This is a genomic window from Zobellia uliginosa, from assembly GCF_900156625.1.
Taxonomy (GTDB): domain Bacteria; phylum Bacteroidota; class Bacteroidia; order Flavobacteriales; family Flavobacteriaceae; genus Zobellia; species Zobellia uliginosa.
This window is the reverse complement of sequence record NZ_FTOB01000004.1, coordinates 634,386-865,071: the sequence shown is the minus strand read 5'-3', so window position 1 is coordinate 865,071 and position 230,686 is coordinate 634,386. Positions and strand designations below refer to the sequence as shown.

General features: G+C 42.7%; 198 protein-coding genes and 2 tRNA genes (1 of these 200 running past the window's edge). 99 read left to right on the top strand and 101 right to left on the bottom strand.

Going from position 1 to position 230,686, the window contains the following annotated elements:
* Window positions 1–490 precede the first annotated feature (490 nt).
* From BW980_RS16295 to BW980_RS16285, 3 genes are all read left to right on the top strand, one after another.
* Window positions 491–883, top strand: a complete 393-nt coding sequence (locus tag BW980_RS16295) for a hypothetical protein (protein ID WP_139327708.1) — start codon at window positions 491–493, stop codon at window positions 881–883.
* Between the two features lie 152 nt (window positions 884–1,035).
* Entirely contained in the window at window positions 1,036–1,884 is an 849-nt protein-coding gene (locus BW980_RS16290) for a universal stress protein (protein ID WP_076456213.1), read from the top strand.
* A 158-nt stretch (window positions 1,885–2,042) separates the two neighbouring features.
* Window positions 2,043–3,302: a mechanosensitive ion channel family protein gene (locus BW980_RS16285; RefSeq protein ID WP_076456212.1), complete on the top strand. Its 1,260-nt coding sequence runs from the start codon at window positions 2,043–2,045 to the stop codon at window positions 3,300–3,302.
* Between the two features lie 20 nt (window positions 3,303–3,322).
* On the opposite strand, the gene BW980_RS16280 is transcribed toward BW980_RS16285, so the two are convergent.
* The 7 genes from BW980_RS16280 to BW980_RS16250 all read right to left on the bottom strand — a co-directional run bounded on the left by BW980_RS16280 (window position 3,323) and on the right by BW980_RS16250 (window position 11,702).
* A complete protein-coding gene (locus BW980_RS16280; protein WP_217694810.1) occupies window positions 3,323–5,269 on the bottom strand; it encodes a DUF5060 domain-containing protein in 1,947 nt (648 codons plus the stop codon).
* 363 nt (window positions 5,270–5,632) lie between these two features.
* Window positions 5,633–6,277, bottom strand: coding sequence for a DsbA family oxidoreductase (locus BW980_RS16275; protein ID WP_076456211.1), 645 nt, complete (start codon window positions 6,275–6,277; stop codon window positions 5,633–5,635).
* 319 nt (window positions 6,278–6,596) lie between these two features.
* Window positions 6,597–7,160 (bottom strand): carboxymuconolactone decarboxylase family protein, encoded by a 564-nt coding sequence (locus BW980_RS16270; protein ID WP_076456210.1) that lies wholly within the window; start codon window positions 7,158–7,160, stop codon window positions 6,597–6,599.
* Between the two features lie 68 nt (window positions 7,161–7,228).
* Window positions 7,229–7,792 carry a TetR/AcrR family transcriptional regulator gene (locus tag BW980_RS16265; protein ID WP_076456209.1) on the bottom strand — a complete coding sequence of 188 codons (564 nt, stop codon included), beginning with the start codon at window positions 7,790–7,792 and terminating at the stop codon, window positions 7,229–7,231.
* 155 nt (window positions 7,793–7,947) lie between these two features.
* The gene (locus BW980_RS16260) at window positions 7,948–9,087 is read right to left on the bottom strand and encodes a response regulator (RefSeq protein ID WP_076456208.1); all 1,140 of its coding nucleotides are present in this window, start codon (window positions 9,085–9,087) and stop codon (window positions 7,948–7,950) included.
* 39 nt (window positions 9,088–9,126) lie between these two features.
* Window positions 9,127–10,365: a glycosyltransferase gene (locus BW980_RS16255; RefSeq protein WP_076456207.1), complete on the bottom strand. Its 1,239-nt coding sequence runs from the start codon at window positions 10,363–10,365 to the stop codon at window positions 9,127–9,129.
* Between the two features lie 68 nt (window positions 10,366–10,433).
* A complete protein-coding gene (locus tag BW980_RS16250) occupies window positions 10,434–11,702 on the bottom strand; it encodes an oligosaccharide flippase family protein (protein WP_076456206.1) in 1,269 nt (422 codons plus the stop codon).
* A 559-nt stretch (window positions 11,703–12,261) separates the two neighbouring features.
* Between BW980_RS16250 and BW980_RS16245 the strand changes: the two genes are divergently transcribed.
* The 4 genes from BW980_RS16245 (at window position 12,262) to BW980_RS16230 (ending at window position 20,414) form a co-directional block, all read left to right on the top strand.
* On the top strand, window positions 12,262–15,348 hold the full coding sequence (locus tag BW980_RS16245) for a hypothetical protein (RefSeq protein WP_076456205.1): 3,087 nt from the start codon (window positions 12,262–12,264) through the stop codon (window positions 15,346–15,348).
* Complete coding sequence (locus tag BW980_RS16240) at window positions 15,345–16,574, top strand: Ig-like domain-containing protein (RefSeq protein WP_139327707.1); 1,230 nt, start codon at window positions 15,345–15,347, stop codon at window positions 16,572–16,574. The genes BW980_RS16245 and BW980_RS16240 overlap by 4 nt, the downstream gene beginning before the upstream one ends.
* Window positions 16,571–18,100 carry a glycoside hydrolase family 2 TIM barrel-domain containing protein gene (locus BW980_RS16235; RefSeq protein ID WP_076456204.1) on the top strand — a complete coding sequence of 510 codons (1,530 nt, stop codon included), beginning with the start codon at window positions 16,571–16,573 and terminating at the stop codon, window positions 18,098–18,100. Before BW980_RS16240 ends, BW980_RS16235 begins: the two co-directional genes overlap by 4 nt.
* Before the next feature lie 253 nt (window positions 18,101–18,353).
* Window positions 18,354–20,414, top strand: a complete 2,061-nt coding sequence (locus BW980_RS16230) for a tetratricopeptide repeat protein (RefSeq protein WP_076456203.1) — start codon at window positions 18,354–18,356, stop codon at window positions 20,412–20,414.
* A 393-nt stretch (window positions 20,415–20,807) separates the two neighbouring features.
* Here the strand turns inward: BW980_RS16230 and BW980_RS16225 are convergent, their stop codons facing one another.
* The 7 genes from BW980_RS16225 to BW980_RS16195 form a co-directional block, all read right to left on the bottom strand.
* Window positions 20,808–21,533 carry a LytR/AlgR family response regulator transcription factor gene (locus BW980_RS16225; protein WP_076456202.1) on the bottom strand — a complete coding sequence of 242 codons (726 nt, stop codon included), beginning with the start codon at window positions 21,531–21,533 and terminating at the stop codon, window positions 20,808–20,810.
* 2 nt (window positions 21,534–21,535) lie between these two features.
* Complete coding sequence (locus tag BW980_RS16220) at window positions 21,536–21,853, bottom strand: histidine kinase (RefSeq protein ID WP_076456201.1); 318 nt, start codon at window positions 21,851–21,853, stop codon at window positions 21,536–21,538.
* A 1-nt stretch (window position 21,854) separates the two neighbouring features.
* The gene (locus BW980_RS16215; RefSeq protein ID WP_245800073.1) at window positions 21,855–22,880 is read right to left on the bottom strand and encodes a sensor histidine kinase; all 1,026 of its coding nucleotides are present in this window, start codon (window positions 22,878–22,880) and stop codon (window positions 21,855–21,857) included.
* Between the two features lie 35 nt (window positions 22,881–22,915).
* Window positions 22,916–24,049, bottom strand: a complete 1,134-nt coding sequence (locus BW980_RS16210) for an FIST signal transduction protein (RefSeq protein ID WP_076456199.1) — start codon at window positions 24,047–24,049, stop codon at window positions 22,916–22,918.
* 1 nt (window position 24,050) lies between these two features.
* Complete coding sequence (locus BW980_RS16205) at window positions 24,051–26,042, bottom strand: PAS domain-containing sensor histidine kinase (protein ID WP_076456198.1); 1,992 nt, start codon at window positions 26,040–26,042, stop codon at window positions 24,051–24,053.
* Window positions 26,035–26,577, bottom strand: coding sequence for a heme NO-binding domain-containing protein (locus BW980_RS16200; RefSeq protein WP_076456197.1), 543 nt, complete (start codon window positions 26,575–26,577; stop codon window positions 26,035–26,037). The genes BW980_RS16205 and BW980_RS16200 overlap by 8 nt, the downstream gene beginning before the upstream one ends.
* A 76-nt stretch (window positions 26,578–26,653) precedes the next feature.
* On the bottom strand, window positions 26,654–27,055 hold the full coding sequence (locus BW980_RS16195; RefSeq protein ID WP_076456196.1) for a response regulator: 402 nt from the start codon (window positions 27,053–27,055) through the stop codon (window positions 26,654–26,656).
* 360 nt (window positions 27,056–27,415) lie between these two features.
* On the opposite strand from BW980_RS16195, the gene BW980_RS16190 reads away from it, so the two are divergent.
* The 5 genes from BW980_RS16190 to BW980_RS16170 all read left to right on the top strand — a co-directional run bounded on the left by BW980_RS16190 (window position 27,416) and on the right by BW980_RS16170 (window position 31,347).
* Window positions 27,416–27,499: transfer RNA gene (locus BW980_RS16190), tRNA-Leu, on the top strand.
* A gap of 156 nt (window positions 27,500–27,655) precedes the next feature.
* On the top strand, window positions 27,656–28,555 hold the full coding sequence (locus tag BW980_RS16185) for a MerR family transcriptional regulator (RefSeq protein WP_076456195.1): 900 nt from the start codon (window positions 27,656–27,658) through the stop codon (window positions 28,553–28,555).
* 26 nt (window positions 28,556–28,581) lie between these two features.
* Complete coding sequence (locus tag BW980_RS16180) at window positions 28,582–30,039, top strand: phytoene desaturase family protein (protein ID WP_076456194.1); 1,458 nt, start codon at window positions 28,582–28,584, stop codon at window positions 30,037–30,039.
* Between the two features lie 11 nt (window positions 30,040–30,050).
* A complete protein-coding gene (locus BW980_RS16175) occupies window positions 30,051–30,890 on the top strand; it encodes a phytoene/squalene synthase family protein (protein WP_076456193.1) in 840 nt (279 codons plus the stop codon).
* 1 nt (window position 30,891) lies between these two features.
* On the top strand, window positions 30,892–31,347 hold the full coding sequence (locus BW980_RS16170; RefSeq protein WP_076456192.1) for a sterol desaturase family protein: 456 nt from the start codon (window positions 30,892–30,894) through the stop codon (window positions 31,345–31,347).
* A 3-nt stretch (window positions 31,348–31,350) separates the two neighbouring features.
* On the opposite strand, the gene BW980_RS16165 is transcribed toward BW980_RS16170, so the two are convergent.
* The 6 genes from BW980_RS16165 to BW980_RS16140 all read right to left on the bottom strand — a co-directional run bounded on the left by BW980_RS16165 (window position 31,351) and on the right by BW980_RS16140 (window position 38,283).
* Entirely contained in the window at window positions 31,351–31,851 is a 501-nt protein-coding gene (locus BW980_RS16165) for a TlpA family protein disulfide reductase (RefSeq protein WP_076456191.1), read from the bottom strand.
* Window positions 31,852–31,917: 66 nt separating this feature from the next.
* Window positions 31,918–32,466, bottom strand: a complete 549-nt coding sequence (locus BW980_RS16160) for a TlpA family protein disulfide reductase (protein ID WP_076456190.1) — start codon at window positions 32,464–32,466, stop codon at window positions 31,918–31,920.
* A 77-nt stretch (window positions 32,467–32,543) separates the two neighbouring features.
* Entirely contained in the window at window positions 32,544–34,811 is a 2,268-nt protein-coding gene (locus BW980_RS16155) for an aconitate hydratase (RefSeq protein WP_076456189.1), read from the bottom strand.
* A gap of 185 nt (window positions 34,812–34,996) precedes the next feature.
* Window positions 34,997–35,950, bottom strand: coding sequence for an AAA family ATPase (locus tag BW980_RS16150; protein WP_076456188.1), 954 nt, complete (start codon window positions 35,948–35,950; stop codon window positions 34,997–34,999).
* A gap of 4 nt (window positions 35,951–35,954) precedes the next feature.
* Window positions 35,955–37,406, bottom strand: a complete 1,452-nt coding sequence (locus tag BW980_RS16145; protein ID WP_076456187.1) for a peptidylprolyl isomerase — start codon at window positions 37,404–37,406, stop codon at window positions 35,955–35,957.
* A complete protein-coding gene (locus BW980_RS16140) occupies window positions 37,390–38,283 on the bottom strand; it encodes a peptidyl-prolyl cis-trans isomerase (protein ID WP_076456186.1) in 894 nt (297 codons plus the stop codon). Before BW980_RS16140 ends, BW980_RS16145 begins: the two co-directional genes overlap by 17 nt.
* Before the next feature lie 198 nt (window positions 38,284–38,481).
* On the opposite strand from BW980_RS16140, the gene BW980_RS16135 reads away from it, so the two are divergent.
* From BW980_RS16135 to BW980_RS16105, 7 genes are all read left to right on the top strand, one after another.
* Window positions 38,482–38,733 carry a hypothetical protein gene (locus BW980_RS16135; RefSeq protein WP_076456185.1) on the top strand — a complete coding sequence of 84 codons (252 nt, stop codon included), beginning with the start codon at window positions 38,482–38,484 and terminating at the stop codon, window positions 38,731–38,733.
* A gap of 29 nt (window positions 38,734–38,762) precedes the next feature.
* Window positions 38,763–39,914 (top strand): serine hydrolase, encoded by a 1,152-nt coding sequence (locus tag BW980_RS16130; protein ID WP_076456184.1) that lies wholly within the window; start codon window positions 38,763–38,765, stop codon window positions 39,912–39,914.
* Window positions 39,915–40,097: 183 nt separating this feature from the next.
* Window positions 40,098–42,458, top strand: a complete 2,361-nt coding sequence (locus tag BW980_RS16125; protein ID WP_076456301.1) for a DUF2339 domain-containing protein — start codon at window positions 40,098–40,100, stop codon at window positions 42,456–42,458.
* Complete coding sequence (locus BW980_RS16120) at window positions 42,448–43,671, top strand: DUF3999 family protein (protein WP_076456183.1); 1,224 nt, start codon at window positions 42,448–42,450, stop codon at window positions 43,669–43,671. Before BW980_RS16125 ends, BW980_RS16120 begins: the two co-directional genes overlap by 11 nt.
* Window positions 43,672–43,770: 99 nt before the next feature.
* On the top strand, window positions 43,771–44,499 hold the full coding sequence (gene rluF / locus BW980_RS16115) for a 23S rRNA pseudouridine(2604) synthase RluF (RefSeq protein ID WP_076456182.1): 729 nt from the start codon (window positions 43,771–43,773) through the stop codon (window positions 44,497–44,499).
* Window positions 44,500–44,622: 123 nt separating this feature from the next.
* On the top strand, window positions 44,623–45,960 hold the full coding sequence (locus BW980_RS16110; protein ID WP_076456181.1) for a carboxypeptidase-like regulatory domain-containing protein: 1,338 nt from the start codon (window positions 44,623–44,625) through the stop codon (window positions 45,958–45,960).
* Between the two features lie 88 nt (window positions 45,961–46,048).
* On the top strand, window positions 46,049–47,101 hold the full coding sequence (locus BW980_RS16105; protein WP_076456180.1) for a S66 peptidase family protein: 1,053 nt from the start codon (window positions 46,049–46,051) through the stop codon (window positions 47,099–47,101).
* A gap of 75 nt (window positions 47,102–47,176) precedes the next feature.
* On the opposite strand, the gene recQ is transcribed toward BW980_RS16105, so the two are convergent.
* Entirely contained in the window at window positions 47,177–49,387 is a 2,211-nt protein-coding gene (recQ, locus tag BW980_RS16100) for a DNA helicase RecQ (protein WP_076456179.1), read from the bottom strand.
* A gap of 254 nt (window positions 49,388–49,641) precedes the next feature.
* Here recQ and BW980_RS16095 point away from each other — a divergent pair, with 254 nt between their 5' ends.
* The 3 genes from BW980_RS16095 (at window position 49,642) to lptB (ending at window position 52,292) form a co-directional block, all read left to right on the top strand.
* Window positions 49,642–50,607, top strand: coding sequence for a KpsF/GutQ family sugar-phosphate isomerase (locus tag BW980_RS16095; RefSeq protein ID WP_076456178.1), 966 nt, complete (start codon window positions 49,642–49,644; stop codon window positions 50,605–50,607).
* Window positions 50,607–51,461: a twin-arginine translocase subunit TatC gene (gene tatC, locus BW980_RS16090; RefSeq protein WP_076456177.1), complete on the top strand. Its 855-nt coding sequence runs from the start codon at window positions 50,607–50,609 to the stop codon at window positions 51,459–51,461. The genes BW980_RS16095 and tatC overlap by 1 nt, the downstream gene beginning before the upstream one ends.
* A gap of 90 nt (window positions 51,462–51,551) precedes the next feature.
* Window positions 51,552–52,292 carry an LPS export ABC transporter ATP-binding protein gene (lptB, locus tag BW980_RS16085; protein WP_013994292.1) on the top strand — a complete coding sequence of 247 codons (741 nt, stop codon included), beginning with the start codon at window positions 51,552–51,554 and terminating at the stop codon, window positions 52,290–52,292.
* Here lptB and BW980_RS16080 read toward each other — a convergent pair.
* Entirely contained in the window at window positions 52,289–53,038 is a 750-nt protein-coding gene (locus BW980_RS16080; RefSeq protein WP_076456176.1) for a CDP-alcohol phosphatidyltransferase family protein, read from the bottom strand. The two genes, lptB and BW980_RS16080, sit on opposite strands and share 4 nt — an antisense overlap.
* Before the next feature lie 108 nt (window positions 53,039–53,146).
* Between BW980_RS16080 and BW980_RS16075 the strand changes: the two genes are divergently transcribed.
* From BW980_RS16075 to BW980_RS16030, 11 genes are all read left to right on the top strand, one after another.
* A complete protein-coding gene (locus BW980_RS16075) occupies window positions 53,147–54,319 on the top strand; it encodes an Lnb N-terminal periplasmic domain-containing protein (RefSeq protein WP_076456175.1) in 1,173 nt (390 codons plus the stop codon).
* Between the two features lie 4 nt (window positions 54,320–54,323).
* A complete protein-coding gene (locus tag BW980_RS16070; RefSeq protein ID WP_076456174.1) occupies window positions 54,324–56,204 on the top strand; it encodes an ABC-F family ATP-binding cassette domain-containing protein in 1,881 nt (626 codons plus the stop codon).
* Window positions 56,205–56,398: 194 nt separating this feature from the next.
* The gene (locus tag BW980_RS16065; RefSeq protein ID WP_139327706.1) at window positions 56,399–56,773 is read left to right on the top strand and encodes a hypothetical protein; all 375 of its coding nucleotides are present in this window, start codon (window positions 56,399–56,401) and stop codon (window positions 56,771–56,773) included.
* A 27-nt stretch (window positions 56,774–56,800) separates the two neighbouring features.
* Window positions 56,801–56,962 carry a hypothetical protein gene (locus BW980_RS22615; protein WP_175609904.1) on the top strand — a complete coding sequence of 54 codons (162 nt, stop codon included), beginning with the start codon at window positions 56,801–56,803 and terminating at the stop codon, window positions 56,960–56,962.
* A gap of 51 nt (window positions 56,963–57,013) precedes the next feature.
* Entirely contained in the window at window positions 57,014–57,595 is a 582-nt protein-coding gene (locus BW980_RS16060) for a cob(I)yrinic acid a,c-diamide adenosyltransferase (RefSeq protein WP_076456172.1), read from the top strand.
* A gap of 174 nt (window positions 57,596–57,769) precedes the next feature.
* Window positions 57,770–57,994, top strand: coding sequence for a DUF2795 domain-containing protein (locus BW980_RS16055; RefSeq protein WP_013994285.1), 225 nt, complete (start codon window positions 57,770–57,772; stop codon window positions 57,992–57,994).
* A gap of 194 nt (window positions 57,995–58,188) precedes the next feature.
* Window positions 58,189–61,551, top strand: coding sequence for a preprotein translocase subunit SecA (secA, locus tag BW980_RS16050; RefSeq protein WP_076456171.1), 3,363 nt, complete (start codon window positions 58,189–58,191; stop codon window positions 61,549–61,551).
* Between the two features lie 301 nt (window positions 61,552–61,852).
* A complete protein-coding gene (locus tag BW980_RS16045; protein WP_076456300.1) occupies window positions 61,853–63,061 on the top strand; it encodes a sensor histidine kinase in 1,209 nt (402 codons plus the stop codon).
* Window positions 63,062–63,294: 233 nt separating this feature from the next.
* Window positions 63,295–64,512 (top strand): sensor histidine kinase, encoded by a 1,218-nt coding sequence (locus BW980_RS16040; protein ID WP_076456170.1) that lies wholly within the window; start codon window positions 63,295–63,297, stop codon window positions 64,510–64,512.
* Between the two features lie 69 nt (window positions 64,513–64,581).
* Window positions 64,582–65,976: a Gfo/Idh/MocA family oxidoreductase gene (locus BW980_RS16035; RefSeq protein WP_076456169.1), complete on the top strand. Its 1,395-nt coding sequence runs from the start codon at window positions 64,582–64,584 to the stop codon at window positions 65,974–65,976.
* A 138-nt stretch (window positions 65,977–66,114) separates the two neighbouring features.
* A complete protein-coding gene (locus tag BW980_RS16030; protein ID WP_076456168.1) occupies window positions 66,115–67,329 on the top strand; it encodes a sensor histidine kinase in 1,215 nt (404 codons plus the stop codon).
* On the opposite strand, the gene BW980_RS22955 is transcribed toward BW980_RS16030, so the two are convergent.
* From BW980_RS22955 to BW980_RS16020, 3 genes are all read right to left on the bottom strand, one after another.
* A complete protein-coding gene (locus tag BW980_RS22955; RefSeq protein ID WP_262508151.1) occupies window positions 67,326–67,460 on the bottom strand; it encodes a hypothetical protein in 135 nt (44 codons plus the stop codon). The genes BW980_RS16030 and BW980_RS22955 overlap by 4 nt on opposite strands.
* Before the next feature lie 74 nt (window positions 67,461–67,534).
* Complete coding sequence (locus BW980_RS16025) at window positions 67,535–67,774, bottom strand: hypothetical protein (protein WP_076456167.1); 240 nt, start codon at window positions 67,772–67,774, stop codon at window positions 67,535–67,537.
* A gap of 503 nt (window positions 67,775–68,277) precedes the next feature.
* On the bottom strand, window positions 68,278–68,517 hold the full coding sequence (locus BW980_RS16020) for a hypothetical protein (protein WP_046287501.1): 240 nt from the start codon (window positions 68,515–68,517) through the stop codon (window positions 68,278–68,280).
* A 557-nt stretch (window positions 68,518–69,074) separates the two neighbouring features.
* Here BW980_RS16020 and BW980_RS16015 point away from each other — a divergent pair.
* The 3 genes from BW980_RS16015 to BW980_RS16005 all read left to right on the top strand — a co-directional run bounded on the left by BW980_RS16015 (window position 69,075) and on the right by BW980_RS16005 (window position 71,998).
* Window positions 69,075–70,082 (top strand): malectin domain-containing carbohydrate-binding protein, encoded by a 1,008-nt coding sequence (locus tag BW980_RS16015; RefSeq protein ID WP_083690499.1) that lies wholly within the window; start codon window positions 69,075–69,077, stop codon window positions 70,080–70,082.
* A gap of 122 nt (window positions 70,083–70,204) precedes the next feature.
* Window positions 70,205–70,891, top strand: coding sequence for a peptide-methionine (S)-S-oxide reductase MsrA (gene msrA, locus BW980_RS16010; protein ID WP_076456165.1), 687 nt, complete (start codon window positions 70,205–70,207; stop codon window positions 70,889–70,891).
* Window positions 70,892–71,092: 201 nt separating this feature from the next.
* Window positions 71,093–71,998, top strand: a complete 906-nt coding sequence (locus BW980_RS16005) for an aldose epimerase family protein (RefSeq protein WP_076456164.1) — start codon at window positions 71,093–71,095, stop codon at window positions 71,996–71,998.
* A 54-nt stretch (window positions 71,999–72,052) separates the two neighbouring features.
* Here the strand turns inward: BW980_RS16005 and BW980_RS16000 are convergent, their stop codons facing one another.
* Window positions 72,053–72,481 carry an organic hydroperoxide resistance protein gene (locus BW980_RS16000; RefSeq protein WP_076456163.1) on the bottom strand — a complete coding sequence of 143 codons (429 nt, stop codon included), beginning with the start codon at window positions 72,479–72,481 and terminating at the stop codon, window positions 72,053–72,055.
* A 153-nt stretch (window positions 72,482–72,634) separates the two neighbouring features.
* On the opposite strand from BW980_RS16000, the gene BW980_RS15995 reads away from it, so the two are divergent.
* Genes BW980_RS15995 through BW980_RS15985 form a run of 3 tightly spaced genes read left to right on the top strand, consistent with a single transcriptional unit; the run spans window position 72,635 to window position 75,240 of the window.
* The gene (locus BW980_RS15995; RefSeq protein ID WP_076456162.1) at window positions 72,635–73,195 is read left to right on the top strand and encodes a DUF2911 domain-containing protein; all 561 of its coding nucleotides are present in this window, start codon (window positions 72,635–72,637) and stop codon (window positions 73,193–73,195) included.
* 1 nt (window position 73,196) lies between these two features.
* The gene (gene meaB / locus BW980_RS15990; RefSeq protein ID WP_076456161.1) at window positions 73,197–74,240 is read left to right on the top strand and encodes a methylmalonyl Co-A mutase-associated GTPase MeaB; all 1,044 of its coding nucleotides are present in this window, start codon (window positions 73,197–73,199) and stop codon (window positions 74,238–74,240) included.
* A 37-nt stretch (window positions 74,241–74,277) separates the two neighbouring features.
* Window positions 74,278–75,240 carry a glycosyltransferase family 2 protein gene (locus BW980_RS15985; protein WP_076456160.1) on the top strand — a complete coding sequence of 321 codons (963 nt, stop codon included), beginning with the start codon at window positions 74,278–74,280 and terminating at the stop codon, window positions 75,238–75,240.
* Between the two features lie 14 nt (window positions 75,241–75,254).
* Here BW980_RS15985 and BW980_RS15980 read toward each other — a convergent pair whose 3' ends face one another.
* The 5 genes from BW980_RS15980 to mazG all read right to left on the bottom strand — a co-directional run bounded on the left by BW980_RS15980 (window position 75,255) and on the right by mazG (window position 79,945).
* A complete protein-coding gene (locus BW980_RS15980; RefSeq protein ID WP_076456159.1) occupies window positions 75,255–76,910 on the bottom strand; it encodes an ArnT family glycosyltransferase in 1,656 nt (551 codons plus the stop codon).
* On the bottom strand, window positions 76,894–77,475 hold the full coding sequence (locus tag BW980_RS15975; RefSeq protein WP_076456158.1) for a phosphatase PAP2 family protein: 582 nt from the start codon (window positions 77,473–77,475) through the stop codon (window positions 76,894–76,896). Before BW980_RS15975 ends, BW980_RS15980 begins: the two co-directional genes overlap by 17 nt.
* A gap of 5 nt (window positions 77,476–77,480) precedes the next feature.
* The gene (locus tag BW980_RS15970) at window positions 77,481–77,708 is read right to left on the bottom strand and encodes a hypothetical protein (RefSeq protein ID WP_076456157.1); all 228 of its coding nucleotides are present in this window, start codon (window positions 77,706–77,708) and stop codon (window positions 77,481–77,483) included.
* 1 nt (window position 77,709) lies between these two features.
* Window positions 77,710–79,080, bottom strand: coding sequence for an MATE family efflux transporter (locus tag BW980_RS15965; RefSeq protein WP_076456156.1), 1,371 nt, complete (start codon window positions 79,078–79,080; stop codon window positions 77,710–77,712).
* Window positions 79,081–79,162: 82 nt separating this feature from the next.
* Window positions 79,163–79,945, bottom strand: coding sequence for a nucleoside triphosphate pyrophosphohydrolase (mazG, locus tag BW980_RS15960; protein WP_076456155.1), 783 nt, complete (start codon window positions 79,943–79,945; stop codon window positions 79,163–79,165).
* A 99-nt stretch (window positions 79,946–80,044) separates the two neighbouring features.
* Here mazG and BW980_RS15955 point away from each other — a divergent pair, with 99 nt between their 5' ends.
* Together BW980_RS15955 and BW980_RS15950 are read left to right on the top strand one after the other, a co-directional pair.
* Entirely contained in the window at window positions 80,045–80,884 is an 840-nt protein-coding gene (locus BW980_RS15955) for a sugar phosphate isomerase/epimerase family protein (RefSeq protein WP_076456154.1), read from the top strand.
* Between the two features lie 2 nt (window positions 80,885–80,886).
* Window positions 80,887–81,798, top strand: a complete 912-nt coding sequence (locus BW980_RS15950; protein WP_076456153.1) for an SMP-30/gluconolactonase/LRE family protein — start codon at window positions 80,887–80,889, stop codon at window positions 81,796–81,798.
* An 88-nt stretch (window positions 81,799–81,886) separates the two neighbouring features.
* Here BW980_RS15950 and BW980_RS15945 read toward each other — a convergent pair whose 3' ends face one another.
* The 4 genes from BW980_RS15945 to BW980_RS15930 form a co-directional block, all read right to left on the bottom strand.
* Window positions 81,887–83,320 (bottom strand): TolC family protein, encoded by a 1,434-nt coding sequence (locus tag BW980_RS15945; RefSeq protein WP_076456152.1) that lies wholly within the window; start codon window positions 83,318–83,320, stop codon window positions 81,887–81,889.
* A gap of 22 nt (window positions 83,321–83,342) precedes the next feature.
* On the bottom strand, window positions 83,343–86,549 hold the full coding sequence (locus BW980_RS15940; RefSeq protein ID WP_076456151.1) for an efflux RND transporter permease subunit: 3,207 nt from the start codon (window positions 86,547–86,549) through the stop codon (window positions 83,343–83,345).
* A gap of 25 nt (window positions 86,550–86,574) precedes the next feature.
* Complete coding sequence (locus tag BW980_RS15935) at window positions 86,575–87,657, bottom strand: efflux RND transporter periplasmic adaptor subunit (protein WP_076456150.1); 1,083 nt, start codon at window positions 87,655–87,657, stop codon at window positions 86,575–86,577.
* A gap of 145 nt (window positions 87,658–87,802) precedes the next feature.
* Window positions 87,803–88,234 (bottom strand): hypothetical protein, encoded by a 432-nt coding sequence (locus BW980_RS15930; protein ID WP_076456149.1) that lies wholly within the window; start codon window positions 88,232–88,234, stop codon window positions 87,803–87,805.
* Between the two features lie 198 nt (window positions 88,235–88,432).
* On the opposite strand from BW980_RS15930, the gene BW980_RS15925 reads away from it, so the two are divergent.
* The 5 genes from BW980_RS15925 to BW980_RS15905 all read left to right on the top strand — a co-directional run bounded on the left by BW980_RS15925 (window position 88,433) and on the right by BW980_RS15905 (window position 92,966).
* Window positions 88,433–88,885, top strand: a complete 453-nt coding sequence (locus BW980_RS15925; protein WP_076456148.1) for a DUF1569 domain-containing protein — start codon at window positions 88,433–88,435, stop codon at window positions 88,883–88,885.
* 134 nt (window positions 88,886–89,019) lie between these two features.
* Window positions 89,020–89,745 carry an MIP/aquaporin family protein gene (locus BW980_RS15920; RefSeq protein WP_076456147.1) on the top strand — a complete coding sequence of 242 codons (726 nt, stop codon included), beginning with the start codon at window positions 89,020–89,022 and terminating at the stop codon, window positions 89,743–89,745.
* Between the two features lie 49 nt (window positions 89,746–89,794).
* Entirely contained in the window at window positions 89,795–90,670 is an 876-nt protein-coding gene (locus tag BW980_RS15915; RefSeq protein WP_076456146.1) for an alpha/beta hydrolase, read from the top strand.
* Window positions 90,671–90,675: 5 nt separating this feature from the next.
* The gene (locus BW980_RS15910; protein WP_076456145.1) at window positions 90,676–91,314 is read left to right on the top strand and encodes a GDSL-type esterase/lipase family protein; all 639 of its coding nucleotides are present in this window, start codon (window positions 90,676–90,678) and stop codon (window positions 91,312–91,314) included.
* Window positions 91,315–91,349: 35 nt separating this feature from the next.
* Entirely contained in the window at window positions 91,350–92,966 is a 1,617-nt protein-coding gene (locus BW980_RS15905) for a family 20 glycosylhydrolase (protein ID WP_076456144.1), read from the top strand.
* Window positions 92,967–93,028: 62 nt separating this feature from the next.
* Here BW980_RS15905 and BW980_RS15900 read toward each other — a convergent pair whose 3' ends face one another.
* From BW980_RS15900 to ruvX, 6 genes are all read right to left on the bottom strand, one after another.
* Window positions 93,029–93,415 (bottom strand): response regulator, encoded by a 387-nt coding sequence (locus BW980_RS15900; protein WP_245800071.1) that lies wholly within the window; start codon window positions 93,413–93,415, stop codon window positions 93,029–93,031.
* A gap of 21 nt (window positions 93,416–93,436) precedes the next feature.
* Complete coding sequence (locus tag BW980_RS15895) at window positions 93,437–94,525, bottom strand: sensor histidine kinase (RefSeq protein ID WP_076456142.1); 1,089 nt, start codon at window positions 94,523–94,525, stop codon at window positions 93,437–93,439.
* A gap of 443 nt (window positions 94,526–94,968) precedes the next feature.
* Complete coding sequence (locus BW980_RS15890; protein WP_076456141.1) at window positions 94,969–95,412, bottom strand: BLUF domain-containing protein; 444 nt, start codon at window positions 95,410–95,412, stop codon at window positions 94,969–94,971.
* A gap of 229 nt (window positions 95,413–95,641) precedes the next feature.
* Window positions 95,642–96,061 carry a DUF5606 family protein gene (locus tag BW980_RS15885; protein WP_076456140.1) on the bottom strand — a complete coding sequence of 140 codons (420 nt, stop codon included), beginning with the start codon at window positions 96,059–96,061 and terminating at the stop codon, window positions 95,642–95,644.
* A 60-nt stretch (window positions 96,062–96,121) separates the two neighbouring features.
* Window positions 96,122–96,712, bottom strand: coding sequence for a peptide deformylase (def, locus tag BW980_RS15880; RefSeq protein WP_013994247.1), 591 nt, complete (start codon window positions 96,710–96,712; stop codon window positions 96,122–96,124).
* Window positions 96,713–97,123, bottom strand: a complete 411-nt coding sequence (gene ruvX, locus BW980_RS15875) for a Holliday junction resolvase RuvX (protein ID WP_076456299.1) — start codon at window positions 97,121–97,123, stop codon at window positions 96,713–96,715.
* 204 nt (window positions 97,124–97,327) lie between these two features.
* Here ruvX and BW980_RS15870 point away from each other — a divergent pair, with 204 nt between their 5' ends.
* A complete protein-coding gene (locus BW980_RS15870) occupies window positions 97,328–98,143 on the top strand; it encodes a 2,3,4,5-tetrahydropyridine-2,6-dicarboxylate N-succinyltransferase (RefSeq protein WP_076456139.1) in 816 nt (271 codons plus the stop codon).
* A gap of 142 nt (window positions 98,144–98,285) precedes the next feature.
* Entirely contained in the window at window positions 98,286–99,080 is a 795-nt protein-coding gene (locus BW980_RS15865; protein WP_076456138.1) for a glycosyltransferase family 2 protein, read from the top strand.
* Here the strand turns inward: BW980_RS15865 and BW980_RS15860 are convergent.
* Window positions 99,062–99,895: a glycosyltransferase family 2 protein gene (locus tag BW980_RS15860; protein ID WP_076456137.1), complete on the bottom strand. Its 834-nt coding sequence runs from the start codon at window positions 99,893–99,895 to the stop codon at window positions 99,062–99,064. The two genes, BW980_RS15865 and BW980_RS15860, sit on opposite strands and share 19 nt — an antisense overlap.
* Before the next feature lie 59 nt (window positions 99,896–99,954).
* On the opposite strand from BW980_RS15860, the gene BW980_RS15855 reads away from it, so the two are divergent.
* From BW980_RS15855 to BW980_RS15805, 11 genes are all read left to right on the top strand, one after another.
* On the top strand, window positions 99,955–100,830 hold the full coding sequence (locus BW980_RS15855) for an ATP-grasp fold amidoligase family protein (protein WP_076456136.1): 876 nt from the start codon (window positions 99,955–99,957) through the stop codon (window positions 100,828–100,830).
* Window positions 100,831–100,852: 22 nt separating this feature from the next.
* On the top strand, window positions 100,853–101,716 hold the full coding sequence (locus tag BW980_RS15850) for a glycosyl transferase (RefSeq protein ID WP_076456135.1): 864 nt from the start codon (window positions 100,853–100,855) through the stop codon (window positions 101,714–101,716).
* On the top strand, window positions 101,688–102,248 hold the full coding sequence (locus BW980_RS15845) for an L-threonylcarbamoyladenylate synthase (RefSeq protein ID WP_076456298.1): 561 nt from the start codon (window positions 101,688–101,690) through the stop codon (window positions 102,246–102,248). The genes BW980_RS15850 and BW980_RS15845 overlap by 29 nt, the downstream gene beginning before the upstream one ends.
* Window positions 102,249–102,309: 61 nt before the next feature.
* A complete protein-coding gene (locus BW980_RS15840) occupies window positions 102,310–103,734 on the top strand; it encodes a CCA tRNA nucleotidyltransferase (RefSeq protein ID WP_076456134.1) in 1,425 nt (474 codons plus the stop codon).
* Between the two features lie 165 nt (window positions 103,735–103,899).
* Window positions 103,900–104,841, top strand: a complete 942-nt coding sequence (locus BW980_RS15835; RefSeq protein ID WP_076456133.1) for a PorP/SprF family type IX secretion system membrane protein — start codon at window positions 103,900–103,902, stop codon at window positions 104,839–104,841.
* Between the two features lie 338 nt (window positions 104,842–105,179).
* Window positions 105,180–112,181 carry a T9SS type B sorting domain-containing protein gene (locus BW980_RS15830; RefSeq protein WP_076456132.1) on the top strand — a complete coding sequence of 2,334 codons (7,002 nt, stop codon included), beginning with the start codon at window positions 105,180–105,182 and terminating at the stop codon, window positions 112,179–112,181.
* Between the two features lie 15 nt (window positions 112,182–112,196).
* Window positions 112,197–113,135, top strand: a complete 939-nt coding sequence (locus BW980_RS15825; protein WP_076456131.1) for a PorP/SprF family type IX secretion system membrane protein — start codon at window positions 112,197–112,199, stop codon at window positions 113,133–113,135.
* A gap of 1 nt (window position 113,136) precedes the next feature.
* Window positions 113,137–115,065 carry an OmpA family protein gene (locus tag BW980_RS15820; RefSeq protein WP_076456130.1) on the top strand — a complete coding sequence of 643 codons (1,929 nt, stop codon included), beginning with the start codon at window positions 113,137–113,139 and terminating at the stop codon, window positions 115,063–115,065.
* Window positions 115,066–115,145: 80 nt separating this feature from the next.
* A complete protein-coding gene (locus tag BW980_RS15815; protein ID WP_076456129.1) occupies window positions 115,146–116,180 on the top strand; it encodes a COX15/CtaA family protein in 1,035 nt (344 codons plus the stop codon).
* Between the two features lie 27 nt (window positions 116,181–116,207).
* A complete protein-coding gene (locus tag BW980_RS15810; RefSeq protein ID WP_013994232.1) occupies window positions 116,208–116,702 on the top strand; it encodes an IS1096 element passenger TnpR family protein in 495 nt (164 codons plus the stop codon).
* A gap of 96 nt (window positions 116,703–116,798) precedes the next feature.
* Window positions 116,799–117,857: a nucleoid-associated protein gene (locus tag BW980_RS15805; RefSeq protein WP_076456128.1), complete on the top strand. Its 1,059-nt coding sequence runs from the start codon at window positions 116,799–116,801 to the stop codon at window positions 117,855–117,857.
* A 60-nt stretch (window positions 117,858–117,917) separates the two neighbouring features.
* Here BW980_RS15805 and BW980_RS15800 read toward each other — a convergent pair whose 3' ends face one another.
* Complete coding sequence (locus tag BW980_RS15800; RefSeq protein ID WP_076456127.1) at window positions 117,918–119,000, bottom strand: hypothetical protein; 1,083 nt, start codon at window positions 118,998–119,000, stop codon at window positions 117,918–117,920.
* A gap of 167 nt (window positions 119,001–119,167) precedes the next feature.
* Between BW980_RS15800 and BW980_RS15795 the strand changes: the two genes are divergently transcribed.
* The 6 genes from BW980_RS15795 (at window position 119,168) to uvrB (ending at window position 138,388) form a co-directional block, all read left to right on the top strand.
* Window positions 119,168–131,470: a T9SS type B sorting domain-containing protein gene (locus BW980_RS15795; RefSeq protein ID WP_076456126.1), complete on the top strand. Its 12,303-nt coding sequence runs from the start codon at window positions 119,168–119,170 to the stop codon at window positions 131,468–131,470.
* Between the two features lie 189 nt (window positions 131,471–131,659).
* Window positions 131,660–133,672: a DUF11 domain-containing protein gene (locus BW980_RS15790; protein WP_245800070.1), complete on the top strand. Its 2,013-nt coding sequence runs from the start codon at window positions 131,660–131,662 to the stop codon at window positions 133,670–133,672.
* A 69-nt stretch (window positions 133,673–133,741) separates the two neighbouring features.
* Window positions 133,742–134,644, top strand: a complete 903-nt coding sequence (locus BW980_RS15785) for an ABC transporter ATP-binding protein (RefSeq protein ID WP_076456124.1) — start codon at window positions 133,742–133,744, stop codon at window positions 134,642–134,644.
* A gap of 5 nt (window positions 134,645–134,649) precedes the next feature.
* Window positions 134,650–135,483, top strand: a complete 834-nt coding sequence (locus tag BW980_RS15780; protein WP_013994222.1) for an ABC transporter permease — start codon at window positions 134,650–134,652, stop codon at window positions 135,481–135,483.
* A 398-nt stretch (window positions 135,484–135,881) separates the two neighbouring features.
* Window positions 135,882–136,340 carry a T9SS type B sorting domain-containing protein gene (locus BW980_RS15770; RefSeq protein ID WP_083690498.1) on the top strand — a complete coding sequence of 153 codons (459 nt, stop codon included), beginning with the start codon at window positions 135,882–135,884 and terminating at the stop codon, window positions 136,338–136,340.
* Between the two features lie 59 nt (window positions 136,341–136,399).
* A complete protein-coding gene (uvrB, locus tag BW980_RS15765) occupies window positions 136,400–138,388 on the top strand; it encodes an excinuclease ABC subunit UvrB (protein WP_076456121.1) in 1,989 nt (662 codons plus the stop codon).
* Window positions 138,389–138,782: 394 nt separating this feature from the next.
* Here the strand turns inward: uvrB and BW980_RS15760 are convergent, their stop codons facing one another.
* Complete coding sequence (locus BW980_RS15760; protein WP_076456120.1) at window positions 138,783–139,208, bottom strand: Hsp20/alpha crystallin family protein; 426 nt, start codon at window positions 139,206–139,208, stop codon at window positions 138,783–138,785.
* 245 nt (window positions 139,209–139,453) lie between these two features.
* Here BW980_RS15760 and BW980_RS15755 point away from each other — a divergent pair, with 245 nt between their 5' ends.
* A complete protein-coding gene (locus BW980_RS15755) occupies window positions 139,454–139,816 on the top strand; it encodes a DUF1456 family protein (protein WP_013994217.1) in 363 nt (120 codons plus the stop codon).
* A 51-nt stretch (window positions 139,817–139,867) separates the two neighbouring features.
* Here BW980_RS15755 and BW980_RS15750 read toward each other — a convergent pair whose 3' ends face one another.
* Window positions 139,868–140,203, bottom strand: coding sequence for a hypothetical protein (locus tag BW980_RS15750; RefSeq protein ID WP_076456119.1), 336 nt, complete (start codon window positions 140,201–140,203; stop codon window positions 139,868–139,870).
* A gap of 159 nt (window positions 140,204–140,362) precedes the next feature.
* Complete coding sequence (locus BW980_RS15745) at window positions 140,363–140,824, bottom strand: Lrp/AsnC family transcriptional regulator (protein WP_076456118.1); 462 nt, start codon at window positions 140,822–140,824, stop codon at window positions 140,363–140,365.
* Between the two features lie 557 nt (window positions 140,825–141,381).
* Between BW980_RS15745 and BW980_RS15740 the strand changes: the two genes are divergently transcribed.
* The 5 genes from BW980_RS15740 (at window position 141,382) to ald (ending at window position 148,554) form a co-directional block, all read left to right on the top strand.
* Complete coding sequence (locus BW980_RS15740; RefSeq protein WP_175609903.1) at window positions 141,382–144,330, top strand: TonB-dependent receptor; 2,949 nt, start codon at window positions 141,382–141,384, stop codon at window positions 144,328–144,330.
* Window positions 144,331–144,364: 34 nt separating this feature from the next.
* Window positions 144,365–144,865 (top strand): hypothetical protein, encoded by a 501-nt coding sequence (locus tag BW980_RS15735; protein WP_076456116.1) that lies wholly within the window; start codon window positions 144,365–144,367, stop codon window positions 144,863–144,865.
* A 28-nt stretch (window positions 144,866–144,893) separates the two neighbouring features.
* Window positions 144,894–146,081 (top strand): pyridoxal phosphate-dependent aminotransferase, encoded by a 1,188-nt coding sequence (locus BW980_RS15730; protein WP_076456115.1) that lies wholly within the window; start codon window positions 144,894–144,896, stop codon window positions 146,079–146,081.
* 112 nt (window positions 146,082–146,193) lie between these two features.
* Window positions 146,194–147,345: an AEC family transporter gene (locus tag BW980_RS15725; RefSeq protein WP_076456114.1), complete on the top strand. Its 1,152-nt coding sequence runs from the start codon at window positions 146,194–146,196 to the stop codon at window positions 147,343–147,345.
* A 123-nt stretch (window positions 147,346–147,468) separates the two neighbouring features.
* Entirely contained in the window at window positions 147,469–148,554 is a 1,086-nt protein-coding gene (gene ald, locus BW980_RS15720; RefSeq protein WP_076456113.1) for an alanine dehydrogenase, read from the top strand.
* Window positions 148,555–148,621: 67 nt separating this feature from the next.
* Here the strand turns inward: ald and BW980_RS15715 are convergent, their stop codons facing one another.
* From BW980_RS15715 to BW980_RS15705, 3 genes are all read right to left on the bottom strand, one after another.
* Entirely contained in the window at window positions 148,622–148,966 is a 345-nt protein-coding gene (locus BW980_RS15715) for a hypothetical protein (RefSeq protein ID WP_076456112.1), read from the bottom strand.
* A gap of 281 nt (window positions 148,967–149,247) precedes the next feature.
* The gene (sucC, locus tag BW980_RS15710) at window positions 149,248–150,441 is read right to left on the bottom strand and encodes an ADP-forming succinate--CoA ligase subunit beta (protein ID WP_076456111.1); all 1,194 of its coding nucleotides are present in this window, start codon (window positions 150,439–150,441) and stop codon (window positions 149,248–149,250) included.
* A gap of 179 nt (window positions 150,442–150,620) precedes the next feature.
* Window positions 150,621–151,259 carry an LON peptidase substrate-binding domain-containing protein gene (locus BW980_RS15705; RefSeq protein ID WP_076456110.1) on the bottom strand — a complete coding sequence of 213 codons (639 nt, stop codon included), beginning with the start codon at window positions 151,257–151,259 and terminating at the stop codon, window positions 150,621–150,623.
* Between the two features lie 166 nt (window positions 151,260–151,425).
* Between BW980_RS15705 and lysA the strand changes: the two genes are divergently transcribed.
* From lysA to BW980_RS15690, 3 genes are all read left to right on the top strand, one after another.
* The gene (gene lysA, locus BW980_RS15700) at window positions 151,426–152,667 is read left to right on the top strand and encodes a diaminopimelate decarboxylase (protein ID WP_076456109.1); all 1,242 of its coding nucleotides are present in this window, start codon (window positions 151,426–151,428) and stop codon (window positions 152,665–152,667) included.
* Window positions 152,668–152,727: 60 nt separating this feature from the next.
* Window positions 152,728–153,252, top strand: coding sequence for a thioredoxin family protein (locus tag BW980_RS15695; protein ID WP_076456108.1), 525 nt, complete (start codon window positions 152,728–152,730; stop codon window positions 153,250–153,252).
* Window positions 153,253–153,406: 154 nt separating this feature from the next.
* Complete coding sequence (locus BW980_RS15690) at window positions 153,407–155,974, top strand: M1 family metallopeptidase (RefSeq protein WP_076456107.1); 2,568 nt, start codon at window positions 153,407–153,409, stop codon at window positions 155,972–155,974.
* 32 nt (window positions 155,975–156,006) lie between these two features.
* Here BW980_RS15690 and guaB read toward each other — a convergent pair whose 3' ends face one another.
* The 5 genes from guaB to BW980_RS15665 all read right to left on the bottom strand — a co-directional run bounded on the left by guaB (window position 156,007) and on the right by BW980_RS15665 (window position 163,989).
* Window positions 156,007–157,479, bottom strand: coding sequence for an IMP dehydrogenase (guaB, locus tag BW980_RS15685; protein WP_013994203.1), 1,473 nt, complete (start codon window positions 157,477–157,479; stop codon window positions 156,007–156,009).
* 209 nt (window positions 157,480–157,688) lie between these two features.
* Window positions 157,689–160,163, bottom strand: a complete 2,475-nt coding sequence (locus tag BW980_RS15680; RefSeq protein WP_076456106.1) for a TonB-dependent receptor domain-containing protein — start codon at window positions 160,161–160,163, stop codon at window positions 157,689–157,691.
* A complete protein-coding gene (locus BW980_RS15675) occupies window positions 160,144–161,511 on the bottom strand; it encodes an HTTM domain-containing protein (protein ID WP_076456105.1) in 1,368 nt (455 codons plus the stop codon). Before BW980_RS15675 ends, BW980_RS15680 begins: the two co-directional genes overlap by 20 nt.
* Window positions 161,512–161,514: 3 nt before the next feature.
* Window positions 161,515–162,651, bottom strand: coding sequence for an imelysin family protein (locus tag BW980_RS15670; protein WP_076456104.1), 1,137 nt, complete (start codon window positions 162,649–162,651; stop codon window positions 161,515–161,517).
* A 114-nt stretch (window positions 162,652–162,765) separates the two neighbouring features.
* Window positions 162,766–163,989, bottom strand: coding sequence for a DUF4856 domain-containing protein (locus BW980_RS15665; RefSeq protein ID WP_076456103.1), 1,224 nt, complete (start codon window positions 163,987–163,989; stop codon window positions 162,766–162,768).
* Between the two features lie 316 nt (window positions 163,990–164,305).
* On the opposite strand from BW980_RS15665, the gene BW980_RS22865 reads away from it, so the two are divergent.
* Window positions 164,306–164,452: a hypothetical protein gene (locus BW980_RS22865; RefSeq protein ID WP_245800068.1), complete on the top strand. Its 147-nt coding sequence runs from the start codon at window positions 164,306–164,308 to the stop codon at window positions 164,450–164,452.
* 215 nt (window positions 164,453–164,667) lie between these two features.
* Here BW980_RS22865 and BW980_RS15655 read toward each other — a convergent pair whose 3' ends face one another.
* Together BW980_RS15655 and BW980_RS15650 are read right to left on the bottom strand one after the other, a co-directional pair.
* Window positions 164,668–165,534, bottom strand: a complete 867-nt coding sequence (locus BW980_RS15655; protein ID WP_076456102.1) for a hydroxymethylglutaryl-CoA lyase — start codon at window positions 165,532–165,534, stop codon at window positions 164,668–164,670.
* Between the two features lie 58 nt (window positions 165,535–165,592).
* Window positions 165,593–166,219: a LysE family translocator gene (locus BW980_RS15650; protein ID WP_076456101.1), complete on the bottom strand. Its 627-nt coding sequence runs from the start codon at window positions 166,217–166,219 to the stop codon at window positions 165,593–165,595.
* 226 nt (window positions 166,220–166,445) lie between these two features.
* On the opposite strand from BW980_RS15650, the gene BW980_RS15645 reads away from it, so the two are divergent.
* The gene (locus tag BW980_RS15645) at window positions 166,446–166,865 is read left to right on the top strand and encodes a Dabb family protein (protein ID WP_076456100.1); all 420 of its coding nucleotides are present in this window, start codon (window positions 166,446–166,448) and stop codon (window positions 166,863–166,865) included.
* 31 nt (window positions 166,866–166,896) lie between these two features.
* Here BW980_RS15645 and BW980_RS15640 read toward each other — a convergent pair whose 3' ends face one another.
* The 3 genes from BW980_RS15640 to BW980_RS15630 all read right to left on the bottom strand — a co-directional run bounded on the left by BW980_RS15640 (window position 166,897) and on the right by BW980_RS15630 (window position 171,630).
* Entirely contained in the window at window positions 166,897–167,940 is a 1,044-nt protein-coding gene (locus tag BW980_RS15640) for a quinone-dependent dihydroorotate dehydrogenase (protein ID WP_076456099.1), read from the bottom strand.
* A 125-nt stretch (window positions 167,941–168,065) separates the two neighbouring features.
* Window positions 168,066–168,503 carry a hypothetical protein gene (locus BW980_RS15635; protein ID WP_139327703.1) on the bottom strand — a complete coding sequence of 146 codons (438 nt, stop codon included), beginning with the start codon at window positions 168,501–168,503 and terminating at the stop codon, window positions 168,066–168,068.
* Between the two features lie 145 nt (window positions 168,504–168,648).
* Window positions 168,649–171,630 carry a TonB-dependent receptor gene (locus BW980_RS15630; RefSeq protein ID WP_076456097.1) on the bottom strand — a complete coding sequence of 994 codons (2,982 nt, stop codon included), beginning with the start codon at window positions 171,628–171,630 and terminating at the stop codon, window positions 168,649–168,651.
* Between the two features lie 144 nt (window positions 171,631–171,774).
* Between BW980_RS15630 and pepT the strand changes: the two genes are divergently transcribed.
* The gene (pepT, locus tag BW980_RS15625) at window positions 171,775–173,004 is read left to right on the top strand and encodes a peptidase T (protein ID WP_076456096.1); all 1,230 of its coding nucleotides are present in this window, start codon (window positions 171,775–171,777) and stop codon (window positions 173,002–173,004) included.
* A gap of 45 nt (window positions 173,005–173,049) precedes the next feature.
* Entirely contained in the window at window positions 173,050–173,649 is a 600-nt protein-coding gene (locus tag BW980_RS15620; protein ID WP_076456095.1) for a YdeI/OmpD-associated family protein, read from the top strand.
* 44 nt (window positions 173,650–173,693) lie between these two features.
* Here the strand turns inward: BW980_RS15620 and BW980_RS15615 are convergent, their stop codons facing one another.
* From BW980_RS15615 to nusB, 4 genes are all read right to left on the bottom strand, one after another.
* Entirely contained in the window at window positions 173,694–175,043 is a 1,350-nt protein-coding gene (locus tag BW980_RS15615; RefSeq protein ID WP_076456094.1) for a Gfo/Idh/MocA family protein, read from the bottom strand.
* Window positions 175,044–175,155: 112 nt separating this feature from the next.
* The gene (gene yajC, locus BW980_RS15610; RefSeq protein WP_013994187.1) at window positions 175,156–175,443 is read right to left on the bottom strand and encodes a preprotein translocase subunit YajC; all 288 of its coding nucleotides are present in this window, start codon (window positions 175,441–175,443) and stop codon (window positions 175,156–175,158) included.
* Window positions 175,444–175,468: 25 nt separating this feature from the next.
* On the bottom strand, window positions 175,469–175,939 hold the full coding sequence (locus tag BW980_RS15605) for a DUF1573 domain-containing protein (protein WP_076456093.1): 471 nt from the start codon (window positions 175,937–175,939) through the stop codon (window positions 175,469–175,471).
* A gap of 40 nt (window positions 175,940–175,979) precedes the next feature.
* Complete coding sequence (gene nusB, locus BW980_RS15600; protein ID WP_076456092.1) at window positions 175,980–176,927, bottom strand: transcription antitermination factor NusB; 948 nt, start codon at window positions 176,925–176,927, stop codon at window positions 175,980–175,982.
* Window positions 176,928–177,248: 321 nt separating this feature from the next.
* On the opposite strand from nusB, the gene BW980_RS15595 reads away from it, so the two are divergent.
* Entirely contained in the window at window positions 177,249–179,003 is a 1,755-nt protein-coding gene (locus tag BW980_RS15595) for an ABC transporter ATP-binding protein (RefSeq protein ID WP_076456091.1), read from the top strand.
* Between the two features lie 72 nt (window positions 179,004–179,075).
* The gene (locus BW980_RS15590; protein WP_013994183.1) at window positions 179,076–179,456 is read left to right on the top strand and encodes a PUR family DNA/RNA-binding protein; all 381 of its coding nucleotides are present in this window, start codon (window positions 179,076–179,078) and stop codon (window positions 179,454–179,456) included.
* A 73-nt stretch (window positions 179,457–179,529) separates the two neighbouring features.
* Here the strand turns inward: BW980_RS15590 and BW980_RS15585 are convergent, their stop codons facing one another.
* The 3 genes from BW980_RS15585 to BW980_RS15575 are packed head-to-tail and all read right to left on the bottom strand — an operon-like array spanning window position 179,530 to window position 181,833.
* Window positions 179,530–180,573 carry a lysophospholipid acyltransferase family protein gene (locus BW980_RS15585; RefSeq protein ID WP_076456090.1) on the bottom strand — a complete coding sequence of 348 codons (1,044 nt, stop codon included), beginning with the start codon at window positions 180,571–180,573 and terminating at the stop codon, window positions 179,530–179,532.
* Window positions 180,570–181,490 (bottom strand): bile acid:sodium symporter family protein, encoded by a 921-nt coding sequence (locus BW980_RS15580; protein ID WP_076456089.1) that lies wholly within the window; start codon window positions 181,488–181,490, stop codon window positions 180,570–180,572. The genes BW980_RS15585 and BW980_RS15580 overlap by 4 nt, the downstream gene beginning before the upstream one ends.
* Before the next feature lie 4 nt (window positions 181,491–181,494).
* Window positions 181,495–181,833 carry a tRNA-binding protein gene (locus BW980_RS15575; protein ID WP_076456088.1) on the bottom strand — a complete coding sequence of 113 codons (339 nt, stop codon included), beginning with the start codon at window positions 181,831–181,833 and terminating at the stop codon, window positions 181,495–181,497.
* Between the two features lie 114 nt (window positions 181,834–181,947).
* Here BW980_RS15575 and BW980_RS15570 point away from each other — a divergent pair, with 114 nt between their 5' ends.
* Window positions 181,948–182,505: a thioredoxin family protein gene (locus BW980_RS15570; RefSeq protein ID WP_076456087.1), complete on the top strand. Its 558-nt coding sequence runs from the start codon at window positions 181,948–181,950 to the stop codon at window positions 182,503–182,505.
* A gap of 10 nt (window positions 182,506–182,515) precedes the next feature.
* Here the strand turns inward: BW980_RS15570 and BW980_RS15565 are convergent, their stop codons facing one another.
* The gene (locus BW980_RS15565) at window positions 182,516–183,064 is read right to left on the bottom strand and encodes a YfiT family bacillithiol transferase (RefSeq protein ID WP_076456086.1); all 549 of its coding nucleotides are present in this window, start codon (window positions 183,062–183,064) and stop codon (window positions 182,516–182,518) included.
* A 109-nt stretch (window positions 183,065–183,173) separates the two neighbouring features.
* Between BW980_RS15565 and BW980_RS15560 the strand changes: the two genes are divergently transcribed.
* Window positions 183,174–183,812 (top strand): peroxiredoxin, encoded by a 639-nt coding sequence (locus tag BW980_RS15560; RefSeq protein ID WP_076456085.1) that lies wholly within the window; start codon window positions 183,174–183,176, stop codon window positions 183,810–183,812.
* A gap of 360 nt (window positions 183,813–184,172) precedes the next feature.
* Window positions 184,173–184,367, top strand: a complete 195-nt coding sequence (locus BW980_RS15555) for a cold-shock protein (protein WP_013994176.1) — start codon at window positions 184,173–184,175, stop codon at window positions 184,365–184,367.
* Window positions 184,368–184,869: 502 nt separating this feature from the next.
* Here BW980_RS15555 and BW980_RS15550 read toward each other — a convergent pair.
* The 3 genes from BW980_RS15550 to BW980_RS15540 form a co-directional block, all read right to left on the bottom strand.
* Complete coding sequence (locus BW980_RS15550) at window positions 184,870–185,802, bottom strand: peptidylprolyl isomerase (protein WP_076456084.1); 933 nt, start codon at window positions 185,800–185,802, stop codon at window positions 184,870–184,872.
* A gap of 151 nt (window positions 185,803–185,953) precedes the next feature.
* Window positions 185,954–187,348 (bottom strand): M20/M25/M40 family metallo-hydrolase, encoded by a 1,395-nt coding sequence (locus BW980_RS15545; protein WP_076456083.1) that lies wholly within the window; start codon window positions 187,346–187,348, stop codon window positions 185,954–185,956.
* Window positions 187,345–188,229 carry a PPK2 family polyphosphate kinase gene (locus BW980_RS15540; RefSeq protein WP_076456297.1) on the bottom strand — a complete coding sequence of 295 codons (885 nt, stop codon included), beginning with the start codon at window positions 188,227–188,229 and terminating at the stop codon, window positions 187,345–187,347. The genes BW980_RS15545 and BW980_RS15540 overlap by 4 nt, the downstream gene beginning before the upstream one ends.
* A gap of 333 nt (window positions 188,230–188,562) precedes the next feature.
* On the opposite strand from BW980_RS15540, the gene BW980_RS15535 reads away from it, so the two are divergent.
* Entirely contained in the window at window positions 188,563–189,132 is a 570-nt protein-coding gene (locus BW980_RS15535) for a hypothetical protein (RefSeq protein ID WP_245800066.1), read from the top strand.
* An 8-nt stretch (window positions 189,133–189,140) separates the two neighbouring features.
* On the opposite strand, the gene BW980_RS15530 is transcribed toward BW980_RS15535, so the two are convergent.
* The 10 genes from BW980_RS15530 to BW980_RS15485 all read right to left on the bottom strand — a co-directional run bounded on the left by BW980_RS15530 (window position 189,141) and on the right by BW980_RS15485 (window position 198,683).
* Window positions 189,141–190,304 carry a sigma-54-dependent transcriptional regulator gene (locus tag BW980_RS15530; RefSeq protein WP_076456081.1) on the bottom strand — a complete coding sequence of 388 codons (1,164 nt, stop codon included), beginning with the start codon at window positions 190,302–190,304 and terminating at the stop codon, window positions 189,141–189,143.
* Between the two features lie 12 nt (window positions 190,305–190,316).
* Window positions 190,317–191,210: a DUF6268 family outer membrane beta-barrel protein gene (locus tag BW980_RS15525; protein ID WP_083690497.1), complete on the bottom strand. Its 894-nt coding sequence runs from the start codon at window positions 191,208–191,210 to the stop codon at window positions 190,317–190,319.
* Window positions 191,211–191,214: 4 nt separating this feature from the next.
* Window positions 191,215–192,108, bottom strand: coding sequence for a mechanosensitive ion channel family protein (locus BW980_RS15520; RefSeq protein WP_076456080.1), 894 nt, complete (start codon window positions 192,106–192,108; stop codon window positions 191,215–191,217).
* Between the two features lie 2 nt (window positions 192,109–192,110).
* Window positions 192,111–193,439, bottom strand: coding sequence for an ABC transporter permease (locus BW980_RS15515; RefSeq protein WP_076456079.1), 1,329 nt, complete (start codon window positions 193,437–193,439; stop codon window positions 192,111–192,113).
* Window positions 193,432–194,370, bottom strand: a complete 939-nt coding sequence (locus BW980_RS15510) for an ABC transporter ATP-binding protein (RefSeq protein WP_076456078.1) — start codon at window positions 194,368–194,370, stop codon at window positions 193,432–193,434. The genes BW980_RS15515 and BW980_RS15510 overlap by 8 nt, the downstream gene beginning before the upstream one ends.
* Window positions 194,371–194,553: 183 nt before the next feature.
* Window positions 194,554–195,669, bottom strand: a complete 1,116-nt coding sequence (gene dnaJ / locus BW980_RS15505) for a molecular chaperone DnaJ (RefSeq protein ID WP_076456077.1) — start codon at window positions 195,667–195,669, stop codon at window positions 194,554–194,556.
* A 9-nt stretch (window positions 195,670–195,678) separates the two neighbouring features.
* Entirely contained in the window at window positions 195,679–196,242 is a 564-nt protein-coding gene (locus BW980_RS15500; RefSeq protein WP_076456076.1) for a nucleotide exchange factor GrpE, read from the bottom strand.
* A 192-nt stretch (window positions 196,243–196,434) separates the two neighbouring features.
* Complete coding sequence (locus tag BW980_RS15495; RefSeq protein WP_076456075.1) at window positions 196,435–197,400, bottom strand: TIGR01777 family oxidoreductase; 966 nt, start codon at window positions 197,398–197,400, stop codon at window positions 196,435–196,437.
* Between the two features lie 127 nt (window positions 197,401–197,527).
* Window positions 197,528–198,187, bottom strand: a complete 660-nt coding sequence (mnmD, locus tag BW980_RS15490) for a tRNA (5-methylaminomethyl-2-thiouridine)(34)-methyltransferase MnmC2 (RefSeq protein WP_076456074.1) — start codon at window positions 198,185–198,187, stop codon at window positions 197,528–197,530.
* Window position 198,188: 1 nt separating this feature from the next.
* Window positions 198,189–198,683: a DUF4920 domain-containing protein gene (locus tag BW980_RS15485; RefSeq protein WP_076456073.1), complete on the bottom strand. Its 495-nt coding sequence runs from the start codon at window positions 198,681–198,683 to the stop codon at window positions 198,189–198,191.
* 105 nt (window positions 198,684–198,788) lie between these two features.
* On the opposite strand from BW980_RS15485, the gene BW980_RS15480 reads away from it, so the two are divergent.
* Window positions 198,789–199,853, top strand: coding sequence for a branched-chain amino acid aminotransferase (locus tag BW980_RS15480; RefSeq protein WP_076456072.1), 1,065 nt, complete (start codon window positions 198,789–198,791; stop codon window positions 199,851–199,853).
* A gap of 100 nt (window positions 199,854–199,953) precedes the next feature.
* On the opposite strand, the gene BW980_RS15475 is transcribed toward BW980_RS15480, so the two are convergent.
* On the bottom strand, window positions 199,954–200,340 hold the full coding sequence (locus BW980_RS15475) for a pyrophosphohydrolase domain-containing protein (protein ID WP_076456071.1): 387 nt from the start codon (window positions 200,338–200,340) through the stop codon (window positions 199,954–199,956).
* 608 nt (window positions 200,341–200,948) lie between these two features.
* On the opposite strand from BW980_RS15475, the gene crcB reads away from it, so the two are divergent.
* The 4 genes from crcB (at window position 200,949) to BW980_RS15445 (ending at window position 204,387) form a co-directional block, all read left to right on the top strand.
* Window positions 200,949–201,320 carry a fluoride efflux transporter CrcB gene (crcB, locus tag BW980_RS15460; RefSeq protein ID WP_076456068.1) on the top strand — a complete coding sequence of 124 codons (372 nt, stop codon included), beginning with the start codon at window positions 200,949–200,951 and terminating at the stop codon, window positions 201,318–201,320.
* 292 nt (window positions 201,321–201,612) lie between these two features.
* Window positions 201,613–201,951: a P-II family nitrogen regulator gene (locus BW980_RS15455; RefSeq protein WP_076456067.1), complete on the top strand. Its 339-nt coding sequence runs from the start codon at window positions 201,613–201,615 to the stop codon at window positions 201,949–201,951.
* A 26-nt stretch (window positions 201,952–201,977) separates the two neighbouring features.
* A complete protein-coding gene (locus BW980_RS15450) occupies window positions 201,978–203,210 on the top strand; it encodes an ammonium transporter (RefSeq protein ID WP_076456066.1) in 1,233 nt (410 codons plus the stop codon).
* Between the two features lie 112 nt (window positions 203,211–203,322).
* On the top strand, window positions 203,323–204,387 hold the full coding sequence (locus tag BW980_RS15445) for a porin (protein WP_076456065.1): 1,065 nt from the start codon (window positions 203,323–203,325) through the stop codon (window positions 204,385–204,387).
* A 77-nt stretch (window positions 204,388–204,464) separates the two neighbouring features.
* Here BW980_RS15445 and BW980_RS15440 read toward each other — a convergent pair whose 3' ends face one another.
* Window positions 204,465–205,115: a DUF1684 domain-containing protein gene (locus BW980_RS15440; protein ID WP_076456064.1), complete on the bottom strand. Its 651-nt coding sequence runs from the start codon at window positions 205,113–205,115 to the stop codon at window positions 204,465–204,467.
* A gap of 86 nt (window positions 205,116–205,201) precedes the next feature.
* On the opposite strand from BW980_RS15440, the gene BW980_RS15435 reads away from it, so the two are divergent.
* A complete protein-coding gene (locus tag BW980_RS15435; RefSeq protein ID WP_076456063.1) occupies window positions 205,202–205,939 on the top strand; it encodes a DJ-1/PfpI family protein in 738 nt (245 codons plus the stop codon).
* Window positions 205,940–205,944: 5 nt separating this feature from the next.
* Here BW980_RS15435 and BW980_RS15430 read toward each other — a convergent pair whose 3' ends face one another.
* The 4 genes from BW980_RS15430 to BW980_RS15415 form a co-directional block, all read right to left on the bottom strand.
* Complete coding sequence (locus BW980_RS15430; RefSeq protein ID WP_076456062.1) at window positions 205,945–207,357, bottom strand: alpha/beta hydrolase; 1,413 nt, start codon at window positions 207,355–207,357, stop codon at window positions 205,945–205,947.
* A 79-nt stretch (window positions 207,358–207,436) separates the two neighbouring features.
* Window positions 207,437–208,261: a mechanosensitive ion channel family protein gene (locus BW980_RS15425; protein WP_175609902.1), complete on the bottom strand. Its 825-nt coding sequence runs from the start codon at window positions 208,259–208,261 to the stop codon at window positions 207,437–207,439.
* A 103-nt stretch (window positions 208,262–208,364) separates the two neighbouring features.
* On the bottom strand, window positions 208,365–210,434 hold the full coding sequence (locus tag BW980_RS15420) for a T9SS type B sorting domain-containing protein (protein WP_076456061.1): 2,070 nt from the start codon (window positions 210,432–210,434) through the stop codon (window positions 208,365–208,367).
* A 106-nt stretch (window positions 210,435–210,540) separates the two neighbouring features.
* Window positions 210,541–210,987, bottom strand: a complete 447-nt coding sequence (locus BW980_RS15415) for an Lrp/AsnC family transcriptional regulator (protein WP_076456060.1) — start codon at window positions 210,985–210,987, stop codon at window positions 210,541–210,543.
* 126 nt (window positions 210,988–211,113) lie between these two features.
* On the opposite strand from BW980_RS15415, the gene BW980_RS15410 reads away from it, so the two are divergent.
* The 3 genes from BW980_RS15410 (at window position 211,114) to BW980_RS15400 (ending at window position 213,258) form a co-directional block, all read left to right on the top strand.
* Window positions 211,114–211,527, top strand: coding sequence for a hypothetical protein (locus BW980_RS15410; protein WP_076456059.1), 414 nt, complete (start codon window positions 211,114–211,116; stop codon window positions 211,525–211,527).
* Window positions 211,528–211,615: 88 nt separating this feature from the next.
* Window positions 211,616–212,467, top strand: coding sequence for a formyltetrahydrofolate deformylase (gene purU / locus BW980_RS15405; protein WP_139327702.1), 852 nt, complete (start codon window positions 211,616–211,618; stop codon window positions 212,465–212,467).
* An 86-nt stretch (window positions 212,468–212,553) separates the two neighbouring features.
* The gene (locus tag BW980_RS15400) at window positions 212,554–213,258 is read left to right on the top strand and encodes a DUF4197 domain-containing protein (RefSeq protein ID WP_013994145.1); all 705 of its coding nucleotides are present in this window, start codon (window positions 212,554–212,556) and stop codon (window positions 213,256–213,258) included.
* A gap of 259 nt (window positions 213,259–213,517) precedes the next feature.
* Here the strand turns inward: BW980_RS15400 and BW980_RS15395 are convergent, their stop codons facing one another.
* On the bottom strand, window positions 213,518–214,309 hold the full coding sequence (locus BW980_RS15395; RefSeq protein ID WP_076456057.1) for an alpha/beta fold hydrolase: 792 nt from the start codon (window positions 214,307–214,309) through the stop codon (window positions 213,518–213,520).
* Window positions 214,310–214,695: 386 nt separating this feature from the next.
* Here BW980_RS15395 and BW980_RS15390 point away from each other — a divergent pair, with 386 nt between their 5' ends.
* Window positions 214,696–214,893, top strand: coding sequence for a hypothetical protein (locus tag BW980_RS15390; RefSeq protein WP_046287489.1), 198 nt, complete (start codon window positions 214,696–214,698; stop codon window positions 214,891–214,893).
* Window positions 214,894–214,905: 12 nt separating this feature from the next.
* Here the strand turns inward: BW980_RS15390 and pyrF are convergent, their stop codons facing one another.
* The 8 genes from pyrF to BW980_RS15350 all read right to left on the bottom strand — a co-directional run bounded on the left by pyrF (window position 214,906) and on the right by BW980_RS15350 (window position 223,301).
* A complete protein-coding gene (gene pyrF, locus BW980_RS15385; RefSeq protein ID WP_076456056.1) occupies window positions 214,906–215,715 on the bottom strand; it encodes an orotidine-5'-phosphate decarboxylase in 810 nt (269 codons plus the stop codon).
* A 45-nt stretch (window positions 215,716–215,760) separates the two neighbouring features.
* Window positions 215,761–216,837, bottom strand: coding sequence for a peptide chain release factor 1 (gene prfA, locus BW980_RS15380; RefSeq protein ID WP_076456055.1), 1,077 nt, complete (start codon window positions 216,835–216,837; stop codon window positions 215,761–215,763).
* Between the two features lie 95 nt (window positions 216,838–216,932).
* Entirely contained in the window at window positions 216,933–217,892 is a 960-nt protein-coding gene (locus BW980_RS15375) for an FAD:protein FMN transferase (protein WP_394333500.1), read from the bottom strand.
* Window positions 217,893–217,922: 30 nt separating this feature from the next.
* Window positions 217,923–218,354 (bottom strand): thioredoxin family protein, encoded by a 432-nt coding sequence (locus tag BW980_RS15370; protein WP_076456053.1) that lies wholly within the window; start codon window positions 218,352–218,354, stop codon window positions 217,923–217,925.
* Between the two features lie 28 nt (window positions 218,355–218,382).
* Window positions 218,383–218,832, bottom strand: a complete 450-nt coding sequence (locus BW980_RS15365) for a QcrA and Rieske domain-containing protein (RefSeq protein ID WP_076456052.1) — start codon at window positions 218,830–218,832, stop codon at window positions 218,383–218,385.
* A 50-nt stretch (window positions 218,833–218,882) separates the two neighbouring features.
* Window positions 218,883–220,064, bottom strand: coding sequence for an AIR synthase related protein (locus BW980_RS15360; RefSeq protein ID WP_076456051.1), 1,182 nt, complete (start codon window positions 220,062–220,064; stop codon window positions 218,883–218,885).
* Window positions 220,065–220,148: 84 nt separating this feature from the next.
* Window positions 220,149–220,997 (bottom strand): transporter, encoded by an 849-nt coding sequence (locus tag BW980_RS15355; RefSeq protein WP_076456050.1) that lies wholly within the window; start codon window positions 220,995–220,997, stop codon window positions 220,149–220,151.
* Window positions 220,998–221,114: 117 nt separating this feature from the next.
* Window positions 221,115–223,301: a glutamine synthetase III family protein gene (locus tag BW980_RS15350; RefSeq protein ID WP_076456049.1), complete on the bottom strand. Its 2,187-nt coding sequence runs from the start codon at window positions 223,299–223,301 to the stop codon at window positions 221,115–221,117.
* Window positions 223,302–223,512: 211 nt separating this feature from the next.
* Between BW980_RS15350 and BW980_RS15345 the strand changes: the two genes are divergently transcribed.
* A complete protein-coding gene (locus tag BW980_RS15345; RefSeq protein WP_076456048.1) occupies window positions 223,513–224,529 on the top strand; it encodes a glutamine synthetase beta-grasp domain-containing protein in 1,017 nt (338 codons plus the stop codon).
* A gap of 327 nt (window positions 224,530–224,856) precedes the next feature.
* Here BW980_RS15345 and BW980_RS15340 read toward each other — a convergent pair whose 3' ends face one another.
* Entirely contained in the window at window positions 224,857–225,795 is a 939-nt protein-coding gene (locus BW980_RS15340; protein WP_076456047.1) for a calcium/sodium antiporter, read from the bottom strand.
* A gap of 557 nt (window positions 225,796–226,352) precedes the next feature.
* Between BW980_RS15340 and BW980_RS15335 the strand changes: the two genes are divergently transcribed.
* Entirely contained in the window at window positions 226,353–226,508 is a 156-nt protein-coding gene (locus BW980_RS15335; protein ID WP_076456294.1) for an SsrA-binding protein, read from the top strand.
* On the opposite strand, the gene BW980_RS15330 is transcribed toward BW980_RS15335, so the two are convergent.
* Window positions 226,502–227,014 carry an adenine phosphoribosyltransferase gene (locus BW980_RS15330; RefSeq protein WP_076456046.1) on the bottom strand — a complete coding sequence of 171 codons (513 nt, stop codon included), beginning with the start codon at window positions 227,012–227,014 and terminating at the stop codon, window positions 226,502–226,504. The two genes, BW980_RS15335 and BW980_RS15330, sit on opposite strands and share 7 nt — an antisense overlap.
* A 130-nt stretch (window positions 227,015–227,144) precedes the next feature.
* Between BW980_RS15330 and BW980_RS15325 the strand changes: the two genes are divergently transcribed.
* From BW980_RS15325 to BW980_RS15315, 3 genes are all read left to right on the top strand, one after another.
* A tRNA-Arg gene (locus BW980_RS15325) sits at window positions 227,145–227,218 on the top strand.
* 170 nt (window positions 227,219–227,388) lie between these two features.
* Window positions 227,389–227,949 carry a YeeE/YedE family protein gene (locus BW980_RS15320; protein WP_076456045.1) on the top strand — a complete coding sequence of 187 codons (561 nt, stop codon included), beginning with the start codon at window positions 227,389–227,391 and terminating at the stop codon, window positions 227,947–227,949.
* The gene (locus BW980_RS15315) at window positions 227,949–228,362 is read left to right on the top strand and encodes a DUF6691 family protein (RefSeq protein ID WP_076456044.1); all 414 of its coding nucleotides are present in this window, start codon (window positions 227,949–227,951) and stop codon (window positions 228,360–228,362) included. Before BW980_RS15320 ends, BW980_RS15315 begins: the two co-directional genes overlap by 1 nt.
* A 19-nt stretch (window positions 228,363–228,381) precedes the next feature.
* Here the strand turns inward: BW980_RS15315 and BW980_RS15310 are convergent, their stop codons facing one another.
* From BW980_RS15310 to BW980_RS15295, 4 genes are all read right to left on the bottom strand, one after another.
* Window positions 228,382–228,657, bottom strand: coding sequence for an ATP-dependent Clp protease adaptor ClpS (locus BW980_RS15310; RefSeq protein ID WP_076456043.1), 276 nt, complete (start codon window positions 228,655–228,657; stop codon window positions 228,382–228,384).
* A 29-nt stretch (window positions 228,658–228,686) separates the two neighbouring features.
* The gene (gene prmA, locus BW980_RS15305) at window positions 228,687–229,523 is read right to left on the bottom strand and encodes a 50S ribosomal protein L11 methyltransferase (RefSeq protein WP_076456042.1); all 837 of its coding nucleotides are present in this window, start codon (window positions 229,521–229,523) and stop codon (window positions 228,687–228,689) included.
* Between the two features lie 163 nt (window positions 229,524–229,686).
* Window positions 229,687–230,436, bottom strand: coding sequence for a triose-phosphate isomerase (gene tpiA, locus BW980_RS15300; protein ID WP_076456041.1), 750 nt, complete (start codon window positions 230,434–230,436; stop codon window positions 229,687–229,689).
* Window positions 230,437–230,488: 52 nt separating this feature from the next.
* A protein-coding gene (locus tag BW980_RS15295; protein ID WP_076456040.1) for a BT_3928 family protein crosses the window boundary here: on the bottom strand, window positions 230,489–230,686 show its end. Its footprint extends 900 nt past the window's final position; the window shows 198 of its 1,098 coding nt (coding positions 901–1,098); its start codon lies beyond the right edge, outside the window; it ends in the stop codon at window positions 230,489–230,491.

The following is a 230,686-nucleotide window of genomic DNA, read 5'->3' as shown; positions in this document are numbered from 1 at the left end:
TTTACGCGGTATCGGCCCAAAATTCATCACCTGGGGAAATTTGCCCCACATTTAAACAGCCCCTGTTTTCAACACACCTTCTTAACCATTGACAATTAGGTAATTACATTCATTTATAAAAGCATTTCTTTTATAGGCATACTCTTTGACGTTAGTACTAATTCATCCGTAAAGAAAGCGGAATAGCGCCCTTAGCTCCTAGTTTTTTTTAGGAAACACCTTTGACAGACAGAATGCCAAGATGAAGATGGAAATGAAAAACAAACAATACCCCATTGTAAAGCGACCCTTGAAGTCGTTATTCAATTCCATACGTAGTTTGCTACTATTTCAAACGGTGGAATTCACGGTCATACCTCTAAAAAGAATATCGATTCTCCCCCCCACCGACCGTCTAGATCCTCATTCATGGCATTCCCATTGAATGACTTGCAAATGAACTTTGAAACAAAGGGCCGAAACGCCACAGTAATAATAAAAATATAAAATTATGAATGTATCACAACCTTTTTATGCGCACGAACCCGATAGTCGTATCATGATGGAAAAAGATAAGGTAGAAATTTCCGGTTGGACGGAACACCTTGAGTTCATAAATGAAGAGTTAGACTACCTAATGGACATTGAAGACCGCATGCTCAACAATTCACAGTTGTACCAACAACTGCAAGAATTGCAAAGAGAAAACCGATCACACATCGGAAAACTGTACAAATACAAAATGAACATCGGCAATATAATCGAATGTGATACGGCCGAGTGCGACGCCTTTTATCTGCATAAACACGAAGCGAGTCGCAAATTATACCTTGAACATGTCAAAAAATACAGAAACATTAAAACACAGGTATTATCACAAATTCTTTTACACGCAAAATCCTAGATGTAAAAAATGATTAAAGATTTTAAAAATAAAATTGCCCCTCCCGATAAAACATCGGGAGGATCAAAGGCCCCAAAGACATATTGGGGCCCGAAAGCTGCCCGATCGCCGAGCACGTCCATTTAAAAACAAAACAATTAAAAACAACAATCATGGGAAAAAAGCTACTATTGCCAACCGATTTTTCAAAAAATTCGTTGAACGCTATGGAATACGCCATTCAACTCTACAAAAATGAGGACTGCGATTTTTACATTCTCAATACGTACGCCAAAGATGCCCATAGCCAAGATAGTGTTGCACTCCTAGATCCCGACGAGGCCTTCAATAAGCTATCGGAAACTAGGTCAAAACAAGGTCTTGGAGATATATTGACCCATTTGACCTTTGAAAACGACAACCCGAAACATCGGTTCCACGTTATGTCGCGCCCTTATCCCTTTTTAGATGCCGTAAAAGACGTAGTTAAATCAATGCAAATCGATATGCTGGTCATAGGGGCCAAGGGCATGACCAATAGACGGATGGGCAAGTATGGCAAGACCGCACTTTCGGTCATAGAACAAATCAGGAACTGCCCTGTTTTGATCGTTCCCCAAAATGCCGTTTTCAACGAACCCAAGGAAATCGTATTGGCGACCAATTTTAAAACCGATTTTAACCCTAACGAAATACGACACTTGGCCGAAATTGCAAAACTCAGCAAATCTACCATTCAAATACTAAGCCTAGAAGATCCCGATTCGTTAAACGATAGGCAAAAGGCAAATAAAAAGCTGTTGAGCGCCTATTTTGAAGATATCGACCATACATTCAATACCGTACGCAACGTAGAAATGCCCACTGCCATAAACTGCTTTGTAGAGATCAGGCGTAGCCACATGGTGAGCTACATCAACAAGAAGCGCACTTTTTTACAAAAGATGGGCTTGGGCCAACCCGCATTGGGCAAGTTGGTATATTTTGAAAATGTCCCGGTTCTGGCACTAAACGACAAATAGAAAACCAAGGCCTTAACTTCACTTATACGCCCTACCATCAAGCATTTCCTTAGCGATTCGTTAAAGTATTTCAAATACCTGTCATTTATTTCACGTATACGCTTTCTTAGTTCTTTCTATGGCTTAATTTTGCAAACGGAATTTCTATAAAGAAATATATGGAAGAAGGTTTGCATACAATTCTATATGATTATTTGTTAAAAACGGGATTGAGCGAAGGCGTCGCATCGTACCTGAACTTGTTGATCGTATTAGTAAGCTCATTGATTTTAGCCTGGTTTCTAGATCTGATAATCTGGCGCGTTTTGCGTAATCTATCTTTACGGTTCGCCCGTAAGTCGAAGACCAATTTCGACAATTTCTTGGTGATGAACAAGGTACCCCGTTATGTGGCCCATATCATTCCTTTGACCATCTTGTTCAAATTCTTCCCCTTTGCCTTCTTTCATTTTGAGTACGGCGGTATTGTCGCACTCAAAATTCTACAGATAATCTTTGTTATATTGACCCTTTTTATAGTCAAGAGTCTCTTTAGGAGTACGAACGACTATCTAAAGACCAAGCCACGGTTTCGCGATAAACCTATGGATAGTTACATCCAGGTCTTTATGATCTTTGCATGGTTTGTGGGCATCTTGACCATTTTTGCCATCATTACCGATGTTTTGATCTGGAAGTTTTTCACCGCCCTGGGTGCCGGCTCCGCCGTTATCTTGCTCATATTCAAAGATTCTATCTTGGGTCTGGTTGCGAGTATACAGGTCAGCATTAACGATATGGTGCGTATTGGCGATTGGATTACTTTTGAAAAATACGGTGCCGATGGTAATGTCAGTGAAATCACGCTCGCCACGGTAAAAGTGCAGAACTTCGATAAGACCATCACTACCATTCCTACCTATGCCTTGATCTCCGATTCATTCAAAAACTGGAGGGGCATGGAGAATAGCGGTGGTAGACGTATGAAGCGCGCCTTGGTCATCAGCCAAAGAAGTATTCGCTTTTTAAATCCAGAAGACATTGAATCCTTTAAAAACATCGAGCTAATACGAGACTACCTGAGTACGCGAGACGAGCAGATTACTTCGTACAATACGGCCAACGGGGTAAATAAGGAACTAGCGATCAATGGAAAAAATCTCACCAATATCGGCGTTTTTAGAAAATATGTAATCAATTATTTAGAGAACCACCCTGCCGTAAACAAGGGAATGACCTTGATGGTACGACAGTTAGCTCCCACGACGCAAGGGATTCCTTTGGAAATCTATGCCTTTAGTTCTGACAAACGTTGGGAAAACTACGAATATATCATGGCCGATATTTTCGACCACCTCTTTGCCGCGTTGCCCTATTTTGATTTAGAAGTTTTTGAACTACCTACTTCTTTGAATCCCCTTCCCGCAAAAACGAACTAAGTAAGCCAGAGGCTATTAGCTCATATCTTTTTTAGAAGACATACCCAGTCGTCATGGGGCGAACCCGTCGTATTGGGCGGATGGCCCAAAGAGCGAATGGCACCTCCCGCAATCTTATCGATGGAACCTTTTTGAAGTTCGCCTCCATTGAGAGGGTCGAACCAACGTATCCGATAGCTTCCTTCTTCCTCCAAAAAATTGATAGTAGCTTCCTTTGTCTTGGGAAGGAAAAGTGCATAGACCTGGCCTTTTTCCCTAAAGCAATAGGCATCTTTCAGATTGACCAAACCGTGCTCGGGCCGCATGTTCCAATACGGAAGGTTCTCCTCAAAAAATACACGGGCATGGTTTGATATTTTCCAAAGCCGATCGCGCTGCCGCCAGTCTTCAGAATTTAAATCATTGTGTGGATGCTTGGCCCCGAAATACCATTCTACTCCCGCGCCTCCGGAAAGTAAGGTACCCCAAAGCACATATTTTCTTAAGCTCTCATGGCTAGGGTCTTCACTATCGAGTACGGCCCCTTGAAACCATTTCCCAATTTCATCCATGGTAATGAGCCATTCGTGTCCCGCTTCCCTTGATTTGTTTTTCCATCTTTCGATGACCTCAGCGGTTTGTTTTCTTTCGTCTTGCTGCAATGAAAGTCCGTCTAAATAAGTATACCCCACAATCGAGTCTAAAATCTCGCTGCGCAATGGGTCATGCGAATGCGTATGTAGAAGTACGGGATGTTGGTACGGATCCGACTCCTTGATAAATTTCGCCATCGCCTTCCTTTGGGCATTGTTTTGACCAAGGGGAGACCAATCGGCAGGACCGTTCTCTTCCCCTAAATTCCAATTCAAGGCTAGATGGTGGCCAAATCGCGCTATCAGCTCGTTCAGATAGAGCTTTCGCAAAACTCCCGTGTCCCCATTGTCCAATAAGGTCTCGTTCTCCGTTTCCTGTAACACCATATGAAGTAACACCCCTTTTGACTGCATGTGACGAAAAACGATTTCCCACTGTTCAAGTTTACTTACGTCAAAACGGGTAAACTCATCAGGTTTTGTATAGGGCCACACATCTTTTCCATCGCCCAAAATATTCATGGTCAAAAAATAAACCGAATTCATTCCCGTATCGGCGAGGTAGTTTATAGCACCGATCAAAGCCTTTCCCTTGCCGTCTTTCCAGGTGGGGTCTCCAGCTTTCCAATCTTTTAGATGGGTAGGGTACGAATGGATTTTATCGGTCGTACTGGCCTCTCCTTCTTTATTGGATGAGGCTATCCGGTAGGTATTGTCAAAATCTACATAGCCCAATAGGTTTTCCGGACTGTTCGCCCCTACTTTCACCCAATACCTATTGCTGTTCCGGAACTTATAATAGCCTTTGGAAACCACAAGCCTACCATGCGCCCTAAAATCAACACCTCTTTTGTCAGATCCAATTACCTTAAAGCCTCCCGTGGCATTTGAAATAGCAACCTCTTCCGCCCCTGAGACACTGGACGCTACGGCAATGCTATCTTTGTGGTAGAGTTTCGCCGAATAACTCCAATCCCCTAAACGGTCGGGCGTAAATCGTACCCTCCAGATATTTCCGTTGTCGGAGCTGCTTTCCGAAGCATTTCCATCGGCGGCATAGAATCCCCTAATGGTATAACTGGTCTCCGCATGCTTGAATTCTACGTTTAGCCTATAATTCAAAAACGGATTATCGGTAGCATTTTCGGAAGTTCGGGGACCTTTAAAATCGATTTCTACCGTATGCCATTGTTGGTATATGGGTGTTGCAATGGCACTATCCGCTACCTCATCGGCATGGGGTTGTGATGACAGCTCTTGGTTTTGGCCCGTTAATCCTTCTTTATTTTCCTTATCCGTTTTAGTCGCCTGGCAACCAAGTACTAATAAAAGAACGGCCATAAGGGTATACTTGCTTACTATGAAATTCGTTCGGTATGATCGGGTAACATCCATTAGATCGTATTTTTTATGATACAAAGCTGCATTCGAAATCTATAAAAGCGTAACCTTTGTCTTTTTTAAAGGATCGTTTTACAATGGGTTTGAATGCAAGCCCGAAAATAGGATAAGATAATGGTTCCCACAACCCGATTATTTCCTATCCCTTTAAAATTCAACAACAAAGCCCTTTAATCCTTCGATTCTATCCATCAGTCGTAGCCGTTTTTTTGAATTGAATCCTAAGTCCGTATTAAAAAAAAGCCACAAACGGACTACCGTTTATGGCTTTTTTTAAATTGGATTATGTTCTGTTTTCCGCTATCGGTGTTTTTCCAAACCGATTTGGGCCCGCCTTATTTCGGCCAAGCCCACGTATTACTTTTCTATAAGTTCGGCAAGCACTTGTTTAAATACCTCTACAGGCTGTGCCCCCGTCAATGCACTCTTTTTATCGAACACAAAAGTAGGTACCGAAGATACGCCCAGTCCCTGCCAATATTGCTCTTTGGAAGTGACTTCATAACGCGCATTATCATCATCGAGTCGGGCCATGGCCTCATCTGCATTTAAGCCAACGGCCTTTAGCTCTTCGGCCAAGACCTCTCGTTTTGACACATCTTTTCTTTCACTAAAAAATGCCGTAACCAATCGCATTTTCAATTCGGTCTGCTTGCCCTTTTCATGTGCATATTCGAGCAAAACGTGTGCATCGCGGGTATTGGCCATTCTCATATCATCAAAATAATCGAAGGTAAAGCCGAGCTCTTGTCCGAATTCCGTCATTCGCTCTTGAGACAATTTTTGATCTTCAAGTGAGGAACCGTACTTTTCGGTAAGGTGCTCCTGTACATTTTGCCCTTCAGGCGGCATATGCGGATTCAGTTCGAAGGGTTGCCATTCCAACTCGATCTTGTCTTCAATACCCATTTCAGAAATGGCCCTTTCCAAACGTTTGTAACCTATTACACACCAAGGACAAACTACATCTGAAACCAAATCTATCTTTATCTTTTCTGCCATAATCTATGTTATATCATTAAAAAATAGGGAATCGCCCTTGAAATTAAGGTAGATTCCCTACCTAAGACGATCCTCTCTATAAAACCTTACTAATTTGTACTTGCGGACGCACATTCGTAAAATTAGGAAATCAGCCAATAGCTTTACCAATTCCCCTATTCGCCTCCGTTACCAAAGCGACTTTATTCTCGACCGAAGTACACATAATCCTATATTTTTAAACTGAACGCTCAGGCTTATGTTTTTAATAGAAAGAATAAGCCTTCCACATAAAGTGAAAGGCTTAAACATTGCCATCAAGCTTCGTTAACCAACAACATTAGGCAACCTTCTCTTCTTTTTTCCAAGCAAATTTTTGGAAAGCCGCATCAACCGGAGTTTCTGCAATATGGTTTACATAGTTACTGATCACTTTTTGGGAAAGGCCCAAAATAATCTCAAGCAACTGTCGCTCTTCGTAACCCGCTGCGTAAAATGCCTGTACGTCTTTATTTTCAATATATCCCCTGTTACGAACGATCTTAAGTGTCGTTTCGTGAAGAACCTGTAATTTTTCAGATGGTAATTCAGTACCATTTCTCAAGGCATCGGTAATGGCATCATCTACCTTCATCATTTTTGCAATGGCGGTATGCGCCGGTACACAATAGTGACAAGCATGCTCTACGTTGATCGTTTGCCATACTACGGTAAGTTCATCATTATCAAAAGATGAGTTTACAAAAAGCTCATGTAAAGATTGGTAAGCCTTTAAAAGACCGGGAGATTCTGCCAATACCGCATGAAGGTTTGGAATATTACCATACGCCTTAATAGAATTTTCCAATAATGGCTTGCTTTCTTCGGGTGCTGTTTCTAAAGTGTGATTTGTTAATGTGCTCATAGTTTCAATTTTTATTTAATATTCGATTCATTTCTAAGCAAATGCTTAGTTAAGGTGTAAAAAAATTTTTATAGGTTCAAAAACGTAATTTCAATAGTGTCTTTGAGTTGACATTGGTCGAAAACTTTTGACGAAACTGACAAACCCAGCAAACTATTCATCAAATAATTCGATTGCCTCTTCGCTTCTTCCTCGGTTTTTCCTTCCTCTTGCAAGAGATTATCAATAAACAACTGCTTGATACTGTTGGCAAATTCCATCAACTGATCCATTATTAACGGATCTGTATCGGCATTGATCTCGTTTACCGTATTGGTCACAAGACAGCCCTTATTTTTACCATCTTCTTTTGCAAACTCTAAAAAATCATAGAAGTATTGCCTGATACCTTCCTTACCGTTATTCGACCTCGCCAGCTTCTCGGTTATGCAGCGTATTCTTTTTTTGTAGGCCTTGATACTTTCTAAGAATACGCCTTGTTTATTGCCAAAACTAGAATAGATAGAAAATTGGTTGATCCCCATTTCCTTTTCCAACATACGTACGGTAGTGGCCTCATAGCCATTCTTCCAGAAAAGGGCCGTGGCCTTTTCTATCACCTCTTCTTCATTATATTGCTTTTTTCTAGCCATGGTTTTATACTACAGGACAAAACTAAGCACTTGCTTTGATTTAACCCAACAATTAAGAATACTTTAGCTTTATTGTACAAAAAAAACAGCTCAAAGGTCGATTCACCTATTCATGAATACGACTTTTGAGCTGTCTTTAAAAAGGTTCTAGAGGCCTATCGATAGGAAACCGCGATCTTGGCCAATTGACCCACAATTTTAACCGAGTCTTTCATAGATAATTTAGAACCATCGGCGTGGATCCACCTTTTCAGCGGCTGTTCGCAAATTATACGTTTGGCCTCTTCCTTTCCGTAGTGCTTTCTCATGCGCATAAATATCTCGACATCAAAAAGCCATTTGGTAATGAATTTTTTATTGAACATAGTAGAGGCTATCTCACGGTCCATAATCTTGGCCCCACATTGGGTATCTTTAAACGGCATACCCAAAATGGTCTGTATGATCATGTTAATGGTCATACTTATGATTTTTCTAGCCGATTCTTTGGTAATATTCGCCCCCATTCTACTGATACGCGAACCGCTTACTATTTTAAACTGCGAATTTTCGAGTGTCTTGACCAAGTCATCAAAATCCCTAAAATCGGTTGAAAGATCCGCATCTAAATAGCCTATATAATCTAACTGTTCATCTTTTATCATATGCAAGACGCCTTGTCGTACCGCTTCGGCCTTACCTCCGTTCTTCTCGCAATTGTATATGCTTATATTCGATTCATGACCTTTTCGAAGTTCCTGTAACACCTCAAGGGTCTTATCGGTACTTCCGTCATTTACAAAACATAAATGATAGCCTAGGTTTTTATGGGCAAAAGCCTTGAACTCGGGTCCGGATAAGCGATCTTCCTCGTTATAGCAGGGTATAACGACACCTACGCAATGCTGCTGCAGCATTCGTACATCGTTGCTCTTCATCGTTTCCCCTTCAGTTTCCGGCACACCTACGATACGTTTTATACGTGCGGCCATCTCCTCTAGACTTACCGGTTTTTTCATATAATCGTTGATGCCCAAATCAAAACCGTCTACGATTATATTTTCATCGGTATTTCCCGACATAATCAAAATAGGCGTTTTTGATTTTTTCTCTGTACGGATATGCTTCACGACCTGAAGTCCTGACATACCGGGCATATTGATATCGACCAAGACCAAATCGGGTTGGAAGTCGTCGTATATTTCAATGCCCAGCTCTCCCGAACCGGCCGTTCTTACTTCATATCCTAGCTCTATCAACCGCTTTTCTACAGATAGTAAGATCAGTTGCTGGTCGTCAATAGTTAATATCTTCATGATGGTATACTTTATAAAGGTGTGGGACCTGTTTTTTGTTTATGCTTTTGTTTTTTCGTGCGTTAATCCGATGGCGTTTACATCGATTATCAGCCCTTTCGTTTTTTGTACTTGAATGGCCTTGAAATAATCTAAATACATTTTAGCGATAGCACTCATTGGTAGTGAGCATGCCGCTTCGTAATTCGCCCGGGCCAGTTCGGTTCTGTAGGCCTCATCGGTGAGTATTTTTTCTATTGCATCCGCTAGGGACACTTTGTTTTCCGGTAAAAAGAATTCCCCTCTATACCCCTCTTCCTGAACCAATACGCTCAAATCGCCCAGATCAGGTAAGGCCACGGCTTTACCATAACTTCCGGCTTGGTGCAATACGCCCGAACTACCAGTGGTAGAGGTATAAGGAAAGACCACAACGGCGCTTTCGCCAAAAATAACCGGTACATCTTCTTCGGCCACATAGCCTGTAAAGCGTATTTGAGGGACATGACTGTAGACTTCCTCCATTTTTTTTAGATACCCCGGCGTATTCGGACTATCCGTTCCGGCGATTACAATTTCAATATCTTCATTGCTCCTATTTCGAATGACCTCTATGGCCTCAATAAGCACCTCGACCTTCTTATAGGTACCGAACTTGCCAAAAGCCATTACCTGCTTGGGCCCAGGGGGCAAGCTAAAATCAGGTTCCGGTGGGGTTTCGAAAGACCCATGGGGGATCAAGGCAATATTCTTGGCCTTGTATTTTTCTTCTAGAATAGTCACATATTTGCTGATGGTCACCGCCAATATATCGGAAGCCAAAACGAACTTCGTCAAAGTAGTACCGATAAAACCGTATATCTTCTGAAGCAACTTGCTTTTGGTAAAGCCCGCACTATCCAAATCTACTTGTTCCAAGATATTGTGCAGCAAGGAAATAGTCGGGATACCTTTTAACTTGCTCATATAAGGCAACATCAACCCTAAGGCTGCCGGTATCTTTTTGTCCCCGAACTTCAAAAACTGTAGGTTAAAAAGTACGGCATCGGGACTATGGGTCTTGATGGCCTTGTTGACCCGCCATAAATTGGTATAACTATTAAAATCCCAGCACTCGGCAACCGTAATCTTACAACCCTCGCCCTCAAAGGAAAGGTCTTTTGGACCCTCGGTTCTATCGGTCATTAAAATAATTTCGGTGACCTCTTCTTGCAACCTAAAGTGTTTTACAAGATAATACCCGTATTCGGTCAAGGTTACTTTACTGGGGGGATATGCGGTTACAATGGCTAATTTCATAGTATAGACTTAAAATTCATGGCGATTTCATATAGGGAGCTCCCCTCCCTATGTTTTGTTTTCATAATTTATTTTTCCCTAGCTTTTTCGGGTGTGCCGTTTCGGCCTAATTCCTTATGGGCGAAATACAGCAACTGAACCAACAATAGTACCGACATGGCAATAAGCTGCATATGTACCACACGATCAAGACTCTCATGATAAAGCACTACCAATAAAATCTGTGAAAGCCCCAATACCCCTGAAAGGATTACGGGTACATAGTGGTCTAGGGACAAAAAGTAATAGGCGAAAATATTCGATATGGCAAACAGTGATGTGGCCAGGGCGTACTGCCATAACAAGCTAGACATAGCGATATAGGAATCCCCGAACATAAGGGTTATGATCAATTCCGGAAAAAAGTAACAGACCACCACGATACCGGCCGACAACAGTCCTATATACGATACATATTTAAATAAAATCGGGGCCGTTGGTTGTCCATCTTTTTGTTTTTGTACCACTACGGGCAACAGTAACATCACGAACATCCATGCCACAAAATACACTACCCTACCTATTAGGGCCAATGAAGCATATAGCCCCGCCTCCACAGGTTCGAAGTAATGCTTCACCAACAATACGTCACTATTGTTTATTATGATCTGGGTAAACTCGTAACAAGCGGTCAACCAGATAAACTGTGAGACCCGCTTTGCATTATCTGGACTCAACTTTCTAGATTCCTTAAAGGATATGGACGTACTATCGGAAGGAAAAAGCCCGAACAGAAAAGACAAAAAGATACCCAAGGCTACCAATGTTCCAGGCTCAATATCTAACCAAAAGAGCAAGATCATGGTTAATAGCAATCGGCTCCACATTTCGGTCTGATAGGTGATGGACAATTTGGCAAACTCTTGTCTACCTTGATAAGCCCCCCTATTAACACTCATAAAAAAGTAAATAGGTATACCTAGGCCGAAGATGACAAACATCCAATGGCTATTGGTATTGAAAAGCGATTGCAGTTGTTTTGAAAAAGCAAGAATGAGAATTCCTATGACCAGACCTACTATACTAGCCTGACGGTAACTGATGTTTTTGAACACATCCCATTCACGGCCCGAAAAAATAACCGCAAATTTTGCGGTAGCCAGCTGAAAGGTCATTCCCATAAAGGACAAGACCAATAATAAGGTTACCAAAAGTGCTGCTTCCGAAAAAGCGGCAGGGCCCAATAGGCGCCCCAATAATAAATTGTATAGGTAGTTGCCACCGTTTACCAAAAGTACGCTCCCCATGAACAACTGTTCTTGGGACACTTTCTTCAACATTAATTTGATGGCGGTCATGATTCTATTATTAGGTTGTATACTAGGTCTTACCCCTTATATTTCTACTTTTCCACATGACCGATTTCTTTTACGTCAGATGAACACTCTGTTTTTCAAATAATTAGATAGCCCTATTTCGGTTAATCTAAGCATAGTACGTAAACGTCATTTCGTAGAAATATTGTAAGATTTAACTTATAATCGACAAAATGTAGCATTTCATAGAATTATTTTGCGTTTCATAGACAAAATCAATAAAACATTTCTTGATTTGCCCTCTCCTCCATGCTTTCACCGCGTCTTAGGGCGTCTATTCCACATCTTCCTCCAATGTTATGGAAGAAACGCTTCACGACCATCATCTAAAACTCACCTACTTTACATCGTTGGATTCTGACAGGCCGTTTGCTAGTACGCATTGACAAATTTACCCTCCCATCAGCGCCTTTTCAGACTCGAAATTGCTGATTTACACTTAACTGTAGACGAATGGCGTATTGCCATAGATAAGCAATACCATCGATGAAATACAATATTAATACCTTTACAATGTTATATTTTCTGACAAATAACCTCAATGCAACGTACCAATGTATTATTGATCTTAGCACTGGTCATAGGTATTGCCTTTCACGGGTCTAGCATTTTCTTCACTCTTGAGACAACTTATGATGCCCTGATCCATCTGTTTTTTGCGGACCATTATGCCAATAGTTGGTTTGAGCCGTGGGACTATCGATGGTACACTGGATTTACCGTGCAGGCCTATCCCCCATTGGTACATCAATCCATCGGCATTCTCTCCCATATAGGAGGACTCAAGTTTGGAATGTTCAGCGTGGCGATAATCGGCATTGTCCTGTTTATAACGGGGGCCTATCGTTTTGGTCTATTAATGACCGGAGACCGGAAAATAGCCGGGTATACCGCCCTGTTGGCCGTCTTTTCTTCCACTTTTGTAGAAACCCTTCATATTTTCGGGCAATTGCCCAGTATCATAGGACTATCGGTACTTTTACATTCCCTGCCCGAAATATACCTCTGGGTAAAAACCGGAAAATCAAGATACCTGGCTACCAGTCTTTCATTGATTGCCGTAACAGTAACCTCACATCATGTGACGCCCATTTTCGGTATGATTTTCTTTATCTTTCCCTTACTGGGAATGGCGGTGATGGACTCGGCCAGAGACCAGGTGAACAGTTTTACGGAAGTACGTTTCGGGGTCTTTTTCAAACAATTTAAAAAGCTGTTCTGGCGTATCGTTATTTTCGGTTTTTCCTCTTTGTTCCTTATCGTTACCTGTATTCTGCCCTACTGGATCAATTCAAAGAAAAACCCCATTACCCAAGTCCCCATTCCGCATGGCTCAAGGGACAATTTTCTTGAGGTAACCTCATCGGGACTCGTATTCTTCGTTATTCCATGGGGGATTCTAACGTTTATCCTACCCTTTCTTTTTTACCGTTATTATAGCCGACGCTATATCTTTTTCGGTTTATCGTTCTCAATGCTGACCCTTTTGGGAACCGGAGGCACCACCCCCCTGCCCCTGAAGCTGCTCGGCGAAACGGCTTTTAACATATTAACCTTGGACCGCTTTACGCTCTGGGCTACCATTATGGCACTACCGCTTTTTGGCGAGTTCGCCTACCGGATGGTAGAAGGTGACCTAAAAGAGCGTATTCAGGAAAATTGGGGCCGTGTTTACCATCGTATTTTGGGAGGTCTTATTGTAGGCGGTATGCTTTTCATGGTCATCTTTACCATGAGCCTAGGCTATTTTAGGCCATCTCAACCGCAGAAAATAAAGATGCAGCCCATTGTCAATTTTTTAAGCCAAGATTCGCACGACCACTGGCGCTACCTACCTTTGGGCTTCGGCGATCAAATGGCATGGCTTTCGGCGCAGACCCAAGCCATGACGGTAGATGGCAATTACCACTCCGCACGTCGGTTGCCCGAACTGACGACCAGGGCCATTGAACGCCTTGAAAATTCAAAATTTAGGGGAGTTGAGGGCATCGGCTCTTTACAGCAATTCTTGACCGTACCCGAAAAATACAATCTGAAATACATATTCTCAAACGACAAATTCTACGACCCCATTCTCTACTTTTGCGGATGGCAACGCCTACAGCAATTGGAAAACGGTATTATGGTTTGGGAAAAACTGAACGTACCGCCATTCCCCACCATTATGCCTAAAGAAGACGTACATGTGGCCCTAAAGCTCATGTGGGGCATCATTCCCATTCTTACGGTCTTACTGGCCTTTGTCATAAATATTCAGTGGATATGGGTCAGGGCATTAAAACTAAAGCCCCTACCACAGGGCGAGTTCGTAAAATACGCCATAGACCATAACAACTTCCCAAAACGATTGATTATCATCAATCATATCTGGGCCTTTATACTATTGATCATATTAGGCTATGGCACTTATATTTTCTATATCAAAAACGTAGATCAGATAGCCCCCTCGAACGTAGTCGAAGCCTACTATGACGCTCTTGACTTCAAGGAATTCAACAAGGCCTATTCATTTTTGAATCCCGATAGCGACAAAACCATTGCCCAGTATATGCTTGAGGTTTCCGTCACCGATGGTATTCTCAGTTCCTACGCCAAGCTCGATTCTTTAGGCATCGAATTTTTACGGCAAAATGACACCAGTGCCCGGGTAAAGGCGGCCACCAGATGGATCACCCCCCTTGAGAGCATTCACAAAGACTACTACCACAGCCTTATCAAAAAGAAGGGGAAATGGTATATCGAGCCTTCGTCCCTAGACAACGACCTACCGCCCGACCAATTGTTCACTTCGAACAACACCACTTTTTTCAATCACGGTCGACGAAAGATCACCACCCAGCAGACCCATCATGAAGACGTTCTAAAACAACCTGTTCTTGAGGTGCTAAAGGCCCGGCTTGTACAATACCAAGGGAGTTACAGCATTATCGGGGAGCTTCAAAATGTAGACCATGTTCCAGCGGATGTGGTAATTAAGGGCACACTCTATAATGACCAGAACAAAGAACTGGCCACCTATAACGCGAAAGATGTAGCCAAGCATAAATTGATGCCCAAGGAGACCACTACCTTTAGAATAGACTTTGAAGGTATTGCCTGGTCATCTACCAAAGACACCTTGCCCCCTACTTTTGATCCAGACCAGTTTACCCCAATGACCTTCGATGAGCAACCCACAAAGTTCAACCTGCAATGCGCGGGAAATGTGGCCAACACCGATCTATACAAACAAGTAAGCTTGCAAGAACTGATTTTTGAAGATGATAAAATAAGTGGCACCCTTTTTAATTCGGGCATTCAGGAAGTGACCATTCCCCAGCTTTTAATTTCATACTACGATACCGACCAAGAGCTCATTTGGGTCGAACATAAATTCTTGACCGACGGGGTGCGCATTCAAAGGAAACGCTTCTTCGAATACAAAGTAGCCCGTTTATCGGATATTAAAATCATAAACAGCAGTCTTGAAAATTGCTTCGTAAACGGCAGCCCCAATTCCGACATCGGAAAAAAAGTATTTCCCGACAGGAACATATCCCATGGTCAAGACCAACTGCAACCCTATTCGGGAGACGGATTTGAGTTCTTAAAATTTGAATTGAACAGTTATATAGGCAATCCGAAATGACAAGGCATCTTCTACATATCTGCGTTCTTATTTCGATGCTTTTCTTCGGATGTTCCAAACATCCCGAAAAAAAAGAAAAGTCGAATGCCAGCTTTGAGCTGCTCACCGAAAAACAAATTTTTACTGCGGGGGAAGCCTTCTCGCTAGACTTTAAAGCTTCCGGGAAATCAAATGCTATTCTAACGATCAGAAATGCCATTGGCACCACCGTCCTTAGCCCTTCCTATAACGACGGCATCCTTCAATTCGATATTCCCAAGAACTTCCATGAAAAATCGGGGCCCTGTTATTGGTCGTTGTTCTCCGATTCCGAAGAAAAAATGAACGGCACGGTCAACATCCATATCAACCCTAAAAAAGGCACGTTCTTAGAATCGTACTTAGGCCCAAGAAGCCTTACTGCAGGCCCTAAGGATTACGCCATGTTCGTTATGGTTCCGACCGACATTTATGACAATCCGCTAAACGATGGTGCATCGGTTTTTAGCAAAATCCAATTTCAAGATCGTCAATCCGAAAGCGAATTATTCACCAAGAACCTCATGGCATGGTCAAAGGTACGGCCTCCGACAAAATCGGGACGTATGCTGATTTCCGCAGCTTGCAACGAAACCGACTCCAAAGAATTCACCACTATCGTATACCCTGCAAACCCCATAGATTTCACTACTTCTTATGAGCGAAACCACGAATACGCCGATGGCAACCAAGTCATCACCTTTAAAACTAGTATTCTTAAGGACGCTTACGGAAATAGGGTAAGCGATGGTACCATGGTAACCTTTATCATTACCGATGACCAAGGGGTAAAACTAAAAGCCTTGGGCACCACACTAAACGGCACGGCCCAAGCGCAGCTTTTACACCCAGAACACCAAGCCTCATGGTCTATAGAAGCCTTTGTAACGGGTGCGGCCAAAAGCAAGCCCATAAAAGTTGATTTCAAGGCTTCGGTGACCGATTACAACCTGGGATTCTCTGAAGACCATAGAAGCGTCTCCGTGGGGCCGCTAAAAAGTTTTATGAACCAATTGGTACCTGACGGCATGCCCATTTCGTTGACCGTTAAAGACAAGAAGGGCAACATTTTAGACGTACTCAGAACCTCATCGATGGAAGGCGAAGGTCAATTTGAACTATCTCGGGATTTCTATCCGAACGACACTTATCTATTGCTGATCAAAACAGCGGGTATAACCAAAACAAAATCAGTAGTCTTACAATGAAAATGAACCGAAACCTATATCGTATTTTCCTACTGGTCACATTTTTGGCCCTTAACGCCCTCATCCTATTCGGGGTCACTAGTGCATTGTCTTATTTGAACACCGGTGCCGACCGTACATCGATGCTACACTTACACGAAGAAATATCGGCCTCCTACCTACCCAAAGTGCAATGGGAAATCGCCCAAAACGAAGGTCGCCCTATGGAAACACAGACCTTGGGCGAAATAGAACGCGATTACCTAAGTGCCTGGCAGGTGCGTAACGCCGCTTATGCCAACAACGTTCCCTATGGTGTGGCCGACTACTACACCGATAGTATGCGTACCGAACTTTTTAAATTTACCGAGCTCAACCTAAAAAATAAGGTTAGCCTACAGACCACTACACTTGAACATCACCCCAAATTGGAATTTTACAGTACCGACGGTAAGCTTGTGGTCTTCACCGATAAGAACGTATCGGCCTATGAAGAAGTCTACCATAACGAAACCTTGGTAGCCAAACGAAAACTACTGTCCGATTACAAGGTAATGCTGCTTTTGGAAGATGGCTTTTGGAGGGTTCGCCATTTGGTGGAAAACACCTTGCCAAAGACAGAAGAACCGACCGTCTCGAGGGTGCAAAATCTCAAAAATTTTCATTTTAAGGGAATTAACTACTATCCGCAAAATACCCCGTGGGATATGTTCGGGGATAAATTCGACATCTCAATCATTGAACATGACTTTAAGCTTATGGCCAACATGGGCATCAATAGTCTACGTATTTTCATTCCGTATGAATCTTTCGGGAAAGAACATGTAGATCAAGAAAAAATAGAAAAAGTAAAACTGACCCTTGATATAGCCGAAAAAAGCGGATTGGACATCATGCCTACCCTCTTTGATTTTTATGGGAATTATAGCATTAACGATTGGACGATGACCAACCGTCATGTGGAGCAGGTGGTAGAATCCCTAAAAGACCACAAGGCCATTATTGCCTGGGACGTCAAGAACGAACCCGACCTTGATTTTGAATCGCGGGGCAAAGAGCGGGTGCTGGCCTGGTTGGAACAGACCGTAGCACGTATTCGCTCAATAGACCCTAAACGGGCCATTACCATAGGATGGGCAAGTCCTGAAGCCGCCGTTCACCTTAAGGACGAACTTGACCTCGTCTCGTTTCACTATTACCGTGGTGCTTCGGAATTTGAAGCTGCCTTTACTATTCTAAAAAACAAGGTCACCGATAAACCACTGTTGCTACAAGAATACGGATACTCCTCCTACGATGGTATCTGGAACGCGTTTTCCGGTTCAGACGAAAAGCAAAAAGCCTATATAGAAACCATTCAGAAGGTCGTGGAAGCAGAACACCTATCGCATATGATATGGACACTCTACGATTTCAAGAACATTCCCACTTCAGTAGTAGGCCGCCTGCCTTGGCGAAAAGTACAGCAACGCCATTTTGGCCTACTCGATTCACAAGGAAGGAAAAAACCGGTGTATGACATCTTTATAAACACGAGGCTCGAATAACGAAGCATTATTTCGCTTTTACTTTTCGAGTAAACGCCCGTGCGATCCATGGACTTTTTTTTAAGGATTCCCACCTAACAAAATTAGGTTTTCCCAAAAGGAACAAGACGGCAAACACACTAACTAAACACTTAAAAATGAGACACTTTTATCATTTCAAACGACTTAATACACCTATCGCAACATTTATGATAAAAGCACCAATAAATAAAATTTATAACCGTTATACCCTTGTGGTAAAAAACTTACTTTAATGTTAAAACTAAATACGCTCTGTTTATTCCTGTTCCTTTCTTTTTACGGAATGGCCCAAAATCCGCTTCAACCGGGTTTCACCTTGTTGGAAAACGGCAGTTTTGAGCAAGCAGAGACTTTCTTTGAAGGTTATCTTTCCGATGACCCGAAGAACAAAACCGCATTGATCTGTTATGGTCGTGCCGTAGGCCTAAGTGGCGAACCCGAAAAGGCCACAGAACTGTTCGCCGACCTCTTAAAAGAATACCCCGGTGATTTTGAAATACAGATAAATTACAACGAATCATTTCTCTGGGATAAAAAATTCGAAAAGGCCGAACCCCTTTATGCCGAACTCGTAAAAGCGTACCCAGAAAATTTTGGGGCCGTACTAGGGTATGCCAATACGCTGAGTAACCTAAAGAAATATAAAGAAGCCCTGGAATGGGTAGAAAAGGCCCTAGTGATACAGCCTGGTAACCCCAGTGCTAAAACGTCGCGAAAATATATGCGTTTAGGGTATGCCAATGCCTATGTCAACGCTCAAAACTACAAGAAGGGAGAAAGCCTATTAAAGGAAATTTTTATCGATTTTCCCGAAGACAAAGACGCTTTGCTCAATTTGGCCAACCTCTATTTGATCACCAAGGAAGTGGATCAGGCCAAAGCCACCTACCAACGCCTTGCCACCTCATCAAAAGACTCGATTACGGCGCTTAACGGCATTGCCCTTGCCGAGCATATAGGCGAGAACGACAAACAGGCCTTGGTAGTTGCCACAACGGCAAAGGAAAAAGCCGAGACATTGGGCGATGAAACCTTAATGGAAAAGACCTACGACCGCTATGTTCAAGCCCTGATATGGAACCGAAAATACAATCTGGCCCAAACCGAAATCGCGGCTTTGGAAACCAAGTATGCCGATAAGAACTGGTTATACGCACTCAAGGCCATGCACGGCCTCTACACCGGTTCACCGAAAAAGAGTGTCGCCAATTACGATGCCATTTTAAAAAATGACAGTGCTTCCTTTGATGGCAACCTAGGGAAGGCCAATGCGCTTTTCGCTGCCGACCGCATTGTTCCCGCATACCAAGCGGCCTTTGGAACCTTAAAGATTTTCAAGGACCAAAAAGATGCCATTGGTTTTATCGACAAGTTAAACGTAAGCTTTACCCCTACCATAGACGAACACTTGGCCTATACTTTTGACAATGGTAAGAACGTTGCCATATCTACCAATACTACGGCCACCGTTCCCTTATCAACCAAGTTTAGCACCAACCTATCCTATAATTACAGGACTACGGAAAATACAATAACCGACAACAAAGCAAGTTCACATGTACTTTCCGCCGGTTTCGATTACAAATTCCTCCCGAAAACCACTTTTAAGGCCATTGCAGGCCTGAACAAGTCCAGCTTTGGCTCGGAGGACTACACCCAACCCGTAATCGATGTAAAGCTCTTATTACAACCTTTCAAGCTACAAAACCTTGAACTGGGGTATAAGCGCGAGATCCAAAACTTTAACGCCGATCTGATCGAACGTGAAATCATCATGAACCATCTGGGCCTCAACTACAACCTGGGTACCAACTTTAACCTGGGCTGGTATACCCAAGCTATACACACCACACAAAGTGACAATAACACCCGCAACCTCTTGTTCACCTCACTGTACTATAACGTGATGCGCAAACCCGCCCTTAAGGTCGGGCTAAACTACCAGTACCTCTCTTTTGCGGAACAATTGCCTACCATTTATTTTAGTCCCGAAAAATACCAAGCGGTAGAGGTATTTGCCGATCTACGGGGCGATATAGCCAAGAACACCCAGTATATGATCAGTGCGGCAACGGGCCTACAGCAGGTAGAAGAAGATCCCAACACCGTAATATTTAGGGCCGAAGCGGGTATAACACATAAATTTTCAAAGCGTTTTAGCGGTAATTTATACGGAAAGTACAGTAACATCGCATCGGCTACCGCGGCTGGGTTTGAGTTTACCGAAATCGGATTAAAGCTAAAATGGCTTATTACCAAGAAGCCCTTGTTCTACAAACGCCTTGCCCAATAACAAAAAAAGACAATCCGCTAAGATTGTCTTGAGACAAAAAACACATTCCCATAAACCCAAAATTCATATGGGAAGGCTTCAAAGGGCTTTCGCCCCGACTATGGTTCTTTTTTTTGGAAGGCTTACGATAAAATCGATTATGCTTACTAAGTATATTCTTACTAGCCCCAGATACTCATCACGGCCAATACAATGCCGATGATAACCGATGTAAGCACACCTATCAAACGTATAGCAGCCCCTTTGTTGCTTAAGATGTATAAGAGATTTGCTTTCATAGGTAGATGGCTTTAATGTTCCCTACAAATTTACATCAGTTCTTTCTAAATAAGAAAGCCCTTACGATGAGTGACGGGAACCTATAGATGAACGGCACAAAATTGTAGAAAAGCCTTAAACCAAGTTCAATCGTCGCATAAGTTCGGGACGATTTGATCGACTAATGGGAATCACCATCTTCTTTATCAACACACTGTTGTCTTCAATATCGATGATTTTCGAGATATTGATAACATAGGATCTATGAATTTGCAGAAAGATCTGATCGGGGAGTTTCTCCTTGATTTTTTTTAAGGTAGTATGTACGCGGTATTCTTTGTTTTCTGTAGTTACATCAATATAGTCACCATTGGCCCTGATGACCAATATCTCGTTAAAGTGAAGTTTTATCAAGCGTTTATCGATATTGATGTACAAGTCTTCAGCCTTATCTAGATGCGTATGTTTTTTTTCCTCAGAACCCTGATCTGGCCTATCTGTCGTTTTACGGGTGGCATTTTTAATCTTGCCCATAGATTTCACGAAGCGTTCAAGGGTAAGGGGTTTTACCAAGTAATCGACTATGGCCTCATATTCATAGGCTTCGATAGCAAATTCGGTATCTGAAGTAATCAGGACTATTTTAGGGGGATTCTTTAAGGTCTGAACGAAATCGACTCCCGAGAAACCGGGCATATGTATATCCAAGAAAATAACATCGACCTCTTGACGGTTCAAGAATTTTATGGCATCGATGGCATTATCAAATTCTTCAACGACATTTAGATCTGAAACCAGCGAACAATGGCGCGCCACTATTGCCCGTGCTGTTGCTTCATCGTCTATGATAATGCAATCCATGTTTAAAGCGTTTTTAAAAAGTCATCTATTTTCCCTAAAGTACAATTAAAATCTGAATCCATTTCGGTCTTTCCACTACGTAATTGCTCTTCAAAAACTACGGCGAAGCGATAGGCTTCCTCCATACTAAGGATATTGAACTTATGTTTCAACTTGTGAACGATATCGGCGGCCTTGTTTGTTTCCTTGCTATCTATATGATCTCTATAAGTGGCTACTTCCACTGGAAACTCATCTTTTAGGATGGATATAAATTTCTCTTCAAATTCTACATCGTCACCCGACAATTCTTTTATATACTTTAGGTTTGGCTGTTCCATATTACTGCTTTTTTAGGGTAAAGGAAAAGGTTGTTCCCATACCTTCTTTTGATTCCACAACAATCTCACCTTCATAGAGTTTTACTATTTTTTTGGCCAATGCCAGACCGACCCCTGCCGAATTATCGTTGTTATCAAGCTTCTTAAACATCTCGAATATAGACGACTGGTGCTTCTCGGGAATTCCTATTCCGTTATCGGCGATCGCAAATTCATAATACGCGTCATTATCTAAAAAATCGATCTCCACCAATCCTCTGTCGCGATGTTCCGTGGCCGCAATTGCATTTTCTATCAGATAGGTAAAAACCTTCTCCAATAGGTTTTTCTCTATATATATCGTAGGAAAATTACGTTTATACCTAAGACTAACGTTTTCTGGTATCGATATATTACTTTCAACCTCCCTTAATAACTCATTGACATCAACATTGCTCTTCGATTCCATATTTTTACCGATGGTGGCATGCGTCAGAATACCGTTGATCAAATTATCCATTTTGGTCAAATTCTTCGATGCAAGCTCTATATTACCGATACTTTCTTGGCTTAGGTTTTCCTTATCGGTATCAGTCACCCAACTCAACAGGGCACTGACGTTACGTATAGGTGATTTAAGATCATGGGAAACCATTTGAACATAATTATTGAGCGATTCGTTCTGAGCCTCTACATCATTGAGCAAAAGGGTTTTTTCTTCGGTGATTTGAGCCACCTGTATAGCAAGATGGCTAATATGTTTGGCCAGTTTCTCGGCATCGAATTCCGTTTTTCGCCCCCCTAAGGCCTGTTCTTCATCTTCAAAATGGACGTTAAGGCTTGCTATGGCACTTTCAAGCGATTCCAAGATTTTTTGTTGCCGGGCCGCTTCCTTGGTCAATTCCCTATTTGCTTCGAACAATTCTTCCGAGCTGATGGTGGTCGCCCTTTGTATCATACTCAACTTTTCGTCATAATTTTCATATGACCTCTCTACGGCAGCGAGAAAATCTTGCAACTGGGCGTCTTTTGCAAGATGCTCTGGCAAATTTTTTCTTAGTTGTCTTTGTAGGAGTGAGTGCATTATTCGCTGAACAAGGTTAGGGTCATGGTCTGATTATGTAGTTTGCACGACTCTTCCCCTGCAAAGGGAGCCATCTCGCCATAGGAATAGAACCCGGTAACGGCGGCTTTGTCGCCAATGACCGAAATCACCTCTTCGACTTCCTCTTCCGTTCTTTGGTCCATGACCAACTTCCTACCGACACAGCTGACAAGAATAGCCAGCTCAGGAGCCGTTTTTCTGTCGTTCATAGCATATTGGGCGGCTATATTTGCCGCTTCGGCTATATCGTCGACCGTAGACATCATCAACTGGACCCTTGATCCTTCGGGAACATCGCCGGCCAAGGTCATGGTATTCATTTCTTCGTCTATGGTCAAAATGGTACGTACAATGGGATTATCACTTTCATCGACCCTTACACTCAAAGGAAAGAGCAGCGCCGATGTCGGCAATTCTTTTGCCTTATCACCCAAATATCTTTTATACAGGTCTAGGGCCGGCTGACCGTCCAACTCATAGAGTAGGTTGTTTTTAGATTTGGTAATAATACGCTCCGGGCCAAAGGGTGTCCATCCGCCATAATTGGCACTTGAGATTTCAAGCGATTCCCCATAAAAACCAATAGCTACTATTTCTCCCTCTTTTGGTTTTTCATTGTAAGAGGCCAAAGTTCTTTCGAAGCGGTCATCATCACCACATAAACCTCCCGAGAGGCTGGTTTTGTTCAAAACATCCCTTTGAAATCCATTGATAAGGGCACTACCGTTTACCGTACTGCCTTCAGAAACCAAGAACACATGTCTTAACCCTTCCTTGGGAAATTCATCAAATAGTGATTTTCCCAGTGTATAATCGTCGGTAATATCCTTTACATTCTTCGATTTGATCAAAAAATGACTTTTTTCAAACGCGATGGCCGTCAATGTTACCGTACCTTCCAAAACCGATTCACCTACAATTTCACCTGCCGTACTCCCAAAAACAATATGTCCTTCTGGAAAAAGCGTCCGTACCTCCTCTAGCATAGCCTCATTTTCAAGAGCGTAGCGATTACCGAAGACCAATACCAAAGGATTTTTCAATTGGTGGTCTTTTCCTAATCGCAACTCGAAAGGGCGATTTCCCTCTTTAACGGCCTGTTGTATTTTCATGTTAGCTTTTTAAGTCGGTTAATTCCTTTTTAATGGTAAAGTGAAATTCGGTACCCATACCTTTTTCGCTTTCTACCCAGACTTCACCTTCATAGCGATCGATGATTTTTTTCACGATGGATAGTCCGATGCCCGTTGATCGTTCATTGGCACCTATAGATTGGAAAATTTCAAATATTTTCTTGTGGTATTCCTTAGGGATGCCCACGCCATTATCTTTTACGGAAAACTGCCAGTGGCTTTCATTTTCCTTGAACAATACTTCCACCAGTCCTTTTTCCTTTTCAATATGCACTACGGCATTGGAAAGAATATTTTGGAACAATTGGTGGATTTTGGTACGGTCTGCAATAATGGTAGGTAGTACTTCGGGAACAACAAGGGCAACATGTTCGGGTATATAGATACTTTCCTTTATACTTTCGATAACCTCGTTCAGGTCTACCTTGGAGTTGTCGAGCGCAGAGTTATTTGCCGTAGAATACTCGAGAATACCGTGTATCAATTTATCCATTGATGCTACTTTCTCTTGCATTAGGGTCAGGTTCTGTTGCCCTGCCTCATCGAGAACGTCTTTATAGTCTTCTTGGATCCAAGTAGCCAAGGCACTTATACTCCGTAAGGGTGATTTTAAATCGTGTGAAACTATATGCGCGTATTCCTGTAAACCTTGGTTGCTCAGCTCAAGTTCCTTTACCAGTTGTTCTTTCTGGTGCTCTAACAGTTTTTGCTTGGTTATATCTAAATGTACGCCTACCGAACCTATGATCTCGTTGTTGTGGTCATAACGTGGTGCCCCGCTGACCAACCAATGCCTCTTTTGTCCGTTTTTATCAATGACCTCCAGCTCATACGAATCGGATTCGCCCATAACGCGCTTTTCGTTTTCGGCCTCAAGAACGTTTTTATTCTGTACACGCAGTACCTCACTTCCTTTTTTGCCCAAAAGCTCTTTTTCGTGAAACCCGCTCATGGTACAGAAGCTTTGGTTCACCAATTGTATGATGTCATTATTGTCTACTTCTACCAGGCCAAGGTTCATATTGGCGATGATATTGGCATACTTTTTTCGTTCGCTGTTCAAGCGTTCTTCGGCTTCACGTTCCCTAGTGATATCTTCGATCATTGCCAAAATATACTTGAGCTTTCCTTTGTCATCCCTTACCGCACTGACCGAGGTCTTTCCTAAGATACACCCTCCACCCTTTTTCATGTATCTTTTTATAGTGGTGGCCTTGTCGATTTTACCTTTCTCCATTTGCGAGGCAATTTCCTTGGAATACATTCCTTCGACATCTTTAGAAAATGTATCGAGTTCCATGCTTTTAAGCTCTCCTTCGGTATACCCCAAAAGCTCGGTAAAAGTATTGTTCGACTTTATGATCTTTCCCTCAACGCTCAAGGCTATGCCCAAAGGCGAATTCTCGACTATGATGTCGAGCTGCTTCCTTTGTTGCCCCAAAAGCTCCTTGATTTCCATTTCTTTGGTAATATCCCTTATGATTCCTTGGGCGCCTACAGGTTCTTGTTTTGTATTGTAGATTAGGCTGCTGTTAATCTCGATCCATTTTTCATCGCCGTTCTTGACGTAAATTTTGGAACGATAGTTTTTAAGGGTGCCGATTTCCAATAGATATTTAAACGATTCTGCCGTGTATTGTATATAATCTTTATGTACAAGACTGTTCAGGTTGACTTCTTCCTTGGTATTGTCATACCCTAAAAATTCTTTGGCAGAAGTATTCATTTTAATAACGTTGGCCTCGAGATCCATAACCACATAGGGATCTATGATATTCACGAAGACACCATCTAACTCAGATACCTTTTCACTCAAGAGGTTCTCGAGCTTGCCATTGGCTTCCTTTAACCGTTGGGCGGTTTCATAAAGGTCCGTTGATTTTTGTTCAAGGATTTTTTCGGCCTGCTGTCGGGCTTTCTTTTGCCGCTCTAGGGCCCTTTTGAGAAGTTCTACTTCTTTACTACTATCCATTTTGAACAATATCAAATTTGACCTCGGTTCCGTCTTCCTTTAACAGGTCGTAGGTAATAGTGGCCGTACTTCCAAAATGTTCAAAAGCCTTTTCAATTAAACCGTGCGCCAAACGATACAGTCCCCTCGACGAAGAATATACCATTGATATTTTATCGTCGGTTTTATCAAGGATTTTAAAGGTGGGAAGTTCGGCGTCGGGATAAAGCTTTTTTACATGTACGTGTATATGGTCTTCTATACAGTAAAGAAGCCCCAAGGGGGTGTTGTAGTTTTTGATTACTTCAGGATGCGAATTGGCCAGCCCTGAAAAAAGGTAAAGTCCAAATGCATAAATCAGATCGCCGACGGGAATTTTCGTCTCTTCGCTGAGGTTGGTAATAAGAGTTACCATCTCATTGAAATCATAAGTCCCCACAGAGGTATAAACACCTTCCGAAGGCAAATGACCATTTTCAATTATATTATCAAGAGTCTCTAGGCCGAATTTAGATTCGACCATTTCTAGGAACTCTGTAAAGACTATACCTTTCATACCTTTAAATTTACTCAATAAAAGTAGGAAAAGTAGTATCCGTTAAAGAATTTTTGTTGTGAAAGCTTAATATTTGTTACCCTTTGACCAGTTGATTGATGTCCCAGTAGTCCAATACCTTATGTAATTTCGATTGGTACTCCTCATATTTTAGGGGTTTTATCACGTATCCGGCGACACCTACCTTATAACATTCTAACAAATCGGCCCTATTTTCAGAAGTCGTAAGAATTACCGTCGGCAAGTATTTAAGAACGGGATCCGCTTTTAAAATAGTCAGGAATTCTATCCCGTTCATTCGAGGCATATTCAAATCTAAAAGTATAATATCGGGTAATTTATCTCCAGATCGTAATATCTCAAGCGCATCTTCGCCGTTTTTGGTTTCGATGATATTGTGTTTAAGTTCAAGCTTTTTGACCGTACGTTGTAATTTCATTACTTCAATGGCATCATCTTCAATCAGTAAAATATCCATAGCTCTATAATTTAAGTGAACTACAAATTTTCATCTTTAAACTTCAAATAATGACCGAGCGTAGACGAATGACGCTTAACTGTAGACGAATGGTTATTAAAGTATGACGAGTATTTTAGCAAAACACGGCGTTTTTGACCGTATGGCCCTTCTTCCCAAGCTAGGACCAGTAGTCGAAAACCCCGTTCAGGCTCTAAAAAAACCATCAAAAGTACGGTGCAACATTGTATGTAACAGCAAATTACCCCACCATAATGCGCTAATTTCAAAACTTCTTTGAATAGATTATATATTTTGCAGATATTTGCATTCTGATTTTCGAACAGACCGGCACTTATCGGCCTTTCTAAAATTTAAATTGCGCACGTGGCGGAATTGGTAGACGCGCCAGCTTGAGGGGCTGGTGGCCATTAGGCCGTGGAAGTTCGAGTCTTCTCGTGCGCACCTTGAAAAACCATCGACATTTCTTGTTGATGGTTTTTTTTTATACTTAACTTGTCTTATTCCTTTATCCTGTTACTTTTTTTAGTAAATGAGCACCTTTGCGCCCTATAGGCTCAATAAAATTCATTAGATTTGTTTAATGTTTATCAAAAAAGAATGAACAATATAAAAAAATCATTTAGCATTCGCGATTTAGAAAACCTCTCGGGCATAAAGGCCCACACCATCCGTATTTGGGAAAAAAGATATAACCTGTTATCGCCAGAACGTACCGACACCAATATCAGAAGGTATAGTTTAGAAAGCCTGCAAAAGCTACTGAACATTACCCTGCTCTACAACAATGGCTATAAAATATCAAAGATCGCGCATTTTGAGGAAGGGAGGATCCCTCAACTGGTAAGCGATATCACATCAAAGAACCATACCGAAGACTACGTAGCCAACGCCTTTAAACTGGCTATGATAAATTTCGACCAGGCCCTTTTCACCCAGACCTACAACAGCTTGCTTGAAAAGTATACGTTTAGCGAAATTTTTAGGGAAACCTTTGTCCCCTTGCTCAATGAATTGGGCATTCTATGGCAGACCGACACTATTAGTCCCGCCCACGAACATTTTGTGGCCAACCTCATCAAACAAAAGATAATTCTCAAGACGGAGGAAATGGCCCAGGTACAAACGGTGACCCAGACGCCCGTGATCGTGCCCTATTTGCCCGAAAACGAAATCCATGAAATAGGACTTCTATTTTTGAACTATGAAATAGTTTCAAAAGGCTATAAATCCATTTATCTAGGCCAGACGGTTCCTTTAAAGAACTTACAGGAGCTGATGAAGACCTTTGAAGGTGCCCATTTCATATCATACTTTACCGTATCGCCAACAAAGGATAAAATTGAACAATACGTAGCGGAATTTGCCTCCCTTGCCAGCGATTACCCCCAGGCCAAACTTTGGTTATTAGGCTACCAAACCCAATATTTGGACCCTCGCCAATTACCTTCGTGCATCAAGTTGTTCAGCTCTATCGACAAGGTAATAGAACAGTTATAAAATTAGCGGCCATTCGCCATTCCCCCATGAAGAAAACAATCATCATAATCGGCTCAGGTTTTTCATCCCTATCGGCGGCTTGCTATTTGGCACAGATGGGGCATGATGTAGCCGTATATGAAAAAAACGATATGGTCGGTGGAAGGGCGCGTCAACTAGTAAAAAACGGATTCACCTTTGACATGGGCCCAAGTTGGTATTGGATGCCCGATATTTTCGACAAATTCTTTGGCGACTTTGGAAAGAAGGTTTCAGATTACTATCAGTTGGACAAATTGAGCCCGGCCTATAAAATTTTCTTTGAAGACGACCAGATTACCATAGGTGACTGTATGGACAAGATCTGCTCCGAGTTTGAACGTATAGAGCCCGGAAGCGCCAAGCATTTAAAAACCTTTATCGCCAAGGCCCAAAAGAACTACGATATCGCCATTAACAAAGTGGTGCTCCGCCCAGGGCTATCGCCCCTAGAGCTCGTGACCCCTGAAACGGCATTGCGGGTCGATCAATTTTTTAAGACGATCAGTGGGGAAGTCCGAAAAAAGTTCAAAAACAAGAAGCTGATCTCTACCTTAGAGTTTCCCGTTTTGTTCCTAGGGGCAAAACCCAAGCAGACCCCATCGTTCTATAATTTTATGAACTACGCCGATTTTGGTTTGGGTACATGGCACCCAAAAGGCGGAATGTACGAAATTGTAAAGGCCATGAAAAATTTGGCAGAGGAGCTAGGCGTTACCATAAATACAGGGGCAACGGCCCTAAAGATAAACGTAGAAGGCCATACGACCATTGGTGTAAACATCAACGGAAAAGATATCGCCGGCGACATTGTGCTCAGCGGCGCCGATTACCACCACTCCGAAACCCTACTCGAGCCGGAATACAGGCAGTACTCCGAAAAGTATTGGGACAAGAAGACCTTTGCCCCCTCATCATTGTTGTTTTACGTAGGTTTTGATAAAAAGCTTAAAAATATAGAACACCATAATCTGTTCTTCGATACCGATTTTGAACGGCATGCCGAAGAAATCTACGACCGTCCACATTGGCCAAAAGACCCCTTGTTCTATGCCAACTTTCCGTCGGTTACGGATGGGAGCATGGCCCCGGAAAATTGTGAAACCGGTTTTTTTCTAATTCCCATCGCCCCAGGTTTGACCGAAACGCCCCAACTTCGATCACAATACTTTGATATTGTTATAGATAGATTTAAGGAACGTACCGGCCAAGACGTAAAAAATAATATTATCTTTAAAGAGTCCTTTTGTGTAAACGACTTTGTGGAGCAATACAATTCTTACAAAGGAAACGCTTACGGAATGGCCAATACCCTGAGTCAAACCGCTTTTCTCAGGCCTCGCTTAAAGAGCAAAAAGGTCAAGAATCTATACTTTACCGGCCAGTTGACCGTCCCAGGTCCTGGGGTTCCCCCGGCTTTAATTTCGGGAAAGCTCGTCTCCCAATTGATCAATAAGAACGCCTAAAAGCCAAGATTATGAAAGCCCTATTCGATAAAGTCTCTTATCAGTGCAGCAAAACGGTTACGGAATCGTACAGCACATCGTTTACATTGGCCACAAAAATGTTATCATCATCGATAAGATCTGATATCTACAATATTTACGGCTTTGTTCGCTTTGCCGATGAAATCGTCGACTCTTTTGACCTATACGACAAGGAAAAGCTCTTCAACCAGTTCGAAGCAAGCATGAAAGATGCCTTAGAGCAACGTATCAGCCTCAACCCCATTCTCAATTCGTTTCAACATACATATCATAAGTACGAGATACCATACGAACTGGTGGCCGCCTTTATGAAAAGTATGCGAATGGACCTTTACAAGAACGTGTACAGAACCGATGAAGAGTACAGGGAATACATTTACGGTTCTGCGGATGTAGTGGGCCTTATGTGCTTGAAGGTATTCGTAAAAGGCGATATAGACAAGTATAATAGCTTAAAGGAAACCGCAATGGCATTGGGGTCCGCTTTCCAAAAAGTAAACTTCCTACGCGACCTGAAAAGCGATTTCGAAGACCTCAACCGGAGTTACTTCCCCAATACCGATCTGGCCATGTTGGACGAAGCCTCCAAAACAAGGATCGTAAATGAAATAAAAGCCGATTTTCAGTTGGCCTACAAGGGCATACTTCAATTGCCGAACGAGGCCAAGTTCGGCGTGTATACCGCATACAAGTACTACTATAAACTATTGAAAAAACTGCAACGCACTCCTTCGCTCGAAATCAGAAAAGTGCGTATACGGGTGCCCAACTATGAAAAATTTGGTCTTTTGGCCAAATCTTACGTAAACTACAAATTGAATTTGGTATAACATGAAAACAGTAATCTGGATAGCCCTATTTTTAGGAACTTTTTCCTTTATGGAATTCATGGCCTGGTTTACCCATAAATACATCATGCACGGTTTTCTATGGAGCCTACACCAAGACCACCACAAAAAAGACCATGACTCGTGGTTCGAAAGAAACGATACTTTCTTTGTTTTCTACGCCATTGTAAGCATGGTTCTCTTTTACTTGGGAGCCCAAACTTCCTTTTGGTACGGATGGCCCCTGGGTTTTGGCATTCTAGCTTACGGCATAGCCTACTTTTTAGTGCACGACATCTTTATCCACCAACGGTTTAAAATGTTCAGGAATGCCAACCACTGGTATGCAAGGGGCGTTAGAAGGGCCCACAAAATGCACCACAAGCATTTAGGGAAAGGTGATGGGGAATGCTTTGGTATGCTCGTTGTACCCTTTAAATATTTTAAGAAAAATTCTTAAGCCCTACTCGGCTATAAGTTGGTCCAGGAGTTTTCTGATTTCCGCACCGTTCCAATCGACCACGCCGTTTTCGGCCTTGACAATCTTACCTTGCCGGCTCAAAATATAGGTAGTGGGAATCGTTTTTGAAGCAAATATTTCAGGTATTGGGCTTTCCGCTAGGTAAAAAGGCAAGCCATATCCTTTCTTTAACTCGAAACTCCTGACCCTGTCGGGCTCTTCCTCGCTCACCAATATAAAATCGACCCTATCACCATAGTCTTTATAAAGCGATTTAATATCGGGCATTTCCTCTAGGCACGGTTTGCACCACGTGGCCCATAGGTTTAAGAAAATCACTTTTCCTTTCTCCTCCTTAAAGACATGAGGATTCCCTTTTAAATCGGTTACCACCCACTCGTAGGTTTCTTCGGGAAGGGTCTTCTCGGTTTTAAGTTTTATGGAAGTATAGGAAATAAGCCTTCCCCCAATAGCCCTCAATCGAGGTCCAAGGGATGTAAACATAATTAAACATACTGCAATCAGCAGTATACCTATAACACTGTATTTTAAATAAGGCTTCACGCAGTACTAAAAAAGAGATTCCAACAGTTGGGTTACCCTATCGCTATCCCAGTCATGCGTTCCTTTGGAATCTACTACAATAGCGCCGTTTTTATCAATGATATACGTACCTTGCACCTTAGGTATCTCAAAGGGCGCATCGGCCCCTACGATACGGTAGGTTACGGGAAAAGTGTATTTATTCTTCCCCATAAACTCCTCCACAGGTTCGCGCTCTTCATTGGTCACGATATAAAAATCGACCTTATCGGAATAGGCATCGTACAATGTTTGTATCCCTTTCAGTTCCGCTGCACTTGGGGTATTCCAAGAAGCCCAAAAATGAACGAACACCACCTTGCCCTTGGACCGTTGAAAATTAAAGAAGTCCCAATTCGCATCTTTAAGCTTCCAATCGTAGGTATTGATTTCTTTTCGATCCGTTACATGAATAATTTCCGGTGGAGACGCAAACAAACGCATCAACCAAATCTTCCCCCAATAGCCTACCGGGGTTACGAAAAATGAAAGTACAAACGCTATTATAATGAGCGTAAAGAAAGTTTTTCGTTTCATAGAACAGTTTAGAAAGTACTAAAACTAAAAAACTCCCGCTAAATAACGGGAGTTTCTAGATACTATTTCAATTGCGGTTATGCCGCATTTTCCTTTTTGATTACATTTAAGGCAGAGCCTTCTTTGAACCAATTGATCTGTGCATCATTATAGGTATGGTTTGCCTTGATTACATCTTTGCTACCGTCAGCATGAACCAATTCTATGGTCAATTGCTTGTCTGGAGCAAATTCAGCAATATCCAAGAAATTGAAGGTATCGTCTTCCTGAATTAGATCGTAATCGCTTTCGTTGGCAAAGGTCAAGCCTAACATACCTTGTTTTTTAAGGTTTGTTTCGTGAATACGGGCAAAAGATTTCACCAATACTGCAGCTACACCCAAATGACGTGGTTGCATGGCCGCGTGCTCACGGGAAGAACCTTCTCCATAGTTATGGTCTCCCACAACAATGGTCTTGATTCCCTTGGCCTTATATTGACGTTGTACATCAGGAACACCTCCGTACTCGCCGGTAAGTTGACTCTTGACAAAGTTTGTCTTTTTGTTAAAGGCATTCACTGCACCGATCAAGGTGTTATTGGCTATATTGTCTAGGTGACCACGGAAACGCAACCAAGGACCCGCCATAGAGATATGGTCCGTTGTACATTTTCCGAAGGCCTTGATCAATAGTTTAACCCCTTGTAATTCCTCGGGTTGGATAGGAAGGAAGGGCTCTAACAACTGTAATCTTTCCGATTCGGGAGAAACTTTTACTTCAACGCCCGTACCATCTTCGTCAGGTGCCAGATAACCGGCATCTTCCACTTCAAAACCTTTGACCGGCAATTCTATGCCCATTGGTTCATCTAGTTTCACCTCTTCACCATCTTCATTGATAAGGGTATCGTTCATCGGATCAAAATCCAACTTCCCTGAGATAGCGATTGCAGCTACCATTTCAGGAGAACCTACAAAAGCGTGGGTATTGGGGTTACCATCGGCTCTTTTAGAGAAGTTTCTGTTAAAGGAGTGAACGATGGTGTTCTTCTCTTCCCCTTTAAGGTCACTTCTATCCCACTGACCGATACATGGTCCACAGGCATTGGTAAATACGGTGGCTCCCAAGTTTTCAAAAATCTGGAGCAATCCGTCACGTTCTGCCGTATATCTGATCTGCTCGGAACCAGGGTTGATACCGAAATCGGATTTTGGTTTTATTTTCTTGTCCACTGCCTGTTTGGCAATCGATGCCGCACGGGTCAAATCTTCGTAAGAAGAGTTGGTACACGATCCGATCAATCCCCATTCCACGTTTATTGGCCAGCCGTTCTCTCTTGCTTTCGCTCCCAATTCACCTACCTGGGTAGCCAAATCTGGTGTAAACGGTCCGTTCAAGTGTGGACGCAACTCATCGAGGTTAATTTCAATGATCTCATCAAAATACTGCTCTGGGTTTGCATAAACTTCAGCATCGGCAGTCAGGTATTCCCTAACCTTGTTGGCTTCATCGGCCACTTCGTTTCTACCGGTAGCCCTTAAGTAACGCTCCATGGAATCGTCATATCCAAAAGTAGAAGTGGTCGCCCCTACTTCAGCACCCATGTTACAAATGGTACCTTTACCTGTACAAGAAAGGTTTTTAGCCCCTTCCCCGAAGTATTCTATAATAGCACCGGTTCCTCCTTTTACGGTAAGAATGCCGGCAACTTTAAGTATTACGTCTTTTGCGGAAGTCCAACCTGAGATATTTCCGGTTAACTTAACCCCAATAAGTTTCGGGAATTTCAATTCCCATGCCATACCGGCCATTACATCAACTGCATCAGCCCCTCCGACACCGATAGCAACCATACCAAGTCCACCTGCATTTACCGTATGTGAATCGGTACCGATCATCATTCCTCCAGGGAAGGCATAATTCTCAAGTACTACTTGGTGAATGATACCTGCGCCCGGTTTCCAAAAACCGATTCCGTATTTGTTGGAAACGGACTCCAAAAAATCAAAAACTTCGGCACTAGTGCTATTGGCGGACTTCAAATCTACCGAAGCCCCGCTCTTTGCTTGGATAAGGTGGTCACAGTGTACCGTAGTAGGCACGGCCACCTTGGGTTTCCCGGCTTGCATAAACTGCAAAAGGGCCATCTGTGTGGTGGCATCTTGAGAGGCGATACGATCTGGAGCAAAATCCACATAATCTTTTCCCCTTGTAAATGCTTTGCTAGGGTTTCCGTCCCATAAATGGGAATATAAAATCTTCTCCGAAAGGGTAAGCGGTTTGCCGACAATTTCACGTGCTTTATCAACACGTTCGGCCATATTGGCGTACACCCCTTTGATCATATCAATATCAAATGCCATTATCTAATCTGTTTTAGGTTATTGTAATCCCGTAAAATTAATAAAATAAGAAGCGTAAATAAAACTTTTGCCGTAGGATTCCCACCTTTTTTAGAAATTGATCAGTAGATTGCCCTTCACTTACACTACCGATGGAAAGAAAGGCAGAAAACTTTAGAATTTACAGCAGATATGTTAAATTTCGGCTACAGTAATTTTCCGATCAGGGTTTCTTCGGAAATACCCTCGGCCTCGGCTTTGTAATTTTTTATGATACGATGTCGCAATATACCTGTAGCCACTGCCTGAACATCCTCGGCGTCAGGGGAGTATTTTCCGTGTATGGCCGCATGCGCCTTGGCTCCTAGCACCAAGTTTTGGGAGGCCCTTGGCCCTGCTCCCCAATCGATATATTGTTTTACGTAATCACTGGCCGTTTCAAGGTTGGGCCGTGTGGAATTCACCAATTTTACCGCATACTCAACAACGTTATCGGGCACCGGAATACGGCGTACCAACTGTTGTACCTCAAGTATCTCTTGTGCGTTGAACAAGGCATTGACGGTTACCGATCGATCGGAAGTCGTACTTTTTACGACTTGGACCTCTTCGGCTATGGATGGGTACTTCAACTCTATAGCGAACATAAAGCGGTCTAACTGCGCTTCGGGCAAGGGATAGGTGCCCTCTTGTTCGATCGGGTTTTGGGTGGCCAAGACAAAATAAGGAAGCTCTAGCTTGTGCTGGTGGCCCGCAATGGTCACAGCCCTTTCCTGCATGGCCTCTAACAAGGCCGCTTGCGTCTTTGGCGGTGTTCTGTTGATTTCATCGGCCAATATAATATTGGCGAAGATGGGGCCTTTGATAAATTTAAAGTTTCGGTTTTGATCTAAGACCTCACTACCCAGAATATCACTAGGCATTAAATCGGGCGTAAATTGGATTCGTTTAAAGTCGAGTCCGAGCGTTTGGGCTATGGCATTCACCATCAAGGTCTTTGCCAGTCCGGGAACACCGATCAAGAGCGAGTGCCCTCCGGTATAGATACTCAAAAGAATCTGGTTTATGACCTCGTCTTGGCCCACTATGACCTTGGCGATTTCTTGTTTGAGCGCCTTATGTTTTTCTACCAGTCGATCGATCGCCTTAACGTCTGACATGCAATCAGTCTTTTATCCAATTGTTTGCAAAATCGCAGTCCCTATTACTATCATTAACGCTAATATAGGTATCATCTATATGTTCGTCCATCCATTTTTTTATGGCCTTGTACTGCTTTTCAGTTTTGGCCAATTGCTGGATCTTGATGTAATCTTTGGCAAAGTCGGCCACATGCTCGTCGTAGCGGTTGGTTACCTTCAAGATTTTATACTTTGGACCTCCTCCCCTAGGGTCTTCTTCTAAGATAGGATATGAAATTTCATCGTCTTTAAGGTTTCTTACCTGATTGTACAGGGTCGGGTCCATTTTGGTCAACTCAAAACGCGAGTCAAAATTGGTTGGGTTTCGTAAAAGACCGCCATCAAATTTGGTTTCTTTTTCATCAGAAAAATTAAGGGCCGCTTGGGCAAAGGTATACTTGCCTTCCATTATATGCTTGCGAATGGTATCCAATTCCGTTTTCACCTCGTCTAAGGCCTGTTGCGAAATTTTTGGTTGTATCAAAATATGGCGCAAATCCAATTCTTGTCCCCTTATTTTTTCAATGTAGATGATATGGTAGCCGAACTGGGTCTCAAAAGGCTCTGAAACTTCACCTTCCCTCAAGCTAAAGGCAACATCCTTAAAGGTCTTGTCGAATCCGGTATCTTTTGTGATACTGTAGAAACCTCCTTTTGATTTCGATCCTGGATCCTGTGAATACAAAATGGCCTTCACACTAAAACTCGCATCATTGTCCTCTACATCGGCCTTGATTTCGTTCAGCTTATCGATAACGTTCTGAATTTCTTCCTCTGTGGGCTTGGGCGCCTTCACAATTTGGGCGATTTCCATTTCCGCACCAAAAACCGGGCGCTCATCTTCAGGAATCTTATTGAAGAACTGACGTACTTCTTCGGGTGTAATCTCTATTTCCTCTACAATACTCGACTGCATCTTCTCTGAAAGCATACGCAGCTTGTTGATTTTATTGATGTCTTCACGAAGGCTAGCCTCATCTTCCTTCTTGTAAAACTTCAACAGCTTTTCCATAGAGCCGGTTTGTTGCACGAAAGATTGGATCTGACGATCCGTAGTTGCTGCAATTTCGTCATCGGAGACCAAAAGACTGTCTTGTACGGCTTGATGTGCATACAAACGATCTTCCATCAATTTTCCTAAAAGTCCACATCGGGTAACATCGGCCGTAGAAACGCCTTGACTTTTTAGGTCGATCAGGGTCTTTTCTATATCCGATTCCAGAATTACATAGTCGCCCACTACAGCGGCAATGCCATCCACCTTTATTTTTTTGAAAGGTTTGGCCGAATCTTTTTCAACGACTGCTTCAGCCTCTAATGCAGGGGCTATGGATTCGTCTTCGCTTTCGGTTGCTTGCCCTGTTTCTTGGGCAAAAGACATTCCCGTCAAAAACAGACATCCCAAAATTATGGCAAACTTATTCATCTTGCCCATAATACACTTCAAATTCCTTTTTTTTAATAGCCTCATCTATAATTTCTGTTTCCAGTTTTCGTAAATAATCGAGTTTTCTCCTGCTTAGTAGTACCTGCTTGATCGTGGGTTCTATGTATGATAGCGGAGCGACATCATTAACATCCCTTACATCGGTAACCTTTGCCAAATATACCCCGTTTGCATCCTCTAACTCAAAAAATTGTGATTTTTTTAGGTGTTTATCCGCATTATCGAAGGTTAAGGGCGGTATTTCCTCAATGACCCTCGTGGCACTTACCCATATAGAATCGTTAAAATTCAGTTTTTTGAATTGTACCCCTATGGAGTCGAGATAGCTTATATCGTCTTTTTTAAATCGTTTCAATTTGCCGATGACGTCGTCTTTGTTCAAAAACTGCGTAGGCAATTCCACAAACCTCAACCTTACGATTTTTTCTTTTAACTTGAAGTTTTCCTTTTCCTTTTCATAAAAGCCCTTCAACTGCGAACTGGAAACCACGGTATCACCGCTTTGATGTGCCAAAGCTTCCTTATAGGCCCTGGTATATAGATCCGTGCGGTAATCATCTACCAAGGCATCGTACTCTGCCAACTTATCTTCCGGCAAGTTTATTTTTGCCTTGTCCAACAGCAATTGCTTCGACGCCCAATTATTAATGTAGTTCATTACGAAGGAAGCACTATCTTCTTTAGATATCCCTTTGGCCAATAATTTATCTACCTCATCGCGATAAAGGTAATTTTCGCCCACACGTGCTATATACTCCGGTTCATCTTTTTTAAAAAAAGAGCCACAACCGACAAGAAACATAAGAACTACTGTAACTGCCGAGTAACGAACCAAGTAGCACAAAGGTGTTTTTTTGAATTCCATTGGGCAAAAATAACAAATCCGTTATGGTGGACAATAGTCCACAAAGGTCTTAACAAGATTTTGGTTTTTAATGTAATTAAAAACCTACACTTACTGTACCATTCGTGAAAAATGCCCGTAGATAATCCATTATATTCCCAAAACGATGGTACTTTTGCCCTAAAATAAGTTCTGTTAGAACGATCGACAACATTCATTATGGGCAGAAAAATAAAATTGATTTGGGATTTTAGGGGGCCTAGCGCCGAAAAAACAGCGGAGCATCATGTTATTCACCTAAAAGAATACATAGCCATAGAAAAAACAAACCTGAATATTACTGGGCATCAAGATTTTGGCCCCATGCATAGTATTGCGTATATGGTAGTGGACGAATCTGAAATGATACCGGTAAGGGACGCCCTTAAACCCCATCGTGGAGAGGTTTACACGGAACCGGCCGACCAATAGTACGTTCTAGCTTATGACCTAAGGAAACTATGTTCAAATCATCTTTTTTAATCGGTATATGCTTTTTGTTCCTTTTTTCATGCGCGCCAAAAGAGCCGGAAAAAGGAAATGCCCCCCTCGAGTTTGCCTTGGGCAGCGACCACCCCAAGATCAAAAGGGTGATGGACAGCCTCGCCGCCTATGAAATACAAATACGCTACACACAGATCCACAGAAAGGGAAGGCAAATAGATTTTACCGATTTTGATTTCCAGGTCGATACCAGCAAGTATTTCTACCCTGCCAGCACGGTAAAATTTCCCATTGCGGTAACCGCCTTGGAAAAACTGAACGAAACCAAGACCCTTGACCTAAATACCAGGTTCTACATTGAGGGCGATTCCGTTGAAACCACCTTTTCCGAAGCCATTTCACAAATATTCACGGTGAGCGACAACCAAGCGGCCAATCGTCTGATCGATTTTCTCGGTCAAGATTCGATCAACCATCGATTACACAGAAGGGGCGTTTCGCCCGTACGGATTTGGCAAAGACTTGATGACCCAAATGACAATGTAACCACCACTCCCTTAATTATTTACGAAAACGACTCGACAATCTCTATGCGGTCGCCCCTTATCAGCGCCTATCCGAAACCTTTAGATCTGCATGGCATCTACAAAGGAAAAGGGTTTTATGACGACGAAGGCACCCTTATTCCGGAACCCTTTGATTTTAGCCTGAAAAACTACTACCCCATAAGCGCCCAACACGATTTGTTGAAACGCATTATTTTTCCTGAACGTTTCGATTCCCTGCAACGGTTCGCCCTAAGCGAAGGGCAGCGTTCCTTTTTACTAAAAGCGATGCACACCCTACCCCGACAAGCAGGCTACGACCCTGCAAAATATCACGATGGGTACAGTAAATTCTTTATGTACGGCGATACCACGGAAGAAATTCCCGAACACATCGAAATATACAACAAGGTCGGCTTTGCCTATGGAACCCTTACCGATTGTGCCTATATAAAAGACACGAAGAACAAGGTAGAATTTATGCTCACCGCCACCATCCTCGTGAACAAAAACGGCATCTTTAACGACGATACGTACGAGTACAAGGAAATAGGTCTTCCCTTTTTGGCCGAATTGGGAAGACAGCTCTATGCCTATGAGCTCATGCGCCTTAAACAAGAATAAGCCGTAAACACATATACAGGGGCAAAAACACCATTCTCCCCTACCGACTAGCAGGTCTCATTTCGGCGATTTTCAACCAACCCTTTCTTTCACACATCAATAAAACCTCGAGTTGAACGTTATCTAAGATAGTTCAGTACGTGTTTGGCCGATATAGGCCCTGCATACTTAAAACTACAGATCATGCCCAACCACCAAGACCGGATCGACCAATTAAACCAAAAGCTTGAGCTACTTCTTAGCAAACAAGAAGGTTTTGCCAAAGAACTTATGTCGCTCTACAAAGAAATCGAAGCGGTCAAAAAGCTTCGGCCAGAAGACCTAGTTCCAGAAAAACCCGTGGAATCCCCCGTAATTAACGAAAACCCGACTCCTGTCGAAGCTACGGAAAAGATTATACCCGTAAGGCCCGATACCCCTACAAAAGCTCTTGACAAAGAGCTTCCCCGTACAAAAGCCCCAATTCCGAAAAAACATAAAAAAGAAAAAAGGAAGTGGAATCTTGAAAAATTCATCGGTGAAAACCTCATCAGTAAAATCGGTATCATAATAACGGTGATCGGTATTGCGATCGGGGTCAAATATTCTATTGAGAACGGTCTGATCAGTCCCTTGACCCGTATTGTTTTTGGCTACTTGGCCGGACTCGGACTATTAGGCTTTGGCATTAAGCTCAAGGCCAAATATGAAAGCTACAGTGCCGTTCTGGTCAGTGGCGCCTTGGCTTCTTTATATTTTATCACTTTTGCCGCCTATAGTTTTTACGGCCTATTCCCCCAACTGATGGCCTTTGCCCTAATGTTGGTATTTACGGCATTTGGCGTTGTTGCGGCATTGAATTACAACAATCAGGTCATTGCCCATATCGGACTCGTTGGCGCCTATGCCATACCCTTTTTATTGAGCAATGATTCGGGTAGTACATTTACCCTGTTCTCCTATATGGTCATTATCAATTTAGGTATTTTGACGATTTCGGTAAAAAAATATTGGAAAGGACTATTCTATTCGGCCTTTGGATTCACCTACCTGATCTATATATCATGGCTCTCATCCTCATTCAATATCGATTCCGATTTTCTTATGGCCTTTAGTTTCCTAGGTATATTTTTCATCATTTTCTATGCGTGTTTCCTAGCCTATAAACTTATTCGCCATGAAGTATTCTTAAAAATCGATGTTGTTCTCCTACTCTTGAATTCCTTTGCTTTCTATGGCATAGGTTACGGCCTTTTAAACCAACATGAGACAGGGGCAGAACTCTTGGGCCTATTTACATTGGCCAATGCCCTTGTTCATTTTATGGTAAGTGTGATTTTATTCAAGAAAAAATTAGCTGACCGCAGTCTTTTCAATCTGGTAACCGGCATGGTACTGGTATTCATTACCCTTGCCATACCCGTACAGCTCGACGGGAACTGGGTAACACTATTGTGGACACTTCAAGCTGCACTGTTATTTTATATCGGTCGCACCAAGAGCGTCATTTTTTACGAGCACCTCTCATACCCTCTAATGCTATTGGCGCTTTTCAGCCTAACGCACGATTGGAACATAGGCTATATATTTGAGCGGGGCACGGAGACCGCCCTCCACCCCATCTTAAACATTTACTTCTTAACCTCTGTATTATTCTCGATCGGATTTGGTTTTATTTATGGGATCAACCGAAGGAAACCCTTGGCCGAACCCCAGCCGGAAGTATCGCGTATCATGTCCTTTATTGTTCCTATCATCCTACTTTTTGTCGCCTACGTGTCGTGCTATTTAGAAATCGAATATTACTGGGACCAATTGTACAGGGCTTCCGAAGTAAACCTAACCCCCAATAATGAGTACGGGTACGGTAATTACAACTACGACCTGAAGAACTTTGGGGCCATGTGGCTCTTCAACTTTACGTTTTTATTCTTTGCCCTATTGGCCGTTCTGAACATCAAAAAAGTCAAGAACCGCATATTGGGTATTGCCACCTTGGCCTTTTGCATGTTCATATGGATGGCCTACCTTACCGGAGGGCTATATATTTTAAGCGAACTACGGGAAAGCTATATCGATCGGGCCTCATCGGAATATTATGAAATCGGTGCATTCAATTTGGGCATTCGCTACGTATCATACGTATTTTACGCCTTGAATTTGATTGCCGCCCTCAAGCTTGCAAAACGTAAATTCATAAATCTGAAGATGAACATCGGTATCGAAATCATGGTACATCTTTCCCTACTCTGGATCTTGAGCAGTGAACTCTTGAACCTGATGGACCTTGCCAGCTCCGAAAAATCGTACAAACTAGGACTAAGCCTACTTTGGGGTACTTATGCGCTGTTCTTGATCGGCCTCGGCATCTACAAAAAACGTAAACACCTTCGCATCTGTGCCATTTCCTTGTTCGGCATCACATTGGCCAAGCTGTTCTTTTATGACATCGCCTCATTAAATTCCATATCAAAAACCATTGTTTTCGTATCACTAGGTGTACTCTTGCTTATTATCTCATTCCTTTACAACAAATACAAAAATCAAATTTCGGATGAAAGTTAAAATAAAGCTTCTTGTTTTTATCGGATGCTGGTTTGCTTGTTCCTTTGCCTTCGGCCAACTCCCGAAATACGAACATCGGCAAGAGTTGAAGAACATTACGGAGCAGTGGCATAAGATTTCCTTGCCCCTATCTGTTCTTAACCATTCCAACGCCGACCTATCAGACATCAGAATCTACGGCCTTACCGAAAAAGACACCTTGGAAGCGCCATACGTACTGAACATTGGTTCTGGAAAACACACCAAACAAAAGGTAGACTTCAAACTATTGAATACGGTTTCGAACGCAAAAGGGTTTTATTATACCTATGAAATCCCCACAACCGAAAGCATCAATGAATTGGAACTCGAATTCGATACCGACAATTTTAATTGGATGGTCGACCTAGAAGGAAGCCAAAACCAAAACGATTGGTTCCGGATCTTAGAAGACTACCGTATCCTTTCGATAAAAACAAGCCAGACCGATTACCAGCATACGACCTTGACCTTCCCTTCAAGCCAGTACAAATACTATCGTTTACTTGTAAAGAGTCGTAAATCCCCAAAATTAACCCGGGCCCAACTGAATCTAGACAGTTCGCTCAAGGCCGTTTATGACAGCTACCCGGTTACCTTCATGAATATTGACCAAAAGGATAAAAAAACGATAATCGATATCGACCTGAACCAAAGCCTACCTTTGAGCTTTTTACGCTTAAACCTAAAGGAAACGGTCGACTATTACAGGCCGGTGACGGTAAAATACGTTCAAGATAGCATACAGACCGAAAAGGGATTAAAGTACCGTTACAAGGAGCTATACAGGGGCACCCTGACCTCTATTGACACTACAGGCTTTAAATTCAACAGTAGCAAAGCCCAAAAATTGAGGGTCATCATTGAAAACAACGACAATAGGCCCTTACAAGTAGAAGGTGCGGACATAAAAGGGTATCGGCACGAACTCGTTGCCCGTTTCGACGACAAGGCAAAATATTATCTGGCCTACGGAAATAAAAAAGCCCGGGCACCCAAATACGACATTATAAACATTGCCTCGCAAATTCCCGACGACGCGCCCCTACTTGCCCTCGGCAAGGTAGAGCACAACACAAAGGCAAAAAAGACCAATCGGGCCCTACTTGAAAACAAACTTTGGTTATGGCTGGTCATGGGCTCCGTTATCATAGTTCTCGGATGGTTTACGCTTCGTATGATGGCCAAGCGCTAAAGGCATATCTAAAAAAATGTACGCGCGAACCGTACGGTAAAAATGGACTAGTATACCAAATTAAGATCCCTTAAATTTGCACTATAAAAACAGGAAAGCGTGCAAGAACCGAAACAGACCCGAATCAACAAATACCTTAGTGAAGTTGGCTATTGTTCGCGCCGTGCCGCTGACAAACTAATCGACCAAGGGCGGGTCACCATCAATGGTAAAGTTCCTGAAATGGGCACAAAAATCACCCAAGGCGATGAAGTACGCGTTGATGGCGAATTGATTTCCGAACCAAAGGAAAAGCCCGTTTACCTAGCTTTTAACAAGCCTATCGGCATTGTCTGCACTACCGACACCAGGGTAGAAAAAGATAATATTATCGATTTCATCAATTACCCCAAGCGGATTTTTCCGATCGGTCGTTTAGACAAACCCAGTGAGGGCCTGATTTTTTTAACGAACGATGGCGACATTGTAAATAAGATCCTTCGAGCGCGCAACAACCACGAGAAAGAATATTTGGTAACCGTAGACCGGGCCATTACCGCCGATTTTGTAAGGAAAATGGAAAATGGGGTGCCTATTTTAGACACCATAACACGAAAATGTAAGGTTGAACAAATCGGCAAATACGAGTTTAAGATCATCTTGACCCAAGGTCTAAACCGACAGATTCGTCGTATGTGCGAATACTTGGGCTACAATGTACAACGCCTGAAACGCATTCGTATAATGAACGTAAAACTTGACATCCCGGTAGGGAAATGGCGAGACCTTACGCAAGCCGAACTTGACGAAATCCATCGTTTGGTCTCCGAATCGGCAAAAACACATTAAGTCCCCGGCCGTTCTTAAAGAGGAAAACACCCCAGCTAATTCCGTGTGTTAAAAAGCCTATATATCCCATTAAAAATCACTATATTAGGGAGAAGCGAAAGCTATAACCCAAACTCAGAAAAAATGATACGGAAATACGATATTACACGCACTACATTCCGGTCTGTGGCTACGGCCTTGGCCGTATGGGCCCTATTTGCGACACCCCTGTCGGCCAGCGCATTTTTTCAAGATCCTGTCGAGCAAAAGGAAGAGGCCGAATACAACCTTTACAAAGGCGAAGTCTTGGATGCCAGTTCAAAAAAACCATTGGTATTCGCTTCCTTATCCGTAGAAGAATCGAACATCAGTACCATAACGAATACCGAAGGGGAATTTTCCCTAAAAATACCAAGTGACCTGACCCAGGCCAACATCACGGTATCCTTCTTGGGTTACAGCACCCAAACCATTCCTTTGAGCCAACTAAAAGAAGAGCGCAACAAAATTCTTATGGTGTCCTCCGTACTTAAATTGCACGAAGTCAATATAGAAGTACCGAAAGATGCCGAAAGCCTTGTTCGCGAAGTACTAAAAAGTAAGGGGGAAAATTATTTTGACGCCCCCACCCTTATGACCGCTTTTTATAGGGAAACCATAAAAAAACGAAGAAAGAACGTTTCACTTTCCGAAGCTGTGGTCAATATTTACAAAACACCCTATACCTCACTAAAAAAAGATGGTGTAAAACTATACAAGGCCCGTAAAAGCACAGATTACAGTAAGCTCGACACCGTTGCCCTAAAACTACAGGGCGGCCCTTTCAACGCCTTGTTCATTGATATAATGAAATACCCCGAATACATCTTTTCGCCGGAATCACTAGACTATTATACATTCCGGTTCGACCATTCTACCCGGGTAAACGACAAATTGATCTATGTGATAAGCTTTGAGCAGCTTCCCGAGATATTAGACCCCTTATACAAGGGGCAACTATATATAGACGCCGAAAACAAAATACTCACCAGTGCCATTTACAGTCTCAACATCACCGATAAGGAAATGGCGGCACGAATGTTCGTCAGACGAAAACCAAAAAATGCCAAGGTATGGCCTACGGATGTTGCCTACAGGGTCGATTATCGTGAAAAGAATGGCAAATGGTATTACTCTTATAGCAATGTTCTCTTGGAGTTCAAGGTCAATTGGGACAAACGTCTCTTTAACTCGGTCTACAGCATGACATGCGAAATGGCCGTTACCGACTGGAAGAAAAACATGATGGAAGATTTTCCAAAAGCCAAGGATAGAATTAAGACGTCCATTATTTTAAGCGATGAGGCCATAGGCTTTGCCGACCCTGACTTTTGGGGACAGTACAACATTATTGAACCCGAAAAATCGATTGAGTCGGCCATCAAGAAAATTCAACGGCAATTGCGAAGGGCCAATTCGGATGGAGGCACTTCCATTCCTTAGAAAGCATACGAACCCCATGTATAAAATCGACCAAATGGTCGATTTTTTTTATGATTCTATTTAAATTCACCCTATAAACACAAAGTATATGGGCAATAGAAGACAGTTTATAGGTTCGGCTCTAGGAGGTGCCATAGCGGCACTCCTTCCCAATGTAGGTATAGCGAATAGTGTATCATCGACCTACCTCGACACGATTCGACCCAAAAGGTTAAAAAAAGGAGATACCATAGGACTAATCGCCCCGGGCTACGCCATTGCACCATCGGTCTTGGAGGAGGCTAAAAAAACGCTAAAATCCATGGGTTTCAAGCCCTTTCACACCGATCGCATCATAGGAAATTATGGATATTTAAGCAACACCGATGAGGAGCGCGCAAAAGACCTTAACGAAATGTTCGCCAACCCAGACATCGATGGTATACTTTGCGCAAGAGGCGGTTATGGCTGTACCCGGATCATGCAGATGATAGATTACGAAACCATTAAAAAGAACGGCAAAACCTTTATCGGTTTCAGCGACATCACCGCCCTACTGAACGGCATCTATCAAGAAACGGGCCTCGTAACCTTTCACGGGCCGGTAGGCAGCACTTTGAACGATCCTTATAGTATCAGACAATTGGAAAAGGTAGTAATGTACCCTAGAGCCCCCTTGGCCATACAAAATGTAGAACTATTGAACCCTGAATTACGTACGAACCCCGAGTTCGAACGCTATACCATTACCGAAGGCATTGCCAGGGGAAAACTCGTCGGAGGCAGCCTGACCCTTATCAATGCCCTAATCGGGACACCACATGAAATTGACTTTACCGATGCCATTGTTTGCATTGAAGATGTTGAAGAAGCCCCATATCGGATGGACCGTATGCTTACCCAATTGATCGAGGGCAAGACGTTTAAAAAGGCCGCAGGTATTCTTATCGGTGTTTGTGCCGGTTGCAACGCTTCCACCAATCCGAAGTCCTTTTCTTTAAAGGAAGTGATCCTAGACCGGATCAGGCCTCTTGGCATCCCAGCAGTCTATGGCATGAGCTTTGGTCATGTTGAGAACAATTTTACCTTCCCGATTGGGATCACGGGAAAAATGGATGCCGCAAAAATGAACCTACAGCTATTGGAAAAAGCTGTTATTTAACCCGTAAAAACGTAAAAAAGCGCGATGTCAAACCCAAAGATTGCATCGCGCTTTTTGTATCGATATGCTAAAAAATCAATTCGCTACCTCACTAATAAACTTAAGTCGGTATAAGCGAAGTTCTTCGTCTTCATAGTCTCCATCAAACTCCTTCATCGCCTCTTCCAGGTCATCGGTTTCCGCTTCTAAAAAATAATCATGGATTTCTTCCTGCTGATCTTCATCGAGCACCTCGTCGATCCAATAATCGAGATTCAACTTGGTACCACTGAATACGATCTGCTCCATCTCCTTTAGTAGTTGCGGAATTTCAATTCCCTTGGCCGATGCAATATCGCTTAACGGAAGTTTGCGGTCTACATTCTGTATAATGTAAAGTTTTAAGGCCGAATTGGCCCCTGTGCTCTTCACCACAAGATCATCGGGCCTGATAATTTCATTCTCTTCAACATAGCGGGAAATAAAATCAATGAAGGGCTTCCCGTATTTACGTGCCTTGCCTTCTCCTACCCCATAGATATTCGTAAGTTCTTCCTGTGAAATCGGGTATTTGGTGGCCATATCCTCTAAGGAAGGGTCTTGAAATACCACGAACGGAGGCACACCCAACTTATGGGCCTGGCTCTTTCGCAATTCTTTTAACCGCTTCAATAGGTTCTCATCAGCTACGCCTCCTTTTGCGGCACTGACGATGGCATCATTACCCTCTTTGCTATAGGCATGGTCCATAGTCATCATAAACGACTCGGGCTCCTTTAAATAGGCCTCTCCACGTTCCGTAACGTGAAGAATGCCGTATTGTTCGATTTCCTTTTTCAAAAGGCCTGCCACCAAGGTTTGGCGAATTAAGGCCATCCAGTAGCCCTTATCCTTGTCCGCACCAATCCCGAACTCGGGTTTCTCATCGGTTTTATGCGATGTAATCAGGGCGTTGACCTTACCCAAAAGGGTTCTTACGATTTCTTTTGATTTGAATTTTTCGTGTGTTGCCTTTATTACTTTGATCAGCTTGACAACGTTCTCTTTGGCCTCTTGCTTTTCTTTGGGGTTTCGGGTATTATCATCCATATCGGCCCCTTCCCCATTGACCTCGTCAAATTCCTCCCCAAAGTAATGGAGCATGAATTTTCTGCGCGACATTGAAGTTTCCGCATAGGCTACTACCTCTTGCAACAGGGCATTGCCGATTTCTTGTTCGGCAACAGGCTTGTTGGACATAAACTTTTCAAGTTTTTCTATATCCTTATAGGAGTAGAACGCCAAACAATGGCCCTCACCGTCGTCCCTTCCGGCCCTTCCGGTTTCCTGGTAATAACTTTCAATACTCTTGGGAATATCATGATGTATAACAAAGCGCACGTCGGGCTTGTCTATACCCATGCCAAAGGCTATGGTCGCCACCACCACATCGACATCCTCCATCAAGAACATATCTTGATATTTCGAACGGGTCTTGGCATCAAAACCGGCATGGTAGGGTACGGCACTTACGCCGTTTACCTGAAGGACCTGGGCCAACTCTTCTACCCGCTTTCTACTCAAACAGTATATAATACCCGATTTTCCGGCATTCTTTTTTACGAAGCGAATAATATCGGAATCTACATTGGCCGTCTTGGGCCTTACCTCATAAAAGAGGTTGGGCCTGTTAAACGAAGCCTTATAGGTTTGCGCATCGGTAATCCCCAAGTTCTTAATGATATCTTCTTGTACCTTGGGTGTAGCCGTGGCCGTCAATGCTATTATGGGTATATCGTCGTCCAAACGGTTGACAATGGTTCTCAAATTTCTGTATTCGGGCCTGAAATCGTGGCCCCATTCAGAGATACAATGCGCCTCGTCTACAGCGATAAAAGAAAGTTTCACCGACTGAAGAAAGTCGATATAGTCTTCTTTGGTCAATGATTCGGGCGCGACATAGAGCAACTTGGTAATACCGTTCGTAATATCTTCCTTCACCTGCCTTACCTCTGTTTTGGTCAAAGAAGAATTAAGTACATGGGCAATACCGAACTGATCGGATACTCCCCTAATGGCATCTACCTGATTCTTCATCAACGCGATCAACGGTGAAACCACGATAGCGGTACCATCTTGCATTAACGCAGGGAGTTGGTAACAAAGTGATTTACCTCCGCCCGTGGGCATAATGGCAAATGTATTGTTACGTTCTAGAATGTTGGTGATAACGGCTTGTTGTAGACCTTTAAATTCGGAAAAACCGAAGTGTTTTTTTAACGAGGCATGCAGATCCGTTTCTTTCAAAACTTTTTTATCTTTTGCCATACGTCGTAAAAAACTTTAGGAATCTGTGTCTCAATTGTTCAAAAATCATAGTTTTCTTTACGGGGGACTCTAATTTATTCAAAATATATTTTTAGGTATTAAATTAGCTATACGTCAAGATTATGTAATTTTGTAATCTTAAATATAAAACAAAGTTTTAGAAACCGTCCGTGTTTTAAGATTGTTTTATTCAAAATGAGGGTATTTGTCGTTTACAAGCCCCTAAAAAGAACAAATTTAATCTATTTTACACTTTGAACGATAGCAAAGCTATTCTTGCGATAGCAAAGAAAACCATAGAAACCGAAAGTGCTTCCATCAATCATTTGGGCACTTTATTGAACGAAGAGTTCTCCGATGCCGTCAATTGCATTCTTGAATCTAAAGGAAGGGTCATTGTTTCGGGCATTGGCAAAAGTGCCATAATCGCGTCTAAAATCGTAGCCACCTTAAACTCTACAGGAACACCTGCCATTTTTATGCATGCCGGCGATGCCATCCATGGTGACTTGGGCACTATCCAAGAAGAAGACGTGGTAATCTGTATCTCAAAAAGTGGTAGCACCCCTGAAATCAAAATGTTGGTCCCCCTAATAAAACGGGGAAGGAACAAGTTGATAGCCATGACCGGAAATATCGAGTCTTATTTGGCCAAGGAAGCACACTTTGTTCTTAACACCTATGTGACCAAGGAAGCCTGCCCCAACAATTTGGCCCCTACGACCAGCACCACGGCACAACTGGTTATGGGAGACGCCCTGGCCATCTGTCTTTTAAAGATAAAAGGATTTAGCAGCAAGGATTTTGCCAAATACCATCCCGGCGGATCCTTGGGTAAAAGGTTATACCTCAGGGTTTCCGACATTGTAGGTGCGAACCAAAAACCCCAAGTACCCATTGATGCGGACGTAAAAAAGGTCATAGTAGAGATTTCCGAAAAAATGCTGGGCGTTACGGCGGTTACCGAAGGTGACAACATTGTAGGTATCGTGACCGATGGCGACATTAGGCGCATGCTCAACAAATACGATAATATAAGTGGCCTAACGGCCCGTGATATTATGACGTCCAACCCTAAGACCATTTCGGTAAACGTTTTGGCTATTGAAGCCTTGGAACTGATGCAAGAAAAAGGCATCTCACAATTATTGGGTGTAGACGGTAAAAAATATATGGGTGTTGTACATTTGCACAACTTGATCAACGAAGGTATATTATAATGGCAAAGCAGAATACGAAGTCTCCCGACGAAATGTCGTTTTTAGATCACCTAGAAGAATTACGATGGCATTTGATACGATCGGTCTTAGCCGTCGTCATTATAGCCACTGGGGCGTTCGTGATGAGTGGATTTATTTTCGACACCATCATTTTTGGACCGTCTAAAATGGATTTTCCAACCTATCGCTTGTTTTGTGACATAGCTACCTACCTAGGTTTTGACTCGGCCTTCTGTGCCGATAAGCTACCCTTCACCATTCAGAGCCGGACCATGGGCGGACAGTTCTCCGCCGATATCTGGACGGCCATCTGGGTCGGCTTTATTGTAGGCTTCCCTTATGTATTGTACGAACTGTGGAAATTTATAAGTCCGGGACTACATCCCAACGAAAAGAAACATTCCAAAGGCTTCATCTTTATTGCCTCTTTTCTCTTTTTCATGGGCGTATTGTTCGGTTATTACGTGGTAGCCCCGCTATCTATCAATTTCTTGGGAACCTACCAAGTAAGTGAAATCGTTCTCAATGAGTTTGACCTTAGTTCGTATATCAGCACCGTAAGAACGGCGGTAATAGCCTGTGGGGTGCTTTTTGAACTGCCCATTATTATTTACTTTTTAACCAAGGTTGGCATCGTTACCCCTGAAATATTGAAAAAATACAGAAAGATAGCCCTAGTGGTGGTACTGATTCTTTCTGCCGTAATAACACCTCCAGACGTAACCAGTCAGATCATTGTTGCCGTACCGGTGTTAATTTTATACCAAGTAAGTATTTACATCTCGAAAATAGTATTGAAGAACGATGCCAAACGCGAGAAAAAGGCAAAGGAAAAAGGGTTAAAGAAAACGTAAATACACGGCTGTTTCAAAAGTTTCCCGTTTCTTTAGTACTTCATTAGATGTACCAAAGGCCGATGGGACCTAAAACAAGAAACCATAAAAATGAAGTTAAGAGCTGAAAATATAATGAAAGCCTACCGGGGCCGAAAAGTAGTAAAGGGTATTTCCTTGGAAGTAAACCAAGGGGAAATCATTGGCCTGCTCGGGCCTAACGGTGCCGGAAAAACCACTTCTTTTTATATGATCGTTGGTTTGATAAAGCCTAACGGGGGAAAAATATATTTGGACGGAACCGACATTACCAACTTCCCCATGTACAAAAGAGCCCAAAACGGCATCGGCTACTTGGCACAAGAAGCTTCCGTTTTTAGGAAGCTGAGTATTGAAAAAAACATTCTTAGCGTGCTACAGCTAACTAAGCTCAGCAAAAAAGAGCAACTCATGAAAATGGAGTCGCTTATAGAAGAGTTCAGCCTGGGCCACATCCGTAAAAGCCGTGGCGACTTACTTTCAGGTGGCGAACGCAGACGTACCGAAATAGCACGTGCACTGGCTACCGACCCCAAATTCATTCTATTGGACGAACCTTTTGCCGGTGTTGACCCCGTGGCGGTAGAGGACATTCAGCGTATCGTAGCCCAACTAAAGGATAAAAACATCGGGATACTCATTACCGACCACAACGTTCAAGAAACCTTGGCCATTACCGAAAGATCCTACCTTATGTTCGAAGGAGGCATCTTGAAATCGGGAATACCCGAAGACCTGGCCGCAGATGAAATGGTTCGTAAGGTATACTTGGGGCAAAACTTCGAATTGCGTAAAAAGAAACTCGACTTTTAAGACTTGTTCTTTACGGCATCTACGTTTGCCACCAAAGAGGCGGCCACATAAAACACGATGATGCAAGGAACGGCCAAAAACTTCAAGGTCAACAAAAGCACGGCACTAACGATCAAGAAAATATAACGCACGGCATTGTCCTTAAAATTCCATGTCTTAAACTTTAAGGCAAATAGCGGAATGTTGGCGTTTAACAAATAGGTACTCAAGATGGTTATAAAAATTAAAAACCATTGATTGAGAATAATACCGTTTAAGGCATCATTGTTCTGATACTGTAAGATCAAGGCCAAGGAAAGGATCAAAAGGGCATTCGCCGGAGTAGGAAGCCCCACAAAAGAAGAAACTTGGTTTTCATCGATATTGAACTTGGCTAAGCGATAGGCCGAACCTAGGGTAATCAAAAAGCCTAAAAAAGGAACATAATCGGACAAATAGAGAAAAGAAAAGGAAGCACTGTCGCCCGTATGCCACCCTCCTCCCATAGCCATGGCCAGTAACTGGTACATCACAATTCCGGGAACGAGCCCACTGGTTATCATATCGGCCAAGGAATCCAACTGAACCCCTAATTCGCTCTGCACTTTCAAAACCCTTGCGGCCAATCCATCGAAAAAATCGAAAAAAATCCCTAAAAAAACAAACAACGCCGCCATTTCGAGCTTGTTCGATACCGCAAAAACCGTAGCGATACATCCACAGAAAACATTCAACAACGTAATCAGGTTAGGAATATACTTTTTCATATTATTATCTGCTTTTGCGTAAAAATAACACAATTTAACATCAATCAGGTCAGACCATAATTTATTCGGATATTTGCCGAACAAAATTCTGCAAAAACAGAAACGCCATTGAAAAAATTACTCTACATACTACTTTTCAGTTTTTCGATTTTGGGCTTGGCCCAAGCACCTGAATTGACGCCCTTGTCTAAAATAAGTGTCGTAACCTGTGGCCCTGGCTCTGAACTCTATTCCACCTTTGGCCATAGTGCCATTCGCGTTGAAGACCCCAGTTTGGGAATAAACGCCGTATACAACTACGGCACCTTTGACTTTACCACGCCCAACTTCTATATGAAATTTGCGCGGGGCAAACTCGACTATAGCCTGGCCAGACAAAATTTCGCCTATTTCTTAAAAGAGTATGAGTACGAAAACCGATGGGTAAAAAGTCAAGAACTGCAATTGACCTTGGCCCAACGCCAGTCGCTTTTTAATTTTCTTGAAACCAATTTCCTTCCTGAAAACCGAGATTACAAATACGATTTTTTCTATAACAACTGCGCTACCAAAATTTGGGATGTTCTTAAGGAAGTTTATGGAGACGCCCTGGTCTTTGATGAAAGCTACCTGAACGAACTGCACACCCATCGCCAACTGATACGCCAAAAGGTTAAGATCAATTCATGGGCCGGTTTCGGCATAGACTTGGCCCTTGGCTCGGTAATAGATGATGTTGCCACACCTAAAGAGCACATGTTCCTGCCCGATTACATCTTGAAGCAACTTGAGGTTGCCCAATTGAACGGTCAATCTTTAACGGCCCAACCCAAGGTTTTACTAGAGGCAAAAGATCAAGACCAAGGCTCTAGTTTTTTGGTTTCACCAGAACTATGGCTCATCGTATTTCTAGTCGTAATACTGCTTTTAACCTATTTCGACTTTAAGAACAACACGCGCAGAAGGTGGCTTGATTTCATCCTGTTTTTCAGTACGGGCCTTATCGGCGTACTCATCTTATTTTTATGGTTCTTTACCGACCATAGCGCCACCGCGGGCAACTACAATTTACTATGGGCCTTTCCCTTCAATTTGTTCATCGCTTTTGTGGTCGCCCTAAAAAAGGGACCTAACTGGATTGCCAAATACGCCGTATTACTGGCCGGCCTCATTCTAGCCTCCGGTGTATTCTGGATGTTCGGGGCCCAAGAATTTTCACCCTTATTATTGGCCGTATGGGCCGCCCTTATCGCACGATATTTATTTTTATTCTGGTCGTATCACAAGCCAAAAATCGCATAATTGCATGAACCTACTTACAGTTGAGAATATTTCAAAATCATATGGTGAACGTGTCTTGTTCAACAACCTTTCCTTCGGAATCAATAAGGGCCAAAAAATTGCCTTAATCGCCAAGAACGGAACGGGCAAGACCTCCATACTTAACATTATGTCAGGACTCGACAGTCCTGATTCGGGTCAGGTCAATTACAGAAAGGGCATACGTGTGTCATTTTTAGACCAAGAACCCAATCTTGATGGCAATCTGACCGTAGAGCAAACCATTTTTGCCTCGGAAAATGAAATCCTAAAAGTGATACATGCCTATGAAAACGCCCTTAAAAATCCGGAAGACGCCGATGCGTACCAAGTTGCTTTTGAAGCGATGGACCGTTTCAACGCCTGGGATTTTGAAACCCTATATAAGCAGATCCTGTTCAAACTGAAGTTAGAAGACCTCGATGCCAAGGTAGGCTTACTCTCCGGAGGGCAAAAAAAGCGTTTGGCCCTGGCCGACGCCCTTATCAACAAACCCGATCTTTTGGTCCTTGATGAACCTACCAACCATTTGGATCTTGAAATGATCGAGTGGCTTGAAGAATACTTCGCCAAAGAAAACATGAGCCTGTTTATGGTAACGCACGACCGCTATTTTTTAGAACGGGTCTGCAACGAAATCATAGAACTCGACAACGGCCAGCTATACCCCTACAAAGGCAACTATTCGTACTATCTCGAGAAAAAAGAAGCGAGAATCGAACAAGAATCGGTAGAACAGCACAAATCGGAACGCCTCTTTAAAAAAGAACTGGAGTGGATGCGCAGGCAGCCAAAGGCCCGTACCACAAAATCAAAATCACGTATAGACGATTTTTCGACCATAAAGGAAAAAGCAAGCCAGCGCAGAAAAGAACACGAGGTGCAGCTAGAACTAAATATGGAACGTATGGGCAGCAAAATCCTAGAGCTGCACAAAATTTCAAAATCCTACCCCGACAAGCCTATACTCGATAAGTTTGAATATAACTTCACCAAAGGCGAACGCGTAGGGATCATCGGCAAGAACGGCACCGGAAAATCGACCTTCCTAAACATTGTTACCGGCTCGGACCAACCCGATTCGGGCAAGGTGGTAGTAGGTGACACGATTAAATTCGGTTACTACACCCAGAAAGGAATCAACATCAAGGAAGGCCAAAAAGTAATCGATGTCATTCGCGATTTCGGCGATTTCATTCCGCTGAAAAAAGGAAAGCAGATCTCGGCCCAACAGCTTTTGGAGCGCTTTCTTTTCGACCGAAAAAAACAATACGATTTTGTTGACAAACTCAGTGGTGGCGAAAGAAAAAGATTGTACTTGTGTACGGTTCTGATCCAAAATCCTAATTTCTTGATTCTTGATGAGCCTACCAACGACCTTGACATAGTAACCCTGAATGTACTCGAAAGCTTTCTTTTGGATTTCCCCGGATGTCTTATCGTGGTTTCCCACGACCGTTATTTTATGGATAAAATAGTAGACCATCTTTTTGTCTTTAGGGGCAATGCCGTAGTCGAGGATTTTCCAGGAAACTATTCGGACTACCGGTCCTATGAAAGCAGCAAGGTGCTTGAAGAGCGTGAGGAAAAGGCAAATATCAAAGAATCTTCGGCCAACAAAAACGTTCAAAAACAAAGCAGTTCAAAGAGTAAACTCTCTTATTCGGAACAAAAAGAATACAAAAACCTTGAAAAGGATATTCAAAAATTAGAAACGAAAAAAGTAACGGTACAAGACAAATTTGCCGATGCCAACCTAACGGGCGAGGAAATCGACAAGCTTTCAATCGAACTCAAGGAAATCAACGAAGCCATTGAAGCAAAGACAGAGCGTTGGTTTGAACTATCGGCACAAATGGAAGATTGATCGTTGCACAAAAATAAAATGGCGCCTGGCCGCACTGAGCGAATATGACTACCGGCAATACCGTACAGCAGCTATTGAAGTATTTTAGATTTTTGACCTCGGCAACGAATCAACACGGGGTACACTCCCCTTTCGTATACACCTACGTCACCAAATGTCTATATAAAAAAAAGCCGTATCGCACGTCTAAATCCATGAAGGTCTTATTGAAAAGCACAGCCTACTTTAATGCGGAACGTATTAGGTTCCTAGGCGATGATGGCCTATGCAAGGCCCTTGTACTCGAAAATTTTCCCAATATCGAAATGGTTTCCGAGGCGGCCGACATCGTATTTCTGCCAAAAAACGCCCCCTATGATTCGATAAAGGACTTTTTCTCCCATGAAAACGCCAAACATAACGACACCATGCTCTTTTACGACGCCCCCCATAGTTCTCCCAAAAATGAAGCTATCTGGCAAACCTTAAAAGCACATCAAAAAGTAACGGTCACCATCGACATGTTTTATTGTGGTGCCGTTTTTTTTAGGCGGGAACAGGCCAAGGAGCATTTTAAGATTCGGATTTAAACGCTATTTTTAACGCAAATTACATTTATGCACAATAATACCATATATATTGTTCTAGGGGTCGTAGCGGTCATATATATCGTAATTTCAATGAACAATCGCCGTGTGGGCAAAGACCGAAAATCACGGAGGTTTATGGATGGTTATGAACGGAAAGCCGACAAAAAAAGGGACGAAGACCGAAAGTAGGCTTTCGTAGACATCCAAACGAAAAAGATACAGACCGGCAAATACATCCATATGAAAATATACACCAAGACAGGCGATAGCGGCACCACGGCCCTTATTGGAGGAACCCGAGTAATGAAACACCATATTCGTATAGAGAGTTATGGTACGGTAGACGAGTTGAACTCTTGGCTAGGCCTGATACGCGACCAAGATATAGATTCACATACCAAGGAGATCCTGGCCCAGATACAAGATAGGCTGTTCATCGTTGGGGCCGTTTTGGCGACCGATCCCGACAAGGCCCTCCTAAAAAATGGAAAAAAAAGGCTGAATATCCCAGAAATCGAGGCATACGACATTAAACTCCTAGAAAAGGAAATCGACACAATGGATGCCGACCTGCCGCAGATGACACATTTTATACTTCCCGGCGGACACACGACCGTGTCATACTGTCATATTGCGCGAACCGTCTGCCGTAGGGCGGAACGAATGAGCACTCTTTTGTACGAAAATGAGCCTTTTGACGAAAAATTATTGTCATTTTTAAATCGACTTTCCGACTACCTATTCGTACTGGCACGAAAATTGTCAAAAGCCTTAAAAGCGGACGAAGTAAAATGGATTCCTAGAGATAAAACAAAAGGCTAAAAACAGTGATTTTAAAATATTTATCACTCTTTAGCTTGTTATTCTCTAATAATTTGTTTAATTCTTCGTTATCAAACTATTAAAAGAGAAATAAAGCGGATAAAATAGCCGTAATTACTTGGCTATGTGTTTATAAAAATTATTTTTGCAAAAATTTAAAATCGAACAACTAAAATGTATTGGACATTAGAACTAGCATCGTACTTGAGTGATGCGCCCTGGCCGGCGACAAAAGACGAATTGATAGATTACTCTATCCGTACCGGCGCGCCGCTAGAGGTCGTAGAGAACTTGCAATCTATGGAAGAAGAAGGTGGCGAGATTTACGAATCTATCGAAGAAATCTGGCCAGACTATCCTACTGAAGAAGATTATCTCTGGAACGAAGACGAATATTAGAAGTATTACGTTAATTGAAACAAAAAAGTCTCTATCGAGGCTTTTTTTTTATGTAATTTTGGCAGGCAACTAGGTAAAATGTGTACAAACTTCAAACTGGAATGCCTTTTGCAAGGTTGCTGCAAATGGTAATTTAACGGAATGCCCTACCGCGCCAACATCTCAAGAAGCGGTCTAATGCTAAACAGTAAAAAATGAGTTTTTTAAATTCTATATTAAAAGTATTCGTAGGTGATAAATCGGAAAAAGACGTAAAGGAGCTACAGCCTATAGTAGAACAGATCAAGTCTTTTGAAAAGGAGTTGGAAGCAGTAAGCCACGACGAGTTGCGCGAGAAGACCCGAACCTTTAAACAGAAAATTGCCGAAGACATCAGTGAGTTCACCAAAAAGATAAGCGAACTCGAAGAAGAGGTCAAGGCGTCTTCAGACATTGACAAGAACGAAGATATATATGCCGAAATCGACAAACTCAAGGAAGAGGCATATAAAGTAAGTGAAAAAACACTTGATGAAATCTTACCGGTTGCCTTCGCCGTTGTTAAAGAAACGGCCAAGCGCTTTGCCAACAATACTACCTTAAAAGTCACCGCTTCCGAATTTGACCGCGAACTCTCGGGATCAAAAGACTACGTAAGCCTCGAAGGCGACCATGCGATCTGGAAAAATTCATGGAACGCCGCTGGTAAAGAAGTTACTTGGGACATGGTACATTACGATGTACAGTTGATCGGTGGTATCGCCCTTCACCAAGGTAAAATTGCCGAAATGCATACGGGAGAGGGAAAAACTTTGGTAGCTACCCTTCCCTTATACCTAAATGCCCTAGCAGGTCACGGAGCACATTTGGTTACCGTAAACGACTATCTAGCGAAAAGGGACAGCGCATGGATGGCCCCCATTTTTGAATTTCATGGCCTATCGGTCGACTGTATCGACTACCACCGCCCCAATTCGGATGGGAGAAGGGCCGCTTACAATGCCGATATTACCTATGGTACCAACAACGAATTCGGTTTTGACTACCTGAGGGACAATATGGCCCACACTCCTAAAGACTTGGTACAAAGACCACATCATTATGCCATAGTCGATGAGGTGGATTCGGTATTGATCGATGATGCCCGTACCCCTTTAATCATTTCAGGCCCGGTACCCGAGGGAGACCGTCACGAATTCAACGAACTCAAACCAAAGGTTGCCGATATCGTTAGCAAACAACGACAGCACCTTACAGGCGTTCTGGCCGAGGCCAAAAAGCTGATACAGGAAGGCAACACAAAAGATGGTGGCTTCTTATTATTGCGTGTTCACAGGGGATTGCCAAAAAACAAGGCCCTTATCAAGTTCTTGAGCGAAGAAGGTATAAAGCAACTCCTTCAAAAAACCGAGAACTACTATATGCAAGACAACAATAGGGAAATGCCCAAAGTGGACGAAGACCTATTGTTCGTTATTGATGAAAAGAACAACCAAATAGAACTTACCGAAAAAGGGGTTGATTATATCTCAGGCGAACAAGACCGAGATTTCTTCGTTATGCCCGATATCGGAGGGGAAATAGCGAAAATTGAAAATCAAAACCTCGATATTGAAAAAGAAGCCGAACTTAAAGAAGAGCTCTTTAAGGACTTCGGGGTAAAGAGCGAGCGAATCCATACCATGAGCCAGCTCTTAAAGGCCTATACCCTTTTTGAAAAAGATGTAGAATATGTAGTGATGGACAACAAGGTGATGATCGTTGACGAGCAGACCGGCCGTATTATGGATGGTCGTCGTTATTCCGACGGACTTCACCAAGCCATCGAAGCAAAGGAAAACGTAAAGATCGAAGCCCTTACACAGACCTTCGCCACGGTTACCTTGCAGAATTATTTTAGAATGTACAACAAACTCGCAGGTATGACCGGTACGGCCGTTACCGAAGCGGGTGAATTCTGGGAAATTTACGAGTTGGATGTTGTAGAAATACCTACCAACAGACCAATTGCCCGTGATGACAGAAACGATTTGATCTATAAGACCAAACGTGAAAAATACAACGCCATAATCGAAGAGGTCACCAAGCTTTCACAAGCCGGTAGACCTGTATTGATCGGTACGACTTCAGTAGAAATTTCCGAGTTGCTATCGCGAATGCTTCATATCAGAAAGGTTGAGCACAACGTACTGAACGCCAAACTTCATAAAAAAGAAGCCGATGTGGTCGCCGAAGCAGGTAAGCCCGGAGTCGTGACCATTGCGACCAACATGGCGGGTCGTGGTACCGATATCAAGCTGACGGAAGAAGTTAAAAAAGCGGGTGGTTTGGCCATCATCGGTACGGAAAGACACGACTCAAGACGTGTTGACAGACAGTTGAGAGGTCGTTCCGGTCGACAGGGCGACCCAGGTAGTTCACAGTTCTACGTGTCTTTGGAAGATAATTTGATGCGTCTTTTCGGTTCGGACCGTGTAGCCAAAATGATGGACAAAATGGGCTTGGAAGACGGTGAGGTCATTCAACATTCCATGATGACCAAATCGATTGAACGCGCACAAAAGAAAGTCGAAGAAAACAACTTCGGTGTTCGTAAACGTCTTTTGGAATACGATGATGTAATGAACGCCCAGCGTGAAGTCGTCTACAAAAGAAGGCGCCATGCACTGCAAGGCGAGCGCTTAAAGGTCGATATTGCCAATATGGTCTACGATACCTGTGAGGTAATTGCCGACACGAACAAAGCGGCAAACGATTATAAGAACTTTGAATTTGAACTGATCAAATATTTCTCGATAACCGCTCCGATTTCCGAAGAAGATTTCGGTAAGATGAGCGTACAGGATATCGCCAATAAAGTCTATTCGGAAGCGTATAGGTATTATCAAGACAAGATGGAGCGCAATGCGGCCACGGCTTATCCTGTGATCAAGAAAGTTTACGAAGACAGCGCCAACAAGTTCGAACGTATTGTAGTACCATTTACAGACGGTATTAAAACACTCAATGTGGTTACCAACCTTGAACGCGCTTACGAAAGTGAAGGTAAGGAACTGGTTACCGATTTTGAAAAGAACATCACCTTGGCCATTATCGATGATTCTTGGAAGACGCATTTACGTAAGATGGACGAGTTGAAACAGTCGGTTCAATTGGCCGTTCACGAACAGAAAGACCCCTTGTTGATCTATAAATTCGAAGCCTTTGAACTCTTCAAGGAAATGATAGACAAAGTCAACAAAGAAGTTGTTTCTTTCTTGTACAAGGGTGAACTCCCCAGTGAAAACCCCAACCAGATCCAAGAAGAACGGAATGTTCGCAGGCCTAAGGAAAACCTTCAGACCAGTAAGGAAGAAATCCCTAACAGTGATGAGCTAGCGGCCCAAAACCGTGCGGCAGGACAAACCCAGGGACAACGGCCCCAGGTTACGGAAACCATAGTACGTGAACGTCCGAAAATTGGACGTAACGACAGGGTTACCATTAAAAACGTAATGTCGGGCGAAAGCAAAACTGTCAAATACAAGCAGGCAGAACCCCTTATTGAAAAAGGCGATTGGGTACTTACGGAAAAGTAAAATTTAGTAAAACACCATAATCTACGGCAACTTAGCGATAAGTTGCCGTTTTTTTTGTCCGATAAACGAGTAAAACGTTAGTTCAATGCAATTGTATCTACTATTGCAGGGCTATGAACAAATTGACCCCAAAGGTAAATTGCAGTAAATTAAGCAAATACACCTCTTTTTTTTGTTCAAAAACTTAACTTCGGTAAATATTTTGTCGTAAAACCTTGGTTGACTATTTTATTTGAAGTGTCGTCTGTTACAAGCGGGTTCACTTCTTTTTTTAGAAAAATGGCAAACCCAAAACATGTACATGCGAAAGCCTAAGAAAAGTCTGAATAGAATAAGTGACAAGACTACATTATTACTTAAATTTAACTATGTATCGTCTTTTCTTAGCTTGGCCATAGGCTTGATCTGCACCTATGCCTTTGATATACATGGTACCATACCCTATGTTTTCTTCTTCTATTCGGCCTCAAATCTATTGAACGTTCTAGCCTTCAGAAAACACAAAAACTTGATGGCTATGGCGATATACACCTCCATCATCTCTTTCTTGGGCACGGTTGTAATCACCCTGTACAGCGGGGGAATCAATAGTCCGTTTATTTTCGTTTTAGGTCTGGTAGTCCTTGCAGGGTATATCTCTACACGATGGTTCGGTACCATTTATCTATATCTCATTATAAGTACAATTGTCTCCATCTATTTAATCGATTATGTCGATTTCGACTTTATCGAAAACGAAGTGCCTGAAAACGTACGCGACCTGTTCAGCCTTATAAGCGTATTATTTTCCGTTTACCTTTTGGGTGGCGTATTCGGTAAAAACCTGTTAAGTACCCACCATCGCCTATATCGTTCTAAGGCACGCATTGAAAAAAGTATAGACGAGAAAGAAAACCTCTTAAGGGAAGTTCATCACCGTGTAAAAAACAATCTACAAACCGTCTCGAGCTTATTGAGCCTACAGGCCAGAAACACCCCTAACGAACAAATAAAAGCCTTGGTCAGAAGTAGCCAAAACAGGGTAACATCAATGGCTATGATCCATGAAATGCTCTACGTTCGAGACAACCTTTCAAAAATAGAATTCGGCTCATACGTTAATGAATTGAGCCAATACCTTTTAAGAACGGTTGAACGAAATGACCAAAAAATAAAGGTCAACCTCAATATTCCTGAAACTTTATTAAGCATAGACACCGCCATACCATTGGGGCTATTGATCAATGAGACGGTCACTAACTCCATAAAGTACGGTTTCAAAGACCGAAACGAAGGCGAAATAAAAATTGAACTTGAAAAGCGCGACCAAGACTGTTATATACTAAAAATCAGTGATGACGGCCTAGGGTTTGCCCTAGACCACGACTACAAAAACTACAACACACTCGGTCTAAGGTTAATACACAACTTGGCCAGACAACTTCAAGGAAGCATAGATCGCATTCCTTCGAAAAAAGGCACAAAATACAAGTTAGTATTTCAAGATATTACGGATCAATTTAATCCGTAAGCCTTATATTCGCCCAGCATTTTGACTACAAATTATTTGCGATGGTTCTAAATTAAATTTTTCTGTCTTTTTATGACAGAAAATTCGGAATAAAATTGTAGCTTTCTGCTGCAACCCCATTTTAACCATTTCTTAAATACCTCTTCAGAATATCTTCTTGATAAAACCATATCAAGCTAGAGTATTCCTGTATACAAGCATTTTATTCCGCTACGGTCGCAATTAGTGTAATAATGTCAATTAAAAACAAGTTTCAAAACAGGATCGACAATCAGACGAGATTGCTATTCAATTTCGCCTATGCATCGTCGGTACTCTCTTTTGTCTTGGCCTTTGTTGTCATATATGCCCTCGATATAACAGGACACATTCCTTTATTTTTTTTCCTGTTCGCTATATTGAACCTGACCAATATCTTTCTCTTTAAAATTCACGGCAACGCCCTAATAGGTGCGTTTACAAGCTCCTCTTTATCCCTTATATGCGTGGTCGGTATTTGTATTTTCAGCGGTGCGATCAAGAGCCCTTTTATATTCGTTCTCAGCATCATTATTTTAGGAGGCTTTGTTTCTGGCCGTTTTTTTGGAAAGGCCTACCTTGTATTGGTACTCCTCATAATCGCGGGCCTATATGCTGTCAGCGAGCTTACAATGGTTTCCACCGAAGTCCCTGAAGAATCAAAAGACACCTTTAGCCTGCTCAGCCTGCTCTTTTGTATTTATCTTCTTATTGGTGTATTTGGAAAACACCTACTCAGAACACACTCAATTCTAAAACAATCCAAAGATGAGATAGAAGCTGGAATCGCAGAAAAAGAGATGCTCTTAAGAACGGTTCACCATCGAGTCAAAAACAATTTACAGACGGTTTCGAGTCTTTTAAGCCTCCAATCTAAGAATACCTCAAACGAAAAAATAAAAGAATTGGCAAAAAGCAGCCAATACAGAATCAATTCAATGGCCATAATTCATGAAATGTTGTATATGAGAGACAACATTTCAAAGATAGCTTTCAAACCATACGTTAAGGAGCTCACCGAATTTCTTGTACAATCGGCCAATGACAAAAACCTTGACATCAAAGTGAATATCGATATGCCGGATGTCAGTCTAGGTCTCGACACCACCATTCCCTTAGGCCTGCTGATCAACGAAGCCGTTACCAATTCTTTAAAATACGGTTTTCCAGAAAACAGCCGAGGTGAAATCAGCATTCTCTTAAAAGAGGACGAAAAAGAATCCCAGAGTTACTTCCTCGATATTATTGACAACGGCGTGGGCTTTCCTAAGACCATAGACCATAAGACCACCAAATCGCTCGGACTTAAGCTCATGCACAATCTAGGACGCCAGTTAAGGGGCTCTGTGTCACGTATGACCACGGTCAAAGGCACAGGCTACCACATCACCTTTAAAGACCGTGAGCGCCATTTTACCGGCATCAATGGTTGATCGGGTGTAAACAATATCGTTTATAATTGTTTCCCATAAATCAGTATCTTTAGGAAACCATAGACCAAAATGAAAAACTCTCGCCGAAAGTTTCTGACATCAGTCAGCATGCTCGCCGCCACCACGGCATTACCCCTAGAGGCATTCGCTTTTAATGCCACTAAAAAACTCTCCGTTGTCTTGGTAGGAACCGGAATACGGGGTATCACGTTTTGGGGAAAAAGATTGACCGACCAATATTCGGATATCATCGAATTTGTAGGCCTATCCGACATTAACCCCGGCAGATTGGCCTACGCTAAAACGCATATAGGCGCATCATGCCCTACTTTTACCGATTTTGAGGAGATGGTCAAAACTACCCGACCCGACCTTGTTATCGTCACCACCAAAGACTCCACCCACCACGAGTTTATCATCAAAGGACTGGAAATGGGGTGTGACGTACTCACCGAAAAACCACTGACCACCGATGAAACCAAATGTCAGTCTATTTTAGAGGCAGAAAGTAAATCAAAAAAAAACCTTATCGTCGGCTTCAACTACCGATGGAGTCCCTATGCCACTAAAATCAAGGAACTTTTGATGAACAAGACCATTGGCGATTTGGTCTCCGTAGACTTCAACTGGTACCTCAACACCTATCACGGCGCCTCGTATTTTAGGAGATGGCATGGCGACATGAACAGCAGTGGCTCTTTGTGGGTGCACAAAGCGACCCATCATTTTGATTTACTCAATTGGTGGATAAACTCTGAACCTGAAGAAGTATTCGCCTATGGAGATTTGGAGTTCTACGGTAAAAACGGACCGTTTAGGGGAGATAATTGCCGTAGCTGCCAAAATAGCTCGAAATGCGATTTTCACTGGGACATCAACCAAGATAAATTCATGAAAGCACTCTATGTTAACCACGAGCATGAAGACGGTTATATACGTGACAATTGCCTCTTCAGAGAAGACATAGACATCTACGATAAAATGTCGGCCCAAGTAAAATATGCCGATAACACTACCTTGAACTATTCGCTTACCACCTACTCCCCTTTCGAAGGCTGGCGTGTGGCATTCAACGGTACAAAGGGCAGAATTGAAGCTTCTCAAGATATCCCATACTTTAAAGAGAGTAGCATTTCAGAGGCAGAAAAACACCAGAACGAAATGACGCAGAACGATCAAGAGGACCTTTCTTTTGAAAGCATCATTGTACACCCGCTTTGGCAACCACATAAAACCCTAGCCGTACCTATGGAAAAAAGTGGTCATGGCGGTGGCGATAAACGTCTACAGGACAAAATTTTCAGAACCTCCGAGATTGACGACCCCTACGGCCGTACGGCCGGCATACGTGATGGCGCCATGTCTATTCTTATCGGCATTGCGGCAAGACGCAGCATCGAAAACAAAAAAACAATTCAGATTTCTGAACTGACCGATTTAAAACCAAGAAAACAGCGATCATAAATGTTAAACATAGCCTTTAAATGGTAGTAATACACCTACTTATTTGATAGATTGCCAAAACCTATTTAGATTTACCGTGAAAGGGAAGATTTTTCTTAAACTTTTATCGGTTTTAGATAAGAAAAACACGAATCTTATATGCAGCAGGATACCGACCTAGAAAAACGCTTGAAAACCAAAGTTAGACTAGTTTTAAAAATCAATTACTATTCTTCCGTTCTCTCGCTTATTTTTGCCGCGCTTTGCTATTTTCTTCTACATATCACCGAAGTCATACCTTATGCCTTTTTAATTTTTGGCATTCTAAACCTCTTCAATACCCTACTCTACAAATACCACAAAAATCTTGCCCTCACATACAACATCGTTTCAATGATGACCTTGGCCGGGGCCAGTGTAGTAACGTTATACAGCGGGGGAATCAATAGTCCGTTTATTTTTGTACTAGCCCTTATCGTCGTTGCCGGCTATGTCACTACCAAGGCTTACGGCTCGCTCTACCTCAATCTCAACCTCCTCATTATCATCTTAATATACACCCAAAACGTTGCCGATTTCAATTTTGTGGAGAATGTGGTACCCAAAGAATCAGAAAATCTTTTTGCTTTTCTCAGTGTATTGTTTTCCATATATCTTTTGGGGGGAGTTTTCGGAAAGAACCTGTTGCATGCCCACCACAACCTCTATAAGACCAAGAATGAGCTCGAAGAAAAGATCCGCGAAAAGGAAACCCTTATCAAGGAAGTACATCACCGGGTAAAAAACAACCTACAGACCGTTTCAAGTCTGCTCAGTCTTCAATCGCGAGGCATAACCGATAAAGACGTGAAAGGCCTATTGAAAAGTAGTCAGAATCGGGTAATTACCATGGCCATGGTTCATGAAATGCTCTATATGAGGGAAGATCTCTCTAAAATAGAATACAAATCATATGTACAAGAGTTAGTGGAATACCTCATTCGCTCAATTAAAGGAACTAGTTCCAATATTACCTTGAACATCGATATCCCCAATATCAAACTAAATATAGATACGGCCATACCCTTAGGGCTTTTGATTAACGAAACCGTGACCAATGCCCTTAAATATGGTATAGTCGACGACAATAAAGGCGAAATCAATATTAAATTAAGAAAAGAGAAAGAAGATTACCTGATTCTGCAATTGGGCGATAACGGAAAGGGATTCTCTGAAGAAACCAATCACAAAAACTCCAATTCACTTGGTCTCAAGTTAATACACAACCTAACCCGTCAATTACAAGGTTCGCTTATGCGCGACTTAAGTCGGCAAGGCACCCATTATACGATTAAGTTCAAGGAAATCAGAGATCAGATGTCTAATGCGACCTAATCGTAATCTTCCGGTGAACCACCATCCTCGACCTCTACTTTCAAAGGCCGTAAAATTCCTTTCGTTTTAGGAAACAGCAATACATTGCAAAAGACTAGCGCAACAACGATTAAAGAAATAAGTACTATCATAGGAATGGGATTGGGGCTTTTTCTTTTATTAGAAACTTCCGCGTGTTATTATAAATAAGCTAAACCTTAATTTCTTAGGCCATTTTAGCTTTGTTTCTTTTCGTAGTAAAAGAAAGCGCCTTGGTTACCCTAGCGTTATCCCTTTTATACAAACGGGCAACTTCCAAAGTGTTTTCCAAACTAACTTCTTCCGTAGCAGTCTCGGTAGCGATCGTCATTTCAACAGTGTCTATTTTAACCTCTTCGGTCGAAGTTTGGGCTTGGGCGGTCAACCCGATAAAAAGAACAAAAATTAAAGTTGCGATAGTTTTCATGACTTGTGCGTTTATATATATAAAACGCCCGAAGCCCCATCCTACCGAGGTTTCATTCGCTGAAAAACCCCATATTTTCGGTTAGCTGCACAACTTCGGTTCAAGTGTAAAAAACCATCGGTGAACGTAGTCGACCTCAAAAACAGCTTACCGAGATAAAGTGTCTTTAGTCGGAAAAGAAAGCATTCCCCCGCCTCGACAGATATCTCTATTTAGCCTATATCATAATTAGTTTCATTCTAATATGTTTGCCCTACTCCCATCGCATCAATAAAGCGCCTAACGATTATACTGCAATGTGATACATATTATATATGAATGCCCTGTGGAATTACCCCTATAGCTATATGTAGGCCGTATGCATTCAATATAACTTTGTTCTATCGAGAGCATTTGTCAAAAACAACTATAGAGAAAAATAGAAACGTTATAAAAAGTCTAAGGAAAGCCGGTGCTAAAAAGATATTATATATATACTTATGGGTTGGTAGATGAACAATCGATTAGGCCATTTTAGCTTTGTTTCTTTTCGTAGTAAAAGAAAGCGCCTTGGTTACCCTAGCGTTATCCCTTTTATACAAACGGGCAACTTCCAAAGTGTTTTCCAAACTAACTTCTTCCGTAGCAGTCTCGGTAACGATCGTCATTTCAACAGTGTCTATTTTAACCTCTTCGGTCGAAGTTTGGGCTTGGGCGGTCAACCCGATAAAAAGAACAAAAATTAAAGTTGCGATAGTTTTCATGACTTGTGCGTTTATATATATAAAACGCCCGAAGCCCCACCCTACCGAGGTTTCATTCGCTGAAAAACCCCATATTTTCGGTTAGCTGCACAACTTCGGTTCAAGTGTAAAAAACCATCGATAAACGTAGTCGACCTCAAAAACAGCTTACCGAGATTAAGTGTCTTTAATCGAAAACAAGTACTTCCTAGAACTGTAGATTCTTCATTTTTTAGCACCGCCCCCTACCTACTGTTATTTAATTCTTAAAAACCATATCCTGATGGTACCCATTCATATCTGATCAATCGCTCAAAGTTCCGCGAATAATTGGAAAATTCCACAAGCTATGAGTCCTTAAATTCACATATCTTTTTCATCGGACTATCTGAAATCTTACAACCAAACTCACTGATTCTCAGATACTGTAATATTTCACTTACATAAAATGATTGAACTAACGATCAAGTCTCATCTTTTGTCGATTATTAGTTAATATTATTGTTCTGAGACCGCCTTTTGAATATTTTGCAGCCACTTTTGAAAAAGAAAATGAATTAATTTAAAATCACTGAATTATGAAACGTAGTTTACTAACAAGATTGGCTCTGTTCGCCATGCTATTCGTGTCTTTCGTTATGGTACCGGTAGCATGTAGCAGCGATGACGGAGGGACTGGCACAGAACAACAACCCGACCCAGACCCGGATCCGGACCCAGAACCTACTCCCGAAGCGGACCCAACAAATGCCAATACAACTTTAAACGCCACTGCTGCCGCCCATTCCAATGGAGTCAGTACTTCGACCGTAACAATCAAACTGGCAGATGCCGACGGAAATTTACTTAAGGGCAGTGGAGGTACCATAGTATTATCGGTTACCGGTAATGCCACCGTATCGGAAGTGACCGATAACGAAAACGGAACCTATACGGCAACGGTAAGTAGTGAAACCGAAGAAACCGTAACTGTATCCGCCAAGTTAGATGGCGTAGACATTACAAGCACGGTAGACATAACCTTTAATCCCGACGAATCGAATCCTGCACAAGAGGTCGCTCAGTCAACGGAACCTCTTGGTCCAACCCTTCTAAGAATCAACTGTGGAGGTCCAGAGGCGACTTATGAAGGTAATCTCTTTTTAGCCGACAAACATTTTGACGGTCCTACCGAAGCCTATACCAATCCGCTTTTCACTGAAGAAGACACGGACATGAATGCCATCTTTTTAACTGAGAGAATTAGTGACAACACTAAGGTAAAGGGACCATTTTCCTATAAAATCCCCGTCACAAACGGAAGCTATACGGTTAAACTTTACTTCGCCGAAATCTATTGGGGCCTTGACAACCCAGAAGGTCTAGAGGGCGGTGTCGGAAGTAGAGTCTTTAATGTTACAATGGAAGACACTGAAGTTTTTACCGGATACGACCTTTATAAAGATATCGGAGCCGGAAAACCAGATACCCGCATGTACGATATTGAGGTTACAGATGGTGAATTGACAATTACCTTTGAAGCATCCGTCAACAAACCAAAAGTTTCAGCTATAGAAGTTTTAGGTACGGGAAGCGTCGAACCATAAGACACTCCCATCCCTATGAAATAAGGCCCGTTCGAAAAAAATCGAACGGGCCTTATTTTTTTGCCTATTTTTATTTTTAAGTAAGTTCTTCCCGTTTTTCAGAACTAATAATAAAAACAACAATGAAAATTCTAAAATTATACCTTTTGGCCCTAGGTCTTTCCCTTACCACGGCTTGCCAATCGAACAGCAACAAAAAAGTCGTCACTACAGAAAAAGAGGCTGTAACCAAATTGACGAAACCCATGCCCCAAGACCTTGACACATATGAAACGGCATATTTTGCAAGTGGTTGTTTTTGGTGTGTTGAAGCCATTTTTGAAAGCGTAAAGGGGGTCAAGGAAGTGGTATCGGGGTATTCTGGGGGCACGGAAAAGAATCCTACCTACGAACAAGTTGGAGGAGGGCTGACAAGCCACGCCGAAGCCGTTAAAGTCTATTACGACCCAAAAGTCATTTCGTTTACGGCCTTGGTCCAAGTGTTTTTTGGTTCGCACGACCCAACGACCTTAAATCGACAAGGTCCCGACAAAGGCCGGCAATACCGTTCAATTGCATTTTATAAAAACGAACAGGAAAAGCAGGTTATCAATGGGTATATACAAGCCCTAAAAGACCAAAACGTATACGACGGTGCCCCAATAACTACTGAAGTAATACAGTTCACCAAGTTTTACGATGCAGAAGACTACCATCAAGATTACGAACGTAAACACCCGAACAACCCTTATATCACCAATGTATCCATACCGAGATTAAACCGCTTTAAGCAGAATTTTAAAGCCTATCTAAAAGAAGATGCCCATTGATTTAAGTGATTCCATTATTTCAGTAACCATTTCAAATTGCCTTTTCCTGTAAAAGCTGCTCACGGCTAGTAATTCCAGTAAGATTTTGTACTGACGAGGTTTGGTCGTCTGTTTTTTTAACTTATTCCATTATAAGGACGAAAGAAATATTCCCGTGTTGCAAAAAACCCATAATTTTGCAATAATTTTAATTCGAGACACTTGAAACAAGTTACGATACAGACAGAAAACATCATCTTAATCGTATTAGATTATGGTGCCGTAATTCAAAAATTGCTAGTAAAAGATAAGGACGGAAACTATACAAATGTAGTCGTTGGCCTTGACTACCCTAGTGCTTATCCACAAGACAGGAAATTTATGGGAGCGTGCGTCGGTCGCTATGCTGGACGTATTTCCAATGGTGGTTTCGTCATTGACAAACAGAACTACCCATTGCATAACGTAAACGGGGTTCACTTACACGGAGGAAAAACAAGTTTTGCCCAAAAAACCTGGAAATTCGAGGAAGTCAACAATGGCCCAGAACCCTTCGTCAAACTATCGTATTTCAGCAAACATCTTGAGGAAGGTTACCCTGGCAACCTAAAGGTGGTCGTGACCTATAAACTATCGGGCAACGCTTTGGTTATCGATCATCAGGCCATTACCGATCGTACCACCGTAATAAACCTCACCAACCATTCGTATTTTAAGCTCGATGACACCGATAGCCTGGCCCACTACAACCTGCAGCTTAATTGCACCCACTATACAGAGGCTACCCAAGACAAATTACCGACGGGCCAATTTGTTCCGGTAAAAGGAAACACCTACGATTTTCTTGCCGAGCGCCCCATCGGTAACACACGATTCGACATCCCCTTCGCCATTCACCCCAAGACAAATCTGGCGGCGCGGGTCTCATCAAAAAAATCAGGCATCAGTATGACGGTCAAAACCAACCAACCGGCCCTTATCGTCTATACCCCTCCTGAATTTACGGGCATATGTTTCGAGACACAAAACTTTCCCGATGCACCAAATCAACCGAGTTTTCCGAGTGCCCTATTAAGGCCTAACGAAAAGTACCGCAATATCTCGAAGTATGAGTTTGCACTAATATAAAGAAAGCCCTAAGAACATTGCTCTTAGGGCTTTCTTCGTATTACAAGGCCAATCCTATTCCTCTTCCACCATCAAATTCAGTTCCACCGTAATATTGTCTCTTGTGGCCTTACTGTATGGACATATTTCATGCGCCGCATTGATCAAGTCCTCCCCTTTTTGTTTATCTACCGTGGGTAACAGGCAATCTAAAGTGGCGTCGATGAAAAAACCATCTTCATCCTTATTAAAACCAACAATAGCGGTTACACTAAAATCACCTAAATCATCAACATCGTGCTCTTTGGCAACTGCCTGAAGTGCCCCTGCAAAACATGTGGCATAGGCTGCTGCAAATAGCTGTTCGGGGTTGGTGGACTTTCCATCCGTATTACCCTTGGCATCCGGCATTTTTATATCTAGGTCTAAGGCACCATCACTACTCTTTACGTGACCTCCCCTACCTCCTGTATTCGTTGCTTCTGTTTTAAAAATAGTTTTCATTACGTAGAATTTAATATTTACATCATCAATTTAAGCTATGAATTTTTATAAGAAGATTATACATTATTAAATTATTGTGAAAAACATCTTTACGATCAAAAAAAGAAGGGATTACACACCTTATTCGTAACTTAGGAGAACCAAGACCGAATCATGAAACTATTAAAACGCTTACTCATCGGCATTGCATCCGTCGGGCTGCTTTTCATTTTTGTAATAGGGCCCTACATGCGTAGACAGACCAAAAAGCATAGCCCTGAAAAAACGGCAACGTACACCCAGAACGACATGGACCTGCTGGTACGTTATTCCAGCCCAGCCAAAAAAGACAGAATCATTTTTGGGGAACTTGTCCCCTATGACGAAATTTGGCGTACAGGAGCGAACGAACCCACAACTTTCACTACCGCTACCGATATACTTGTAGCCAATTACCCTTTGCCCAAAGGGACCTATTCCCTATGGACAAGACCTGGCCGCCAGAGTTGGTCGGTTATATTCAACAGTCATATTCCCGACTGGGGCGTAACGGTTTTAAGTGGAGGAAAGAAAACGACAAGAATACCTAAGCACGATATCTTAGAAATAGAAATACCCACGGAAGAAACAAAACTGCCCATAGAAAACCTAACGATAGATTTTGAGAGGCAGAATCAACTATTTCTCGGTATTTCATGGGATAGAACCAAGATTAAAATACCTATTTCAAAATAACTTGAAACCGATAAAAAATACAGATTCCACCCATATATCCGATATACGGAAAAAAAGGAAAGTTGCCCTAGACCCGAAAACATTGGCCAATGCCCTACAGCAAGGCGACAAGATGGCTTTGGGCCGGGCCATTACCCTAGTCGAAAGCAACCATAAAAAACACTTTGAGCAGGCCAATGCGATCATTAGACAATGCTTAAAGCATAAGAACAGGAGTATTCGTATTGGTATTACCGGTGTACCAGGTGTGGGAAAAAGCACTTTCATTGAAACCTTGGGACGTTCATTGACCTCTGCAGGACACAAAATTGCCGTATTGACGGTCGACCCCACAAGCACGCAAAGTAAGGGCAGTATACTTGGGGACAAAACCCGTATGGAAACCTTGGCCAAAGATCCCAACGCCTTTATCCGCCCTTCGCCCTCCGGCCTCTCACTTGGTGGTGTAGCCCGAAAGACCAGGGAAAGCATCGTTCTTTGTGAAGCCGCAGGCTACCCTATTATTTTGGTGGAAACGGTAGGGGTAGGACAAAACGAAACTACCGTACACGGAATGGTAGATTTCTTCCTCTTGCTGAAATTGGCCGGTGCCGGAGACGAGCTACAGGGAATTAAACGAGGAATCGTTGAAATGGCAGATGCCATAGTCATTAATAAGGCCGATGGTGACAACCTCCAAAAAGCCGACGCGGCCAAAGCCGAATTCAAAAATGCCCTACAACTGTACCCACCAAAAGAAAATGGCTGGATCCCAAAAGTATTGAGTTGCTCGGCATTGAAAAATGAGGGAATCACCGAAATTTGGGCCATGATCGAAGAGTACATCAAAGACACCCAAAAGAGCGGGGTCTTTGAAGAAAAACGCATGCAACAAAACAAAAAATGGCTTTTTGAAGCCATTGAAGAACGGCTAAAATCAGATTTTTTTCAGACTGGGGAGATAAACAAAAACTTAAAAAAATACACCGAAATGGTCACCGCAAAAGAAATCAGTCCGTTTCAAGCGGCCGAAGAATTGATAAGCATTTTTAAAACCAGCTCTTAAATAATTCACTTAATTTGCCACAAACTTCACCAGCCCCATGAATTTGGTAACAACATCACCGCTGTCTATTGTCATTCCTGTATTTAACGAGGTTGACAATATTGCCTTGCTTACGAATAAAATACACGAGAGCCTTGAAGGTTATAACTACCAGATCATCTACGTAGACGATTTTTCATTCGACGGTACGAGAAAGGCCATTAAAAACATGAAAGATGACCGGGTTCACCTTATCAGCCTCAAAAGAAATTATGGCCAGAGCTTGGCCTTGGCGGCCGGTATCGACTACGCACAAGGTGACTATATCATTACTATGGATGGTGATCTACAGAACGACCCGAGCGACATACCCCAAATGCTGAAATACATAACGGAAAAAGACTATGATGTAGTTACCGGTATACGCGAAGAAAGGAAAGATTCCTTCATAAAAAAAATCCCCTCGAAAATAGCAAACTCACTCATTCGCCGTACCGCAAAACTTGATATCAAGGACAATGGCTGTGCCCTTAAAATTTTCACCAAGGAAATAGCAAAAGACCTGAACCTATATGGTGAAATGCACCGCTTTATTACCCTATTGGCCCATTTTGAAGGCGCCCGCATCAAACAGCTCCCGGTAAAACACCATGCACGACACGCAGGAAGCTCAAAATACGGCCTAGAACGCATTTTTAAGGTAGTAGCCGACATTATGTTACTATTGTTTATCAGAAAGTATTTCCAGCGCCCTATTCACTTCTTTGGTATTTTTGGATTTGTACTTATCATCATAGGCATTGCGATCAACCTGTATCTACTCGTCGTAAAATTCGGATTCGGGGAAGATATAGGAACAAGGCCCTTGCTTACTTTTGGTATGATGTTCATACTGGCCGGCATTCAATTGTTTACCATAGGCATAGTAATGGAGCTCTTGATACGTACTTACTACGAATCACAAAAGAAACGCCCCTACAGGATCAAGAGTATTACCATAGCCGACCAAGTTCAGCCGTAATCAGCAAAACATTATCACCGCAAGTGGATAAGATGCATTTTTTTCAGGCTGCGTTTTCGTGTCGACGGGTTTAAGAATCCCATCGTAAGCATCGATATATTGTAGTCGTTCTCAATAAATTGTTGGTCCCAATCAAGACCGGCATCCTGTACCCTTCGTAAATCCTTATCGTTTACGTATAGCCAAATATCCTTTTTCCTTTGTACGTTCTTTAGAGACGTATGCTTTACACGCTGACGGTTATAGAAATCAAGCGCCCAAGTATTAAAGTCCGATATCCTATAAATTCGATCTACCGGAATATTCTGATCTGCCACCACTTCTGCCATACTCGACCCGGCTTGGTACAATAACAAATTAGGATAAAAATGAAGGTTCATCACCGAATTAAAGAGCAATGAACTATACACCGATAGGGTAATTATACGTAAAAAACGTGCTTCCCTCTTTAAACAGAAATATACAATAATACCACAAAGAACGATCAAAAGCCCCCATGCCAGTATGCTTTGGAATTCAAAGACGTAAAAACAAATGAACAATACCGCCGTAAATACCACGCTCAAGACAAAGTATTGAGTTCCCAAGAAAATCGTCAAGATTTTCTTATTGTCTACTTTGACCAAATCAATTATGTAAGAAGCGGTCAAAACCGCAAAAAGCGGAATTACGATATTTAGGTAATGGGGCAGCTTAAACTGTGAAAAACTGGCTGCAAAAAAGAATATGGCGATGGTGCCCAAGGTCATGAATTCATATTGGGGATGATAAGCGAACCTTAGTTTGAATATTGCCTTGATACGGGAACCAACGGCTACTACTGCAGGAATGGTCCATGGAATGAACACCCAAAGGAATGTGTGAAAAAAGAAAAAATAATCGCTAGAAGTCTTCCCCATCGCACCTCCGCTGCGCTCTAGACTCTGTTCCAAAAAAATAAAGCGAATGCCACTATGGCCGGTTGTACCACGAATGACTTTTTCCGGATGCATATCGAACTGATGGTAGTATGCATAGAGCATAGGTGCTACGGCTATTGCAAAAAAGCCCAATCCTACAAGGACTTTATAACTAAGAACACGTTGCCATTTATGGGTATATGCCAAATGACATATCAAAGCCGACCCAATAACGAAGAGGGCTATCTGCCCTTTCGAAGAAAAGGCAAGGCCAGCCGCAACGGCACCTATGCATATCGAGGCCAATGAACCTTTTTCTATATAGCTGGTAAACTGCCAAATGGCAAGAATGGTAAATGCCGTAAGTGCGGCATCGGTTCGTACATCTATAACCGACAGAACAATCGTTTGGGCGGTCATATAAATCAAGGCTGCCAACCTTCCCGTATTCCGATTGTAGAGCAAGTTACCAAGACCGAAGCAACTATACGCCCCGAGCAAGGTTACCAATATAGCCGGAAGCCTATAGGCCCATTCATAAAAACCAAATAGCTTAAAAGAAAAAGCCGATAACCAAAAATGCAAATGGGGTTTATCGAGATATTGGGAGCCTCCTTTTATCAGGTTAAGAAAATCGTTCTCTTGCACCATTCGCATAGCCATTACTGCGAATTGGGCCGAATCGGGTTCAAAAAGGGTGACAAACATTCCGGCAACGTAGACCAGAACAATCAAAACTAATAAAAACCTATATCTAAGGTCTGATATCATACGTATATTTCTCAATTGCAAATATATACAACTTTGAAAACAACCAACTAAAAAACAGCCCTATTACGGCCCCTGAAAGCACATCCAATGGAAAATGCACCCCAATATACACCCGACTAAAAGCGACTAAAATCGCCCAAAGTATCAAGAAAACTCCTATGTAGGTGTATTTATGTTTCAACAAAAGAGTGAAGAAAAAAGCTACCGCAAAACTATTTGCCGCATGGGCCGAAAAATACCCGAATTTTCCTCCACACGAGCTTTTCACCAAGCGCATAAGTCCATCTAAGCTAGGATCATGGCAGGGTCGTAGGCGCTGCACCCCATATTTAAAGAAATTCGTCAACTGATCCGTAACCAAGATCATAAGGGCTACGGTTATCAAAACCCCCAGTGTTTTTTTGGCTCCTAGTTGTTTATAGGTAATAAACAATAGCACGGCATACAAGGGTATAGCACTTAACTTATGGGTAATGAACAGCCAAAAAGGATCCCAAGTAGGGCTTCCCAAATTGTTCAAAAAAAGAAAAAGCTCTTTATCTTGTTGTATAAGTTCTTGCCACATGTCATTTACTCTTCGTATCGAGAGACCTCTCGATCATAAAATTCGGTGGCCTGCTCGATCAGGTTTTTGGCTTCCGATTCAAGTTCTTTTTCATCTTCTGCCGAAAAATCCTCCAACCATTCTACCTCATCGTTCTCTAGATTGATAATAAAGCGTGGGTATTCGGTATGTACTACGAATATAGCGGTCGGATAATCGGTGTTGTCACCTAACAAAAATTTCGGGAATTCCATCTTATGAATTTACTATTAACTTTTTGGTCAAATAATTGAAGCGAAGATACAACATAACGGCCGATGCACTAAGTCCGGTAAGTAATCCTACCCATATTCCTATGCTTCCTAAATCGGTATGTAGGCCCAAGTAATAACTAACGGGAAAACCAATGGCCCAATAAGCGATAAAGGTAATCAGTGTTGGGATCTTTACATCCTGTAATCCGCGGAGGGCACCGAGGACGACCACCTGTACTCCATCGGATATTTGAAAAAATGCCGCAACCAGCAATAATTCCGCAGCAAGAACGATCACCTCCGTATTATCGGCAATGTTCATTGCATCGTCTAAATCAAGGTACAAAGTGGGAAACCAGTGTCTCCCGAGAAGAAATAGGCCTGCAAAAAGTATTTCCAACAAAAGGGTCAGCAAAAATATTGACCTTCCAATCCGGCGAAGTTCCATAAAATTGCGTAAGCCTTTTTGGTTACCTACCCTTATCATGGCCGCTACACCAAGCCCCATTCCGAACATAAAGGTCATACTGCTCAGGTTAAGGGCAATTTGGTTGGCCGCCTGGGCGTTCTTCCCTAGTACACCACTCAACCATATGGCCGCCGTAAAGATGGCTACCTCAAAAAACATTTGTAAGGCCGAAGGAAAGCCAAGGTTTACAATTTTTTTGATGACCTTTTTTTCTATTTTTCTAAAATTGAACCCGGTTACGTAATCGTGAAATTTCTTTTTACTCTTAAGAAGGTACCAGATATAGGCCACCATCATAAAGCGTGATACCAAGGTACCGATGGCTGCACCAACAATACCCATTTTTGGAAAACCAAAAGACCCAAAAATCAAAAGGTAGTTTATAATTACGTTCACCACATTGGCCATAATCGTAGCATACATGGGATATTTGGTCTGTGAGAGTCCTTCCGAAAATTGTTTAAAGGCTTGAAAAATAATGAGCGGCACCAGTGAAAAGGCCACCAAATCCAAATACGGAATGGCCAAGGCCACCACCTCTTCAGACTGCTTCATGGAGTACATCAAAGGTTTTGCGAACATTATCACCCCGAACAACATCAGGCTAAGGAGCGTACACAAGACCAAGCCATGCTTTAGGGCTTTTTTGGCATTCTCCTTATTACCCGCACCATCGGCCTCGGCCACCAAAGGGGTTATGGCCGTGGAAAAACCGATACCCAATGACATGGCTATGAATACAAAACTATTGCCCAATGAAACCGCCGCCAACTCTGCCGTACCCAATTGCCCTACCATAATATTGTCGGCCAATTGCACAAAGGTATGCCCTAACATTCCCAAAATTACGGGTACGGAGAGCTTTATGTTATATCTAAATTCTTTAGTGTATTGCTGAAACAAAACTGTTGTATTTAATCCGAATCAAGTACAAAACGAAGTGTTTTTTCAACGGTTTCATTGTACTTGTTTACTGCGTTATTTTTTATTGTGCCTGTTTGGCTTCCTCCCAAAAAACGTCCATTTCGGCCAAGGTCATTTCCTTAAGCTCCTTCCCCAATTCCTTGGCCTTTCCCTCCAAGTACTGAAAACGGCCAATAAACTTTTTATTGGTACGCTCCAATGCGTTTTCCGGACTGATATTAAGAAAGCGGGCGTAATTGACCATGGCAAACATGACATCCCCAAATTCCGATTCCATTTTATCTTGGTCGTTTATTTTTACTTCCGCTTGTAATTCACCGAGTTCTTCCTGAACTTTTTCCCATACCTGTTCGGTTTTTTCCCAATCAAAACCAACCCCGGCTACCTTGTCTTGAATGCGACTGGCCTTTACCAATGCGGGCAAACCTTTGGGAACACCTTCTAAAACGCTTGTTTTCCCCTTGCCTTCTTTGAGTTTGATGTTTTCCCAGTTTCGTTTTACATCTTCTTCACTGGTCACTTTTACATCTCCATAAATATGGGGATGACGGTTGATCAACTTCTCGCATATATTGTTGCAAACATCGGCGATATCGAAATCACCGGTCTCACTTCCTATTTTTGAATAAAAGACAATATGAAGCAACACATCGCCCAACTCTTTCTTAACCTCTTCAAGGTCATTTTCGAGAATGGCATCACCAAGCTCATACGTCTCTTCAATGGTCAAGTGCCGCAAGGTTTGCATGGTCTGTTTTTTGTCCCACGGACACTGCTCACGAAGCTCGTCCATAATGGTCAATAAACGGTCAAATGCCTGAAGTTTTTGCTCTCTCGTATTCATACCCAAAAATTTCGGTAAAAGTACAAAGACCCACCTTTTAACGTGTCGAAAATTTAGAGTATTTTAGGAGTCTTTACCAAGATTTATCGATACCTAGTTATGATCTACTCCAATAGAAGAAATTTTGTAAAACGGTCGAGCCTCGGCATTACCGGAAGCCTTTTACTACCCTCCATCGGTTTTGCCATGCCTAGCGGTGAGCAATACGGGGTACAGCTCTACACCTTTCGCAACGAAATGGCCAAAGACCCTAAGGGCACCCTAGAACAGATTGCGGCCCTTGGCATAAAAAAAATAGAATCGGCGCGAAGCAAAGCGGGACTCTACTACGGCTTATCGCCAAATGAAATGAAAAATACCTGCGATAGCTTGGGTATGCAACTTTGCAGCGGCCACGTGGCTTTGGATAAAGATTTTGACGATACCATGCGGCAAGCCGTTGAAGCGGGCCAAGAATATGTAATCTGCTCTTCCCTCCCGAGCAAAGGCCAAAACATCGGAAATTACAAAAAGGTAGCCGAGGCATTCAATAAGGCCGGAAAAGCCTGTGAAAAATTAGGTTTAAAATTTGGTTACCACAATCACGAATATGAATTCGAATCCGATAAAGGTGAGGTACTTTACGATGTTCTTATGGACAATACGGATCCCGACCTGGTTCATATGGAGCTAGACTTGGGCTGGGTCGTCATTGCCGGAAAAGACCCCTTGGATTACTTTAAAAAATACCCCGAACGCTTTCCCCTATGGCATCTAAAAGACATGAATATGCACGAAAAAATAAGTACCGAATTCGGTAAAGGCGGCCTTGATATAGCCACCTTACTGCAACACAAATCAGATTCGGGCATAAAACATATTTTTATAGAACAAGAAGAATACGCTAGTACACCTATGGAAAGTATGAAGCACAACATGAAATTTCTAAAAGCACTTTAAACATGAAAAACATTAGAATACCCTCCCTTTTATCGGTCTTCGCCGTTTTGGCACTATCTTCCTGCAAGGCTCAACTCAATGCGCCCAAAGGAATTATCGCCAAAGATGCCCAACTGACCTTGATCTCGGAGGAATATGAATTTACCGAAGGGCCTGCCGTCGCCAAAAACGGCGATGTCTATTTTACCGATCAGCCCAATGACCGTATTGTCAAATGGGATGCCAGCACCAATACGGTTTCCGACTATATGAAGCCCTCAGGACGGTCTAACGGACTCTATTTTGATCATGATGGCAACCTTTTGGCCGCTGCCGATGAAAAGAACGAATTATGGAGCATTGCCCCAAATAAGAAAGTCACCGTGCTTATAGAGGATTACGAAGGGAAAAAACTGAACGGCCCCAATGATCTTTGGGTCGATTTAGCGGGAGGAATTTATTTTACGGATCCCTTTTACAAACGATCTTGGTGGGAACATACGGAGCCGGAACAAACGGCCCGAAGGGTGTATTACCTCCCAAAAGGAAGTACCGTTCCAAGGATAGTTGCCGACGGATTCGAGCAACCCAACGGTATTATTGGTTCCCCGGATGGCAAAACACTTTACATTGCCGATATTGGCGCAAAGAAAACCTTTGTATATACCATTGATGCCAACGGAAACCTTTCCAATAAAAAATTATTTACCGAAATGGGCTCCGACGGTATGACCTTGGACAACCGCGGCAATGTTTACTTAACCGGAAAGGGCGTTACGGTATTCAATTCAAAAGGCGAGCAAATAGAACATATTAATGTACCGGAAAACTGGACGGCCAACGTAACCTTTGGGGGAGCTGACCAAAAAACACTGTTCATTACCGCCATGGATTCGGTCTACACCTTAGAAATGACCGTTCAAGGCGTACGATAACCCTTAATTTTTCAAAATCAAAAAAAGCCATTTCACGAATTTGCGAAATGGCTTTTTGAATTAAGAGTAAAAGTGTATTAGGAGTAAATCAGTTCCAACCGCCGCCTAAAGCACGGTATACATTAACCACGCTGCTCATTTGTTTTTGCTTGGTCTCTATTAGTTCAACCTTGGCTTCCAAGGCGTCGCGTTGGGTCAAAAGAACCTCCATATAGTCTGCCCTAGCCGACTTAAATAGTCGATTCGAAATATCGATAGATGCCGTAAGGGCTTCTACTTCCTTCGACCTTAAATCATAACTTTTTTCCAAATTATCGATTTTGGCCAGTTGGTTAACGACCTCAACGTAGGCGTTCAAAATAGTCTGCTCATAATTATAGACTGCCTGCAACTGTTTAGCACTCGCTCCATAGTATGCCGCTTTTATGGCATTCCTATTGATCAAGGGAGCCGTTAAATCGCCCACTACCGAATAGAGTAGCGATTCAGGTGTTTCCAATAGGTACTTTGTATTGAATGACTGAAAGCCTACACCGGCGGAAATACCTAAAGAAGGATAGAAACGGGCCTTGGCGACTTTCACATCGAGTTTTGCCGCCATTAGATCCAGTTCCGCCTGTTTGATATCGGGCCTATTGGCCAATAATTGCGACGGCAGTCCCAAATGTACCGTTTCAGGCACCAAATCTTCGAAGCCTTGATATTCTCTTTCAATGGGTTGCGGGTAACGCCCGAGCAAAAAGTTGATCTTATTTTCGGTCTGTACGATTTGCTGTTGTAATTCAAACTGCAAACTCTTGGTATGCAAGACTTCGGCCTCAAACTTTTTTACGGCCAGTTCGTTTACCTTCGCCGCCGCTTTTTGAAGCTTTACAATTTCAAGGGCATTGCCCTGAATATCGATATTCTGCTTAACAATCGCCAACTGATTGTCTAGGGCCAACAATTCGTAGTACGAATCGGCAATTTCGGCAATGAGATTGGTCACCATAAAATTACGTCCTTCGATGGAAGACAAATAACGGGTAACGGCTGCTTTTTTGGCATTTCTCAATTTATGCCAAACATCGATTTCCCAACTTGCCTCGGCCCCGATCAAGAAATCTCCCAGAGGTTCGGGAAATTCTTCGCCCGGACGTATATCGGTATTGGCATCATTGGCACCTTGACTGGTATAGCGCCCAACTTTCTCTAGGCCGGCACCGGCCCGTAGGCCTACAAAGGGAAGATACTCCCCTTTCTTTTCCCTTACCTCACTCTTGGCGACAGCAATTTCCTGTAAAACAATATTCAGTTCTTGGTTATTGGCTAGGGCCGTGTCTATAAGATCGCGCAAATGGGGATCCTTAAAATATTCACGCCATGTAACCGTAGCCGTATTGGTTGAATCCTGCGAACCGTTAAAACTTTCCGGGACAGCGGTATTCGCCGTTTTTTGAAGTGCTGCGGGGCTCTTACACGATGAAAACGTAAGGGATAGACATGCTATACCCAAACCCATATATATTATTCTTTTATACATTTTTCTAAATTTCGTTAGTGGTTTATTTATCCGCTATAGACTCTGCCAACAAGGGATGTTTAGGATCGTTGTCAACGTAATCTTCCGACAATGGGTTTTCATCTTCGTATTTGATCAACTTGCGTTTCGCCGCGATTGTACCGAAGATGTAATAGAGTCCGGGTACGACAATCACACCGAAGACCGTACCTACGATCATACCTCCGGCTGCCGCCGAACCAATGGTACGGTTACCGATGGCCCCAGGACCTGTAGCGAATACCAAGGGAATCAATCCTGCTATAAAAGCGAAGGAAGTCATCAAAATTGGCCTAAAACGCTCTTTGGCCCCGGCAATGGCCGCTTCTAGAACCGAAAGCCCCTGTTGGTGCTTCTGAACGGCAAACTCGACGATAAGCACCGCATTTTTACCCAAAAGCCCCACTAACATCACCAGTCCCACTTGGGCGTAAATGTTGTTTGACAGTCCCATCATCTTAAGCAATATAAACGAACCGAAAACACCGGCGGGCAATGATAGAATAACGGCTAGGGGCAGTAAGAAGCTCTCGTACTGGGCGGCAAGGATCATATATACGAAGGCCAGTACGATCAAGAAAATATACAATACCTCGTTACCACGTCCCACCTCATCTTTTGAAAGTCCGGCCCAATCGATACCATAACCACGGGGCAATACCTCTTCCGCCACTTGTTGGATGGCCTCAATGGCCTCACCACTACTGTAACCCGATGCAGGGGAACCGTTTATCGAGGACGTTGTATACAGGTTATAGCGTGTAATTTCATTTAGCCCTTGCTTTTTCTCCATTTTCATAAAAGCCGAATACGGAACCATTTCGTCATGATCGTTCTTTACGTACATTTTCATAACATCGGCCGGCAACCTCCTAAACTCGGGCGACGATTGCACATATACTTTAAAAAAGCTACCGAAACGTACAAATCCTTGTTCGTAGGTACTACCGATCAAAATGGAAAGGTTGTCCATGGCTTTTGCTATGGAAACCCCTTTTTGCATGGCGAGCTTATTATCGATTTTCAACTCGTATTGCGGGTAATTTGCCGCAAAGAAGGTAAATAGCCCTGAAAGCTCTTTTCGCTTTCTCAATGCGGCCATAAACTCATCGTTGACCTTTTCAAACGCTTTATAATCGCCCGAATTTGTCTTATCCAACAAGCGCAAGGCAAAACCACCTGCCGCTCCATAACCGGGCACTGCCGGTGGTTGAAAGAATTCAATGGTAGCCCCTGGAATATCTTTTGCTTTCTCCTCAAGCTCTTCGATGATCTCGACAGACGACATTTCTCGCTCCGACCAGTCTTCAAGGTTGATGAGGCAGGTACCCGCATTGGAACCACGACCCTCGGTCAAGACCTCATAACCCGCCAAGGCCGATACCGACCTGATACCCGGTATCTCTTCCGCTATCTTCTGCAGTTTACGGGCCACCTCATTGGTCCGTTCAAGAGTAGAACCCGGAGGGGTTTGTAAAATAGCATAGATCATACCTTGATCCTCATTCGGTATAAAGCCTGTTGGCAAGGTCTTGCTCGTAAAAAATATACCCGCGCAAAAAGCGATCAATAGTCCAAAAGTCACCGTACGCCGATTTACGATCAACTTAAGAAAGTTGGTATACTTGCCCGTCAGCTTATCGAAGCGTTTATTGAACCCGTCTAAGAACCGGTTCATCAGGGTTTTCTTTCTGGGTTCCCCGTGATTATTTTTCAATATCATCGCACAAAGTACGGGAGTAAGCGTCAAGGCTACGATCCCTGAAATAACAATGGATGTGGCCATGGTAATGGCGAACTGTCGATAAAACACACCCACAGGTCCGGTCATAAAAGACACCGGAATGAACACAGCGGTCATTACCAAGGTAATGGCGATAATAGCCCCACTGATTTCGTGCACCACCATCTTTGAAGCCTTAAAGGGAGAGAGATGGTCTTCTTCCATTTTTACGTGTACCGCCTCGACCACCACAATAGCGTTATCGACTACAATACCGATCGCCAAAACCAGGGCAAAGAGTGTGATAAGGTTGATCGTAAGCCCGAACAGCTGCATAAAGAAAAACGCCCCGATCAAGGAAACGGGAACCGCTATGGTAGGAATCAAGGTAGAGCGCCAATCGCCCAAGAAGATAAAAACCACTAAGGCCACCAAAATAAAGGCTTCGCCAAGGGTGTGCACCACCTTGTCTATAGAGGCGTTCAAGAAACTGGAAACATCATAACTGATTTCATAATCCATCCCTTTAGGAAAATTATCGCCTTTGATCTCTTCCAATTTAGCCTTAACCGCTTCAATTACATCGTTGGCATTACTTCCCGCGGTCTGTTTTAAGGTAATCGCCGCAGATGGGTGCCCGTCTAAGTTGGAATAGATATCGTAAAACTCACTTCCCAAATTAACATCGGCTATATCTTTCAAGTACAGGATTTCACCATCAGGATTCGATTTTATAATAACATCTTGATATTGCTTCGGCTCGTTGTACCGCCCTTCATAGGTCAGCACATATTCCAGCGATTGTGAGCGTTTACCCGAACTACGGCCTAATCTACCCGGCGAACCTATAATGCTCTGCTCTTGCAAGGCTTCCATTACTTCTTCCGTGGAAACGTTATAGGCCCGCATTCGGTCGGGTTTTAACCAGACCCTCATGGCATATTGACGGCTTCCTAATATTTTTGCCAAGCCTATACCTTTTATTCGCTTTAATTCCGGAAGTATATTTACGTTGGCATAATTGTAAAGAAACTTTTCATCGGCATGTTCATCCTCGCTATACAAGTTCACGTACATCAACATATTGGGTTGTGCCTTTGAAATAACGATACCTTCACGCTGTACCAGTTCCGGTAAACGACTGGTGACCTGCTCGATACGGTTTTTAACGCTCACCACGGCTTGGTTGGGATCTACGCCCAAGTCAAAAATAACCTGAATGGTAGCTTCGCCCGCACTAGTGGCATCGGATGTCATGTATTTCATTCCGGGCGTTCCGTTAATGGATTTCTCCATTGGAATCAGCACCGAATTGACCAATACCTCGGCACTGGCCCCAGGATAAGCTATACTTACATTTACCCTTGGTGGTGCTATGGATGGGAACTGTGATATGGGCAGTGTCTTGATGGCAAGCATGCCCAAGAACACGATGAACAGTGATATCACGATAGACAACACTGGTCTTTCTATAAATTTGTTAAACATATTCTTGCTATTTTTTTACGTTAGATTATTCAGAGTAAAGTTCTAGATGGGCGAGAACCTCATCGGGCTTTTCAAACTCGTAGGATATCTCATCGTTATCCCTAACCTTACGTAAACCTTCCAGCAAAATTTTATCGCCCTCTTTCAAGCCTTCGCTTACGGCGTAAAGGTCTTGCATATCGGCGCTAATGGTAATTTCTTTTGACACGACCTTATTGGTATCGTCCACTACAAAAACATATTTTTTATCGAGCACCTCAAAGGTGGCCTTTTGCGGTATGATCAATGCATCTTTTAACGGAACCGACATAAGCACATTTCCCGTTTCACCGTGCCTAAGCAATCCATCTGGGTTCGGAAAAGTGGCCCTAAAGGGAATGTTACCTGTTTCATTGTTGAAATCGGCTTCGATAGTTTCTACGATTCCCGGATGTTCAAATTGCCTATGATTGGCCATCAACAAGTTTACCGTAGCCTTGCTATCATTCTTTAAATTGGTTTTATAATCTAGGTATTCGGGTTCTGAAACATTAAAGTACACCCACATTTTTCCATTGTCGGATAAGCTGGTAAGCAACTCCCCTTCTTCAAGTAGACTACCCGGCCTGACAAGAAAGCGATCGATTATACCATCAAAAGGTGCCCGTATTTCGGTAAAGCCCAGATGCACCTGTGCCAAAGCCAATTCCGCATTGGCCTTGTCGAGCTTGGCCTTATCCATGGCCAATTCGTTTTGTGACACTACGTTACTATCTGCCAGCGATTTGGTATTTTCATATTCTATTCTTGCCACTTCGGCTTCCGCTTGTGCCCTTTGCATCTCCGCCCTATATAGTTTGGGCATAATTTGAAAGAGTAACTGGCCTTTCTTTACGAACTGGCCTTCATCGACAAACACTTTTTGTAGATAGCCCCGTTCTTGCGACCTGAGTTCAATATGTCTTATAGACTGTATTTGACAAACGTATTCGTTAATTATGGTGGTATCTTTCTTTAAGGGGCTGGTTACCAAAAATTTTGTTTCCGATTCTTGGTGTTTTTTTTCCGATTTACAACTTGAGTGAAGCAATAGCACAGCCAAGCCCATGAGCATGAAAATTCTTCTCATAACTTAATATTTTAGTTTTGATAATGGTTTATGATGATGTCTTACAACATCTAAAATGGTTGTTTTTCAAGTGCATTGTTCCGCATCGCACTTAAAAAAGGGAGAGTGTTCGGCTTATAGTCACCACCGAACCCGATTTACGCTATCACAGTCGAAAAACGCTGAATATGAGGTGAAGGGCCTTATACGTAGATAAATAGGTAAAGTGTTCGTAAAGCGAAAATTGCCTGTTTACCCGATTAAAAAGGTAAGTTGTTCTGTAGAAAATCGAGAACGAACATAAAAAAGGAACCTTACTCGATTGTTTTTTTAAAACGGTAGGTTCACTCTCTTCTTCCTCACTATCGATACATTCCACCTTATGGCTGCGATGTCTTTCGGTAGAAGAGGAACAGAAAATTGCTTGTTGCAACGATTCGTTGACACTTGTATCGACCGTGTCGGTGCCCGCATCGTTGGAATAATTCTCGTAAACAAAAAAGCTACCTTCAACAAGTGAATTTGCAAAGGTTTGATTGCAAACACCTATCAGTAGTACAAAAAGAGATAAAAGATATTTAAGCACCTTTTTTTTCATCTGAAAGCAAAACTAGTACACGACCCCAATGTGGACAACATGTCTATCTTAAATGTTTGTTAACACGGGCTTTTAATTCGTTATAAGCAGTTAAAGCCCCTTTTACCGACGAACTAAAAACAAAAGTTCCACTTTTTTTAAATATCTTTCGGTCAGACCATTTCATTTGTTGGTCTTTATTCTTTAAACCAGCCCACTATGAAAAATATATTCGACCCCACAGATGTTCAAGAACTCGTTTCGCGCATCGACAACCTCAACGCCCAAAGCCAGAACGAATGGGGCAAGATGAACGTGGCACAAATGATGGCCCACTGCAACGTGGCCTACGATATGACCTATACCGACAAGTACCCGAAACCTAAAGGCTTCAAAAAGTTTATTATCAAACTTTTCGCAAAAAACATGGTGGTCGGGCCAAAACCTTACAAGCGAAACCTTCGTACCGCAGCTGAATTTTTGATTGCAGATGAACGCGACTTTGAAGCGGAAAAACAAAAGCTAATCGCACACTTGGAAAAAACACAACAACTGGGGGCCACTCATTTTCAAAACAAGGAATCGCATGCTTTCGGGCCACTCACTTCCCAAGAATGGAACACTCTTTTTTACAAGCATTTAGACCATCATCTTCAGCAATTTAATGTTTGATTTCCTTTTCAAAAAAAAATCTCAATATCAATCCATTAATTACCTAAGGCGTATTCAATATTGACATCCCTCGCCTTCAACAAGCGTAAAATTTTGTTTTTTTAGTATCTTTTCACCAACTAAACAACTCCACTATGATCGTTTACCTCTATGAATTTATCGGCACCGCCCTGCTTATTCTCATTGGCAATGGCGTAGTCGCCAACCTAGTTTTAAAAGGAACCAAAGGACCGGATACGGGTTGGACAGGTATTTCCTTAGCCTGGGGAATTGCCGTCTTTATTGGAGTATATGTCAGTGCGGATGTAAGCCATGCCCATATAAACCCCGCCGTAACCTTGGCTTTGGCCGTAGCGGGTAAATTTAGTTGGCAATTGGTTCCCGGTTATATGTTGGCACAAATTTTAGGGGCCATGATGGGGAACTTTATGGTTTGGCTCAGTTACAAAAAACATTACGATGCGACCGAAGACCAAGGCGCCATACTGGCCACCTTTTGTACCGCTCCGGCCATTAGGAGTCCTTTTTGGAATTTTGTTACCGAGGCCATAGGCACGTTTGTCTTGGTATTTGGTGTGTTTTTTATTGCTGGCGGTACATTTGGTGATGAACCGATTTCACTCGGTTCCTTAGATGCTTTGCCTGTAGCCCTCTTGGTAATGGGCATAGGATTTGGTCTTGGGGGACCGACGGGCTATGCCATTAACCCGGCGCGTGATTTTGGCCCGCGATTGTTGCACGCCATCTTGCCCTTAAAAGGAAAAGGAAGCAGTGATTGGGGTTATGCATGGATTCCTATTATAGCTCCATTGTGCGGTGCCCTTGTAGCCGCCTTGACCTATCTGGCCATTGCCGTTTAAACTGTAATCCAATACCCCTATTGTTAAGGGCCATAAATAACAACAGTACATGAAAAAACTTAGTCTCGTATTTTCTTTCTTGATCATTGTTCAGCTCAGCTTTGCCCAGGAATTTATAGAATTGCCCTATGAAGAGAGTACGACCGTAAAATGGGAGCATCAAGAAAAACAATACTTTTCAGACATATGGAAAACAGAAGTGGTCACCAATGTATCAACTCCTACGCTTCAAGTTTTTCAACCTAAAAAACCTAATGGCACCTCCGTTATAATTGCACCCGGCGGAGCCCTGTATGCCCACAGTATCAATAGCGAAGGCAGGGACGTTGCCAAATGGCTCGCCGATAAAGGCATAACCGCATTCGTCTTAAAGTATCGCCTTGTGCCCACGGGCCAAGATGCCGTTCAAGAATATAGTACCGAAAGCAAAACCGATCCATCCCGCATAACCGAAAAAATAGCGGCCGTTTTCCCCCTGTCCATTGCCGATGGACTTTCTGCCGTTTCATATGTTAGGGAGAATGCTAAAAAGTATCAATTAGACCCGAACAAAATAGGCTTTATGGGCTTTTCAGCGGGAGGCGCCGTGACCATGGGCGTAGCTTATAACTACAAAGCCAAAGACAGACCCGATTTTATCGTTCCTGTATACGCATGGACAAGTGCCTACCCTGTTCAGGAAGCCCCGGAAAATGCTCCAGATATGCTTGTTATCTGTGCCAGTGACGACCCATTGGGCCTTGCACCGGGGAGCATTGAAATATATAATTCTTGGATCAAAGCCGGTCAACGGCCGGAACTACATATGTACGCCAAAGGCGGCCACGGCTTCGGCCTAAAAAAACAAGGTTTACCGGCCGATCATTGGATACAACGATTTTATGAATGGTCCGTTGCCCAAGGAATCACCTCAACTTCCAATTAAAAGAAATGAAAACACCCCTTATCATATTCCTTTTAGCGAGCTTTTCCCTACATGCCCAAAATGCTTTTAACAAAGAGGTAGAGGCCATTGTACAGAAATACGACAGCCTTTATGACTCCTCACAAGAGAGTATCGTGTTTACCGGAAGTTCCAGTATACGTGTCTGGAAAGACCTTCAAGAGCGCTTTCCCGAGCATCAGATCATCAATTCAGGATTCGGTGGCTCGCAGGCTATAGATTTACTTCAATTTACCGACGACCTTATTCTACGCTACCATCCCAAAAAAGTTTTTATATACGAAGGGGACAATGACATCCAAAACAAAAAAAGGCCAAAAGATATTATTCGTACCCTAACAGCGATCAAAGACAGTATCTTTAAGGAAAATCCACAGACCGAGATCGTTTTTATCTCCGCAAAACCGAGTTTGGCCCGTTGGAAACTAAGAAGGAAATATAAAAGGCTGAACCGAAAGATGGAAAAAATGACATATACCGACGGCCGTTTGCAATATGTCGATGTCTGGAAGCCTATGCTCGACGGCCGAAAGGTGAAGCAGGATATTTTTGTGGAAGACGGCTTGCACATGAACCCTAAAGGATATGAAATATGGTACTCCGTGTTAAAAGATTACCTCAATTAGACACGAAATATCTTAAACCCATAAAAACTACTTCGATGAAATCTAACTTGATCAAAGCATTGTTTATCACGTGTATTTTCGTGGCGCTATGTTCTTGCGAACCAGAAAAAAAGAAACGCGTCTTGAACCTACCGCAGACCGATTTGGCCGTAGAGCCTATGATTCCGATGCCCATGAAGGTCATTCCTACAAATTCAGGTTTTGCCTTAGATAAGTTTACCGCCATATATACCTCGGAAAACGCCGATGGTTTTGCCGAAGTAGGTCAATTTCTTTCCGAAAAAATACACGCCAAGACTTCTTTGGATATCCCCGTTAATACGGAAGATACTCCAGAACGCGAAGGTGTTATTTACATCAACCGGTCCGACAGTTTAGAATTGAACGCCCCCGAGGCCTACCAACTGTACATCACTAAAGACTCCATAATTTTAAATGCGAATACCTCAACAGGTGCTTTTAGAGGGGTACAGACCATTCGTCAAATCATACCGGAAATACCGAACGATACCGTTGCCCCGTACAAAGTATGGAACATTCCCACCGGGAAAATTATCGACAATCCCGTTTTTGAGTACAGAGGAAGTATGCTTGACGTAGCCCGTCATTTTTTTAGTGTAGAAGATGTAAAAAAATATATAGACCTTCTCGCCTATTATAAATACAACGTCTTGCACTTACACTTATCCGATGACCAAGGTTGGCGCATTGAAATCAAATCATGGCCCAAACTCACGGAGGTAGGGGGAAGCACCGAAGTAGGAGGAAAATCAGGAGGTTTCTATACGCAAGAAGAATATAGTGATATTGTCAACTACGCCGCCCAACGGCATATGACCATCGTACCTGAAATCGACATGCCAGGACATACGAATGCAGCCTCCGTATCATACCCTTTCTTAAACGGAAATGGCAAAGAGGTAAAACTATACACGGGTATGCGAGTTGGTTTCAGCACCTTCGATACAAGAAAAGATACTACCTATGCCTTTATTGACGATGTGGTACGCGAGATTTCCGCCATAAGCCCCGGTCCCTATTTTCATATCGGTGGAGACGAAAGCCATGTTACCAAGAAAAAAGACTATGTGTACTTTGTTGAAAAAGTAGAAAAAATTGTGCAGAAATACGGCAAGCGAATGATCGGGTGGGATGAGGTTGCTACCGCAAATATAGACTCCACCTCAATTTCCCAGTTTTGGTCAAGCAAAGCAAATGCCGACCTAGCCGTAGAAAAAGGAATGAAAGTTATTATGTCTCCGGCAAAAAAGGCCTATCTCGACATGCAATACGACAGCCTATCTAAACACGGACTGCACTGGGCGGCCTATATCCCCACGGATACGGCCTATAAATGGTCTCCCGAAACCTATGAAGGCGTACCCCTGAAAAATATTTTAGGCATTGAAGCCCCCTTATGGTCGGAAACCATTAGTAACATTGACGAGCTTGAATACTTAGCATTTCCGCGGGCCATAGGTTATGCCGAATTGAGTTGGTCAACGCCCGAAAACCGCGATTGGGAAAAATATAAAGTCCGTTTAGCCCAGCAGGCCCCCTTCTTGGATCGAATGAACGTAAAATACTATCCCTCCCCATTAATCGATTGGAAAAAAAGCCAATATACCTATAAGGAAATCAAAAAAGATTGACCCATTTTTAATCGAAGCAGCTTATCCTATTCTAGGTGAAAAATTTGAAAACGGAAATGAAGCTAACATTCAAGTTTCTTTTTTTCCAAGTTTAAAAGTAGGCGTTGTAAAACATCAAAATTCACGGGTTTTACCAAATACTCATAGATATCCTTAAAAGTGGTCGCCTTAAATCTATCTTCCGGTCGTCCCGATGAAGTGGTTATGATGATGGGAACATTTGGACACAAACCCAATCTATTTTTAGTATCAAGAAATTCCCAACCATCTAGAATTGGCATATTTATGTCCAATAAAATTAAATCCGGACAATCGTTGCCCTTTAAATAGTCTATTCCCATTTGGCCATTGGTTACAATGGCTATATGATACAGTCCTATTTCGTTCAACTTGGTTTCTGTAATAAAGTTGGTAACATCGTCGTCTTCGATAATCAATATTCGAATCATTTTCATGGATTTTACTTGTTGCTAAAATTGGATTTTAAATTCAGATCCCTTGTTCACTTGACTTTCGACCTCGATTTCACCCCCGCTTTCAGTGACGATAGAGTGAATAATGTAAAGACCTATACCTAAGCCTTCAACGTGTGTATGCATTCTTTTGAAGAGTCCGAAAATTTTATCCGACAACGCAGGATCAAAGCCTAGGCCATTATCCTTGAAACTCAAGTGTACCTTACCCTGAACTTCTTTCGCCGATATTTTAATGATAGGCTTTCGCTTAGGATGTCGATACTTCAGGGCGTTGGACATAAGGTTCTGAACAATACTCTCTATGTGGATAGGACTATGTTTAATAGATGGACAACCCGAGAAGTCTTCCTTGATAATAGCCCTACTTTTAATGATATCTTCGGAAAGCCCGGTCTTAACCTTGGCCACCACCTCGGAAAAAACCACTTTTTCATGATTCCCGTTAAAATTGGATTTCACCGCAATGACTTCATTCAAGGCCCTAATCTTATCACACATAATTTTGGTCACCGATTGCATTCTGACAACTATGGGTGACAGTTCATCAGAAATAGGCCCGGCCATTAAGAACATTTCAAAAAGACTCTTTAAATTGGTAAGTGGAGCCCTCAAGTCATGTGCGGCTACATAGGAAAACTCTTCCAACTCTTTATTCCTCCTTTTCAAGTTTACATTCACATCCTTTAAAGAATGCTGTGCCATTTTCAATTGGCCTATGGTGTTACTCAAGTTGGTTATATCACGCGTAGAAATCCCTAAATAATCTCCAATCTTGAAAGCCTTGACCATCCACTTATACTCAATATTGTCCTTTACGAAGGATAGTTCATCATATCCCGCCGGCACTCCCGTTTTAAGTACTTCTTTATATGAATCGTAACGCTCCGTGTCTTTTAGATATGGAAATATGTCCAATAAATTTCTTCCGATAAAATTTTCTTTGGGAATTCCCAATGTAGCTATAGATGCTTGATTAACATCAACAAAATTCATTTGGTCATCGAGAATAACAAAAGGAGAATACGCATTTTCGAAAAAGGCACTCTTTAAATCGTTATTAATTGTAGTAGTAGGTTTCATCATATTTTTCTTATTTGGGACAAAGCACAATCGACTTATTCCGCTAATTTACAGTCCTTTACAAAAAATAGTAATGAAGAGAAGATATAAAGCAAAAAGCTAAAGGTGAGCAACGATTAGCTGTAGACGAAAAACACCAAGCAAGATCAAAATCAAACACAAAACACTAATAAACAACAGCTTAAATCACAGCATACTTTCATAAAAAAGAAAGCTATGGCTCCCTTCCTTTATTCTTTCCCTATTTAAATGTTAAATTGAGAAAATATCAGATATGGACACGTATGTGGTCAAAGTCGTTAATCACACAGGCACTAGAAAAATTTGTAATTAGGGTACGCCATAGTTATACTGAATTGGTCTTTCTATACCGTAATCGAAAGAAATATAAGGGATATGCCCTGAAACATGCAAGTATGCACCACCCCTTGAGGCACTACTGCCGCTTAGTCGTTTTTACTGGCGTATTTGGTCTCCAATAATAGCTTAGTGGCCTTCCAAAACTCAATGGACGTGGGGTTAGGAGATAATGAATTCTCAGGATTTTCAAAAAAGGTACCTACCAACAATTTCAAATATTGAAGGTTGCTGTTCTCGGCCTTGAGGTGCTCGAAAGCCATACTCCAGCTATCAAACTCCCTATTTTGGATTTTGCTTTCCGATAACAGGGTTACCTCTCGGTTCCTAGAATCTTTCTTGATTCTCTCAAAAAGCTCTCTAACAACGGTCTCTTCACCTTCTAAGTATTGCACAAATCGGTCTTTATAGAAAAGCAAACAGCCCGTAATATGGTTGCGCTTATTGAAATCTCTCGCCCTTTCGAGCAATTTTTGAATTTCATGTGTTCCAAAATCAATATTCGCAATAGACGTATATACTAAACAGAACATGTAATTTGGTCGTATTTGGATTGGCTAGTTACTAGCTAAGGTAACGATAATATAACAAAGAAAATATGGAAAAAACTGTAATTCAGGCAATTGCAATATATTCCTTCATGTAAAATAAGTTTTATCTTACATAGAAATATTATAACATATCTAGCTTTTTTAGAGACTGAAAATGAAAAAACCCTCTGAACGAGGGTTTTATATTACAAACTATTATGGTAAGAATAGCTTATTCTTCTTCAGTACCTTCTTTCTTACCCCCTGAAAAATCGGTAATACCGTTATCATGAAGTATATTGTACCATTGTATTACCTTTTTAATATCGCTGGCATATACCCTATCTTCATCGTAGTTCGGAAGAATTTCGAAAAAATACTCTTCCAACTTAATTTTTTCGGCTTTATGGGCAATTGAAGTTTTACCCCCTTTTTCCTTCACCTGTATCTTTAGGAACACTTCCCTTAGGGGCAATTCCTCATCCAAGGTATAAATTGCAATTTCAGACAGAATGCTTACGTTACTACGCATTCCAACGGAGATGCGTTTTTTATCGATAAGCGATTCAGCTACGAATCCCGTACGGGTTTGGGTTACCAATTTGTAAAGGCCTGGTTTACCTCCTATGGACAAGATCTTATCTAAACTCATATAAAAATTTACATTTTAGGAGCGCAAATATTGCACTTTTCAACGGATTACAATGAAATTTTAACGTCCTTTTTTTAGGTTCGGAAAACGCATACGATAATCGGCCCTAATGTTTCCTTTGGAAATATTGGTCAATTTACTCTTTAGCATGCGCTTCTTTAAGGTCGACAACTTGTCGGTGAACAATATGCCTTCAATATGGTCGTATTCGTGTTGAATGACCCGAGCCAGAAGTCCATCATAGGTTTCGGTATGCGCCTTAAAATTTTCATCAACGTAGCTTATGGTCACCGTATCTTTTCTCTTGACGTCTTCATGGATATCAGGAATACTCAAGCATCCTTCACTAAAGGCCCACTCATCACCCGTTTCTTCCTCAATTTGGGCATTTATAAATACCTTTTTGAATCCGTTCAACTGCTTCTGCTCTTCTTCAGAAAGGTCTTCGTCTTTTGAAAAAGGAGTAGTGTCGACTATAAACAATCGGATAGGTAGGCCTATCTGTGGAGCGGCCAAGCCAACACCGTTGGCGTTGTACATGGTCTCCCACATATTTTCTACGAGTTCTTTCAGCTTCGGATAATCATTGGGCAGGTCGGTACCTACCTTTCGTAATACGGGATCTCCGTACGCAACAATGGGTAAAATCATTTATATCTTATTTAAATAGGCTTGTAGGATAATCGTTGCGCTGATTTCATCAACCAGTGCCTTGTCTCTACGTTTTTTCTTTTTAAGGCCGCTATCGATCATGGTCTGAAAAGCCATTTTTGAGGTAAAACGCTCGTCTTGGCGTTCTATAGGAATTTGCGGAAAAACCTTGGCCAAACGATTTAAAAATGGAACGATAAAAGCTTCAGACTCGCTTGGTTCATTGTTCATCTGGCGCGCTTCGCCCACAATAAACCTATCTACCTTTTCTTTCTGTACGTAATCTTTTAAAAAGTCTACAAGTTCGGCAGTAGGCACCGTCGTCAAACCAGAGGCAATCAGTTGTAGCTCATCGGTAACGGCGATTCCCGTTCGTTTCTTTCCATAATCCAATGCCAACAATCTTCCCACCTCCTCATTTATTTTTTGCAAAAATAACCTATAAATTGTTATAACCGTAAATTTGAATCCCGAAATCATATTTGAGCCCGTATATTTGCACTTTCAAAAAGACATGGGTGACCGTAAATCACTAAATGGCCTATGTAATACTAAACAAAAATTGGCATGTAGCGCAACGTTAGCGCCATCGATAACATTTAATTCTACAAAAAAATGACCGAGTTAAGAGAGACCATTGAAAAAGCATGGGACAACAGAGAACTTTTAAAGGAAACGGCTACCCAAGATGCCATCAGAGAAGTCGTAAACCTTTTGGACCAGGGTAAATTACGTTGTGCCGAACCAACGGCAAACGGATGGCAGATCAACGAATGGGTAAAAAAAGGCGTCGTTCTTTATTTTCCTATCCAAAAAATGGAAACACTTGAAGCGGGAATTTTCGAATACCACGATAAAATTCCCTTAAAACGAGGTTACCAAGAGAAAGGTATTCGCGTAGTACCTAACGCCGTTGCCCGTCATGGCGCTTACATTTCTGCCGGCACTATTCTAATGCCCAGCTACGTAAATATCGGTGCTTATGTAGACGAAGGTACTATGGTCGACACATGGGCCACCGTTGGAAGTTGCGCACAAATAGGCAAAAACGTTCACCTTAGTGGAGGTGTGGGTATTGGCGGGGTCTTAGAGCCATTACAAGCAGCCCCGGTAATCATAGAAGACAACGCATTCATAGGATCTAGATGTATTGTAGTTGAAGGCGTTCGAGTAGAGAAAGAGGCTGTATTGGGCGCTAATGTGGTTCTTACAGCATCGACCAAAATTATAGATGTAACCGGCACCGAGCCCCTAGAAATTAAAGGTAGGGTTCCTGCCCGTTCAGTTGTTATACCAGGGAGCTATACCAAGAAATTTTCCGCTGGCGAATTTCAAGTGCCCTGTGCTTTGATCATTGGCACACGAAAAGAGAGTACCAATAAAAAGACCTCTCTAAACGATGCTTTGCGCGAATATGATGTAGCGGTATAAAGGTTTTTTTTCATAAAACATAATTTTTTTGTTTTTTAATTGTTATAAGAAGGTGGTAGTTTAATAAAGTTCGGAAACGCAACCCTTTCCGAACTTTTTAATCTACTAAAAAGAAGACCGAACCCTACCCAAACGAATTGCAATGATAAAAGAAAGAGAAAAGTTATCCGCCTTAATTATCACCTACAATGAAATGGGATACATTGAAAAGTGTATTGAGTCCGTTGAATTCGCCGATGAAATTATCGTAGTCGATTCTTACAGTACTGATGGTACTTACGAATATCTTTTAGCTCACCCTAAGGTCAAGGTCATTCAACATCCTTTCGCGAATTTTACTTCGCAAAAATCCTACACTTTAAAGCAAGCCACCAATGATTGGGTTTTGTTTTTAGATGCCGACGAAGTTGTTACCGAACCATTAAAGAATGAAATCAAAGAAGTGCTGAACGGCAATACGGAAAATGTAGCTTTTTGGTTTTACAGAAAATTTATGTTTCAAAACGAGGCTTTAAATTTTAGCGGATGGCAAACGGACAAAAATTATCGTCTTTTTAGAAAAAGTAAAGCGAGGTTTTCTGATAGAAAAATTGTGCACGAGACCCTCGAAGTAAACGGGGCATCTGGCATTTTCAATGAAAAATTAATCCATTTCTGTTATAAGAACTATGAGGATTACAAACAGAAAATGCTTCGATATGGTCGGCTCAAGGCTAAAGAGTCGTTCTACCGAGAAAAAAAATTCACTTATCTATTAATGATGGTTAAGCCTTTTTGGAAATTCTTTAATCATTATTTTTTACGCCTAGGCTTCCTTGATGGTAAAAAGGGAATTACAATATCGTACTTAAACGCCTTAGGTGTTTTGGAGTATTGTAGAGAACTGAAACGTCTGGAAAAAAAGAACGAACTAGCATACTATTTGGTAATGCCATAATGTGTCCATACCAATTTTTTACTTCTTGTTTCCTTCCGTATTTTAACATTCTTGGCAATTGACTCAGGGGTTTTATACCCTCGTTTATGGTCTAAGTGCACACATACCGCACTATACCTTAGTTGTTTGGATTTTATTCCAAAATTAAAGAGTCGTTCTCCCAGTTCCCTATCCTGGCCACCATACTGCATACGTTCATCGAAACCATTCACATTAAGAATGTCTTTCTTCCAACCTGAAGAGTTATGACCATTCCAACTGGCTTTAGTAGGGGTGATTATATTCAACATTCTAGACATGAACCCTTTAGCCGTTAGCTTATTATTTTTAAACGTCTTCGGAATACCTTTCTCTTTCAACCAGTTAATATCAAAACAACTTTGCGCCTCTATATCTTCCTTGGTTATTAATTTGGAAATATTCATTGGCAACATGTAATACCCTCCTGAAATAAAGTACCCTTGACTCTTATTCAGATAGTGCACATGCACAAAATCTTCCCTTGGTATACAATCCCCATCGGTCATAATAATATATTCCCCCTTACAATTTACCAGGGCCTTATTAAGTATTCTAGACTTTTGAAAGCCATCATCTTCTTGCCATACATGTACTATCGGGTAGAAGACTTCTTCCCTCATTAAGTCAATGAGGGCTTTCGTTTTAGGACCCGACCCATCATCTGCTATAACAATTTCAAAATTCTTATAATTCTGACAGTTAAAACCCCATAACACTTTTTGAAGCCACTCTTCGGCGTTATAGGTACTGATAATTATAGAGATTTTTACACTTTCATCTACATTGGTGTTCATAAGCTCAAAAATAGTAAACTACAAAGATATATCTTTGTACTATTCAATAATGTATTGCTATGCTAAGAAAATTATGGATAGGACTTCAGAAAAAACTAAAATTTTTACCCCCACCAACATATGTTAAAGCATATTACGAATATTACGTAGGAAAGAAATTAGATTTAGAACGGCCTATAGAGTTCAACCAGAAAATACAATGGCTTAAAGTTTACTACAAAAGAGATCTTTTAACCCAACTAGTAGACAAATATGACGTTCGTGAATATGTCAAGGACAAAATTGGTGAGCAATACCTTAACGAACTTATTGGTGTTTATAAAAAGCCGAGTGAAATAAATTTTGACGCCCTGCCCCAACAATTTGTCATAAAGGCCACACATGGTTTTCATTTTAATATTTTGGTCAATGACAAAACAAAACTTAACAAACGAAAAACCAAACTATTACTCCATAAGTGGATTCGAAAAAATCAATATTGGCGTGGTGGCTTAGAGTGGGCTTATAAGAACGTCGAGCCCAAGATAATCGTCGAAAAATACCTAGTGGAGTTGGGCAAAGAAGACATTAACGACTATAAATTTTTCTGTTTTAACGGAGAACCCAAATTCTTGAATATAGATATAGATCGCGGTAGCACATTAAAACGGGCCTATTATGATATAGATTGGAACAAACTACCCGTTAGACGTGCCCATATTCAACAATTGGAGGATGAACTTCCCAAACCTCCCAATTTTGAAAAGATGATAGAAATCGCACGAACCCTGGCCTTTGACTTCCCTTTTGTACGTGTTGACCTCTATAACCTCGATGGGAAAATTATTTTTGGTGAAATGACATTTTACCCTGGGGATGGAAGATTAGACTTTTTCCCTGATGAATACAATACCATTTTCGGAAACTATATTAAATTACCAGAGCCAATTTTATAGGCTTTGCTTAAATGTGTAATTTATGAAACTCGTCAAAGAACTACCAATCTCCATTTACACTTCGGTCAAACTCTCCTTAAAAAAATTCAATGTAGCCGATTCGGATCATCTCAGGGAAAGGACTGTACCGGTAATTGTTTCCTTAACCTCAATACCTAGTAGATTAAACACCCTTCATTTGGTCATAAAAAGCATCTTAAATCAGTCTATGCTTCCCGAAAAAATTGTTCTTTGGCTTAATAATGACCTCAAGAATGCCATTCCTAAAAAACTCAAAGCCTTAATTGGCCACAGATTTGAGATCCGGTTTTCAGATCTAACGTCATCCCATAGAAAGCTGATACACTCCCTTGTTGAATATCCGGAGAAAACAATTATTACCGTAGATGACGATTTAATGTATCGAAAGAATTTGATCGAACTTTTATACAATGAACATCTAAGGGCCCCAAAGCATATCATAGCCAATCGCACCGTAAATTTAAGCTATGACGAAAGGGGAGATCACAAACCCTTCAAAGAGTGGAAACATTCAGAAAAACTCAATAACAAAGTAATGGTTCCTATTGGCGCATGGGGAATCTTATATCCGCCAAACTCCCTGCACAAAGATGCTACCGACCCGGATAAGTTTATGGCCTTGACCCCAAAAGCAGACGACCTTTGGTTTAAAGCTATGGCCCTTTTGAAGGGCACACTATCTGTAGAAGCGACCCTAAAACCCAAAGACCCGATACCTATTGGAAATACCCAAAAGGTATCACTAAAAAAAATAAATTTAGGCAAAGACCTAAATACCAAACAATGGTCACAGCTTGAAAAGGAATATAATATTAGAAGTCTAATTTTTGATGAAAATGCAAAAGGAGATAGACCAAGCAATTAACGTCTTACAACAAGGCGGCCTCATCCTCTACCCTACGGATACCGTTTGGGGCATTGGTTGTGATGCTACCAATGAATCGGCCGTAAAGAAGATATACGACCTAAAGCAAAGGGAAGATAGCAAGGCCCTAATTTGCCTGGTGGCCAATGATGCCATGCTCGAACGAACCATAGAAGAGGTTCCCGATTTGGCCTATGATATCATGGACCTTTCCATCAAACCCACCACTATTGTCTACGATAATCCCAAGGGCGTCGCCAAAAACTTGATCGCCGAAGATAATACCTTGGCCATACGCGTAGCTTCCGATAAATTTTGTCGTTACCTGATCAACAAATTCAAAAAACCTATTGTTTCTACTTCTTCCAATATTTCAGGGCGCCCAACGCCCAAAAGTTTCGGTGAAATAGACAAAGTTATTTTAAAAGGTGTAGACTATGTGGTAAATTTGCAGCCCGAACAAAAATACGCGGTTCCTTCTGCCATCATCAAATTGAGCAGTGACGGCACGGTAAAAGTAATACGCGAATAAATTTGATGTAACAAAATATTGGGCCTTATTTGTTATTCGTATTTTGGGCAGCCAACTAAAAATGAAATCTTTGAACTATAAACAAGCGCTTTCTAATCCAGTTTTTAAAATCGTTTCACAAGCGGCCGATGAGTTGGGGGTGGACTGTTATGTTATCGGAGGATTTGTCAGGGATTATTTACTGCAAAGAGGCACTCCCAAAGACATCGATATTGTCGCCGTAGGAAGCGGTATTGACCTTGCCAGAAAAGTAGCTTCCTTACTTGAAGGAAAGCCAAAGGTGAGTGTTTTCAAAAATTTTGGGACGGCCATGTTGCGCCACGAAGACATTGAACTGGAATTCGTTGGAGCCCGAAAAGAAAGCTATCATAGGGATAGCCGTAAACCCGTAGTAGAGGATGGCTCATTGGTAGATGACCAAAACCGTCGTGATTTTACGATCAATGCCTTGGCCCTTTCCCTAAATCCAACCGATTTTGGTGCACTGCTGGATCCTTTTGACGGACTGGTCGACCTCGAAAAAAAAATTATCCGAACCCCCCTGGCTCCCGGAGTTACATATTCCGACGACCCCTTACGTATGATGCGGGCCATTCGCTTCGCCACGCAATTGAACTTTAAGATCGAAGACAATTCCCTCCAAGCCATTACGGTGAACAAAGAGCGGATAAAAATCATATCAAAAGAGCGAATCGTTGATGAACTCAACAAAATATTGGCCAGTAGCAAGCCCTCCATCGGTTTTTCCTTGCTACATAAAACAGAACTCCTACCCTATATCCTTCCTGAACTGGTCGCATTACAGGGTATAGAAGAAATAGAAGGACAACGCCACAAAGACAATTTTTGGCACACCTTGGAGGTTGTCGACAATATTGCAACAACTACGGATAACCTTTGGCTACGTTGGGCGGCCTTATTGCACGATATCGGTAAGGCTCCGACCAAGAAATTCCATAAAAAAATAGGATGGACCTTCCACGGACACGAGTTCGTTGGATCTAAAATGGTCTACAAATTGTTCAAACGGCTGCGGATGCCCTTGAACGACAAGATGAAATTCGTTCAAAAAATGGTTTTGATGAGCTCTAGGCCAATCGTTCTGTCCGAAGATTTCGCTACAGATTCTGCGGTACGCCGCCTCGTTTTTGATGCGGGGGAAAACGTAGAGGACCTTATGACCCTTTGTGAAGCCGATATCACCACCAAAAATCCAAAGAAACAAAGGAGGTATAAGAACAATTTTAAGATTGTCCGCCAAAAAATAATCGAGGTAGAAGAGCGAGATCAAATACGCAATTTTCAACCCCCGGTAAGCGGTGAGGAAATTATGAAAACCTTCAACCTTAAGCCTTCAAAAGAAATAGGCATTATCAAAGAAGCCATTAAAGAGGCCATTCTAGAGGGCGAAATCCCTAATGAATACGAGGCGGCAAAAGAATATATGCTCGCAAAAGGTAAATCTATCGGACTTACCCCGGCTTAAATTTGTTGTAACCACCTTCTTTTTTCCTATTTCCTAAAAAGTGAAATCGATAATCGCATCGATCTATTTTATCGATCGACGATTACAAAGCTGCTAAACGGGAAAAATAAATATCTTTACCAAGGTAGATACAACAATGTCTTCTTTTTATCCAAATAAAAAGTCATGAAAAAATTCCTTCTGGTCGTACTCATTACCATTTCTTCATTAAGTGGTCTAAGTGCACAACAAGACGCCCATTATACACAGTACATGTACAATACCATGGCCATCAACCCTGCTTATGCAGGTTCTAGGGGAGTTTTCAGTATTGCCGGGCTCCACCGCTCCCAATGGGTCGGAATAGAAGGAGCCCCTAAAACCCAAACCCTCAATTTTCACACGCCGGTTTCCGAAAGGGTCGGTGTGGGACTATCCATAGTCAATGACGATATAGGAAACGGCACGAGCCAAGAAACGTACTTCGACGGTGTTTTTTCATATACAGTACCTATCACCAGGGAAGCAAAACTTGCCTTCGGACTAAAGGCAAGCGGACATGTACTGAATTTGGATTTTAGTAAACTGGCCAACTATAACGATGAAGTCGCCAGTACCAGCCTGACCAATATCGACAGAAAATTTTCACCGAATTTTGGCGCTGGGGTATATTACTACGACGAGAAGTTCTATATAGGCTTCTCCGTACCTAACTTTTTGGCCACGAAACATTTCGACGGTAATGCTACAAGCTCATCCTTCTTGGCCAAAGAACGTATGAACTTCTATTTAATCACGGGTTACGTATACGAATTGAACCAAAGGTGGAAGTTTAAGCCCACTTTATTGCTCAAAGCCGTAAATGGCGCCCCCTTACAGATCGACCTATCCGCTAATTTTATGTTCAAGGACAAATTTATCTTGGGAGCGGCCTATAGGTGGGATGCTGCGGTAAGCGGTCTTTTTGGTTTTCAAGCCTCTGACCAAATATTATTGGGCCTTGCTTATGACCGGGAAATTTCAGAATTGGGCGGTTCTAGGTTCAACGACGGCTCGTTTGAAATAGTGCTCAGGTATGAATTCCGATCTCGATTTGGAAGAAGGGCCATAGCTCCCAGGTTCTTTTAAAAACTTAAATTATCCTACACCTTTTCTAAGTTTGTTGCAAGGAGGGTCAAAACCTTGAAATCTAAATATTTACTCCAAAATACCTGCAATACATCCTAAAAAAAGGCATTTCATCGAATTTAGCCTACACTTCAAGGGGCCTATACATCTACTTTCCCCCTCTATACAACATATAATTTGCCAGGTCTTACCACCTCCTTAATTTTACGGTATAACGTTGTAAGTCTTTATCCACAGTATCAATCGTGATATTTTTTTGACTTTGTAAAATATATTCCCAATTGGCGAATCGTTCTAAACATTTTTTCGGGGCATTACTACTATTACTATTTGCCCAAGTGACAAAGGCGCAGCAGACAACGAATTGGACATTGGTATCATCTTCCGTATGGGAGTCCATAACCGATGATGGTTCGGTACGTGTCGAAGCCAGGGTTTCGGGTGGTGCTTCTATTGACGGTCCTGAAACCATGGGCTGTACCAGTGCCGCTACCTATAGTGACCCCAATGTATTCGGTAGTCCATCGTTGGAAATATCCGCTAGTTCATCCTCTTCCGGCAATATTAACTTCTATTTCTTTGATGCCGCAACCGGTGATCCCGTATATATTGTGAAACCCATCCTGCACGTAGACAAGGTAGGAACATTTGCCGTCGTCTCCTTAATTGCAAGAAGTGCTACAGGAAACTTTGACCTCATCAACGGGACTTGGACGGAACTAGAATCCAATGGGGATATCTTTCAATCCACGGCCACACGGTTCAATATTGACGATACAGCCCTTTTATTCAGTGGTGGAGGCGAATGTGGTGATGGGGAACATACGGGAACGGGAGGAGGTAGTTTACAAGTTGAGCAGGTCACACAATCTATTGAAATGGATGTCGAAGTAACAGGAGGATTGCTTTCCATACCCTTGTTTACTGCATCCGATGAAGTAGAGTTTGTTCTTACCGACCTAATTATCGCCGACCCTAAAATCGAAGCCACCAAAACCGTGGTCGAAAACTTTAGCGACCCTATCAGTACCGGAGATACCGTAGATTATACCATTACGATAGAGAACACAGGAAATACTACCCTAGACAATATAAGTCTAACGGACACTTTTTCCGATATAGACACAACCCCTTTAACCCTAACAAGTGGACCTACATTCCTCAGTGCATCCGAGGGCTCAACCGCAGGTACTCTTGAAGCTGGTGAAACGGCGACCTATTCCGCAAGCTATACCCTTTCAGCTCCAATCTTAAAAGCCGGAGGGGTAGTAAATCAAGTTAGTGTTTTGGCCGATAGTCCCTACGGAACCGAAGATGTAAGTGACCTATCCGATAACGGTATCGATAGTGACGGAAATAAGGAAGATGACCCTACGATAAGTTATTTTCCCACTACTACAGATGATACGGCTTCGGTCTGTGAAGAAGGTAGCATCGACATTGATGTGCTCTCAAACGATGATTTTGGGGGAAATGGGCCTTCATCCGGAAGCATCTTTATTATTAGCCCTGCTAGCGGGGGAACGGCTACCGTAAATGACAATGGTAGCCCTACTAACCCGACGGATGATTATATCACCTATACCTCGGCTGCCGGTTACACCGGTTCGGATAGTTTTGTTTATGGTATAAGGGACAGCAAAGGATATACCCAACACGCAACTGTTACGATAACCGAACAAGCGGCGCCCAATGCGGGTACCGATGGCGTCCTGACGATTTGCGCGGGAACTACCGTAACGGAATCACAACTATTCGCACGGTTAAGTGACGATCCGGATACCGGGGGGACATGGTCCCCTGCCCTTGCAGGCGCCGGAACCTACACCTATACCGTTAGTGCCACATCACCCTGTACCGTGGATGACACATCCGAGGTCGTGGTGACCGAACAGGCGGCACCAAAAGCCGGGACCGATGGCACACTTACCATATGCGCGGGAACTACCGTAACGGAATCACAACTATTCGCACAGTTAAGTGACGATCCGGATACCGGGGGAACATGGTTGCCAGCCCTTGCAGGCGCCGGAACCTATACCTATACCGTAAGCGCAACATCCCCCTGTACCGTAGACGATACCAGTATAGTTACCGTAGTGGAACAACCTGTTCCCGATGCAGGTTCCAACGGAGCATTGACTATTTGTACGGGAACTACAGTAACGGAAGCAGACCTATTCGCGCAACTTGGAGGATCACCCAACAGCGGCGGGACATGGACTCCTGCCCTTGCCGGTGCCGGAACCTATACCTATACCGTTAGTGCCACAGCACCCTGTACCGTGGATGATACATCCGAGGTCGTGGTGACCGAACAGGCGGCACCAAAAGCCGGGACCGATGGCGTCCTGACCATATGCACGGGAACTACCGTAACGGAATCACAACTATTCGCACAGTTAAGTGATAATCCGGATACCGGGGGAACATGGTCCCCTGCCCTTGCCGGTGCCGGAACCTACACCTATACCGTAAGTGCCACTTCGCCCTGTACCGTGGATGATACATCCGAGGTCGTAGTAACAGAACAGGCGGCACCCAATGCAGGGACCGATGGAGCATTGACTATTTGTACGGGAACTACCGTAACGGAATCACAACTATTCGCACAGTTAAGTGACGATCCGGATACCGGGGGAACATGGTCCCCTGCCCTTGCAGGCGCCGGAACCTACACCTATACCGTTAGTGCCACCTCGCCCTGTACCGTGGATGACACATCCGAGGTCGTGGTGACCGAACAAGCGGCACCCAATGCGGGTACCGATGGCACACTTACCATATGCGCGGGAACTACCGTAACGGAATCACAACTATTCGCACAGTTAAGTGATAATCCGGATACCGGGGGAACATGGTCGCCAGCCCTTGCAGGCGCCGGAACCTACACCTATACCGTAAGTGCAACCTCGCCCTGTGCCGTGGATGACACATCCGAGGTCGTGGTGACCGAACAGGCGGCACCAAAAGCCGGGACTGATGGCGTCCTGACCATATGCGCGGGAACTACCGTAACGGAATCACAACTATTCGCACAGTTAAGTGACGATCCGGATACCGGGGGAACATGGACCCCTGCCCTTGCAGGCGCGGGTACCTACACCTATACCGTAAGTGCCACTTCACCCTGTACCGTGGATGACACATCAGAGGTCGTGGTGACCGAACAGGCGGCACCCAATGCGGGTACCGATGGCGTCCTGACCATATGCGCAGGGACAACCGTAACGGAATCACAACTATTCGCACGGTTAAGTGACGATCCGGATACCGGGGGAACGTGGTCTCCTGCCCTTGCAGGCGCGGGTACCTACACCTATACCGTTAGTGCCACATCACCCTGTACCCTGGATGATACATCCGAGGTCGTGGTGACCGAACAGGCGGCACCAAAAGCCGGGACCGATGGCACACTTACCATATGCGCGGGAACTACCGTAACTGAGACACAGCTATTCGCACAGTTAAGTGACAATCCGGATACCGGGGGAACGTGGTCTCCTGCCCTTGCAGGCGCCGGAACCTACACCTATACCGTAAGTGCCACTTCGCCCTGTACCGTGGATGACACATCCGAGGTCGTGGTGACCGAACAGGCGGCACCAAAAGCCGGGACCGATGGCGTTTTGACGATTTGTGCCGGAACTACAGTAACGGAATCACAACTATTCGCACGGTTAAGTGACGATCCGGATACCGGGGGGACATGGTCCCCTGCCCTTGCAGGTGCCGGAACCTACACCTATACCGTAAGTGCCACTTCGCCCTGTACCGTGGATGATACATCCGAGGTCGTGGTGACCGAACAGGCGGCACCAAAAGCCGGGACCGATGGAGTACTGACCATATGCGCGGGAACTACCGTAACGGAATCACAACTATTCGCACAGTTAAGTAACAATCCGGATACCGGGGGAACGTGGTCTCCTGCCCTTGCAGGCGCCGGAACCTACACCTATACCGTAAGTGCCACATCACCCTGTACCGTGGATGACACATCCGAGGTCGTGGTGACCGAACAGGCGGCGCCCAATGCGGGTACCGATGGCGTCCTGACCATATGCGCGGGAACTACCGTAACGGAATCACAACTATTCGCACGGTTAAGTGATAATCCTGATACTGGGGGAACGTGGACCCCTACCCTTGCAGGGGCCGGAACCTATACCTATACCGTTAGTGCAACCTCGCCATGTACCGTGGATGATACATCCGAGGTCGTGGTAACCGAACAAGCGGCGCCCAATGCGGGGACTGATGGCGTCCTGACCATATGCACGGGAACTACCGTAACGGAATCACAACTATTCGCACGGTTAAGTGACAATCCGGATACCGGGGGAACATGGTCGCCAGCCCTTGCAGGCGCCGGAACCTACACCTATACCGTAAGTGCCACTTCGCCCTGTACCGTGGATGACACATCCGAGGTCGTGGTGACCGAACAAGCGGCACCCAATGCGGGTACCGATGGCGTCCTGACCATATGCGCGGGAACTACCGTAACGGAATCACAACTATTCGCACAGTTAAGTGACAATCCGGATACCGGGGGAACATGGACCCCTGCCCTTGCAGGTGCGGGTACCTACACCTATACCGTAAGTGCAACCTCGCCCTGTACCGCAAACGATACCGCTGAAGTGGTCGTGACCGAACAAGCGGCACCCAATGCCGGGACCGATGGCGTCCTGACCATATGCGCAGGGACAACCGTAACGGAATCACAACTATTCGCACAGTTAAGTGACAATCCAGATACCGGGGGAACATGGTCGCCAGCCCTTGCAGGCGCCGGAACCTACACCTATACCGTTAGTGCAACCTCACCCTGTACCGTGGATGATACATCCGAGGTCGTGGTAACAGAGCAGGCGGCGCCCAATGCGGGGACTGATGGCGTCCTGACCATATGCGCGGGAAATACCGTAACGGAATCACAACTATTCGCACGGTTAAACGACAATCCGGATACCGGGGGGACATGGTCGCCAGCCCTTGCAGGCGCCGGAACCTACACCTATACGGTAAGCGTTACTTCCCCATGTACTATGAGCGATACTTCAGAAGTTGTCGTGACCGAACAGGCTTTACCGAACGCAGGTACCGACGGAACACTCACGATTTGCGCGGGAACCATAGTAACCGAGGCCCAGCTTTTTGCACAATTAAGTGACAACCCCGATTCTGGGGGGGCATGGTCCCCTGCCCTTGCCGGTGCCGGAACCTATACCTATACCGTAAGTGGCACTTCTCCCTGTACCGCAAACGATACCGCTGAAGTGGTCGTGACCGAACAGGCGGCACCCAATGCGGGGACCGATGGTACACTTACCATTTGTGAAATTGACTCCTTTACACAGGCCGACCTTTTTGCTCAACTGGGTAATTCTCCAAATACCGGGGGAACTTGGACAGACAACGGAGACGGCACCCATACCTATACCGTAAGCGCCACATCACCCTGTACCGTAGATGATACCAGTATTGTCACCGTAGTGGTTCAACCCACTCCTGATGCCGGTTCCAATGGCGTACTAACCATTTGTGAAGGAACAATAGTCACCGAAGCACAGTTGTTTGCCCAATTAGGCGGAAGTCCTGATTCAGGAGGAAGCTGGTCCCCTGCCCTAGCAGGCGCCGGGACCTATACCTATACCGTAGCCGCAACAACACCTTGTGCCGTAGACGATACCGCAAAAATCACAGTATCCGAACAAGCAGCTCCAGATGCCGGAATCGACGGAACGCTCACCATTTGCGTGGGAGAAACAGTTACTACAGCCCAGCTATTCGCTCAATTGGGAGGAAGCCCTGATTCTGGGGGAACATGGTCGCCAGCCTTGGCGGGTGCCGGGACCTATACCTATACCGTACCCGCAACAGCACCTTGTGCCGTGGACGCTACCGCGGAGGTTGTCGTGACCGAACAGGCTTTGCCGAACGCGGGTACCGATGGCACACTTAGCATATGTGAAGGAAGCACCGTAACCGAGGCTCAATTATTTGCCCAATTGGGCGGAAGTCCTGATTCAGGGGGGACGTGGTCGCCCATCCTTGCAGGAGCCGGAACCTACACCTATACCGTTAGCGCATCGACACCTTGTACCGGGAATGACAGCTCAGAAGTCGTTGTAACCGAAGAGACTTTACCGAACGCGGGTACCAATGGCACACTTACTATTTGTGAAGGCAGCACCGTTACCGAGGTTGAGTTATTTGCCCAATTGGGTGGAAGCCCCGATGCAGGGGGAACATGGACCCCTTCACTAGCAGGTGGCGGGACCTATACCTATACGGTGGGCAATAGTAGTTGTCCAAGCGCAACCGCCACTATTACAGTTAGCGAAGAAATCCTGCCCAATGCCGGAACCGATACTACACTTACTATATGTCCGGATACCACAGTTACCGAAGCCCAACTCCTTTCACTTTTGGGAACAGATGATAATCGAGGTACTTGGAGTCCTAATCCCGAAGGTGCCGGTGCCGGAGTGTACACGTATTCCATCATGGGCAATATCTGTGGTGGCAATTCAAGCGCAACCGTTACGGTTTCCATTTCCAATCTAGATTCAGATGGGGATACTATATTGGACTGTAAGGAAATGACAGATGGGACGGATCCTTTTGACGACTGCGATTCCATCGGAGGCAAACCCTTACCTAGCAGTGATTGCGACAATGATAATCTTACCGAAGAAGAGGAAGAGACATTGGGAACCGACCCTACCAACCCCGATACGGATGGTGACGGGGTCATTGACGGGCAAGAGGTAACCGATGCCACCAATCCTTTAGACCTTTGTGATTTTCTATTGGCGAGCCAGACCCTTACCCCTACAAACAATTGGAATATTGCCGATTGTGATATGGACGACCTAACCAACGAACAGGAAATAGATAGAGGAACCGACCCCACCAACCCCGATACGGATGGTGACACGATTAACGATGGCCAAGAAGTACGGGACCATACCGATCCCCTCGACCCTTGCGACTCAATCGGTGGTAACCCTCCAAGCCATATCGTATGTGAACTTTACGTAGAATTAGACTTGGTCAGACCTGGGGATATTTTAAACGGCAGCTTTAGAATTATCAATATAGAGCGTTACCCTGACCATCAAGTAGAGATATACAACAGATGGGGAATCTTAGTTTGGGAGTCTTCTAAATACGACAATAAAAACAATGCCTTCGCCGGTCTATCACAAGGAAGGATTACCATTATAGAAAATCAAAAACTACCCTCCGGAGTATATTTTTATAAAATAAAGTATGTAGTTAAGGGCGAGGATAAAATGAAAGAAGGATATCTCTATTTACAGGACTAAGGAGAATAAATAAACATGAAAAGTACGATAACGAAAATCTTGTTTTTACTCTGTACGATGCCATTCTGCTTCGGCCAGCAAGACGCACAATTCACTCAGTACATGTATAATACATTGTCAGTGAATCCCGCCTATGCAGGTTCTAGGGAGGTGCTCGGTGTTTCTGTATTGCATAGATCACAATGGGTTGGCCTCGACGGGGCTCCTAGCACACAAACCTTTAATATTCAAGGAACTTATAAGGATAAAATGGGATTGGGCCTTTCCATTGTTCACGACGAGATAGGAAACAATACCAACCAAAATACAAGCTTTGATGTTGCATTTTCATACAGCGTTCAGACCTCTCAGAAATATAAACTCTCCTTTGGGGTCACAGCTGGCGGACACTTATTGAATGTTGATTTCAACAAATTGCGAAACTACAGTGCAAGTCTAGCCCCCTCGGTAGAAAATGAACTGTATAAAAAGTTCTCCCCCAATATCGGTGCCGGGGTTTACTTTCACTCCAACAAATTTTACGTGGGCCTCTCGGTGCCCGGTCTGTTAGAGACCGAACACTTTCAAAACCCTGATGACGAAGGCACCGTAATAGCTTCCGAACGAATGAACTTTTACTTGATTTCCGGATATGTCTTCGACCTGAACCCTACTTTAAAATTCAAGCCTGCATACCTTATAAAGGCGGTCGCCGGAGCCCCACTCCAAGTTGACCTATCCGCCAATTTCTTGATCAATGAAAAATTTACCTTAGGAGCGGCATATAGGTTAGATGCGGCGATAAGTGCCCTTTTCGGGTTTCAAATGGGAAAAAAACTTATGCTCGGGCTGGCCTATGACCGCGAAATATCGGAATTGGGCGGCACCCAATTCAATGATGGTTCCTTTGAAATATTCCTTAGATACGAATTTATCAAGAACAACAAAATTGACCTAACCCCAAGATTTTTCTAAAATGAGCATCCTGCCGATACATAAGCTAGTTCCGCTTCTTTTGCTCTTTTTGGGTGCTTACGGCCATTCCCAAATAAACCAGAAAGAAGACGACACGGACAATTTTGACCACTATGCCTATATGCAAAACATTGAATCATATCCCTCCCTATTAAAAAAAGGATATGACGAGATTACCATTTATAAAAAGCTGGGCAATGCCAATTACCACAACGCTAACTATGACGTAGCCACCTTCTGGTACGAAAAACTTCTTGAAAACGATGAGATCGTTATCTCACCCGACTACCTCTATCGCTATGCCCTAGCCCTTAAATCGATAAAAAGATATGAAGACTCGCACCTTTGGATGGAAAAGTTCAAAAAGTTAAAGAAGAATGATATCCGTGCCAGTCTTTATGCCGACAATGCGGATTATTTAAAGGAAATACAGATTCCAAAAGAACAATACACCATAAAGAACCTGACCGACCTCAACTCTGGGGAATCTGATTTTGCCCCCTCATACCTTTCGGGGAATTTAGTGTTTACCACGGCCAGAGATCTCGATGTACAGACATACAACAAATTACCCTACCTTAATTTATACCAAACGGAAATTAAGGAAGATGGCCAAACGGGAAAAGCTTCGGTGCTTTCCGAAACCTTGAACACCAAAGCCAATGAATCTTCGACCGCGTTTTCAAAAGACGGCAAAACAGTTTATTTCACTAGAAACAACTTCTCTAAAAAATCGTTTAAAAGAGATAAAAACGGAATAAGTAGGCTAAAAATATACAGGTCACAGCTTTCCGATGGTACTTGGAGCGAACCCGAAGACCTTCCCTTCAACAACTCTAATTATTCGGTAGCCCATCCATCTTTAAGTAGTGACGGCACCAAGCTTTATTTTGCGTCCGACATGCCCGGAGGTATGGGAGCATCGGACATTTATGTCGTAGATATACTATCCGATGGCAAGTTCGGCGAGCCCAAAAATTTAGGCAAACTTATCAATACGGAGGAAAAGGAAACTTTTCCGTTCATTTCCGATTCTGGTATACTCTACTTTGCTTCCAACGGACATCCGGGCCTTGGAGGTCTCGATATCTTTAAAATAGACACCAACAAAAACGATAAGGTCACCAATATGGGAAGTCCAATTAATAGTCCTGATGACGACTTTTCACTGGTTATGGACACGTCTAGCGAAATCGGCTATTTCGCTTCAAACCGAAAAGGAGGTATTGGCAATGACGATATTTACACCTTAAAGCGAAGTGATTCAGACTGTTTCACCTTTATTGAAGGTACCGCCCGTGACAAGGACACCGATAAGCCCCTGGCCCAGACCTTGATAGAAGCATTTGCCCATGACGGGGAAACCCTGTCTCAGACGGTAACGGCTTCGGACGGCTCCTACACCCTGCGTATCCCCTGTCAAAAGGAACAATACCAGCTATCAGGCACCAAGGAAGGTTATGAGGCATCAAACCTATATATGCTCACCCCCAAGGACAAAAAACAGGTTCAAGATGTCCATTTAGAGCTCGAACAATCGACCAAGGTGGCCGATTTAGGTTCCGACTTGGTCAAAATCTTGGAGCTTACCCCCATCTATTTTGACCTGAACAGTTCTTACTTGCGGAAAGATGCCTATGCGGAACTCGACAAGGTGGTCGATTATATGAGTAAAAGACCCGATATAAAGATAGCCGTAGGTTCACATACCGATAGCCGGGAAGGGGATGCGTACAATTTATGGCTCTCTAGGCGAAGGGCGATGAGAACGGTCGAGTATATTACATCGAAAGGAATCGACCCCTCTCGCATTTCAGGTAAAGGCTATGGGGAAACCCAATTATTGAACCGATGTGCCAACGGTGTCAAGTGCTCGGAAAGCGAACATCAGCTGAACCGACGTTCTGAATTCATTGTCATAGAAAAATAAGCTTTTCCTCTACAAGAAATACCCGAAGAAGGCCCGAAATTCTTCAACTAGTCCTATTTTTGCACAAAGGAAACACTCCTATGCAAAAAAAATTCAGACAAGTTGCGAAAGTAGCTTTGGTTCTCGTGTATTTCGTCATTATTGCCGGCGCCGTAGTACGTATGACCGGTAGCGGTATGGGCTGTCCGGACTGGCCCAAATGTTTTGGACATTACATTCCCCCAACAGAAATTTCAGAATTGCAATGGCGACCCGATACCCCATTCAAAAAGGGCCAAATTATTATTGTAGACCAAACCCTTCAAGTTGCGATGGAAGATTTCAATACAGGTTCTTCCTTTGACCGGTCGAAATGGAAAACCTACACAAAGCACGATTATGCCGAATTTAACGCTGCCCATACTTGGATCGAATATATCAACCGTCTTTTCGGGGCCTTGGCCGGTTTAGCTACCCTTGCTCTAGCTATTTTCTCGCTCAAGCTGTTGAAAACGAATAAAAAAATAACCCTTTTATCTTGGTTAGTGGTCTTCGGAATGGGATTTCAGGCGTGGTTGGGGGCCACTGTCGTCTATTCCCTTTTAGAGCCTGTAAAGATTACCGTGCACATGGTCATGGCCTTGGTAATCGTAGCGTTTATACTCTATATTATACATGAGACCAAGCCCCTGGCGGAACGACCCAAAACGCATAAAAACATAGTCTCGCTTTTATGGCTTGTATTGGCCTTGACCACAATTCAGGTGGTATTGGGCACCCAGGTCAGGCAATTTGTCGATGACCGTATAGACCTGCTTGGCGAAGCTGCCAAAGACCAATGGTTGACAAATGCCAACTGGCAATTTTACGTACACCGGACCTTTTCCATTATAGTTGTCTTACTCAACCTATTATTGGCCCAACGCATCTACAAGTACAAGCTTCATTTTTCAAAGATCAATTGGGTATTGGCCTTTTTGTTCATTGAGGTCATTTCGGGCATTGCCATGTATTACTTTGATTTTCCGTTCGGCTCACAAACGGTTCACCTTGTATTGGCAAGCTTACTTTTTGGGGTTCAGTTTTATTTGCTTTTAGAAGCTTTAAGTGCCAAAAGAAGCTATAAATCTTCGTAACTTTGTCTTCCCTTAAAAATTACGGTTATGATTTATAAAATACGTGTCATTTTAGACGCCCAAGAGGATATATTCAGAGACCTTGAAATAGAGGCCAGTACTTCTATGGAAGAGTTTCACAATGCCATAGCACAGTCTTTTGGCTTTTTGGGCAATGAAATGGCCTCGTTTTATACCTGTGACGAAGAATGGAACCAAGACGAAGAAATAGCTCTTTTCGACATGAGCGAAAACGGTTCTGACGTTCGCTTGATGAACGAAACCTTCTTAGAGGATGTCATGACCGAAGAGAGTCCGAAACTTATCTATGTCTACGACTTTTTAAGTATGTGGACGTTTTATGTGGAACTTGCCGATATTGTTTCCTATGAAGCCGGTATTACCTATCCGAACCTGTTGTTCAGTTTTGGGGAACTTCCGGAAACCCCTCCGGAAAAAAACTTTGAGTCGAAGCCTACCTTCGATTTCGACGATACCTTTGAAAATTATGATGACCTAGATTTTGACGAGAACTGGAACTGATATTTTCCTAGAATATCATTCCCATTCGTTACATTTCAGCCTTCTGGACGTACAACAGGTACCCAGACCTTTCTAAAATTAAAAAACTATAGACATATGATTAACCTCTACCCTACCCAAATCGAAACGATTTCCCTGCATCGAGTGGGGAACAAGAATAAGAGTGAAGGTATTTTTCTTTCAGAAGAGCCCTTCTCGCTCAATGATGAGACCACTGGTCTTTTAAAAGAGTATTTTTTCAAGCCTTTCCGCGAAAAAGAGGAGAACTATTTTAAATTGACGAATGATGTAGATGTAGAATTCAACGAACTTTATAAGATTGTTTCGGCCATATTCGATGAACCGGAGAGCATGCATGCCAATTCGAAAAAAATTGCCACGCACCTTTTTGATCAATCGAACCACCCGCATATTAAGAGCGGAGAGGTTTACGTCGCCCATTTATCAAACGTAATGCTCGACAATGTCAAGACCGAAGCCATCGGTATCTTTAAAAGCGAGCTTAAGCACGACTTTCTTCAGTTTGAAGAAAGGGGCAACAACCTAGATATCATTATTCAACAAGGTATCAATATAAATAAGCTCGACAAGGGCTGTCTTATTTTTAACGTCAATAAAGAGGAAGGATATAAAGTACTTTCCGTAGACAGTAATCGCTACGACACCAAATACTGGCTCGAAGACTTTTTGGGCGTCGACCCCTTGGCCGATGAGAACTTCTACACCAAAAACTATTTGAAATTTTGCCAGAATTTTGCCAAAGACGTAGTATTACCTGCCGAAGACAAGCAACAAGAAGTGCTTTTCATGAACCGTGCGGTCAACCATTTTGCCAAAAATGATGCCTTTGAAGAGACCAACTTTTTAAACGAGGTACTCGAAAACCCCGAATTGGTGCCCGAATTCAAACATTACAAGGAAGAAAAGGGGCCAAAATACAGTATTGAAGATGTCTCCAATTTTGACATTGCCAACAAGGCGGTTTCCGATGCCCGTAAAAAGATAAAGAACGTCATCAATCTTGACACCAATATTCAGATAAAAATGGATTTCATCAACCCTGAGTCGGCAGATAAATTTGTTGAAAAAGGGTGGGACGAAGAACGTCAGATGTACTATTACTTGGTATACTTCAACAAAGAGGAAAAAAACTAAGACAAAATTGCCCCTTACCAAAAGCTATCGATTGCCGGCGCACTCGATAGCTTTTTTTTTTTAAATTTTTATTCGGTGCTCTATAATTTGCTTCATACTTACATCTTCGTAATTACGGCGTACGAAGTTTAAGGCTAGGTCCAATACTTCCCCCATGGTTTTCGACTTCCTAAACTGCTGATCCAAAGTGAGTTCATAAATCTGCTCGCGCAACATTTCAATGTTTTCCCGGGTAGAAATAGTGTCTTTTTTCCCAATAGACCGCAATCGTTTTATACGTGCCCCAGAACTCAATATTCTCTTGGCTACGATCGATCGTTCCTCAAGTTTATACTGATCTACCGAATCGCGCTTTAACTTCTTCCTGACCAACTCTACCATTTCAAAGTTCTCCTTAAAGAATTGGGGCCGATAGACCTTTAACTTTCCTTCAAAACACTGCTGGTCGAAATCTATGGCCCGTATGCGATAGACAACGTGATCAAAATCGTGCACAGGAACAATAACGTAATTATAAGACCTCATATCGCCCAATAAGCGGATCATGCAACGCTCGTTGAACTTTACGAACTCTTTGGCCAATTGTGATTTTTCCGACTCGGTACAATTGGGCAACATATCCTTAATAAACACATCACCGGGTATGCCTGCAATGTGCTCTTCTATGAGCGTATCCTTATAAACCAAAAAATTCAGGTTATAGGGCGAAAGCATGTGCTCCAGTTCAAGTCCGTATATCCGCGATGCATCGGTTTTCTTGACATAGAAATAGGTAAAGTTATCGTTGAGAATATTTCTCACCTTAATGCGAAAAGGCTTTGAGTTTCCGAAGGTGCAAAAATCGACGGCATCTATATTAAGGTACTGGTGAATATTATTGCTTCCATCGGAATGTAGAATGGAATATACTTTTTTCAAGCTATTATCTATTTCAATCCTATCGAACTCAGAATAGTAGACCCTGACCCACAAGGTATCTTCATCATCCGCATCATAAACGACTACCGACCCTGAAAATCGCAACAAATCTTCATAAAAAATAGGGATCTCAATTTTTCGGCTGTAATGCTCTAAATATTGGTCCAATTTTTTACATACCGGATAGGCCGGCTTTTTTTTCGACATTAACCTCTCTTCTGACATATTATCAATTTACTTACAAATTAGGCAATTCTGCAAAATATTTTAAACCTAAAAAACAGGTTTTGCGCTTAAAACAACAGAATAGATACGATTGCCAACATTTTTTTAGCCATGTTGTCCAAGTACGTTTTATTTGTTTGTTGTTCCACATCAAACCATCCATGCCGATGACTACTTTGCTTAAACCATACCTTAAAGTACTTCTTTTCTTTTTAACAGTGTTTAATGCATTTTTAGGTTTCTCCCAGTTGAGCGACCTGCATTACCTTCCCCCATTGAAACAGGGGCGAAACAACCAAGCGATACAGCAACAGGCCATTTATCTTTCTACGCCTGAGCCTACCTCCTTTACGGTAAACGCCTATAGAGGGACAAGCGGTACTCCGATTGCTACTTTTAATATCAATAATGTTAGTCCGGCCGTTTATACATTAAGCAACGGTGACAACAATATTACCTTAGTTGACAACAACCACACAGGAGTGGTATTGGACGATGCAGGCCTAAGGTTTGAATCGCCTAGCGGTAACCGATTTTATGTCAATTATCGTGGTGTTTCATCGGCCCAGGCAGCATCGCTGACCTCTAAAGGTAGAGTTTCGATGGGCACCCGTTTCAAATGGGGAGGCTTGCCCAACCTTGGTTCACATAGTTCAAAATCGAACACCTTGGGCATTATGGCTACCGAAGACAATACCACGGTGCGCTTATACGGCTATGACCCTCGATGTGAATTTCGCCTACAAGGAGACCCGGATGGACTTACCGACGATTCGTATACCATAACCCTAGATGCCAACGAATCTTTCGTATTCGAAACGGTTTTATCGGAATCTACCGCCCATATAGACGGTTGGATCGGTGCGACTGTAGAGGCCAATAAAAATATAGTTATCAGTAACGGTGGTCTTAACACCGGTAGACAGGCCGGCAACAGCAATAGGGATGCCGCCATCGACCAACCCGTACCCGAGAATAGATTGGGCAAGGATTATGTTTTTGTTAGGGGTAACGGTACCAATTCGACCGAATTTCCTTTGATCATAGGTATTGCCGACAACACACAGATATTTGTGAACGGTAGTGCTACGCCTGTTGCCACTATAGACAATGGCGAATATTTTCAAATTCCCGGCACCTACTATTCCAGTAACTCGGCCGGAGCCAATATGTTGGTAACGACCTCAAAAGATGCCTACGCCTACCAATCAATGGCCGGTGGTAGTGCGGTTTATACCCACGGACTTAACTTTGTTGCCCCGGTAAACTGTCTCTTACCCGATGTAATGGACAACATTCCCGATATTAGAAATATAGCGGGCACTACGGTAACCGGAGGTGTTACCATCATTGCCGCCACCACCACTCCTGATGCCAATATTTCCGTAACCGATGGCAATGGCCCGGTTGCACTGCCGGCTTCGACCCCGGTAGCGGGGTCTACGGACTGGAAAACTATTTTTATACCCAGCCTCACCGGAAATGTAAGCGTACAATCTACTGGCCCTATTGCGGTCGGATTTTTTGGTTTGAACGGTGCACGTGGCGTAGCCGGTTATTTTTCAGGTTTTGACACCGTACCTGTTGTTGATCTAGGTATTCGCGGAGGAAGTGGTTGCTTCGTAGGTTCCGAAATTTTTGAGGCTACGGGAAATTTTGATGCCTACCAATGGTTTGGAGACGGCGTATTGATTCCTGGAGCAAATAGTGAAAGCTATGCGCCTTCGGTAGCGGGCGACTACTTCGTTAGAGGTACCAAAGGGCCATGTACCTACGATTCCCAACCGATATCGGCCTATTATTGCGATCCCGATGTCGTGGTGAACAAAACTGTAGACAAGCCTGAAATCGTGGAAGGCGAAATGGCAACCTTTACCATAAAAGTCAGAAACCTTGGTGTTGGCCCATTGACCAATTTAAGAATTACGGATGATATTCCCGCTGGATTGACCCTTGTAAATGCACAGACGATAACAGGTACTTGGAGCGGAAACACTTGGAATATTGGAACCTTGAACGGTGGTGAAACCGCATTTTTGACCCTAGAGGTACAAGCGGATGAAATCGATACGCTGCCATTGTTAAGTTTGACCAATACGGCATATAACACACAAGATCAACCCGATACCAATATTACGGATGACAATCCATCTGCCCACATCATCGTTCACAATGATTTTGACAAAGACGGTGTAATCGATATTGTTGACCTTGACGACGACAATGACGGTATTTATGACGAGGACGAGTGCGACACACTTTCCTACAACATCAATAACGGCACCCCGGTTACCAGTGACCTAATGAGTCTCAACAATTATTTGGTACTCGACGTATTCTCATTGGACAACTCGTTCTACTTAAGCATCAATGGTAATGATATCGCCGGGGAAATACAATTTGAAAATGGTGCCGGAGGGAATTATGCCCGCTTTTTAGATGGCAGCGTACATGGAACAAATGGCAATTCGAGCATATGGACCGTAAGTGGCTCCAATGGCAATCCCGTAATTCGGATTGTCATCGACCAAAGCGGTACATTCGAACTATTTGGCAAAAGGACCACTGGTAGTCCGCTTGAGCCCATGGTTCTTGACACCCCGCCCAGTACCATTGCTTGGAACCCCTCTGGAAACAATACCGTTACCATAGACCAAGATGTCAGGGGCCCCACCAATATGCGTGGCGTGCTTTTAACGGCCGGTTGTGATACCGATGGTGACAATTACCCCGATTCACTGGATTTAGATAGTGATGGCGACGGATGTAGTGATGCCAACGAATTTTACAAAGACGACACCGCAGATGGTGGCGATGGTGGAGAATACGGTACGGGAGTACCTGTAGTCGACCCTACCGACGGAACCGTAAATGCAGCTTCATACACCCAAGTTTATGCGCCTATCATTGTTTTAGGAAATACTTCAGAGGAACTTGGCGGAACAAATATTAACGGCCAAGACCTGAACCTGGGAGACACCTTTAACTATGTCATCCGTTTTCAAAATACAGGTGATGACGATGCCCAAAATTTTACGATAAGAGACGTACTTCCCAACAACGTTACTTTAGACAATGTAGATTATAGTGATGCACCAGGGGCTTCGCATACCTACGACCCCAATACCCAAACCATCAGCTTTAACATTCCCGATGATTTGGTGCAGATTGGAGATCCGGAGTACAAAATCAAAATAACGGTTTCCATTTCCGGTAATTGTTCCGAGTTCGTTGCCGCCTGTGCATCGCAACTTGAGAACCAGGCCTATGCCACTTATACCGGCACGGTGAACACCAATACTTTTTCGGACGAGGACGGCAGTAATCCTGCAGGAGCCTGTACTACCACGTTGGAAGTTGCCACCAATAACGTAGCCAATGCACTCACCAACTGTAATCTAGCCAGAACGGTCCTACTTTGTGGCGATAACGTAACCCTTACCGCCGGTTCCGGTTTTACCACCTACAACTGGGCAATTGACACCAACAACAACGGACAAATCGATTCTGGGGAGACCCTACCGAACAATGGCGACCCAAGTACTTTTACCGCCACCACAGTAGGAAACTATATTGTTGAAAAATCAGGAGCCGCCGGATGTTCCGATCATGTGGAACGAATCACCGTAAATCGTTTTGGAACGGTCCAGACCAACCCGATTATCGATTACTTCAATCAAGTCAATAGTGATTCGAACCCCGATAACGACATTCAAGGTGAAGTCGTGGAATGTTCCATAGACGGAAGTTTACTGCCTAACATTTTCCTTTGTGGTATCAATGACAGTGCTTCCATCCAATTGGGTATCACTGACGCACAAAGTATAACATGGCAAAAACTGAACGAATCCAGTTGTGGAACCGTTAGCGATAAATGTGCCAATACAAACAGTTCATGTAGCTGGGACGTTCAGACGGTACAAAATAATTTTACAGTGACCGAAAGCGGAAGCTTTAGAGTAGTTATCGCTTATGAAAATGGGTGTTTCAGCCGTTTCTATTTCAACGTCTACCAAAACACCTTGGACTTCGATTATACCCCTTCGGATATTATCTGTAATACCGATGGTTCCATACGCATTACCGGTGTAGGCAACGGCTACGGTTATCAATTGTACAATGTATCGAACAATACTATAGAGGTTCCATTCAGTGCAGGACAAGGTCCTGATTTTAGCATTGGTACGAGTGGCACCTATAAAGTACAGGTTACCCAACTCGACCCTGCTACCGGAGCCCCTATTCCGAACGGTTGTATTTTTGAAACCGAGGACATAGGAATTCAAGAACGAAACTTTCAGGTCAGCCTAAGCAGTACCCCAGCGGATTGCGACGAACTTGGAACCATTGCCATACAAGCCTTGAACGTTTCTCCTACTTACAGCTATGAGTTGTTCTTAGATGACGGCAGTAATGGAGGTAGCGGCTCGTTCATTCAATCGGAACCGGTCGTCAACGACAATACGCACACCTTTACAGGTGTTGCCCCAGGCAATTATATAGTGGTCACCAGTACTACGGATGGTTGTACCGACAGTCAGACCATCACCGTGGATGAAATTCCACAATTGCAATTGACCGCTGCAAATCAGGAGAATATTACATGTACCGCAGGTGTTATCAACTTGACCCCTTCGGGCGGTACCACAGGCTACCAATACGCCATTTGGAGCAAGGACGGCATTGTGAATTACGCCGATGAGAACAGTATTCCCGATACGGATTTCACTGCCAACTCCAACTTTTTATTCGGTTACAGGGGAAGTCCTGCTACCTATTTCCCCAACGAAGATGGCGACTATGTTTTTATCGTTAAAGATGACAATGGGTGTTATGGATTCTCTAATATCGTACATATGGATGACGTGGGAACCGTTAGCATTTCTGCCACTAACACCGATATTGTTTGTGCAGACTCATCTACCGCGGTCTTGACGATAAACGCTTCGGGCGGCACCCCACCCTACCAATATAGTTTGGATGGAGGCACCACCTACCAAAACGAAAATTTCTTTAACGGCCTTGCCAGCGGCAACTATACAATTACCGTAAAGGATTCAAGCGGTACAGGTAGCAACGAATGCGTGGCTTCCATAGACTATGAAATCGTTCAACCCTTTAGACTTACAGCATCACCGGCTATCGTAGAAGACGCCTCTTGCGATCCTTCAGGAGCCTTGATCAAGATTTTAAATGCCAATGGAGGGCAAGCACCTTATGAATATAGTTTTGACGGAGGTAGTTCGTTTCAAGCTACGAATGAAAGAAGGCTTTCTTCGGGTACCTACCAATTGGTGCTCAAAGATGCCTTGGGTTGTACCTTCGATATGGAAATCACCGTACCGAACAGTCCGACCGATCCAAGCTTTGATAATGACATCACCTATGCCTGTGATGGTAACGGTATCATAACGATTACCCCTTCCAACACTACGGATTTTGAATACACCTATAAACTGAACGGAACGGACAATTCACCAATTGACAACAATGTTTTCAATAATGTCGCTCCCGGTACACAAACCGTAACCATCGGTTATAGCAGTGCACTTAGCCCAAGTCAAAGTACCTTGTTCCTCGAAGATTTTGGTACGGGTATAAGTACCGATATCGGAGAAATTGGGCCAGGATATTGTTTTGAACCCCAAAATGGTAGTGCAACCACTTGTAACCTTGGTCCTGCAGGCATTTTGGTCAACGGGGAATATACGGTCACTGCAGCGGTTACTAACCCTAACACCTCATGGAGAACCCCTAACGACCATACGGGACTAACCGATGGTAGATTCATGGCCATAGGGGTAAGTACCTCAGCGGGCAGCAACAACATCTTATGGTCTCGAACCGGATTGGAAGTTCTGCCAAATCAAGACATTACCATATCCTTTTATGCCTATAACCTACTAAAAACCGGTGCTTTGGGCAACGACCCTGAAATTCTTGTAGAACTTGTAAATTCTTCAGGAACCATTATTGGTAGCACCGCCACAACGGCAATTCCTAAAAATAACGACGCCGATGATTGGCATTTAAGGGAGCTTACCTTTAATTCTGGGGCAAACACAAGCGTTGGTGTGATATTACGTACCAACTTGGATAGCGACTATGGAAACTTCTTGGTTTTGGACGATATCCAGGCCTCCCAGATTCCTGAACTATGTGAAAAAACCCAAGACATCACGGTTTCCGTAGAAACAGGAAAAGCCTTTGAAGTGGCTATATTGGGAAGCACCAACCCTACTTGTAACGGCAATACAAACGGAAGCATCCGTTTTGAAGTCAATAATTTCGACCCTGCCTTCGGCTATGAATATTCTTTGGACGGGGGTACGGGTTGGATTGCCGAAACTACCTCCCCAATTACCACCCCTGCTACACTGGGCGATGGTACATATGGAATAATGGTTAGAAAAGTAGATGACAATTCATGTACGGCAACTTCGGCCACATCGGTAACCCTGACCGCTCCAGCGGCCATAGTACCCAACCTACAACAAACAGCAGCATATACATGCTTCAATACGGGAGCTACATTAGAAGCTTCGGCTACGGGTGGTACACCAGGTTATGAGTATCAATTGGAGGATACTTCGGGCACCCCTGTCGTAAGCTATCAAACCAGTACGATCTTTAACAACGTTGCCGACGGCGATTACCTAATCCGTATTAGGGACACCAATGCTTGTGAAGTACTTTCTACTGTTCCGGTAACGGTTTCCGCTCCCGAAACAATAGATTTCGATATTACCTCTACGGAATGTTATGATGGTGCAAACAATGCTACCATTACCGTTGATGTAACCTCTGGTAATGGCGACTACACCTTTAGGATAAACGGTGGGGGCTGGGTTAACCCGGCAGCCGCTACCCCTACGTCCTATACGTTCTCAGGCTTGGCGAACGGAACCTATACCATTGATGTAGAGGATGGCTATAGTTGTGGACCTGTACAAAAAACAGTTACCATAAGCCCTCAACTAACAGGCAATGCGACTTTACAATCAGATAAAACGTGTACGGATGATGCTGTAATAAACCTAAATATCACAGGTGGTTCTGGAAGCTATACCTACGAATGGTCCACTTCACCGACCGGCCCATGGGATGCTAGCGGATTTACCGCAGATACTTTTTCTACGAATGTGGCCAACACCTATTACTTTAGGGCCACCGATACCTCTGCCCCTACCCCATGTACATTTGTTACCAATGCCGTAACGGTTACGGAAGCCGTTTCCCCGGCAATAACAAGTATTACCCCGACAGACCTAACTTGTAACGGGAACGATACCGGTGCATTGGATATAGTTATAGATACTTCCGTAGGTTTAGCTCCATATACCATTAATGTATATAACACAACAAGCGCAACGGATTATGGTAAGGAGACCACAAGTTTGGCAGCTGGTAATTATACGATTACCGTAACCGATAGTAAAAATTGCTCCGTAACAGGAACTACAACCATTAATGAGCCAACTATTATAAATCCGAATATTGTATCTACCGATTTACAATGTACGCCTTCTGGCACAGAGTTAGGTACGATTACTATCGATGCCACTGGAGGTACTGCAACGTATACCTATAGGGTCAATAATGCCGATTTTAGTGTTTCTGAAACATACGACACCTCTTCAGGCACCAATGACCATACCTTTACCGGTTTAAATTTCGGGGAATACACCGTAACCGTAACCGACTTCAATGGTTGCGAGACCGTGAGCTCGGTTACGATTGCCACAGGTCCGGATATTTTGATTACGACCCAAGGCGCCTCCGGTTGTACGCCCGGAAGCGGGGAAATGCTAGTGGAGGCCCAAGCTTCCACAGGCCCATTGGGAGCTGGTTCGTTCTATTTCGCCATATTTCCGGCACCTCCGTACGACCCTAGCGATCCGGCTTGGTTCCCTGAAGACATTGTAATAGACAATACTTATAATTTTACAGGTTTAACACCGGGTGTAACCTATACCTTTATTGTACACGATACGGATACCAACTGTGAATACATGCAAGAAGCTACGGTTCCGGTTTCTACCAGTTCCAATTTAACTTCTACCATAAACGGCACAACACCGATTACTTGCTTCGGCAGTTCCGATGGTAAGGTCGAATTCACCATTTCGGGTTACGATGCCACTACCGTCGGTTACGAGATCTTTCATTACGCCACCAATACGACTACCGGAATAACCGGAAGTATTTCCGGGGCTGCCGGAGGACCTGAAACCGAAATAAAGGATCTTCTACCTCCAGGGGAATTCTATATTCTCTTTACGGAGACGGACGGTACAAATGCCGGTTGTGTAAATACCTCCGATGTTTTTGTCATCGAACAGGCCCCTACCCTATTGGAAGTTTCCGCTACAGCGACCAAAAACGCCAACTGTAACGAAGATGGTACCATTACCGCATCGGGACGCTACGGAGTTGGTCCGTATGCATATCAATATTTACCCGATACAGCTACGGCTCCGACCGCCACATCAACAGGTTGGATAGCCAATACCACTGAAAATGTACCGGCCGGCGATTATATCGTCTATATCAAAGACGCCCATGACTGTATCCAGCACACTTCGGTTACCGTAGGCTTTGATACGGCCCCTGAAATCGACACGGTCACCGTAAATGACTACTGTGTGGCCGAAGGCAGCTATTCCGTAGATGTAACCCTCACAACTCCAGATACCGCTTCGTACAATATAAGTGTGAACGGCGGTGCCCTACAAAGTGCCAATTTTGTCGGAGGTGTTTATACCCTTACCGGATTAAGTTCATCGACTTCAACACAAACGATTGCTATATCCGATGTAAATGGATGTGGTAATTCGGAAAACTTCGATATAGCACCTAAATTTCAAGCTACCGCACAGATTACCAAATTATTGGATTGTAGTGGCAGCCCGAATGCCGAAATTACGATTGCCGCTTTTGACGGATACGGTTCCTTTGAATATGAAGTGTCCGGACCGGTCAACCAAGCAAGAACGGCAATACCCGGTCCTGCGAATACCATTGTTTGGGATGGTGCTTCAAGCGCAGGAACGTATTCCGTTTCCGTTTATGACACCAATACTCCTTTATGCAACCCAATTACATTCTCCTTGGAAGTAGAAGATGCCGTTGTACCCAACTTTACGGGCACAGCGACAGATGTTACTTGTAATGGAGGTACTGACGGTGCGATAGCGATTACCGAAATAAATAATGGCATTAATCCTTTGTTATATACCTTAAGTCCCGCCAGTGCAACATTCAATACTACGACAAATAGTTTTGAAGGCCTTGCCGCCGGCACATATGATGTTATTGCAACAGGAACAAACGGTTGCACGACAACCCGTACTATTGTGGTTGATGAACGCCCGGCCATTACTTTCGATACGCCGGTTGTAGACCAATTTGGCTGTACTTCCGATAATGCGGTCAACAATGCCCTAATCACCTTGGACGAGGCTTCCCTGTCAGGTGGCAGCAGCACCTATTCCCGTTACGAGTTCGAAGATGTTGCAACCGGTACTATTTTGCAAAGTGGGTCAAGCCCGACATATACCTATACGGATTTTGCCGGCGGCAATGTCATTGTACGTGTATTCGATGATGCCGGATGCTCTGCCGAACAAACCGTTACCGTAAACGCCTACGATGCCTTGGTAGATGCTACCATAACCGTAGATAGGGATATAAGCTGTATTAACAGTGGTGAAGATATCAGTATAGATGTTAGCAGCACTTTTACCGACTTTACATCCAACCCTGGCAACTATGAGTTCAGGCAACTACCGTCTGCCACATACCAAGCTTCGAACCAGTTCTTGAATTTGGCCGTAGGCACCTATACCTTTGGTATTCGAAATATCACCACAGGATGTGAAATTACCCGAACCCATACGGTAGAAGAACCCAATACGTTTGATGTCATCGTTGAAAAGCTGTCCGATGTAATCTGTCATGGCGATAACGGCAGCATACGATTGACCCTCGTAGACGCTACGTATACCACAGGATTCTCATACTATATCTACGACACCAATGGTACCCCTGCGGACCGCTCCGACGACGGACCGGCAGTAATCACGGGGAATTCTATCAATGTAGGGCCTACCTCTGACATCGCCGTACCTGCCGGAAATTATTTGGTAGAAGTGGTACAAGACGATTTGCCGAATTGTAGTCAAGTCCGTTCTTTTACCATTACCACACCAAGCGCACCGATAACCTTGGCAACAATCGATACGGAAGACGTAGGTTGTACCAATGATCTTGGTAGTGCCAATATCGCACCCCTAGGAGGCGAAGCACCCTATGACATTATCTTGACCCATAATGCCTCAGGCACAACGTACACGGCCAACCAAGTACATAGTTTCCTTTTCCAAGGATTGGGGGCCGGACAGTATACCGTGGAAGTAACCGATAATTTAGGTTGTAACCCGACTTTCGCCAATGCCTTCGAACTCGTCGTACCCGACCCGATTTCCGCAAGCATTACGAGTACGACACTTGCATGTAAAGACGATACGGATGCATCCGTGACGGCCGCGGTCGCCCCAAGAAATGTAACCTCAAATTACAGGTACATTCTCAACACCTATGCCGATGCAACAGGTACTATCCAATTGCAAACATCAAGTTCACAAACGACGGCCACCTTCAATAATTTAAGGTCCGGTTTCTATAGCATCACCATTTTAGATGATATGAACTGTAGCTTTGAAACCGCGGTTGAAGAAATTGTTGAACCTACTGAAGTAGGGGGACAATTGGTAACGGCACAACGATTGACCTGCCAGTCCGATGCCGAATTGCTATTGACGGCTTCGGGCGGTACCGCACCCTATATGTGGAGTACGGATGGAACTACCTACAATGTCATGAACGAAACCAGTGGCCCGAACAGTCATTTGTTCACCAACATCACGCCCGGTGTTTATGAGTATTACATCCGCGATAGTTTCAATTGTGTCTCCGTACTGACCAACAGGGTCACCATTAATCCGATAGAACCGCTACAGGTTTCCATAGACGATTCGGCCGCTACGGTCAACTGTAACGGACAAAGCACGGCAGCCATCGAGGCCGAGGCCGAAGGCGGATTGGGCAATTACCAATATGCGCTTTTCTCCGATGCCACACTTACCAACGAGATACGGGCAAACCAAGTATCGGGTCTATTTACCGACCTGCCAATGGGAAGCTACTTCGTAAGGGTACAGAGCGAAGATTGCGAACTGGTTTCCCAAGAAATCCGCATAGACGAGCCTACGCCTTTAGCGGTCGACACCGAAATCAACAATGTCACCTGTAATAGTGCCAATGACGGTAACATCGTGGTGAACATGACTGGCGGAACGGGCACCTATCAATATGCCATTTCCCCGAACTTAAGTCGGTTTAGCAATACCAATGTTTTTGAAGAACTGGCCCCAGGCGATTATACCATTATTGCACAAGACTCCAACGGATGTTTTGAGGTGATCGACGCTACCATAACCGAACCAACCGTACTTGAGGTAACTGCAACTGCATCACCCGAGATATGTGTAGGCGAGGAAAATGGAGCCATTGAATTGACCATTACCGGTGGCACGGGCCCATATAGCACACGCTTGTCAACAGAAACCGATTTTGTTCAAGACCGCACCAGTTTGACCGGTTTGGCAGCTGGATTCTATATCATCTATGTTCAAGACGCCCAGGGCTGTGAAGAGAATATCTCGGTAACCATAGACCAAGGAGTCAACCTAGGCGCTTTTGTACAACCCGTCTACGGATGTAACGGCAATACACCTAACAATTACGTGAATATAGTTCTTGATGATACGAGCATAGAAAAAGACGTGCTGTTCGGCCTAGATACCACTGATCCATCTGAAATGCAACTGAATCCATTCTTTAGGGATCTTGCTCCTGGTTCCCATTACATTGCCATTTCACATGCGAACGGCTGTATGGCGACCTACGAATTTGAGGTAGAGTCGTTCGATCCATTGAGCCTAACGGTAGAACAGACCAATATCAACGAGATTACCGCAACGGTAAGTGGTGGTAGGGAAGGTTATACCTATTATTTCGGTGATACCAACAATGGTTCCGACAATGTCTTCTATATCACCAAAACGGATACCTACTTGGTTACCGTAGTCGATGAAAACGGCTGCGAGACTACCGAAAGTATCTTTATGGAATTTATTGATATCGAGATCCCCAATTTCTTTACGCCTAACGGAGACGGTGCCAATGACGTTTGGAAACCGAAAAACATTGAAATATTCCCGAATATCTTTATCAGTATCTATGACAGATACGGTCGTACCGTATACCGCTTTAGAGACAACCAAGATGGTTGGAGTGGGATTTACCAAGACTCAGAGCTTCCTTCTGGAGATTACTGGTACATCATTAAATTGAACGGTGAGGCCGACACAAGGGAATTTGTCGGACATTTCACCCTCTACCGATAAACAACAATCAACTAAAATAAAGGCAGTTACAAAGGTAACTGCCTTTGTTTTTTTTACCGATAACAACTACAAACAAGGTTTTGACAACTAATATTTGCCAACATGCTACAATTTGAGTTGATTTGATAAACATTCATTCGCTAGCGTTTCAAAATGGGACTAAAGTTATTTTCGTTTATACTTTTTTTTATGATGTCTGTCGCAGGGTTTTCACAGCTGAGCGACCTTCATTATCTGCCACCATTAAAACAAGGTGGCAACAACCAAGCTGTTACGCAACAGAGTATTTATTTATCCACTCCGGAAACCACGGCTTTTCCCGTTAACATATATCAAGGTACGTCTACCACAACATATTCCACTACTACCCTATCCAAAACTACGCCTCAAGAAATAGTACTGGCCAATGGGGACAACAACATTACCATGATGGTCAATGATAGTACGGGAGTAGTCCTTACAGGTGGTGGATTACGCTTGGAAGCTCCAGGCGGCCAAAAATTCTATGTGAACTACAGAGGTAGGTCCGGTTCACAAGCAACTTCCTTGACCAGTAAGGGAAGGCAGGCAATGGGAACCCATTTTAAGTGGGGAGGAACCCCGAATAAAGGAACTCAAGGAAGTCTAACAAATTCACTGGGGATAATGGCTACCGAAGATGGCACTACGGTAACAGTTTCAGGTTATGACCCAGGTTGTGAATTTCGGTTGGGCAGTGATAGAGACGGAATAACTGCTGATTCTTACACCATTAATTTAGACGCCAACGAATCTTTTGTCTTTGAGGCCTATGTTGGTGAAACTCCCGCAAATGCCGACGGCTGGCTAGGAGCTGACGTGATTTCCAATAAACCTATCGTTATTAGTAATGGGGGACTTAACACAAGTGTTAGGACCGGTTACACGGGTAGGGATGCTGCAATTGACCAACCGGTACCCCAAAATAAACTGGGAAAGGAATATGTTTTTATTAGAGGAAACGGTACCAGTGAAACAGAAAAACCAATTATTATCGGTACCCAAAACGGCACCAATATCTATGTCAACGGAAGTACCACCCCTATTGCCACTATAAATGATGGGGATTATTTTGAGATACCCGAAAGCAATTACTCGGTTTCTTCCGCAGGAGGAAATATGTACGTAACCACTTCAAAGGATGCCTATGCCTATCAACTAATGGCAGGCGCAAGCGCTATTTACACCCAAGGCTTAAACTTTATCGCCCCCGTAAACTGTTTGTTACCCGATACGGTAGATAATATTACGCACATAGAAGATGCCGCAGGAATAACCATGACAGGTGGGGTAACCCTAATTGCCTCTACTTCAACCCCAGATGCCAATATTACGGTAACGGATGGTAGTGGACCGGTAGCCCTCCCCGCCCCTTCCGCAGTTGCCGGAACAAGCTTATGGAAAACTTATTATGTGGCGGGTTTAACCGGAGATGTAACCGTAGAATCAACGGGACCAATTGCTGTTGGATTTATCGGTTTTAGTGGAGCTAGAGGTATTGCCGGATATTTTTCAGGCTTTGATACCGTACCGGAAGTAGACTTACAAGTAACTGGCGGCGGTTGCTTGCCCAACGCAGAAGTGGTCGTTGTCGACCCCAACTTTGATGATTACCAATGGTTTGAAAACGGCGCTTTGATCGCAGGTGCAAATAGTGCCTCATATACACCGACTAATGCAGGCGATTACTACGTACGGGTTACAAAAGGAGGCTGTACCTATGATTCGCAACCTTTGACCGCTTACTATTGCGAACCCGATATCATTCTAAGAAAAGATGCGGACCAAAATACGGTTACCGAAGGAGATACGGTCACTTTTACGATTACCGTTGAAACCTTAGGTATAGACCCGGTCACCAACCTGGTCTTGACCGACGTTTTACCCCCTGGTCTAGAATATATCTCCTCTTCCGTATCCAAAGGAACGTTCACTTACCCCGATTGGAATGTTGGAGGTATGACTTCCGGTGACCTAGAAACTTTGACCTTGGTCACTAGGGCCAGTTTAGACAATATCTATATGACAACTGCAAACTATACGAATACGGTAAGCAATAGTCAAGACCAGGTCGACTCCAATATCACTACGGACGACCCTTCCGAAACCGTGACAGTAAACAAGAGTAGACCTACTAGCGTGATAACGAATAGAAAAATCACCTACCGCGTAAATAGAAATTAGTAGTTTTATGTAACATTCCATAAAGTATCTCGTCAAGTACTAAGTAATCCATCTAAAAAAACACTTGACGTGAGCACCATTCTAAGCGTTAACCAACTCACCAAAAAATTCGGGTACCTGACCGCCGTCAAAGACCTTTCATTTTCGATTGAAAAAGGCCATGTCTACGGTATTCTAGGCCCTAACGGAAGTGGAAAGTCCACCACTCTGGGCATTGTTCTCAACGTCGTGAACCGAACCGACGGAGATTTCGAGTGGTTCGATGGCTCTTCAACGACCCATGAAGCCTTAAAAAGGGTCGGTGCCATCATTGAAAGACCTAATTTCTACCCGTACATGACCGCCGTCCAAAACCTGAAATTGGTCTGTAAGATTAAAGAGGTCGGCGAAGAAAAAATAGAGGAAAAGCTAGAACTTGTCGGATTGCTCGATCGTAAGGACAGTAAGTTCAGAACCTATTCCCTAGGAATGAAACAACGCTTGGCCATTGCCTCTGCCCTACTCAACGATCCCGAAATCTTAATTCTCGACGAACCGACAAACGGACTCGACCCCCAAGGTATTCACCAAATACGGGAAATCATAAAGAAAATCGCCTCACAGGGCACGACCATTTTATTGGCATCTCACCTACTTGACGAAGTCGAAAAGGTCTGTAGCCATGTTATCATCTTAAGAAAAGGAGAAAAATTATACTCCGGTCGTGTCGACGGCTTGTTAGCAAGTCACGGTTTTTTTGAGCTTAAGACCCATGACCTCGACAAATTAAAAACCTACTTGGAAAAGCACGCAAGTTTCGGACAAATAAAATTGGAAAACGGCCATATCACCGCCTTTTTAAAAGAAGAGATGGATGCCGGCAAACTTAATAAAACCCTGTTTGACCAAGGTATTGTACTATCTCACCTAGTTAAAAGAAAAGAAAGCCTTGAAGAGCAATTCTTGACCTTGACCAAAAACCAATCCAACTAAAAGCCATGACTCGACTCTTACAAATAGAATTCATAAAACTGTGGAACAACAGGGCCAGCAAGATTTTAATCCTGTCCTACTTTGTGCTTCTTAGTTCCATTGCCTTAGTCGCCGCGGTTAAATTCGATATCGGACCGATAAAGTTTCATTTGGCCGAACAGGGGATTTTTAACTTTCCCTACATATGGCACTTCAACGCTTTTATAACCGCATTTTTCAAATTGTTTCTGGCCATTGTCATCGTGTCCATGATGGCCAACGAATACAGTAACAAGACCATTAAGCAAAACTTGATAGACGGACTTTCAAAAAAGGAATTTATTCTATCGAAGTTTCTTACCGTCATTTCCTTCGCCTTAGCATCAACAGTCTTTGTATTTGTAGTATCCCTTATTTTGGGGCTTATCTATTCCGACTTTAACGAAATCGGTATTATCTTTTCGGGATTGGAGTTCCTCCTTGCGTTTTTTGTTAAACTGGTCGGTTTTTTCTCTTTCTGCCTCTTCTTGGGCATCTTGGTAAAAAGGTCGGCTTTTGCATTGGGGTTTCTAATCCTATGGCAAGTATTTGAGACCTTTGTACGCGGCATCATCAGGTGGCGTTTTTTTGATGGGGAGACCACCGATTTTGTTATGGGCTTTTTTCCCTTAAATGCCATGTGGAACCTGATAAAAGAACCCTTCTCCCGATTGAGCGCCGTACAGACCGCGGTCAACCAAATGGGAGAGGAAATTGTTCTAAACTATCACGTACATTGGTACGAAATACTTATTGTGTTGGCATGGACGGCCATTTTTATTTACGGTTCCTATGCCCTTTTGAAAAAACGGGATTTATAAAAGCTAATTCTTTACGTTTTCTACCGGTAATCCAGTAGAAATAGGCCCTAGTTTTCTAGTATGTATCCCTTCGAATTATTGGCTACCTAGCCTTTCGATTATATCCGACCTTGGAATATAATCGAACACAATAAAATTTTTGTTTACACTAATTTTTGTTTCAAGCTTTTTCCGTGGCACATCCCAGCAAGCAAATGACTGTATCGATACTATTGTTGTTTGTGGAAATAGCGATATTTCAAGTAATGCCTCAGGTTTTGGCATACAAGAATTAGATTCCGCTACAAATCCATGTGTAAACCAAGAGGTCAATAACATATGGATAAATGTTACCATCGCCGATAAAGGCTGACTGGCTTTCTCGATCCAACCTAAGGATGGTGATTTAGAAATTGATTATGACTTTTTTATTTCTGGTCCAAATAGTGATTGCCAGAACCGGGATAGTCCCATCCGGACGCGCTACCACAAATCCGCTCCAAGCTTCTTTAGAAGATAATATAACAGGGTTAAGCGAAAACGAAGTAGACCAAAACGAAGGTCCAGGGCCAGATGGTAATGGCTTCGTTGCCCCTATTCCCGTTACTGCAGGAGAACAGTACTACATTCTGGTCGATAGACCTATGGGTCATGGTGGTTTTGATTTGTTCGTGCCTAAAAAAAATCCTTGCGGACAATCGGGTAAATTACGTATCCTCGACAGGTATGGTAGAGTAATTTATTCTACCGATGATTTATATACGGGCTGGGACGGCACCGAAAAATCACGAAAACTACCTGAAACGGATTATTGGTACTTGTTTCAAAGCTCCGATTCGGGTAAAACCTATACAGGTCATTTTTCAGTACTCCGATAGATGCACGGAATATTTGAATTGAACCCCTTTAAATCACACTTCTTTTGTAATTTTAAGGAATGAAATTTAAAGTAGTCTCAGAGTTCAAACCGACCGGCGATCAACCCCAAGCCATAAAACAACTTGTTGAGGGAATGGAAACCGGTGAACGCTACCAAACCCTTTTAGGGGTGACCGGTTCGGGTAAAACGTTTACCGTGGCCAATGTTATTGAACAAGTACAGCGCCCTACCTTGGTGCTCGCCCATAACAAAACCTTGGCCGCCCAATTGTACTCGGAGTTCAAGCAATTTTTTCCCGAAAATGCGGTGGAGTATTTTGTTTCGTATTACGATTATTACCAACCGGAAGCTTTTATACCCTCGTCCGGATTGTACATCGAGAAAGATCTCTCCATCAACGAAGATATTGAAAAACTACGTTTGAGCGCCACCTCATCCTTGCTCTCAGGGCGTCGCGACGTTTTGGTCGTCGCCTCCGTCTCATGTCTGTACGGTATTGGAAACCCTGTGGAATTCCAAAAGAACGTCATCTCGATCAAAAAAGACCAAGTGATCGCCCGTACCAAGTTCCTACATCAATTGGTGCAGAGCCTCTACTCAAGAACTACCGCCGATTTTAGAAACGGTAATTTTCGCGTGAAGGGCGATGTTGTGGATGTCTTCCCCAGCTATGCGGACCACGCCTTTCGCATTCATTTTTTCGGGGACGAAATCGAGGAAATAGAGGCTTTTGACCCGTTCAACAACAACGTAATCGAGGTGTATGAGACTTTGAATATCTACCCGGCCAATATGTTCGTTACCTCCCCCGATATACTCCAAGGGGCAATTCACCAAATTCAAGATGATTTGGTGGCCCAAGTAGCCTATTTTAAGGAAATCGGGAAGCCCTTGGAAGCCAAGCGCCTTGAGGAACGGACGAACTTTGACCTTGAAATGATCCGGGAATTGGGGTATTGTTCCGGAATAGAGAATTACTCCCGTTATTTGGACGGCCGGGAACCCGGAACCAGACCTTTCTGTTTACTCGATTACTTTCCCGACGATTACTTAATGGTCATCGACGAAAGTCATGTAACCATACCACAAGTACACGCCATGTACGGAGGCGACCGTTCAAGAAAGGTGAATTTAGTAGACTATGGTTTTAGGCTTCCCGCGGCCATGGACAACCGCCCTTTAAAATTTGAAGAGTTCGAGGCCTTACAAAACCAAGCCATATATGTGAGCGCAACCCCTGCGGATTACGAATTACAACTCTGTCAAGGGGTGTTTGTAGAACAAGTGATACGGCCAACGGGACTCTTAGACCCTATAATCGAGGTGAGGCCCAGCCAAAATCAAATCGATGATCTTGTAGAAGAGATTCAAGTACGTGTCGAAAAAGACGAACGCACCTTGGTTACCACCTTGACCAAAAGAATGGCCGAAGAGCTCGCCAAATACCTCACACGGATAAATGTTCGCTGTAGATACATCCACAGTGATGTAGATACCTTAGAGCGCGTAGAGATCATGCAAGACCTTAGGAAAGGTATTTTTGATGTATTGATAGGGGTGAACCTGCTTCGTGAAGGATTGGACCTACCGGAAGTTTCATTGGTAGCGATCTTAGATGCGGACAAAGAAGGTTTTCTGCGCAGCAACAGGTCACTGACCCAAACGGTGGGAAGGGCCGCAAGGAACCTCAACGGAAAGGCCATCATGTATGCCGATAAAATTACCGATAGCATGCAGCAGACGATTGACCAAACCAACTACCGAAGGGCAAAACAAATTGCCTACAATACAGAACATGGAATTAGCCCAAAGGCCCTGAATAAAAGTTTGGATAGCGTACTGGCAAAAAATTCCGTATCCACCTACCATTTTGAAAAAGAAGAAATGCGGGCCGCGGAACCTGAGCTCGATTATCTGACCAAAGACCAAATCGAAAAAATGGTCCGTGAGAAAAGAAAGGCCATGGAAAAAGCCGCCAAAGAACTCGATTTTATACAAGCGGCAAAATTGAGAGACGAGATAAAATCACTGCAAGAACAAGTCTGATTTCCCCATAAAAAGCAAAATTTAACAAAAATCAATCAACTTATACATAATCTTTACATAACAACCACTAAAAAACTGATTAAAAGCTAAGTGAATATAATTTTTAGACAAGACTAAATCGTGTTTTCCTTATAAAAATACTTTAATTTCACACCCTTTCCGACTCCGATTTACCTTCGGGACAAACAGCTCGTATTTTTTGAATTCTCCCCTCCCATCCGAGAAAAAACAGGTTAGATAACAATGGTAATTTAAGGCTAATTCCAAACATAAAAAAAGCCCTTTAGAAAAATCTAAAGGGCTTCTTCAACTAACCAACCAACTAAATAAAACCCGATCTAAATCGGAATTATGAAAGGTCAAACCACTAAGATCCAACCTAACAAACCACCGTTTATTTTAGTTCAATAACACGCTTTGGCTTTGGCAAAGCTTCTTCTTTTTTGGGCAAGGTAATTTTTAATACCCCATCAATATACTCCGCCTTGATCGCTTCGGAATCGATAGTTTCCGGAAGGGTAAATGCCCTCTTGAAAGACGAAAACCTAAACTCACGACGGGTGTAATTCTCCTCATTTGTTTCTTCCTCCTTCTTGATCTCGGAAGAAATAGTCAATAAATCGGCATCGACTTCTATATTAAAATCTTCTTTTTTCCTGCCAGGAACCATTAAATCGAGCTCAAAACTCTTTTCATTATCCTTAATATTTACGGCAGGTGAACTAGCCGCTACATTTTCCATACCTCCAAACCAGTCCGGTTTAAAAATATCATTCATCAAAGAAGGAAAAACCAGGTTATTTCTTTTTACTATACTCATGACTTCAATGTTTTGTATTAGACTTTTAATTTGAACTGTTATAGACAATTCACGTACCAAGTCCTTTTAACTGACTTTTTGGCATTTATTTAACATTTGAATCAGTCAAATTGTCATTTTGAAACTTAAAATGTATGTCAAAGGGATAGGTTGGAAGGCTAACTTCCCATATTATATACCCGATTATTGCTTAGTGATCGTGGTCGGAAGTTTAATTTGTAATACCTTGTCGAAAATTTTTGACCATGGACAATAACGATGTTTTCAAAAAGCTTAGAGTAGCCCTCATGTTGCGCGATGATGAGATCGTAGACATCTTAAAACTTGTTGATTTCAACATTAGCAAGAGTGAATTGGGCGCTTTTTTCAGAAAAGAAGACCACCCCAATTACCGAGAGTGTGGAGATCAAGTTTTACGTAATTTCTTGAACGGACTTGTTATCCACTTAAGAGGAACCAAGGACAACCCGAAAAACCCTGGCGAGGTACTGATGAAGAAGCCCGTAAAGCCTTTAAAACAGAAGCGCCCGGATTTCAAGACCCAGCAGCAGAAACGGATAAACAAAGATATTACCAACGTAAAATACAAGAACAAGAAAAAATCCTGAGTCCGGTGATGAATCGGGTCTCAGGATTCGTATTTCTTACAACAACCCAGCTTAGCGGGCTATCCGCACCGGCAACGTATAGGTCCTACCCGCCTTATACCTTTGCACAATTACCTTTTTAGCTTCAAGTCTTTCTTCCACAAAGGCCTTTACAACCTCGTTATCGGAATCAATCGCCAATATCACGATCTCTTGCCGCTCATTCAACGTAAAGCGTACACGCGCAAGCTTATCGACCTCTTGGACAGTCAATTCGTTATCACTTAACAGTTCAGCTATTTGATAAGCCAGACTTCTTGAAGGTTTTTCACTCTCTTTCCCATTGGCAAAAAGGCTACCGACCGATAGCAGCATTGCAGCCACCCATACTAAACTTAAATTTCTCATGATTTGTTGATTTAAATGATTGATGATATACCTTAAAGACGAAGAAAGTATACGATCGTTACCCAAAAACCGGTTTTTAACGTTTTATTATCAAAAAAAACATTACCGTGGACTCATTTTATTTAAGCGCTATATGTAATGCCATCAGGCAATGGCCGATTATCCTTCAAAGTCTATATGCCTGCTCATTTTCTCCTCTACCGATATAAACGACTCTATACCCCTTATCCCCTCTATAGTAAGTATGGATTCTTGATAAAGATTACGATAGTGAAGACTATCTTTTGCATGGACCTTAATAAATATATCGTACTTACCCGTACTATGGTGAATTTTTACAACTTCCCGAATTTTAGCAAGCTCGTCCATAACCGCCCGGTACAAAAAACTTTCACGCAGGTAAATCCCTAGAAAAACCGTCATTTTATACCCCATCTTACTATAATCTAAACTCAGGGTAGCCCCCTTGATCACTCCCATATTCTTCATCTTTCGGGTTCTCATATGAACTGTTCCCGGAGATATCCCGGCCCTTTTGGCAACCTCGGTATACGGCATTTGTGCGTCGTCGGACAACAAGGTCAATATTTTATAATCTACTCCATCAAGTTTATCTCTCATCTGTAGTATTTTTCGCGGTTAGTATTTGCTTCTTTTCAAGGCTCAAACCCTGATAATCAACTTTATTGATTGAAAAATCTTTCAATTTAATTTATCAAATAGATGATTTTAGTAAAAATAGTTTAATGATTTTAAAAAAACAGTTATAATTCACTAATAAAAGGCGTTTTTTTATGGATATAATTAAAAATTGGCCGCACCAAATTTTGGATGCCATAAAAATGGTTTTATAACGCAATATTTACATATCGTTAGATTTTTAAAATCTAAAAATCTCAATTCTGTCATATTGATCATTTTTTTATCAAAAATTACCATATCGGTAGATTACACACCCGCAACCAACTAAAACACAGTATTTTAAAATGGTGTCGGATTTTTTTTAATCAAAAAGTCACACTAATATTGTCTTGTCGTTACGTCATAGAAAATGACAATCGACACTGTTAAGTATCCGGAACTTTTCTTTAGATCTGCATTTGACCACCGTCCCCCGATTGGATAAGGTGTGGTTGGGCAAATGAACAATGTTTAGTATCAACCAAAACCTTGTACTTATGAAGAAAGCTCTCGTACTATCACTCTTATTTTTAAACTGTATATACATATCATACGGTCAAGAGATTACTATTACTGGAACAGTAATAGATGAAGAAGGAGTCGTGCTACCTGGCACAGACATTATTATCAAAGGCACAACAAAAGGTGCCACTACAAATTTTGACGGAGAATATACTATAGATGTCCCTAGCGATGCTATCCTAATCTTTTCATCATTAGGATACGGCACTAAAGAAATTCCAGTAAACGGTAAAGAAGTACTCAACATAACCTTGGCCATGGCTGCTGAACAATTACTTGAAACGATAGTAATCGGGTCTCGGGGCCAGCCCAGAACCAAATTGAACACTCCTGTACCGGTAGATGTTATCGATATTAAGAAAGACGCTATTAATATGCCACAACAGGACCTTTCACAAATGTTAGCGGCATCGGCACCCTCTTTTACCGCTTATACAAGTGGTGGTGGAGACCTATCATCCTTTGTTAGTCCGCCAAGCCTTAGGGGTTTGGCCCCAAACCAGATGCTAGTTTTAGTAAATGGTAAAAGAAGGCATACCTCGGCAATTTTAGCGGCATCACAAACAGGTACACCGTCTAATGCGGTAGACATGAAGTTTATACCTTCTATTGGTATAGACCATATAGAGATACTTCGTGACGGGGCATCTGCACAATATGGTTCTGACGCTATTGCCGGTGTTATAAACGTAGTAACCAAAAAGGGAACCGGTGAATTTACCGGAACCCTTACCGTGGGCGGTTACCCTAACAAATCTCCAGATTTTAGCGACTCGGATTTGACCGACGGTGAAAAAGCCTTGAACAGGTCTTCGGGAGACTGGGACGGTTTCAATTTTCAATTTGACGGAAATTATGGAATTGGCTTTGAAAACGGAGGATACTTTAACGTATCAGCTTTAATAAGTCAATCTGAACGTACCATACGCCCTACAGTTCTTGAAATAGACAGAGCCCCACTTTACAGCGACACCTATCTGAACAATCAAACTACCGATGTAAACGGAAGACCCGTAATAACCAACCCGGAACTGGTGGCAGCGCAAGCCAGCGGCAATGCTGCTGCAATAAGCTCACTAACAACAGTAGAAGGGCTCATGGCCGCAAGAGACATTGAACAAGTAGATGTAGCCACGTATTCAGGACTGCCGGCCAAGACGCTCATGGGCTTTGGCTTTAATCTTGAAAATCCGTTGAGTGAAACCACGGATTTTTATGCTTTTGGGGATTTCGGTTACCAGTATTCCGATGCTTATAGTTGTTTTTACAGAAGAGCCGCTCAAGCGGACAGAACTAGCTTTGACCTATACCCAAACGGGTTTAGGCCCCAGATTTATACGGACCAATACAACCTTTCTTTATCAATGGGCCTAACAGGTGAACTTGGTGAGTTTGATTTTGACCTTAGCAACAGCTTTGGTATGAACTCTGCCAAATACGGAATGTTCAACACATGGAACGCAAGTATAGGAACAGGCTCTCCTACCGATATGTACCTAGGAACACACAGCTTTGCCCAAAACACATTGAACTTGGACTTTACCAATTACTATGAGGATGTCCTATCAGGACTGAACGTGGCTTTTGGTGGTGAATTAAGAGTTGAAAACTATGCGATAGTTGCAGGACAGGAAGAAAGCTGGACTGCCGGTACTGCAGGTGTTGTTACCGCCACAGAGGACAACCAAGCCTTAGTTGGCCCTGACGGTTTTCCCCTAGAAGACCTTAACGGTACCCCTATTGTAGACGATTCCGGAAATCCAGTTGTATTACCATACGCAGGGGTAAGCCAAGAATTGGTTAAAAATTATGCACTAAACTGCCAGTGTTTCAGAGGTTTTGCACCTGAAAACGAAAGTAACTCTTACCGTTCGGTAATGGCGGCTTATGTAGATATGGAACTAGACGTGACCGAAGCATTTTTAGTTTCCGGTGCACTTCGCCTAGAAAACTATTCCGATTTTGGAAACGTGCTAACGGGTAAAGTGGCTGCCCGTTATTCAATTGGAGATAATTTTGCCCTAAGAGGTTCTTTCAGTAGTGGCTTTAGAGCTCCTTCATTACAAGAACTGAACTATTCGCACAGTTACACGTTTTTTGTTGGCCTAACACCGTTTGACGGTACACTTTATCCTAACAGTAGTTCTGCGGCAAGAGCTTTAGGAATAGGCCAGTTACAAGAAGAAAGATCCAGAAACTATAGTTTAGGTTTTACTACCAAAATAGGAAAATTGAACTTAACTGTTGATGCTTATAAAATTGACATTTTTGACAGAATATTTGAAACTGGAGAGTTTGATGCCGGTCAAGCACCTGTACTTTCCCCTATTATTGGTAGCGGTCTGGCCAGTTTTAGAATTAACGGTGGGGACATAAGCACCAAAGGTGTGGAAGCGGTCCTAAATTACAATACCAATCTTGGAGCCGGTAAATTAGGAGTTACACTTTCAGGAACATTCAGGGAAAACAAATTTGAAAACGTAAATATTCCTGACCTCAACACCAATCTTACCGATGCCGAACTAGCGGACAACTACGTAAACAGAGGTCTTATTGGACAGTTTGAAACTGGAACCCCAAGCAGCAAGATCATTGGAACCTTGAACTATTCCATTGGTAAATTCTCTGCCATGCTAAGAGGTACAAGATTTGGTTCCGTACAGACCAGGGATAGTAGAGAACGTACGCTTCTTGATGGCAGCTTTGGTTACGCCGATCAATATTTTACACCAGAATTCACTACGGATATAGGTATCACTTACAACTTTACGGATAAGATCAGCTTCACTGTTGGTGGGAACAACATCTTTAACGAATACCCTGAAATTGTAAGGTACGAGCTAAGAACCTTCAACCTGTATTCCAACTATCAGCAAGGGTCATCAGGCTCATACTACTTTGGTAGATTAAGCTTTACACTATAGTGATGAATTCGGTAAAAATTTAAAAAAGAATATTATGATAAAACATATAAAGAACATTTTAGTAGCAATGGTGGTTACCGCAGGTCTTTTTTCTTGTGAACAAGAAAGGTTGGGCCCAGTACTTACTACTGCCGATGGAGGAGGAACACTAAATGAATATGTAGCCTATGACATTGAATCAACAGATCCAACCGGATCCAATGTTTACGGAAGAATCGTATTTTGGAAGGACAATCTGGACCGCACTTTGGTTCAAGTATCCCTATACAACACCATAGAAGGATCAACCCACCCGGCTCTAATCGTTAGCGGGGCCATAGGAACCGAAACCACTACCATGCTGGAGTTGGATTCGGTTTCCGGAGATAGCGGAGAATTAAGCGCTAGCAAGTTTTTTGTGATAGCGGATACCTCGTTTTACGGTTCCATCCTAGAAATGGATGCCCATATCAACATTTACTTAAGCGACACCGACGACACCATAGTAGCCACGGGAGACCTGGGCGCCAATGCTGACCCGGTAGAATCAAACTAACAACTATATAACTTAAATACACCACATTATGAACACATTAGACAGAAGAGCTTGGTTAAAAAGAGGAATGCTAACCGCTGCAGGAGCACTGGTCATCCCAAATGTTACTTTTGGCAAATCAAATGCCAGAGGACTTCATATAAATGCGGAAGGACAAACACTTTACAGTCCCTTTTTCAAAGAGTACAACGCCGAGGTCTTTCCCGACACCGCAAAACTATTGGCCAAATTAAACGCCAACGAAAACCCTTACGGCCCATCTCCCAAAGCAATTGAAGCATTCAAAAGCACGGCCCATTTAGGAAATAGGTACGCCTGGAAAGAGCTTTTTGAGTTAATGGAAAAAATCGCCGTCGAAGAAAAGGTTACCGCCAAAAACATTATGATGGCCCCCGGTTCATCGGACCTATTGGAAAAGACTGCCATGGTCTTATTTGCCGAAGGCGGAAACATCGTATCTGCAGACCCCTCATACATGTCACTTATAAAAGTGGCAGAAGCTACAGGTGCCACTTGGAAACCTGTTCCTTTAAAGGAAGATTGGTCACATGATCTTGCGGCCATGGAAGCAGCGATAGATTCAGACACCAAATTGGTATACATCTGCAACCCCAACAACCCAACAGGCAGTATGACCGATCATGCAGAGTTGGTCGATTTCTGTTCCCGTGTTTCAGAAAAAGTAACCGTTTTTATAGATGAGGCCTATTTGGGCTTTTTAGAGGATGCCGCCGAAAAAAGCATGGTCTCATTAATCAACCAAGGGAAAGACGTTATCATAGCCCGTACGTTCTCAAAGATACACGGTATGGCCGGCTTGCGCTTAGGATACATCGTGGCCCAAGAAGATACTTTGGGTAAAATCGCAAAAATCACCCGTGGGGGAATGGGAATCTCCTACCCTACCATATTTGCCGGATCCGTAAGTATGGACGACGTTGAATTTCAGAACAAATCAAGAAAACTGAACGCCGCCTGTAGAGAATACGTTTATTCGGTATTGGATAAGATGGGCTACGAATATGTCCCCTCTTCCACCAGCTTCATTCTTTTCCCAATTGAAATGGAAGGAAAAGAATTCTTGGAGAAAATGACCGAACAACGCGTGGGTGTACGCGCCTTCAGCATTATGGACAAGAATTGGTGTCGTGTGAGCATGGGTACCATGGAAGAAATGAAACTCTTTACTACGGCCCTACAAAAGGTACTGGCATAATTTCAATGGCCAAGAGCCGAACATAAGACCAACCGACCCGATGCTTTTATGTTCGGCTCCCAACAAGCCTTTCTCGCTTACAGACTAAACAATAACCTTAAACTGCTTACTCATGAATTTCGCCCTTCAAAATACTCTAGAACTATTACTCATAATTGGTTTGGGCTTCCTGCTACAAAAAAAAGTAGCGAAACAGGATTTAAAAGGGGTTAAAGTACTCATACTCAGCATAGCCCTGCCCGCTGTTATATTCGTTGCCTTATTAAAAATAAAACTAGACAGTTCGCTTTTGATATTCCCCGTACTGGCCCTGGCATTCAACTTGATCATGCTAGCCGCATCAAAATACATACTCGGCATATCACTATCAAAGGAACAAAGTGCCAAAAAGCGCACGATAATGATGTTGCTCCCCTCATTGGCACCCGGACTCTCCTGCTTTCCTTTCTTGGCCATATACCTAGGTGACGATTCCTTGGCATTGGCGGCACTGGCCGATGTGGGCAATAAAATTTTCGTACTCATTATGCTCTATATGCTCGCCATGAATTGGTACCACCTTCGTTCGGCCCAAGAAGGCAAGCCTTCCACTTCAAATAAACTAAAAAGTCTAGGCCTTGCATTGCTCAAAGAACCCATCAACCTTGTCTTGATCGTCGGCCTGTTACTTTTGGCTTTCGGGCTAAACCTAGATTCCCTACCGCTTTTCCTAAAAAATACGGTCTTAAGCGTAAAGACATTGATGACACCTTTGGTGTTATTGTTCATAGGCATGGCGGTACGTATAAAATCTGGTGAATTCGGACTCATCCTATCGCTTTTGGTACGCCGATCGGGCATTACCTTCCTTATCTCGGGTATTTTCGTACTATTGCTTCCTTCCTTAGCGGCCCCATTGGTCCTTCTATTGGTAGTATTCCCCCAAAGCGCCTGTAGTTTCTGGCCTTTTGCCCATATGAGTGCCGTCAGCAGCATGGAAGAGAACGACCAACAGGCCGAACCAACTTTCGACATTAACTTTGCCGTAAATATCCTGGCCTGCTCCCTGCCCTTCTCCACTATTTTGGTAATCGGCATATTCTCGTTTAGCGAAGTATTTGTTAGCCCGCTTCCCCTGTTGTTAATAGGTGCAGGTATGACCATAGTATCTTTTGTTCCCTATGCCATCAAAAAAATCAAGGGAATCAAAAGTCCTGAAATACCCGGTCAATACGGTACATATGTCGGTCTTAACACCAACCACCAATCATCGGAAGAAAACTAAAAGACCTTCCGAGGTTCAAATGGCCCTTTATCTGAATTTAATTTACAGGCACCGTCCTCTTTGGAAATTACTATTGCATTACCCCAAATAGAGTCACATTTTAATCTTAAGCCCCCGTTCACTATGAAGATAGGCATCCCTAAAGAAATAAAAAACAACGAAAGCCGGGTGGGCATGACCCCCGCAGGTGTTTACGAACTTACCAAATACGGCCACACCGTATACATCCAATCCACTGCAGGCGAAGGCAGTGGATTTTTTGATAACGACTACAAGAAAGCCGGCGCCCTTATCTTAGACACCTTAGGTCAAGTCTACGGCATCAGCGAGATGATCGTAAAAGTAAAGGAGCCTACAGAAGAAGAGTACGCATTGGTACAGCCACAACAAATCGTATTCACCTATTTTCATTTTGCCTCTAGCGAAGCCCTGACCGAGGCCATGGTGAAAAGCAAATCGATATGTATTGCCTACGAAACAGTGGAAGACGATGAAGGCACCCTGCCCCTATTGACCCCCATGTCTGAAGTAGCCGGCAGAATGGCCATTCAACAAGGGGCCAAATACTTGGAGAAGCCTGTAAAGGGAAGAGGTGTTCTATTAGGTGGCGTACCCGGTGTAGCCCCAGGCAAGGTACTGGTCTTAGGTGCCGGAATAGTCGGCATTCAGGCCGCAAAAATGGCGGCGGGACTTGGCGCCCACGTCACCATCTTAGATATCAACATGAAGCGTTTGCGCTATGTCAACGATGTAATGCCCCCTCATGTGGTCACCGAATTCTCAAACGAATTCAACATTAGGAAGCATATCAAGACCCACGACCTGATTATAGGCGGTGTATTGCTAAAAGGAGCAAAGGCCCCCAACCTGATTACCAAGGACATGCTTAAGGAAATGCGCCCAGGAACGGTTATCGTCGATGTGGCCGTAGACCAAGGAGGCTGCGTTGAAACCACGAAACCTACCACGCACGAAGACCCCATATATATCATAGACGATGTCGTACATTACTGTGTGGCCAATATGCCAGGAGCAGTGCCGCATACCTCAACCATGGCCTTGACCAACGTAACCCTACCCTATGTCATTAAACTGGCCAACCTCGGATGGCAAAAGGCCACCGAAGAAGATGCCTGCCTACAAAAAGGCCTGAACATTATAGAAGGAGAAATCGTTTATGACGAAATCAAGGAAGCCTTTCAAATCTAAACTTGAAAATACCCCATAAAAAACGGCCTCTCTAAAGGGGCCGTTTACTTTTTTCGAAAATAGAAAACTATTTTTTTGCTACTTCTATCGGAATGCGATAGACTACACCTTGTTCAAACGACCCTTTTGCAAGTCGCTCAAAATCAATTGCACTTCTAATATATTTATCCAGTTGGGCATTATCGGTTTCGATGGATAGAATTCTCAAGTAATTGCCCTTGTCAACGGCCACACGTACTTCGGCCTTGGCCCCTCTAATGTCATTTGGCACCTCGTATTCACCCAGCATCTGGTAAATTTGTGAAGTAAGCACCTTTGAAATTTTCGGTTTGTGTTTTACAGGAGTGTTGGCCATACCGTAATTGATACCCAACGCCATTACTAAGATTAAGGTATAAACTGCTTTTTTCATGATATTTTGGTTTGAAATATAAAAATCCGTTCGCTAATTCATATTAAAGATATCGCAAAACAGCGCTCACATATTCATAATTTACCAAAATTTAACACTCTAAAACATTAATGTCATAAAACAAGGGTAATATCTAACGATATGTTAGGTTTTGGCACGACCTGAACCTAGTCGATCCTTAAAAACGGTCGTATATAAGCGTCAACTATCGAAATGCAAGACATAAAAAAGGGGCGATATGAATATCGCCCCCTTCTTTAAATTATATATCGTATTGAATACTAACTCAAAACTTCCTTAACCTTATCGGCAGCTTCTTGAAACTGAACGGCTGAGTGTACGGCCAAACCAGAGTTGTCGATAATTTCCTTGGCAAGTTCTGCATTAGTACCTTGCAGTCTAACAATAATCGGCACTTTAATCGCATCACCCATGTTCTTGTAAGCGTCAACAACGCCTTGTGCTACACGGTCACAACGAACGATACCACCAAATATGTTGATAAGGATAGCCTTAACACCTTCATCCTTTAAGATAATTCGGAAAGCTTCCTCTACCCTTTTAGCATCGGCTGTACCACCAACATCCAAGAAGTTAGCCGGCTCACCACCTGCCATTTTGATCAAGTCCATAGTTGCCATTGCCAATCCGGCGCCGTTAACCATACAACCTACGTTTCCGTCAAGGTCAACATAGTTAAGGCCCACTGCACGGGCTTCTACTTCAATAGGGTTTTCTTCTCGCAAATCACGCATTTCGGCATATTGCTTTCTGCGGAAAAGCGCATTGTCATCGATAGATACTTTAGCATCTACGGCCATGATCTTATCATCCGATGTTTTTAACACAGGGTTGATTTCGAACATACTGGAGTCACTCTCTACATATGCTTTGTACAAGGCGGAAACGAACTTTGTCATCTCTTTGAACGCCGTACCCGAAAGGCCTAGGTTAAAGGCTATTTTTCGTGCCTGGAAAGGCAAAAGACCTGTAGCGGGATCGATCTCTTCCGTAAAGATAAGGTGCGGAGTGCTCTCGGCCACCTCTTCGATATCCATTCCCCCTTCAGTAGAGTACATGATCATGTTTCTTCCAGTACCCCTGTTCAAAAGTACGGACATATAGAACTCATTGGTTTCGCTATCACCTGGATAATAAACATCTTCGGCGACCAAAACTTGATGTACCTTTTTACCTGCTGCAGATGTCTGCGGGGTAATCAGGTTCATTCCAATAATGTTTCCGGCAATTTCTTCTACTTCCTTTAGGTTTTTGGCCAATTTTACACCTCCACCTTTACCACGGCCGCCCGCATGTACCTGAGCCTTTATTACATGCCATCCGGTTCCGGTCTCTGCAGTCAATTGTTTTGCAGCCTCAACCGCTTCCTTTGAATTATGGGCCACTATACCGCGCTGAATGCGCACACCGAAACTGGCCAAAATCTCTTTTCCTTGGTACTCGTGAAGATTCATATATTAAGGTATATTTAGATTCGAAAGCAAAAATAGCAAACCCACGGCATTTAGACTAATGAATTATAGAGTTAGTTGCTTAACAATTTTTGAAGTCCTTAAGGAGTCAAATAAAATTCAGGCTTAGAACGAAGCAAAACGCTTTGTTCAACTTCTTGAATTTCACTTTAAAGCCCTAATTACAAATTGAAGTCCTTAAAATCCAATGGGTCGAAATTCTTGAAGTTCCCGTTCATTTCAATAGTTTTCTTCGTACGGTTCACCTCGTTTAACATAGCGATTGTAGACTCCAAATGCGATTGCATAAAAAGCATGCGGTCACTTTCCCTTGGCATTTGCAAAAGCTCGTACTCTTGCTCGAACGAGAGTCCCATTTTATGCACCAACACATAACTGTTGAACTTCTCGAGGGGCAGGGGCGAATACGACACGCCCATAAGGTCGTACAATCGATATATTTGGTCCAGTACCGTTTTTTTCAATGTCTTATCGGCATCGTTAACACTGTCAAGAAATTCTACGGTACCACCAGCGTAGAGCTTGCCCGGCATCTGGTTCTCAAAGCTCAATATACGGAAGACTTGACGGCCGACACAGGTTACATCCATCTCCCCGTTGTCATAAGAGTTGACTATCTCCACCAATTGCACTTCGGTACCATAGGTCATACCATTATTGATATAAACCGGGATCCCAAAGGTCAAGGCTTCTTTCCTACAATCGGAAATGAGTTGTTTATACCGGTCTTCAAAAATATGCAGGGGTACGGTTTCCCCAGGAAAAAAAATGGATTGTAAAGGAAATAAAGGCAGTCTCATGATGCAAAATATTTAGGCTAAAAGTACAACTCAAATGAAGAATCACAAATAATAAAATTCAACACGTGTTTCAAAAATAACAATTTGTTGTATTTTTCATATTTGTGATTGTTTTTTTGCTCATAACGCTTAATCGGGTTAAATTCGCCCCAAATACTGAAGTATTATGAATCATACTGATTTGCTCAATATAGCAAAAACCTTTGGAGACCCCGTCTACGTTTACGATTCGGAAAAAATAATCTCTCAGTTTCAACGACTTACAAATGCCTTTGGAAGCGTAAAGAAACTAAAATTGAACTACGCGGCCAAAGCATTGTCCAATGTAGCCATACTCAAATTGATGAATAATCTGGGGAGCGGACTTGACACCGTTTCCATTCAAGAGGTTCAATTGGGCCTACTTGCGGGTTTCAAACCTGAATCGATAATTTTTACGCCCAATGGTGTTTCCTTGGAAGAGATCGAAGAAGCCTCCAAACTTGGTGTCCGTATCAACATAGACAACCTTTCTATCTTAGAGCAATTCGGCAGCAAACATCCTGATGTACCCGTTTGTATTCGAATCAACCCCCATGTGATGGCGGGCGGCAATTCAAATATTTCCGTGGGCCATATTGATTCCAAATTCGGTATCAGCATTCACCAGATTCCGCACTTATTGCGCATAGTAGAGGTGACCAAAATGAACATCAACGGTATTCACATGCACACCGGAAGCGATATTCTTGATATCGATGTATTTTTATACGCTTCCGAAATCTTGTTTGAAACCGCCAAAAACTTCAAGAATTTAGATTTTATAGACTTCGGTAGCGGTTTTAAAGTACCTTACAAAGAAGGCGATATCGAGACCAACGTAGAGGAATTGGGCAAAAAACTAGGTTCGCGCTTCAATGAATTCTGCAAAGAGTACGGCAAAGAATTGACACTTGCCTTTGAACCCGGTAAGTTCTTAGTAAGCGAAGCCGGTCATTTTCTGGCCAAGGTCAATGTCGTCAAGCAAACGACCTCAACGGTTTTCGCCAGTATAGATTCTGGGTTCAACCACTTGATCCGTCCAATGCTATATGGGGCTACGCACCGTATCATCAACATATCCAATCCTGCGGGCAGGGAGCGCTATTACTCTGTAGTAGGCTATATCTGTGAGACCGACACCTTTGCCAGTAACAGAAGGATCAACGAAATAAGTGAAGGCGACATTCTTTGTTTCAAAAATGCAGGTGCATATTGCTTTACCATGGCGAGCAACTATAACTCTAGATTCCGTCCGGCAGAAGTACTGTGGCACGAAGGCAAAGCGATCTTAATTCGGGAACGCGAAACCTTTGAAGACCTCGTCAAACACCAAATCGACGTTAAAGACCTATTCGTCAAGAAAAAGGAAAAGGCCCTGGCAAAATAAAGATCAGGTATTTTCGTTAGTTTTGGTATAGTTGTTGGACTAACCATTGAAAAAAGTAACATGAGAGTATCTGCCTTGAAAACCATCCTTTTTGTTTTTATGGGACTATCGGCCCTGACCCTGAGTGCCCAAGAAGTGCAATGGTTAAGCTGGAACGAGGCTGCCGAATTGGTGGCTACCGAAAAAAATCCCAAGAAAATATTTATCGATGTCTATACCGACTGGTGCGGTTGGTGCAAGAAGATGGATAAGGATACCTTTCAAAATTCAGAGGTCGCTGCCTATATGGCCGAGAACTTTTACATGGTCAAACTCGATGGCGAGGGCAAAGAGCCCATAGAGTTCAAGGGAAAGACCTACAAGTTCGTTCCCTCCGGAAGAAAAGGCTATCACGAATTTGCCGCTGCCCTAATGCAGGGACGGTTGAGTTATCCGACTACGATTTTCCTTGACGAGGAAATGAACATGCTTTCACCCGTACCCGGATATCAAAAACCCGAGCCTTTCTTAAATATTGCCAGATACTTTGGCGACAACATTTACAAAGAACAAGACTGGAAGACTTACGCCGGAGAAGGAAAGTAAAGTCCCTAACGATAAGATCATATATAACCCGATATCGCTTCAAACGATATCGGTTTTTTTATGTCTTAAAACTTAGATACCCTATCTACTTGTATTCGTTTTTACTTTTGAGTACTTTCATTTTCCCATAGCAAATCGCGAATTTCAAAAGTTCATGAAAATATTCTTTATCGCAGCCCTTACCGGCTTATTCCTCTTTTCGTGCAAAGAGCCCAAAAACCAGCCGCCCGAGTTGACAAATGGCGTTTCCTTAGAATTGGCGAATTACAGAAAAGACCAAGTTTCCGAGGTCGAATACCGCCTCGAGTTTCAAATTCCAGAAGAAAAGACAGTACCTATTGCCTCCAAACTCCTTCTGAGCTTGCAAATTTCAAATCTAGACACCCCTTTATATTTAGATTTCAAAGAAGAAAGCAAGCATTTAAAATCGATTCAAGCCAATGGGAAGACCATTGGGATCCTCCATCAAAAAGAGCACATCACCATACCCGCCAAACACCTCAAACTCGGTAAAAACAGCATAGAAATAGTATTTACGGCCGGCGAATCATCGCTGAACCGCAACGACGACTACCTATATACTCTTTTAGTACCTGATCGTGCCCGAACCCTCTTCCCGTGTTTCGACCAACCGAATATCAAGGCCACCTACTCCATGGAGATTACGGCACCCAAAGATTGGGCCGTGCTCTGCGGGGCTCCCGAAATAAAGAAAGAGGAAATCAACGGATTCAGCAAGCACTATTTTGGCCCGTCGGACCTAATGAGCACGTACCTCTTCTCTTTTGTGGCCGGCAAATTCGAAACCACCCGCCAAAATCCGGGTAAATTCGACATGACCCTATTATACAGGGAAACCGACGATGACAAGGTTGCCTACAGCGCCGATACGATCTTTCGTCTACACCAGCAATCCATATCCTTTTTAGAAGCCTATACCCATCACCCATTTCCCTTCCAAAAACTCGACTTTGCGGCCATTCCGGGGTTTCAATACGGCGGAATGGAGCATGTTGGCGCGATTCAATACAAAGAAGAAGCCCTATTTCTCGACACGACTTCCACAAAAAACCAAAAACTGCGACGACTAAAACTTATAGCGCACGAAACCAGCCATATGTGGTTCGGCGATCTGGTCACCATGAACTGGTTCAACGATGTTTGGATGAAGGAAGTCTTTGCCAATTTTATTGCCGACAAAATAGCGAATCCGGCCTTTCCTGACATCAACCACGACCTTTCATTTATGACTACCCATTACCCCAGGGCCTATAGCGAAGACCGGACCAAGGGCTCAAACCCAATTCGTCAAAAGCTCGACAACCTCAACAATGCAGGCTCATTATACGGAAGCATCATCTATAGCAAAGCCCCGATAATGATGCGGCAGCTAGAAGCCCTTATCGGGAAAGAGGCTTTTCAAGAGGGAATACAGGAATATATTACAACTTACAAAAACAGCAATGCCGAATGGAGCGACCTTGTACATATTCTTGACGGTAAATCGGACATAGACATTGAAGAATGGAGCGAAGTATGGGTCAACAGTCCTAGTCGCCCTATATTTCACGAACAAATTGTCTACGATGCCAACCAGAACATATCCTCCTTTGAAATAAGCCAGACCGCCGAAGACAACAGCTACCACGTATGGCCACAGACCTTTGAACTGACCTTGGTCTACAAAGACGGCTTACAAAAGGTTTTGGTCGATATGAACGGAAGTAGTATCAACCTTCCCGAAGCTATAGGCAAGCCGAAACCCATATCGATCATTTACAACTCCAATGGCATGGGCTATGGTGTTTTTCCTATCCACAACACAAAAAACGACCTCACAATCGAAGATGACGTCGCCCGTGGTTATATGTATATCAATACTTATGAAAACACTTTAAACGGAGCTCTCGCCCCTACAAGTTTACTGGATTTTTTCGGTCAAAAGTTAGTTAGCGAAAAAAATGAGCTATTGGTCAATTTACTATCCGGTTATACGACCACTATCTTCTGGAAGTACCTTAGCCCTGAAGAAAGAACAAGATACCAACCACGGCTTGCCAATCAACTTTGGGCACAACTGCAATCAGAACTTCCGGCCAACATTAAAAAAAGCCTGTTTTCGACTTTTAGCTCAGTGGCCTATTCCGAAGAATCGAAAGAACAATTGTACCAAGTTTGGCACAAAGACCTCCTCATACCCAATTTAAAGCTCAACCAAGACGATTATACAAAGATGGCAATGCGCTTGGCCCTATTCGGCCATTCCGATTCCCAGCGCATTCTAGAGCAGGCGGAAAAAGCCATCGACAATCCCGATAAACTGGCGGAGTTCAACTTCCTCCTCCCTTCCCTATCGAAAGACAAAACCGTTAGGAATCGATTTTTCAACTCCCTTAAAGACGAGGGGAACCGACAGAAGGAATCATGGGTCTTGCAGGCCTTGGCCTACCTCAACCACCCCTTGCGCGCAAAGGAAAGCCTTGTAAACCTAAGGGCGAGCCTTGATCTATTGGAAGAGATTCAAAAAACTGGGGATATTTTCTTTCCAAAAGGATGGCTCAGCAACACCATTGGCAAACAGACTTCTGCCGAGGCCTATACCATTTTAAAGGAATACTTAAATGACAACCCCGATTTAGAACCTACATTGTTGAGCAAGCTGATGCAAGCCTCGGACGATTTGCACCGGGTACAGTCACGAAATAAGAAAAAAGAAGAATAAAGTTGCGGGGAGCGACCGCCCCCCGCATAAGCTTACCTACTGTAATTAGGTGATTCTTTGGTAATGGTCACATCATGGGGATGGCTTTCGTTAATACCACTAGCGGTAATCTTAACGAAACGACCGTTTTCTTTCAAGGCATTGATATCCTTAGCCCCGCAATACCCCATACCGGCACGGAGACCACCTACAAATTGGTGGATACTTTCATAAAGTTCCCCTTTGTAAGGTACGCGGCCCACGATACCTTCTGGAACCAATTTTTTAATATCGTCTTCCACATCTTGAAAGTAACGGTCTTTGCTACCTTCTTTCATGGCTTCAACAGACCCCATACCTCGGTACGATTTAAATTTTCGACCTTCATAGATAATGGTTTCCCCTGGAGATTCTTTAGTTCCTGCCAATAGGGAACCTAACATTACCGTATCGGCACCAGCGGCGATAGCTTTTGGAATATCACCAGTATAACGGATGCCTCCATCGGCAATTACCGGAACACCGGAGCCTTTAATGGCGGCGGAAACTTCGAGTACAGCCGAAAATTGAGGAAAACCTACCCCTGCAACTACACGGGTGGTACAAATGGAACCAGGTCCGATACCCACTTTTACGGCATCTGCCCCAGCTTCAACCAAATATTTGGCAGCCTCGCCCGTAGCAATGTTACCTACAATAACATCAAGGTCAGGAAATTTCTTTTTTACTTCTTTTAAAACAGCCACCACACCTTTGGTATGGCCATGGGCCGTATCAATAACCACGGCATCAACGCCGGCATTTACCAATGCCTCCGCCCGATCGACCGCATCGGGGGTTACCCCTATGGCCGCCGCTACGCGCAACCTTCCATACGTATCTTTATTGGCGATAGGTTTCTGGGTAAGTTTTGTGATATCCCTAAACGTGATAAGTCCCACTAACTTATTGTCCTTATCGACTACCGGTAATTTTTCGATTTTATTTTCTTGAAGAATGTCTTCGGCCTGCTCCAATGAAGTACCCTCGCTCACCGTAACCAAATTTTTAGAGGTCATTACCTCGGAAATCGGACGGTCATTGTTTTTCTCAAAACGAAGGTCCCTATTGGTAACGATCCCGATCAGTTTGCCTTCATCGTCAACTATGGGAATACCACCGATACTATACTCTTTCATGTTCGCCTTGGCATCACGCACAAAAGAATTCAAGGGCAATGTAACCGGATCGATAATCATTCCACTTTCTGCACGCTTTACCTTGCGCACCTTTACCGCTTGTTGCTCGATGGTCATATTCTTATGTAACACCCCAATACCCCCTTCTTGGGCAATGGCAATGGCCATACGCGACTCGGTAACCGTATCCATGGCCGCCGAAACAACCGGGACATTGATCGTAATGTTACGCGTAAACTTGCTTTGAATATTTACCTCTCTAGGGAGGACTTCTGAAAAGGCGGGGACTAGGAGTACGTCATCATAAGTGAGACCTTCTCCAACGATTTTGTTTAGGTGGGCTTGCATAGCAATTAAAGATTTAATTGCGTGCAAATGTAGTGAAATTAATTTGTTATTCAGTCTATTGACCAAGGGGAATATGACTAAAACTATTTACTCGGAAATTGCCCACAGGCTTTGAGGTGATATCCCCATAAACAAAAATGATCTTACCTTTTTTCGTACCCACATCTTGAAAAGCCCCATAATCCCCCTTAAACCCCTTTGCAAGCACTCTACAATTTGAGCTGAAGCGTTGTATAAAATGTTCTCGGTTCGGATGGAATAATACCTGGCCCCGGGTAACCTGTAGCCCTTCGGGTAAAATATGAATTATCTAAAAGGTTATTGATACCCGCTTCCAACTTCCATTTTTTATAGGTGTACGAGAGCGAAAAATCCAAAATATCATAGGCAGGAATCACCCCTTCTATTCCTCTTTGGTTATCATTTACGTCTTGTGACGCATTGGTAGCATCGGTAAACTGATCGGCAAAATAAGTATACTGAAGGCTTCCCAAAAGATTATCATAACCAAAATTTAATCCCGTCTTAAGATTTACCTCAGGTATGAATTCCACTTCCTTGCCTTCTACATTGTTCCGTTCAGAAGAAAGGTATTCCGATTTAGTGATCGCCACATTGGCAAAGTAATTCAATTTCACTTTTTCCGATTGTGGAAAGAAGGTTTCCTTTAAGCTCCAGTTTGCAAAACTTTCGAGGCCATAAATAAACGCGGTTCCTATATTGCCTCTTGCCCGCAACAACCTTCCTGTTGAAACTTCTTCTCCAGCTGCGTTAACCTGCGTTTCCTCTTTCAATATCTCCCCTAGCCTATTATCATAATAAAGCCCATATAAGCTTACGTCATACGATAACATATCTTTAAATCTTCCCCTGGCACCAAAATCTGCGGTAAAGCCATCTTCATCTGAAATATTTGGATCGACTTGAAAAGAAGGATTCACCACCCGTATATCACTAAAAGTTACGGAACGGTAGTTTTGTGAAAAATTACCGTATAACTCCACACTAGGCGACAGCTTATATGTAGCCCCCAGTCCTAACAGAACAAAGGTTCTATCAAAAACCCTGTTATCTTCTACCGCTCTATTCAGTAATGGGTTACCTGCCAAATCTAAAGCAATCTCTTGGTAGCTACCTATACTTTCTGTTTTAATGTGTTCCAAACGAAACCCCGGTGTTACGGCCAATCTATCTGAAAGGTTGAAGATGTTCTCCCCGAACAAAGCCACATTGAAGTTCGGAAAATTGAACTGAGACTGTCTTTCATAGTTTGGAAAACTGGCATCGGCAAAATTAAAATCGGCATCGGCAGCCGCAGTGCCCGATCCTTGCCTTTGGTCATTATTGGTTTTATAAATTTTGGAACCTAATAAAAGAGCCGATTCGGTACCCGCCATTTTATATCTTGTCAACACCCTTGCTTCTGCACCCCAGTTGCTAAAATCATCGATCAACAATTCCCTTGGTTCAGTAATAATATCATCTTGGGAAACCCTATTGGTACGAAAACCCAAGGCCCTACGAGAGGCATTCAAACCGAAAACGTTGAGACTAAAATCTGTCTTTGGAGAAAAGGCGTGATCTAAACGAAACGAATATAGGCGCCAATCTACTTCGAACCAGTTTCTATCACGATTGCTAAACCTTGGATTTTCATAAAATTGGGCATCGGTCAGACCACCTGGTTGCTTCGCTAAATAGTGCAAGAACGTGGTCTCTAGGCTTACTTTGGTTTTATCGGAAATCTCGTAGCCCAAATGCGTAAAATAGTTCTTGCTGTTAAAATTTGAATTCGGCCGGAAGCCATTTCCATCTTTATAACTCAGATAGGTGTAATAACTGAATTTACCCACCGTACCCCCCAAACTATTGAAGCTTGTAAACAGATTGTACGAACCGACGGTCTGACGGGAAATGAGCTCTATTTCTTTGTTGGGATTTGGCTTTTTAAACTTAAAATTGATCAAGCCCCCAAATTGAGGGCCGTATTGCAAAGAAGCCGCACCACGTACTACTTGAATTTCCTCAAGCGCTTCCGCAGGTGGGGTATAATAACTTTCCGGGTAACCCAACACATCCGCACTAATATCATAACCGTTCTGGCGTGTATTGAAATTAGCCGTTCTATTAGGGTCCAATCCCCTACCTCCAATATTTAGCTGCAAACCGGCATCGCCATTATCATAAATATTCAAACCCACAACCTGGCTGTAGATTTGTCTGGCATTGTTGGCCGCAAGGTTTCCGGTAAGGCCCTCCATAAGCACGACCTCTGTTTTTTTACCGGCATAAATAGCGGTGCCTTCCACCTTTTTTAATTGCTTTAAAGCGAATATCTTTTCCCTTCTTTGGGTCAGAACCACCTCTGAAAGTTCCTGTGATTTTATACGTTGAAGTTGAACATTAAGATTAAAGGCGGAATCAAAGGTCAATTCCTTTTCATATATATCATATTCAAAAGCGAAGACTACTACGGTATACTTACCTCCGGAAATATCGGGAAATTCAAAATTACCATCGGCATCGGTAGTTTTTAGAAGTTGCACCTCTTTTAAATACACCTCTGCATCTTGAACTGGCTTCCCTTTTTTATCCGTTACCTTACCAGAAATCGTAATCTGCGAAAAGCCGGAAAACGAGGTTAAGAATACTATAAATACGATACTAAATTCCCTTAATTTCATCAGTAAAAGGTATTATCCAACTTTTATGTTCAAACGACTCCCGCTCTTGGGCAAGGTCTACTTTTGGGTCGATGTAGGTAGTACTTAACCTCCCGTTCAAGGCTACCCGGCAATCGACGAATATTTGCACATTTTTGTGTCCATCTTTTTCAAAATGCCTTTTCAGATAATGTGCGTATTCTAATATAAAATCAGGTTGAAAAGACATTTGTTTTTCTTGGAAGGGCGTCAAAAAATCGGAATTATCGACATAAAACCACCTCCCTGAATCTTTGCTCACCACCTTGAACTGGGCATAGCCCGATTTTTCCATAAGCATCACCCGCCAAGAGAAACGATATCCCTCTTCCGTCCAAAACAATTCTCCCGGATACGCTAGATAGCGCCAAGGCATCAACAATTGCACCGCAAAAAAGACAGCTATTACAACCAGTTTGGAATTCGTTTTTACATTCGAGGTCAAAACCAAGACCTGACCGTTGTCAAAGCGATTTTTGGGTATTCGGAAAAGACCACTAACATAGCTCAAGAGCTTATGATGGAAAGATGAATCGAAGAATATTAACGTAGAGACTATCATGACATATGGAAACATCCCAATAGGGAACAGCACCCGTGTCGTTACATGAAAGACTACCACCATTAAAAAGGCAAAAGGGCGTGTCTTTTTGTACAACAACAAGAATGGAATGGCCAAATCATAACCGGCGCCGAACCAGCTAAAAGCATATTGCACCCATTCTTCGTGCAAAAACTGTCCTAAAAGCGGGGTATCGAATTTAGAGGGCAACCAAATTTTCAAGGGCATGGCCTCAAAAAGCCAATCGGAGTTCAGCTTGGCCAATCCGGCATAAAAATAAACGATGCCCAACATGAGCTTGATACCATTGACCGTCCAAGCCGGAATCTTCTGAAAGGCTTTTTTAGGGTTTAGTTTCGCATCCAAAGAAAAGTAAGCATTGGCAGGCAAAAAAATCATTAGAAAGCTAAGCAGACTAATAAAGTAGTAGTGGTTGAGATAGGTGGTCTTATCCATCAACTCTATATAGGTAAAGCTGAGAAAAAACACAATAATCGCCATTCTATACTTATACCCCAGTGCTACAAAGATGGCCGAAAGTCCACAGATAATAAATATGAGGTAGGTATAGACACCCAAAGGTTTCACCCATTCAAAGCCATAATATGAGAAGAAGAATTTAGGCTGTATGTATAATTTTTCAATCCATCCGTAGCTCCAAAATCTTACAATACCCAGCAACATCATCACGCCAAATAAAATACGAAAGACCGCCAAAGGGGCGGCCTCTATAGGGGCTGATATATGTTTACCGAAAAAACCTTTCATTTTCTAGTCGCCATCGGCATCAACAAAATCTATACTAACGCTCATGGCCGAAACCATATCCACTTTGAACAAAGGAACGATGCGTTGTACCTCGTCATACGCCAAAAGCATATTTTTGGGCGGCACATTATCTTCAAGTTCTTGACGAAAAGGAGCCAAGGCTTCCACCTTAGTCTTAGCCAAGTCGAACTGTTCGTTGATTAGCTTTGTTAAATCTTCACCATCTTTCACCTCGTTCAGTGCATCCAAGTAAGACGCCAGGCTTTCGCCAGATGTCGTTTTTCCATAATGTACGCCATTGAAAAAATCGTGCACAGCTTCAAATCCCTCTATAAAAAGTTCGTTAGAAACATCGGCTTTGTAATAGGCCTCAACATTTTGGGGAAGTACACTTTCCGAAAAAGCACCTAAGGGAATTCCCATTTTACCAGCTCTCAAATATTTCTCAAAGTAAAAAATATAATCGTTGATAAACCGGTCTACCGATGCGGTCGCAGACGCACCGTCATTGGCCACAAAAGTATCCCTATATCCTGAATTCCATTCTGCAAGTACCCCGGATGTAAGACTTGACATATCGGCAATAATGGCTTCGGTATAAGCAATCAGGTTTTCTTTTTCAGCTCCATTATATTTTGCCACGATATCCGTATCGGTATCGCCCAAGCCGTTAATTAAGTAATCTAAAGCAGGGAAGCCTTTGGCATTTCTGTTGGAAGCAAGGCCAAGATCATAAGTTCCCGAGGTTACAAAACCGTCTATTTTAGGCCCATCAGTAGGATAAATGTTCATGTTTAAGCGTAAGCCAACCGTTTCGGCCGGACCTATCTCGAACATAGAAACCCTTTGCCACATTTTATAGGCGGATAACCATGAATCCCTAAAGGCTACAAGGTTGGTTTCGGTAGCATCGGCTTTGAATGTATCAAATGCTGTTTGCAAATCCGACATTTCACTAGAAAAAGCTTCATAGGAAGGTTTGATAATATTGTCGGCCCAGTTAGCCAACATGGGTCCCCGTTCAAAACTAACCGATTCAGGTTCCGGATCCACGTCATCCGATGAACCTCCTCCACTACTATCCGAGCTGCAGGCCCATATCATTGTGGCCACGGTAAATAGGGCAAAAAACCTCCTCATAGCTTATTTTTATTTATTCTAATTAAGCAAAAGTAAAAAAAGCAGCCTGTAATTAACTAACAGACACTGCTTTTTTTTTAAAAAACACTTAAATTTTAATCTTGGGCAACCCCATTAGTCAGCAGCCTGGGCTACGGTAAATCCGAAACGTTCGGCGATATCTTCCGAAATTTCATCTATGGTTTCCGCTTTTAAATCCCACAAGCCATTGGCTCCATCATCCATTAATTCTTCTAGAAGCTCATCAGATTCGGTTTTTGAAAAATACGGGGTGTCCGTACCCGGCTTTCGCGTAAAACGCAAACTATAGATAAACCCATAAGCTTCAGACAATGCGTGAAAAGCACTTGCGTAATTAGGTACCTCATCCGCTAAGGTCGCTTTTGCACGCTGCATATAAAATACTCCCCTAACAGCAGGCACTAATGATATTTTCTCTCGAATAATTTCAGCTTGGGCATCACGTACTTCATAATCTCCCGCTACAATGGCAGCACGCCCCAATTTAAAGGCTTGAAATATATCATCTGCTATTCCGGCGAAATCGGCATCTTCTTCAAGTTTCCCTATGTATTCGTTCAAAAAACTATCGGCTCCCAAATCGGCATTGGGATCAGAAGCATCGGCATTCAAGCCATACACATAACCATAGGCCTCATCCCATTTATGTTCCATATTGGTATAAGACTTGCCCTCCAATACCGTTTCGGCATCGTTATCGGCACGATTGGACGATTCATCCAATACCGCTGTACTCAAGTAGTTATTGAGCGCTTGATCGGTCATTAAAGCCCCTATCAGGCCTTTGGCGAACAATTGATTGTACTCAAGACCTTTTGCGCTTACATAGCGTATTTTTTCACCGTCGGCCAATTGACCTGCAATTCCCGCAGCCGCGCTAACATTCCAGTTTTCAAAAACTTCATTTACCTGAGCTTCTATCCATGACTCGAAATCGGCACGGATAAGGGCTTGGTCCGTCGTATTTGCATAAAAATAATCTACGGAGGCCGCCGTCTTACTCCGTAAACTTTTATCCGAAGCGTTTAACTCGGCATCCTCAAAATCGACCACACCTTCATCATGGGCGAACATGGACTTCAAACTTTCGGCCGTATTAGTTTCATCCAAAAAATTACCCAAAAGCTCTTGCGCCATTTTGATACGGGTGGTCTGACCACTGAAACTTACGGTAGACTCGCCATCGCGTTCAAAAGAATAACTAATGGGATTATCGATCGTAATGGTTTCGTCCATTCCTGACGCATCATCATCTGAACTACATGATGTAAGGACTATTGCCGAACTAAGGGCCAATGTAAACAGGGCTTTTTTCATTATAGGAGTAAGTGTTTATTTAGACTTGATTTAAATTGTGTGGCAAAGCTAATACATGAAGCTTGCCTGTGCAAAATAATTTTTATTTATTCTAAATAATAAGACCCTCATTGCCATTGCCGCTCCTAGGGGAATAAAATCGGGGATAAAAATTTGGGGTATTTCCATACTATTTATAATTAATCTAAATAAAAATACTATTTTTGATTCAGAATGTACAGGGCATAAATCCCTATTTAAAGGAGCGGATAGCTCTGATTAGCATAACCCATAATATAAAATTGTTCAACCCCAAATACCAAAAAAAAATCACACTATGGACGACATTACCCCCATATACCACAACCCCTTTGGCGTTGCATTTCAATGGAAAAGAAACACGATAAAAGACATCAGGAAGATACAGATCGTCTTTAGGGATACAGGTCTGCTATTAACCGAAAAAGAACTCGTACAGTTATAAAAGAACATTGAGTGTACGATGAACAGCAATGCCCTATGCTAGGATTGCCAACAACATGAAACCTGTAGGTCGCTACTTTTAGACACTCCGGCACCACAGATTACCTTAGCCATGAACCTACAAGAATTGAACGCCGTGCACGACTTGGTGGAAGGCACCCTATTTCAACTTAATTTGGATAGTTATCTGAACCGAATGTGTGGAGGAAACAAAAACTAGTGGTACTGCGAAAACAACTCGGTAGCCTTATTGTATGCAGCTTCAAAAACCATCCAATTGACTCCGCTATCTACCTTTTCCGCCGTAAAATACGAAAGCATCTTCTCGGTAGGCATGTTTCCGGTAAGTTCATCTTTGGCCATCGGGCAACCTCCGAACCCTTGAACCGCCCCGTCGAACCTACGGCAACCCGATCTATAGGCGGCATCTACCTTTTCATGCCACCGGGTCGGTGTAGTGTGCAAATGGGCACCAAATTCAATATCGGGATACTTGGGAATCAAATTTGAGAACAGGTAGTTGATAACCTCTGGGGTAGACGAACCTACGGTATCGGAAAGCGAGAGTATCTTAGCCCCCATGGCACTTAATTTTTCGGTCCAATCCCCTACGATGTCCACATCCCACGGATCTCCATATGGATTACCAAAACCCATTGATATATACGTCACCACTTCTTTTCCCGAGGCGTCGGCTATATTTAATATTTCTTGAAGTATTCCCACCGACTGATCTATGGTTTTATGCGTATTACGCATCTGAAAATTCTCCGATATGGAAAAAGGATATCCCAAATACTGAATTTCGGGATGCTGCGATGCTTCTTGGGCCCCTCTAACATTAGCCACAATACTCAACAATTTACTCTGGGTCTTCGACAAGTCCAATTGCGACAATACCTCTGCGGTATCTACCATTTGAGGAATGGCCTTAGGGGATACAAAACTCCCAAAATCTATAGTATCGAAACCACACCCCAGCAAAGCCTGAATGTACTTTACCTTTTCACCGGTAGGAATAAAAGGTTTGATGCCTTGCATGGCATCCCTAGGACATTCGATTACCTTCACCTTTTCCATCATGTGCTTACATTTCTTATGAGGCAGCAGAAACCACTCATAAAACTAATCAAAATTAGCATTATTTATCCGATACCAGAATATAGACCGCAATGCCAACAAAGACAATGATTTGAAGCCATTTTAGATAAATTCCCATTTTGGGGTTCGATGTAAAATACGACGAAATACTCCCCGAAAGCACCGCTATTAGGCTGAAAATTATAAAGGAAACGAACATAAAGACCAGCCCTAGCACGTAGAACTGAACTACAGTACTCATGTCATCGCTAAAGAGAAAACCAGGAAAGAAGGCCAAAAAGAAAATAGCAACCTTGGGGTTTAATACATTCATGATAAACCCCTGCCGAAATAGCTCCCAGAGCCCTTTTTTAGGTACCGAACCTTCGGTCAAACTTAACGAGCCACTACTTTTAAACACCTTGTACGCCAGATAAAAGAGGTAAATGCCCCCCAACAATTTAATTCCAAAAAAGAGGGTGTCACTTTCCTTGATCACCATTGACACCCCAAAGGCCAATAAACTCGTATGCACCAGACAACCCGACATGAGTCCCGCCGTAGTAGCCAATCCGTGTTTTTTACCATTGACCAGACTTTGCATCAATACATAGATATTATCAGGGCCCGGCGAAATGGACAAGGCCATGGTGGCCAGCATAAAAGTATAGAGTGTTTCGTAATTCATTTTTAAAATATTGAGCGTCATTGTCGGTTTCCCAACCAATACATACACGATTTTTAGGGCGATTCCGGTGACACGGCGCTAAAGTAACGACTCTTTTTTATATCTTACCGACCGTTTAGTTTTTTTGAGAGGCTTCCCTCCTGTCTTTCCTTAAGTTATACGTATGTAGCATTATTGCCTTTTTTAACATCAAGTATATATTGAATTACAGAGAAACGACTATATCATGAAACAAAGTTATCTTACACTCACCTTGTGCCTCGTTTTGTTCGCCTTACTTTCTTTGGCCTTCAAAAATAGGACCGCCCACCAAACCGATCAATCTATCAGCATGCAAAAAGACAGTCTGCTACGGCACGTAGTATTATTCAAGTTCAAACCCGAAACCACAAAAGAAGACATCAAAAAAGTTGAGGAGGCATTTACCGCCCTACCCTCTAAAATTCCACAAATCGTCGGATATGAGTGGGGACTGAACAACAGTCCTGAGGGATTAAACCAAGGATTTACCCATTGTTTCTTCCTTACCTTCAACAGCGAGGAAGACCGCGCCATTTATTTGCCCCATCCCGACCATAAAGCCTTTGGCGACATTTTAGGACCGCATTTAGACGATGTGCTCGTTGTAGATTATTGGGCCAAATAAGATCAGTATCACCTTAAAGGCCAGCTAGATTCTAGTACCCTTGCTTTTTAAGAATGGCTTTATTGATCCGTTTTATCAAGGCCGGTCCTTCGTAGATAAAACCGGTGTACAACTGAACAAGGTCTGCCCCTGCTTCTAATTTTTCGAGTGCATCCCCTTCGGAATGTATACCTCCCACACCTATTATAGGGAAGGCTTTCTTGCTTTTTTCCGCCAAGAACCGAATCACTTCCGTGCTTCTTTTGGTCAATGGTTTTCCACTCAACCCACCCGTTTCATTAACGAGAGAAGCATCTGATTTTAGGTGTTCTCGCCCAATGGTCGTATTGGTTGCAATAACACCATCTATTTTAGTATCGCCCACAATAGCGATAATATCCAGAAGCTGTTCGTCCGTAAGGTCTGGGGCGATCTTCAATAGAATCGGCTTTTCCTTTGTTTGCTTCTGCTGTGCCAGTTTTGTGTTTTCGGCTTTCAGTTCCAGCAAAAGGGCGGTCAACGGAGCTTTATCTTGAAGCTCGCGCAGGCCAGGCGTATTAGGTGAACTTACGTTGACCACAAAGTAATCGACGTGATCAAAAAGGGCATCAAAACAAATAAGGTAATCTGAAACCGCATTTTCATTAGGTGTAACCTTGTTTTTTCCAATATTGCCCCCAATGAGCACTTTGTGCTCCTTTTTCAATCGCTCTACGGCATCGACAACCCCCTTATTGTTAAACCCCATACGGTTGACAATCGCCTGATCTGGCTTTAACCTGAACAATCTCTTTTTAGGATTTCCGTCTTGGGGTTTGGGCGTTAAGGTTCCTATCTCAACAAAACCGAACCCAAAATTGGACAACTCATTGTAGAGCTTGGCATCTTTATCGAAACCCGCCGCCAGACCTACTGGATTTTTGAACCGAATCCCAAAGACTTCCTTTTCCAGACGTGGGTCCTCTATTTTATAGATGGCCTCGAACAGGCCAGAAAAACCAATTTTACAAAGAAAACGGACTAAAGAAAAGGTAAGGTGATGGGCTTTTTCGGCATCTAGCAAAAAAAGTATGGGCTGAAGAATAGACTTATACATGAGGGTATATAGGATTTGCGCAAAAATACAAACTTACCCCCTAGTACAGGCATAACTTACTACTATTTTTATATGTCGGGACATGGAACGGCCCCTAAAAAAGAAGTGTCCTTCCCCTTAAAAGCTTACTCTTCCCCTTCAGGGATTTCATAATTTTTAGGAATTACCTTGATAGGTATCCTTATAGCTTCATTACAGAGTCGAAGATAGCGCTCATACTGCTTTGAATTGAAGAGCGACAAGAGTTTTTTATCACTGTCGTAGGCCGCCTGCACCAACTGTTGCTGCAATACCTTGTATTTTTCCGCCAATTTAATAAGGTCTTCTTCGCTGCTTTGCGGATGTTCGGCCAACAACTTTTCTATTTGCCCTTCAATATCCTTGGTCTGCACCTCAAGTTCGCCTTGTAGGGCTTCCATAGTGCTTATTTGCTCTTCGTTCAATTGAAAAATAGTCTTGATGGCCTCATTGTTCTTTCCGCCTATATCCAATGTACAATTTTGGGCACTTGCCGATGTAAAAAGCATCAAAAACACTATTGAACCGTATAATTTTCGCAACATATACCTCTTTTTAAAATTTGAATCCATTTATATAAACACCATTTTAAGTGAAAAATTATACTTCTTCCATGTATGACACCCTTAAACAAAAAGAAAGACCGTTCTTTCGAAAGGTCTTCCCTATTTATTCTTTCTTTTCGATATCCTACTTTAAAGCGAAACTTACACGGGCAAACAAGAACCGTCCTCCAATACCGAACTGTTGTGCCCTACGCGACCAATCGAATCGGCCATCACTACGGTTATTGTATTGATCTTCGGCCCTGTCGGGGTAGATATCCAATAAGTTATTGGCCCCAATGGTCAAGGTCAAGGCATCGGTAGCCTTATAACCAATGGAAAGGTCGGTCACCACCTTGGTTCCAAAAACCTGTTGGTTGGCTATGACCGTAGTCGCTTCGGTAACTTCCCCAAAGTACACATTTCTTAAGAACATGATCCATTTATCGGAAGTAAGGCTGTTGGAAAGGTTGATTTTCGTACGAGGGACAGCCTCTTCCAGGTACACTCTGCTATCTTCCGGGAAATAAGTATTTACAAGACCCGCATCTTCTAACACTTTTGATGAATTAATATCACCTATTTGATTCGTTTTAGACAAGGTACCCGCCAAATCGGATTTCAACCTCCAGTTATCACTTAAGTTGGCCGTATGCGTAAGCACTATATCCAATCCACGAGATTCCGTATTGATCGCATTTGCAAAGAAGGAAGCAGCTGTTGCATTTGCCTGACTTAGCAAATTATCCAATTCAGTTCCTGTACCCGGGCCTTCAAATTGACCTGTATACACTACCCTATCATTGATTTCCACATAATATCCATCTACGGTCAAGGTTAAGTTTGCATCCGGAATCTTGGCCGTAAAACCAACACTTATACTACTTGAAGTTTCTTCCTTCAATTCAGGAATACCCAAAAGCTTAGCGGCCCTACTATCATTGGCAAAGGTACCCACTTCTTGCGGGTCGCCATTCTGATCAAAAATAGTAGGTGTAGAGTTGAAGTTTATCTGATGTAAGGAAGGAGCCCTGAAACCCGTATTCCCTGCGGCCCTAAGGTTTATATTATCATTGACCTTATAACGTGTTGCCAATTTAAAATTGATGGTAGAACCAAAATCGCTATAATTCTCAAAACGTGTAGCAAAACTAGCAACGAATTTTTCTGAAAAATCCGCTTCTAAATCAATATAACCGGCAACACTACTTCTTCCTCTAGACAATTCATTTGACGGTCCAAAACCGGGAAAAACCTGTGACCCACCAGGTCTAGATTCCCCGAAGAAATCCGTTGGTACACGTACATCCGAATTTGGATTTGGTATTGTTTTTTTCTCTGCATCCAACACGGGAACACCAGCAGCATCCCTAACAATATCATCATAAGGATTATTTATATTCCCCGTACCATCATATTGCCCATAAGAAGCTGGTTCCCCAGCCACTATATCGTAATTTTCAACACGGTATTCCGCTCCAAAAGCCACATTCAATCCAGACAACGCATCTTCAAAAAAGCGGCTTACATCTAAATTGGCCGTATTCTGCGCAAAAGAAAATCCCCCTGCATCAAAAAGGGTAGGTGATGCATTTTGCATAGAAGCATTAAAGGTATTTCCTATGGTATATAAAAAAGAGTTCTTTCCGTAGGTATTGCTCAAGTCCACATCCCATTCATTGATCTTTCCTTTAATACCGACCGATAGCGACCTGTCTTTAATAGTTGAATTGATTTCAGGTAAAAATCCGTTCATATAGGCAGGTGTATAGGTTCTGCTTTGATTGGGCAAACGATAGAAACCTGCTGAATTACCCGTTCTTGAACTGATACCGGCGAAGGAATAGACTTCGGTACCGTTATCATCCAAAGGCAAGGAAAAGTTGGCAAAAATTCTTCCCCCACGTAAAGCCGACTGACCGACCCTCATATTGTAATCGCTTCGTTTCTGGTTTCTTTCAGTAAGTTCCGAATCAGTAACATCATTAGAAAGCGGATTATAAAATATAATATTGCCATCATCATCCTTCTTTGTTGGGGTATGCAATTCAGATGAAGAGAATCCATTTATAATATCCCTATCATTTTGGTCAAAATAGGGTAAATTTTGAGACAGTCTAACTACATCGGCATCTTGCAGATTGGCAATATCTAAGTTTTCACCTAACGCTAGCCTTTCTATTGAGTTATACGCATTAAAAATTCCACCTTCCCACTCCTTCATCCTACTATAATCTTGACGAACATCAAAATCACCAGAAAGGTTTAACAAACCTCCTTTTTCCCCTAAAGAAACCCCATAACTAGCAGCTATGTTAGTTGTGGCCCCATCTACCCCGCCTGTTTGATCATTGGCGTTCTTGGAAAAATTAGCACCAGAGGTAACCGACATGTTCAATTCGTTCACACTCTTGTTCAAAACGATATTGATGACCCCCGCTATGGCATCAGAACCATATTGGGCGGCCGCCCCATCTCTTAAAACTTCAATACGCTGAATGGCAGCTGCCGGTATAGCATTTAAATCGGTACCAACGCTACCGCGTCCGAAAGTTCCGTTTACATTGATCAAAGAAGAGGTATGTCTTCTTTTACCATTAATCAGTACCAAAACCTGGTCAGGACCTAAGCCCCTTAAAGAAGCCGGATCAATGTGATCCGTACCATCTGAAATAGTTTGGGTGTTTGAAGTAAAGGAAGGTGCTACGTAATTCAAGATCTGATTTAAGTTTACCTGTGGGGCAACACTGTTCAGTTCTTTCATACTAATTACATCTACCGGAACCATACTCTCGGTAGCCGTTCTGTTCGGGTTACGCGAGCCCACTATAATAACCTCTGACAAGGCTACTCCCGAAGATAATTTGATCTTCATTGTACCCGACTGGGCCGTGACCTCTTTGGTTTCATAACCGATGTAAGAAATAACCAGCTTATCGCCAACCTCCGCATTGATCGTAAATAATCCGTCAAAATCGGTAGTGGAACCTGTCGTCGTTCCTTTGACCACTACGGATGCACCGGGTAGTGGGCCATCTTCATCTGAAACCGTACCTGTGATTTGAGCACTTCCAATGGCTATGCCCAAAAAAAACAGCACATAGCATAAAAAATACATTCTTTTCATAATTGATTATTTAAGTTAATTCCATCATAAGTTAGGTATTTTTCAACGCACACGAAAGAAATACACTAAAAACATAGTCTTAAAACAGGCTTCGTTTGTATCTAGTAAGCCCAATTTTGTACTTTTGATTTAAAAACATTTTAGATGCAGCATATCATCGATCGCTTTTTGAAGTATGTAAAAATCGATACTCAAAGCGACCCCAAATCAAAGACCACGCCCAGCACCGAAAAACAATGGCATTTAGCAGACTTACTCGTCGAAGAATTACTGGAAATTGGCATGGAGGAAGTTTCCATCGACAACAACGCCTACATTACGGCCACCCTGCCCAGTAATCTCAACATCGAAGTACCTACCATAGGCTTTATATCACATTTTGACACCTCTCCCGATTTTACGGCTACCAATGTCAATCCACAAATTATAGAGAATTACGACGGCAAGGACATTGTACTGAACCCCCACGAAAATATTATACTCTCTCCCGATTATTTTGAGGATTTGTTGCAGTATAAGGGCCAGACCCTCATCACTACTGACGGAACCACCCTTTTGGGCGCCGATGACAAGGCCGGCATCACCGAAATTATCACGGCCATGGAATACCTTATCAACCATCCGGAAATAAAGCACGGAAAAATCAGGGTCGGTTTTACCCCCGATGAAGAAATTGGTCGTGGGGCACATCATTTTGATGTTGAAAAATTCGATGCCGATTGGGCCTATACCATGGACGGAAGCCAAATTGGCGAACTAGAATTCGAAAATTTCAATGCGGCCAGTGCCAAGGTGGTAATAAAAGGAAAGAGCGTACATCCGGGATACGCCAAAAACAAAATGGTAAACGCCATAAGCATCGCCAGCGAATTCCTCGAGATTTTACCACCGGAAGAAACCCCTCAAAATACCGAGGGACGCGAAGGCTTCTTTCACGTACACCACATTCAAGGCTCTATAGAACATGCTGAATTTGAGCTTATCGTACGTGACCACGACAAAGACCATTTTGAAAAAAGAAAACAGCTCCTTCGTAATATTACCGATAAATTAAATTCAATTCACGGCAATTGTATTACCCTCGAATTAAAAGATCAGTATTTTAATATGAGGGAAAAAGTAGAACCAGTATACCACATCGTAGAAATTGCCAAGGAGGCCATGGAAGCCATGCGCGTAACCCCCATTATCAAACCCATACGTGGCGGCACCGATGGCTCACAACTCAGCTATATGGGACTCCCATGCCCCAATATTTTTGCCGGCGGGCACAACTTTCACGGAAAATACGAATATATTCCCGTAGAGAGCATGATAAAGGCCACCGAGGTCATCATCAAAATCTGCGAACTGGTAGCCAAAAAGACCGTATAACTACAAATGCTTATCTTAGGGAAGTCAACTTATTGTACTTCCCTAATGGATATAGCCGAAAAAGTAGAAGCCTACTACGCCGAAGCACACCATTTTAAAAATGGTGTCGCCTTCTTGCGCCAACTCGTTTTGAAAACCGATTTAGAGGAAACCTATAAATGGAATTTTCCGACCTATACCTTGGACAAAAAAAATGTGTTGGCCATTTGCAAGTTCAAACACCACTTCGGCATCTGGTTCTTTAACGGAGTATTTTTAAACGACCCCGAAAACCTTCTTGAAAATGCACAAAAGGGAAAGACCAAAGCCATGCGCCATTGGAAGTTTTTTTCGGAAAAGGAAATAAACCCCACAAAGGTATCCACATACCTCAACGAAGCCATAGAAAATCAAAAAAAGGGCATTGAACCGATTCGCCCTTCGAATACAAAAAAACCTACGACCAGCCTTCCGGCCGAACTAAAAAACGCCTTGGACACCAACCCCACCGCTAAAAACGCTTTTGAAAAACTACCTCCTTACAAGCAGCGTGAATACGCAACATACATTACAGAGGCCAAGCGTGAAAAAACAAAACTAAGTCGGCTTGACAAGATTTTGCCGATGATTGGCAAAGGAAAAGGCTTGAACGACCTATACCGGTAAAACATCCTAGCCCTTCCCTATTTTATATGTGGCAGCCCTATGGTTTAGAGCATAGGTAGTTTCCAGCCATTCTGATAGTTGGCCGTAATCAACTTATTGGCTTCCTCTTCCTTAAACTTTCCGGAAGCCTCGTCCCAATAGATTCGGTTGCCCGTCTTAAAAGCTACGTTGCCCATATGCGATACCAAAGCGGCATCATACCCAACCTTAATTGGGGCATTCAATTTAGAACTATCACGACTCTTTACCGCATCGATAAAATTTGCCGTATGCAAATCCAATCCACTAGCATTCCCCTTGTCATAGGAGACAGCTTCCATTTTAGGGGTGCCTTTCTTGCCCCATCCTGCAAATTCTTCCTCAGGTATCACTTCCCAACCGTTCCGATCGACCACCAAAGTACCGTTATTACCTATAAAGGCTATACCGTGGTTACGTCCGTAATTCCCCCCATCAATACCCGTAGCATGTTCCCAAAGAATTGAAAATCCGTCGTATTCAAAAACGGTCTGTAAGGTATCCGGGGTTTCGGAAGCATCGTTCGGATAGGCAAATTTCCCTCCCAAGGCCATTACCGACTTAGGGGTTCCCGCCTTCATTCCATATAAAGCATAATCCAACAGGTGCACACCCCAATCAGTCATTAGGCCACCTGCATAATCCCAAAACCATCGAAAATTAAAATGGAAACGGTTTGCGTTGAAGGCGCGCTCCGGCGCCGGACCCAACCACATTTTATAGTTTACACCTTCCGGCGCGGCAGAATCGGCTACAATGGGCACAGGTTTCATCCAAGCTTGGTAGGCCCAAGCTTTTGCCAAACGTATATTGCCCAATTTGCCCGAATGCACAAAATTAATGGCATCTACAAAATGGGGTTGACTACGTTGCCATTGTCCGATCTGCACCATTCGGTCACTAGCACTAACGTAGTTTAGCATTATATTCGACTCTTGAATGGAGTTGGCTATGGGCTTTTCGCAATAGACATCTTTTCCCGCCATCAAGGCATCGGTCAACTGCAGGCAATGCCAATGGTCCGGCGTGCCTATAATGACCACGTCGATGTCTTTATTCTCGAGCAGCTTACGATAATCGCGATACCACAACGGTTTTTTAATCCCTGCCTTTTCGAGGTCTTCCGTCCTAGCCTTAAGAACAGCTTCGTCTACGTCGCAGAGTGCCATTACATTGATCTCGCTTATTTTTAGCATAGACGTCAAATCGCTAAACCCCATACCCTTGCAGCCAATAAGCCCTACATTGATCTGGTCGTTCGGCCCCACCTTTTTGCGGAGCGTGGCCAACAGCTCCATGGGAAATAAAAATGCCGCTCCCGAACCCGCCAAGGCCAAGGAACTTTTCTTTATAAAATTTCGTCTATTCCGGTACATCTATTTTGGTTGTTTTGTTCAAGAGATCAATATACTAATTTACCCTAGCATAACGACCAAAAAAAACACCGCTAATTGCTTAGCGGTGTTTTATATGTACTACAATGTATGCTTACTTCTTTTCGGGAGCGTTCAGTTTTTTGCTCAGTTCCATTGAAATCGCAGAACGATCGAATTTTAATTTACCGGCCATGGTTTCAAGAATACACGAAGAATCGCTATCGTTCAAATCCATGATCTTACCGTGCAAACCACTTTTAGTAATTACCCTATCGCCTCTTTTTAATTCAGCCGCGAATTTCTTTTCATCTTTCTGACGCTTCATTTGTGGGCGTATCATAAAGAAATACGCTACCACAAAAATCAATATCATCGGAAGAAACTGTCCTATATCACCCATATTTATTTAGTATCTAAATCTATTATTATTTGGTTGGTCCTACCGGAGCCGCCCCTTTAGGGTTAACAAAAGCCTTGATACGTAATTGCTCGGTTCCTTTTTCGGTATTGGCATTTACGGTGATCGTTTTGGTAACCTGGTTCTGGCCCGATCCGTTGAACTTCACTACCAATTCCCCTTGTTCACCTGGTGCGATAGGATCTTTTGGTGGGTTTGGAACCGTACAACCACAAGAACTGGTGGCACTGGTTATGATTAACGGGGCATTACCCGTATTTTTAAAAGTAAAAATGGTTTCTTGTGGCGTACCTTGTTCAATGGTACCAAAGTCATGCTCTGCTTTCTCAAACTCCATTACCGGAACCTGCTTACTGGCTTCATCGCGCTGTGCAGCCTCGGTAACATTATCTGATTTTACTTTACTCGACGCATTTTCTTTACAAGAAACAAACGCCAAAAGTGAAAATATACTTAAGGCAAAAAATGTTTTTTTCATATCTCTAACTTTAGTTTAAAAGCAAAATTAATCATTTATTTTAAATGAGCCCCCTACCCATTTTGTTAAGCTTTCCATCCTTTTTGTATTCTTTTACAAGGTTGTCTAAAATTCCATTGATAAAAATACTGCTCTTAGGGGTAGAATACTCCTTGGCGATTTCCAAAAATTCGTTAATCGTTACTTTTTCAGGTATGGACGGAAAGTTTAGAAGTTCACATATGGCCATTTTTAAAAGTATGGCATCCATATCGGCAATACGGTCCTTATCCCAATTGGGCGTCTTACCCTCAATCTCTTTGGTCAGCTCGGCATCTTTGAGCAAGGTTTTCCGCAAGAGTTTTTTGGCAAAATCCAGATCTTCCTGATCCTTGAGCAAGCGAGGCAAGAAATAAGAGGTGGGATGGTCGGGCTTGACCTTTCTTAGCATTTTAAGGATAAAAGTGTTTACAATAGGAATATCATCTACCCAAGTAAGGTTGTTATCCTCAAAATAGTCGTAAATCTTTTCATCCGGGGCAATGACATCTTTGAACAAGGTAACGACGAACTCCTTATCTTCGGCCCAATTACTGCCTTCTGCCGACATATAGTCTTCATAGGTTGAACTCGCTACAATATTGTTATAAATGATCTTTACGTACTCTTCGTTCAAATACCAATTTTCGAGCTTGCGTTTTTTCAGCTCTGCCTTTAGCGGTTCGTTGTTGACGATTTGGGAAAGCAATCGGTTATTTACAAATTTCTTTTGATCGGGAAAGGTATCGGAAGCCGTGGCCAAATATTTCTTTGACGAAATCTTCAATTGCTCGGCCCCTCTTTGGTGAATTTCGATGATAAGGCTCATCATGAGTAGATAGAGCGTGTACATATTATCTATGCTAAACCGCAGAAATTTTTCTTGTTTTTCTAAAGACTCATCTTTAGATTGGGTAATGGCATAAATACATTGCATCACTTTTACCCGTATATGTCTTCGTGTTAGCATTTTAAAGAACTTTTTTGGAATAGTATTGGTTTGACTCTCACGCCGCAAAAATAAGAATAAAGCCCAAAAGACTACTATACAAACCGATGAAACGACAGCTTCATTTCACTTTAATATTTTCAGACCTCCGCAAAGCCTTGTATTTAAGTCCCTTGAAGCCCGTTCAATTTTAAAACTTACCGTAAATTTAACGTATATAAAATATCGGGGCCGACGGGCGTAAATCGATATGGAGGCAATATCTTATGGTATTTATAACATTTCGTTTATACCCAAACCACTATCTTTGGCCAATTACATATTTCTTAGCCGAAACCTTTCATGAAGGAACTTGCACACCTAAATAAATACTTTAAAAAATACTGGTCGAAATTATTGGTCGGGTTGTTCATTACCATCATTGCCCGGGTACTTCAACTGGTCATGCCCCGATACGTCAAAGAATCCATTACGGTCATCGAGGATTTCATGAACGATAAGATCTCGGAACCAACCGCCAAGGATTTCCTTCTTGAATACATACTGATCATTGTGGGTGCCGCCCTCTTATCGGGCTTCTTTACCTTTTTAATGCGGCAGACGATAATTAACGTTTCGCGCTATATCGAGTACGACCTTAAGAACGAAATTTTCGACCACTATCAATTTCTAAGTCTAAATTTCTACAAAAAGAACCGGACGGGCGACTTAATGAACCGCATCAGCGAAGATGTAAACCAAGTGCGAATGTATACCGGACCGGCACTAATGTACGGTATAAACACCCTAACACTCTTTGCCTGTATCATACCGATTATGTTCATGACGGCCCCGAAACTCGCCGCCTACACCTTAATACCCTTACCGATATTGTCGGTACTTATTTATTATATCAGCAAAGTGATCCATGAACGCAGTACGGTTGTTCAGCAATACCTCTCTACCCTTTCAACCTTTACCCAAGAAGTGTTTTCGGGGGTTTCGGTCATCAAGGCATATGCCTTGGAGCCTAACATCAATAACGACCTCAGCTCCCTTGCCCTTGAAGGAAAAAACAAGAGTATGGATCTGGCAAAGGTCAACGCTTGGTTCTTTCCCCTAATGGTCTTACTCATAGGCATTAGTAACATTTTCGTTATTTACATAGGAGGAAAACAATATATAAATGGGGAAATAGCCTCTTCCGGGGTTATTGCAGAGTTCATTCTCTACGTAAACATGCTTACTTGGCCAGTAGCCATTATCGGTTGGTTGACCTCTATCGTACAAAGGGCGGAAGCCTCACAGAAAAGGATCAACGAATTTTTAAAAGAATCGCCTGATATCAAGAATACCATACTCGAAGAAACGCCCGTTAAAGGAAAAATCGAATTCAGAAATGTAAGCTTTACTTATGAAGATACTGAAATTACGGCCCTCAAGAATATTTCTTTTACCATAAACGAAGGGGAAACGGTAGCCATATTAGGAAAGACCGGGTCAGGGAAGTCGACTATTCTAGATCTTGTGGCCCGACTTTACGATGTGACCTCAGGTGAAATCTTAATAGACGATACCCCTATAGAGCAATTGAATATTAACAGTTTACGCCAAGCCATCGGTGCGGTACCCCAAGATGCCTTTTTATTTTCAGACTCCATAAAGAACAACATTAAATTCGGTAAGGAAGATGCTACCGACGAAGAGGTTATCAATGCGGCCAAAGCAGCGGTAGTACATGAAAACATCATAGGTTTCACCAAGGGCTACGACACTGTATTGGGCGAAAGGGGCATTACCCTGAGCGGTGGACAGAAACAAAGGGTCTCTATTGCGCGTGCCCTCTTAAAAAAACCCGAAATATATCTTTTTGACGATTGTCTTTCAGCAGTTGACACAGAAACTGAAGAAGAAATTCTGAACAATCTGAAAAAAGCCTCAAAAAATCGTACCACCCTTATTGTCAGCCATCGTGTTTCTTCGGCGAAAAACGCCGATAAGGTCTTGGTTCTTTCCAATGGAGAACTTCTTCAAGAGGGCAACCATAGTGATTTAAACAGTGTTGACGGATATTATAAAGATCTGTACTTCACTCAACTTTCAGAGAAAGAAAACTAAAAAATTGTTGTCGTATTGGCTTTTTTTTTACATTTTTGAAAGATTAACACTATTAACTAGACACTAAACGCGATGAACGAAAAAGATTCAATGGACCAGGAGGAAATTCATTCCAAAGTATTACGGGCAGGTAGACGCACATATTTTTTTGATGTAAGAAGTACCAAGGCAGGAGATTATTATTTAACGATTACAGAGAGTAAAAAATTTACTCACGACGATGGCTCTTTCCACTACAAGAAACACAAAATATACCTATACAAGGAAGATTTTCAGGCCTTTAAGGACAATGTAGAGGAAATGATGAATTTCATTATCGAGGAAAAGGGCTCAGAAGTAATCTCCGAACGTCACCAAAAAGATTTCAAAAAAGAAGAAGAAATTGTCACCAACGGAGAAATGAAGCCTTCGAGCACCGAAAGTTTTACGGATGTAAGCTTCGACGATATTTAAAAGACTTACAACCTAAATAAAAAAAACGACCACATACGGTCGTTTTTTTTATGCCTATACCTAAGGGCCCGCTTCAATTACTTCTTACATAGGCCCAATTATATACGAACAAGGCCAAAATTACGGCCAAGGCTACAAGACTATCACAAAACAGGGCAATACACGTAAACAAAAGCGCATAATACACAGGATAGGCCAATAAGGAAAATCCAAATCGGAGCGTTCCCATAAACTCAGGTTCCCAAACCTTTGGCTTGGCCCATTTACGCCAGAGTAAGATAACCGGAAAGTTCAGCACTTCAAAAATAGCATCGGCAACGGCCCTTAAGGGGCCTTTTTTCCTTACTTGCCCCGATACCTTTACAGATGGATCCAATCCCTCTATCACCTTGTTCGTTTCAAAAGGATTTAAGAAATCGACGTCCATGCGGTTCAACTGCCCCGCTATATTTTCATAATTATTGAAGTCCTCAATATGTGTAGTCAGTTGTTTCAACCTATCGGAAACTTTTCCCTTCACCCTATTCACCGAAGCTTGCACATCCTTGGGGTCATACAAGGTATTGACCAAGATATTCTTATCGTAGTAAAGGGCTACCTTATCGGGAAAGCCAGAATTACTCCTATAGTTTAGCCCTACGGGCACAATATAGAGTTCCGTTTCGGGCAATCGTTCGACGGCATTGAACAAAATTCGCGTAAAGCCCTTGCTCAAGGGCCTTACCCGTCGTTTGATATTGTGGTTGGCTTCGGGAAACATTACAATGGCATGATTGTCTTTGAATATTTCCGCACATTGGTCGAAGACGGCCTGATTATTTTTAAGGGCTTCCCTCCCATCCCGTATACGGTAGATAGGGATCATTCTTAAATACGAAAAGAATTTTTTCAAGGTCGGTTTGGTAAAGACATCCGATCGTGTCAGGAAGAAAGGCTTACGATTACAATCGATAGCAATCAACAACACATCCAACAAGGCACCTTGGTGATTGGGCAAAAATAACACCGCTTTATCCTTGGGCACGTTCTCGAGCCCAGAAACCCTTATTTTCCCATAATACAAATACAATCCGGACTTGATCCAGACCTTTAGTAATCGATAGCCAATATTTTTCAAGTCAGTTTTTCTGTTTTAATTGGTTTATAACCCCAAAAAGCGGCCAGCAAAAGACCGGACACCAAATGCCAAATTCCCCAAAAGGCGGCCAATAGCGCCATTCCGCCAAGACCATCAAAAAAGGAAAAAATCAAAAGAAGTCCCAATCCCGAATTCTGAATACCCGTTTCTATAGTAATGGAACGCACATTTTTTTCCGATAGGCCCATAAGCTTGGCAAACGAAAAACCCGTTAAAAATGCCAACACATTATGCAATACCACGATCCAAAAAACGTACATTATATAGTCGTAAAATACCGCTCGGTTATTATACAAGGCCAAAAATACCAATAGTATAAAAAATATCAGCGATACCGTTTTAAGAACTTTCCCCATTTTTTTAGCCAAGGCCGGTTTTATATGGTTCAACCAAATACCCAAGACCAAGGGCAGGCCCAATAAAAGCGAGACCAACCCCACCATTTGCCATGGCGACAGGGCTACCTCCTTAAGAATATTTTGCGTAGGCCCATAGAGTCCGCCCCAAAATTGTAGGTTTAAAGGGGTCATTACCACGGCCAACAAAGTAGCTGCGGCCGTAAGACTGACCGAAAGGGCCGTATTACCTCCCGCTATATGTGATATAAAATTAGAAACATTACCCCCAGGACAGGCGGCGACCATGATCATCCCCAAGGCTAGACTTCCCACAGGTTCAATACATAGAATTAAAAGAAAAGTAACGAAGGGCAATAGCACAAATTGACTCAGGAGTCCCGTAAAAATAGCTTTGGGAGTTTGAAAAAGCGTCTTAAAATCTTGTACGGATATTTCTAGGGCAATGCCGAACATGACCAGTGAAAGCGAAACATTCAATACCCATTGTGCCTGGGCGTCAAAATTAAGTGATACGTTATCTAGAAGGGTTTCGGTCAATCAATTATGATATTTTGAGTCCGTTGGCTACAGTTGCCTCCGGTTGTAAGAGTACAACGTCTTTGCCGTTGACGGCACCCAAGATAAGACATTCACTCATAAAATTGGCAATTTGTTTCTTCGGAAAGTTGACTACGGCAACCACTTGGGTACCCAGTAGCTGCTCTTTTGTATATAGGGCAGTAATCTGCGCCGAGGTTTTTTTTATACCTATTTCCCCTCCAAAATCAATATGCACCTGATAGGCCGGATTGCGCGCTTCGGGAAAATCATTAACTTCTACAATCGTTCCCACCCGCATATCTATCTTTGCAAAGTCTTGCCAGTTTATCGTTTCGTCCATTATTTTCTATTTTTGTTCGTATCTATAAAAAATATGAAGGTAAAAATAGATTGTGGTTTGGCAAAGAGGCACAAAACAGTTTTTACCAATTTAAATCGATAACAACAGAACATAATGGCAAGAACACCAAGCAATATGCTTCCTCTCGGCACGACAGCACCAGATTTCGAGCTTCAAAATACGATTACGGGAGAAACCTCGGCCCTAAACGACCTTAAGGGAACCAGGGGAACGCTTATCGCCTTTATATGCAATCACTGTCCTTTTGTAAAACATATCAACCCCGAATTGGTCCGTCTCGCCAAAACTTACCAAGATAAGGGTATCGGCTTCATCGCTATCTCCAGCAATGATGTGAAAAACTATCCACAAGACGCCCCTCATCTTATGAAAGCGGTAGCCGAAGAAGAAGGTTACACCTTTCCCTATCTCTATGACGATACCCAGAAAGTGGCCAAGGACTATGATGCCGCATGCACACCCGATTTTTATTTGTTCAATGCCGACCTAAAATTGGTATATCGGGGACAATTGGACGATTCAAGACCTGAAAATGGTATTCCCGTAACCGGAAAAGACCTCCGAAATGCCATAGATGCGCTATTGGACAACCAAAAGATAAGCGAAGTACAAAAACCGAGTATCGGCTGTAATATCAAATGGAAAAAATAGCGCAAGTTCTTTAGCGGGCCCAGCCCTTTCTTTGCATTAGGTTGTATATATGCGAGAAGTGATGCCGCCCGTGCCATGCATACTGACCGATATTCTCATCTAAAGCGACCTCTACACGGCTATCCGGATGTATAAACCCTCGTTTTAACTGTTCTTCGCCCAGCCCCTTTAACAAGTAGACCAATCTGCCATGAACGGCGCTCAAATGGTCTAATGCCAATTGTACGGGGGCCGTTCTGCTGTCAAAAAGTTCGGCCCAGGCCTTCTCGTCGTAGGCCTTAATTATGGGGGTGTCTTCCGTCAAGGCCCATTTAAAGCGTATATAACTGTTGTGATGGCTATCGGCTATATGATGTATGGTCTGTCTTACCGTCCATCCTCCCGGTCGATAAGGGGTTTCCAATTGTTCTTCGGTCAAGCCCTCGACCAATAGAGTTAATTCATTGGGCAATTTCTCAAGAACCTCAATCCATTCCTGAATCTGTTCGTGGCCAATTTCCTTCGGACGTTGAAATTTTCCTATCGGATATTGAAGGGCCTCTAATTCATTATTTTTCATACTTTTAAAAATAGAAAACTTTAATAGATTTTTAACCATAAACCTAAGGTTCTGTTTTTATAATCTACTAATTTTATAGGATTATATTTCAAACCTAAAAACATTTCAAATGGCAACAATACGATTGGGCGACAAAGCCCCAAATTTTACGGCCGATAGTTCATTAGGCCAAATAAACCTTTACGATTATCTAGGCGATAGCTGGGGTATTCTTTTTTCACACCCTGCTGATTTCACCCCGGTCTGCACCACCGAATTAGGTACTGCGGCCCAGTTTAAAGATGAGTTTGCGAAACGCAATGTTAAAATGTTGGCCTTGAGTGTAGATGGGGCCGCATCCCACGTTGAATGGATCAAAGACATCGACGAGGTTGAAAACACTACTGTAGACTTCCCTATTATAGCCGATGAAGATCGAAAGGTATCGGACCTTTACGACATGATCCACCCGAATGCGGATAACACCCTAACCGTTCGTTCGGTTTTTATCATCGCTCCCGACAAAACGGTCAAGCTAATGATTACCTATCCAGCTTCAACAGGAAGAAACTTCCATGAGCTATTACGCGTTATCGACTCCTTACAACTTACCGCTAACCATAAGGTAGCTACTCCTGCCAACTGGAAGAACGGTGAAGACGTAGTTGTTAGCCCGGCCATTACTACCGAAGACGCAAAAACCATGTTCAGTAAAGGTGTAAAAGAAATTAAACCTTATTTACGAATGACTCCGGATCCGACGGCATAAAAAAATCGAAATATTGATAAGAGCCATAGAATTTTAACATCTATGGCTTTTTTATGCTTTAATTTAAACTAGGACACCCAAGGCCTTCGTCAATATTTCCTACATAAAATTTGTAGGAAAATAATTCGAAAGCCTATATAACACAGGAGGTATCAAGGGGTTCAGCTCTTGTAAACCAAGCGATAAAACATTTTATTTTACGCTCTTTTAAAAGGAAAAAAACGATGAAATAAGAACCAAAATCAGGCAACATTCTTACAACTAACCTTAGCTTAAACCAAAGATAACTTAGTAAAAATCATTTAATTAAATTTATTAACCTTATCTTCGCGGCATAATTTAATTTAATTTTTTTGTATTATGAGTAAAGGAACAGTAAAATTCTTCAATGATTCCAAAGGTTACGGATTTATCACTGAAGATGGTTCAAGCGAAGATCACTTTGTACACATTTCTGGTTTAATCGATGAAATTCGTGAAGGTGACGTTGTAGAATTTGAGCTACAACAAGGTAAAAAAGGACTGAACGCGGTAAATGTGAAAGTTGTAGACTAAGAAAGACGCATAAACTTTTTTTATACAGGCCCTGATACCATTGGTATCGGGGCTTTTTTTTTACCCTTTAGCCAACCTACAACAACTTCGTAATATTTTTCATACATTTGTTTAAGTTTTTTTGAAGCAACCCTTTTAGAGTATATGCATCTTCATAAAAAACAGTTATCCCCCAATAACCATAATAATTAAAGCGACTATGTTAACTTTTTTCGGTATACTCTTTATACTGTTGGTAGTAAATATCATTTTATTGTTCTTAAGTACCAATAGGGCGAAGAACTCACGATAAGCATCATGCTATCATTATTTTTTTAAAAAAGCTGACTTCATCTATATACCCTGCAAAACGCTGGTGGTATCGTAGCTGACCAAAATACCCTTACAAAACTTTAGTAGACTTATTTCTTTTGGGATTCCCCTTTGCGTATGCTCTATGAATCACAATAAAAAAGCCCCGACACAAGGTCGGGGCTTTCTTTTATAGTATATATTGGGGCTATTATTTAACCCCCATCAATTCAACATCGAACAACAAGGTTGCGTTCGGTGGAATTACCCCACCAGCACCGGCACTACCGTATGCTAGATCAGACGGTATCACCAACCTTGCCTTATCACCCACTTTCAATAGCGCTATGCCCTCATCCCACCCGGGAATAACCTGGCCTACACCCAACTGAAAATCGATGGGCTGATTGCGTTTATAAGAAGAGTCAAAAACTTGACCGCTCAACAAAGAGCCTTCGTAATGCACGGAAACCGTTTGTCCCTTTTGGGCTTGGGGCCCATCACCTTTTTGGATCAGTTTATATCTTAGTCCGCTTTCGGTTTCATCGAATCCGGCGGCAACCTTGTCCAGTTCCGCAGCTTGCTTAGCCTTTTCTTCCGCAAGACGCTGTTCTTTGGAAGTCTTAAAATTTTCGAATGCCGCAAGGGCGTCCCATTTTTCGGCATCGTCACCTACACGAACGATTTCAACACTATTTATCTTATCGCCTTGGGCAATGCTATCGACCACATCCTGACCGCTTTGAACGTGTCCGAAAACGGTATGCTTGTTATCCAACCATGGAGTAGGTACATGGGTAATAAAAAATTGGCTGCCATTGGTACCAGGTCCTGCATTGGCCATAGAAAGAACACCGGGTTCCGAATGGTTTAGGTCGGGATGAAATTCATCGTCGAACTTATATCCTGCGTCACCTGTACCGGTTCCTTGTGGACATCCGCCCTGGATCATAAAATCGGGTATGACCCTGTGAAAGTTTAGCCCATCGTAATAAGGCTCCCCTTTGGCCTTGGCCGTATTTTCTTGCTTACCTTCTGCCAAGGCAACAAAGTTACCGACCGTACCGGGCGTTTTATCATGGGTAAGTTTTACTAAAATCTCACCTTTGTCAGTATTGAATTTTGCGTAGATTCCGTCTTGCATTTCTCATTTTTTTAATGAGCGGCAAAGGTACATAATTTTGTCCGGAAATATCCGAACAAGTGCATTACCCCCACTTACCCAAGATTGCGGTAAAACTCCGCCCCTAAAAGAAAATGGACCGCCCCCTTCAGACCAACTATTTTCCCGATATTTATTTTGCGGAAGTGATCACACCGTACTTATCGAACAGATAGACCAAACTGGCCATAGATGCCGCGCCTAGCTCTAGCTCTCTTTTATTGACGTGCTCAAAGGTGTCATTTTCGGAATGATGGTGTTCAAAATACCTTTGGGAATCAGGTCTTAGACCGGCCAATACGATTCCGTCATCTTTCAACGGACGAATGTCGGCCCCACTAAAACCTTTTTCAAAAAGATGGATGTAATACGGCTCAAAAAGGCTCTTCCAGCTAAGGACCTGCTTCAGGTTTTCGTCGGAACAATCAAAAGAGAATCCACGCGGTGTAAACCCTCCTGCATCGCTTTCCAGGGCAAAAACATGCTTTTCATTTTTGCCTTTGGCAATTTCAGCATATTTATTACCTCCCCTTAATCCGTTTTCCTCGTTCATAAACAGAACGACCCGGATCGTTCTTTTAGGCTTGTAGCCCGTTGTTTTTAGCAAGCGAAGCACATCCATACTTTGCACACAACCCGCACCATCATCATGTGAACCATCCCCTAAATCCCACGAATCGAGATGCCCGCCAACGACAATAATCTCATTAGGAAATTCGGATCCCTTGATCTCACCTATAACGTTAAACGATTCTACATCATTGAACTGCTTACAATTTTGCTTAAAATAAAACTTGGTCTCGGAATTCAGCTTTAAGGTAGTACTTAACAATTCCGCCCCTTTGGTACTTATAGCGGCTGCCGGTATGCGCTTTGAAACGGGAGTATCCCCATATCCCATCGAACCCGTATGCGGAAAATTATCGATCCTCAAGTTCATCGACCTTACGATTACCCCCACGGCACCATATTTGGCCGCCTCTTCGGCCCCAGAATACCTTTGGTCGACACAGCCTGAATAAGCGGCAAAGGTGCTGATCAAGGTCGGGTCCATAGGCCTATTAAAAAATACGATCTTGCCTTCAACTTTTTCCTTTCCCAATGACTCAAGCTCTTCAATACTTTGAACTTCTACCACACCAGCCTTTAAACCTCCCAAGGGAGTTGCTACAGAGCCCCCTAAGGCGCATATATCGACATTGGTAGAAAGCCCCGGACTCGTTTCAAAATAGGCGAATTCTGGCGTGCCCCTCACCCATTTGGGAACCTTTACCGGTTGAAGCCAAACCCGATCAAGACCCAAAGAATCTAATTGTGACTTGGTGTACTCGACCGCTTGCTGAGCCTGAACGCTGCCCGACAGCCTGCCCCCTATCTGATTGGAAAGATAATTGAGCCAATCATAAGCTTTACCTTGGGTTAGGGCCTGATCGTATATCTTTTTTATCTGCTCGGCGTCTTTGTCTTGGGCTAGAACAGAATTCCCAAAAGTGATGCACAATAATAGGAGTAGACTTATTTGTTTCATTCCTTTTCGTTTTCCAATTCGTTTTTATAAAGGGCCAAGTTAGCCTTTATTTTATCGTCAAGGTCGGGTTCTTTAATGTCTTTGTATTTCTTGAGTTCCTCTAAAAGCACGGAGGCCACGACCACCCGGGCAGCTTTTTTATTATCCGCAGGAACTATATACCATGGGGCATGGGGTCTTGAGGTCTCGTTAATGGCGTCTTCGTAACAATGCTGATATTTCTCCCAAAGTTTACGCTCCTCAAGATCGCTAGGCGAAAATTTCCAGTTCTTACGTTGTAGGGCCAATCTTCTTAAAAGCCTTAATCGCTGTTCCTCTTTCGACAGATGAAGAAAGAACTTAAAGATGATGGTACCGTTTTCGGCAATGTGGCGTTCAAAGTTATTGATTTGCTCGAAGCGCTTATCCCAAAATTCTTGGTCAATATCGTCCACGGAATGAATACCGGGTATGTGTTCGCCTAAAATATATTCAGGATGAACCCTGGTCACCAAAACGTTTTCGTAGTGGGTTCTATTGAACACCCCGAACTTCCCCTTGGCCGGCAGTGCTATATAGTGGCGCCAAAGATAATCATGCCCCCGTTCCAGGGCCGTAGGCACTTTAAAACTGTGAACAACTACGCCCCGGGCGTTGAAATCTTTGAATACCTCACGAATAAGACTGTCCTTCCCCGCCGTATCCATGCCCTGCAAACAGATCAAGACACTGTATTTTCCATGAGCGTAAAGGGTATCTTGAAACTCCCCGAGCTCCACCCGAATCTTTTTTAAGTCCTTTTTAAGCTCCTTTTCGCTCCTTCCAAAATCAACATGGGTGGGGCATTTTGAAAGCTCTATTTCTTTATCTACCCTAAACTGGGTCATTTTTGGTCCGTACATAGGTTGAATATAAATATATTTTGTCGTTGAACGGTAGTGAATTGTTAAAAAAAATGACCGTTCAACAAAAGAAGTGTCCGCTTCATCCAAAATATCCAAGGAGCCCTACCATGTATCGAAAAATTTCGTCTGTAAGCCCTTGGCGGGCTTAACTTTACATTGTATTAACCCCAAATTTTTACAGCCGAAAATTCCTACTATATGAGGTTATTTTACCGAATACATTTTATCTTCACATTTTTGTTTTTCTCCTCGTTCGCAATGGGTCAAGCCTGCGAATACGCGAATTCAAACATCGGCTATGTCAAAAACCAGACGAACAAAGCACTTTCGATGCACGATTTGAAAATGACAAAATTTTACACCTATAAAGCCCTGACCGCACTTGAAAAATCAAAGAAACAAATTAAGGACTGTGGTTGCGAGTACGCTACCGACAGTATGATAGAAAATATAGAGTACTTGAAAAATGCGACCCGAGCAACATCGATCAGCGGTGCGCGCATACTACTCAACAAAGCCCTCGATTACACGCATGAAAGTCTGGAAGCCATTGCCAACCATGGTGAGCACGGGAGTATTTATGGATCGAACAGCCTTGCCATGAACGTTACCAAGACCGAAAAGAAAGCATCTTATAACGAAAGTCTTGTCGATCAACAAAAAATACGGACCAAGATTGACGAGGCCCTACTAAAGTATAAACACTCCCTAGAAAAGGTAATCAATACGGTAGATTGCGCCGAGGCCCGACTCTTTGCGCAACGGATTTACGAAAATTGTGAGCAAGAGCTTTTAAAGCCCAAACTGTCGGAAGGCAAAAAGTACTACAACCTAAAAACCAAGGAGATTACGGCCAAGGCCTTACAAAGCCTTGGAGAGTGTAATCAGTTATCCAAGTAGAAATCTTATTACTTACTGGCAAAAAGTTTGACATCTTCTTCAGTAACCTCACTTCCACCCAAGATTATCAATCGTTCCACAACGTTTCTGAGCTCCCTGATATTACCTGTCCAGTCATAACTCTTTAAAAGCTTGATCGCTTTTGCAGAGAAAGCCTTAGGGGCTATACCTTGTTCATTGACTATTTTTTTCGCGAAATGCTCTATAAGCAAAGGGATATCGTCTCGCCTATCGTTCAAGGAAGGGACTTTTATAAGAATAACGGCCAATCGATGATAGAGATCTTCACGAAAGTTCCCCTCTTCGATTTCCTTTTTTAGGTCTTTGTTGGTCGCCGCCAAGACACGTACATTTACCTTAATATCCTTATCACTACCAACGCGGGATATTTTGCTCTCTTGCAATGCCCTTAGGACCTTGGCTTGTGCCGATAGGCTCATATCACCGATTTCATCTAAAAATATCGTTCCCTTATTCGCCGCTTCAAATTTTCCCGCACGATCTTTCACCGCCGAGGTAAATGCCCCTTTTACATGTCCGAAAAGCTCGCTCTCTATAAGTTCAGAGGGAATGGCCGCACAATTGACCTCTATAAACGGAGCGCCGCTACGTTGGCTCTTTTCATGGAGCCAATGGGCCACCAGTTCTTTTCCCGTACCGTTTGCCCCCGTAATAAGAACACGGGCATCGGTAGGCGCCACTTTTTCGATCATATCCTTAATGATGGTGATTTCTTCGCTCTTACCGATCATTTCATAATTCTTACTGACCTTCTTTTTCAAGATCTTATTCTCGACCACCAATTCCTTACGGTCCAGTGCATTGCGCACCGTGGTCAAAAGTCGATTTAAATCGGGCGGTTTAGAAATGTAGTCAAAAGCCCCTATACGCATCGTATTGACGGCCGTATCGAGGTCTCCATGTCCCGAAATCATGATAAAAGGGGTCTCCGGCTTAATTTTTCGGGCCGCTTCGAGTACCTCAACACCATCCATCTTGGGCATCTTAATATCACAGAGCACTAGGTCATAATCATTGTTCTTTACCGCTTCCAAACCTTTAAGGCCATCTTCGGCCTCTTCCAATTGATAGGTGTCGCTTTCTTCCGAAAGGATCTTTACCAACACCCGTCTGATTGCGGATTCATCTTCGATCACCAATATTCTAGGCATAATATCTTGAATTTAGAGTCCTATTCTAAACCCCGTTCTAAAGTATAGACTGGGATTATCGTTTAATGTAAATATATCATTTCTATCGGCATCTCTCAACACCCCGTCTTGAAACACCGTATGGCCGGCATAGGCATAGATAAAGGTATTCGCGGCGAGCCTAAACTGATAACCCACGGTTACCAATGCGGCAGAAGACGAAACCGACGAAGCACTAACGGTATTCGGGAGTACTATATTATTCTGAAGATTTACATAGTATCCGTCAAAAATAAATTCGGTTTGAAACTGATGCCTTTCCTTGAGGTGGAATTTCATTCCGGTCTTGGGTATCCCCACTACAAAGCTCCAACTTTTACTAAAGCGTCTTTCATAGTAAAAAATAGGCAGGGGTATACGAAGTGCCACCGTAGAATTATAGGCCACGCCCAACACCAAGATCATAGGCTTGTCTATGTTTTTCTTTTCCTTAAAAAAGCCGACCGTGGCATTCACCGAAAAATCACCATTTTCCAAAGGATTGGTCAATGTGGATGCCAAACGTGGGGTAACCACACCGATAAAACGCCAATTAGGATTGAATTTCCAAACGTAGGCCATGTTAAAATCCAAAACATGAAACTGCTTCAACCCGGCACTACTGAAGGGAAGCTCCCTTTCCAAATTATAGGCCAAGCGGTTATATTCGGCTCCTAAAATCACATTGTTCGAATCGCGCACCTTAATGGGAACGTTAACCAGCAGCTTCATTCGCGACAACTCGGCATCGGAATCATTTCTTGGCATCAACATATATTCGGCCCTGATCACATCAGGTGTTTGGGCCAAGCCTACAAAAGACCACAAAAAGAAAAAAACGGTACGGGTAAGGTATCTAATACTTTTCTCCGGTTGAACTGATATCACTATTCTAAAACGGCTTTTGTTGGATTATATGTATATCTCTCTGTGGAAAAGGTATGGAAACAGCGTTCTTTCTAAACTCTGCGTCTATCTTGTAGCGTATTTCACTTTTTATCCGAGGATCACTAAAACTATCGGTAATATAGAAGTTCAAAGAAAACATCAAGGCCGAATCGCCAAAGTCCTCAAAAATGACAAAGGGTTTCGGACTGTTCAGAACACCATTTTGATCTTCCGCTATATTTTTCAATATTTTTGTCACCAATTGTATATCACTTCCATAAGCCACCCCTATACGAACCTGTTCACGGGTCGTTTTGTGGTTCTGGGTGTAATTGTAAATGATATCGCTTATAAACTTATGATTGGGTATAATGATTACCTTATCATCTCGGGTAATGGCCCTTGTGGTACGTAGCTTTATCTCAAAAACCTTTCCCACTTTACCATCGACCTCAATAATATCGCCCACGTGCAACGACTTGTCGATAATGATAAAAATGCCCCCTATGATATCTTGAAAAAGTTCTTGAAGGGCCAGACCAAGTCCGACGAACAATGCCGCAGATGCCGTTAGCAAGAGGGTAATATCAATACCTGCGGAGCTCATCGTCAGTAGTATGACGACCAAGTAAACGACGTACCTGATAAACTTGAAGACGCTAACGAACTTCAACTTATCTTCCTCCTCCATTCGCCTGGTTATAAGCTTACGCAGCCATTTCAAGATAAAACCTGTAGCAAGAAAAGCAAAGGTGAGCAAAAGTAATAGACCAATGGTAATATTAATGGTGTTTTCACCCTCGCCAAACCTAATACCCAGGTTAAGAAATTCTTTAATGGCCCCCCAGATATCTTCTTCTATAATCTCTTCTACTTTACTTTGTGTGTCTTGTATCATGTTCAATACCTTAACCACTTGAACAGTTCCTTATAGGTCGGTTTTTTACCATACATAAGGATACCAACGCGATAAATTTTGGCCGCCAGCCAAACGATACCTATAAAAGTAGCAATTAATAGGATAATACTCGTCACCAGTTCCCAAATAGGAACCCCTCCTTCCCCTATTCCTCCAGGTAAGCGCATCAGCATAACTATAGGTGAAGTTAAGGGAAAAAGGGAAAACCCCACGGCGATGGGGCCATGTGGATTACTGAATACCGAAAAGAAACCTACGTAAATAGCCAACATCAAAGGCATGATTATCGGAAAGATAAATTGTTGGGTATCGGTCTCGTTGTCGACCGCCGCACCAATGGCGGCATAAATAGAACTGTAAATCAGATAGCCTAAGATAAAATAGATCAAAAAGAAGGTAATCAACATAACCCAAGGTATCTTAAAAAGTTCTTGGGCATACAATTGCATGGTATGGTCTACCGATGGCATAGCCGGCCCCATATTGGGTGCTACCGATACCCCGGTATTCAAGGCCGACGGGTCAATATCGAATACGGCAAACGATATCAACAACAGTATTCCGGCAGAAACAATCCAAATAGCGAATTGTGTAATACCGGCCAATGAAGTACCTATAATCTTGCCCAACATCAACTGAAACGGCTTCACTGAAGAAATGATCACTTCTATAATACGGCTCGTCTTCTCTTCTATGACGCTACGCATCACAAAGCCGCCGTATATAATAATGAACATCATAATCAGATAACCAAAACCACCTCCGATAAAGGCCTTGAGTTCGGTAATGCCCTTTAGATTGGTTTCTCCGCTGAAGGTGGCCGTATTGAGATCAAAGTTGGCATCCATGGCCGCATAATCTGCCGCTGTAATGCCCAACTCTTGCAAATACCCTTGGCGAAGGCGTTCTTGAAAAGTGTTCTCCAGGCGTTGTACCACTTGGGTAGGCGGTGCGTCGGCGGTGTAAAAAAACGCGCCCTCGGTTACTGCCTTTAGACTTGTATCCTTAGGTATGTACAAGAGCCCATCAAAACCGAGTCCAGCTACGGAGTCTTTTGCCGCCTCTAGGGAAATATCCCTAAAATCAACAAAAGAAACGGCTTCCGATCCTACAAAATCGTTTGAAAAAAAATCGCTTTCGTTAAGGATGGCTATAATCCGTGATTCGTTATCGTTCACTTTGGTCAAATACGCGATAAGAATCACCATGGCGACCATAAGTATCGGACTCAAAAATGTCATTATTACAAAGGACTTATTTCGCACCTTGGCCAAATATTCCCTTTTTATAATAAGCGATAGTTTATTCATGCTCCCCTCCCTTGCTTTGTACCGTTTGTATAAAAATTTCACTTGTAGACGGAATGGTCTCTACAAAATGGTTGATGTTGGCCTTGGTCGACAAATAGGTCAATAATTCACGTGAATCATTGGTAGGCAATTGAAGCGTAAGGTCCAATTGATTTTCCTCAAGGTCGATTTGCGAGGCGTTGATGGTAAATTTGTCGCCCAGTTCTTGCAAAAGCACTTCGGCATCCCCGGTTTGCAATCCTACCTTAAAGATATTGTTCTTATAAGCCTTTTTAATATCGGACAACTTACCGTCCAATATTTTTTCAGAGCGGTGAATCAGCGCAATGTACTCACAAAGTTCCTCTACCGATTCCATCCTATGCGTAGAAAATATAATGGAGGTACCATTCTCTTTGAGCTTTAATATTTCATCTTTGATAATATTCGCGTTGATGGGGTCAAAACCGCTAAAGGGCTCATCAAAGATCAAGAGTTTTGGTTCGTGCAATACCGTAACGATAAACTGTATCTTTTGGGCCATGCCCTTAGAAAGTTCTTGAATTTTCTTGTTCCACCAATCCCCTATTTCCAAACGCTCGAACCAAAATTTCAACCGTTTTTTGGCTTCGGCCTTTGACAATCCTTTTAATTGGGCCAGATATAAGGCCTGTTCACCCACCTTCATACTCTTATACAGCCCTCTTTCTTCCGGCAAATAGCCAATTTGGGCAATATGCTCGGCCCTCAAAGCTTGTCCGTCGAAGAACACCTCGCCTTGATCAGGGTATGTAATTTGATTGATAATACGTATAAGGGTGGTCTTTCCGGCGCCGTTCGGCCCTAAAAGTCCATAAATACTATTTTTAGGAATCTCTAGAGAAACTTTGTCTAGAGCCGTATGTTCCCCAAATTGTTTGGTGACCTCTTTAGTGACCAAAATATTGTTCATGCACGCAATTTTGTCAAAGATAGTTTTTTGTCTTTACACGACATTAGCATTGCTCTTAAAAACAAAACCCACCCTTATAGAAATAAGGATGGGAAAAAAATTGCTATGAAAAAGAAAATTAATATTGGTAATCCAATATTAAACCAAATATACGTTTTTTATTTAAAACTCAATAAAATTGAATTAAGAGAACATATCTTTTACTTTTTCAAAGAAAGACTTATCAGATTTCTCAGGTTTTGGTACAAAATTTTCATTGTTCTGCATTCGCTCAAAGAAGTCTCTTTGTTCTTTGTTGAGTTCTTTTGGCGTCCAGACATTTACATGCACCAATAGGTCACCGTTACCATAGCCGTTAATACTTGATATACCCTTACCCCTTAATCGTAATATCTTACCCGATTGGATTCCTGGTTCAAGTTTAATACGCACCTTCCCACCAACGGCATCTATTTCTTTGGAAGTACCTAAAACGGCCTCGGAAAAACTGATGTACAGGTCATAATGCAAATTATCCCCTTCACGTTTTAAAGTAGCGTGATCGATGGTCTCTATCGCTACCAACAAATCTCCGGGAATACCATTACCGGGGGCGTCATTACCCTTGCCCGGTACTTTCAACTGCATCCCCTCTTCAACCCCTGCTGGAATATTGATAGCTACGGTCTCTTCGGAAACTTTCAAGCCTTGCGCATCGGCGTCGCTCGGTTTTCTATCCAATATCTGACCACTACCCCCACACGTGCTACAGGTAGCTGCGGTCTGCATACGTCCTAAGATGGTATTGGTTATTTTGGTAACCTGTCCCCTACCGTTACACGTACCACATGTTTTATAGGTAACGCCACTGGCCTGAATTTTTCGTCTGACCTTTACTTTCTTCTCAACACCATTGGCCACTTCATCGAGGGTAAGCTTAACACGAATACGCAGATTGCTCCCCTTGACCCTGCGCTGGCCACCGCCACCGCCGCCAAAGCCACCGAAACCTCCTCCGAAAGCACTACCGAAAATATCACCGAACTGGCTGAAGATATCATCCATGTTCATGCTTCCGCCGCCGAAGCCTCCAGAACCATCGAAAGCCGCATGGCCAAACTGGTCGTAACGTGCTTTTTTGTCAGGATTGCTCAGCACCTCGTAGGCCTCAGCAGATTTCTTGAACATTTCCTCCGCCTTAGAATCACCCGGGTTTTTATCAGGGTGAAACTCCAAAGCCTTTTTTCTATATGCTTTTTTTATCTCCGCTGCACTGGCATTTTTACTGATGCCAAGTATTTCGTAATAATCTTCCTTCATCCTTTTCTTTTAGTTACCGACCACCACTTTGGGGTGACGGATAATTCTATCGCCCAGCTTAAATCCTTTTTCGACTACATCGACAATCTTACCCTTGAGCTTTTTGTTCGGTGCAGGGATTTGTGTAATGGCCTCGTGTATCTCTGCATCAAAGGCATCGCCCACCTCGGCCTGCACTTCCTCTAAGCCCTTAGACTTAAGGGTTTCACGGAATTTCACCCGAATCAACTCCACTCCTTTGAACATTTCCTTATCCTCAGATTTGGCCATCTCTTTCAAGGCACGCTCAAAATCGTCCAAGACCGGCAACAATGAAATAATAATTTCTTGTCCTGCGGTTTTGAACAGGTCCATTCTTTCTTTCGATGTTCGTCTTTTGAAATTCTCAAACTCCGCGAACAAACGCAAAAACTTGTCTTTCTCTTTTGCAAGATCTTCCCTTAACTGTTCTTCTACACTAAGCTCTTCTTGCATATCTTCTTCTTGTTCTATATCGTTCGCAGACTCTGCTTCCGTTTGTTCCTCTTGATCAACAACATCTTCAAAGTCTTCGATTTTTTCTTTATCGCTCATTTCTACTTGAATTTGAATTCTCGTGTTTTGGTTGGCAAAAGTACTGCCATTTCTTTAAAAATGTCAAAATGTCACCAAAAAAAGACGGCCCCATGGCCTTCTTGACCGACTAGCCTATCTATTCCCATACGCCCTAAAACAAAAAACACCTGCGAATTGCAGATGTTTTAATCGTTAGTATTTTAGATCCGCTTAGGGAACGTATTCTTTGTTAAAGGTTTGCATGCCTGACGCATCGGCACATTCGGCATTTTTATAGATACCTTCAAGGGCAATGCATACATTGGGGTATTCAAAACTAAAACCTTCTTCTTCTATTTTTTTGCAACTGACCCGTTGACTCGCAAAGAGGATGTACGACATTTTACCCAGCAACAATCGCATGACAAACTTAGGAATGTTCGGCAACCAAAGCGGCCTATCAAAAACCTTGGCAATTTCTTTAACCAGTTTGGCATTGGTAACGGGATTGGGGCCTACTCCATTATAAATTCCGTTCAGGCCATGCTCCAATACAAAAATGAAGATACGGGCCAGATCGGAAATATGAATCCATGACTGCCATTGCTCCCCACTGCCGAATGCCGCTCCCAAGTAAAGCTTGACCGGTTTCGCCATTTCGGGCAAGGCGCCGCCCTTACATGACATGACCAAACCTATCCTTACCTTGGCCACACTGAACGAAAAACTTTTGAATTTATCGATTTCCTCTTCCCAGACCTTTACAACCTCTCCTAAAAAACTATTATCTACCGCCGTTTCTTCCTCGGTGTAGTAACGGCTTAAGGAATCTGGGTAAACCCCGATAGCCGAGGCCGAAACAAAAGACAAAATATTTTGATGATCTACTTTTTCGAGTGCAGCATGCAAGGTTCTCAAAGAATTGACCCTGCTCGAGATAATTTTTTTTCTATAGGCTAACGTCCACCTCTTCGATATACTGGCGCCGGCCAAATTAATAATGGCCGTAACCCCCTCAAAGCACGCAAGGTCTATCTCCCCCTTATTAGGGTTCCAATAAAAACCTTTATAATCTGGCTCAGAGGCAATTTTCTTCTTACTTGTCGTCAAATAATTTATGGCAATACCATTCTTATGACATTGCTCTACAATTGCACTGCCCACCAGACCTGTCGCTCCTGTAATCAGTATTCTCATAAGCCAAAGATATGTGATCCGAGCCCCACCTGCACCCCATTTAATTCCGATTTAACACTAAATCACGCCTATATGTTAAGAAAATCCGATATAGTACATTTCCTTAACTTTTAATTAAGTCACCCAGCTACTTTCGCGCCCTTAACATCTCCCTTTTTCCAGGTGGCCCAGGTAGTCGTTCCACCTCAAAGCCAACAGCTTGCATAGCCCGCCTTACACTGCCCTTGGCAGCATAGGTAACAAGAACTCCGTCTTTTCGCATGGCCTTGTACATAATGGAAAATATATCCTCGGTCCACAGTTCAGGTTGAACACGGGCCCCAAAGGCGTCAAAATAGACCAAATCATAAGCATTTTCATCCGTTATATCGGCAAAAAACCTCTGTTCTTTCCTAAGGGTGAAGTCATTAGAAATTCGAACATCGCATCCCCATTCCGAGTTATGCATCCGTTTAAAGTCGTTTTCATAGGTCTCGGCATCGAGTTCCCCTATATAATTGAGTTGTGCCATTTCCGCTTCGGAAACCGGATAGGCCTCGACCCCTGTATACCTTAGCTGGCCGCCGTTCTTTTTAGATTCGATATACGTTATAAGCGCGTTAAGTCCCGTACCAAAACCTATTTCCAAAATGGATATATCCTTTCCGGAAAAAAGGGCCAGTCCGTGTTTTATAAAAACGTGATAAGCCTCTTGTACGGCCCCGTGCTTTGAGTGGTATTGCTCGTCCCAATCGGTAATCTGAATGGTTTTGGAACCATCGCCCGTAGTTATGATCTTCCTTTCCAAATTAGTGTTTTTCTACCAAGACCCCATCTGCCTCAAAACTATAGATCTTCTTGGGCTCGGTAATCTTTTCTATTTCCTCCTTTGACATACCGGCATCTTTCGCATAGTGTTTTTGATCCTCCACACTCATGGTCTCAACAAAAGCATATCCATTGACCGCCACTTCCTTTCCTTGAATATCCTTGGGCATAAAAAAGGCATAGTCCTTAAAACGCACCATGGTCTCTTTTCCATCTTCCAGGGCCAATTTCATCCAGCAGCCCTTCACCTTACAAACATCGGCAACCGTAGCCTTGAACTTTGCTCGAAGCGTATCATTCCCCTTTAATTCCTGAAATTTTCGTGTCATTTCTGTGCTTGACAATAGATCATTGGGTTCCAACCGCTTACCTATTACTATATAGTCTCCATTCCCCGACACAGCCTTTTCCCGTTCTTGGTCTTTACAGGCAAAAACCAGCGTAAAAACCGCAAGTAAAATGTTAAATACACGCATTTCTGACAAAAATTAGATGAGTACTGCAAAACTGGACATTTTTAAACGAAAAAAGAAGAACGAATACGGATAAATCGTTAATTTTAATCCTTTAATTCAAAAGTTATGAACTCGACCATGCAAAACATCAGCGTTGAAAAGGTAAAAGAATCAAAGATCGAACAAGTAGATTTTAACAATCTTGCTTTTGGTAGCGTATTTACCGATCATATGCTGGTCTGCGATTATAAAGATGGCGCTTGGGAAACCCCTAAGGTCATCCCCTACCAGCCCATCAGCCTTGACCCGTCGGCAAAGATATTTCATTACGGGCAATCTATTTTTGAAGGCATGAAAGCCTACAAGGACGACAACAACAAAACATGGCTCTTTAGACCCTTGGAAAACTTTAAAAGATTGAACATCTCGGCAAAGCGTATGGCCATACCCGAGTTGCCAGAAGAGTTTTTTATGGAGGGACTAAAGACTTTATTGAAAGTGGACAACCAGTGGATTCCGCAGACCGAAGGAAGTTCTATGTACATCAGACCTTTTATTTTCGCTTCGGGAAATGGCTTTCATGCCTCTCCGGCCGACGCCTATAAATTTATCATCTGCCTTGCGCCATCCGGTTCTTATTTCTCCGGAAAGATCAAGGTACTTATCGAAGAGAAGTACTCTCGTTCCGCTAATGGCGGGGTCGGTTATGCCAAGACAGGCGGCAACTATGCCGGTCAGTTCTACCCTACCCAACTGGCCGTAGCCAAAGGATACAATCAGGTCATCTGGACAGACGACCACAACCACGAATACATTGAAGAAGCCGGCGCGATGAATATTTTTATCCGCATTGACGACACCCTAATCACCGGCCCTACCAGTGACCGTATATTAGATGGTATTACACGAAAGAGCATCCTTCAACTTGCCGAGAAGAAAGGCATACAGACGGAAGTTCGGAAAATCACCGTTACCGAGGTTATCGAGGCCGCCAAAGACGGAAGACTCAAGGAAATGTTCGGGGCAGGTACCGCTGCGGTCGTTTCCCCTATTTCCGGATTCGGGTATAAGGGAGTCGATTACGACTTGCCCGAGCTTGAATCAAGCTTCGCTTCCCAAATAAAGAAAGACATTACCGATATTCAATATAACCGTGCCGAAGACCCCTTCGGATGGAGGGTAGGCCTATAAAAAGTATTTTTTTACGGACACCTATTCATATAAGGATATATAAAAAACGGTCGCCATTTTTTTGGTCGACCGTTTTTTTATGCTGTAAAGTCCCTCTAATTTAGTTTTCAAGTATTTTGGAGATATTGGGCTTAAAATAATTCGGCCCTTTGAGCACTTTACCATCCTCCCTATAAATAGGTTTCCCATCTGCCCCCAGCTTGCTCATATTGCTGCGCTGTATTTCATTGAACACCTCTTCGATCTTATGTTGCATACCATGTTCTATAATCGTACCACAGAGAATGTAGAGCATATCGCCCAATGCATCGGCAACTTCTACCAAATCGTTATTATTGGCAGCCTCCAAATATTCTTTGTTCTCCTCGTCCATTAAATTGAACCTGAGAAGGTTTTTCTTCGCCCCCAAATCGGCTTGCATGGTTTCCGACACCCCCAGCCCGAAAGAAGTGTGAAAAAGTTCTACGGCACTTATTTTGTTTTTCATCTATAGTTGTGTTGATTTAAAAAATAGTTTCTGCCAATAATAGCGTAATTTTGCATAAAAATAAAGAATATGTTCTCTACCGGACAAATCGTTTTTGCCGCGCTATTTGCTATTAGTTTTATCATAATCATCTTTTTAGCTTACAAAAAAGACAAAAAATTACACGCAAAGAACTACAAAGGTGTAATATGGGTAGGTGTTTTATTTATATCCTTCGTAATTATCCTACTCTTTCTTAAGCATTTCCTTAAAAATTAAGACAAATATTACCACCCCGTTAAAAGTGCGATTTTTAACGACCAAAAACCGTTTGTTTGCGTATAATATAACAAATGGCGTAATTTTGCGTTATGTATTCAAAGGGGTAAATATATGATGACTTTTTTTACAATACTTTTAATATTAGTTGGAGCTAACGCATTGTTTATGGTATTCAGTTTAAACAGCGTATCCAGCAGTGGTAAAAAAACTGGGGAAGACACATCAAAAGATTTGTCCTCTAAAGTATACCCATTAAACAGTCTGTCTTCCAAATTCAAGAAAGCGGTTTAACCAGTAACTCGACCGAGTACTGTTCATCTGATAAATTATTTACGTAATTTGCACCGATGAAACAATTGTTACTCGTATTCTTTGGTGGTGGCATAGGCAGCATACTTCGCTATCTAGTTTCCAAATCGCTCAACAATTACTTTCAACATTTCTTTTTAGGTACTTTTTTGGTCAATGTTCTCGGCTGCCTATTGATCGGCTTCATTCTAGGCCTCTCCCTCAAGACCAATTATTTGACCCCGAACCAAACCCTTTTATTCGCTACGGGTTTCTGCGGGGGCTTTACCACTTTTTCCACATTTGCATTTGAAAAACACTCGCTTTTGAACTCAGGCGAGTTGACCTTTTTCTTCATTTATCTGATTTCCAGCATAGTAGTTGGAGTTCTAGCGGTCGCACTCGGCCTTTGGTTATCAAAACTTATATAATTAAGGTTTTTTCAACCAAACACACCCCTCTTTATTAAAAATCTAAAGTTTTAAGCAGGCAAGCTGTTTTTATTAACCTATCTGGTAGATTTTATCGATTTTTCTAAATATTCCTTCAAAAAATCGCAAATCAGATGGCTAAATATGCATTTTTGATTGTTTTTAATTCCATACCCCCAAATTTTAAGGGGGTATAATTCCTATAAACATAAAAATTAATACATATACCCCCAAATTTTATGGGTGTTAATTCTTTTAACATACATTTGTCTCTCTAATTAATACAATTATTATGAAACAAATCGAGGCAATCATTAGAAAATCGAAGTTTGACGACGTCAAGAAGGCGTTGCATCAAATAGAGGTCAACTTCTTCAGTTACTGGGATGTAACCGGAGTCGGAAACGAAAAGCAAGGTCACGTATATAGGGGAATCTCTTATAGTACGAGCGACATTCAACGAAGGTATCTTTCTATAGTAGTATCGGATGAGTTTTTACAGCGTACTGTCGACACCATTCTTGAAGCGGCCTACACCGGCAATGTCGGTGACGGAAAAATCTTTGTTTCAGAAATCATTGAAGCATATAGAATAAGGACCAAAGAAAGCGGGCAAGCCGGAATCAACTAAAAAACCAATAACTAAACTTTTAAGAAATGGACGCAGGATTATTTACAGCAAACAACGTTTGGATGATGGTGGCTACCGCCTTGGTATTCTTCATGCACACCGGATTCTCTTTTTTAGAAATCGGCCTTACCAGACAAAAAAATACAATAAACATATTATTCAAGAACATCTTTATTATTACAGGTGGACTTTTACTTTACTACGCGTGGGGCTTTAATATGATGTACCCCGGTTTTGAAGAAGGATCTTCAGGTATATTCGGATTCGCCGGATTCGGCATTGCCGCTCCAGAAGGCGGAATGACCCCTGAATATGCCGATGGTGGCTACACGTGGTGGACAGACTTCTTATTTCAAGGTATGTTCGCAGCTACGGCAGCAACCATAGTATCAGGTGCCGTTGCAGAACGTATTAAAATTGGTGCCTTTATGATTTTCACTGTTATCTACGTAGGACTTGTATATCCTATAGTAGGTGCCTGGAAATGGGGCGGCGGTTTCTTGGATTCATGGGGTTTCTATGATTTCGCAGGTTCTACCTTGGTTCACTCTGTAGGCGGATGGGCCGCATTGGTCGCTATATTCTTATTGGGATCACGTATCGGCAAATTTGACGATAACGGCAAGCCTAAGGCCATACCAGGTCACAACATACCTTTAGCTACGGCAGGTGTACTTATCCTTTGGTTAGGATGGTTTGGCTTCAACGGTGGCTCTGTATTATCTGCCGACCCCGAATTGACTTCCCTAGTATTGGTTACCACAAGTTTAGCCGCAGCAGCCGGTGGCTTCGGAGCCATGATTTTATCTACCATATTATACAAGAACCTCGATTTGACCATGTTCCTTAACGGTATTCTTGGTGGTCTTGTAGGCATCACTGCAGGGGCCGACCTTATGTCTCCCAACGAAGCCGTAGCCATCGGGTTTTTGGCCGGTCTACTGATTGTTCTTGCCGTTGCCTTGATTGACAAATTAAAATTAGATGATCCTGTTGGTGCCGTTGCCGTTCACTTGGTATGTGGTATCTGGGGAACATTGGCAGTAGGCATCTTCGGTGCCAAAGCTGGCGGAGAACAGTTCATGACACAACTATACGGCGTATTGATCATAGGTGTCTTCTGTGTAATTTGCACGTTCGCTATTCTTGGAACCCTAAAAGCGGTAATGGGACTTAGAGTGAGCAAAGAAGAAGAGATTGAAGGTCTTGACATTCACGAGCACGGTATGGATGCTTACCCAGATTTCATAAACGACTAACCTTATTAATTAGAAACGGAGCGTTCTGCCAAACGCTCCGTTATATAACCCTTTCAAAATCTTTACAGATTAAAATAATCATTCCACACAGGGATAACTAAACAAAATTCAGATGAAAGCGATTACAAATACAAAATACGTAAAAAATCTATTTTTCCTAGCCATACTACTTTTCTCTGCAACAGCGGTTGTTGCACAAGAGGAAGAAGAATCAAAGCCAAAATTTTCTTTCAGTGGTTCTGTTGATGCGTATTATAGAGCAAATTTAAATGCACCTAACGGAGAAGATGCTCCAGCTCCAGGAAGCTCATTCGCTAACCTACCAGGATTCGCCTTAGGTATGGCCAATGTTATTGGTGCTTATGAAGGTGAAAAAGTAGGTTTTGTTGCCGATTTAGTTTTCGGTCCAAGAGGAACGGACGCTATTTTTGAATCTCCTATGTATTCTTCTACAGGAAACATTGTTAACCAATTGTATGCTTACTGGAATGTAAGTGATGCCGTAACATTAACCTTTGGTAACTTTAACACCTTCTTAGGTTACGAGGTTATCTCTCCGGTTGCCAACTTTAACTACAGCACATCTTACTTGTTCTCTTACGGTCCGTTTTCACATACCGGTCTTAAAGCAGATTTTGCTTTATCTGATGATTTCAGCTTAATGTTAGCGGTAATGAACCCAACTGACCTCACAGAGTTCAACCCAACAGGACAATACGCTTGGGGAGCTCAATTAGGCTACAGCGGTCAATATTTGAACCTTTTAATTGATAACGGTTCTTACGAAGTAGATTTCACAGGTGGTTTTGATCTTTCCGATACTTTCTTCCTAGGACTGAACGCTGCTTATTTTGATGGTGACGAAGATGACGGTGTTGGTAGCTTTGCAGGTTTGGCAGTTTACCCACAGTTAGCAACTTCCGATACTTTCTCTATAGGATTAAGAGGTGAATATTTTGCTGAAACCGATTTCTTTGGAGCAGTTGGTGGATCAGATGCTGATGGCGATGCAAGTGTATTTGCTGTAACCCTTACCGGTAGCGCAACTATTGGTGACTTGATCATCAAGCCAGAATTAAGATTAGACAGTGCTTCAGAAGAAGTATTCATTGACAATGATGGAAACCCAATTGGAGGTCTTTCTTCTTTCGTGTTGGCTGCGGTCTACTCTTTCTAAAAAAGAATTATAATGGTTAAGTGTTTATAATTTAAAGCTAATTCAAGTAAAGGCCCTGACGTTTAACGTTGGGGTCTTTATTTTTTGGAAGGCTCAAAAGCTTTTACACCAGCTAGTATCTCTGTATCCAAATTATTTACACTAGGCACAACAGGACAAGAATACTTCTTATTATAAGCACAATACGGATTATAGGCTTTATTGAAATCAATAATTATAGTATCACCATCAGGTATGTTCAAATCGATATACCGCCCACCCGTATAAGTTTCCTTTCCGTTGGTATTATCGGTAAACGGCAAAAACAAATAATCCTTATACTTCTCTTGCTGCATCAATTTCTTATTTTGATACACCTCCAACTGCCGATTCTTTCCATTTAAGGTAAAATGGGCGATACCATAAACAGTTTCCTCCGAGGCATCACCTGTAGTACTGGGCATCATAAAGGGCAACGCTTCGGGAGTACGAACAAACTTGGCCGTTACAATATAATTGGTATCGGGAGCAAAGAAATCCAAAGCTTCAAAATCCTTTCGATAACGGTCGGGCAAGGGCGACGTTTCAGGTTTTTTAAATTCTTCGTTCATTTCTTTCTGATAGTCTAAAATAGCCCGTAGCGCATCGACCTCTACCAATACTTCGCTTTCTTCCAATGTATCGTGATACTTTTTATCGGCCTTACACCCAAAAACTCCAAAGAAAAGGATCAAAACTAGAATTCGCATATAATCATTTTTAAATCCAAAAATACAATATTAAGTCATTCCCCTTATACGAATGGATTGTACATTGCGACTTTAAATATGCCAATATGAACAAAATCTACCCCGTACTACTCGTCATCGGATTCTTTTTTTCCTGCCACCCCACCAAAGAAAAAGACCGCAAAACAACGGATACAGAACGAATACCACCCAAAATATCGCAGAATCGCTACAACGTGGCTTTTTTAATTATGAACGGTACCTTCAACACGGAGTTAACCGCTCCATTCGATATTTTCCAGCATACCAAATTCAGAAAAAACATCAAGGCCATGAATACCTTTACCATAGCCAACACCTTAGAACCCGTTACCACTTTTGAAGGTATACGCCTACTACCCGATTTTGACTACACCAAAGACGAATTACCCCCAATAGACATTCTGGTAGTACCAAGCGCAGAACGCCATTTGGATACGGACCTAAGAGACACCGTAATGTTGAATTTTGTACAAAAAATAGATAGCTCTGCTTTGTTTATGACCAGCCATTGCGATGGCGCTTTTGTTTTAGCCAAAGCCGGTGTGCTCAAAGGAAAAACCTCAACCACCTTTCCCAGTGACATTGAAGCTTACAAAGAAATGTTTCCTCATTTAAAGGTCGCCGATAGCGTCCTCTTCGTTCACGATGGAAAATACATCACTTCTGCAGGAGGCGCCAAAAGTTTTGAAGCCGCTCTCTATTTGTGCCAGCACCTATACGGAAAAGAAGTTGCCGACGCCTTGGCAAAAGGTTTAGTAATAGATTGGAATCTTGAGAAAACCCCACACCTCATAATAGACTGACCCTACTACTCTTCAATTATGTTATAGCGTGCACTTTTAAGGTATTTTTCCACCAGTTCATTAAACTCCGGTGTTATACGGAGCAAAGCCGTATTTTCAAGCGCATAGAGCTTGCTGCGGTCGGTATAACCTTTCTTCAACAACTCCTCTAGATAAAAGAGCGCCGTGCCATAGTCATCGGTTTTAGCCGCATAAGATATAACCTTAAGGTAGCTCTCATAATTTTCAGGCTCTACGATGGTCTTTAACATCCATAAAAAATTTAGGGCTTCGCCATCAACAGGACGCTCCGCACTTAATATATCTACATTATCGGAAACCAAGGCTTTGACATAGCCTTCCAAACGCTTGCCCATTTTTTGCTGCAACACCCCTGAACTTCCTTGAAATTTCTGCAATTCCTCCATTTGATACTTCCACCACCCCAAATTGTTATAATTGTAGGTCAAAATATCTTCCTCCAAGTAATAATTATAGTCCTCCTTAATCAACTCCTCTTTTAAAAGCAGTGCATTCTGGGTTCTATTCTGATTTTTAAACAATCGGCTTTTACGCAAAATTTTCCTACTTGCCTTTATAGAATCCAAAGCGAGGTAAGGCTGGTACAGCTCGGTCATTTCCTCTAAAAGATTATCCGCCAACAAGGGCCTATTGGCCGTGTACAGCCTATTGACCTTCACAAAATCGGAGACATAGTTTTCATCAATAAAGGCCTGATCTTTTTCCACATTACCTTTTGCCATGGCCACTAAGGTCAACATTTTAAGGGCCGCACTAAGCTCCTTACCGTCAGGCCACTCATGCCCTCCATCAAAAACCAACAACTGATTGGGAAACTTCAAGCGGTTCAAAATCTTTTCAACCTTCAACATTTGCGGGTACCTAAAATCTTCATCGCCTACAATTCCAATAAAATGAAAAGGATTTCTACTCGTAAGCACTTCTACATTGGCTATTGAAGCCCCACAGGCAACGACCCCGTCTACCCCCTTGACAAAGGTGGGCACCAAGGAGGAAAAACGGCCTCCCACATCAAAACCGCCCGTATAGACTCGGTCTTTATGAATAGGCAACATAGCGTTCACCGTACTGAACATTCTACTCGCTGTCACTATATTTTTAGAAATGGACAAGGTATCACTAATATTATTGGAAGCGGCAAGAACGTAACCTTGTTCCTCGGCCGCCTCACTGAACATCGCCAAGGCCTGTCTGCCCCTACCGTTCATATCGAAAACGAAGATTACCGGCCAAGGTTTCGAAAGTTCAAATGACTTCGGTAAATAGAGGGCAAAGGTTTCCGCTATCGTATCGTTGACCGCGATAGAATCAATTACCACCCCTTTTTTCAATTTGATATTCTGGCCCACACAGGTAAAAACAGCCCCGAAAGCCAATAACAGTAGCATTCTCTTCATAAAAATAGAATCATCAAAAATCTAGCCAAAAAATAACGGCATTCATCCGATATGCCAAGCTTCATATACCACAATACACCTACTCGCCTATCTTACCTATCTCCACTCCTTCGGAGTAAGCCACTTTAACACCATTGCTGCTAAAAGCCTTCTTGATAGCTTTATTGGCATTAAAGGTTACCTCCCAAAAGTCATCGGGCAACACGTATGGCCTTACAATTAATCGCACGTTGTGCGAATCAAAATCCAAAATACCGATTTCAGGTTCGGGCTGGGGAAGAATTTTTGAAACCTCCTTTAACGAGCTTGCCAACACCTCCCTTACCTTGGGAAAACTTTCTTCATAAGGCATAGTAACTTCAAGCTCCAACCTGATCATACCCTTTTCCGAATAATTGGTCACCACCGAGTCGGTAATCATTGAATTGGGAATGATCAATATTTTATTGCCCGGCGTCAGCACATCGGTACTAAAAATACCGATTTCCACTACCCTACCGAACTTCTCCTCAACCTGGATCCAATCGTTTACCTTAAACGGCTTTAATGTCAAAATCAAGATGCCCGAAGCAAAATTCCCCAAGCTACCCTGTAAGGCCATACCCACGGCAAATGCCGCCGCGGCCAGTATCGCAAAAAGTCCCGTAAGGTCGGCACCGAGCACCGTAGCTATAATAAATAGCACCGTACCCTTTAAAAGTACCCCCACTATCGATGACAAAAAAGGGCGCAAGGTTTCAGAGAAACCCGTTCGTTCCAACGCTTTTCTTACAAGATCGACCACTTTCGCGGCCACCTTAAAGCCGATCCACAAAATAATTCCGGCCAAGAAAATTCGAGGTATATAGAAAACCGCCTTATCTATTGCGATTTGCGCGTACTCATTAATTTTATCCAAATCCATAAATTAAAATTAATAATTAGCGAGCGTTCTCCTACAGAAAGTTTGTGTTTTTATTCAAAAACACAAAAAATTACAGATACAACATCGATATTCAAGGCAGCGATTATCTTTTTAGGGAGAAATGGCCCTTAAACTCCTTTCGCTCCCCATCTTTGGTATATGCTATCCTGAACCAATAATCATTCGAAGGAGCAATACCTCCGTTGAAAGAACCGTCCCAAGCAAGATTCCCCTTCAATTGACGTATCAGCATACCGTATTGATTATAAATCGTCACCTCGGGGTTTTCCAATTGGGGAACATCTATAATAGACCACGTATCATTGACCCCATCACCATTAGGGGTAAAGAATCTCGGAAAATCGACAACCATAAATTCCTTTGAAAGCACGCTACAGTTGTACTCATCGGTTAGGTATGCGGTATGCCCTCCTGCCGACAAGCCCTCGAACCTATTAGCGGAGGTAAAATCAAGGCCATCGACACTGTAGCGATAATTCCCATCTCCTTCAGCTATAATATCGATTGTGGTATTCTCGGTGAACGGATCTGAAACAAAATCAATTTCAAACACTCTGGCACGAGAAGAAACAAACACCTGGGTAGCCAAAGAAAATTCACACCCCAACTCCATATTTTGAAGTTGCACAATATAGGTACCCGCTTCGCTTGCCGTAAAAGAAGCATCGCTAGCATCGGCAATCTTGTTTTCAGGGGACAACTCCCCTTTATACCAAGCAAAGCTGTATACCGATGCGGATAACCCCGTATCCAAAACCGGCAAGGGTTCAAGGGTTTCCCCGTCAGCCCCCAAACACAAGACATATTCCTCTTGAAGCTCGGACCGGAAATCAATTCCCAATAATTTCAATTCAAACGTCGCAATTTCGTAACAACTATTTCCTGACGATATCCGAACAAAAACCGTCTCGAAAGCATGGGTCAACTCATACGCGGTCGGATTCCCTATAGCATTTTTAAAAGCCCGCGCATCTTCTTCCGACGAGTAGTAGGTAAGCTGATAAATTTTAGGGTCTTGCCCTCCCAATATGAGTTCAGAATTAACGGTAAGGTCAACGACCTGCTTACCAGTGGCATCAACATCACAAAAATTCAAAGAAACAGGGGGCGATATAATTTGGGGCGGCAAAATAAACTCAAGTGTCACGCCTCCATTAGCGACACATGATTCAGAAAACCCTATATCTACGCGATACTTTCCACTCTCGGTAACATCTACCTTGGACAAGCCTGCCCATTCGACCCGTTCGACTTCATCTTTATACCACTTATACTCACCTACTCCTTCAGTGGTCGCATCCAAAGCGATGGTCTCCCCAATACACATTGGATTACCATCTTCTACCGTTCTATTTTCACCTAGATCTGCCCCTAAAGTAAAACTTCCCGCCTCCAGAAACACCGCCGAATCTACCTGCGAATCGCGGTTATCGGCAATCACCAGTTTTATATTATAAGCATTGCCTGGCACCACTTTCGATTCAGCCGTAAAACTTTTGGTCTGACCATGAAACGATATAGCCGAATTTTCGTCGTTTATCTTGTCAAAGTATTCAAGATTACGCGGCAAACATTCCTCATTTACCCCTGGCCTTATCGTAGTTACCCTAACAGGAAGTTGACTATTCGGAATAACCGCCAAATTTTTGGAGACCCCTTTGGAGTCGGTCAAGATAAAAGCAAAGACGTCGCCAAAAACACATTGAAAGTTCTCTTGGTATTCTTCGGAAGCAAACAGGAAATTGAAAGTGATACGGTCCGCATACGGAACAAAATCAAATTGAATGTAAGAGGCGTTATAAAGTGCATCAGAACTAGTAATGGCCCGTAAATCGTCATCACCGGCCCACTTTTCGCTACCAGAATCATGAATATCGACATTTGGGCCTTCGGCCAATTTGGCCCGACCCGTACTGAGCACAATACCTTCCTCATACGGAAAATCACTACCGTTGGCCTGAAAATAACCAATACCGTTCAAACCTTCCGCAGACCCGGTTTGTGAACTATAATTCGACGTTTCCGCACAATTACTATCCACCAAGATATCACGAATCAATTCTTCCACCGAATATGTGGTATCATCTACGCGTATTTGGGCCCATAGCCCAAAAGAAGATAGCAGCATTGCCAAGAATCCCAATTGTTTCATTTCGTACAGTGTGTCCTTCCGAAAAAAACGGAAAGCTAAATATAAGGAACTCTTAATTAGCCCACACCACGAATTAAAGACCAATTGCCGAAAATAAATTACATTTTTAAAAAGTGTTCTTCCCAATAGGCGCGCTTGACACCACATTGGAAAGAATGATATGGGTGCGTGTTTCACCATACTGAATCAGCTTATCGATAAAGCGCTCCAAATGAAACTGATCTTTCAGCACTACCTCCATTACAATGTTCTCGTTACCCGTAATCCTATAGCAGTTCACAACCTCTTTATAGGTCTTCACCATCTCTAAAAAAGGTTTTAATTTCCCCATAAAGGCCCTAAGGGTAATAATGGCCTTTAAGTGATGACCCGTCTTTGCATGAGACACTTTAGTAATATACCCTTCTATAATTCCCAGGTCTTCCATCTTCTTGATGCGCTCCGCTACTGCCGGTGCCGTTAAGCCGACTTGGCGCCCAATATCGGCAAAGGTTTCACGCGCATTTGCCTGAAGGCATTTGAGTATTTTCCAGTTTAAATCATCTATATTCATTTTCGTGTCTAAAAATTATAAAAACCTTATTATCTAAAGCTAATTTACAAAATCACTTTCGTTTCTAAAGACAAAAGTTCAAAACTGGCCGTAACTTTATGAAACAAAATTGCTAGTAAAAGAAAAATGTCTTACAAGAATCTTCGTGACATACCCGTCTACAAAAAAGCCCTAGAGCTCTGCCATATGAGCAGGGAAATTGCTTCGTATGTTTCTTTGAACAAAGACCTTTTAAAACTCTACCAATCTAATAGCCATAGGGATAGCATTGCCGACTCCCTATTGACCGATGCCATTCTAATACCTAAGAAAATTGCCTTGGCGGAAATAAGCGGGTGCCATATTGAACGGATGAAGAGCGCCAGCTTTATCAATATTATGATACGAAACATTAATTCGTACTGTACCGGCCTTGAAAAAGATGGTGTAAAGGAAAAGGAATATCTTAATCTGCTTCGAAAAGAAATCAAAAGTTTTAGACGTTCGTTTAAAAAGTGGCGCAGTTCGTTTCCCGATGGAGGTTCCAATTATTGGAATTAAGTCGCTGCACCCCATTTTGTTTTAAAACCCGAATTATACTAAAATTGTTAGTTTAAAGTTCTAATTTTGAAGTTTTAAATTATCGATTTTGAAAACGACCATTCTTATCCATTGCCCCGATCAAGCGGGAATCATAAGTGCTGTCACGAATTTTATCCATCAGCACCATGGCAACATCATATATTTGGACCAACATGTAGACAAAGAGGCCAATGTCTTCTTTATGCGTCTTGACAGTGACTTTGACCTTTCAACATTTTCAAAAGAAACGTTCAAGAACGAATTCCAGAAAGAACTAGCCGACCGGTACAACATGCAATGGAGCATGCATGAAGCCGGCATAAAACCTAAGATGGCCATTTTCGTATCAAAATACAATCACTGTTTATACGACCTTTTAAGCCGGTTTAACTCCAGTGAGCTCGAAGTAGAGATTCCTTTTATCATCAGCAACCACCCCGACCTTAAGCCCATTGCCGAACAATTTGACATTCCGTTCTACCACATACCCGTAACCAAGGACACTAAGGCCGAAGCTGAGACGAAACAATTGGAACTACTCAAGCAACACGGCGTAAATTTTATTGTCTTGGCGCGGTATATGCAAATTGTAAGTCCGAAAATCATTAGCAACTTCCCCAATCGTATTATCAACATCCACCACTCGTTTCTTCCGGCATTTGCAGGCGCCAAACCCTATCATGCAGCCTTTAAACGTGGCGTTAAGATCATTGGGGCTACGAGCCATTACGTTACCGAAGAACTCGATGCGGGACCGATCATAGAACAAGACGTTACTACGGTAACCCACGCCCATAGCATCAAAGACTTTATCGCCAAGGGCCGGGATCTTGAAAAAATAGTGCTTTCAAGGGCCGTTAAACTACATATTCTAAGAAAGACTATGGTCTACAACAATAAGACCGTCATTTTTTCGTAATATAATTCGATACATAAAAGAAAGAAAAGGCATACCCATTTGGATAGGCCACACTTTTATTTTTCCTAATAGACAAAAAAGCAGCTATGAAAAAAATATTTCTCTTATTTCTCGCACTGAACCTAACGGCCTGTGGCGAACTTCAACAAGTTATAGACCAATTGCCCCAAGGACAAACCGCCCTCGGCAATGACCAAATTGCCGCCGGCCTACGACAAGCCCTTGACAAAGGCATTAAAAGCCAGGTAAGCAAGCTCACTCAAGAAGACGGCTTCCTAAAGAACGAAGCCGTAAAAATTCTTTTACCCGAAGAACTTCAAAAGGTTGATAAGACCCTTCGAGATATCGGACTTGGAAATTTGGCCGACGAAGGCCTAAAGGTAATCAATAGGGCCGCAGAAGATGCCGTAGGCGAAGCTACCCCTATTTTTGTCGATGCGGTAAAAGGTATCACCTTCAATGATGCCAAGAACATTTTATTAGGTAGTGACGATGCCGCCACCCAATACCTCACCTCGGCCACACAAACCCAACTCTACGCCAAATTCAACCCCGTCATCAAAAACTCTTTCGATAAAGTAGGTGCCGATAAGGTATGGAGCAACCTCATCTCAAAATACAATAGCATACCCCTTACAAAGAAGGTAAACCCTGATTTGACCGACTATGTTACCCAAGAAGCACTCAAGGGCGTTTACACCATGATCGCGGTCGAGGAAAAGGAAATAAGAAACAATGCCGCTTCGCGTACAACCGATCTTTTAAAGCGCGTTTTCAGCCTTCAAGATTAAAAAAAATATTTAGTAAAAATCTTACAATAACTTGAAAATTAACCCGTTAAACTCATAGATAGTCTTTAAAGACAACTTATCCGCGACCTTTGATCGAACACCATAGGTTTAAGATTACAATATTGAATATTTTGAGTTAGTAATTTTTGAGTTAGTTAGTTTAAAACCGGTGGGAGCACCGGTTTTTTTGTGCCTTTTCAATAGAAAAGAGCATTGCACCCAGTTTCAAAAAATAATAGATTTCTTTACAGTTCAAAATCTAATACCCTCTATCGACATCGGAAACAAAGTCAATAACAAAGCGATTGAAGAGTTGTGGCTGTTCCACGTTCACTACGTGCCCGCAATGCTCAATGGTCAACAAACTCGACTGAGATTGTTTTTGGACCATTTTTTTGACGGAAGGCAAAAAAAGATAGTCTTCACCCCCCATCACATAAAGTGTAGGAATATCGACATCCCCTGCCCTAAAGAAACGCAAGAGCCTATTGATTTGCGAACCCATCTTGTACCATCTTACAAATTCCTTCTGATACATTCGCTTGGCCTCTCTCACAAAAAGCAAGCGTGACTCTTTATGGTTTCCATCCGGCATGATGGCAAACGTGAATAATTTATAGAGCCATATATAGGGTACCAAGGACTTAAAAAGCCCTCCAAAGCCCATTAAAATCCTGAATCGCATATCCAACCGGATAATAGCCCCGCCCAAAACCATGCTTTCCACACGATCGGGATGTTTTTCGGCCAAATTCCTTATAAGCACCGTGCCCAGCGAAATACCGATAAAATGCGATTTTTGAATTTTCAGATAGTCCAACACTTCCAAAATATCCTCTGTAATATAATCAAAGGTATATTTATCGTCGAAGGCATCCTTTAGGCTCGGTTTTGAGTCACCATGCCCCCTAAGGTCCAACAGTAAAATATTAAAGTGTTTCTTAAACTCCCTCAACTGTTTGTACCAAATAGAAGAACTGCCTCCGGCACCATGTACGAAGGTCACCCAAGAATCAGACTCTTGATGCAGATATGTAACGTAATTTAACAAAGTGTTCTCTCGACTTTTCCAATTAGGAAACCTTGCAATGTATTAAATCTTTTGATCCAATTTCAGGCCGTAACCGAAATATAATCCACACCACCTTAAAAAAAACAAAAAACGCAATAAACAGGAAGAAAAACCAAGAATCTGATTATCAACACAATACAAAACAAGCAAATGATCGACAATACCACATTATTTTAACAAAAAACACTTTACCAAAACCACAAGAAAATTGGAGTTATTAACAAGTACACCATAAGATTCTCAGCAAGCAGATTGAGTAATTGTAAATAAATCATCAATTCATCTTAATTTTTGCCATATACAGCGATTATCGACATCCAAAGACAATTTCCGTCCGTATATTTGTTGTAAAGGATTATAAGACTATGGAAAATCAGTATTGCAAAGTAGGAACAGTTACTCCAATAACCTCTAATAGAAACGCGATTTCTCTTTTAGAGTACCAGTATCAAACTTTTTTAAGCAAGGCAAGCGACATGAAATATACCGATGCCAAATTGGTAGAGTTTTTTGAGCAAAAAGCCCTTAAGATTCAAAAAGTTTTAGAGAATATGATCAAGTAGTTTCAACCGAAACTATAGCAGTTCGGCCATTTGACCTTGAAGCTCTAAGGCTTTTTGCCTTGCCGCGTCCGCAAAATCCGATTCTGCCGAGGCGTATATGATACCTCGCGAAGAGTTTACAAGAAGGCCAACCTTATCGTTCATTCCATTTTCGCAGACATCCTTTAGACTACCCCCCTGTGCCCCCACCCCGGGAACCAGCAGAAAACTATCAGGTACGATTTCGCGTATCTCCTTTAGATACTCCGCCTTGGTCGCACCGACCACATACATTAAGTTTTCGGAATTCTCATAGGACTTTGAGGTCTCAAGAACGGTCTTGTACAATTCCTTACCATCTACCAATTTGGTTTGAAAATCAAAGGCTCCCACATTCGAGGTCAGGGCCAACAATATGGTATGTTTATCCTTAAAGGCTAAAAACGGCTCTACGGAATCTTTTCCCATATACGGAGCTATGGTCACCGAATCAAACTGTAAGTCCTCTAAAAAAGCCTTAGCGTAACGCGTAGAGGTATTTCCTATATCCCCTCTCTTGGCATCGGCAATGGTGAATTGCTCAGGATAATTTTCATTTAGGTAACGAATCGTCTTCTCCAAAGCTTGCCAGCCCTTGATACCATAAGCCTCATAAAATGCAATGTTCGGCTTGTACGAGACGCAAATATCATGTGTCGCGTCAATTATCGCCTTATTAAAGGCAAATATGGGGTCCTCCTCTTCCAATAGATGCGGTGGCACCTTTTCCAAATCGGTATCAAGGCCAATGCAGAGGAAGGATTTTTTCTTATAAATCTGGGCAACAAGTTGTTCTGTAGTCATAGTATCGCTACGGCTATAATTAAGATTCTTGAAAATTTAGGTCGGCTAGAAAATCTCGGAAGCTTCTTTTAGTTTTTCGGTATTCTCTACAAAACTCAACTCATCGATTATCTTTTGGATATCGCCATCAATAATATTTTGCAGATCGTACAAGGTAAGTCCGATACGGTGATCGGTAACCCGTCCTTGCGGATAGTTATAAGTTCTAATCTTTGCCGAACGGTCACCGCTACTCACCTGGGAATTTCGCTTTGCAGCATCTTCTTCCTGTTTTTTGGCAAGTTCTAGATCGTACAAACGCGAACGCAACACCCTAAAAGCCTTGTCTTTGTTCTTGTGCTGTGATTTCTGGTCTTGACATTGCGCCACCAATCCGGTAGGGATATGCGTTAAACGCACCGCTGAATACGTAGTGTTTACAGACTGCCCTCCAGGCCCAGAAGAACAGAAGAAATCTATTCGAACGTCTTTGGGATCGATTTGCACATCAAAATCCTCGGCTTCCGGAAGCACCATAACGGTAGCCGCACTGGTATGTACCCTCCCTTGGGTCTCGGTCTGTGGCACACGCTGTACACGGTGTACCCCTGCCTCGAACTTTAAAGTTCCATAGACATCCTTGCCGGTTACTTCAAATTGGATTTCCTTATACCCCCCACTGGTACCTTCACTCAAATCGATGACATTGGTCTTCCAACCTTTGCTCTCACAATATTTGGTATACATACGAAACAGGTCCCCAGCAAAAATACTGGCTTCATCACCCCCCGTTCCGGCCCTGATCTCGACTACGACATCTTTGGCGTCTTCTGGATCCTTGGGAATAAGCATCAACTTGATTTCCTCCTCCAATTGCGGAAGGGCCTCTTTAGCTTCTTCCAACTGCATTTTGGCCATTTCCACCATTTCGGCGTCACTGCCATCCGCTATAATTTCATCGGCTTCCTGAATATTATCCATAAGCTCCACGTACTGTTCACGTTTTGCCACAAGCTCTTTTAAATCGGAGTATTCTTTGGTCAATTCCACATAACGTTTCTGATCCGAAATAATATCGGGCTGAATAATAAGGTCGGAAACCTCATCAAAACGCTGCTTAACTATATTGAGTTTATCTATCATTATCTTACATCACTTGTGCTGCGAATTTACGACAAATTTGCACATTTATTGATATCCCTAAGGTTTTCGGCAAAAAGAGGAATAAGCCCTTAGGCCTAGTTGTTCAGTAATATGCCACTGCTTTTGTGCACTTTATTGCTATCGTCTACCAAAATAGCCTCGGTATCCCCCAATTGGTTGATAAGGGCAAGCCCCTCTTTTTTACCCAGTATATACACGGCCGTAGCCAAGGCATCACAAATTTCGGCGCTTTTGGCAAATATGGACACACTATTGATTCCCGTAGAGGGATACCCGGTTCTAGGGTCGATGATATGCGAATACTTCACCCCGTTAAAGACAACATACTTCTCATAGTTGCCCGAAGTGGCCACAGACGACTCAACGATAGGTAACCAAGAGAAGATTTTCTCTTCGCTCAGCGGATTGGCTATACCAATAAGCCATTTTTCCCCTGTAGCCTTCGTCCCCCATGTAGTAAGGTCGCCGGCCGCATTTATAATCCCCCCCAATACCTGTTTTGAAACCAAAAGCTCTTTGGCCTTATCGGCCGCATAGCCCTTTCCTATGGCCCCGAAAGAAATTTTCATGCCTTTTTCAGCCAGAAATACCGTTTTTTCGGACGAATCTAGGATGATTTTCTCGTAGCCGACTCTTTTTACCGAATTTTCGATTTCCTTTTTACTGGGCATTCGAACCATGGAGCCATCAAAACTCCATATTTCATCCATAGAGGCAAAAGAAATATCAAAGGCCCCATCGGTAATTTCCGAAAGTTTCTTGGCCCGTTCTATCAGCATAAACATTTCAGCACTTACCTTGACCGGTTTAATTCCCGCATTTGCATTTATCAAGGAGGTTTCCGAATCGGGTTTCCAAGAAGAAATCATATTTTCAATACGTTGGATTTCAGCGGTAGCCTCCTCTATATTGATATACCCTAAATCTTCATTGGCGGATACCACCGTAATATCGAACCGAGAGCCCATAAGCTCCATCGCCCTGTGCACGGTTACCAATTTCTTATCCTGGGAAAAACCAATAGAAAAGAACAAAAAAGAAAGTATATACAATACCGCCCTCACTTATAACATGGATTTTAAATGCGCAACATATTCTTTTGGAGAAAGCTTCAAATAGCCAGTCCGCCCCAAGACTTCTTCTTTTTCCGATAAAAGAACCACTAAGGGAAAGTGCCCCTGGGGATTGAACTTTTCGGCCAACTCTTTATTTTTCGCACTGAGTTCAGCGCTAAGTTGATTTGCTTTTTTCCGTGGAAAATCGGCCTTATAAAGTATCAGTTCATTTTGGGCGAATTTTTTAAACTCTTCCGATTGCCAGATGGTCTTATCCAGTTTTATGCAAGGCGCACACCAATCGGAGCCCGCAAAAACCAATACCATTTTCTTGTTGTCCGCTTTTGACAAAGCCAAGGCCTGTGTGTAATCTTCTTGCCAATCTTGGGCAGAAAGGGAAGTAGCCAGAGCAACAAAAAACAAAAGTATTATCTTTTTCATATTAGGTCTAAAACAAAATCAGTGCCACTTATTCAAATACGCGTAGCATATTATCGTTCAGCTCGGTCTTAAAAATTTTCAATGGCTTCGAGGTCACCCCTTCCACTTTTTCGTATATCGGTGTTCCGTCTTGTTCAAAACGCGACCCGTGTACATCACAATAAAATATTCCTCCATCTATATCTGCAAAACGCACCTGCTCATATCCTTGATGGCTACAGACCTGGCTCGCCGCTACATATTCACCTTCCAAATTCTGCACAACGACCACCAAATCTTTCAATACGAATCCGCCTTTTTCGGCAAGTTTCGCATTTTCAGGGGCACTTAAGTCAATGGTAAAATCTACCCCGGTAGGTACCGGGACATTACCGCCGTCTTCATCTTCGCTATCCGTAGAACAAGCATGAAGACATGGAAAAGCGATAGCAAAGGCTGCACTAGCCCCAAGACTTTTCAAAAACTGCTTTCTTTCCATAGTACAATTGTTTACTATAGAAAACGGCGGATTGAAACGATTCGTATACCTTAATATACAAACTTGCCATAAGGACTCTCGATGGTCAGTTTTTTAGCGGAATGCGCCTCGACCCTTCCAACGATTTGCGCATCTACCCCAAAACTCTTGGAAATAGCGATAAGATCATCGGCCACCGATTCATTGGTATAGATTTCAAGACGATGCCCGCAGTTGAAGACCTGATACATCTCTTTCCAGTCGGTACCGGATTGTTCTTGAATCAATTTAAACAGGGGGGGAACCGGAAATAAATTATCTTTTACGATATGTAGTTCATCGATAAAATGCAAAATCTTGGTTTGCGCACCACCACTACAATGCACCATACCATGAATATCTTGGGAAGTATATTTGCTTAATATTTTCTTTACGATGGGCGCATAGGTCCGGGTAGGCGACAACACCAGTTTACCCGCGTCCAATGGCACGTTTTCACCTACCTTATCGGTTAACTTGACATTACCGGAATACACCAAATCATCAGGTACGGAAGCGTCAAAACTCTCAGGATATTTCTCGGCGAGATATTTGGAAAAAACGTCGTGCCTAGCGGAAGTAAGGCCATTACTTCCCATACCGCCGTTATATTCCTTTTCATAGGAAGCCTGTCCGAAAGAAGCCAAACCTACGATAACGTCACCGGCCTTTATGTTGGCGTTATCGATTACATCTTTCTTTCTTAACCTGGCAGTAACCGTTGAATCGACAATAATGGTACGCACCAAATCTCCCACATCGGCAGTTTCACCTCCGGTAGACCGAATGGTAAGACCATGCTGGGCCAAATCTTCAATAAGCTCTTCGGTACCATTGATGATTTCCGATATTACTTCACCGGGAATCAAGTTTTTATTCCGTCCTATAGTGGAGGAGAGCATAATATTATCGGTAGCGCCCACACAGATAAGGTCATCTATGTTCATAATAAGTGCATCTTGGGCAATACCTTTCCATACCGAGAGGTCTCCCGTTTCTTTCCAGTACATATAGGCCAAAGACGATTTTGTTCCCGCACCGTCGGCATGCATGACCAAACAGTACCCATCATCGTTAGTCAGATAATCAGGCACGATTTTACAGAACGCCTTAGGAAAGAGTCCCTTATCAATATTCTTTATGGCATTGTGCACATCTTCTTTTGAGGCAGAAACCCCTCTTTGACTGTATCTTTCACTGGTAGATGAACTCATTATTACGGCTTTTTGGCAAAAATAAGGTATTCACCGAATAATCATCGCTTGACAAAAAAAACTTTCCAAAAGTTCTCAAGTAGATTAAAATTTGTGATAAATCCCTCCGCCCAAAACCGCCCTTTTCGGCACGTTGGTTCCAGAGATGGCCGAGGTGTAGTTCGCCAGCACACCAAACTTTTGCGTAATTTCAACTATACCCTTTATACCATACGCAAGGTACTCTTGATCATTGAGGTAGAATCCCGTAGCCCGATTGGCTTCCGGAAGCACAACATCCCCATTTTCGAAAGAGGTGGAAAAATCAAGAAAACCGATCAACCAAAGTCGTTTTATAGGTTTTACACCGACCTCTGCCCCCGCCCTATAACTTGAACTATAGTCGTTAAAACGGATATCGACCCCCGTGGATGCCTGAACAAAGAAATTAGCATATCCCCTACCGATATTCAGTTTTGGGGACAAGGTATAAGTATCATAGCCACTTCTTAATCCCGAGGCTTCAAAATAGCTTCCGGTATTGGCCTCGACATTAAGCTGTCCGGAAATCGCCCATTTATTATTATAAAGTTGATGTTTTACACCAAGTACCAAATTACCCAAGGTCGTTTCAGAACCATCAGAAGTAATGGGCACACCAGCTGTAGATGACACCACATCGCCAGCTTTGATCATTTTAACCGGTAGGCTCAAGAGCACCGTAGTCTTATCGGAAATACCGTATTCACCAAAAAGTTGAAGGGTGTTATCGGTGATTTTTCGCTCGGTTCTATAATCGGGGTTTCCATAAATACCCGAATAACCAGCTATATTATAAAACGACAACTGAACGTAAGCTTCGTTTTTTGCCTTTGTCCACGCTCCCTGAGAGAAAAGGGAAACCGAAAATAAAAAAAGCAGGGTAAAAAGGTATTTTTTTAAGGTACTATGCATCTTTAGAATGTTTTAGATATTCTTTACTTAGTATACCTTTTCACCATTGCCTTACATCAGCTTGACCAATAATAAGGTCTTTTACCTAATTTACGGCCAAGCCGACACAAACTCTCATTATTTGATAGACAACAACTCCCGATATTTGACCAAGGGCCAATAACGGTTATCCACAAGCATTTCCAGCTTATCACAATGCATTCTTATTTTTTCAAAATAAGGCTTGACATCGTCACTGTATGCAAAGGCTTTTTTGCGGGTATCGGTCAGTTTATTGGCTTTTCTACGGGCATCCGTCATTGCATCTACCTGTTTTTTAAGCTCGGCAATGTGTTCGGCGATCTGCTCTATAATACCTGATTGACCATCGGTCAGTTTTCGGTGGGCCGCCCCATAAATTTCTTTGAGTCCCAACACATTCTTGATCAAAATATTCTGATATTCTATTACCGATGGGATAATATGGCTATATACCAATTCGTTCAACACCCTACCCTCTATCTGTATGTGCAAGATATAGGCCTCAAGTTCCACTTCTTGCCTTGCGGCAACCTCCTTTTCGCTCATCACCCCCATAGATGCAAAGAGCTCCAAGCTTTGCTTTGAGGTCAGTACCTGAAGGGCGGCCGGAGTGGTTTTATTGTTACTAAGCTTTCTGCGTTCCGCTTCCTTTTGCCAATCTTCGCTATAACCATCACCATCAAAACGAATGCGTTTTGAAGTTTTGATATACTCCCGCAAAACATTGAATACGGCCTCATCCTTTTTAAGGCTCTTTTTATCGACAAGCGCATCTACCTCTTTTTTAAACTCCCGCAGTTGCTTGGCCACTATAGTGTTCAAAATAGTCATCGGTTTGGCACAGTTCGTTTTTGAACCTACGCCACGCATTTCAAATTTATTTCCGGTAAAGGCAAAGGGGGAAGTCCTGTTACGATCCGTATTGTCAAGTAGAATTTCAGGTATTTTACCTACCACGTTCAATTTAAGCTCAGTTTTTTCCTCAGGGGACAACTTTCCTTTGGAAACGCCTTCCAATTCATCCAACACATTACCCAACTGCTTACCAACGAATATCGACAAGATTGCCGGCGGAGCCTCGTTCGCGCCCAACCTATGGTCATTGCTCGCCGAGGCTATAGACGAACGCAACAGCTCTTCATAGGTATCTACCGCCTTGATAGTATTGATAAAAAAGGTCAAAAACTGAAGGTTCTTCATAGGCGTAGACCCCGGACTCAACAAATTCACGCCCGTATCGGTCGCCAGCGACCAGTTATTGTGCTTACCCGAACCATTGATACCGGCAAAGGGTTTTTCATGAAAGAGCACTTTAAGGTTGTGCTTATCCGCAATGCGGTCCATGACATCCATCAAGAGCAGGTTATGATCTACCGCCAAATTAGCCTCTTCAAAAACAGGGGCCAATTCAAATTGGTTCGGCGCCACTTCGTTATGCCTTGTCTTAACGGGAATACCCAGGCGCATACATTCCAGCTCGAGTTCCTTCATAAAACTAATGGCCCTCAAGGGTATCACCCCAAAATAATGATCATCAAGTTGCTGTCCCTTTGCGGCCGAATGCCCTACCAAGGTTCTCCCCGTCAGACTTATATCACTACGTGAATGGGCCAATGCCTTATCGACCAAGAAGTACTCTTGCTCCCAGCCCAAAGTAGCATTTACCTTGACCACGGTTTTATCAAAATATTTTGCCACGGCGGTTGCCGCCTCGTCTATGGCATTAAGGGCACGCAAAAGCGGTGCCTTATTATCTAAAGCTTCACCTGTATACGAAACAAAGATTGTTGGAATACAAAGTGTCGTATCGTAAACAAAAGCCGGACTCGTAGGGTCCCATGCGGTATAGCCACGAGCTTCAAAAGTATTGCGAATCCCACCACTTGGAAAACTTGAAGCATCAGGCTCTTGTTGCACCAATTGACCACCGCCGAATTTCTCCAAGGCCCTGCCATCAGGCAGCAGATCAAAAAAAGCATCGTGCTTTTCGGCAGTTGCCCCCGTAAGCGGCTGAAACCAATGCGTATAGTGCGTAGCACCCATTTCTATAGCCCAGGTTTTCATGGCCTCGGCCACCTGGTCAGCTATCTTTCTATCTATTTTAGATCCCGAGAAAATAGCCCCCTGCACACTTTCCAAAGCATCTTTGGTAAGATACTGTAGCATACGCTCCTTATTAAAAACATTGCTTCCAAAAAGCTTGGAACGTCGCCCTTTTTCCTCAACACCTACACGCTCTCTTTTCCGGCTTTCGGTCATTGCATCAAATCGCTGTCTCGACATAGTATATACTTAAAAATTTCGGCTAAAATAGCAATTAACGAATTAATAATAAAAAGATGAAATAATCAACTTACCACAAAATACCCCTCAAAAAATAGGGCTATCCTAAATAATACTCAATTTTTTCATATTTACCCCCCTAAAAATTAGTATAATTAAGTAAAAAACATATTTTTGTTCGTCTTTAAATGTAAAATTAACTACCGTAATTATGAGCAAAACTAAATTAGAATACATCTGGTTGGACGGATATTTCCCAACGCAAAACATGCGTAGCAAGACTAAGGTCGTAAACGACTTTAGTGGTAAATTGGAAGATTGCCCTATGTGGTCTTTCGACGGAAGTTCAACGAGACAGGCAATCGGCGGCGATTCGGACTGCTTGTTAAAGCCTGTTGCTATCTTCCCAGACCCAGCAAGAAAAGATGGATTTTTGGTAATGACCGAAGTACTTAATGCCGATGGAACACCTCATGAATCTAACGGAAGAGCCACTATTGATGACGATGATAACGATTTCTGGTTTGGTTTTGAGCAAGAATACTTTATAATGGATGCCCATACCCAACTACCTTTAGGTTTCCCTGTTGGTGGCTACCCTGCCCCACAAGGTCTTTACTACTGTTCAGTTGGAGGTAAAAATACACATGGCCGTCAGTTGGTCGAAGAGCACGCCGACCTATGTATCGCTGCCGGACTTAACTTTGAAGGAATCAACCAAGAGGTTGCCTGTGGCCAGTGGGAATTTCAATTGTTCGCCAAAGGAGCCAAATTGGCCGGTGACGAACTTTGGGTTGCCAGATACCTTTTAGACAGACTATCGGAACAATATGGTTACTATATTGAATACCACCCAAAACCATTAGGAAAAGACATGGACTGGAATGGTTCGGGTATGCACGCCAACTTCTCTAACACTACTTTAAGAACTGCGGGCTCAAAAGAGGTTTACGAGAAAATATGTGAGGCTTTCAGACCAGTAGTAAAAGAACACATTGCCGTTTACGGTGAGTTCAACGACCAACGTTTGACCGGTCTTCACGAAACTGCATCGATCCATGATTTCAGCTACGGTATTTCTGACCGTGGTGCCTCTATCCGTATCCCTATCGCTACTGTTGAGAGCGGATGGAAAGGATGGTTGGAAGACAGAAGACCAGCTTCTAACGGTGACCCATACAAAATCGCCGGAAGAATCGTTAAAACGGTTAAATCTGCCGATGTTTAATTCGATCTAATTTTTTTGTTGTTAATATAATGTAAAACGCTCGAACCCATAGGTTCGAGCGTTTTTCTTTAAGCCTAGGTTACTATTTAGCTTCCTAGCAAGAATACACTACGCGAAAGCCCTCCTACAAGCCCAATCCCCCCCTTCTTTCTTTAATTTATACGATATACACCTTTCCTCTATATTCACCGACCAAGGCCGCCAAATCGGCTTAAAAGAAAACCAGGAAACACCAAAGAGCCGCCACCAACCAAACCTAAAAGTCGGCCCCGTCTAAACGAAGGAATAAAAAAATAGAAGATTACAAAAGTTCCGAACCGATGTGTCCTAGGCAACCGTCAAATACACAAAGACTACGTAACAGCTCAGAAGCACCAAACCATCGCGCCAACCCAAGCGTAGCCCCTTAGGAAAGAATACCAAGGGAAGAATCAGAAAGGAAATACCCAGCATCCAAAAAATATCGTTGCTTAACAAACGCTCATCGACCACTTTAATCGGGGTTATTATAGAAGTAATTCCCAAAACCGCCAATAAGTTAAAAATGTTCGACCCGATAAGATTACCCAAGGAAATAGCTTTTTCCTTCTTAATTACCGCAATTACGGAAGCAGCCAATTCAGGGATACTCGTCCCTATAGAAACCACGGTAACGGCAATGATCCGCTCACTTACACCAAATATCTTGGCCGTACCCACCGCACCGTTAATAAGGAGCTCAGAGCCACCCCAGAGTGCCGTACCCCCAAGCCCTAAAAAGAGGACCAACTTATACAAAGGCAAAGGCAAATCATCTTCAGGGGCCTCATCTTCCACAGCCTGTTTTTGAAAGCGGAGCAAATACACCAAAAACAGGAACAGGGCCACGACCATTATCCCTCCTTCATACTGCTGCAGCTCCCCGTCAAAGAAAAGGAAAAAAAAGAAGAGCAACGATGCGGCCATCATAACCGGCCAATCGGTAGTATAAAAGGTTCTTCGCACATCTATCGACCCCATAAGAACGGTAACGGCCAAAACCAAGCCCAGGTTCGCTATATTGGAACCCACCACATTTCCCAAAGCCAAGTCGGGAAACCCATCAAGAGCGGCCTTTATACTTACAATCAGTTCAGGTGCCGAGGTAGCAAAGGATACTACCGTCATACCGATAACAATTTTCGGAATACTCAATCTTAAAGAAAGGGCCACAGCCGATTTTAAAAGCCAATTACCACCTGCTATCAAAAGCATGAGGCCAAGAACAATAAAAATAAAATTCTGCATGTATCGGTTTCAGGGAATTAAAGCAAAGATATGCCAAGATTTTAATTAAACGGTGTCTTTGTTGGGCCTTAGCCACGAGAAAAAAATACACCTTGAAAATGAATAGCACCAAAAAGCATCATTTTCCGCGCAAAATTATGCTTAAAAAAGAAAATCGTCTTGAAAAAGCCCCTTAAAATGTTACTAATTTACACTACATAAACCATTTTTAACTTCAATAAATAACATAAATGAAGACAACATTTTCAAATTATAAATCGAATCCGTCTTTACACTTATAAAACCGTATTTAAATTGAATAATTCTCATGATTTCACTTGGAAACGAATATTTCTTTTAACTATCTTAATTAGGTAATCGATTATTATCAACTATCTATTAACCTAAAAAACCCCTATTTATGATTACTCTTGCAAAACTTCTATTATTACTCTTAGTATCGCTGATCACGATAGTATCGTAAGTTGAATCATATAGGCCTATACAACAAAAAAGACCGCTTAATGGCGGTCTTTTACTTTAAAATCAATAAGTTAGCGTTTCCAAAGAACCAAACCATGAAACAATCGTTTTTCAAGTTACTTGCCCAAGTAAACCGATTCCTTCTACCCTCCTTCTCTAAAAAGCAACTTGACCTTTCAAAAGCTTCAAAATTTCAGATGGCTTTGATCGGGTGGCGTTATTTCGTTACCATACGTGCCTTGGGTCAATAATTCAAAAGGGCTTTTACAGGGGTTTCTCCTAATTTGTCCCTTCCCTTTAAAAAATCGAGTTCGATCAAAAAATTACATTGAACGATTTCACCCCCCAAACGTTCGACCAAGTTACAGGTAGCCCTTGCCGTACCGCCGGTAGCGAGAACATCGTCGTGCACCAAGACCTTTTCACCCGCTAAGATCGCATCGCTGTGCATATCCAAGGTATCGGTTCCGTATTCCAAATCATAGGTTTGGCTAATTTTTTCCGATGGCAGTTTATTCGGTTTACGAACGGGAACAAAGCCCGCGTTTAATCGTTGGGCCAAAAGAGGCCCGAAGAAAAAGCCCCGGCTTTCCATACCTACTACCTTGTCTACACCATACACCCCCACCATTTCCACGAGTTTATCAAGCGTATACCGTATGGCCTTGGCATTTGCCAGCAGCGGTGTTATATCTTTAAAGACTACGCCCTGCCTCGGAAAATCATCAATATCCCTAATAAAGGTTTTTAAATCCATTTAATAAGTAACTTATATTTTGCCGTAAATGTAAAAAGAAATATATTTGCACCCCGTTAGGTAAAAAACTGGTTCAAACGAGTTTCTTTTTTGTTTCGGTTCGAAACACCCTAACAAAAGTACCTTAATTGGTCCTGTGGCGCAACTGGATAGCGCATCTGACTACGAATCAGAAGGTTACAAGTTCGAATCTTGTCAGGATCACTTCAAAACCCCTTGAAACCCCCGTTTCAAGGGGTTTTTTATTTCCGATTTCCTTTTTACCCTTTTTCCTAAAAACAAAATGCCCTTCATTTTTATTTCTAACATGTTTTGTAACTCCGATTACATTTCCCTAACCTCTTTCGCCCTACCTTTGCGTAAATTTTTTCTACATGGACAGCATACTTCAACCATGGCCTTGGTACGTTTCAGGGCCTTTGATTACTTTGGTAATGATCTTTCTGATTTATTTCGGGAAGACTTTTGGCATGTCATCAAATCTAAGGACCCTATGTACCATAGGGGGTGCCGGAAAGTATTCGGACTTCTTTAGGTTCGATTGGAAGGCCCAAAAATGGAACCTGACCGTTGTGCTAGGTGCGATTATCGGGGGTTTTATAGCCGTGAACTTTCTTTCCGACGGCTCGGCCATCGACCTTAACCCGGAAACCATCAAAGACTTACAGGAATTGGGCTTCAACAATGCAGGAAGCACATTGCTACCGGGAGAAATCTATGATTGGGACAACGCCCTATCGATCAAAGGCCTGGCCATATTGATCATTGCAGGTTTTCTAGTAGGCTTCGGCACACGCTATGCCGGCGGCTGTACTTCCGGACATGCCATTACCGGCCTGAGCAACCTACAACTGCCTTCATTGATAGCCGTAATCGGATTCTTTATAGGCGGACTTCTAATGACACACCTATTACTACCCTTAATCTTTGCATAATGAAATTTATAAAATTCTTATTCGTAGGTATATTCTTTGGTATCGTACTGGTCAAGTCCGAAGCCGTATCATGGTATCGCATATATGAAATGTTCAAATTTCAATCGTTTCACATGTATGGAATCATCGGGTCTGCCGTAGTACTCGGCATCATTTCCATTTGGGCCCTCAAAAAATTCAAGGTAAAAAGCATAGAGGGAAACGAAATAAAACTCATGCCCAAAGACAAGAGTTTTATCCGTTATATTTTGGGAGGTAGTATTTTTGGGTTAGGATGGGCGTTGGCAGGAGCTTGTCCCGGCCCCATGTACATTCTTATAGGAACCGGAGTCTACAGCATGCTTATAGTCATAGCAGCAGCCGTATTGGGTACTTTTGTATACGGATTGCTCAAGAACAAGCTACCGCACTGACCTTCTACCTTTATTTAAACTATACGATTTCTGCACTAAGGCCTGCTTCCAACAATTTGGTACAACGGGGCTCTAGGTCTTTATACTCGCCTGTTTTAACAGTACATTTACCCTTGTAGTGCACAATAAGCGAGCATTGCTCTGCCTGAACAGGCGTATGATCGCATACATCTACCAAGGTTTCTATGACATGGTCAAAAGTATTGACCTCATCATTGAAAAGGACAATTTCGTTTTGTTTTACTACTTCTTCCTCTAGCAGTAGTTCTTCCGATACTTTTTCTTTGAAACTCATAGTGATCAATTTAAAATAGTATACCTCTTCTAAAATACATATTTTACGGCAACCCAATTATTTTTTTGCAGATTTTTTTCAAACTTTAACCCTGCTTTTAGACAGGTTTCCGAAATCAAGGGAATATCCTCTTCATAGAATCCACTTAAGAAAAGGGCTCCGTTTTCCCGTAGATTTTGTGCATACACCGGTATATCGGCCAGCAGTATATTTCTATTGATATTGGCCAAGATAACATCGTATTTCCGCTCTCCCAACAACGACGAATCCCCTTCAAAAACCGAGATATGGCTACAGTTGTTCCGCTCCACATTTTCCTTGGCGTTCAAATAACACCAATTATCGATATCGATAGCATCTATATGTGCTGCCTTTTTCAGGGCCGCCAAGATAGCCAACACACCGGTTCCACTGCCCATATCAAGAACGTCCTTACCCTCGAAATCGTTTTCCAAAACAAATTGAAGCATCATATAGGTGGTCTCATGATGTCCCGTACCAAAGCTCATTTTGGGCTCTATCACAATATCGAAGGCTACATCCGGCTTTTCGTGAAAAGGCGCTCGCACCACACATTGGTCGGCCACTTGAATCGCTTCAAAATTTTTCTCCCAGGTCGCGTTCCAGTTCTCTTGTTCTATTTCCTTCATAGAAAAACCGACTTCAAAAATCGGATTGTTCAAGATTTCAAGTGTTTCCAAAATCTTCTCGTTCCAGTCTTCCTTTTGAATATAGGCCAAGACCCCTTCTTCATTCTCAACAAAACTTTCAAAGCCCGCTTCGCCCAGTTCGGCAATTAAAATATCGGAGCCGGGCTGCAAAGGGCTTACCGAAAAATTATATTCTATATATACAGTGTTCGACATCTTGTTGTCTCTTTATTTGTTGTTGGTCGTATTTACTGGTGTTCATTTACAAAAAAAACACCGCACACCCTCTTTTTACACAAGATCAATATTCAGTATGAAATGAACAACCCTTTCCGTTTTTGGGGAAAGGGTTTATAAAATCATCGGTTTTCTTAAAGACCTAAATCGCCTTGATTATAGCTACAAAATCATCGGCAACCAAAGAAGCGCCTCCGATAAGTCCACCATCAACATCCGGCTTTCCAAAAATCTCTACCGCATTGGCAGGTTTTACACTACCTCCGTACAAAATAGAAACATTGTTGGCAATTGAAGCATCATAGGCTTCGGTAATGGTCTTACGGATAAAGGCATGCATTTCTTGTGCTTGTTCAGGAGAAGCGGTCTCTCCGGTACCGATGGCCCAAACCGGTTCGTAAGCCAATACAATTTTCCCCCAATCGGAAGCTTCCAAAGAGAAAAGTGCATTTTTCAATTGACTTTCGACCACCTTGAAGTGGTTATCGGACTTTCTATCATCAAGCTCTTCACCGAAACAAAACATCACACGCATATTCTTTGCCAAAGCCGCCTTTACTTTTTTGGCCAATATTTCATCGGTTTCACCAAAATAGGCCCTTCTTTCAGAATGCCCTATAATCACGGTATCAATACCGATATTCAGCAACATGTCAGCAGAAATCTCTCCCGTATAGGCCCCACTTTCGGCAAAATGCATATTCTGTGCTATCACCTCTATAACGGATGAATCTAAAGTATGTACGGCAGCTGCCAAGTTAACAAAGGTAGGGGCTACCATAACCTCTGCTTGTGTATCGGGCAATTTGGCGGCCAATTCGGTCAACAACGCCTCTGTCTCTGCCAAGTTTTTATTCATTTTCCAGTTTCCTGCAACTATTTTGCTTCTCATTTCTATGTGTTTATGTTATATGCGTTCAATTTGAATTTAAAGGCTTCGCAAATTATTCAAAAACCAGTTCATCCAAATCATTATAATGTACTTTTTGTTCAATCGTCCCCTTATTAACGACCAACACCGCCGGGTTGGAGCGTACGATTGTCTTTAAGGCGGTCTCGTCGGTAAAATAAAACTCAAAATTCAACTTATGATCTTTGACCAATTTACCGGTCTGCCGATCGTTAGAGGCCGACATACCAAT

Coding starts and splice junctions, on each gene's coding strand:
- BW980_RS16175 (WP_076456193.1), top strand. CDS start 30,051: ATGAAAGCCCTATTCGATAAAGTCTCTTATCAGTGCAGCAAAACGGTT.
- lptB (WP_013994292.1), top strand. CDS start 51,552: ATGAAGTTAAGAGCTGAAAATATAATGAAAGCCTACCGGGGCCGAAAA.
- guaB (WP_013994203.1), bottom strand. CDS start 157,479: ATGCAAGCCCACCTAAACAAAATCGTTGGAGAAGGTCTCACTTATGAT.
- BW980_RS16110 (WP_076456181.1), top strand. CDS start 44,623: ATGATACGGAAATACGATATTACACGCACTACATTCCGGTCTGTGGCT.
- BW980_RS16065 (WP_139327706.1), top strand. CDS start 56,399: ATGAAGGTCTTATTGAAAAGCACAGCCTACTTTAATGCGGAACGTATT.
- BW980_RS15870 (WP_076456139.1), top strand. CDS start 97,328: ATGACCGAGTTAAGAGAGACCATTGAAAAAGCATGGGACAACAGAGAA.
- BW980_RS15620 (WP_076456095.1), top strand. CDS start 173,050: ATGGATATAGCCGAAAAAGTAGAAGCCTACTACGCCGAAGCACACCAT.
- BW980_RS15360 (WP_076456051.1), bottom strand. CDS start 220,064: ATGAGTTCATCTACCAGTGAAAGATACAGTCAAAGAGGGGTTTCTGCC.
- BW980_RS16070 (WP_076456174.1), top strand. CDS start 54,324: ATGAACCTACTTACAGTTGAGAATATTTCAAAATCATATGGTGAACGT.
- prfA (WP_076456055.1), bottom strand. CDS start 216,837: ATGATAGATAAACTCAATATAGTTAAGCAGCGTTTTGATGAGGTTTCC.
- BW980_RS16060 (WP_076456172.1), top strand. CDS start 57,014: ATGAAAATATACACCAAGACAGGCGATAGCGGCACCACGGCCCTTATT.
- lysA (WP_076456109.1), top strand. CDS start 151,426: ATGAATCATACTGATTTGCTCAATATAGCAAAAACCTTTGGAGACCCC.
- BW980_RS15420 (WP_076456061.1), bottom strand. CDS start 210,434: ATGAAACAATTGGGATTCTTGGCAATGCTGCTATCTTCTTTTGGGCTA.
- BW980_RS16170 (WP_076456192.1), top strand. CDS start 30,892: ATGAAAACAGTAATCTGGATAGCCCTATTTTTAGGAACTTTTTCCTTT.
- BW980_RS16235 (WP_076456204.1), top strand. CDS start 16,571: ATGAAAATGAACCGAAACCTATATCGTATTTTCCTACTGGTCACATTT.
- BW980_RS16145 (WP_076456187.1), bottom strand. CDS start 37,406: ATGGGCAAGATGAATAAGTTTGCCATAATTTTGGGATGTCTGTTTTTG.
- BW980_RS16225 (WP_076456202.1), bottom strand. CDS start 21,533: ATGGATTGCATTATCATAGACGATGAAGCAACAGCACGGGCAATAGTG.
- BW980_RS15650 (WP_076456101.1), bottom strand. CDS start 166,219: ATGAATTACGAAACACTCTATACTTTTATGCTGGCCACCATGGCCTTG.
- BW980_RS15850 (WP_076456135.1), top strand. CDS start 100,853: ATGAAACTCGTCAAAGAACTACCAATCTCCATTTACACTTCGGTCAAA.
- BW980_RS15865 (WP_076456138.1), top strand. CDS start 98,286: ATGATAAAAGAAAGAGAAAAGTTATCCGCCTTAATTATCACCTACAAT.
- tpiA (WP_076456041.1), bottom strand. CDS start 230,436: ATGAGAAGCAAAATAGTTGCAGGAAACTGGAAAATGAATAAAAACTTG.
- secA (WP_076456171.1), top strand. CDS start 58,189: ATGAGTTTTTTAAATTCTATATTAAAAGTATTCGTAGGTGATAAATCG.
- BW980_RS15355 (WP_076456050.1), bottom strand. CDS start 220,997: ATGCATAGTACCTTAAAAAAATACCTTTTTACCCTGCTTTTTTTATTT.
- sucC (WP_076456111.1), bottom strand. CDS start 150,441: ATGAATCTTCACGAGTACCAAGGAAAAGAGATTTTGGCCAGTTTCGGT.
- BW980_RS15885 (WP_076456140.1), bottom strand. CDS start 96,061: ATGAGTTTAGATAAGATCTTGTCCATAGGAGGTAAACCAGGCCTTTAC.
- BW980_RS15670 (WP_076456104.1), bottom strand. CDS start 162,651: ATGAGGAGGTTTTTTGCCCTATTTACCGTGGCCACAATGATATGGGCC.
- BW980_RS15500 (WP_076456076.1), bottom strand. CDS start 196,242: ATGAGCGATAAAGAAAAAATCGAAGACTTTGAAGATGTTGTTGATCAA.
- BW980_RS16180 (WP_076456194.1), top strand. CDS start 28,582: ATGAAGAAAACAATCATCATAATCGGCTCAGGTTTTTCATCCCTATCG.
- BW980_RS15780 (WP_013994222.1), top strand. CDS start 134,650: ATGACTCGACTCTTACAAATAGAATTCATAAAACTGTGGAACAACAGG.
- BW980_RS15940 (WP_076456151.1), bottom strand. CDS start 86,549: ATGTTTAACAAATTTATAGAAAGACCAGTGTTGTCTATCGTGATATCA.
- yajC (WP_013994187.1), bottom strand. CDS start 175,443: ATGGGTGATATAGGACAGTTTCTTCCGATGATATTGATTTTTGTGGTA.
- msrA (WP_076456165.1), top strand. CDS start 70,205: ATGAAAATTCTAAAATTATACCTTTTGGCCCTAGGTCTTTCCCTTACC.
- BW980_RS16055 (WP_013994285.1), top strand. CDS start 57,770: ATGTATTGGACATTAGAACTAGCATCGTACTTGAGTGATGCGCCCTGG.
- BW980_RS15320 (WP_076456045.1), top strand. CDS start 227,389: ATGGACAGCATACTTCAACCATGGCCTTGGTACGTTTCAGGGCCTTTG.
- BW980_RS15565 (WP_076456086.1), bottom strand. CDS start 183,064: ATGAAAAATAATGAATTAGAGGCCCTTCAATATCCGATAGGAAAATTT.
- BW980_RS15665 (WP_076456103.1), bottom strand. CDS start 163,989: ATGAAAAAAGCCCTGTTTACATTGGCCCTTAGTTCGGCAATAGTCCTT.
- BW980_RS15655 (WP_076456102.1), bottom strand. CDS start 165,534: ATGATGGAAAAGGTGAAGGTAATCGAATGTCCTAGGGATGCCATGCAA.
- BW980_RS15915 (WP_076456146.1), top strand. CDS start 89,795: ATGAAAAAACTTAGTCTCGTATTTTCTTTCTTGATCATTGTTCAGCTC.
- BW980_RS16020 (WP_046287501.1), bottom strand. CDS start 68,517: ATGAAAACTATCGCAACTTTAATTTTTGTTCTTTTTATCGGGTTGACC.
- BW980_RS15350 (WP_076456049.1), bottom strand. CDS start 223,301: ATGTCGAGACAGCGATTTGATGCAATGACCGAAAGCCGGAAAAGAGAG.
- BW980_RS16035 (WP_076456169.1), top strand. CDS start 64,582: ATGAAAAACTCTCGCCGAAAGTTTCTGACATCAGTCAGCATGCTCGCC.
- BW980_RS15495 (WP_076456075.1), bottom strand. CDS start 197,400: ATGAGAATACTGATTACAGGAGCGACAGGTCTGGTGGGCAGTGCAATT.
- BW980_RS15595 (WP_076456091.1), top strand. CDS start 177,249: ATGAAGGAACTTGCACACCTAAATAAATACTTTAAAAAATACTGGTCG.
- BW980_RS15770 (WP_083690498.1), top strand. CDS start 135,882: ATGACTTTTTTATTTCTGGTCCAAATAGTGATTGCCAGAACCGGGATA.
- BW980_RS15390 (WP_046287489.1), top strand. CDS start 214,696: ATGGAAAATCAGTATTGCAAAGTAGGAACAGTTACTCCAATAACCTCT.
- ald (WP_076456113.1), top strand. CDS start 147,469: ATGAAGATAGGCATCCCTAAAGAAATAAAAAACAACGAAAGCCGGGTG.
- BW980_RS15840 (WP_076456134.1), top strand. CDS start 102,310: ATGAAATCTTTGAACTATAAACAAGCGCTTTCTAATCCAGTTTTTAAA.
- BW980_RS16030 (WP_076456168.1), top strand. CDS start 66,115: ATGCAGCAGGATACCGACCTAGAAAAACGCTTGAAAACCAAAGTTAGA.
- BW980_RS15615 (WP_076456094.1), bottom strand. CDS start 175,043: ATGTACCGGAATAGACGAAATTTTATAAAGAAAAGTTCCTTGGCCTTG.
- BW980_RS16265 (WP_076456209.1), bottom strand. CDS start 7,792: ATGGCTAGAAAAAAGCAATATAATGAAGAAGAGGTGATAGAAAAGGCC.
- BW980_RS16105 (WP_076456180.1), top strand. CDS start 46,049: ATGGGCAATAGAAGACAGTTTATAGGTTCGGCTCTAGGAGGTGCCATA.
- BW980_RS16155 (WP_076456189.1), bottom strand. CDS start 34,811: ATGGCATTTGATATTGATATGATCAAAGGGGTGTACGCCAATATGGCC.
- BW980_RS15985 (WP_076456160.1), top strand. CDS start 74,278: ATGAATTTGGTAACAACATCACCGCTGTCTATTGTCATTCCTGTATTT.
- BW980_RS15750 (WP_076456119.1), bottom strand. CDS start 140,203: ATGAGAAATTTAAGTTTAGTATGGGTGGCTGCAATGCTGCTATCGGTC.
- BW980_RS15690 (WP_076456107.1), top strand. CDS start 153,407: ATGAAAATATTCTTTATCGCAGCCCTTACCGGCTTATTCCTCTTTTCG.
- BW980_RS15675 (WP_076456105.1), bottom strand. CDS start 161,511: ATGAAAGGTTTTTTCGGTAAACATATATCAGCCCCTATAGAGGCCGCC.
- BW980_RS15415 (WP_076456060.1), bottom strand. CDS start 210,987: ATGAATATAGATGATTTAAACTGGAAAATACTCAAATGCCTTCAGGCA.
- BW980_RS15440 (WP_076456064.1), bottom strand. CDS start 205,115: ATGCGAATTCTAGTTTTGATCCTTTTCTTTGGAGTTTTTGGGTGTAAG.
- BW980_RS16135 (WP_076456185.1), top strand. CDS start 38,482: ATGGGCAGAAAAATAAAATTGATTTGGGATTTTAGGGGGCCTAGCGCC.
- BW980_RS16025 (WP_076456167.1), bottom strand. CDS start 67,774: ATGAAAACTATCGCAACTTTAATTTTTGTTCTTTTTATCGGGTTGACC.
- BW980_RS15695 (WP_076456108.1), top strand. CDS start 152,728: ATGAGAGTATCTGCCTTGAAAACCATCCTTTTTGTTTTTATGGGACTA.
- BW980_RS15450 (WP_076456066.1), top strand. CDS start 201,978: ATGGACGCAGGATTATTTACAGCAAACAACGTTTGGATGATGGTGGCT.
- uvrB (WP_076456121.1), top strand. CDS start 136,400: ATGAAATTTAAAGTAGTCTCAGAGTTCAAACCGACCGGCGATCAACCC.
- BW980_RS15970 (WP_076456157.1), bottom strand. CDS start 77,708: ATGGAATTCCCGAAATTTTTGTTAGGTGACAACACCGATTATCCGACC.
- BW980_RS15740 (WP_175609903.1), top strand. CDS start 141,382: ATGAAGAAAGCTCTCGTACTATCACTCTTATTTTTAAACTGTATATAC.
- BW980_RS16205 (WP_076456198.1), bottom strand. CDS start 26,042: ATGGATAGTAGTAAAGAAGTAGAACTTCTCAAAAGGGCCCTAGAGCGG.
- BW980_RS15975 (WP_076456158.1), bottom strand. CDS start 77,475: ATGTGGCAAGAACTTATACAACAAGATAAAGAGCTTTTTCTTTTTTTG.
- BW980_RS15635 (WP_139327703.1), bottom strand. CDS start 168,503: ATGTTGCGAAAATTATACGGTTCAATAGTGTTTTTGATGCTTTTTACA.
- pyrF (WP_076456056.1), bottom strand. CDS start 215,715: ATGACTACAGAACAACTTGTTGCCCAGATTTATAAGAAAAAATCCTTC.
- BW980_RS15950 (WP_076456153.1), top strand. CDS start 80,887: ATGAAAAACATTAGAATACCCTCCCTTTTATCGGTCTTCGCCGTTTTG.
- recQ (WP_076456179.1), bottom strand. CDS start 49,387: ATGGCAAAAGATAAAAAAGTTTTGAAAGAAACGGATCTGCATGCCTCG.
- BW980_RS15455 (WP_076456067.1), top strand. CDS start 201,613: ATGAAACAAATCGAGGCAATCATTAGAAAATCGAAGTTTGACGACGTC.
- BW980_RS15515 (WP_076456079.1), bottom strand. CDS start 193,439: ATGAATAAACTATCGCTTATTATAAAAAGGGAATATTTGGCCAAGGTG.
- BW980_RS15730 (WP_076456115.1), top strand. CDS start 144,894: ATGAACACATTAGACAGAAGAGCTTGGTTAAAAAGAGGAATGCTAACC.
- BW980_RS15790 (WP_245800070.1), top strand. CDS start 131,660: ATGATGTCTGTCGCAGGGTTTTCACAGCTGAGCGACCTTCATTATCTG.
- BW980_RS15575 (WP_076456088.1), bottom strand. CDS start 181,833: ATGGACGAAACGATAAACTGGCAAGACTTTGCAAAGATAGATATGCGG.
- crcB (WP_076456068.1), top strand. CDS start 200,949: ATGAAACAATTGTTACTCGTATTCTTTGGTGGTGGCATAGGCAGCATA.
- BW980_RS15485 (WP_076456073.1), bottom strand. CDS start 198,683: ATGCGTGTATTTAACATTTTACTTGCGGTTTTTACGCTGGTTTTTGCC.
- BW980_RS15930 (WP_076456149.1), bottom strand. CDS start 88,234: ATGAAAAAAAAGGTGCTTAAATATCTTTTATCTCTTTTTGTACTACTG.
- BW980_RS15725 (WP_076456114.1), top strand. CDS start 146,194: ATGAATTTCGCCCTTCAAAATACTCTAGAACTATTACTCATAATTGGT.
- BW980_RS15680 (WP_076456106.1), bottom strand. CDS start 160,163: ATGAAATTAAGGGAATTTAGTATCGTATTTATAGTATTCTTAACCTCG.
- BW980_RS15530 (WP_076456081.1), bottom strand. CDS start 190,304: ATGCCTAGAATATTGGTGATCGAAGATGAATCCGCAATCAGACGGGTG.
- BW980_RS15900 (WP_245800071.1), bottom strand. CDS start 93,415: ATGATTCGAATATTGATTATCGAAGACGACGATGTTACCAACTTTATT.
- BW980_RS15435 (WP_076456063.1), top strand. CDS start 205,202: ATGAACAAAATCTACCCCGTACTACTCGTCATCGGATTCTTTTTTTCC.
- BW980_RS16160 (WP_076456190.1), bottom strand. CDS start 32,466: ATGAAACGAAAAACTTTCTTTACGCTCATTATAATAGCGTTTGTACTT.
- BW980_RS16270 (WP_076456210.1), bottom strand. CDS start 7,160: ATGAGCACATTAACAAATCACACTTTAGAAACAGCACCCGAAGAAAGC.
- BW980_RS15340 (WP_076456047.1), bottom strand. CDS start 225,795: ATGCAGAATTTTATTTTTATTGTTCTTGGCCTCATGCTTTTGATAGCA.
- BW980_RS15425 (WP_175609902.1), bottom strand. CDS start 208,261: ATGGATTTGGATAAAATTAATGAGTACGCGCAAATCGCAATAGATAAG.
- BW980_RS15475 (WP_076456071.1), bottom strand. CDS start 200,340: ATGAAAAACAAAATAAGTGCCGTAGAACTTTTTCACACTTCTTTCGGG.
- BW980_RS16165 (WP_076456191.1), bottom strand. CDS start 31,851: ATGTTTACATCCCTTGGACCTCGATTGAGGGCTATTGGGGGAAGGCTT.
- nusB (WP_076456092.1), bottom strand. CDS start 176,927: ATGCTAACACGAAGACATATACGGGTAAAAGTGATGCAATGTATTTAT.
- BW980_RS15760 (WP_076456120.1), bottom strand. CDS start 139,208: ATGAGTATAGTAAAAAGAAATAACCTGGTTTTTCCTTCTTTGATGAAT.
- BW980_RS15755 (WP_013994217.1), top strand. CDS start 139,454: ATGGACAATAACGATGTTTTCAAAAAGCTTAGAGTAGCCCTCATGTTG.
- BW980_RS16260 (WP_076456208.1), bottom strand. CDS start 9,087: ATGAAGATATTAACTATTGACGACCAGCAACTGATCTTACTATCTGTA.
- pepT (WP_076456096.1), top strand. CDS start 171,775: ATGCAGCATATCATCGATCGCTTTTTGAAGTATGTAAAAATCGATACT.
- BW980_RS16250 (WP_076456206.1), bottom strand. CDS start 11,702: ATGACCGCCATCAAATTAATGTTGAAGAAAGTGTCCCAAGAACAGTTG.
- BW980_RS15745 (WP_076456118.1), bottom strand. CDS start 140,824: ATGAGAGATAAACTTGATGGAGTAGATTATAAAATATTGACCTTGTTG.
- BW980_RS15795 (WP_076456126.1), top strand. CDS start 119,168: ATGACTACTTTGCTTAAACCATACCTTAAAGTACTTCTTTTCTTTTTA.
- BW980_RS15330 (WP_076456046.1), bottom strand. CDS start 227,014: ATGGATTTAAAAACCTTTATTAGGGATATTGATGATTTTCCGAGGCAG.
- dnaJ (WP_076456077.1), bottom strand. CDS start 195,669: ATGAAGGAAGATTATTACGAAATACTTGGCATCAGTAAAAATGCCAGT.
- BW980_RS15705 (WP_076456110.1), bottom strand. CDS start 151,259: ATGAGACTGCCTTTATTTCCTTTACAATCCATTTTTTTTCCTGGGGAA.
- prmA (WP_076456042.1), bottom strand. CDS start 229,523: ATGTCGAACACTGTATATATAGAATATAATTTTTCGGTAAGCCCTTTG.
- BW980_RS15430 (WP_076456062.1), bottom strand. CDS start 207,357: ATGAAGAGAATGCTACTGTTATTGGCTTTCGGGGCTGTTTTTACCTGT.
- BW980_RS16130 (WP_076456184.1), top strand. CDS start 38,763: ATGTTCAAATCATCTTTTTTAATCGGTATATGCTTTTTGTTCCTTTTT.
- BW980_RS15820 (WP_076456130.1), top strand. CDS start 113,137: ATGAGCATCCTGCCGATACATAAGCTAGTTCCGCTTCTTTTGCTCTTT.
- BW980_RS16125 (WP_076456301.1), top strand. CDS start 40,098: ATGCCCAACCACCAAGACCGGATCGACCAATTAAACCAAAAGCTTGAG.
- BW980_RS16295 (WP_139327708.1), top strand. CDS start 491: ATGAATGTATCACAACCTTTTTATGCGCACGAACCCGATAGTCGTATC.
- BW980_RS15540 (WP_076456297.1), bottom strand. CDS start 188,229: ATGTACGGACCAAAAATGACCCAGTTTAGGGTAGATAAAGAAATAGAG.
- BW980_RS15945 (WP_076456152.1), bottom strand. CDS start 83,320: ATGTATAAAAGAATAATATATATGGGTTTGGGTATAGCATGTCTATCC.
- BW980_RS22865 (WP_245800068.1), top strand. CDS start 164,306: ATGGACGACATTACCCCCATATACCACAACCCCTTTGGCGTTGCATTT.
- BW980_RS16040 (WP_076456170.1), top strand. CDS start 63,295: ATGTCAATTAAAAACAAGTTTCAAAACAGGATCGACAATCAGACGAGA.
- BW980_RS16150 (WP_076456188.1), bottom strand. CDS start 35,950: ATGTCAGACGTTAAGGCGATCGATCGACTGGTAGAAAAACATAAGGCG.
- BW980_RS15800 (WP_076456127.1), bottom strand. CDS start 119,000: ATGTCAGAAGAGAGGTTAATGTCGAAAAAAAAGCCGGCCTATCCGGTA.
- BW980_RS16210 (WP_076456199.1), bottom strand. CDS start 24,049: ATGAAAATACAACAGGCCGTTAAAGAGGGAAATCGCCCTTTCGAGTTG.
- BW980_RS15630 (WP_076456097.1), bottom strand. CDS start 171,630: ATGAAAAGAATGTATTTTTTATGCTATGTGCTGTTTTTTTTGGGCATA.
- BW980_RS15925 (WP_076456148.1), top strand. CDS start 88,433: ATGAAAAATATATTCGACCCCACAGATGTTCAAGAACTCGTTTCGCGC.
- BW980_RS15605 (WP_076456093.1), bottom strand. CDS start 175,939: ATGAAAAAAACATTTTTTGCCTTAAGTATATTTTCACTTTTGGCGTTT.
- BW980_RS15640 (WP_076456099.1), bottom strand. CDS start 167,940: ATGTATAAGTCTATTCTTCAGCCCATACTTTTTTTGCTAGATGCCGAA.
- BW980_RS15860 (WP_076456137.1), bottom strand. CDS start 99,895: ATGAACACCAATGTAGATGAAAGTGTAAAAATCTCTATAATTATCAGT.
- BW980_RS16185 (WP_076456195.1), top strand. CDS start 27,656: ATGAACAATATAAAAAAATCATTTAGCATTCGCGATTTAGAAAACCTC.
- BW980_RS16220 (WP_076456201.1), bottom strand. CDS start 21,853: ATGGAACAGCCAAACCTAAAGTATATAAAAGAATTGTCGGGTGACGAT.
- BW980_RS15535 (WP_245800066.1), top strand. CDS start 188,563: ATGCACGATTTGAAAATGACAAAATTTTACACCTATAAAGCCCTGACC.
- BW980_RS15345 (WP_076456048.1), top strand. CDS start 223,513: ATGAGCAAAACTAAATTAGAATACATCTGGTTGGACGGATATTTCCCA.
- BW980_RS16015 (WP_083690499.1), top strand. CDS start 69,075: ATGAAACGTAGTTTACTAACAAGATTGGCTCTGTTCGCCATGCTATTC.
- BW980_RS15370 (WP_076456053.1), bottom strand. CDS start 218,354: ATGAAAAAGATAATACTTTTGTTTTTTGTTGCTCTGGCTACTTCCCTT.
- BW980_RS15855 (WP_076456136.1), top strand. CDS start 99,955: ATGCTAAGAAAATTATGGATAGGACTTCAGAAAAAACTAAAATTTTTA.
- BW980_RS16240 (WP_139327707.1), top strand. CDS start 15,345: ATGACAAGGCATCTTCTACATATCTGCGTTCTTATTTCGATGCTTTTC.
- BW980_RS15545 (WP_076456083.1), bottom strand. CDS start 187,348: ATGAAACAAATAAGTCTACTCCTATTATTGTGCATCACTTTTGGGAAT.
- BW980_RS15480 (WP_076456072.1), top strand. CDS start 198,789: ATGAACTCGACCATGCAAAACATCAGCGTTGAAAAGGTAAAAGAATCA.
- BW980_RS15310 (WP_076456043.1), bottom strand. CDS start 228,657: ATGAGTTTCAAAGAAAAAGTATCGGAAGAACTACTGCTAGAGGAAGAA.
- BW980_RS15825 (WP_076456131.1), top strand. CDS start 112,197: ATGAAAAGTACGATAACGAAAATCTTGTTTTTACTCTGTACGATGCCA.
- BW980_RS15645 (WP_076456100.1), top strand. CDS start 166,446: ATGAAACAAAGTTATCTTACACTCACCTTGTGCCTCGTTTTGTTCGCC.
- BW980_RS15365 (WP_076456052.1), bottom strand. CDS start 218,832: ATGGAAAGAAAGCAGTTTTTGAAAAGTCTTGGGGCTAGTGCAGCCTTT.
- BW980_RS16285 (WP_076456212.1), top strand. CDS start 2,043: ATGGAAGAAGGTTTGCATACAATTCTATATGATTATTTGTTAAAAACG.
- BW980_RS15935 (WP_076456150.1), bottom strand. CDS start 87,657: ATGAGAAGAATTTTCATGCTCATGGGCTTGGCTGTGCTATTGCTTCAC.
- BW980_RS16230 (WP_076456203.1), top strand. CDS start 18,354: ATGTTAAAACTAAATACGCTCTGTTTATTCCTGTTCCTTTCTTTTTAC.
- BW980_RS15570 (WP_076456087.1), top strand. CDS start 181,948: ATGGCAAGAACACCAAGCAATATGCTTCCTCTCGGCACGACAGCACCA.
- BW980_RS22615 (WP_175609904.1), top strand. CDS start 56,801: ATGCACAATAATACCATATATATTGTTCTAGGGGTCGTAGCGGTCATA.
- BW980_RS15550 (WP_076456084.1), bottom strand. CDS start 185,802: ATGCAAGACGGAATCTACGCAAAATTCAATACTGACAAAGGTGAGATT.
- BW980_RS15410 (WP_076456059.1), top strand. CDS start 211,114: ATGTCTTACAAGAATCTTCGTGACATACCCGTCTACAAAAAAGCCCTA.
- BW980_RS16140 (WP_076456186.1), bottom strand. CDS start 38,283: ATGGAATTCAAAAAAACACCTTTGTGCTACTTGGTTCGTTACTCGGCA.
- BW980_RS15835 (WP_076456133.1), top strand. CDS start 103,900: ATGAAAAAATTCCTTCTGGTCGTACTCATTACCATTTCTTCATTAAGT.
- BW980_RS15905 (WP_076456144.1), top strand. CDS start 91,350: ATGAAATCTAACTTGATCAAAGCATTGTTTATCACGTGTATTTTCGTG.
- BW980_RS16045 (WP_076456300.1), top strand. CDS start 61,853: ATGCGAAAGCCTAAGAAAAGTCTGAATAGAATAAGTGACAAGACTACA.
- BW980_RS15910 (WP_076456145.1), top strand. CDS start 90,676: ATGAAAACACCCCTTATCATATTCCTTTTAGCGAGCTTTTCCCTACAT.
- BW980_RS16280 (WP_217694810.1), bottom strand. CDS start 5,269: ATGGATGTTACCCGATCATACCGAACGAATTTCATAGTAAGCAAGTAT.
- BW980_RS15920 (WP_076456147.1), top strand. CDS start 89,020: ATGATCGTTTACCTCTATGAATTTATCGGCACCGCCCTGCTTATTCTC.
- BW980_RS15995 (WP_076456162.1), top strand. CDS start 72,635: ATGAAACTATTAAAACGCTTACTCATCGGCATTGCATCCGTCGGGCTG.
- BW980_RS15520 (WP_076456080.1), bottom strand. CDS start 192,108: ATGATACAAGACACACAAAGTAAAGTAGAAGAGATTATAGAAGAAGAT.
- BW980_RS15895 (WP_076456142.1), bottom strand. CDS start 94,525: ATGATGAAACCTACTACTACAATTAATAACGATTTAAAGAGTGCCTTT.
- BW980_RS16245 (WP_076456205.1), top strand. CDS start 12,262: ATGCAACGTACCAATGTATTATTGATCTTAGCACTGGTCATAGGTATT.
- BW980_RS15555 (WP_013994176.1), top strand. CDS start 184,173: ATGAGTAAAGGAACAGTAAAATTCTTCAATGATTCCAAAGGTTACGGA.
- BW980_RS16275 (WP_076456211.1), bottom strand. CDS start 6,277: ATGGCAGAAAAGATAAAGATAGATTTGGTTTCAGATGTAGTTTGTCCT.
- BW980_RS15510 (WP_076456078.1), bottom strand. CDS start 194,370: ATGAACAATATTTTGGTCACTAAAGAGGTCACCAAACAATTTGGGGAA.
- BW980_RS15335 (WP_076456294.1), top strand. CDS start 226,353: ATGAAACAATCGTTTTTCAAGTTACTTGCCCAAGTAAACCGATTCCTT.
- def (WP_013994247.1), bottom strand. CDS start 96,712: ATGATTTTACCCATTGTTGCGTACGGAGATCCCGTATTACGAAAGGTA.
- BW980_RS22955 (WP_262508151.1), bottom strand. CDS start 67,460: ATGATAGTACTTATTTCTTTAATCGTTGTTGCGCTAGTCTTTTGCAAT.
- BW980_RS15560 (WP_076456085.1), top strand. CDS start 183,174: ATGGCAACAATACGATTGGGCGACAAAGCCCCAAATTTTACGGCCGAT.
- BW980_RS15315 (WP_076456044.1), top strand. CDS start 227,949: ATGAAATTTATAAAATTCTTATTCGTAGGTATATTCTTTGGTATCGTA.
- BW980_RS15735 (WP_076456116.1), top strand. CDS start 144,365: ATGATAAAACATATAAAGAACATTTTAGTAGCAATGGTGGTTACCGCA.
- BW980_RS15845 (WP_076456298.1), top strand. CDS start 101,688: ATGCAAAAGGAGATAGACCAAGCAATTAACGTCTTACAACAAGGCGGC.
- BW980_RS15890 (WP_076456141.1), bottom strand. CDS start 95,412: ATGTTCTGTTTAGTATATACGTCTATTGCGAATATTGATTTTGGAACA.
- mazG (WP_076456155.1), bottom strand. CDS start 79,945: ATGAATACGAGAGAGCAAAAACTTCAGGCATTTGACCGTTTATTGACC.
- BW980_RS16290 (WP_076456213.1), top strand. CDS start 1,036: ATGGGAAAAAAGCTACTATTGCCAACCGATTTTTCAAAAAATTCGTTG.
- BW980_RS15590 (WP_013994183.1), top strand. CDS start 179,076: ATGAACGAAAAAGATTCAATGGACCAGGAGGAAATTCATTCCAAAGTA.
- BW980_RS15980 (WP_076456159.1), bottom strand. CDS start 76,910: ATGATATCAGACCTTAGATATAGGTTTTTATTAGTTTTGATTGTTCTG.
- BW980_RS16120 (WP_076456183.1), top strand. CDS start 42,448: ATGAAAGTTAAAATAAAGCTTCTTGTTTTTATCGGATGCTGGTTTGCT.
- BW980_RS15715 (WP_076456112.1), bottom strand. CDS start 148,966: ATGAAAAAAGCAGTTTATACCTTAATCTTAGTAATGGCGTTGGGTATC.
- BW980_RS15815 (WP_076456129.1), top strand. CDS start 115,146: ATGCAAAAAAAATTCAGACAAGTTGCGAAAGTAGCTTTGGTTCTCGTG.
- BW980_RS16080 (WP_076456176.1), bottom strand. CDS start 53,038: ATGAAAAAGTATATTCCTAACCTGATTACGTTGTTGAATGTTTTCTGT.
- BW980_RS16200 (WP_076456197.1), bottom strand. CDS start 26,577: ATGAAAGGTATAGTCTTTACAGAGTTCCTAGAAATGGTCGAATCTAAA.
- BW980_RS15955 (WP_076456154.1), top strand. CDS start 80,045: ATGATCTACTCCAATAGAAGAAATTTTGTAAAACGGTCGAGCCTCGGC.
- BW980_RS15805 (WP_076456128.1), top strand. CDS start 116,799: ATGATTAACCTCTACCCTACCCAAATCGAAACGATTTCCCTGCATCGA.
- tatC (WP_076456177.1), top strand. CDS start 50,607: ATGGCAAAGCAGAATACGAAGTCTCCCGACGAAATGTCGTTTTTAGAT.
- BW980_RS16195 (WP_076456196.1), bottom strand. CDS start 27,055: ATGGATATTTTACTGATTGAAGATGATGCCATTGAAGTAATGAAATTA.
- BW980_RS15810 (WP_013994232.1), top strand. CDS start 116,208: ATGATTTATAAAATACGTGTCATTTTAGACGCCCAAGAGGATATATTC.
- BW980_RS16255 (WP_076456207.1), bottom strand. CDS start 10,365: ATGAAATTAGCCATTGTAACCGCATATCCCCCCAGTAAAGTAACCTTG.
- BW980_RS16000 (WP_076456163.1), bottom strand. CDS start 72,481: ATGAAAACTATTTTTAAAACAGAAGCAACGAATACAGGAGGTAGGGGA.
- BW980_RS15445 (WP_076456065.1), top strand. CDS start 203,323: ATGAAAGCGATTACAAATACAAAATACGTAAAAAATCTATTTTTCCTA.
- BW980_RS15400 (WP_013994145.1), top strand. CDS start 212,554: ATGAAAAAAATATTTCTCTTATTTCTCGCACTGAACCTAACGGCCTGT.